This is a genomic window from Arthrobacter sp. lap29, assembly GCF_032458965.1.
Classification (GTDB): domain Bacteria; phylum Actinomycetota; class Actinomycetes; order Actinomycetales; family Micrococcaceae; genus Specibacter; species Specibacter psychrochitiniphilus.
The window spans coordinates 57,672-288,357 of record NZ_JAUCEK010000001.1; the positions used below are offsets into that span (position 1 = coordinate 57,672).

Genomic DNA, 230,686 nt, shown 5'->3' on the forward strand with positions numbered 1-230,686 from the left:
CAGCATTTTCCGATTGGGAGACGGCATTGGGTTCCACGGTGTCCATTCCAGCGCACATTGTGGCCGTCCGGGCCGGACTGGCTGATGCTCCTGCCCTGTCCAGCGTGCTGGAGAGCGTGCAGCAGGGGGACCCCACCAAGCAGATTCCACCGAACCCCACGCTACGCAAGGTGGCTGACTTTTGGAATACGGGTTTTGATACCCGCAGCATGCCCAACCCGTCTCTGGCCCTCTCCAACGGCCCGTTTCTGGTCAAGGGCATCACCAAGGATAAGGAACTTATCCTGACCAGGAACGCCGATTACACCTGGGGTGACGCTCCGAACCTGGACACCCTCACCGTGCAATACGAGTCCGATCCTGACAAACAGGTGGCTGCCCTTGCTGCAGGGACAGCAGATGTCATATCCCCGCCCATGACCGCCGAGCGAAGTAGCGCACTTGAGGCACTCACATCTTCCGGTGTCAAGATCCAGCAGGGACAAGGACTCGGATTCGATCAGCTGGTGCTGAACTTTGAGGGTGTCTTTGCTCCGCTGGAAATCCGCCAGGCATTCCTGCACACAGTGCCGCGCCAAGACATTATTGACCAAGTAGCTGCACCCCTGGACCCCCAGGCCGAGGTGCTCAATTCCTTCGTGTTCCGTCCCGTGGAGGTGCCGTACAAGGAATCCTCCGGGAGCAATGGCAGCAAGCTTTTTGCCCCGGACGGTGTGGATCCTGACGGATTCATAGCCGCCAAAGAACTTCTCGACGGCGCCAAGCCCACGGTTCGCGTCCTCTACAACCGCGATGACCCGGAACGCCTTGCCGAGTATCAATTAGTGGCAGCCTCTGCCGCCAAGGCCGGTTTTACTGTGATGGATGCCGGAAAGAGCTCGAAAGAATGGATGGCAGCCCTGCGGGCGGGTGCCTTTGATGTGGCGCTGTATGGCTGGACCAGCAACCCCACGGGTTCCGACCAGGTGCCCCAAATTTTCCGTACAGCTGCCCCTTCAAACTTCAACAACTTTTCCAACACCGTGGTGGATCAGCTGACCGAGCAATTGGCCGTCAATCCTGATGGGGCCAAGCAGAACGCGCTCAAGATGCAAATTGATAAATTGGTCATGGACGCCGGATACGGGCTTCCGCTATTTCAGCGCAGTACCCTCAGCGCGACTGGGAAACACGTCTCCGGTGTGACCCACTCTCCTCTGGCCATTGGTCCGTGGGAGAGCATTGCCCACTGGGTCTACGTCAAATAGCCGCCAGATCGGCACCGCATATTGTGCACTATTAAAGGACCCTAAAAGTTTTGACTACTGAAGCTATCCCGGAAAGTGCTCTGCGGATCACTAGCCACGAAGTTCTGGCCTTGCTCTCCTTCAACCCGGGGGAGGGCGCTAGCCTGAGCCGCAGGGTCCTAGATTTGGCTGATCTGCCTCAGGACAGTGATCTGGTACGTGCCGGCCTGACTACGCTGGACGTGCGTGAGATGGCAGCGTCAGAGCAGAACGGCATCAACTTAGTGGGCGGCGCCCTGGTCCTCTCCGTTATTCTTTCCACAGCCGAGCAGTGGTTTGAGATCACTCAATACGGGGCCAGCTCAGACCTGCCAATTTATGTAGTGGATTCTCCGCACGGTTTGGCGGCACTGTTTTCACGCCCCTTGAGTCAGTACTTGTGTGTGCCGTTGCGGACCGGGCTTAACCCCTTGGCATTCGTGGCGCAAACCATCACCAGTGCTGCCGCCGATGCCAAAGGCAAGGGTGGCGGCTTAATAGCTGTGCGTCGTCACCGCCAGGGCCAGGAGGCGCTAGTGGCAAAGGTCAAGGTCAATGCTGACGGAACTGCTGAACTGGCAGGACCGCCGCTGACACAAGGTGGCCAAGCCACCCTTACTGTTCTAAATGGGAGCACAACACCTGGCGAGGCCGCGGTCAAAGCCCTGAACCAGAGCTGATGGCCGGCCCCCGGTCCCTGACTTGCCCGGGGAACTTTAGCTAGGTGGACTTCCAGTACCGCGCAGGTGGCCAAGCACCACAGCTGACCGTACCCAAGCACGACGGCGAGAGGTGAGTTTCGTCACGAAACTTAGCTAACGCTGTCGTGCTTTTGCGGCGGGAATCCGCCATTGTAGGTGTTTTCAAGGTGGCTTTGATGGCAGTTGTGGTGAAAAATTTGCCAATCATGGGATAAAGTGACTAGGCCGTATTTGTCAGTGCGACTAGAATAGTGTTATCTGCCGATTCTTCACGGCCAACCATCAATGTGACTTTCTGCTTTAGCCCTTCCGGGCCTGCAGCCGGGCCCAACTGAAACGAGTCTTCATCCATGAGCGATCTTTCTCTCAACACCGCCTCGCGCAATGACCTGCGCAACGTCGCCATCGTGGCGCACGTTGACCATGGCAAGACCACCCTGGTGGACGCCATGCTCAAGCAAACGCACTCATTTGCCGAACACGGCAACGTTGCTGAGCGCGTCATGGACTCCGGGGACCTGGAGCGCGAAAAGGGCATCACCATCTTGGCCAAGAACACCACGGTTGCCTACAACGGCCCGTCAGCCAACGGTGAAATCATGACCATCAACGTCATTGACACCCCCGGCCACGCCGACTTTGGTGGCGAAGTTGAGCGCGGTCTGTCCATGGTTGACGGCGTGGTTCTGCTCGTGGATTCCTCCGAGGGCCCGCTGCCGCAGACCCGCTTTGTGCTGCGTAAGGCACTTGCGGCCAAGCTCCCCGTGATCTTGCTCGTGAACAAGACCGACCGCCCCGATGCTCGCATCGACGAGGTTGTTGCAGAGTCCATGGACCTGCTCCTGGGCCTGGCTTCTGACATGGCGGACGAAGTTCCGGACTTGGATCTGGACGCCGTATTGAACGTTCCGGTTGTCTACGCATCCGGCAAGCTGGGCCGTGCCTCCTTGACACAGCCCGAAAACGGTTCCGCTCCGGACAGCGAGGACCTTGAGCCCCTGTTCAAGACCATCATCGAGCACATCCCCGCTCCCAAGTACAACCCCGAGGGTGTCCTGCAGGCGCACGTCACCAACCTTGACGCTTCCCCCTTCCTGGGCCGTTTGGCTCTGCTGCGCATCTTCAACGGCACCCTGCACAAGGGCCAGACCGTTGCCTGGGCCCGTGCCGACGGCACCATCAAGCCCGTCAAGATCACCGAACTGCTGGCCACCCAGGCACTGACCCGTGTTCCTACCGAATCGGCTGGCCCCGGCGAAATCGTTGCTGTAGCCGGTATTGAAGACATCACCATTGGTGAGACCCTGACCGACATTGACAACCCGCAGCCGCTGCCGCTGATCACGGTTGACCCGCCGGCCATCTCCATGACCATCGGTATCAACACCTCCCCGCTGGCCGGCCGCGTCAAGGGCGCCAAGGTCACAGCACGCCAGGTCAAGGACCGCCTTGATCGCGAGCTCATCGGTAACGTTTCCCTGAAGGTTCTGCCCACCGAGCGTCCTGACGCTTGGGAAGTACAAGGACGTGGCGAATTGGCTCTGTCCATCCTCGTGGAGCAGATGCGCCGCGAAGGTTTCGAGCTGACTGTTGGCAAGCCGCAGGTTGTGACCAAGCAGGTTGACGGCAAGACTCACGAGCCGATGGAACACATGACCATCGACGTACCCGAGGAATACTTGGGCGGCGTCACCCAGCTGCTGGCAGCCCGCAAGGGCCGCATGGTCAACATGGCCAACCACGGCACCGGCTGGTGCCGCATGGAGTTCATTGTTCCGGCCCGCGGCTTGATCGGTTTCCGCACACGCTTCATGACCGACACCCGCGGTGCCGGTATTGCTGCCTCCATTTCCGAAGGCTACGAGGCGTGGGCCGGCCCCATCGAGTACCGCACCAACGGCTCGATCGTTGCTGACCGCACTGGTGTTGTCACCCCGTTTGCGATGATCAAGCTCCAGGAACGCATGAACTTCTTCGTGCAGCCCACCTCCGAGGTATACGAGGGCATGATCGTTGGCGAGAACTCACGCTCCGATGACATGGATGTGAACATCACCAAGGAAAAGCAGCTCACCAACATGCGTGCAGCTTCCTCGGACACCTTCGAGAACATGACCCCGCCGCGCAACCTTACGCTGGAAGAGTCCCTGGAATTCGCCCGCGAAGATGAGTGCGTTGAGGTCACCCCGGAGTCCATCCGTATCCGCAAGCTGATCCTGAACGCTGGCGACCGTGCCAAGGCTTTCCGCGCCCGCGCCAAGGCCTAACAGCTTGGCCAAAGGGCCTGCCCATCCTGCAAAAGCGGGGTAGGCAGGCCCTTTTTCTGCCCTGAGACTATGTCCTCGGGCCATTTACCATGGCTGTGGTCAAGGTCTCATCTCTATTACGATCCGCGTCGAAAGCGTTTAGTGGTACTTGCCAGTAACCAATGACGATAGCCTCTATGAGTATGAGTTAAGACACTGTCGGGTTCAATGATGAATTCCGTATCCGGTACAACCGGGTTTTGGCTCGAGTAAATCTCAAATAAGGAGGCGGAATGCGTTTCACAAGGACGTACAAAGCGCTGGGAGTTGCGGCTGTACTGGCCCTCTCACTGAGCGCCTGCGGTGGCGGTAGCAGCAATGACAGCACAGACGGCAGCAACGCCGGTGGTGACACCACTAAGGTGATCACAGCGAACACCACCGAGCCTGGCAACGGACTGTTGCCAGCCAACACCAACGAAGTAGGTGGTGGCCGTGTCATGGACCTGATCTTCTCCGGACTGGTTAGCTACGACGCCGATGGTGCAATTGTCAATGAACTTGCGGAGTCCATTGAGACCAAGGATTCCCAGAACTACACCATCAAGCTCAAGTCCGGTGAGACGTTCAGTGATGGCAGTGCCATCACTGCAGCAAGCTTTGTGGATGCCTGGAACTTCGGTGCCGCAGCCAAGAACGCGCAGCTGAACAGCTACTTCTTCGAGTCCATCAAGGGCTACGACAAGGTCTCCGCTGAAGGATCCACAGAGGACAAGATGGAAGGCCTGAAGGTTGTAGATGATACAACTTTCACGGTGGAGCTGGCACAGCCGGAATCGGATTTCCAGCTTCGCCTTGGCTATACAGCCTTCTACCCGCTACCCGCTACGGCCTATGACAACACCAAGTCATTCGGTGAGAACCCCGTTGGCAACGGCCCGTACAAGCTGGCAGCGGACGGCTGGAAGCACGAAATTTCCATCACGTTGGTTCCCAACGAGAAGTACAATGGACCACGCAAGGCCAAGAACGGAGGCGTGACATTCAAGATCTTCAACAACATGGACTCCGCCTATACCGAGGTTCAGTCCAACAACCTGGATATTTTGGACCAGGTGCCGCCGAGCGGCCTGCAGAACTTCAAGACTGACTTCGACGGACGCAATGTCAACCAGCCTTACGCTGGTAATGCCACGATGACCATCCCGTCATACCTGCCGGAATTCCAGGGCGAGGCCGGCCAGATGCGCCGCCAGGCCATCTCCATGGCAATTGACCGCCAGCAGATCATTGACAAGATTTTCTATGGCAACAAGAAGGTTGCTGCGGACTTCACCTCACCGGTCTTGGATGGCTACAACGCCAGCCTCCCCGGTGCTGATGTCCTGAAGTTTGATGCCGCTAAGGCCAAGGCCATGTGGGAAAAGGCTGACGCTATCAGTCCCTGGCCCGCAGGCAAGGTCTTCACCATCTCTTCCAACATCGATGGTGCCGGCAATAAGGAATACATCACGGCCATGGCCAACCAGATTTCCACCAACCTGGGAATCAAGGCAGAGTTGAACCCGATCGCCACGTTCAAGGAAATGCGCGCGCTGGTCAACTCCAAGAAGCTCACCGGTGCCTCACGAGCCGGCTGGCAGGCTGACTACCCGTCGCTGTACAACTTCCTCGGGCCGCTGTACGGTACCGGTGCAGGCTCAAACGATGGCAACTACAGCAATCCTGCTTTTGACGCCAAGTTGAAGGAAGGACTTTCTGCGACAAGCGTTGAAGCCGGCAACAAGCTGTTCAACGAATCCCAAGAAATCCTGCTCAAGGACCTGCCGGTTGTCCCCCTGTGGTACCAGGCTGTCCAGGGCGTGTGGAGCGAGAACGTCAACACCGTGCCCTTCGGTTGGAATGGTGTTCCGCTGTACTACGAAGTCACCGCTAAGTAACAACGGCGACACCCAAGCATGGACATAGTTATGGCATGAAAAAAAGGGGGACCCGGCCTTGACCCGGGTTCCCTTTTTTTCGTTCCCTAAACCATGCCCTGCCACACTCATACATTGCGACTGCTCGCGAACTACAACCCACGGGCGGTGTTCGCACACAGACAGCTAGTGAACAGGTAATTTGATGACTGAATTGTTCTTCCGACCGCAGACTGGGGTGAAACACCCATGTTGATGTTTACGCTCCGCCGCTTCTTGCAGTTGATCCCCGTGTTCTTCGGGGCAACCCTCCTGGTTTATTTTCTTGTTTTTGCTACACCTGGTGACCCCATCGCAGCCCTGTCCGGCGGCAAGCCTATGGCCCCAGCGGTGGAGGCAGCCCTGCGTGCGCAGTACAACCTCGACCAGCCCTTCTGGGTGCAGTATGGGCTCTATCTTAAAAACCTTGTGACGCTCAATCTTGGCCAGACCTTCTCCGGCCAGGAAGTTTCTGCTGTCATTGCCCGCGCCTACCCCGTCACCGCGCGGCTCGCCATCATGGCGCTGGCCTTCGAAACCGTGTTCGGCGTACTCTTTGGCGTTATCGCGGGCCTGCGCAAGGGCAAGCTGTTTGACAGCACTGTTTTGGTGGCATCCCTCGTGGTCATCGCCATCCCCACCTTCGTCCTGGGCTTCGTGCTTCAGCTCGTGGTGGGTGTACAGCTCGGCTGGGCTAAGCCCACGGTCAGCGGATCGGCGCCTTGGAATGAACTGATTCTGCCTGCCGTGGTTCTGGGGCTCGTATCCTTGGCGTACGTGATTAGGCTGACCAGGGCATCCATCAGCGAGAATATGAACGCTGACTATGTCCGTACAGCCACCGCCAAGGGCCTGAGCCGCCGGCGCGTGGTGGTGGTCCACATTCTGCGTAACTCCCTCATCCCCGTTATCACCTTCCTAGGTGCTGACCTCGGCGCCCTCATGGGCGGCGCCATTGTTACGGAGGGCATTTTTAACGTCCCGGGCATTGGCAACCTGCTCTACAAGGCAATCCTGACGGGTGAAAGTGCCACGGTGGTTGCCGTAGTAAGCATCCTGGTAGTTGTGTTTGTGGTAGCCAACCTCGTTGTGGACCTTTTGTACGCCGTGCTAGACCCGAGGATTCGCTATGTCTGAGAACCTGAGCAATAAGAACGAACCGAGTAATCTGGGCTCGAAGTCCCTGCGTCTGGGCAAAACCTCCACACGCGTGATCGAGCATTACGTTGCACCGCTGGAGGAAACACCGCTGGCCGCAGTGGACAAGGTAGAGGAAGGCGGTGCCCCCCTCAGCTTGTGGGCGGAGGCCTGGCGCAACTTGCGCAAGCAACCGCTGTTCATCATCTCTGCGCTGCTGATTGTGCTGGTTGTTGTGGTGGCCATCTTCCCTCAGTGGTTCGCAAGCGTGAGCCCCACGAGCTGCACACTGAACGATTCGGCAGAAGGCCCGCGCCCCGGGCACCCGCTGGGCTCCACCCTTCAGGGGTGCGACGTTTATGCCCGCATGATCCACGGCACCCGGGCATCACTGACGGTGGGTATCTTCACCACCATCGGCGTGCTGATCATTGGTGGGATCATGGGTGCCCTCGCTGGCTACTACGGCGGCTGGCTAGATAACATCCTGGCTCGACTGACGGATGTCTTCTTTGCCTTGCCCTTGATCCTCGGTGCCATCATCATCAACCAGTTGCCCCTCTTCCGGGACAACAAGAGCGTCTGGACGGTTGTGATAGCACTAGTGACCTTCGGCTGGCCCCAAATTGCACGGATCACGCGCGGAGCAGTGATTGAAAACCGAAGCTCGGATTATGTCACGGCGTCCAAGGCCTTGGGGCTTTCGCCCTTCGGTGCGCTGGTGAAGCATGTACTGCCCAACTCCTTGGCCCCCATCATTGTGGTGGCCAGCATCTCCCTAGGCACCTTCATTGTTGCTGAGGCGACCTTGTCCTTCCTAGGTCTGGGACTTCCCCCTGGTGTCATGTCGTGGGGCAACGATATTTCAGATGCCCAGCCGCAAGTGCGCAACAACCCTGCGGTGCTGCTCTGGCCCGCCGCGGCACTGTCCGTGACCGTGCTGAGTTTCATCATGCTTGGTGACGCCTTGCGCGACGCCCTGGATCCCAAAGCTAGGAAGAGGTGATCGGCTTGTCCGGTTCCAACATGAACAAGTCCCCCCGTCCAGCAGCGCCGGGCATTGATGATGTCCCGCTGCTGGAAATCAGGGACCTAGCCATCACCTTTGACACGCAGGGTGGGGAAGTCCATGCTGTGCGCAATGCTCATCTGACGGTCATGCCCGGAGAAACAGTGGCAATCGTGGGGGAGTCCGGTTCGGGCAAATCCACCACGGCCCTGGCTGCTATTGGTCTGCTCCCTTCCAACGGGCGGGTAAGTGGAGGCCAGATCATCTTTGACGGTGAGGACATTACCCACGCCAGCGAGAAGCGGATCATTGAACTGCGAGGCAACTCGATCGGCATGGTTCCTCAGGACCCAATGTCCAACTTGAACCCGGTCTGGAAAATTGGGTTCCAAGTCAAGGAGACGCTCAAGGCCAACGGTTTGGCTGGCTCCAATTCCAAGGAACGCGTGGCGGAGGTACTCGCCGAAGCCGGACTTCCCGATGCGGCGGTCCGCGCCAAGCAGTACCCCCATGAGTTCTCCGGAGGTATGCGCCAGCGCGCATTGATTGCCATTGGCTTGGCCTGCCGTCCACGCCTGCTCATTGCCGATGAACCCACTTCGGCGTTGGATGTGACGGTGCAGGGCCAGATCCTGGACCATCTTGACCGCATGACTACAGAGTTGAACACCGCCGTGCTGCTGATCACCCATGATCTCGGTTTGGCGGCGGAACGTGCCGAGAAGCTCGTGGTGATGTACAAAGGCCAGGTGGTGGAATCGGGGCCCGCACTGGAGATCCTGCGCAACCCGCGTCACCCGTACACGCAGCGCTTGGTGAACTCGGCGCCCTCACTGGCATCCAAACGGCTGCAGTCTGGGAAGGCGCGGGAGGCGCTGGCCGCAGCCGCGGCAGCAACCACCGTGGAAGTGCGCGAACCCGCCGATGTCAGGAAGATGGAAGCGGTAGCTCACGAAGGCGAGCTCAGCAGCCACAAGAAACCTGCGGGCCGGGGGGAGACCATCTTGGAAATCAAGAATCTAACCAAGGTCTTCAAGCTCCGCGGCTCGCTGGGTAAATCTACGGACTTCAAGGCCGTGGATAACGTTTCCTTCAGCGTCAAGCGCGGCACCACTATGGCGATTGTGGGCGAGTCTGGCTCGGGCAAGTCTACGGTGGCGCAGATGGCGCTGAGCCTGTTGGCGCCCACTGAGGGAAGCATCCTGTTCGACGGGGTGGAGGTGAACACGCTGAAAGGGAAGGCGCTCTTTGACTTCCGCCGCCGGGTGCAGCCCATCTTTCAGGACCCGTACGGTTCTCTGGATCCGATGTTCAACATCTACCGCACTATTGAGGAGCCGTTGAAGATCCACAAAATTGGGAACGCCAAGTCGCGGGAGAAGAAGGTGCGCGAGTTACTGGATCAAGTATCCATGCCCTCCTCCACCATGCAGCGCTTCCCCAATGAGCTCTCCGGCGGTCAACGCCAGCGCATAGCGATTGCGCGGGCTCTGGCGTTAAACCCGGACGTCATCATCTGTGATGAGGCCGTCTCAGCGCTAGATGTGTTGGTTCAGGCGCAGGTGCTGAACTTGCTCAACGAGCTGCAGGAGGAGCTGGGCCTGACATACCTGTTCATCACGCACGACCTCGCCGTGGTCCGCCAGATCGCCGACGACGTCTCCGTCATGCAGCACGGGCGGCTCGTTGAGCAGGCCACCACTGATGAGGTCTTCAACAATCCGCAGCAGCAGTACACGCAGGACCTGCTCAGCGCCATTCCCGGAGCACAACTCCTGATCTAGCGCACAACGCAGTTACAGCATGAGCACGGCAAAGGCCGGCACACCCGGGCAAGTATTGCGGGGGTGCCGGCCTTTTGCCTACCCCGGCGCAGGAAGGTGGCTGCCTGGGCCGGTAGATTAGAGGTATGGCTTTCACCACCGGCATGCCGGCCTCCGCACCCCTGTCCCTGCTTCCGGGGGTGGGCCAGGGTTCAACCATCATGTTCATCCACGCCCACCCTGACGACGAAACCATCGTCACCGGGGCCACCATGGCGGCCTGTTCAGCTGCCGGGGCCCGCGTGGTGCTGGTGACGTGTACGCGCGGTGAGCTGGGGGAGGTCATTCCTGCTGAGCTGGCCCATTTGGAAGTAGACCAGAGTGAGTTTTCGCTGGGCACGCACGCTTTCGAAGAGCAGGCTCTAGACGCCCGCGGCCAGGGGGAGGACCACGACGTAGCGGCCCTCGAGGGGGACACAGCGCCCGGTGCCGGGCTGGCCCAAGAACGTGAACGCGAGTTGGCTGCCGCGCTTTCGGCTTTGGGAGTCCACGAACACATGTGGCTGGGCCAAGGGCTCACCGCGCCCGCCACGGGCCCTGTTGTGTTCCGTGACTCCGGCATGGCGTGGGGTGCTGATGGCCGTGCCATGGCAGCTCCCATAGTGCTGTCCGGTTCCTTCTCCCGGGAGCCGTTGGAGCAGGTTGCGCCCTTGCTGGCCGCTGCGATCCGTTCCCTGCGCCCCGACGTGGTTGTCAGCTATGCCGCCGATGGCGGCTATGGCCACCCCGATCACGTCCGGACCCACCAGCTCACCATGGCAGCCCTTCGCGAAGCCGCCTCACCCGCCTCTTCTGGTGAAGGATCTGCCGGGCAGGATGAGTTAGCGGGCTGGACGGTACCCGCCGTGTACGCCATTGTCAGCGACCGGCCCGAACGTCCCCTTGCGGCAGGGGTGCCGCGAATCGCAGTGGCAGGGGATCTTGGCGCCAAGACGGCGGCCATGAAAGCTCACCGCACCCAGATCACAGTAGCGGGAGAGCTTTTTGCACTCTCCGATAACGTGTGGCGCAACATCTTCGCTATAGAGGAGTTCGTGGCCGTGGATCAGACACAGATTTACGGTGCCCCATGAGCGAGCCCGGTGGACTAGAAGCCCCGCAGTATCCGCGCCCGCCTAAGCGTTGGGCCCTCATTACCGCCGCTCTTGGCGCTGGGGTGGGCAGCGGATTGCTGGGCACCTCGCTGCACAGCCACGCGTGGTACGTGGGAACGGGGCCAACAGTATTCCCCTACGGGGCAGCCCTGGCACTGCTGCTACTGGTGGCTGTGGCCCTCTATGTGGGACTTTGGAGTGAGAACGCTTGGGTGTCCGTGCTCTGTGGTGCGGGCGCTTACATCACGGCTGGAGCCTTATCGCTGCAATTGGGCTCAGTGGGAATTATCACGGGCAATGTACAAGGTAGCGTGTGGATCTACGGGATTGCGATCATGACACCGGTGGCGGCATGGCTCGCGTGGGCCGTTTTACGTTCGCAACGCAAATAACGGCGGCAGGATCGCAAGGGCGGTGGGATCGCAAAAGGGCCGGAGCTTTCAGCCGGTGGGCGGCGTTGGCAGACGCCTGCTGCGGCGCGGCGGGGGTGGGGGAACCTCCTTGGCGAGCTGGACGTCGTGGTACATGATGGTGACGGAACCGGAACGGGTCAGAAGGGTGGCGCTGAGGCCATCACGGGAGCTCAGCTCGCCCAAGGCGTCGGTCAATCCGCCCTCAATCCGGTAACGAACCACTATGCGGGTGCCCAAAGGAAGCTGGGCGAGTCTCTCAAGTGCAGTGTTCACCTCTTCATACTAGGTCTCGCTAAGATGCGAGGGCGGCAGCGGTAGGGGATAATGGGAGTGCCGGTGGCGATTTGTGCCGGATTAGGACTTGTGAGGAAGGTTGGGGCCGTGACATACGTAATTGCGCAGCCGTGCGTTGATGTCAAAGACAAGGCATGTGTTGAGGAGTGCCCGGTTGACTGCATCTACGAAGGTGAACGCTCGCTCTATATCCACCCCGACGAGTGTGTTGACTGTGGCGCCTGTGAACCGGTGTGCCCCGTAGAGGCTATTTACTACGAGGATGACACCCCTGATGAGTGGGCCGAATACTACAAGGCCAACGTTGAATTCTTTGATGTTCTGGGGTCCCCGGGCGGTGCGGCAAAGATCGGTAACACGCACACCGATCACCCCATCATCGCGGCTCTTCCGCCGCAAAACCAGGATTAGTCGCTTAGACGCCTAACAGCTCCCCTCTGAGCGCGAACCACAACCTGTGAACAGCAAGGACACCGTGAATCACAAGCCCTTTGGCCTCCAGCTTGCCGACTACCCGTGGGATGCGCTTGCCCCCTACCTTCAGACGGCCGCCAAGCACCCCGACGGGCTCGTCAACTTGTCTATTGGGACCCCGGTGGATCCCACCCCGGCACTGATTCAGCAAGCCCTCGCGGCTGCCGCAGATGCCCCGGGTTACCCCACAACGCATGGCACCCCGGCTCTGCGCGAAGCCATTGTGGAGTGGTTTGCGCGGCGTCGGAACGTTCCCGGGCTTTCCCCGGAGGATGTTATGCCCACCGTGGGGTCCAAGGAGATGGTGGCCTGGCTGCCGTTGTTGCTGGGCTTGGGTGCCGGAGATGTGGTGGTGCGGCCCACAGTCGCCTACCCCACCTATGACATGGGCGCTGTTTTTGCCGGGGCCACGAGTGTTGCTGCGGACTCCCTTGACGAGCTCGACGCCGAGACCCTCGCCAGGGTGCGTTTGGTCTGGGTCAACTCCCCGGGTAATCCCACGGGAATTGTCCGTGGCGTTGCCGAACTCGCGGCGTTGGTGGCAGCGGCACGTGAGGTTGGCGCCGTCGTAGCTTCAGATGAATGCTATGGCGAGCTGGGATGGGGGCCTTGGGACGAAGAAAACGGCGGCGAAGCTGTTCCCAGTGTGCTTGATACGCGCGTTTGCGGCGGATCGCATGAGAATCTCTTGGCCGTTTACTCGCTGAGCAAGCAATCAAATGTTGCTGGCTACCGCGCGGCTTTCGTTGCTGGAGACAGTGCCATCATGGCCAATCTGGTCAACAGCCGCAAACATGCAGGCATGATTGTGCCAATGCCCGTGCAAGAGGCCATGCGTGTGGCTCTTGCCGATGAGCAGCATGTGCGCTTGCAGAAGGCGCTCTACCGGCGGCGGCGTGAGGCCTTGGTGGGTGCGCTGGAAGCCTTTGGGCTCACCATCCACCATTCCGAAGCCGGGCTGTACCTGTGGTGCACGGCGGGGGAGGACACCTGGAGCACCATCGGCCGCCTAGCCGAGTTGGGTATTGTTGCCGGACCGGGCACTTTTTATGGCGAAGCCGGGCACGGTTTTATCCGGGTAGCACTGACAGGAAGCGATGAGCGCATTGCGGCCGCCGTGACGCGGCTCAGTGCGAAATAGCCCACTTTTGGCGTATATTCCACACAAAATGCGCTCTGGATTAGTGTTGAAGGCACATAAAGCGGTAGTTTCATAGGTAGCCGTCCAGGCCACCGCACGCTTATGTTGCCAAGAATTATTGGGGATTTTTCGGTCCGGTGCGAGAATGCATCGCGGACGGAGAATTTTTAGAACTATTGAATGCCTTTTTCAAGGCCACCTCATGAAGGGGATTCCATGACTGATTCCACGAGCGCATCCCTGCGCTATGACGGCGGAGAGCTTGATCTTCCGGTCCTTGAAGCTGTCGAAGGTAACGCCGGATATGACGTTTCCAAGCTCCTGAAGACCACCGGGAACGTCACCTACGATCCCGGCTTCGTCAACACGGCCGCCACCTCCTCGGCCATCACCTTCATTGATGGTGACAAGGGCATTCTGCGGTACCGCGGTTACCCCATCGAAGAACTTGCCGAGCACTCCAGCTTTCTGGAAGTTTCCTACCTGCTCATTTACGGCAACCTGCCCACCCCGGCAGAGCTGGACGCGTTCGATCAGCGCATCCGCCGCCACACCATGCTCAACGAAGACCTCAAGGGTTTCTTCAACGGCTTCCCGCGCGACGCGCACCCCATGCCGGTGCTCTCTTCCGCCGTCTCGGCACTGTCCACCTTCTACCAGGATTCGTTGGACCCGTTCGACGACGAGCAGGTTGAGATGGCTACCATCCGCCTCATGGCCAAGATGCCCGTCATCGCCGCCTACGCGCACAAGAAGTCCATCGGCCAGCCCATGCTGTATCCGGATAACTCCATGAACCTGGTGGAGAACTACCTGCGCTTGTGCTTCGGTGTTCCCACAGAGCATTACGAGATGGACCCCGTAGTAGTCAAGGCTCTGGACCTGCTGCTGATCCTGCATGCAGATCACGAACAGAACTGCTCCACCTCCACGGTACGCATGGTGGGCAGCGCCAACGCCAACATGTTTGCCTCGGTCTCCGCAGGCATCAACGCACTCTTTGGCCCGCTGCACGGCGGCGCCAACGAGGCAGTGCTGAACATGCTCCGCCAGATCCAGGAGAGCGGCGAGCCCGTTGAGAAGTTCGTTGAGCGCGTCAAGAACAAAGAAGACGGTGTCAAGCTCATGGGCTTTGGACACCGCGTCTACAAGAACTACGATCCCCGCGCCAAGATCGTCAAGGCCACGGCCCACGAAATCCTGGAGAAGCTCGGCGGCAATGACGAGCTCCTCGAGATCGCCATGCGCCTAGAAGAGGTTGCCCTGACGGATGAATACTTCGTCTCCCGCAAGCTCTACCCGAACGTGGACTTCTACACCGGCCTGATCTACAAGGCCATGGGCTTCCCCGAGAAGATGTTCACGGTGCTGTTCGCCATTGGGCGCCTGCCGGGCTGGATTGCCCAGTGGCGCGAGATGATGAAGGACCCGGAGACGAAGATTGGCCGCCCACGCCAGTTGTACACAGGCGAACCGGAACGCATGTACCCCTCGCGGTGAAACCACAATAGTTAAGTATGGCTGCGGTGGGAGGCTTTCCCTTGGGGAGGGCCTCCCACCGTTTTCTCATGTATTACCTGCGACGAAAGCAAATAATATGAAAATGTCTACCCTGTTGCTGCACACGTTTTCCATGGCTTTCCCCATTGTTGTTGTGGTCCTGGGCGTCATGGTGCTGATTGGCAAGAGCGTGTTCCTGCCCTGGTTTATTGGCTCGCTTATCATCATGATCGTGCTGTTGGTGTTGCTGCGCCGGGACAAGAAGAAAGCCGGGGCAGCCGGCAAGTAGCAGCCCCGGCTCCCTTGCACTGCGTATATGTGAGACATCTGTGCTAAAACAGTAGAGTGCCGAAAATTGTAGATGCGGATGACCGCCGTGAACTTGTTGCAGATGCCGTCTTCAGGGTTATGCAGGAGCGGGGGATGGCACAAGCCTCGCTACGTAACGTGGCGGCTGAGGCCGGTTTGGCGTTGGGGTCCGTGCGGCATTATTTTGAGAACCAAGCGGAATTGATGGAGTTTGCTTTTCGGGTCAATTCCGAGCGAATTCACCTGCGCGCCCTTGATAAGTTGGTGGAGCTGGAGGAAACGGAACTGCCCACGGAGCCTGCGGACTTGCTCGAGAAATGTGCAGGCGTTTTGGAAGAGCTTTTGCCTCTTGATGCCGCAAGCAGTGCTGACGCTGTGGTACATATGGAATTTTTGCTTGACGCCCGCACCAACAGCCTGCTCTTTGATGCGGCTCAGGACGATTACCGGGCCACCGGCGCGGTGGTGGGACGGGTAGTGCTGCAATTGCTGGAAAACCCCTTGGCTGTGCCGGGGCTGGTTCCCGTGGATGAGGCGGAACGTCTCATGGGATTGTTGGACGGGCTGAGCCTGCGGATGGTTCTACAACCCGCATGGGCGCCACCAGCACAGGGTCAGAGCACCTTGCGCCGCCACCTGCTCTCCTTGCTCGTTTCCTAATATGTGCCACAAATGCCCGTATGCGGGACACCATGTAGTTAGTTGAGTGTGTCTGGGGTCTGCAGACCGGGCAATTTCCCTAACTATGGCGTGGCCAAGCGAGTAGTCTTGAATATGGGATTGTTGCACCTCCCATGCAACGGTTGGAGGAGATTGCCATGCATCACACCGGTGGCCCAGGGTGGCGGATTACCATGGATACCTGCACCCCCATGCTCATGGCCTTGTACTTCCGTGATGTGGCTGGCCTGTTGGGTGCGGGAACACCCTCACTGTCCCAAGTGGCTCCGGCCGTACGGTCAGCGGACCATTCCCTCTTGATCTCCGGGGTAGGCGGTGACGATGCTTTGCGGGGCCAATGGGAGTATTGGTGGAGCCAGCTGCTGCAGGCGATACCTGACCATGCACCAAGCCTGAGCCCCCCGGATTTTCCGGAGCTTGCCGGTATGCCCGCACTGCAACGTGTGGCCCATGCCCACTTTGGCTCAGCCGTAAGCTGGTCCAGGGAACAAGCTCAAGTGTATTCAAGCATGGCCGCTCAGCGCGAGACCATGGGCGCGCACAAGATCCTGGCAGATCTGGTGCAGAACAGGGAAATGGAACTGGGACGCAGCTCCAGAGACTTCACCTTGATCATTGTGGAAGTTCCGCTGGCTGAGCCGCGGGCCTGGTTCATTGAACCCAACAGGTTGATCATGAGCTCGCATCTGCTCGACGATCCGGATAATTTCCGCAGCTACGTGCAACCGGTGGTGAATCTGCTGGTGTGAGGAAGCTCCGGCTCGGGGCAGGAGCCCGCCACGCTAGTTCAGGTGCAAGCTTTCATTCAGGGCCACTGTGGTGCCGTGGCGAGGAAGTACCTCCACGCCGCCTGAGCTGGAGTTGCGGCGGAAAAGCAGGTTGGGTACACCGGAGAGTTCACTGGCCTTGACTATCACGGACGTGTCCTTGTCATTACTACCGCTGTCATTCTTGGTACTGGCATCCTTGGTGCCCATGACCCTAACCCGGGTTCCGGCGGTAACGTACAGACCCGCCTCCACCACGGAGTCATCCCCGATGCTGATGCCCACACCTGCATTGGCGCCGAGCAGAACGCGTTCGCCCAGAACCACCCGTTGCACTCCGCCACCGGAGAGGGTGCCCATGATGGAGGCACCACCACCAACATCTGTGCCGTTGCCCACCACAACGCCGGCTGAGATGCGGCCTTCCACCATGGAGGCGCCTAGTGTTCCGGCGTTGAAATTCACAAAGCCCTCATGCATCACAGTGGTGCCCGCAGCCAGATAAGCGCCCAGACGGACCCTATCTGCGTCTCCTATTCGCACGCCTGTTGGGATCACGTAATCCACCATGCGGGGGAATTTGTCCACCGAGAAGACGGTGACTGCACCGCGCCGGCGAAGCCTGGCCCGGGTCATTTCAAAACCATCCACGGCGGCCGGGCCAAAGTTGGTCCACACCACATTGTTGAGTTTGCCGAAGATGCCGTCCAGGTTGATGCTGTTCGGGGTGATAAGCCTGTGTGAGAGCAGATGCAGGCGCAGGTAGGCGTCAGGTGCATCGACTGGTTCGGCGTCGAGGTTGATTTGGACGAAGACCACGCTCTGGTGCACGCCCCTGTCCTGATCCGTGCCCAGCTCGGCTAGGGCGCACAGCTCCGGACTCGCTTCGGGAGTGCTGCCCAGCGCCTCGGTGGCCAAGCCCAGCGCGGGGTCTGGGAACCATACATCGAGCACAGCCCCCGCATCAGTGATCGTGGCAAGGCCAAAGCCATGGGCGGAACGGTCGGGCAGGGCAGCTGATTCGGTCATGGCCTTAGTTTATCGGCAACTTTGCCACTGAACTTTACTACTCAACCGTGAACGTGATGGAGTGCCAGCCGGTGGAACCATCGGGCTCCGGCGGTGCCTGCTTCTCAATTTGCATCTCGCCGGCGCCGTTGTAGGCACGTACTTGTACCTTGTGAGTTCCGGATGTAGCGCCTTCCCAGTAGTAAGACCATTGGCGCCAGGTGTCTATTGAGGCTTCATCAGCCAATGTTGCAAGCTGCCAGCCATTGTTGTCCACTTGGACTTCAACCTTGGAGATGCCGGATTGCTGGGCCCAGGCGCTGCCGCCGATCGCGACCTTTCCGGCCGGCACACGGGCCAACGCACGGGGAACTTCCACCCGGGAAGCGGTCTTAATAGGCCCATGCGAGGACCAGCCGCGGGAGGTCCAATATCCTGACATTTGTTCGAAGGTGGTGACTTCAAGGTCAACCACCCACTTGGTTGCGGAGACAAATCCATACAACCCCGGAACCACCATGCGGACAGGGAAACCGTGGTCCACTGGCAGCGGTTCACCATTCATGCCCACAGCCAGCAAAGCCTCACGGTCGTCCTGCAAAGCGGGAAGGGGAGTGGAGGCGCTGAAACCGTCAATGCTCGTTGACAAGACCATGTCAGCCCCATCCTTGGGCTTCGCACGGGCCATGACCTCCCGCAACGGGTAGCCAAGCCACTTAGCATTTCCGGCCAAATTTCCACCAACAATATTGGAAACACAGGTCAAAGTAACGTATGACTCCACAAGATCTTGCGCCAGGAGCTCATCAAAGGTCATGGTGAATTCGTTTTCAACCATGCCGTGCACACGCAATGACCAGCTGGTGGGGTCAACATCCGGCGGCACCAAAGCAGTGTCGATACGGTAGAAATCCTTATTGGCAGTGACGAAGGGGGTAACTCCCTCTACGGGTGCCTGAACGCCAGCGGGCAGAGCGGCCGCCTTGCTCTTCGCGGAGGGCAGCTTCAAGGCTTCGCGGAAAGCTACGGTGGTGTTGCGTGCGCTGGTCAGCGCCCTGCCACCCAGGCCAACTACAACGGCCACACCCGCCAGTGCAGCGGAACGGACCAAGAATGCGCGCCTGCTGGTTCCGGTGTTTAGATCACTCTGGCCCTCTTCTTCAGTCTCTGCAGAGGTGCCCTGGCGTGTGGAAATAGCGCGTATGAGCAAACGCAGTGCCCAGAGTCCGGCTGCGGTGCCCAGAACCAAGGGTATAAGATCCAAAATATCTGCGCCGGCTCGTGAAATCACGCACAATCCCATGACGACGGCGAAAGCCACCACCGCAGAAGCGCCTGCCATGATGTTCTTGCGGGCCAACAAACCTGCCACAGCAGCCAAAATTACTGCGCCGATGACCAGGGAGATCAAGAGGACCAATTTGTCATTGGTTCCAAAAGTTGCAATGGCAAAGTTCTTCATCCAGGCCGGAGTGAAGTCAATAAATGTGGCTCCCACGGACGTCAGTGGGGAAGCTGCCGGCCCAAAGAATCCCGAGAAGAGTTCTGCCACTCCGAAGAGAAGTCCTGCTGAAACCACACCTGCTAACGATGCGAAAAATCTGCCTTGCCAGTCAGTTTTTCTGGCGGAATTGCCCTGCTTAGCCATCAGAGGCTCCTTAAAACGGTTGCTTGGCTACCGCAGTCTCTGACGGTAGGTGTACTTAGTGGTACTTCGGAGCCAAGCCGCCGTCGGATTGCTGCCGCGACGGCATTTATTCAGAGAATAAACCCGTTAGAGTGACTGCACTACCACCGGTGTGGTGGTCGGGGTGGGGGAACCTCCGGTGGGCTCAACGGTGATGCCAACATGTGTGGCACCGCCCATAGGGCCCTGAAGGATCGCCATGGCCGGCACTGTGGGAGTGTCATTTACCATGGTCCCGGCAGGCACTGCACCTGCAGCCGAGATGAACCACATCTCATAAACTTTATCTGTGGGCAGTGGGGGCAGGCTCTGGACCATCACGGCTGCTTTGTTAGCCTTGACCGAGGAAGCTACCGTTACCGATCCGCCGTCGGACAAGCTGGTGGTGGCGATCTTGGCATCGGCGGAACCCACTATGGCCAACATGGCGTCCTGCTGCTCCTGGGAAGCCTCTTGCTGCTTTTGGAGGGCAACAATTTTCGCTGCCATAGCTTCTTGATTACTCGATTGGCCGGCAACCCAGCCGCCCACACCAACACCACCGAAAATAAGCAGTGCTGCTGCGGCGCTCAGAGTCGGAACCCAGCGGGTACGCCGCGCGTCGGCCGTTTTTGCGGGGTGCCGTGTATCCCGGTCACCCGTTCCTGAATGAGAACCCTTGGCAGAGTTAATATCTCGGACCACTGACGTGGCCGGGAGCTGGCGGGTATTGCGAATAGCCGCCATAAGATCCGCCTTCAAGGCGGGAGGAGGAGTTTCTTCATCTGTACCATAGGCCAGAAGGGAAGCTGTTGCGCTGAGTGAGCGAACTTCTTCCAGGGTCTGAGAATCTGTTAAGGCGTAGCGCTCAAAGTCTTGGCGTTCACCCTCGTCCAGAGCATTGAGGGCATAAGAGCCTGTCAGGAGGTGCAGTTGCTGTTCCATCATGCCACTCCCAATCTGTCTCGAAGCCTGATCATGCCGTCACGAATCCTTGTTTTAACAGTCCCTACCGGGATTTTGAGAAAGTCAGCTACCTCTTGGTGTGTGTATCCACCGTAGTAGGCCAACCTGATTGCTTCCTGTTGCGGTGCTGTCAAGGTTTCCAGAGCTTTATTGACACGTTCGGCTTCCAACCGTGTTTCCACGGTGTCAGCAACGTCGTCATAGCTTTCTTGGAATTCCTTGATGCCTTGGCGTAGGTCCCGGTCGCTGCTGGCTTGGCTAGCCCGGACCTTATCCACTGCCTTGCGGTGCGCAATGACGAGAATCCAAGAGATGGCCTTGCCGCGGTCTGCGTCATACCGGGAAGCCTGGGTCCAAATGTCGATAAAGACTTCTTGGGTGACTTCCTGGCTTTGTGCTGGGTCTCTCACAACACGGCGCACCAGACCGAAAACTCGGGGTGCTACGGCGTCGTAGAGTTCGGCGAAGGCCGCCTCGTCGCCTAGGGCGACGAGGCGGATGAGGTCCTCATGGGTTGGCGGTGCCAGAGTGTCCACGGATCGTAGCCAAGGTATACGCATTGCCTCTACCTTGTCACGATCTGTGGCCATAGCCCTGTACCCTTCTCCGCGTGTTTGAGAAATTCAGTGATGTGCCCTATTACTTCTTAGCCGGGGGCATCAGGACTGTATCGATCAGGTAAACGGTTGCGTTGGCTGTCTTGACACCGCCACAGATGACCTTGGCGCCGTTGACCATCAGGTCATCTCCGCTGCCGGTAACTTTCAGGGTGCTGCCTTCAGCTGTGGTGTGCTCGCCGTCGATCTTGCTGGGGGCCAGCTGGCCGGGAACCACGTGGTAGGTCAAGATGGACGTCAGGGCCGCAGAATCGGTCTTCAGTCCGTCAATGGTTGCTGCCGGGATCTTGGCGAAGGCGTCATCAACGGGTGCGAAGACGGTGAACTCACCGGAGTCAAGCGTGCTAACCAGGTTTACGTCCGGGTTCAGCTTGCCGGAGACAGCGGCCGTGAGGGTCTTCAGCAGCGGGTTGTTTGAAGCTGCAGTGGTAACCGGGTCAGCAGCCATGCCGGCAACGGAGCCTGCACCGGTGGGAACGGATGCGGCGTAGGCGGCGCAGCCGGGGCCTACCAGATCGCTGGCCATGGCTTCTGTTGTTGCCATGGGAGCCTCGCTGGCCATGGGTGCTTCTGAGGCCATGGGAGCTTCTGAGCTCGGGGTGGCTGTGGTGGATCCGCTGCAGGCGGTCAAACCCATTGCTGCGATTGCCAAGATGCCAAGACCCATGCTCAGGCTCTTACGGTTTCCAAACTTCAAGGTGCTGTTCATGATGATTCTCCGTAGTGTGAAAGCGGAAGGATTCCGTTTTGCTGTCCGTTCCGTTGCCGTTTTGCTTAGCTCCGTTGCGGTCTGTCAGGAAGTACTTCGGAGCCGCGGCAAACATGGATTGGAAAGAAGTTGAGAAATATTTTTCTGTTGCTTTGACGCCGGTAAACTGGGCCCATGAGCACCCCGCGAAGTCAGGCAACCACCCCGTCGAGTACCACTACAGTCCTTGATTTGAAGGGTGACGTGGCTGCCTTGACAGCTGCCCTGATGAATATTGAAAGCGTCTCCGGACATGAGAAAACGCTCGCTGATGCAGTGGAAGCAGCGTTGCGTCTTCTCCCACATCTGAGCATTACACGCAACGGTGACGCCATTGTTGCCCGCACAGAATTGGGCTTGGCTGAACGGATCATTTTAGCGGGGCACTTAGATACCGTGCCGCTGCCCACGGCGACGGGTTCACGTGGAACCGTGCCAAGTTCGTGGGACGGTGAGGTGCTGTACGGGCGCGGTGCCACCGATATGAAGGGGGGAGTGGCGGTGCAGTTGGCGTTGGCCGCAAGGCTAAGCGCCCCCAGCAAGGATCTAACCTTTATTTTCTACGACCATGAGGAAGTTGCTGCTGCCAAGAGTGGCTTGGGACGGCTGGTGCTAGAAAACCGTGAACTGTTGAACGCGGATTTTGGCATACTACTCGAGCCTACTAACGGGACCGTGGAGGGTGGTTGCAACGGCACCATCCGCTTTGAGGCAACCACACGCGGACTTGCGGCCCATTCGGCCAGGGCCTGGATGGGGGAGAACGCAATCCACGCTGCGGCACCCATTCTGGCACGCCTGGCAGCTTATGAGCCGGCCACGGTTAACGTTGACGGGTTGGATTACCGCGAATCCATGAACGCCGTGAAAATTCATGGCGGAACAGCCGGGAACGTCATCCCTGATGGGTGCGTGGTGGAGATCAACTACAGATTTGCCCCGGATAAGACCCCAGCGCAGGCGCAGGCACACGTGCGTGAACTGCTGGGCGGCTTTGAGCTGGTGTGCACGGACTCCTCCGCGGGGGCCCGGCCCGGTCTAAATGCTCCGGCCGCGGCCTCGTTTGTGGCGGCGGTGGGCCGGGAACCTCTGCCCAAGTACGGGTGGACGGATGTGGCCCGGCTGAGCGAGATGGGGATCCCGGCCGTCAATTTTGGCCCCGGTGACGCGCTGCTGGCCCACTCAGATAACGAACATGTACACGCTGAGGCCATTCGCGAGTGTTTGGCCGCACTTACCCGCTGGCTCTCGTGAATACCCGTGTCATTGAGGTGGACATGCCGTCATAGGCCTTATAGCGACGCTTAGCTGGGGCGGACTTCCATCATGCGCCGCATTGACGGCTACTCTGTGAAGCAAAAGGTGGGGTGGAGGGCAAAGCAAAGTGCCGGTGCCGTTCTTTACAAAGAACGGCACCGGCACTTGCGTTTGGTTCGAGCTAGCCGGCGATGCCGACCTTGGCCTTGATAACTTTCACACGGGAGGACATCTTGAATTCCACGAACTTTGCCACGCCCGAAAGGATCAGGCACAAGCCCACGTAGATGACTGCAGCTACCATGAGCGCCGGGACCACGGGGGAACCGTACTGTCCCTGGGAACCGAGGAAGTTCGCATAGTAGAGGATCTCGTTGTAGGTGATCAGGAAACCGAGTGCGGTGTCCTTCATGATCACCACCAGCTGGGCGATGATGACCGGCAGCATGGCACGGACGGCCTGGGGCAGCAGGATGGTGCGCAGCACCTGCCCATTGGAGAGTCCAATGGCAAGCCCCGCCTCGCGCTGGCCCTTGGGCAGCGACTCAATGCCGGCACGGAACACCTCGGCCAGGACCGAGCCGTTGTACAGGATCAAGCCCACCACGACGGCAATGAAGGGTGTGATGCCCTTGACGCCGGCGGAGGGGAGGCCGTAGTACATGATCATCATCAGGATCAGCAGCGGCACGGCACGGAACACTTCCGTGAACCAGTAGCACGGCAGGCTAAGCCACTTGCTCTCGGCAAGCCGGCCGAAGGCGAGGATGATGCCCAGCACTAGGGAGCCCACAGCACCAACGGCGAAGGCTTTCAGCGTGGCGCCGATGACAGTCAGGAACATTTCCTGGACACGCGGGAACGTGAAGATTTCCCACTTCTGGGCCGTGAACTGCCCCGATTGGTAGAACCTGAACAAGACGAAGGCAATGATGCCAAGCACCACAATGAGCGTGGCGATATTCAGATAGACGTTGCGTGTGCGGGCCTTAGGGCCGGGAACGTCAAAAAGCACGGAACTCATCGTGCCACCTTCCACTTCTTCTCAAGGTAGCGTTGCAGCGGTGTCAGGATGCCCAGCACCAGCAACACAAAGATCAAGGCAACCCAGAGCAGGCCGGGCAGCAGCGGCTCGCCGCGTTCGCTCAGGGTGGCGCGGATGGCACCGGCCTCAGCAACTGAGAAGCCGGCAGCAACCGTCGTGTTCTTCAACAGTGCAATGAACACGCTGAACAGCGGCGGCACCACGGAGCGGAACGCCTGCGGCAGCACGATCAATGTCAAGGTCTTCATGAATGGCAAGCCAATGGCGCGGGCGGCTTCCGATTGTCCCACAGAGACGGTGTTGATACCTGAGCGGATGGCCTCGGAAACATAGGTGGCCGTGTAGAGCGAGAGGCCAATAATGGCTGCAGTCACGAAATCGACATGGGGCAGCCCAAGCCGGGGATAGCCCAAGGCAAAGAACGCCAAGATCAGTGTCAACGGCGTGTTGCGGACCGCGTTGACATAAAGAGTTCCCGCTGCACGCATGGCCGGGGCGGGTGAAACACGCATGCCGGCCACAATGGTGCCCAGAATGAGGGCGAAAAATGCGGAAATGACAAACAAGACACCCGTGGTCTTGAAGCCGTCGATGAACAGTTGGCTGTTGTCAATAAGTACATTCACAGGGCAGCGTCGCTTTCAGTGAATTGGATGGAGGGCGAACCGGCTGCGGTGCCGTGGCAAAAGCCAAGGCACCGCAACCGTGAACGAGGAGTTTTTAGTACTGGTCGACCTTGGGCTGTTCAACCTTGGTGCCCGACTTGCCCAGAGTTGCATCGAAGATCTTGGTCCAGGTGGCGTTGCCATCCGTCAGGGTCGTGTTCAAGAAGGTACGCAGTGCGGTGTCACCCAGGGGCAGGCCGATGCCATAGTTCTCCGTGGTGAACGGCTCGCCCACAACCTTCAGGTTGTCGGGGTCCTGCGAGGCGAAGCCCAAAAGGATGGCCTGGTCGGTAGTGACTGCATCAACCGTGCCGGCCTTGAGCGCATCTACACACTTGGAGTAGATGTCGAACTCGGTGGTCTTCACCCCCGGGAAGTTTTCCTTGATGTTTTGGATCGGGGTGGAGCCGGTGGCGGAGCAAACGTTCTTGCCCGCCAGGTCCTTCTCGCTCTTGATGGTGTCGTTGGACTTCTGCACCAGCAGGCCCTGGCCCGTAACGAAGTACGGTCCGGCGAAGTCAACAAGCTTCTTGCGCTTGTCCGTGATGGAGTACGTGCCCACGTAGAGGTCCACGTCGCCGTTGGCCAGTGCGGACTCGCGGTTGGCTGAGGGGATGGCCTTGTATTCGATCTTGTCGGCTGCGACACCGAGTGAGGCTGCCATCCAACGAGCAATCTCAATATCGAAACCGCTGCGTTCACCGGTGGCGGCATCGAGGAAGCCCAGGCCGGGCTGATCTTCCTTCACACCGATGCGGATGGCACCTGAGGACTTGATTTTATCGAACGTGGGGCTGCCGGTCAGGGCAACGTCCTTAGCCACGTCAAAGCTCAGGCCAGCAGCGTCTTTGCCGCCGCCGTCAGTGCTGCCACCGCCGCTGGTGTCCCCGCCACAGCCTGTCATGGCCAGGGCTGCTGCGGTGAGGAGGGCCGCTACGCTGAGGCTCTTCCGTGAGAGAAATTTTTTCAAGAGATTTCCTTTCATAAACGGCCAATATTGGCCGGGAACAAACTGGCTCGTCGAGCCAAAAATAGTGAGGGTTAGTTACCCGTTAGTGAGGATCTTGGACAAGAAGTCCTTGGCTCTGGCCGTCTGCGGATTGGTGAAGAACTCCTCAGGGCTAGCTTCTTCCACAATCTGCCCGTCAGCCATGAAGATGACCCTGTCCGCCGCTTTGCGGGCAAAACCCATCTCATGGGTGACAACCACCATGGTCATTCCTTCTTTAGCCAGTTCAACCATGACGTCCAGAACTTCATTGATCATCTCTGGATCGAGTGCGCTGGTGGGCTCATCAAAAAGCATGACCTTGGGCTTCATCGCCAAAGCCCGGGCGATCGCAACGCGCTGCTGCTGTCCACCGGAGAGCTGAGCGGGAAGCTTGGCTGACTGATGTCCCACACCGACACGTTCGAGCAAGCTCAAGGCGAGCTTCTCGGCGTCGGCCTTGGACATGCCCTTGACCTTGATGGGTCCCAGCGTCACATTTTCCAGAATGGTTTTGTGGGCAAAGAGGTTGAATGACTGAAACACCATACCCACATCGGCGCGAAGGTTGGCCAGTGCCTTACCTTCCTTGGGCAGTTCCTTGCCATCAATGGTGATGGAACCGGTGTCAATGGTTTCGAGCCTGTTGATGGTGCGGCAAAGCGTGGACTTGCCTGATCCAGAAGGCCCCAGAACAACGAGAACCTCACCCTTGGCTACTTGCAGATTAATATTCTGCAGCACGTGGAGGGTGCTGTAATGCTTATTTACATCCTTGAGTTCCACGAGCGCAGGAGCATGTACGGGATTTGTCATGCCTTCAATCTATCTATTTTCTGGGGACAGGGGCGTGAATTCCCCCACATCGGCACTGATCGTAACGGTAACGAGATAATATCTCCACGCTCACACCCCATTCCGCTGGGACTAGTAGCCTTGGGGGCATGAGTGCACCTACAGGATCCAGCCGCCCCATCCGCTCCGAACTGCGACGATTTGGAATCTGGCGCAAGAACGGCGCCGGTCTCGACACCGCCGATGCGCGCCTGTTGGAAACCCCGCACAGCAGCGACTTCACCCACACCGACCCCTGGCGGGTTATGCGTATCCAAAGTGAATTCGTTCAGGGTTTTGACGCCCTGGCAGAGATTGGCCCCGCCATCAGCGTGTTTGGCTCGGCCCGCACCAAGCCGGATTCGCCCTACTACGCCGCCGGTGTTGACGTGGGCAGGCTTTTGGTTGAAGCCGGAGTGGCAGTCATCACCGGTGGCGGGCCCGGTTCCATGGAGGCAGCGAACCGTGGTGCAAGCGAGGCCGGTGGATTATCCATTGGGTTGGGGATAGAGCTTCCCTTTGAACAAGGCATGAACGAGTGGGTTGGACTGGGCGTTGATTTCCGTTATTTCTTCGCCCGGAAAACCATGTTTGTGAAGTACGCACAGGGCTTCATTGTGCTCCCTGGCGGTCTTGGTACCCTCGATGAATTATTTGAAGCCATGGTTCTTGTGCAGACCAGCAAGGTCAGTCAATTCCCCATAGTGCTGCTGGGCAAAACCTTCTGGAGCCCGCTCATGGACTGGGTCCGGGACGTCATGGTGGAACAGGGCCTGGTCTCGGCCGGGGACCTGGATATTGTTCAGCTTGTTGACACGGCTGAGGAAGCCGTACAGCGAGTCATGGAAGGTAAGGCCGGAACTAGGGTAGCCGCCAAGGGCTGAAACGGAGCCTTGCTGCAGGGCTGATGCTGGCGTGGATCCTTCTCTTACCCCGCGCCAGCGCGTCGCAGCGAGGGGAAACTCGAGTCTGGACATGTTGCTCAATTCCCGCTGTGCATCTGGCACCATGGTCTAGTGACCTATTTCTTGATCTTTCTAGCCGTGGTTGTGGCTGCTGTTGCCGGACTTTACCTTGTGGGCTTGAAGAAGCCCCAGACTGAGAATGCCGTTTATGACGACGTCTTGGCAACACCGGTAGCGAACCTGCCACCAGTGCTGCTCCCCGGCGAGCCTGCTCCGGCTGATGTTGATAAATTGCGGTTCTCCCTAGGGTTGCGCGGTTACCGCATGGATCAAGTGGACGAGGTCCTGGACAGGCTGCGTGACGAACTGGCTGCGAAGGATCTGCGCATTGCAGAGTTAGTAGCCGGCACACCGGACACTGGTGCTGCTGCGGAGCTGGACGCGCCTGTGGCCAGTACCCATGCTGGTTCTCCGGCACCTGCGCACACCGAGTCCGCTTCCTGAGGTGGACGCAGTGGTTGGCAGCGACGGCAGGGCCCGCTGTGCTTGGGGCGGAATGGAGCGCGATGAACAGTATCAGCGCTATCATGACACCGAATGGGCGCGTCCGGTTTCCGGGGATCCAGCGTCCGTGGAACGCGAACTCTTTGAGCGATTGAGCCTTGAGGCTTTCCAATCGGGCCTTAGCTGGTTGACGATCTTGCGTAAGCGCGAATCATTCAGGGAAGCATTTGCGAACTTTGACCCGCATAGTGTGGCGAGTTTTGATGAAACCGATTTTGAACGGCTCATGAATGACGCCGGCATTGTGCGCAACAGACTCAAGATCAATGCCACCATATCCAATGCCAAGGCATTGCTGGCTTTGCCCGAAGGCATCACTCTCGCCTCACTCTTGGCGCAGAATGCACCTCAAACCCGCAGAGCCGCAGACGAGCCCATCCCAGCGCAAACACCACAATCACAGCAACTGGCCAAGGCCCTGAAAAAGCTCGACTTCTCATTTGTGGGCCCAACTACGGCCTACGCCATGATGCAGGCAGTGGGTGTGGTCAATGACCACCAGCCCGGTTGCTGGCTGGCGGCCGGGGCTACAATTCATGACCATGAATGAGGTGGCATCCGGGGCGTCACCAACGCTGCCAGTAAAACCGTCACCGGGTCCAGCAATCAATGATGAGCTGTATGCCCTGCTCCGCCGCTTCTTGGCGCCGCTTAGGCGGGCTCCCTGGTGGATCAAGGTAACGCTGATCTATGCCGCTACCAGGGTGTTGGCTTACGCAATTTTTCTGGGCGCCGCATGGCACGCTGAGGCGTCTCCTTGGGGTGGCCGGCAACCCGATTACCTGACCTTCATCAACAGGTGGGATGCCGGGTGGTACGAGCGAATTTTCGACGGCGGCTATCCCACCACCATTCCACGCAACGACGACGGTACGGCGCAGCCCAACCAATGGGCGTTCTACCCAGTCTTCCCCATGCTGGCTCGCGGTTTGAGTGCGGTGACGGGGTTGGAATGGGCGGGCGCCGGGGCCATTGTGGCCACCGTGGCAGGGTTGGCTGCTGCATTGATGATGTACCTGCTGTTTAGGAATTTCGCATTGCACGGGACAGCGCTGTGGGGTGTGGCCTTCTTCGCCGCCTTCCCTGTTTCTGCCATCCTGCAGGTTCCTTATGCCGAGTCCCTGGGCATCTTCTTCTTGGCGGCTGCCCTCCACCTGCTCATCAACAAAAAGTACGTTGCGGCGATCCCCCTGGTGATTCTGCTGTGTCTGTCCCGACCAGCAGGGGTGCCCTTTGCCGCCGTCGTTGCTATCCATGTGGGACTGCGCTGGTGGCATCGGAAAGATCGCCCTTTCCCTGGCAGTGAGATGGTCAGCGGGTTAGTGCTCTTGGTGGTTAGCGCAGTCATGGCGTTCGCCTGGATGCTCACCGCGTGGTGGGTGACGGGGGAGCGCACCGCCTACACCGACACGGAGACGGCATGGCGCGGCTCGGCGCTGGTTCTGTTCAAGCCGTGGTTCGACGCTGGTGTGGACCTTGTGGGTCCGCTCTGGGGGCCGGTGCTGCCGGTGTTGCTGGTAATTCTTGCCTTCCTCTACCTGAATTCGCGTGCCGTGCGCCGCATTGGCCTGGAGCTGCAGATTTGGTGTGGCATGTACCTGCTGTATCTGATGGCTGTCTTGCACCCGCAGTCGAGCACGTTCCGGATGCTGCTGCCGCTGTTTCCGCTGGCCCTTGCTGCGGCATTCATTTCTAGCTCGCGTGCCTACCGGTGGAGTGTGCTGGTCATGTTCAGCATCTTGGAAATTGTGTGGGTTGTTTGGCTGTGGCAATTCTCCGCGATCAGCACCGGAGCGGCCTGGCCGCCCTAAGGAAGAATGTCACGATTGTCACCGGCTGAGGCAACGATTAGCACCCGGGTACTGAAATACGGAATAATAGTTTGTGAGCGATACAACATCGACGCTTGGCAGGGGAAAGCTCTGCGGATGCGGTTTTGTACTACGAAAAGGGGAACTCCTGATGGCAGCCATGAAACCTAGAACCGGGGACGGTCCAATGGAAGTGACTAAAGAAGGTCGGAGCTTGATCCTGCGACTGCCGTTAGAAGGCGGTGGACGTCTCGTAGTGGAGATGAACGCAGATGAGGCTGTTAGCCTCAAAGAGTGCTTGGTAGGCGTGACGGAGTAATTCCAACACAAGATTTAGCAGGCGGGGCAGCGAACATGCTGCCCCGCCTGATCTGTTTAAACGCCCAACGGGCAACAAAAACGTTGCTTAGCGTTTGACGGCCAAGAGCAGGCCGTCGCCTGTTGGCAACATGGCCGAGATCAGGGAATCGTGCTCGCGGATCAGCTTGCCCACTTGGCGCAGCACCACAGTGCTGCTTTCGCGGATGGCTGGATCGGAAACCCGATCCTTGTCCAGGGCATCGTTGATGATCAGCAGCCCGCCGGACTTCAGGAGCCGGATGGCTTGTTCTACATAGTCAGGGAAGCTGGGCTTGTCGGCGTCAATGAAAACCAGGTCGTAGGCCGCGTCGGTCAAACGCGGCAGCACGTCCTGGCCGCGTCCTGAAATGGTGCGTGTGCGGTTGGCGGGGGAACCGGATTCGGTGAACGCCTCACGCGCGGCCTTGAGATGGTCCACATCCGGATCGATCGTGGTCAGCACAGCTTTGGGCCCGAGCCCACGCAGCAGGGCTACACCTGAAACGCCTGCGCCGGTTCCGATTTCCACAGCAGTCTGGGCCTTGGACGTTGCCGCGAGGACGGTCAGCACGGCAGCCACTCCAGGGCTCACAGGGAACAAGCCCAGATCATGCGAGCGCTCGCGGGCGCGTCGCAGAACAGCATCTTCCACGGGTAGGCCCTCTGTATAGGACCAGCTGGTGGATTTATCGGCACTCATGGGCAGTGTTTCCTAAACTGTTGCGGTGACTGCTCTATAGCCTACTGCCTGCGCACTCAGGTACATCAACGTCATCACCCAGCAAAACGCCAGCTTTCTTTGGCACACTATTGACACTATAAGGAAATCTTCCTTTGCTCCCTCCGAGGGGAGCAGCAACAGCCAAAGACGTGAGGTGCAGCTATGACAACAGCCACCCCGTTGGCCGGCCGCCCTGCAGAAGGCGCCCCGGACCAACTCGCTGTGAGCGCCGGCTGGATGCCGCCGTCGTGGGATGAAGTAGTGGCCAACCACTCCGGGAAAGTCTTCCGGCTCGCGTACCGTCTGACAGGGAACAAGTTCGACGCCGAAGATCTCACCCAGGAGGTCTTTGTGCGCGTGTTCAAGTCACTGGCTAACTTTAAGCCTGGCACCCTGGACGGCTGGCTGCACCGCATCACCACCAACTTGTTCCTGGATCAGGCCCGCCGGAAGCAACGCATCCGTTTTGATGCGCTCTCGGAGGATGCCACGGCCCGCTTGGCAGGGAACGATCCCGGGCCGGAACGCACCTTTGAGTTCAACAATCTGGACCTGGACATTGCCGCCGCACTGGAGGCGTTGCCGCCTGACTTCCGGGCCGCCGTTGTGCTCTGTGACATGGAAGGCCTCTCCTATGACGAGGTGGCGCACGCGTTGAACATCAAGCTGGGTACCGTTCGCTCGCGTATCCACAGGGGAAGGGCCATGTTGCGCGAATCTCTCGCGGACCGGGCACCGAACCGGCGTGAGGATCTGCGCCCAGCGCGTAAGCCGATGCTGTCGATGCCGAGGATTTCTGGCGCACGCTAGAATCATCTGGACGGCGTCCGCCATCACTGGTGCAGAGAACAAGTACGCAAACTTTCAAGCGTTACCGCTAGGAATCGTTGCTTTGAGTACTGAGAGGGTAATCTTCCTAACGTGTTTGGTATCAATACCCCTGAGCTGGTCCTGATTGTCATTGTGGCAGTTTTGGTGATCGGTCCCTCCCGGCTTCCTGGATATGTGGAAAAGCTGAAGAACCTCATCCGTGAGGTGCGCAAGATGGCTTCCGGCGCGCGCGAAACCATCAAGGAAGAAGCCGGGGTTGATATTGACGATATCGACTGGAAGAAGCTCGATCCGCGCCAGTACGATCCCCGCCGCATCATCCGCGAAGCGCTCATTGATGACGAGGATCTGGACACACTAAAATCGCTCAAGACGGCTCCTGGTGCGGCTATTGCCAGCATGATGGGCAAGGACTCCGCTGAGTCGAATAAAACAACCGACGCCGGACCCGCGTTGCCCGAGGTGGAACGCCTCCCTGCCGGGCAGATGGCCCCTTACGACACTGAAGCGACCTAAACCAGCCACCAATTCTCAACGCTATCCCACCAATGGCCTGATTTTGACGTACGCTATCCCACACCGTGGGATAGCGTACGTCAAAATGGCACCATTGGTGGGATAGCGTTATTTGGGAGTGACGCCTAACTGGCGCCCCACCAGTCCGCGGGGGCGAACAGCCAGCTTTCCCGCTATGGCCAAAAGTGCCGCGGCCGCTGGTGATTCCGGGTTGGACAAGACGATCGGCAGACCCGCATCGCCGCCCTCACGCAAGGAAACATCCAACGGGATCTGCCCCAACAGTTCCACCGGCGCATTCACAGTTTGACTCAACCGTTTGGAGAGAATTTCTCCGCCACCGGAGCCAAACAACTCCATGGTGCTGCCGTCCGGGAGCGTCAAAAATGACATGTTCTCAATGACGCCAGCCACTTTCTGGCCTGTCTGCACAGCAATGGCGCCGGCACGTTCGGCCACATCTGCGGCTGCTGCCTGAGGAGTGGTGACCACCAGGATCTCCGCCTTAGGCAATAGTTGCGCCACCGAAATGGCTACATCTCCCGTGCCGGGCGGCAGATCCAGGAGCAGGATGTCCAGATCACCAAAGTAGACATCGGCCAGGAACTGCTCCAGCGCCCTGTGCAACATGGGTCCGCGCCAGGCAACGGGCTGGTTGCCTGCCACAAACATGCCAATGGAAATCGTTTTCACTCCATGGGCCACGGGCGGCAAGATCATTTCATCGACCCGGGTGGGGGCCTGTGTGATGCCCATTAGCCCGGGCACGGAGAAACCGTAAATATCCGCATCGACAATGCCCACGCGCAATCCCTGGGCCGCTAGTGCGCAGGCCAAATTCACGGTGATCGATGACTTGCCCACCCCGCCCTTGCCGCTGGCTACCGCATAGACCCTGGTGAGGGAATCTTCTGCGTTGAAGGGGATGCCGCGCTCCGGGGTGCTGCCCTTGAGCCGTTCCTTGAGCTCGGCGCGCTGTTCGGGGGTCATCACAGAAAGTTCCACGCGGACATCAGTGACGCCGTGGAGCTGTGACAGGGCCGCTGTGACATCCGCAGTGATGGTTTCACGCAAGGGACACCCCGCAATGGTGAGCCGAATGCCGGCCGTAACCGCGCCGTTCTCGAACGCTTCAACGGAGGCAACCATCCCCAAGTCGGTGATGGGGCGGCGCAGTTCCGGATCAATGACAGTTGCCAGCGCGGCGAGGAGAGCGGATTCGGACGGGGCGGTCATGAAATGCTGGCCTTAAGGATCGGTGGGGCGCTTCGGGGCGGCACCCTTGGCTGATTTTTTGGGTGAAACGGCCTTGAATGAACTCGTGGCCGGCCGGCGCGCTGCTGCACGCGACTCCTTTAGGGTATCGCCATTGTCTTGAGCGCCGCCGTCGAAGGAATCTGACACACCCTCCTCCTGAAGCGCTAGAAGGTCCTCCAAGAGGCCGCGCAGCTCTGAGCGAACAAAATCACGGGTAGCAACTTCACGCAACGTAATCCGCAACGCGGCCACTTCACGTGTCAGGTATTCGGTGTCAGCCAAATTACGCTCATTGCGGGAGCGGTCCTGCTCAATCTGAACCCTATCCCTGTCATCTTGACGGTTCTGGGCCAGCAGAATCAGTGGGGCTGCGTAGGAAGCCTGCGTGGAGAAGAACAAGTTCAGCAAGATGAACGGGTAGGGGTCCCATTTGAGTCCAAAGAGGCCAATGACGTTGATCGCGATCCAGACGATCACAAAAATGGTCATGTACAGCAGGAAGTTGGCTGTTCCCATGTAGCGGGCGAACCGTTCGGCGAAGCGGCCAAAAAGGTCCGGATCACTGGTCAGGTTGGGCAGGAGCCGAGATTTGAGCTCCAAGGGTGTGTCCAGACCGCCGTCCCTGGCGTGATGCCGCTCAGCCAATGCGTCCTCCTAATTTCTTGATGGGGGCACCATCTTCATGGGTTCGCCAATCCTCGGGCAAAAGGTGATCTAGTAGGTCATCAACGGTCACAGCCCCCACCAGGCGGCCCTCTTTGCTGACTACGGGGAGAGAGTTCAAGTTGTAGGAAGCCATGATGTGGCTGACCACGGAGATGTCATCCTGGTCCGAGACAGGTTCTAAGTTTTTATCCACAATGGTGCCCAACAGTTCCGGTGGGGCGCTGCGCAGCAGTTGCTGGATATGCACCACGCCAAGGAAACGTCCCGTGGGTGTCTCCAAGGGGGGACGGCAGATGAAGATGGCTGAGGCGAGAGCGGGGGAGATATCTTCACTACGCACATGGGCCAAGGCTTCTGCCACGGTGGCTTCCGGGGGCAGAATTACCGGCACAGGGGTCATCAGTGCGCCAGCGGTGCCTTCCGCATACTGGAGCAGGCGGCGGACATCCTTGGCTTCATCCGGTTCCATCAGCAAAAGCAGTTCCTCGGCCTTGGCCTGGGGAAGATCGGCAAGGAGGTCCGCAGCGTCGTCGGGGTCCATTTCTTCAAGGACGTCTGCTGCGCGTTCATTATCCAATGCGGAGAGCAGCGTGACCTGGTCATCTTCCGGGAGCTCGGACATGACGTCAGCCAGGCGCTCATCTTGGAGTTCGCTGGCAACCTCCACCCGGCGTTTGTCACTCATTTCCTGGAGCGCATCGGCGAAATCGGCGGCCTTAAGATCCTCATGTGTAGCTACAAAGAATGTGGCGCTTTGTGGCTCTGCCTCATCTTCCGTGCGGGCCTCGGCCCAGTCAATGAGCATGGTGTGGCCACGGCGCAGCCCGCGCAGACGTGAGGTGGAGGCACCACGCCTCACAAATAGCTTGGTCACCAGCCAGTCCCCGTGACGCTGCTTATCCATGGCAATGTCTTCAATAACAGCAAAGCCGCTACCGTCCACCAACGTCACCTTGCGGTCAAAAATGCCGCCCAGAACCAGTTGCTCGGCCCCGCGCTGTTCAAAGCGGCGCAAGTTGACTAGTCCTGTGCAAATAATTTGTGATTGGTCCATGGAAGTCAGCCGTGTCATGGGCACAAAAACACGCTTCTTGCCCGGTACCTCCACCACAATGCCCACTGCGTGGGGGGCTGACTGTGCGCCACGGCCCAGCACCACCACGTCACGGAGCTTGCCGAGCCTGTCGCCGAGGGGGTCAAAGACGTCAAGGCCCAACAGACGGGCCACAAAGATGCGGGTAGGTTGTGTGCTCACTCTTACAGGCTACTTCCCATGCCAAAGAATGGCCCAACAGAAAGGCCCAACGAAGCGCAAAAAGTGGCGCCCGTGCCGAAGAAGCGGAGCAGGCACACTGACATTGTTCATTTCACTGCCAGCGATACTCCAGCCAACGTGCAGGAAAATGGGGGACAATAGAGAGATGGCAAACCTTTTTGGACGCTCTCGACCCCTGGATGAGGCCCGCATTGTTCCCGCTGGAGAAACAATCGGTTCTTATACTTCCTACTTGGATGCGCAGAAAGCGGTCGATTACTTAGCCGATGAGAAATTCCCCGTCCGGCACGTTTCCATTGTGGGCAACGATCTGAAAATGGTGGAACGTGTCACGGGCAAGCTCAGCTACCCCCGGGTGGCCCTCACTGGAGCCATGACAGGGGCTTGGTTTGGCTTGTTCATTGGCGTCATGCTCAGCTTCTTTGACTCAGGAAGCAATGGCGGTGCCCCGTACATCAATGTCATCACCTCAGTATTCCTCGGTGCTGCCCTGTGGATGCTTTTCGCGATCATTGGCTACGCGGCACAGCGCGGTAAGCGTGACTTCACCTCCACCAACCAGGTGTTAGCTTCCAGCTATGACGTGATTGTCACCCCCGATGTGGCCGGTGAAGCACGCCGCCTGCTGACCCAGCTACCCATGAACTCCACGGCACAGCGGCCCCACACTTTTCAGGGACAAGGCGGTTACCGTCCGCCCGTTCAGCCCCCTGCATCGACGCAGCAAGCTCCTTCCCGCCCCGAGGGTTGGCATGACCCCTATGCGCCGGCTGAGCCTGGTGCTGAGACAGCTCACGCGGGTCAGGACGCTGACGGAGCCCAGTCAGGGGCCACTCCCCGGGGCCAGTTCCATGATCTGCCGGATGGCCGCCCGCAGTACGGCATCCGGGTAGAGCCCGCGCCGGCGCCTTCTGCTCCCGAGGAGCCCAACGGGCAGCAGCAGTAGCCCCACCTGAAGTAGCCCCATCTGAGGTACGACGGCGGGAGGTCACCTTTTTGTGAAAAGGTGACCTCCCGCCGTCGTACCTTAATATGGGCGCGTACTCGATCCTCAGGGGAGGACGCGGAGTGCAGCGGTGGCTGGCGGGGCGGGGATCGCCGCCCCAGCGCGGTGGGGAGGCGCCGTTGACTTTCCGTTATGGAATGTGTTTGACTTTCCACTATGGAAAATCAATCAGCCCGCGAGGCCCAAGAAGCACTGACCGCCATCGCCAGTGCTAGAAGCAACGCCGCCGAACGGCTCACCACACCGTGGTGGTACCACCCCGTGCTGGGCTTGCTGGCTGCCATGTTTGTCGTGACCATCACGATTGGCGGCACCGTGGCAATCATCGCCGTGACCGTCGTGTATTTCCTGGGCATCGGCATCCTCATGGGTGCATACAGAAAAAAGACGGGAATGTGGATCAACGGCCTCAAAGCGGGCAGGGCCAGCTGGTGGACGCTGCCCGTGGTGGTGGTCATGTTCGGCGGCCTGGCCGGTGCGTACTATTTTCACGCCGAGAAGGGGCTCGACTGGCCGGCCTGGGTGGCCGGAATCGTTGTTTTTGTTGCCGTGAATGTCTTTGGCCGGGGCTTCGACGTGGCACTGCGCAAACAGCTGCGGGAGAAGCTGTGACCGTCCAACTCAACGAGGTCATCCATGCTCCCAACCGGCTGCAGATCTGTGCGTTCCTCAGCGGCGTCAGCCAAGCTGAATTCGGCACTATCAGGGACATGCTTGGCGTGGCCGATTCCGTGACAAGCAAACACTTGAAGGTCCTAGAACATGCCGGCTACCTCACGCTGAGCAAACCAACAGGCAAGGGACGGGTCAAGACATGGGCGGCGCTGACTCCCGAAGGACAACTCGCCTACCAGGACCATGTCACGGCACTCAAGGCGCTCATCGCCGGGGTGTGAGAGCAGCGTGAGGAGGGCTCCCGGCGTCGTACTTGAAAGGCAAAAATGCCGCCGCTTGGCGCATTTTGCCTCAGGAAGTCCTGCGGCAAGGTACGGCAAGCGGCGACAAAAGCGCGCCAGGGGAGTTAGTCGGAGAGGTTCGCCATCCACTCCTCGACGTCATCCGGGGTGCGGGGCAGTGCCGCGCTGAGGTTCACGGGCCCGTTGGCGGTGATGAGGATGTCATCCTCAATGCGCACGCCGTTGCCGCGGTACTCGGCCGGGATGGCCAGATCCTCATCCTTGAAATACAAGCCAGGCTCGATGGTGAAGATCATGCCTTCGGCGATGACACCGTCAAGGTAGAGCTCTGCTCGGGCCTGGGCGCAGTCGTGGACATCCAGCCCCAGGTGGTGGCTGGTGCCGTGCGGCATCCAACGGCGGTGCTGCTGGCCATCGGCTGATAGTGCCTCTTCCACAGAAACTGGCAGGAGGCCCCAGTCAGCGAGGCGGCTGGCCAAAACTTCCATGGCGGCGGTGTGAACGTCGCGGAACTTCCGTCCGGGGACGGCTACGGCGAAGGCGGCATCGGCAGCATCCAGGACGGCCTGGTAGATCTTGCGCTGGACCTCTGAGTACTTTCCGTTGATGGGCAGTGTGCGGGTGACATCCGCCGTGTAGAGGGAATCAGCCTCGACGCCGGCGTCCACCAGCAGCATGTCACCCGGTTTGACGGTGCCGGTGTTGCGGTTCCAGTGCAGCACGGTGGCGTTATTGCCGGCTGCGGCAATGGTGTCATAGCCGAGCTCGTTGCCTTCTTCGCGGGCGCGGGCGAAGAAGGCCCCTTCCACTACGCGTTCACCGCGTTGGTGGGCTACTGCGCGCGGCAGTGCCTTCACGATGTCTTCGAAACCTTTGATGGTGGCTGCTACAGCCACCTTCATCTGTTCAATCTCCCAAGCGTCCTTGATCAGGCGCAGCTCGGACAAGGCTTCCGCCAGCTTGCCGTCGAGGTCATCGAGGGCCCCGAAATCGAGGGCGTCGGGATTCGCTGCAGTGTTGTAGCGGGCCGTGTCCACCAGTGCGTCAATGTTCTCATCAACCTTGCGTACTAGGCGGATGGAGGTGCCGCCCACGCTGGTCTCACCAACATTTTTGGTGATGCCCACTTCCAACTCGGTAACGTCAGCGGTGGGCAGTCCCAATTGTGCCGCAAATTCGGCCAGGGTGGGGCGGCGGCCAATCCAGAACTCGCCGCTGCGCGAATCAGCGTAGAACGCCTTGGTGTCCCGGCCAGCCATGGGACGGAAATAGAGGGTGGCTCTGTGATTGGAGCCGTTGTCCCCTTCACCTTCTGCCACGGGATCCAGCACCAGCACGGCGTCGGGCTCATGGTCCACGCCCAGGCCGCTCAGGTGCGCGAAGGCGGAGTGCGGGCGGAAACGGTAGTCGCAGTCATTGGAGCGAACCTTTAGCGGCCCGGCCGGGATGACCAGGCGTTCGCCTGGGAATTGTAATGAAATTCCGTGGCGGCGGCGTGCGGCGTGGTCTGCCACCTCGGCGCGGGCCGGGAGTTCAGCTGATGTGGGGGCCCAGCTGGAGGCCATGAAAGTACGGAAGGCGTCCGAATCGGGGCGGTGCGAACGGTTGTTCACGCGCTCCTCAAGGGGCAGCTCGCTTGAAGGGTCGGGGTGCACGGAGGTTTGCTCTGTCTGGTTCACCCCTTAAGTCTCCCACCGCTTACGCATTGGGACAAAGGTGGGGCGAAGCGACGTACGCTTGGAGCGTGAAGATCGATTTGCACACGCACTCAAATGTTTCCGACGGTACACAGCCGCCCGCCGAATTAGTGGCCGCGGCTGCAGCGGCCCGCCTTGATGTCATGGCGTTGACGGATCATGACTCAACGGATGGCTGGGCCCCAGCGCTGCACGCCGCCAAGCTGCACGGTGTAGGGCTGATTCCAGGCATGGAAATCTCGTGCAAAACAGCTCGAGGCATCAGCGTGCACTTGCTGTGCTACCTCCAAGACCCCCTCCATCCTGGCCTACTGGAGGAGATTTCCAAGGCCAAGGTGGCCAGGCAGACTCGCGCCGAGCGCATGGTGGAGCGCCTCGCCGAGGACTACCCGCTGAATTGGGATGACGTCAGTGCCCATGTTGCCCCGGGTGCCACCGTGGGCCGGCCCCACATTGCGGACGCCTTGGTGGCGGCAGGCATTGTGTCCGACCGCAATGAGGCCTTCGCCAGCATTCTTACCTCGCACTCGAGGTACTTTGTCAGCCACTATGCCGTGGACCCGGTGCTGGCTGTGGAACTTGTCCGCGCCGCCGGGGGCGTGCCCGTTTTTGCCCATCCCGTGGCTACGGGCCGGGGCCGCGTGGTTGAACCTGAGATTTTTCATGACATGATCGACGCCGGCCTGCTGGGTTTGGAGGTTGAGCACCGGGACAATCCTCCCGAGGGACGTGCGTGGCTGCGGGTGCTTGCCCGTGAGCGCGGACTGTTTATGACAGGCTCTTCCGATTACCACGGGGCGGGAAAACCCAATCTGCTCGGCGAAAACCTCACCTCACCCGACGCACTGGAACGGCTTCTGGAGTGGGGCACAGGAACGGCGCCCTTCCTGCCATAGCGCCAATGGTTGCATCATTGTTATCCTTTGATGCTCGTAATATCCATCATGGCGCAGACTGAGGCTGTTAGTGTGAAGCACGTTATTGGTTCGACTGGGCAATCAACACTGCTCTCGAGCCCGTTGTATTCCCGTTGCCGGCTGAACGTCAGCCGTTGAATTTCCGGTAGTGGATGCACCTTGTCGGTGCTCTGCTTTGGGCCGCCTGCGCAGATAAAACTGCTTGCCTTGGCGGCTGGTCCCGGGCGGGGAAGTGCGCCTGTTGGATCCTTCACCGGATTGCTTATGCATCTTTTTTGGGCGGCGCACGCTATTTTGTGGCGGAATGCCGGTGAGTTCCGTCCTTGCGAGAGGATATGCATGGTGCCGGATGGCGCAGGACTTCACCAGCTTGGGGGCTGGACAGTAATAGGGCTTTTAGTGTTGTTTTTTGGCAGCACTTTCATGATGACTTTGTTCATTGGTCGCAAAAAAGAAAACGCAGACGGCTACATGACCGCCGGGAACAAGGTGGGGTTCGGCATTTCGGCCGGCAGTATGACGGCCACGTGGATCTGGGCGTCCTCAATGTACGCCTCAGCCACCTCCGGATACACCTATGGGATTTCAGGGCCCATTCACTATGGCCTGTGGGGGGCGTTGATGATCTTGTTCATCTACCCCTTCGGTAAGAGGATCCGGGCAGTGGCACCGAAAGCCCACACCTTGGCTGAGGTTATGTACGCACGCCACGGCAAGTCCAGCCAGCTCATGCTTGCGGGGTCCAACATTGTTGGCTCAATGGTCAGTATCACCTCCAACTTCATTGCCGGCGGGGCACTAATTTCGCTGCTTTCGCCCTTCAGTTTCACCCAGGGCATCCTGTTCATTGGTGGCGGAATCCTGCTGTACTCGCTGTGGTCCGGATTCCGTGCCTCGGTGCTCACCGATGCCATCCAGGTGTTTGCCATGCTGGGTGCTGTGGTCATTATCATCCCGGTGGTGTTCTTTGCTGCGGGTGGCACGGACATGTTGGTGACGGGGGCGTCCAAGCTGACACCGCAGCAGTCCAACTTCTTCTCCTCCGAGGCATTCCTGAACCAGGGCGCCCCGTACATTGCTGCCGTTCTGGCGTACGCCATTGGCAACCAGACCATTGCGCAGCGCCTCTTTGCCGTCCGTGAGGATCTGATCAAGAAGACCTTTATCACGGCCACGGTGGGCTACGGGGCCACGATCATTGGCATTGGCATGCTCGGTGTCATGGCCCTGTACGCTGGCGTTGCCCCGCTGGATGGGGATACGAATAACCTGATCCCGCAGATGGCGGCCACCTACCTGAGTCCCGTTTTGTTGGGCATCTTCTTGATCATGATCATCGGCGCGCTCTCCTCGACGGCGGACTCGGACCTCTCCGCCATGTCCTCGATCATGATGGCCGATATCTACGGGCAAAACATTGCCAAGAAGGGTGAAGCGAATCCCAAGACCATGCTGTTCGTAGGCCGCATCACCATGATTGTGGCCACCGGCGCGGGCCTATACTTCGCCAGCGGCAAGCTGAATATTTTGGACTTGCTGGTTTTTGTCGGTGCACTGTGGGGTGCCCTGGTGTTCCCCGTCATCGCCAGTTTCTACTGGCAAAAGGTCACCAACAAGGCGTTCACGGTCTCGGTCCTGGTGGCTTTGGCCTTCTTCCTGCCGATCCGTTTCGAATGGATACCCATGACCGGTGCCACCGGCATCATTGTTGATGTGCTCTCGGTCATTGGCATCGGTGTGGTGCTGGGCTTGATGGCCTTTGGCTTCTTTGGGCTAAAGACCGCCAAGATTGTGGCCGGTGTGGCGATGGTGGCCGCGGCACCCTTCGCCATCGGCTTCTTGCACGGCTACACAGTCTTGTCCGGTTCGCTCGTGGCCTACGCCGTCAGTACCCTTGTCTGCTACTTCATGTGTTTTAGCAACAACGCCACGTTCGACTTCGACAGCATCAAGAAGCGCATTGGCGACTTCGACGACCGCGCCGAAGCTGACCACACCGACTCCGGTTCACTTCTTGAAAAGAAAGCGTAGGGAACAGGCATGAGCGTATTTTTTCTGACCCTTTACATCCTGATCTGGCCCGTCATTGTGGCCGGGGTGCTCTATGTCCTGGGCAAAGCATTCATCCAAGAAATTCGGGCAGCCAAGCGTGAGGGCCGCCCGCTGATCTAGTCAGTGGCCGCCTGATCCAGGAGCCTACTGATTTAAAGCTTAAAGAACTTTGCTCCCACCACCCGGAACGGGTTGTGGGAGCAAAGTTCTTTAAGCGGTGTTTAGTCGGGGTGCTTATTCGCCCGTAGCGGGCTTATTCACTGTCTCGCCATTGCGGCGGCGGGTCCGGGTGCGCCGTGCCCGGGGAGCATCCGCAGGAGCGCCTGCCTCAACCGGAGAGCTCTGCGCCTGGGCAGGCGCTGCGGAGGATGTCCGGCGGCGGTTGCGGCCGCCGTCGTTCTTCTCGCCTGTGGGGCTCTCATCGCTTCGCTTATCCCCCGTGCGGCTCTCATCACGGCGCTTCTCACCATGGCGGGCCCCTGAGCGGTTCCCTCCACGGTTGCCTCCCCGCTCACCTTCACGGGGGCCCCGGCCCGAATCTGCCTTGGGGGAATTGCGCTTGCCTGTCTCGCCCAGATCCTCCAGAACCTCGGCGTCAATGCCGGCGTGCGTGCGCTTATCGCGCGGCAGACGCCCCTTGGTGCCAACCGGAATATCCAGATCCGTGTACAGGTGCGGGGAGGAGGAGTACGTTTCTATGGGTTCGGGTACGCTCAGGCCCAGGGCCTTGTTGATGAGCGCCCAGCGGGGCATATCATCCCAGTCCACAAACGTCACGGCCGTACCCTTGTTACCGGCGCGGCCCGTACGGCCCACACGGTGCAGGTAAATCTTCTCGTCTTCAACGCACTGGTAGTTGACCACGTGCGTGACATCATCAACGTCAATGCCGCGGGCAGCAACATCTGTGGCAACAAGAACATCCACCTTGTTGTTGCGGAAGGCACGCAGGGCCTGTTCGCGGGCACCCTGGCCCAGATCGCCGTGAATGGCAGCGGCGGCGAAGCCGCGGTCAACGAGTTCCTCGGCAACCTTCGCGGCGGTGCGCTTGGTCTTGGTGAAGATGATGGAACGGCCGCGGCCGTTGGCCTGCAGGATCCGGGCCAGGACCTCGATCTTGTCTAGGTTGTGGGCGCGGTAGATGAGCTGGCGGATATCGCGCTTGGTCAGGCCCTCGTCATCCGGATCAGCCGCACGGATGTGCGTGGGCTGGGTCATGTAGCGCCGGGCCATGGCCACTACAGGGCCGGGCATGGTGGCCGAGAACAACATGGTCTGGCGGACCGCCGGAGTGCCGGCAATCAGCGTTTCAACATCCGGTAGGAAGCCCAGATCCAGCATTTCGTCGGCCTCATCCAAGATGACCATGCGGACGTGCTTGACGTTCAGGTGGCGTTGCTTGAGCAGATCGATCAAACGGCCGGGGGTGCCAACAACAAGTTCCACACCCTTCTGCAGGGCTTCGACCTGGGGTTCGTACGCACGGCCGCCGTAAATGGTGGCGATACGAATGCCACGGTGCTTGGACGCTGTGGTGAGGTCGCCGGCAACCTGGACAGCCAGTTCACGCGTGGGCACAATGATCATGGCTTGGGGTGCGCCCGGGGCTGCCAGCTTTTCAAAGCCCTCATCCTTGGGAGCCACAATGCGGTTAAGAGCGGGGATGCCGAAGCCCAGCGTCTTGCCGGTACCTGTCTTGGCCTGGCCAATGATGTCATGGCCGGTCAAGGCGATGGGCAGTGTCATGGCCTGGATGGGGAAGGGGTGGGTGATCCCGGCTTCCGTGAGGGAGGAAACAATCTCGTGGTGCACGCCAAAACTGGCGAACGTTTCCTTTTCTTCCTGGCGTGCCGGCTCGTTACTGCTGAGCGTGCCGTCAATTTCAACTTTTTCGTTGCTGTCCTCTGCTTGCAGCAGGGAATCTGTTTCAATGCTCAAATGCTTACCATTCAATTCGTCTATACAAGGTGCCGCCAACCGGGCTCAACGCGGGCACAAGAGGCCTCACGGAACCGCAGAACAGCGGCACTACCTTAGGGGAAGCCGATCGCGGGCTTGCAAATTCGTGCCGTCCCAAAGCCAGAAAGGCGGGTATGGGAACAGCTGATAAGACGCGCGTAGGGGCGGGCTTGTTGAAACAAATACTAATAATCAACGACCGGGCATCCATGTCTACACCCTCAGTCTAGCCTTACCACTTGAAAAAATTTGCTGCCCAGGCTCATATGACAGGGGTGGCGGCTTGCGCAAGAACGAACTTCACCTTCCGGGTGGCGATGTCCACGGACTCCAGTTTGACCCGAACCACCGAACCCGGCTCCAGATCACCTTCACAATATGCACTCACGGCCGGCACCGTGATCTGGATGAAGGAGCGGGCTGCGGCTGCTTTGGTGGTGTGGCCGTTCTTATTGGGCCCGGCAAGTACCACGGCGTCAAACTCGCCTCCCACCTGATGGCTGAGCAGTGCGGCCTCCACTGTGTCAATGGCTGCCTTGTCCACTTTGTTGGCCAGCTGATTCGAGGCGGCCATGATCTCTGGAAGTTCGTCCAGTGCTGCAATGGCCCATTCCGGAACGGCCTCTTTGGCGCAGAGAGCGGCACAAATGGCCAGTACAAAACGGTCCACCAGCCGGCGCAGCGGCGCGGTGGTGTGGGCGTAGGGTGCCGCAACGGCCGCCTGTAAAATCTGTTCCGGGACGGTTCCGTTGAACGGGGTGTAGCTGGCGCCCCTGAACAGTGTGGTGGCGGCGTGCATCAACGCGAGATGCTTCGGATCTGCCGTATCCAGCGTGCGTAAGTACGCCCCATAAGCCATGTCATGACCCCACGGTTTGCCCAACGCGAGACTCTGGCGGCGGAACGCTGCAATGGCTTCCTCGTCAGGGGCCGGCATGGTGCGCAATATGCCCACCTTGCCCTCAATCATGACCTGGGCCGCGGCCATTCCGGTGAGTAGTGAAATTTGCGCGTTCCAGTCCTCGATGGGCAGGTTGGGGCGGAACTCAAGCACGTACTTGCCCTCAACTAACTCAACTTCTTGTGCCGGTACGTTCAGGCTGGCACCACCGCGGGCCCGTTCCAACGTGATGCGTTTTGTCCCAATCTCAGCCAAAAGCGCCAAGATGCCAGCCACCGCGGATGGTCCGGTCCCGGCGTCGTACATCTCCTGAGCTTGCTCATAACCAAGCTTGGCAATGCTGCGCACAGTGGCGCGCTGGACCGAACAGCTGGTCTGGGAACCATCCGCGGCGAGTTGGATTTCCCAGACGTAAGCCGAGCGCGGATCATTGGCGAAGAGGCTCGCGGCGGCCTCGCTCAGGCGCAGCGGGTGTAGCGGGATGCGCTGGCCGGGGGTGTAAATGGTTTGGCCGCGGCGGCGTGTCTCGGTATCCAGCGGACCGCCAGCGGGGACAAAGGAGGGCACGTCAGCAATGGCGTAATAGACCACGTAGCCGTCTCCGCTGCGCGCCAGATACATGGCTTGGTCCAGGTCCAAGGACGTGGGCGGATCAATGGTGATGAAGGGCAAAGCGGTCAGATCCGGTGCGGGCAATTGGTGGCCGGCGATGACCGTTTCAACCTCCGCCAGCACCTCCGGGCCAAATCCGTCCGGCAGTCTGAATTCCTCGCTCAAGGCGGCTAGGGCTTGGGCAAGGGAGGCTTGCGCGGCGCTGCGTCTAACGCCAATGTAGGAGTACGGCACTATTTCAGCGTAAACGATTCCCCGCCGGAACGAGCGCGGCGCGGCACGGACTACGCTGGTGTCTATGAGTATTTCAGCGTCCGAGCCTGACGATTGTGTTTCCGCGGGTGAACTGAGCGCCCGCTATGACAACTTTGTGGTGGATTTGCTGGGCAGCATCGCCTATGGCGAACTCTCAGCCTTTGAGCGGTTGGCTACTGATGCCCGTCACTCCCCGTCGCTCTCCGATAGGGCGGTTCTGGGGAAAATGGCTGTTGCAGAGTTTGGCCACTATGAGGCCATGTGCGCCCGGCTGGTGGAAATGGGCATGGACCCGGAACTGGCCATGGCTCCTTATCAGCGCATGGTTGATTCTTTTCACGAACGGACCCGGCCCGCGGACTGGCATGAATCCTTGATGAAGGCCTATGTGGTGGAGGCCATCACGGAAGAGTTTTACGCGGCTATAGCCGAGCGTCTGGATGAGTCCACCCGTGAGGCCGTAGCCAAGGTGCGCACCAGCGATGAGCAGTTGCAGGAACTGACCACCTTGTTGAAGAAGATGCTGGCCCAGGACCCCCGGTTGTCCTCCCGTCTGGCGTTGTGGGGGCGCCGCCTGGTGGGGGAGGCTCTGACGCAGGTACAGCGGATCGGCGCCAAGCACAGCTTCTTGATGGGGTTGCGAGCTGATGCCACGCAAGAGCAGGCCGCGGCCGACATTGCCACCATTTTGAGTACGCTGACCCGCAACCACTCCAGGCGGATGAGCCAGCTGGGCCTGACCGCGTAGCTTCGCGGCTCTACGCGTGTCCCCGTGAATCGATCCGTGAGAAAAGGTCGCTTTGACGTCCCAAAGCAGCCTTATCTCACGGATCGATTGTGCGCAGCACATATTTCAGCGCTTCCATGGCTCCCATCGCCAAATCTCACTCCTGGAGGACGTCGCGCTCAATGCGCGCCACGGTCTCCAACGCACTTTCCTCCGCTGTGATGCGCCGTTCGGCGATTCCCTCGAGCGGATCCCAGCCCCGGTACCAGCTGCGCATCTGTTTCTCCCCGAAGTCCATTTGCTTCCCCGGGCGTGTGGCGTGCCGGTGCAGCGTCTCAGCCAGGCTCAGGTCCCAGGCGTAAAACAGGCATCGGCCAGAATGTCCGCCGCACAGGCGGTGCAGGACGCAGCTGTATTTTCGCGGGTTCAGCATGCCCTCCACAATGACAGTGCGCCCGTGTGCCAGCGCCAGCGCTGCCGACTGCTCCAACAACTCCACGCTCAGCGGCGAATAGTTGCCACTTTCACCCAGTACGGTGCGCCTGAGATAATCCTGTTCAATCCACACCGCGCCCAGATCCCGTTGCAGCGCGCGGGCCACGGTGCTCTTGCCCGAGCCGGAATTACCGCGCAGCACAATGAGTGTGGACATGACTCAATCCAAGCACGTTCGACGGCGGATGGCGCCTACCGCAGCCAGCTCGCCGCCGGGCTGGTACTGCCGCAGCCAGCTCGCCGCCGGGCTGGTTCTGCCGCCGGGCAGCTTTGCGTTATTCGTCCGACGTGCTCTTGAAGACGAGCATGAGGGCGCGCATGCCCAGCACAAACCCGCGGAACAGTAGGACGAAGCCGAAGAAACCGTAAAGGTTGATGCCCTCAGTGAGGGCAGGCCCGCCGTTGTGGGTTATCAGCAAGATGGCGCCCAGCACTGCGGATCCTGCCAGCACTGCAACAATGAGCTGCTGGAACAGGCCGGTGAGGAAGCAGCGGTCGCAGGGGTCGTTCAAGACGCGCACGCTCATCCAGGTTCTCGGGCCGGTCCAGGAGTTCGATCACGGCGTCCGTGGCCCCGGCGGCGTTGTGCTTATCAATGGCGTAGAGCATCATGCCCAGAGCGGTCTGTGTGGCTGGGTCCAGCCTGCCCACGGAGCCGAAGTCCAACAGCCCCAGTGTGCCTTCGGGGGTGATGAAAATGTTGCCGGGGTGTAAGTCTGCGTGGAAGACGCCGTCGGAAATGATCTGCTCCAGCGTGGCGCCCAGTAGGGTCTGCGCCAGGGCCGTGCGCTCGCCGCCGGAGATCTCAGTTAGTAGTGTGCCGGCGGAACTCACGGGGCTCCCTGGCAGCTGTTCCATGACCAGCAGCCGCTCGCTGGAGAGCTGATGACAGGCGTGCGGGACAGTGACGGAGAACTTGCCCGAGTGTGCCAGCGACGCCTCAATGCTGCGCATGTTATTCAGCTCGATCCGGTAATCGAGCTCCTCCTCGAGCGAATCGGCAAAGCCACGGGCCAGTGCCAGCACACCCAGCGACTTGCCCCACGGCGTGGTGGTGTTCAGCCAGCGGGCCAGGCGCAAGATGATGTCCGTGTCCAGGGTGACCTGATCCAGGGCGTTGGGGCGTTGGGCTTTAAGCACGACGTCGGACCCGTCCAGCAAGGTGGCCTGGTGCACCTGTGCGACCGAGGCTGCGGCCAGCGGCACCGGGTTCACGTAGGAGATGACCGCCGGCAGTGGCTGGCCCAGACTCTTTTCAATGGCTGGTTCAATGAATTCCCACGGGGCAGGGGAGGCGTCACTTTACAACAGTTCTAGTTCCTTGATGAACGCTTCCGGCAAAAAGTCACGCCGGGTGGAGAGCATCTGACCAAGCTTGACGAACGTGACCCCTGCTTCGTCCAAGGCATGGCGCAGGGCCCGGGCCGTTTTCGCCTCCTGACCGAACCCGTCGTCCCGGCCGAAGCCGCGCAGCCGTGAACCGAGCCCGTGCCGCACCGCGATGGAGATGACCTCGCCCATACCGCCGGGTGCGCCGCCGTCGTGCCTTCGCGCCAGTGAAAAAATGCGCGAGGGATGGCAATGTGCCGGTGGTGAACGCCGCCTCGATGAACACGAGCACAGCCACACCCAAGGCAAAAATTCAGCACACGGCCAGGACCAGCAGAAGCAGCGCCACCAGGGGTGAGACATCCAGCCCGGTGGTGTTGGTATCGGTGCCGGTCCACCACGCGCCGGACCACAGTGACGGCCAGCCATGACTGCAACGCTAAAAACAGGACCGCGGCAATGCTCAGCAGCACGATCAGCAATACATCCAGGGCGGCCATCAGCCACGGCTCCGCCCGCGCCTAGCGCCTAGTGGCGCCGGCAGCCCCAAGCGCCTAGCGGGTGCCGCCCGCCCGCCCGGCAGACCGCGGCAGCAGCGTCACCGCGGCAACTACGGCGAGGGCGATCAGTACTGCCAAGGCGCCGGCCATCGCGGTCCAGCCGAACTGCTGGAAAACCAACCCCGCGCTCCAACCCACCACGCTGGAGCCGGCGTAGTAGCTCAGGTTGTACAGCGATGAGGCCTGCGCCCCGCCCATGAGCGCCAAGGCGCCAGTCCACCCCGAGGCGATGCTGTGGGCACCAAAGAACCCGGCCGTGAAGAGGACCAGCCCCACCAGAATGACGGGGATCGGGGCCGCCAACGTCATGGCCAATCCGGCGGCCATGACCCCGGCGGATACCAAGAGCACGGCCCGCCGGCCCCAGCGGGCGGCCACGCCGGCCACCATGCGCGAGGACACCGTCCCGGCCAGGTACGCCAGAAACAGTAGCGCCACGGCCGACGCCGGGAACAAGTACGGAGGCGCTTCGAGCCGGAACCCCAAGTAGTTGTACACGCTGACAAAGGAGCCCATCAGCAGGAATGCCTGGGCGTAGAGCGCCAACAGTGAAGTGCTGCGTAATTGTGGCAGGAGCTTGCCCAGCACGGAGCCAAACCCTTCCCTCGGGGACGGCACAAACCCCCTGGGCTTGGGTGCCAACAGCAGAAACGCCACGGCGGCGGCCGCTGCACAGAGGGAGACGGCAAGAGTGCCTATCCGCCAGCCGGCGAGGTCGGCGACGGGCCCTGCCAGCAGGCGGCCAAAAAGCCCGCCCAGCGTTGTCCCGGCAACGTAGGCCCCGGCGGCGGCAGCAGCGTTGGAGCGGCTGACTTCCTCCGTCAGATACGCGATGGCCAGGGCCGGTATGCCGCCCAGGGCTGCGCCTTCCAGCGCTCGCAGGAGGAGCAGGATTTCAAAGTTCGGGGCCGCCGGGACCAGCAGGCCAAACACAGTGGCCAGAATAACGGCAAAGCCCATGGTGCGGATCCGGCCCCAGTGATCGGCGGCGAAGGACCACGGCAGGACGGCCACGGCCAGCCCGATCGTTGCCATGGAAACCGTGAGCGAGGCCTGCGCCGCTGTGACTCCTAGATCCCGTGAAACAAGGGGCAGCAGGCCCTGCAATGAATACAGTTGAGCGAATGTCGCCACCCCGGCACATGCCAGCGCGGCCAGTACCCGGCGGTACCCGGTGCTGCCCCGCCGGTGGCCGTCCCATGGCATGACAGTGCTTGCAACATTCACAACTCCAACCGTAGAACGCGCACCCCGCAGCACCAAACGGTCCTGCCTGAGCAGTGATACGCTTATGTTTCGAATCTTTGTTCTAGGCGGTGGTGTTGTGTTTGGTATGGACGTGCCCGCACCCAGACATCAGAGCGCCGAACCCACAGGCTTCGCCTCGCCCGCCCGCGACTACTTCGACGGCGGGATCGACCTCAACCGCCACCTGATTCGTGACCGCACCAGCACATTCCTCATGCGTGTGGCTGGCGATTCCATGGCCGGTGCCGGCATTGCCAGCGGCGATGAGATTATCGTGGACCGGGCGCTCACCCCGCGTGACGGCTCCGTGGTGGTGGTGGTTGTGGAGGGTGAATTGCTCATCCGCCGCCTTTCCATGCACGACGGCGTGACCTCCTTGCTCACCGCGCCCGCCACTGCTCCGTCCCCGGCTGCTGCGGAGGTGCTTTTCCTGACTGGCGAGGCTGCCGTGTGGGGCGTTGTCACCCGGTGCCTGCACCACGTCTAGGCGCAGCTAGGGCGGCAGGCCTGGGTTGGCAATCGGAGAAGGGAAGGGCTACAGGCATGAGATGGAGTAACTGCGTTCGATGCCTGCCGTTGCCTGGGCTCATTCGCTGGGCCCATAAGATGGCTTGATGGGGAGAACTCTGGGGCGAGAGCAAAAAGTCGGGAAACTGGGGAAACCCGGGAAACCACTGTACGTGGAAGCGCATATCCGGGCCTCCATGGAGCGTGTGTGGGAGCTGAGTCAGAACCCGGAGAAACATCCGCGCTGGGACCTGCGGTTCTCCCGCATCATTCCCCTCGACCAGGGCGAGCAGGGACAGGTCCGGTTCCGCTACGAATTCCTGCTGCCCTTCCATGCGATCAGAGGTACGGGGACCTCCCTCGGCCACCGGCACCGTGCGGATGGCCAAGCCACATCGGTGCTGAAGTTTGACACTGCCGACTCGCTTTCACCCATCGGCCCGGGTTCAGGCTACTGGCGCTACATCCCCACCAGCTGCGGGCTCCGCTTCGTCACCGGCTACAACTACAGGCCCGGGATGGGCCTCGTCGGGAAAGCCGTGGATGTGCGTCTCATCCGTCCGGCGCTCGGCTGGGCTACGGCCATCAGCTTTGACCGCCTCCGGCTGTGGGCCGAGACGGATCTGGATCCGCGCACTGCCCGCAACCGCTGGTTCCTTGACGCGGGTGTCCGTGCAGGCGGGGTACTTGCCGGCGCCGGCTTGTTGGTCCGGGCAGTGCAGAAGCAAGAAGCGGGCTTGGGAGCGCTGGGTGCCGGGGCTGCCGTTGCCGCTCTTCTGTTTCCAAGGCATTGGTCCGTCCCGCGGGCTGGGCGTTGCCTGCGCCGCGCACCTGATGAACAGGCAGCACGTGCCCCTGCTGCTCTCGCAGACTTACAAGAACCCGAACAATCAAATACCGGGACCGGCCGGCAGGGATAGGAAAGCTCATGGCATCAATTTTTGAAACTGCCTTGGGCGAAGACTTTCAACGGCTGCACCCCATGATGCAAAAGCGCTTCGGTGTGGGTGTTGAAGCCGGCTATGGCTGCGTGGGGACGGGAGTCTTCACGCAGGTGCGGCGCGGTGCCTGGTGGACGGTACCATTTCTGCGGTTGGGTGCCTTCCGCAACATCTTGTTCCCTGACCACGGAAATAACATCCCGTTCACGGTGGAGAACTATCCTTACGTTGATGGTTTTGGCCGTCCCACCGTGACCTTTGTCCGGACCTTGGACATGCCCAGCGCCAGGGCAGAGAAGGCGAAGAAGCGCCGCTTTGACGCCACCATGGTGTACAGCAAAGAGCGTGGAACCATTGTGGACTATCTCGGCACTCACCAGCATCTAGCCACGGATCTTGTCCTGAAAGTTCTTGATGATGGCTCCCTGCACCTGCAAACCACTGGCCAGCGTTTTTATGAGGGCCCCGTGGCCTTCAACTTTCCGCGGATTGGCACCGGCACGGCGGACCTCTACGAAGGTTATGACGAGGCACGTGGGGTGTTCACCGTCCAGATGCAGGTACGCAACCCCTACTTTGGTTTCCTGTTCGGATATAAGGGCGAGTTCAGCTGCGAATTCCCGGCCATGGTGGGAAAAGCGGTGCCTAGCCATCTCAAACCGGTACGGGAAGAAGTCCGCGAGTAAATCATGTCCCCTTGTGGGCCGGTCCTGTCATCAGATTCTTCTTGGCTCCCAGATGGGTAGATCAGCCCAGCGGGCTAAGCTAACGGGATGTCTACCGTTGGCGCTCCTGACCCCATGCAGATCCATCCAATCGCGGGGCAGGACCGAGTGGTTTTCCTCAAACCGCTGATTCAGAACCCACTGATTGAGGTTGGGGAGTACAGCTACTATGACGATCCTCTGCATTCCGCTGAATTTGAGACCAGAAACGTCACCCATCACTACGGTCCAGAGAAGCTGGTGATCGGGAAGTTCTGCGCCATTGCCTCCGGCACCACGTTCGTCATGAATGGTGCGAACCACCGCATGAACGGAGTATCCACCTATCCGTTCCCCATCATGGGCGGGGCGTGGGGCGAACACCGTGATCTGATCACAGATCTACCCTCCCGTGGGGACACAATAGTTGGCAACGATGTCTGGATCGGCGCGAACGCAACGATCATGCCAGGGGTGCGGATCGGCCATGGCGCCGTGATTTCCACAGAAGCTGTTGTTACTAAGGACGTGCCTGACTACGCAATTGTAGGAGGAAACCCGGCCGCGCTTATCAGGCGCAGGTACCAAGAAGAGGACATCCGAACCCTCGTTGAGCTTGCCTGGTGGAACTGGCCACTACCGAAAATTACTGAGAACCTCCGTGCCATTGCGGACGGATCAGTAGCCGCACTCAGCGCTATAGCGGCATCGAGCGACAGCTGATCAGGCCAGGCCACAGCCTTTTGATGGGGGCCACTGGAAGGCTTTGCCTCACCTCGATACCCTGAGGCTGCACGTTATTACTTCCCCTACCGGGATATTCCCATAACGGGTATATTGGTGTTCATGAATGAGAATACGTTTTGGATACTCACCTCCCTTGCGGGCGGGCGTGCACATGGCTACGCCGTGCTGCGTGACGTAGAGAGCTTGACGGATGGCGCAGTGTCGCTGCGGGTGACAACCCTCTACGCCTCGCTGGAGCGTCTGGAGCGGGACGGGCTTGTGCGCCGCGCTGGCGACGAAATAGTTGATGGCCGGGCTCGCCGCTATTACGATCTGACGGACGCCGGCATACAAATACTGACGTTGGAAAAGGAACGGCTCTCTGTTCGCTTGGGGGCTGCGGAAAAGCGGTTGGCAGGCACCGCTACTACTGCGGGCGGTACTTTGCCAGGCAGCGTTCTGCCGGGAACAAGTACTTCTGGCCGTGCTGTGCCTGGCCGTGCAGCACCAGCCACTTTGGGTTGGGGGTTCACAGGATGAGCAGTCCGAGACGCAAAAAGTATGCACGCCTGCTCCGCTGGTATCCGCAACGCTGGCGCGCAGAACATGGCCGTTTCATGCTGGACACATTGGATGAATATGCCAGCGATCAGGGGATCATGCGGCCATCGCTGGCTGAGGCATGGTCCATCCGCTCCCATGGAATGGGTGAGCGGGCAAGCTATCGCTGGGCAGTAGTCTTCGCGGCTCTTTCGCTGGTGGCTTTTTTGGGGGCCGCAGTAATTCTCTTGAGCAACACCCTCTTAGTTCCAGAAGTGGGTGTTGTGCGAACTCTCTTAGCAGTTTTGGTGGGACCGCTCACCTTGGCTGTTGCCGCCATCGTGATTCTGCATAGGAGAGGAACACTCTCTGCTCCCGTTGCTCTATGCGCGGCCATGGGTTCCGTGCCAACCTTTACTTTCATGGCATTGGCAGCCATGAGTGTGGCCCTCGGTTTCGACGAAGCCGATGCCGGTACAGCGAGAACATGGTTCGCTTCGGCAGGCCTTTTATTGATCCTGCTCACCTGGTGTACCGGCGCTTTGACCCTCCTTGTTCCTCTGCTTTCAGTGCTAAAAAATAAGCTCCCAAGGACGCTTCGATGGGTAGTGACTAGCCTCATGGCAGCATTCCTGTCCCTGAATCTGGCTGGGCTGGTGATGACATCTGGGCAGATCTTTGGATCCTTGCCGGCTGCTGCACTGCTTTTCCTGGCAATCATAAAAGCTCAGCGCTCACAGCAGGGTGTGCAGCCGGGGAAGTTGCCGGGCGCACGCCTGAGCCAGCCTCCGTACCCAGTGAAGGTGCCGTACCCAGTGAAGGCGCCGAGCCATTCTGGAGGCACCAAATCTGGCTTCAATAAAACTGGCTTCAATAAAATCAGCGCAGTGGCACTCTTCTCTTTGGTACTAGGAATGACCTGTGCTGCTTTTGCGCTCACCGGCAGCAACTGGGACGCGGGAGTGGGGGATGCCAGCCGCGCCATGAACCTTGGGCTGGCCGCAGGAGCCCTTGCTGCGCTGCCGGTAGTGGTTTTGAGTGCAGTAATGCTCCTGCCGCGATTTGGTGCCGTGATGTGGTTCTCCGCTGGTTTGGCGTGCGTGGCACTCCTAGTTGTAGCGGTGGCTCAACTCCTTGGTGCCGGGCACTCGCTGCAGTGGCCGTTGATTCTTGCTGCGGCGGTGATGGTGGGCTTTGCGCTTGCCGTGCCGCTGGGGCGCTGGATTTCCGGAAGGCTGGCTCTGAGGGTTGCTGCCCTAGGCGGCCTTGGTCTGGCTTGCTCTTTCTTGGGAATTTATCTGGTCACCGCGGCCGCCTTCGTGGCGCCGTGGGGTGCTGCGGTACTGCTCTTTTACTCACTGCGGCGCCTCGCCAACCGGAAGTCACGGGTGGGCCCGCATCTGGTGAGCCAACACTAGGCTTGCGGCCGTGACTTGCTGCAGTGACTTGCTGCCGTGGGCTAGTGACTCTATGCTCAATCCATGGCAATTTCCCCAACGCTTCCCGAACTCAAGTTCGAATCAAGTAGCGGCTTGCAGTTCTTGGAGCGTAGCCACTGCGGAGTTCGGACCCTTGTTTTATGTGGGTTCGTTGCTTCGGTGAAGCACCAGTGAAGTCATGAGTAACGCGCGCATCGCCTTGGTGGACGTGAACAACTTCTACGTCTCCTGTGAGCGGGTCTTTGACCCAAGGCTGGAAGGGCGCCCCGTCGTGGTGCTTTCCAACAATGATGGCTGTGTTGTGGCACGCTCGGCTGAAGCCAAAGTGCTGGGCATCGCCACTGGCGTGCCGTGGTTTCAGATTCAGGGGCAGGCCAAGGCTTGGGGACTGGTGGCCCGCTCGAGTAACTATGAGTTGTATGGAGATTTGAGCGCCAGGGTCATGGAAGTGGTGGGGCGCTTTGGTACGTGGCAGGAGGTGTACTCCATCGATGAGTCCTTTATTGGGCTGATGGGGGACCCCGCCCAACTACAGGCCGCAGGGCGCGATATTCGTGCCGCCGTTATGCGCCATGTTGGGGTTCCGGTGTGCGTTGGTGTGGCCTCGACGAAGACGTTGGCGAAGTTTGCGAACCGGATTGCAAAGCAAAACGCCGGCCTGGACGGGGTGTGCGCGCTGGAGTCGATGCCGGGGGATCACGTTGCGGGCATCCAGGCGCGCGTGCCGGCGTCGGGCCTGTGGGGTGTGGGGGAGAGGACTTCCTCGAGGCTTAAGCTCATGGGCATTGAATCCATCGCCGATCTCAAGGCTGCGGACCCTGCCCTGATTCGCAAGAAATTCTCCGTTGTGCTGCAGCGAACAGTGCTCGAACTCAATGGCACTCAATGTATTCCCCATGTTGAGGAACGCGTAGATAAACAGCAAATCATGTTCTCGCGCAGCTTCTCCCAGCCGGTCACCACGGTGGAAGGCATGGAGGAGGTCATGGCGGTTTACGCTCAGCGTGGCGCGGCCCGGCTCAACGAGGAGGGGATGCGGGCCTCAGCCATGACGGTTACCGCCGGCACTAGCCGCTTTGCGGCGGGTGAGGGGAGTTTTCCCGCCGTGACCGTTCGATTCGACAGGCCAACCAGTGACCCCATCACTTTTGTCCGTGCAGCCGTTGCCGCCATCCGCCACCATGCCGTTGCAGGCGCGTCCTACCTGCGTGCAGGGGTCTTGTTTAGTGGGCTGGAACCGGCGTCCGGCACGGAGGTGCTGGATATTTTCAGCACCGAGGCCAGCCAAGCAGACGTTGGTGGGGTCCTAGGAAACGTACGGAACAAGTTCGGCAGCGCCGCCATTGGCCTGGGGATCGGAGGGTTCGCCCAGGCCCCTCAATGGTCCATGAAGCGTGAACATTCCTCACCCCGCTACACCACGGAGTGGAAGGAACTGCCCGTGGTGCGGGCATAGCCGTCCCCACATTCTCCGCGGTCAGGTTTCTTGCGGGAGCTTTCCTGCCTCCCCTTTTTGTGCTTCCTCCACTTCGTCTGGGCGCACCTCGCCGGACAAGCGGAAGGTAGCTAGCAGCCCGAGGACTAAAAATCCCGAAGCTGCGAAGGCCGAGTACCGGGTACCGTCGCTGAACGCCGCGCGCGCGGCATCGGCCACCTGAGGATCCTTGGCCGCCAGGCCAGGGATGGCCCCACCAGCACTGACTACCACCGTGTCCACGATTTGGGTGCGGGCTGACTCCGGAAGCAGGGGAGTCTCATCGGCGAGCCGGGCATTCAAAGACGTGCCTACGGAAGTGAAAAGAATGGTCCCGAGAATGGCTATCCCCAGAGCTGAACCAATCTGGCGGGCGGTGCTGGCAGTTCCGGAACCTTGGCCGCTTTTATTCACGGGAACGTCCTTGAGTACCACTCCTGTCAGCTGTGCCGTGGCCAGACCCACACCGAACCCGTAGACAAAGAGGAACGGGATAATGCTCAGCCATGTCGAATTAGCGGAGATGACGAGCCCCAACCCGGCCACGCCAAGAATTTCAGCCACAATGCCAACCCGCACAATAGCGACGGCGGTGATCTTATCGAGCACCACGCTGGAAAGGCCGCTAGCGGCAAAGGAGCCAATGGCAAGAGCCAAGAGGACCAGCCCGGTCTGTAGTGCGTTGTAGCCGATGACGTTCTGCAGCCACAACGGCAGCGAGAGGATGATCCCGAATTCCCCGAGGGAGACAATCATGGCGGCGATGTTTCCGTTACGGAAGGACGGGATGCGGAACAGCGCAAAGGCCAGCAGAGTTGTTTTACCGGCACGTTGGCGGTGGAGGCCCCAGAGAACAAAACCCACACCTGATGCCACAGTGATGGCGAACGCCACAGGGATGGGGGAGAGCGCGAACGGCCATATCCATGTGCCAAAGGTGGGTGCTTTGCCGGGATGAAGGAGCCACCAGCCGTAGCTTCTTCCTTCGATCAAGCCAAAGACCAAGGATGCGCTGGCTAAGACGGAGAGCACCGCGCCGATTACATCGATGCGCCGAGGATCAGCAGAGTCCTTTGACTCAGCTACGCAGAGCAGAACGCCCGCAATGATAATCACGGCCAAGGGCACGTTGATTCCAAAGGCCCACCGCCACGAATAGTACGTGGTCAGCCAGCCTCCCAACAATGGGCCCACTGCCACCATGCCGCCAATGGTTGAGCCCCACACCGCGAAGGCGATGCCACGTTCCCGTCCTTGGAAGGTGGCATTGATCAGTGACAAGGTGGTGGGCAGAACCATGGCACCGCCAACGCCTTGGATGATCCGGGCAACAATGAGCAGATCCCCCGACGGTGCCAGTGCCGCGAAGACTGAAGCGGCGGCGAAGATTACCACTCCCACCAGGAGCGTCCGGCGGCGACCATAACGGTCCGCAAGAGTCCCAAAGACCAACAACAAGGCAGCAAAGACCAGAGTGTAGCTCTCTTGAACCCACTGGACCTGGGTTGATGAGATGCCAAGATCACGAACTATGGACGGGATGGCCACGTTCACGATGGTGGAATCAACAATGATCAACGCAACCGCAATGCTAATGAAAACTAGGCCCGCCCAGCGGCGGCGAATGCTTGTCATCGAATTTCCCCGTTCAGAGGCTGATGGGAGAGTTTGGACGGCCACCAAATAGCGCGGCCAATGTCATAGGAGAGAGCCGGCACCAGCAGTGAACGCACAATCACCGTATCTAGGAGCACACCGAACGCGACGATGAAGGCAATCTGTGCCAGGAACAGGATCGGAATCACCGCCAAGGCAGCAAAGGTTGCAGCCAACACCACCCCGGCCGAGGTGATGACGCTGCCCGTCATGCCCAAGCCCCGTAGAATTCCCGGCCTGGTACCAATCCGTAGCGACTCCTCCCGGACCCGCGTCATGAGGAAGATGTTGTAGTCCACTCCCAGCGCCACCAAGAATACAAAACCGAACAAGGGCACGGCCGCGTCAGCTCCGGAGAAATGGAACACGTGATTGAAGACCACCGCCGAGACGCCCAATGCCGCCACGTAGGAGATGACAACGCTGGCCACCAGCAACACGGGAGCCACGATGGAGCGCAGCAACAACATCAGGATGAGGAGGATGACCAGCAGGACGATCGGGATAATTTTGACCAAGTCACTTTGCGCTGTGGTGTTTGTGTCCAAGGCTATGGCAGTCACTCCACCAACCAGGACTCCTTGATCTACGGCCGGAAGGTCTTGACGAAGGGAGCGCACCACTTGTTCTGCCGCCTGTGAATCTGGCTCCGAGCTGAGCACTGCATTGATGATCACTTTGCCCTCTCGCACCACAGGCGCGGCGTCAGTGCCGGGGCGAACATTTCCAACATAAATTGATGCCGAGCTGATTCCTTGCGTAGCCGTAGCGGCAGCCAGCACTGCCTCAGCCTTGCCCTGATCGGCCACCACCACCACAGGGCTGCCGGAGCCACTGGGGAAGTGTTGGGCGGATACTTTCTGACCGTCTACGGCTTGAGACGCAGTCAGAATAACTTCGCTTTGCGGGACACCATTGGCCTGCAGTTGCACTATGCCCGCACCGCAGGCGAGCAGAACCAGAAGCGCGATGGCCCAAGTGGCCCTGGGCCGATGCGAAATCAGTGTCCCCACCCTCTTCCACAGTCCGGTAATACCCTCAAGGCCGTGAACAGTGAGGGCAACGGTGCTGTGGGCCTGTCCGTGCAGTGAATCAACCTTGGGACGGAACGGCCAGAAGGCGGCACGTCCAAACAGTACGAGAAGGACCGGCAGAAGAGTCAGAGAAGAAAGTAGCGCGAACACGATCCCGATTGCAGCGATAGGGCCCAAACTCTTGTTGGAGTTCAGGTCTGAGAACAGCAAACAAAGCAGGGCGATGATCACTGTTGCTCCGGAAGCAGCAATCGGTTCCCATGCTGCGCGCCACGCCCGATTAATCGCGGCCCATTTCGATTCGACGTGGTGCAAAGACTCCCTGAACCTTGCCACGAGAAGCAATGAATAGTCCGTGGCAGCACCAATGACCAGGATGGAGAGAATGCCTTGGCTTTGCCCGCTGAGCTTGATCCACCCCCAACTAGCGAATGCATAGACAAAGAGGATCGCGGCAGACAAGGCAAAAATCGAGGTCAACAGGACCAAGAACGGCAACACAATTGAGCGGTATACCAGCAGCAGGATCAAGAAAACAGCTCCTGCTGCTACCAGGAGCAGAATGCCGTCAATGCCGCCGAAGGCATTGACCAGGTCTGCGGTGAGACCAGCCGGGCCGGTCACGTAAGCGGCCAAGGAGGGCGATGCTGCCGTTGCCGCTACAGCGCGAAGGTCACTAACAACGGTATTGACGTCATTTGTATCGCTGATAGGAACAATGAATTGAACAGCTTTGCCGTCTTTGGACGGGATGGGTCCTGTGACAGAACTAGTGGCCGGGGATACGGGTAGCTGAACGCCGTTTACCGCGGCAAACTTCGGTGCCAACGTAGAGAGATCGGCTAGTTGGGCAGGGCTGAGTGCTGAATCAGAGGCGAAGACAATAAGAGCGGGAATGGCCTGAGAATCCGTAAATTTCTGTTGCCAAGTATTGACCTCAGTGGACTCGGCGCTCGCAGGCAGGAACGCTGCCTGATCGTTACTGGAGACCGAGGACAGTTTTCCAAAGGTTGGCCCGCCAAAGCTCGCAGCGCCGAGCCAAATGATGAGCAACACTGCGGGGAGAAGGATCCTCAGCCAACGTGCGGGGTGCCAATCGCGGCGATTTTCAGTGATCATAGCGGAGTCAAACCCTCTCCGGAGGCGGTGTTGAGGAGATAGTTCGGAGAACCACTCGATTGCTAGTTTATCTAATAAGTAGTCTGGTTAGCCATATCTAGGTGAAAAAAATATGTTACTTCCGCCTATGAGTAACACTCGAAGTGCCGTCCCGTAGGCTCGGGGAATGCCCTTGCCTCAGCCACCCCGGTCCCCGCATAAAAATTCATCCTCCTTAGCGCCAGTTCCACCCAGGCCGTTGCGGTCAGTGGATAAGCGCAGGTTAGTGGGGAGGCGCGCCGGCCTTGCCGCCGCAGCCGCTGCCACCGTGGTGGTGGGGCTGGCTGTGCATTTTTTGATCGCAGGCGATCTGGCATCTTTGGTGGCCGATGCTCTGTACACCGTTCTGATCTATCTTTTAGTGGGCTTCATCTTCCCGGCGGCCCGGCAGTACTGGCTTGCAGTGGCGGCTTTCGCCTTCAGTGCCATGATTGAACTGTCCCAGCTCACCGGGATCCCGCAGCAGCTAGCGCAGAGCTTTCCACCCTCGCGGCTGCTCTTTGGAACCACCTTCTCAGCGCTGGATCTGGTGGCTTATGCACTGGGCGCCATGGCGGTCTGCGCTGCTGACGTCTTGGCGTCCCGCCGAGCAGTCCGTGCCAGAGCTGTGGTGGATGCGTGAGAGCGGCCACGCTGGGAAATATCCCGGGGAGAGTTGAGGTTGGCGCTAGGGAGACCCTCGTTGAAAGGCATCACCCATGACACTGCCCGTATCCATCCTTGACCTCGCCCACATTGGCGAGGAAGGCATCCGCGAAAGCTTCCGCGCATCCGTGGCGTTGGCACAAAAGGCCGAAGGCTGGGGGTACAAGCGGATTTGGTTTGCCGAACACCACAACATGCCTTCCATTGCTTCCTCGGCCACAAGCGTGTTGATCGCCCATGTGGCTGCCCATACCAAAACCATTCGCCTCGGCGCCGGCGGCATCATGCTGCCCAATCACTCGCCGCTGCAGATCGCAGAACAGTTCGGCACGCTGGAAACCTTGCACCCGGGACGGATTGATCTTGGCCTGGGGCGGGCTCCCGGCAGCGACCAGAACACCATGCGCGCACTTCGCCGCGACCCGTCCGCGGCAGACACCTTCCCGCAGGACGTGCAGGAACTGCAGGCCTACTTTGAGGGTCAAACGCGGATCTCCGGCGTTAACGCCTACCCAGGCAAGGACACGCACGTGCCGCTGTACATTCTGGGTTCCTCACTCTTTGGTGCGCGGCTGGCCGCTGCCTTGGGGTTGCCGTACTCCTTTGCATCGCACTTTGCGCCGCAGGCCTTGGAAGACGCTGTGCGGATCTACCGCCGCGAATTCAAGCCATCCGCCGCGCTGGCCGAGCCGTACGTGATTATCGGCGTGAATGCGATTCTCGCAGACACCCAAGAGGAGGCCGACGCGCTGCAGCTGACCGCCCGGCGCCGCCGCGTGGGTGCCTTGGTTGGCGGCGGGCGCACCTTCACTGACGCCGAATCAGACCTGTTGCTGGAATCGCCCGCGGGCCAGCAGGTGGAGAACATGATGCGCTACTCCGCGGTGGGAACAACTGATGTGGCACGCGCTTACCTGGACGAATTTGCCGTGAAGTCTGGTGCCGACGAGCTGATCGTGGCCACCCAGATCACCGACCGTGCCGCCTGGATTCGCAGCTTTGAACTGCTGGCACAGGCCATGGAACTGGGCAGCTGAGAAAACTTCTGTATTGAACGGGAGCGGTGGGCTCTGGAGTGGAGCATCTCAGGGGACCTTCGGCAGGTGGTGGTGGTCTGCCAGTGGAATACTCACGGCGGCCACCAGCACTCCGATCACCACGCCCACCAGGGTATCGGCAACCCGGCTGAAGGCGGCCGCCGGGCCCAGGTGCGAGCCCAGCCCTGTCATGATCAGCGCCATCGGGGTCACCGCAATGGTGGTCAGCGTGTAGTTCTTCATCACCAGCAGCTCAGCCAACACCTGGAACACAATAACCAGCGCCACCGACGGCCAAAAACTCAGCGACAGCGAGAGCAGCGCTATCGCAAGCACGGCCCCAATGACATTTCCCAGCAACCGCTGGATGCCGCGCTGCACCGTGTGGCCGTAGTTCAGGCCCTGCAGCGCTGCCACGGCACCCATGGATGCCCACAGCGGATGGTCAAGGCCAAGCCCGACGGCGGCCCACCCGGATAGTGCCGATGCGCCGGCCATGCGCAGGGCCTGGCTGGTGCTGGCTCTGGAACGCAGGCCCGCACCGGCAGTGCGCCAGAAATTACGGGGCTCCTGCGGCCCAGTGGCAGGGGAGCTGCCCGGCCTCGCCCCGGCCGAGGGCTTTCCACGTAGGGTGCGCAACTGGTGTTCGTACCCCCAGAGCCTTTGTAATGCCAGGGCCAGCGACTTGCTGCTGGCATGGCCCACCGTGGCAATGACGGATTCAACCTCGTTCAGAATGAGGTTCAACGCTTCTGCGTCTTGGCGGCGCTGCCGGGCCCGGACGGTTGCGGGCCGGACTGTGCCGGAGCCGCTACCGAAGCTACTGCTGGCGCTCAGCGCCACCGATCCCCGGGCCCCGCGCACGGCGGCGCGGGCGGCACCAAGGTGGGTGCCGCCGTGGGACGCGTCTGCGGGGAACTGCGTGGCCAGGCGCACCACGGCCGTGATGGACCGGGCAACGGCAAGGCGGGCCGGCCCTAGCGGGTTCACCAGAACAGGGGCCATTGCGGCGAGCCACCCCACGGCGGCGCCGATCCCCAATGCAGCCACGACGGGGGCAACTCCGGCCAGGCTATTCGCGTAGGCGGCGCCGGCAGCGGCGGCAAAGACCATGATGACGGCGCCCGGGCCGGTGATCCGGAAGGCGGCAAAGATGTGAGAGGCCAGGCCAGCAATGAGCGATAGCACAGCGATTTGCGCCGCCATGGGGACGCCCATGGCACCGAGCAGTGCGCCGATTCCGACCGTGACCAGCATTGCTGCAGCCACGATTCCCAGCATGGGAGCCAACCGGCGGTAGGGCTGGTAGCGGCCGAAGGCGCTGGTCAGTGCGCCCAAAGTGGCCACCCCGGCCAGTTGTTGCTGGCCCATAAGCCCGCCGGCAACCAAGACCAGGCTCGCCGCAATGCCCACCTTGATGGCCGGGGCAAAGATGGCGTCGGCCGGGTGGATGGCAAGGGACTTGTACCAGGTGCGGGGAGCCACAGAGTGGGCCAGGGCCGTGCCACAGTGGCGAAGCCGGGAGGTCATGATCATCTTTCCATACTACAATCTATTTTACTAGTAAAATAGATGTGAATGATGTGAGAGTAGTCTCTAGACTGGATCCATGAGTGTACATGCAGAGTCGGGTGACTTCGTTGACAGGGCGCGGAAGGGCTGGGCACAAGTGCGGCCGGACCTGGATGTGGCCAGTATTGAGGTGATGGGGCGGATTACCAGGATTGGTGCCTTGGCTAACCACCGCGCGGAGCGTCATTTGGTTCACGAAGGGCTGACCCGGGCAGAGTTCGATGTCCTGTGCACCCTGGCCCGCAGCGGTGCCCCCTTGCGTGCCAGTGAGGTGACTGCCTCGACAATGCTCAGCGGCGCCTCCACCACCAAAAATGCCGACCGGCTGGCCAGACGCGGACTGATCGAGCGCCTCCCCTGGGAGCATGACGGCCGGGTGGTGCTCCTGCGGTTGACGGTTCAGGGGCAGGAGTTGGTGGATCGGGAATTTCCGCGCTTTCTGGAGCGGGATCGCCAGATGCTCTCCGGTCTGAGCGCGAGCGAACAGGCAAAGCTGGCCACGCTGCTGCGTAAAGTCGCCTTAGCCGCAGAGTCTTCCAGCTAGGCCTCGTAACGCCACACCTCGTTGCGCCACCATCGGATTGTGTCCTCCGCGGCAGTAGCCCACCCGGGCCGGTAGCGTCGATTGCCGGGCACAGCTGCACACCAGCCACACTCACCGACCCGTATTCCAAGCCAAAGGGACTGGCAATCCTCGCAATTCTTGTGGCGCGAATTAGCCCAGCGCAGGCAGCCGGGATAGCAGGGCCTGGGCGGCCGCCGTCGGATCTTGTGCTTCGGTGATGGCGCGGACAACAACAATCCGGGACGCGCCCGCCGCCACCACTTGCTCCACATTGGACAGCTCAACCCCGCCAATGGCGAACCACGGCTTGGTGGTGTTCAGCGATGCGGCGTGCTCCACCAGGGAAAGCCCGACGGCGGCACGGCCCGGCTTGGTGGGGGTGGCCCAGAGAGGTCCCACACAGAAGTAGTCGGCGTAGGGATGCTTCGCGGCTGCCGAAACCTGGGCGGGGTCGTGGCTGGAAAGGCCCATCGAGACCGGCCCCAGAAGTGTGCGGGCGGCAGGCAGCGGCAAATCCTTTTGACCAATGTGGAACACGGGTGCGCCACTGAGCGAAGCGATGTCCGCCCGGTCATTGACAGCCCACAACTTGCCGCATTCCTGTGCAACAGAACGCAACACGGCCAGCAATTCAAGCTCTTCTGCTGCCTCAATGGTTTTATCGCGCAGCTGGATAATATCAACACCGCCAGCAAAGGCGGCCCGCAGAAAATCGGCAAAATCCCCCTGTTTGGCGCGGGAATCCGTGCACAAATACAGTTGGGCGCTCTGGATCGAGGCAACGGTGTGGGCGGGGGCGCCGTCATGGATGGCAGAAATATGGCTCATGTCTCATAGACTAGTGCAGTACCGCGGGAGCCAGTGAAGCTGGCTGAGAGGGCGCCTAATGCGCCGACCGAAATACGCCCCCAGCGGGCGTGGAACCTGATCCGGGTCATGCCGGCGTAGGGAAGGAAGGCATTGTGGCCGATATTTTAAGCACCGACGTAGCCGTCATTGGCGGCGGAATTGTGGGCCTAGGCATCGCCTGGGAAGCCCAACGCGCGGGCCACACCGTCACAGTGATTGATCCTGCCCCCGCCACTGGTGCAACCTTTGCCGCCGCCGGTATGCTGGCCCCGGTCAGCGAACTCCATTACCAAGAAGAAGAACTACTGGCGCTGACACTCGCCTCGGCCGCACGCTGGCCCGAGTTCGTGGCTTCGCTGCCTGTTAGCTTGAGTGCCGCTGAGGCGGAAGCTGCGCGGGGGACTGGCTTCAACGTTTCGCCCACCCTGGTTCTGGGCGGGGACCCAGCTGACCGGCAGGCACTGGCTGACCTGCACGAGGTTCAAAAACAGTATGGGCTGGACTCGGAACAGCTTTCCATCCGCGAGGCCCGGGCCCTGGAACCACTCGTCGGCCCACACATCTCCTGCGCCTACCTGATGAAACAGGACCACCAAGTTGACCCGCGTGCCATGGCCACCGCGCTTCGCATGGCACTGGAAAACGCTTCAGGGGCCCGGGGCGCCGTCTCAGAAGGCACCGAAACAAACGTGCCGGCACCAGCGTTCGTGGCGGAGACCGCCGTCGGACTTCTCCACAAGGATCCGGCGGATAGCCACTCGTGTGTGACCGGAGTGCTGCTAGCTGACGGGCGCGAAATCCACGCCAAGGAAGTGGTGGTGGCCAATGCCCTTGGCGCCCCGCAACTGGCCGGCCTGCCCGAGGGGCTGAAGCTGCCGGTTCGTCCAGTGTATGGGGACGTTTTGCGGCTGCGCGTGCCGGAGCATCTGCTCCCGCTGACCACCGCCACCATCCGTGGGCTGGTGCGCGGGGTGCCTGTCTACATTGTGCCGCGCGAAGACGGCACCGTAGTGATTGGGGCAACAAGCCGCGAAGACGCCAACGCCGGTGTCAGCGCCGGGGGAGTACACCAGCTACTGCGCGATGCCCAGGTGTTGCTGCCCGCCGTGGCCGAGCTTGAACTGCTCGAATGCACCGCCCGTGCCCGTCCCGGAACCCCGGATAACGCCCCGCTGCTGGGACGGGTTTTGGGAGCAACCGGGCGGGACATCACCGGTCTCATCATTGCCACGGGCTTCTTCCGGCACGGTGTGTTGCTGACCCCCATCGCCGCGCTGATAGTCCGCCAGCTGTTGGGGGACATCACGGACCTGGCGTGGACGCATTTCCGCCCCGACCGTTTTTCTCCGTCACTCACCGCTGGCACCGCCAGCACCGCCGGCCCAACCTCGATACCGCTTGCCGGCCCCGCCGGCCCAACCGCGTAGGAGCAACCATGTTCACCATTCAACTCAATGGCACCACGGAAACCCACCCCGCCGGGACCACAGTTGCGGACCTTGTCACGGCCACCACCGGCAGGGCGCTGCTCGCCTCGGGACAGGCTGCCGACGGCGGCCGGCTTGGTGTTGCCGTTGCCCGCAACTCAGGCATTGTGCCTCGCAGCCAGTGGTCCGCCACTGCCGTGGAACACGAGGACGAACTTGAAATTGTCACAGCAGTACAGGGTGGCTAAGATCCCCGCCAACACATCATTGACCGTCCGAGACCGAAAAGTGAATGCCATGACCGAAGCACTGACCCGTAACGATTCCCTGGTAATTGACGGGATTGCGCTGAACTCCCGGCTCATTATGGGCACCGGAGGTGCTCCGAGCCTGTCCGGACTCGGTGCCGCACTCATCGCCTCCGGCACCGAGCTGACCACCGTGGCCATGCGCCGCTACTCGGTGGATGAGGCAGCGGGAGGTGGCACCAATTTGTTCCAGTTGCTGCTCGAGAACAACATTCGCATTCTGCCCAACACGGCCGGCTGCTTTACGGCCCGTGAAGCTGTGATGACAGCGGAACTGGGGCGTGAGGCCCTGGATACCGACTGGGTGAAATTGGAGGTCATCGCTGACGAGCACACCTTGCTGCCCGACGCCCTTGAACTTGCCGACGCCACCGAGCAGCTTGTCAACCGTGGCTTCAAGGTGTTCGCCTACACCAACGATGACCCGGTTCTGGCGCTGCGCCTGGAGCAGCTTGGAGCCACCGCCGTCATGCCGCTGGGTGCCCCCATCGGCACCGGCCTGGGCATCTTGAACCCGCATAATATTGAGCTGATTGTTTCCCGCGCGTCCGTTCCCGTGGTGCTCGACGCCGGAATTGGCACCGCCTCCGATGCCTCCCTTGCCATGGAGCTGGGCTGTGACGCAGTCCTATTGGCCACGGCAGTCACCCGTGCCCAAAATCCGCTTGTCATGGCCGAAGCCTTCAAACACGCCGTGATCGGTGGAAGACTGGCAGCACAGGGTGGCCGCATTCCCAAGAGGGCCCACGCCTTGGCTTCCTCGGCCATGGATGGCCGCCCTGACCTGTAGAACTAGATAAGGAGCCTGCCATGGCGCCCGCAGATGATGTGTTGACCCGGACCCAGATCGATGCTGAACTGGCAACCCTGCCTCAGTGGCGATACGCCGGTGAGCTGCGCTGCGTGCTGAAGTGCCCGACGTCGGCCGGGGCCTTGGAGTTGTTCGCCGCCATTGGGGCGCTCGCCCAGGAAGCCAACCATCACCCGGATGTGGACTGGCGCTATGACACCTTATTTATTGCCACCAGCTCCCATGATGCGGGAGGGCAGATCACGGCACGGGACATTACCTTGGCCAGAGCCATTTCCGCAGCGGCCGTGGCAGCCGGTGCAGAAGCTGCAACGGAAACAAAAAATGATCCCGATCCCGCCTTTTGAAACCGAAATATCGGGCTCCAAAGGCGGGATCGGGATCATTTCCCGGACAGTTCAGCTTTAGTGTGGTACAGCCGCTGCGCAGTTAGTGCATTTGCAAAATTGCGGTGTTGCGCTCCACTTGATGCTGGTGGCGGGCACGGCCTACAAAACCGGCGGTGGCCCAGGCGGCCGCTCCGCCCACCAGCATGGAAAGAATCCAAGGCATCCAAGCGGTGGCGCTGTCATTATTTAGCCCCACAGCCATGGTGAGGATCCAGACCAAGAGAGAGGCAGCCACGGCGGCACCGGCGGGGAGCGCCGCACCGAACATGGCGCGGTGCTTGTCCACAGCCCAGGCAATAGCGCCGAAAGCGGCGGCGGTGAGGGCAATAATGACCAGGGCAACCATGAATGTATCCGCCTCTACGAGCTGTGGATCAGTGACAAAAAAGGGTTCTAGAGTGCGCCGAAGCCTACACCGCGAGCCTTCTCGCCACCCAGTTCAACGTACCCCAGCGCGTTGCCCGGAACAATGATCATCCGGCCCTTTTCGTCTTTAAGACGCAGCTCGGAGCCCTTGGCCAGAGCTTCGGAGACCTGGTTGGCGACGTCGTCCGCACTCTGATCGGATTCAAGGATGATTTCACGGTTGATGTTCTGGATGCCGATCTTGATTTCCACAGCTGTCTCCTTGGTGCACACGTACTTTTAGATGGATATTACAACCACTCTAGGGGCAGCGTGTCAGGATTCCTTGGGGAATCGGCTAATTCCGCGCCAAGCTAAACGGTAAACCAGATCACTGGCCACATCTAGATCAAGGTCGCCGCTTTCTTCGAGCCAGTACCGTGCGCTGACCTGGGCCATACCCGCCAACGCCCGGCCCAGCAGAGCTGCCTCAACAGGGGGCAACTTAGTATCCTCGGCAATGACAGCACCAATCGCGTCGGCGTAGTTGGCATTGAACGCCTCCAGCCGGGCAGCTACCTCGGGATCGTTTACAAGATCGGATTCAAAGACCAACCGGTGAGCCTGATCGTCGTTGGCCATGAATTCAAAGTAGGCCTTCATGGTGGCCTGAACCCGCAATTTGTTATCGGAGGTGGAATTCAAGGCAGCCACCAGCATTTTTGTCAGAGCATCCAAATGGCTCTCCAACAGTGCCAAATACAATTCCCGCTTGCTGGGGAAATGTTGGTACAGGACAGGCTTGCTGACCTTGGCGGTTTCGGCAATTTCATCCATGGCGGCACCGTGATAGCCATGGTTGACAAACACCTCCAGCGCAGAGGTCAGCAGTTGTGCTCGGCGCTCATCACGCGGCATGCGGCTCGACTGCGTCTTCGGCGCGGGGCTATTCTTCGCGGCTGGATTCAAAGTCATGATGGCTGCCTTTCCCTCCGATGCCCGTGGCTGGTGCATGGGGCGGTTCGTGTCATTCTACCGGCCGGTAATCAGCCATACGGCGCAGACTTGGCCGGATTACTCGGGCTAATTATGGGTAGGGGCCGAGCAGGCATGGCGTGGGACCAAGAATACTGCCTGGATCTGAGCCACATCTTCATAGGGTCCCCACAAAAAGAAAAGGGGCCGCCGGTGAGGGCGGCCCCTGGGTGCGCCTGAATCAGGTGCACAGAAACTTAGGATGCGGGGATGACAAGACCCTTGAACTCGGTTTTGAGGAAGTCCCTCATATCCTGTGAGGTAAGCATCGTGAAGAGCTTCTGCACGCGGGGATCATCCTTCATCTCCGCCTTTACCGCCAGCACATTGTAGAAGGCGCTGTCCTCTCCCTCCACCAAGAGCTGCTTGTCTGCGCTCAGGCCTGCAGGCAGTGCGAAGGCCAACGTGACGATCGCCGCGTCCTTGTCATTGAGGGCCTGCGGGAGGCTGGCGTTCTCAATCTCGATGAACTTGAAGTTCTTGGGGTTCGCGGTGATGTCCTTGAGCGTGATGGGGTTCTCTTTGACCTCAATCAAGCCCTTGGACGCCAACAGCAGCAAGGCACGGCCTTCATTGGTGGGGTCATTGGGGACGGCGATGGATGCGCCGTCGGGCAGTTCGCTCAGTGTGGCAATGTCATTGGAGTAGAGGGCCATCGGGGGCAGGTACACCTTTCCGACACTGACCAGGTCCTTGCCGGAGGCCTTGTTGTAGGTCTCCATGAAGGTGGTGTTCTGGAACAAGTTGGCGTCAATGTCACCGTCACTGAGGGCAGCATTGGGGGTGTTGTAGTCGCTGAATTCCTTGTAGTCCACGCTCAGCCCATCCTTCGGGGCCAGTTCTTTGGACACGTACTTGAGCATGTCGCCGGCAGGAACAGCAAGAGCCCCGACCTTGATGGTGTCAGCGGCTGACTCGGAGCCCGCGCCGCAAGCGGTGAGTGAGAGGATAGCGGCTACGCCAACCGCGGCGGCTTTGAGCATTGTGGAACGGATCATGTCGATTCTTTTCTTAGAGGTGTTTGCATGGACGGACTCTCCCGCGACATGCACTTTTTGACGGTTCGGGGATTGAAGCTAAAGGAACGGACGGGCGCGTTTCTTAGCGGTGTGAAAGACGCCGCGCGGCAAAGTTGCCCAGGGATTGAAATAGCTGCACCAGCAAGATCAAGAGGATGACCACGGCAAACATGTATTCAGGGCTATAGCGCTGGTAGCCGTACCGGAAGGCCACATCGCCCAGACCGCCACCGCCCACGGCGCCCACCATGGCCGAATAGCCGATGAGCCCCACAATGGTGGTGGACAGCCCCAATGCAATGGCGGGCACGGCCTCGGCCACCATGACTTTGGAAAGAATGGTCCAGCGGGTGGCACCCAGTGATTCGGCGGCCTCGACCAGCCCAATAGGTACCTCACGGATGCCGATTTCCACCAACCGGGCGAAGAACGGGATGCCGGCAATGGTCAGTGGAACAATGGCTGCCGTGGGGCCAATGAAGGAGCCCACAATCAACCGGGTGAACGGAATCAGCAGGATCATCAAGATGATGAAGGGGATGGAGCGGCCTATGTTAACCAGCAGGTCCAGCACCTTGTTGATGATGATTCCCCAGGCGCGGCTGCCGAAGGGTTTGGCAAGGAGACCGCCAGCTTCGGTGGTCACCAGGACAACTCCGGCACCCAGGCCAAAAATCACGGTGAAAAGCAGGCTGATGCCCACCGTGTACAACGTTTCACCAGTGCCCTGCAGAACCGTCTCGAAGAGGTCACTCCAAAAGGACGGGTCATTGCGGTCTAGCATCCGATTACCTCCACAAAAAGTCCTTGATTGCGCAGATCTTCGATGGCTGCGGTGACGATTTCCCGTTGGCCGGGAAGTTCCAGCCGGGTTCTGCCCGTTTGGCGCCCGTGGATGGTTTCAATGGCGGCACCTAAGATACCCACGTCAATGCCATGTGTTCTGGCCAGCTGTGCAATGACGGGGCGGTCTGCAGTAACACCGTTGAAGGTGATCTCAATGATGGTGTTTCCGTTCTTGGGAATCTCACCAAGTTGGAAAAGGGCCTGCCCCAGCAGGGACTTTTTGGTGGTGAGCAACCCCTCAACAGTGCCTTGCTCCAAGATCCTGCCCTGGCTCATGACAGCAGCGGAATCACAGATTCTCTTCACTACATCCATCTCATGAGTGATCAGCATGACGGTCAATCCCAGTTCCCGGCTAAGTTCACGAATCAGATCCAAGATCTGCCGTGTGGTCTCAGGATCCAATGCTGACGTTGCTTCATCGCTGAGGAGCACTGATGGTTTGGAGGCAAGCGCACGTGCTATTCCTACCCGTTGTTTCTGGCCGCCGGAAAGTTGGGCAGGGTAGGCTGCGGCTTTGCCCTCTAGCCCCACGAGTTCCAGGATTTCCGCTACACGCTTGCGGCGTGCGCCCCGGTCCATGCCGGTGATCTCCAAGGAGAGTTCCACATTGGATTGGACAGTCCTGCTGCTCAACAAGTTGAAATGTTGGAATATCATGCCGATGTTGTGGCGGGCCGAGCGCAGCGCGGCACCCTTAAGGCGGCTGATATCCGCCCCGTCAACAGTGACCGTGCCGCTATCGGGGCGTTCTAGAGAATTGATGGTCCTGATGAGGGTGCTCTTGCCGGCACCGCTTTGACCAACGACGCCGAAAATCTCGCCCTTGGCGATGTTCAACGAGACATTCTCGAGTGCATGGACGGCAGTATCCCCTGAGCCGTAGCTCTTGCTGACCCGGTCAACTGAAATCATGGTGCTCCTGTTCCCGCTGGTAGTTTTCGGCATGTCCCACAGGCGCGCACAGACGGCACACCGCAGAAAATTCTCCCAAATGCCAGTCACCGGAGTAAAATCAGAACTATCGAGACCTCAGGATAGAAATGGCGGCACTTAGTTCATTCAAATGAACGGCATTGACGCAGCCGGCTCCATCCTCACCAGCAATGTCCGGATTTTCATCGGCCAGATGGCAGCCGCCCTGCAATGAGATCTTGCTCACATACATGTGCGGGTTTATATTCAATGTTTATTCACCAAGCGGTTCCTTCGCATACCGCCCACGCCAACCCTCGCCCACGCCAACCCTCGCCCACGCCAACCCTCGGGGTGGCGGCTGGGGCAGGCACACCTTAGATTGTTAGCTATGGTTTCCTTGATCCAGCCCTTACTCGCGAGCACCTCAACTTCTGCACCACTCTTGCCGCCTCTTGTGGAGCCCGGCCCGCCCTTGGCTGCGCAGGAGCTGGAACGGTATTCCCGCCACGCATTGATTCCCGAAATTGGGTTGACGGGACAGCGCCGCCTCCGCAACGCACGTGTGCTGGTCATTGGAGCCGGCGGGCTGGGATCGCCAGCCCTGTTGTACCTGGCGGCGGCAGGGGTAGGCACGTTGGGCATCATTGATGATGACACCGTGGAATTGAGCAATCTGCAGCGTCAGGTGATCCACGGGGTGGGGGACATTGGCCGCTCCAAGCTGGAGTCTGCCCGCGATTCCATCGTGGAGTTGAACCCCGGAATCAATGTTCGCCTGCACCCTGTCCGGCTGGATTCTTCCAACGCCCTGGAACTCTTCGCCGACTATGACATCATCTTGGACGGCGCGGACAACTTCGCCACCCGGTACCTGGTCAACGATGCCGCCGCCATCCTAGGCAAACCGTATGTGTGGGGTTCCATCCTGCGCTTCGATGGCCAGGTCAGCGTCTTCTGGGACAAGTTCGGCCCCAACTACCGTGACCTTTACCCCGAGCCGCCAGCCCCCGGCACTGTGCCATCCTGCGCGGAGGGCGGCGTTTTTGGCATGCTGTGCGCCTCGATTGGGGCCATGATGGTCACCGAAGCGGTCAAACTGATCACCGGCATTGGCCAGAGCCTTTTGGGCAGGCTCCTGATTTTCGATGCGCTCACCTCCCGCTGGCGTGAAATCCGCATTGCCAAGGACCCCGCAGCGGCCCCCATCACGGAACTCATTGACTATGAGATTTTCTGCGGCCTGCTTCCAGAGGTGAAGAACGACGCCGATCTCATCTTCGCTGATCAGCTTGCCGAACGTTTGGCCAACCGAGAGCAAGGCAAAGACGACTTTGTGCTGGTGGACGTGCGTGAGCCAGTTGAGTTTGAGATCTCCCGCATCCCCGGCTCAGTATTGATTCCGCTGGCGGGTATTCGCGACGGCTCCGCGCTGGATAAATTGCCGCAGGAGATTCCCCTGATTGTGCATTGCAAGGCCGGCGCCCGCTCGGCCCAAGCGTTGGCGAGCCTGCGCGCGGCCGGGTTTGCCGACGTCGTACATCTTGATGGGGGGATTGATGCCTGGACCCGTTCCGGGCACTAATGCCTTGGTGGCCGGAGACAAACCGGGCGTACAGGAGTAAATTGCCCCTCAAAGAGTTCTTCCCAAAAGAACACTTCCGCATGCAGGTCAAGGGGCACCATATGAATCATCTTCAGCATCAGCCAACGCCGCAAGCTCCCATTGGGTCAGGCTTTAATCATCACACCACGGCAGCCATGGTGGTGGAAGGCATGGACCTCTCGGGGTGCACGGCCATTGTCACCGGCGGGTATTCAGGACTGGGGCTGGAGACCGTCCGGGCCCTAGCCGGGGCAGGGGTTAGCGTGAGTGTTCCGGCCCGCCGCCCCGATCACGCTCGCGGCGTGTTTGCCGCATCCGATCTTGGCGGTGTGGAGGTGTTCGAGCTGGATTTGGGTGACCTCAGCAGTGTCCAGAACTTCACCAACACATACCTGAAATCGGGCGCCGGGTTGGACATCCTCATCAATAACGCGGCTATCATGGCGTGCCCGGAAACACGCGTGGGGCCCGGGTGGGAGGCGCAATTCGCCACGAATCATCTGGGTCACTTTGCCCTTGTCAATGGGCTCTGGCCGCTGTTATCAGATGGTGGGGCGCGGGTGGTGGCGCTGTCCTCCACCGGGCACAAACGCTCCGGCATTCACTTTGAAGATCCCCAATTTACACAGGGGTACGAGAAATGGGAGGCCTACGGAGCGTCCAAAACAGCCAATAGCCTTTTTGCCGTGCAGCTTGACGCGTTCGGGGCGGACCATGGCGTGCGGGCGTTTGCCGTCAATCCCGGAGGGATCATGACGGGGCTCCAACGTCACCTGCGCCAGGAAGAAATGGTGGCGGCCGGGTGGATGGATGAGGCTGGCAAGGTCCGTGCAGGCTTCAAAACTCCTGAGCAGGGTGCCGCAACCTCGGTATGGGCAGCCACGGCGCCAATGCTGGATGGCAAGGGCGGGGTGTACTGCGAGGATTGTGACGTGGCCAGCCCCACCGATCCGCAGTCAGAGTTTGCACGCTTTGCCGGTGTGGACGCCTATGCGGTTGACCCGGAGCAGGCCCGGAGGCTGTGGGAGCTCTCGGCGGAGCTGACAGGCATCAACGCATTCCGGTAAGAGGTGGGGCTACCTTAGGCCGTTTCTTCGCGCAGCGGGAGGACCGGAAAGGACTCTTGTGCCGGGGCAGCTGTTTCCACGGCCTGACCAATATCCTGCGCTGACGGACGCAAACCGTAGAGGGCATCCAATGCTGCCAAATAGCTTTCAGCATCCCCCGCTGCGGCCAATTCCTTGGCGCGGACCGTAGGCACATGCAAGAGTTGCTTGACCATGCGGCGCATGGCAAATTCAACCTCGGCTGTTGCTGCGGTGCAGCCGTGCTGTTTGCGGACCTTGGCCAGCTCGTCATCGAGCACGCCCAAGGTATGCCGGCGCAGCGCAACAATGGCGTGGTCCAGGGATCGCGAATTTTGGGCCTGCGCAAACTTGGTGGTGGCCTCCGCCACCAACGCCGAGGCTTGGGTCAGGGTTGACTCCTGTTCCGCCGGGGCCGCTTGGCGCACTGTTTCAAGAGTGAGCAAGTCCACACCCGGCAGATCAGCCACATCCGGGGTGAAATCGTGACTCAAGGCCAGGTCTATGACGGTCAGCTGCGGGGAATCCGCGGTGCGAAGCTGTGCCAACTCCGCCGTGCTGATTTGCTCCCCGGATCCGCTGCAACCTACCAAGAGGGAAGCGTGCATCAGTGCGTGGGGTAGGGACTGGCTGTCAAGGGCCGTGCCGCCGCGTGAGGCGGTGAATGTCTCGGCCCGGCCGGAGGAGGAGTACACGGAAATGTCAGTGCAGCCACGCTCCAGCAACTGGGCCATGGCGGCTCCGGCATAGGCGCCTGTGCCAAAAAGTACCGCTGAGGAACCGGCAAGGGACCCTGAAGCTGAGGGAGCGTTGGCCAACACGCCGGCCGAAGGTGAGGGAGCGTCTTGTAGTTCGGCGGCCAGATCTAACGCAACAGAAACTACTGACATGCCTCGGCGCCCCAGTGCCGTCTGGGCGCCAACGTCCTTGGCAGTTTTGGCAGCAGCTTGAAAAAGCCTGACTAGCGGGGGCGTGGTGAGCCCCAGATCCTGGGCGGTGCCCAGAGCGCGGCGCACTTGACCGGCAATCTCACGTTCGCCCACTACAGCGGATTCCAGGCCCGTACTCACGGCAAAGAGGTGCCGGACCACAGCATCACCTTGCAAGGTGGCCAAAGCCCCCGAGACGTGCACTATTGACAGGCCGCTATGGCGGCTAATAGTTTCAATGGCTGTTCTGCGGGCCGCGTCTACGGCGTCGGAACTGTTTGCCTGAACGTAAAGCTCATACCGGTTGCAGGTGGCCAAAGTGATGAGCCCGGCCACGGCATTGTTGGCTGCGCAGAGCTCAGCGCTGGCCGCCGCGGCCCCGGCGCTGAGGCGGGCAACGGTTTCCAAATCGATGTCTGTGTGCGAAGCAACTAATGAAAAGAGAACCACAATTTCACAATGGTAGACCCCCAAGCTGAGTTTTTATGCACAAGATGCACATAAGCGTCACTAAGAATATGTGAGCCTTGCCACCGGCAGGTCGAGGGGCGGAAACCTCTACGGTGACAGTTTGTGCACAAACTACGCCCAGAATGGCTCGGTAGGGTGGTGCCATGACACTGAGCCCAAGCCACCCCCTGATGGATGGCCGCACCGCAAATTCCCCCTTGATCACGGCTTACCGGGGTGGCACACCTAGCCGCCGTCCCGTTTGGTTTATGCGCCAGGCCGGGCGCTCACTGCCCGAGTACCGGGAGTTGCGGGTGGGTACCACCATGCTGGAATCCTGTCTCAAGCCAGCCATGGCAGCTGAAATTACTTTGCAGCCGGTCCGGCGCCATGACGTGGACGCCGCCATCTTTTTCTCCGACATTGTCATTCCGCTCAAACTGGCCGGAGTGGGTGTTGATATTGTTCCCGGCGTAGGCCCGGTGCTGGAAAAGCCTATCCGCACCGCGGCGGACATTGCGGCACTGCCCGAGCTCACGGATGCGGCGCTGGACCCCATTCGCGAAGCCGTTGCTTTGACGGTGGCAGAGCTAGGTAGCACCCCGCTCATTGGTTTCGCCGGCGCCCCGTTCACTGTGGCCGCCTACATGGTGGAAGGCCGCCCTTCACGGGATCATCTGGGCCCGCGCACCATGATGCACGCCGAGCCCCAGCTGTGGGCCGAACTTATGAATTGGGCTGCCGACGCCTCAGGCAAATTCCTGCGTGCGCAAATCGAGGCCGGTGCCAGCGCAGGCCAGCTCTTCGATTCCTGGGCGGGGTCGCTGGGACTGGCCGATTACACCGAACACGTGGCCCCGGCGTCGTCCCGGGCACTGGATCATGTCCGGGACCTGGGTGTGCCGCTGATTCACTTTGGCACAGGAACCAGTGAACTTCTCGGCGCCATGCATGATGTGGGTGTGGATGTCATGGGTGTGGACTACCGGCTGCCACTGGATGAGGCCAACCGCAGGCTCGGCGGAAAGGTGCCACTGCAAGGCAACATTGACCCGGCCTTGCTCAGTGCCCCGTGGGAGGTCCTCGAGGCACACGTGCGCGAAGTTGTTGCCGCTGGCGCCCATGCGCCCTCGCATGTGGTGAACTTGGGTCATGGGGTGCCGCCTGAGACGGATCCGGCTGTTCTGAGCCGTCTCGTGGAGCTTGTGCACTCTATTTAGCACTGACGTACCAGCAAAAAAGGGGAATCCATGGAAAACCGCAGAATCGCAGCCAAGGCGCATAGGCCCCAGAGCCACCCGGCACCCAATAGGGCTGTGGTGGTAGGTGGCGGTATCTCCGGCTTGTTGGCCGCGAAAGATCTCCAGGCTGCGGGTTTCCAGGTGAGCATTTACGAGGCCGCCACCACATGGGGCGGCTGCGTTGCCTCCCATGAGGTGGCGGGTGTGGTGCTGGATGCGGGGGCGGAATCCTTCGCCACCCGCAACACCGCTGTTGCTGATCTAGCCACCGAATTGGGGCTGGGAGCGCAACTGACCACCCCCAATCCCGCCGGTGCCTGGGTGTGGCTGGCGGAGGGCCCGGTGCCCCTGCCTCGTACGGGCATTCTGGGTATCCCCTCGGATTTGAGCGCCCCGGAGGTGCGTGCTGCCCTGGGCGCCTCCGGTGTTTTACGTGCTGCCTTGGACGCCAAAATGCCCGTCAGCATCGGCACCACGGAAGCGGTCTCCAGTGTGGCCGAGCTGGTGCGGGCGCGCATGGGTAAGCGCGTGCTGGAACGTCTTGTGGCTCCCGTGGTGGCAGGGGTTCACTCCGCCGATCCGGAAGTGCTTGACATTGATGTGGTGGCGCCGGGGCTGCGCGCGGGCATTCGCGAGCACGGCTCCCTCGCGGCGGCCGTGGCGGCCCAACGCGCTGTTGGAAGCAAGCCCGGCTCCGCCGTAGGCGGGTTGGTGGGCGGCATGCACTCCCTCGTCACCGCGCTTGTGGCGGATTTGCGCAGCTCCGGCGTGTCCATGCATGCCGGGCATCGGATCAACGCCGTCTACCGCGGTGACACCGATCCGGAGCAGACGCCCCCCCAGCGGAAATACGACGGCGGTGCGCCCCCGCCCTGGATTGTTGACTGGCAGCATGGCACCGACAGCGGGTTTGAATCGGCGGGGGTGCTAGTCCTCGCCACGGACGGGCCCACTGCCGTGAAGCTGCTGGGCGTGGAACTGCCGCACATCTTGGACTTTATGCCAGCCACCGGCCCAGACATCCGCCTGGTCACCCTTGTGGTGGACGTGCCTGAGCTCGACTCGGAGCCGCGCGGTACCGGCGTGCTGGTGGCCCCCGAGGTTGAGGGCATCAAGGCCAAGGCGCTGACCCATGCAACGGCCAAGTGGGACTGGCTGGCTGACTCCACGGGCCCGGGAACGCATGTGTTGCGGCTTTCCTATGGCCGTGCAGGTGTCAAAGCTTCCGATGCTGTTCGCCTCACGCCAAGCACGCCCAAGGAAGAAGATTTGCTGCCCACGGCCCTCGCCGATGCCTCCACCCTGCTCGGTATTGAAATAAGTGAGGCCGATCTGCTGGGCTCAGACGTGGTCCGTTGGCGGGGCGCCTTGCCGTTTGCCGCCGTGGGACATCAGGCAAAGATGGCCCGGATCCATGCCCTGGCCAATGAGGTTCCGGGATTAGTTTTGACGGGTGGATGGATGCACGGGAACGGCTTGGCCGCGGTTGTCAGTGGCACCAGACGCCAGATCCGGGCCGCGGTAGACGCCTCGCGCCGACTGTGATCTTGCGCACTTTCTACGCAATGTAGAGAACGCCGTTTTTTGTTTCACGGGAACTAGGTGCAAACTAGAAACCATGACGATAGACACTTACACACAATCTGTCACTAAAACTCCTGCTGAAACGCCGTTCACGCTATGGACTGTCTTCAAGAGGAGCGGATCTTTCACTGGCGGCGAGGACGCGGTGGCGCAATTTGATACGTTGATTGCATCCCTCGCCACTGAGAGCATCACCGTGCGAGGCTCCTATGACGTCTCAGCCATGCGCAATGATGCCGACATCATGATCTGGCTGGTGGGGGCCGATGCGCAGGGGCTGCAGCGCGCCGTGCGCAGCATTCGCCGGACCGCTTTGTTCCAGGCCACTGAGATTGCCTGGTCGGCCATGGGCGTGCACCGTGAAGCTGAGTTCGCCAAGTCCCACGCACCGAGCTACATGGGCCCGAATGAGCCGAAGGGCTGGGTCTGCGTGTACCCGTTCGTCCGCTCCTACGATTGGTACATCCTGCCCGCCGAAGAGCGCAGCCGCATGCTGCGTGAACACGGCATGCTGGGCCGGGAATTCCCTCAGGTCCTGGCCAACACGGTTTCCGCCTTCGCCTTGGGTGACTGGGAATGGCTGCTGGGTCTGGAAGCTGACGAGCTGACCGATCTCGTGGATATGATGCGCAGCTTGCGCTACTCCGATGCACGCCTGCACGTGCGCGAAGAAGTCCCTTTTTACACCGGACGGCGGATTGAATCCGCCGAGATTGCCGAGGTCCTGCGATGAGCGTTGCACCTAAAACTGAGAATGCCGTGATGGCTCCCGCCGAGTACGACGCCGTCTTGCTGGCCTCCTTCGGTGGGCCTGAGGGCCAAGACGATGTGATCCCGTTCCTGCGCAACGTCACGCGCGGGCGCGGCATCCCTGACGAGCGCCTCGAAGAGGTGAGCCACCACTACCGTGCCAATGGTGGCATCAGTCCCATCAACGCCCAGAACCGCGCACTGAAGGCCGCCCTTGAGGCTGAGCTGGCCGCGCGCAACATTTCTCTGCCGGTACTCTGGGGCAACCGCAATTGGGACCCGTACATCCCCGCAGTTCTGCAGGACGCGTACGATTCCGGTCACCGCCGGATCTTGATGCTCACCACCAGCGTCTACTCCTCCTACTCCAGCTGCCGCCAGTACCGCGAGGACATTGGCATGGCACTGACCGAGACCGGCCTGGACGGGAAACTGGCAGTGGATAAGGTACGCCAGTACTTTGACCACCCGGGCTTTGTTGAGCCCTTCATTGAAGGCACAGCCGCATCACTGGCCACCGTGAAGGCCGCCTTGGCTGCAGCGGGCAAGGACCCGCAGTCCGTCCACGTCATGTTCGCCACACACTCCATCCCCACCAGGGATGCGCAGGCTTCTGGCCGTTCGGAACTGCAAACAATGATCTTTGAACAGGACTCGGCTTACGTGGCCCAGCACCTTGCCAACGCCGAGGCCATCATGGCCAGGGTTGACCCCGCGCAGGAATTCTCGCTGGTGTACCAGTCCCGTTCAGGTGCACCTCACGTGCCGTGGCTGGAACCTGACATCAATGATGCCTTGGCTGACATTGCCGCGGCAGGGACACAGGGCGTTGTGGTGGTTCCGCTGGGTTTCATCAGCGACCACATGGAAGTCCTCTGGGATCTGGACACCGAGGCGAAGGAGACTTGCGCTGAACTTGGCCTGGCCTTTGACCGCGCACCCACCCCGAGCACTCACCAAAAGTTTGTCGAGGGACTGGTGGATTTGATCTGTGAGCGGACCGTGCAGAACAACATTGCAGACCGCCCGGCCATGACCAAGTTGGGGCCCTGGTATGACGTGTGCAATCCAGGGTGCTGCGCCAATTTCCGCGGTGAGAAGCCAGCCATTGCCGAAGTGGGCAGCACAGTGGGACTTCCTGCCGCCGCACAAGGTGGTTCTTAATCTCCATGGCACAAACAGTGGCAAGCGTGAAAATTGGAACCCGCGGAAGCAAACTGGCCCTGAGCCAGACTGGGCAGATCACCGAACAGCTTAGTGCTGTGGGTGGCTTTGACGCCGAGATTATCCCCATCAAGACTGACGGCGATGTCCTGACCGGACCACTGTCCCAAATGGGTGGCACGGGCGTATTCGCCGCAGAACTGCGCTCCGCTGTGCTTGACGGACGGGTGGACGTGGCCGTTCATTCACTCAAGGACCTGCCCACGGCCGCCGTGCCCGGCTTGGCTCTTGCAGCTGTGCCGGTGCGCGCGGATGCACGGGATGCGCTGTGCGCCCGCGACGGGCTGAAACTGAGCGAACTTCCGCTGGGGGCCACAGTAGGTACGGGATCCCCGCGCCGGGCAGCACAATTGCTCGCCGCACGGGCCGATCTTCTCATTGTGGACATCCGCGGCAACGTGGAAACCCGGCTGGGCAGGGTCCCTGGTTTGCCGGGAAACCCCGAGGCCGCAGTGGTTCCCGGAAAAGTTGCTGACCTTGACGCCGTGGTGCTTGCCGCGGCCGGGCTGGGACGCATTGGCCGGCTCGAAGCCGTCACGGAATTCCTGGAAGCCGATGTGATGCTCCCCGCGCCCGGCCAGGGTGCACTCGCCCTGGAATGCCGCGCCTCTGACACGGATCTGAGCGCCGTTCTGGGTCAGTCACTGGCCGCCATTGATGACACGGATACGCGTTTGGCAATCACGGCAGAACGGGCGCTTTTGGCCCGGTTGGAAGCAGGATGTGCTGCACCGGTGGGAGCCCTCGCACACCGTAAAGGCTCCATGCTGTACCTGGAGACAGTGGTTGTTTCACTGGATGGAACGCGTTCCTTGCGGCTGAAGAAGGCCACGGACGGGCTCAGTGTTGTGGGGGCCACGCTCCTTGGCATTGAACTGGCCGAGGAACTACTCGCCGGCGGTGCGGCCGATCTGGCGGATTTGGGCGCCAAAGCGTAATGACCGAGTCCGCCCCGCTGGTCCAGCCTGTTGGTGCCGAACCGCTGGCCGGGTTGCGCGTTGCCGTCACCCGGAGTGTGGACAGGGCTGGCGCGCTGCTGGCCGCACTTGCTGCGGCAGGGGCAGAACCGGTTTTGGTGCCGCTGATTGACTTCGAGGTCGCCGAGCAGAACGCGTTGGGTGCTGCAATGCGCAGGCTGGCCGCGGGAGAGTTCCAGTGGCTGGTCATCAGTTCCATCACCACCGTGCGGGCACTAAAGCAATGGTGTGAAGGGGCCGGGACGTCCCTGGCCGCGCTCATTCCGGCAGGCACCTCCGTGGCCACGATCGGCCCAACCTCAGTAGACATCCTCGCCGCCGAAGGCATCTTGGCCGATCTAGCACCCACGGACGTGCAATCGGCCGCCGGGCTTGTTGCCTTGTGGCCCCCATTGGAGAATGACGCGGGCTCCGGCTGCAACCGTGTCCTGCTGCCGTCATCGAACCTGGCCGCACCCACCCTGCGCGACGGGCTCGCGGCCAAGGGCTGGGATGTTGAGGCCGTCACCGCATACAAAACCGTTGACTACCCGGCGTGCACTGAACTAAGACTGACCGCAACGCTGGAATCTAGATCCCCGGAGCGAGGATGGCTTTCCCAAGGTCGCCCAGCGACCGGGGAAATCTTAGTGCTCGCGAGGGAACCTAGATTCCAGCAGCTTTCCCCGGCCCAAGCCGACGGGGAGATCCAGGCGGGGGCGATCAACGCCGTCGTACTTGCTTCGGGAAGCGCAGCCCGGCGGGTAGCGGCAACCCTGACACCGCTACCCAAAGGCTGCCTGGTCGTTGCGATTGGGGAGCCCACACGGGCGGAGTCGGAGCGGTTGGGGATGCCCGTCGCGGCAACCGCGGAGCATCCCACGCCGGAAGGGATCGTGGCCGCATTGGCACGGGCCCGCACAAATTTTCAGAACCACACAGCTATGGAGTCATCATGAGTTTCCCCCAGCACCGCCCACGCCGTCTACGCACCACCGCTGCCATGCGCAAGCTGGTGCGCGAATACGCCGTGGCACCATCGGATCTGATCCTGCCCGTTTTCATCCGCGAGGATCTTAGCGAACCCAAGCCCATCACTTCCATGCCGGGCGTGGTGCAACACAGCACTTCCTCGCTCGTGGCGGCTGCGCGTGAAGCACTGGCCCTGGGGCTCGGCGGCATCATGTTGTTCGGGATTCCTGCGGAACGCGACGCCACGGGAAGTGCCGGGCTGGACCCCTTTGGCGTGCTGAACAAAGCCATCCGCGATGTCCGTGCCGTGGTGGGCGATGAGCTCGTGGTCATGAGTGATCTGTGCCTGGATGAATTCACTGACCACGGACACTGTGGCGTGCTCAATGCCTCCGGGCAGGTGGATAATGACGCCACCCTAGAAATTTACGCCAAGATGGCTGTGGCGCAGGCTGCTGCCGGCGCGCACGTTGTGGCGCCCTCCGGAATGATGGACGGCCAAGTCGCGGTGATTCGGGAGGCCCTGGACGCCGCCGGTTACGCCGATGTTTCCGTACTGGCCTACGCAGCCAAGTACGCCTCAGCGTTCTACGGCCCGTTCCGTGAAGCCGTGGATTCCCAGCTCGACGGCGACCGCCGCACCTACCAAATGGACCCCGGCAACCGTCGCGAAGCCCTTCACGAGGTGGAGCTGGATCTGGCTGAGGGCGCCGACATTGTGATGGTCAAACCGGCCATGAGCTACCTGGACATCCTGGCCGACGTTGCCGCCATGAGCCCCGTCCCCGTTGCCGCATACCAAATCTCGGGGGAGTACGCCATGATCGAGGCCGCAGCCGCCAACGGTTGGATCAACCGCCGCGCCGCCATTGAGGAATCCGTGCTGAGCATTAAACGTGCCGGAGCCACCATGATCCTGACGTACTGGGCGGCCGAATTGGCCGGCTGGCTGCGCGAGAACTAATTCACCCCCTCTCCTAATAACTACGCCAAGGATTTTTCATGACCAGCTCACAAGAACTTTTTGACCGCGCCAAGACCCTCATGCCCGGCGGGGTGAACTCACCCGTGCGTGCCTTCGGCTCCGTGGGCGGCACACCGCGCTTCATGGTCAACGCCAAGGGTGCCTACCTCACCGATGCTGACGGCCGCGACTACGTGGACCTGGTCTGCTCCTGGGGTCCGGCGCTCCTGGGCCACGCCCACCCTGCTGTTCTGGCCGCCGTCCACACAGCCGTTGACCACGGCCTGAGCTTTGGCGCCTCTACCCCGGCCGAAAGTGAACTGGCCGCTCTTGTGCAGGGCCGGGTGTCCGGCGTGGAACGCCTGCGTATGGTCTCCACCGGCACCGAGGCCACCATGACGGCCGTGCGCCTAGCCCGCGGTTTCACGGGCCGCGATCTCATCATCAAGTTTGCCGGCTGCTACCACGGTCACCTCGATTCCCTGCTGGCCGCTGCTGGCTCCGGCCTGGCCACCCTGGCACTGCCCGGATCAGCCGGTGTCACGGCCGCAACCGCAGCCGAAACGCTCGTGTTGCCGTACAACGATCTTGCTGCCGTCGAGGCCGCGTTCACTGAGTACGGGGACCGGATTGCCGCCGTCATCACCGAGGCCGCGCCCGCCAACATGGGTGTTGTCACGCCGGGGGAGGGCTTCAACGCGGGGCTCTCCCGCATCACCTCCGCCCACGGCGCGCTGCTCATTCTGGATGAGGTGCTGACAGGATTCCGTGTTGGCGCCTCCGGATACTGGGGCCTGACCGGCGCTTCAGAGGGGTGGACACCTGACCTGTTCACCTTTGGCAAGGTCATTGGCGGCGGACTTCCCACGGCGGCCTTGGGCGGCCGCGCGGACGTCATGGACTACCTGGCCCCACTGGGACCGGTGTACCAGGCAGGCACGCTGTCCGGAAACCCGGTAGCTATGGCCGCCGGTGTTGCCACACTGACCGCCGCAACGTCAGCCGTGTATGCCACCGTGGATGCACGCTCGCTGGAACTCTCAACTGCGTTGACCTCTGCCTTGTCCGCCGAGGGCGTTGACCACTCCATCCAGCGGGCCGGGAACTTGTTCTCCGTAGCGTTTGGCACCTCCGCCAACGGGGTCCACAACTATGCTGACGCGCAGGGCCAGGAAGTGTTCCGCTACGCCCCGTTCTTCCACTCCATGCTCGATTCCGGGGTGTACCTGCCGCCGAGTGTGTTCGAGGCCTGGTTCCTCTCCGCCGCCCATGACGATAACGCCATGAACCGCATCTTTGACGCGCTGCCAGCAGCAGCGAAGGCAGCAGCCGCCGCCGCCGTCTAACGCACGAGAGGCCTCACAAAGCCGGGCTTGTTCTTGTCAGTGAGTCACGGTCACCCTTGTTATGAATGATTCTAGGCGCCGGTAGACCTCCTGGGACTCGGGATAGCGGAAGTTCTGCTGCCATGTGTGCTCAGTGTTGGAACTGCCCCAGCTGTAGACCATGGAGTCAACCGGGACGCCTTGCTCGCTGAGGGTTTTGATGAAGTTCATGTTGGAGTCATAGAAGAAATCCCGCTCCGAGGTGGTCACGAAAACGGGTGGGCAACGTGAATCGAGCCACTCGATGGGGGACATGTAGTGGGCGGCCTCGCGCAAAAGGTGATGCCGGACGTGGAGGTGCTTGTTTTTACGACGGCTGGCCGCATCATCGCCCTGGGGCAGGAGCATTCGGATGAAATTCAGGCTCATGACAAAGCCCTTGTCGAAGAACACCGAAAAGTCCACGATGCTGCAGTGCTGCACCAACCCACGCAATTGGTTCGGTTGCAGGGCCGAGTGCAGGTGATAGTGTTCGGCAAGCTCCGAACGGATGGTGGCTGCAGCCATGAGCGCAGAGATTTGTCCACCAGCGGAGTCACCGCCGAGTACGATCCGCTCGCGATCGCCGTTGAAATGGTCAATGTGGTCCTCAACCCAGACCAACGCGGCGTTGGCGTCCTCCAGTACGTGTCCCAGATGGAAATTTGGGGCCATCCGGTAGTTCACGTTGACCACCACCACGCCACTGGCGGCCTGACCTGCACAGTATTTGGTCAGGGACGCCTTGTCCCCGGACGTCCAGCCGCCACCATGGAAATACACGTACACGGGGAGGGGATGCAGGGCTTCTTCGCCGCTGGTGTTGGGAGGGGCCATGACATCGAGCAGGTGCCAATGGATGTGGTCGCCAACAAAGTCAATGTCATGCCAGTACCGCACATCGGTGATGGGCTCAGAATTCAGGGTCCGCACTTCCACCTTGCTGATGGTGTGCATGAACATCCTCCACATCCACACCGGCACACGTGTCAGCATGCTCCTGGCCCTGCGGGCGGGGGCAAACGCGCCTTGGTGCGGCTGCTGTTCGGCCATGCTTCCAGATTACGCCCGCCGTGCTGGGCGGAAGCTGTGAATCCCCCTGTCCTCCCGCTGCTCGTGCCTCGCAGTGGGTCCCTCGGACATGTGGGCCCACCCTGTCCTCCCGCTGCTCGTCAAACAACGACGGCGGCACTTGCCCAACGCAACAAGCGTGGGGCAAGTGCCGCCGTCGTTAGTTAAAAAGCGTTACAGCACGTCGGAGAGGAAGCCCTTCAGGCGGTCCGTCTTGGGGGCGCTGAACAGTTCCTCGGGGGGACCAGTCTCCACCACAACGCCGGCATCCATGAAGGTGACGGTGTCGGAGACATTGCGGGAAAAACCCATCTCATGCGTGACAACAACCATGGTCATGCCGCCCTTGGACAGGTCGGTCATGAGCGCCAAAACACCCTTGACCAGTTCCGGGTCCAAGGCTGAGGTGGCCTCGTCAAAAAACATGACTTCCGGTTCCATCGCCAAGGCGCGGGCAATGGCCACACGCTGCTGCTGGCCACCGGAAAGGTTACCCGGCCGCGCGTCGGCCTTGTGCTTGAGACCCACCAGATCCAGCTGCTCCAGAGCCTTGGCCCGGGCCTGGTCCCTGGGCATCTTGCGGATCTTGATGAGCGCCAGTGCCACGTTGTCCAACACTGTTTTGTGGGGGAACAAATTGAACTGCTGGAAGACCATGCCAATACGGCGCCGGAGCTCGTCCGGGTTGTCCTTGAGGACGGATCGGCCATCGAGCAGGATGTCGCCCTGTTCCGGCTCGATCAGCCGGTTCATGACGCGCAGCAGCGTGGACTTTCCTGAACCGGAAGGTCCGATCACGGATGCCGTGGTGCCCTGCGGAACGTGCAGGTCAATACCGCGTAGCACCTTGTTGGAGCCGAACGCCAAATGGATGTTGGTGGCGCTCAGGGAGCCTGACTTAAAATCACTCATGCTCTACGCACCCTTTCCAATAGCTGCGGCCGCTTCATCGGGCTCAATTTTCTGGGCCTTGCCCTCACGCATGCGCTTGTCCATGTAGTTCACCAAATGCGTGAGCGGGATAGTCAGGCAGAGGTAAAGCAATCCGGCGGCAATCAAGGGTGAGAGGTTGCCGGTGTTGGCGGCCGAATCGTTACCGACGCGAAAGATTTCCCGCTGAGAAGGCAGAAGTCCGAGCATGTAGATCAAGGAGGAGTCCTTGATCAGGGAAATTAGTTGGTTCACCAGTGCCGGAAGGACCCGGCGGATGCCCTGGGGAATAACAACTAGGACCATTGCTGATCCGTAGCTGAACCCCAGGGCTCGGGATGCCTCGAGCTGACCCTTTTCAACGCTTTGAATGCCCGAACGGAAAATCTCGCCAATGTAGGCAGCGGCCATGAGGGAGAGCGCCAAAATACCCAAGGGGTAGGGGTTGGTGCTCCCTGTCAAGATCCGGTACACCGGGCCCAGCCCGAGACCAATGAGAAGAATGGTCAAAATGGCTGGCAGTCCGCGGAAAATATCCGTGTAAATCCTGGCGATCCAGCGCGGGAAGGGATTGCGGGAAATGCCCATCACGGCCAAGATCATGCCCAGGACACACCCGAAGAAGGCCGAGGAGACGGCCAAGATGAGGGTGTTGGGCAAACCGACTGTGAGCATTTCGGGGACTACTGCCCCCATGGCCTCCCAGTCAAAAAACGTTTTTGCGAGCTGCTCAAGTACATCCATAAATTAGGCCTTCGGAACCGTTACTGCCTTGGAACCGGGTGTCCAGTCCGCGGGCATGGGGCGGGTGGGGTACCACTCCTTGGTCAGCTTGGACCAGGTGCCATCGGCAATGACCGCATCCAGGGCGGAGTTCAGGGCATCCGTCAGCGCCTTGTTCTGTGAGTTCACAGCGTAGGCGGTGAAGTTTTGGGTGTTGACGATCTCCTCGGCAATGGCGGTGCCGTCACCGTCCTTGACCTGGCCGGTGGCCTGCTGGGAAGGAGCAACCCAAGCGTCAACCTGGCCGTTCTTCAAGTTCGCGTAGGCCGTGTTGTAATCCGCGAAGCGGACAGCCTGCAAGCCCAAGGTGTTGGTGACGTAGTCATCCTGGACGGTGCCTTGAACAACAGCGATGCGGGTTTTGTCGGTCAGATCCGCAAAGCCCTTGATGGGCGAATCAGTCTTGGCAACAACGGCCATGTAACCGAAATCGTAACCGTTGGTGAAGCCAACATTCTTGCGGCGGGCGTCCGTGGTGGAGATGGAGGAGGAGCCGACGTCGAACTGCTTGTTCTCCACCTGTGCGAGCAAGGCGCTGAAGTCAGTGGACTTGAATTCGACCTTCAGATCCAGTTTGGCGGCCATGGCGCGCAGCAGCTCGTTATCGTAGCCGGTGAAAACACCGTCCTTGAGGAAGATGTTCGGCGGGGCGTCAGAGAGTGTACCCACCGAGATGATGCCGGGGGTGGTCAAGCCAAGCTCGTCCTTCTTGACGGAGTCAAGGGGGATGACATCGGCAGTGGTGTACTTATCCAGCGAAACCTGATCGCTGCCAGCCAAAGCGTCTGTGGACTTTGCGGAGCTGGTGTCACCGGCACCGCCGCCGCAGGCAGCGAGTGAGAAGGCCAGCGTCAAGGCAACCGGGACGGTTGTGAGCCACTTTAGGGCAGATTTCTTCATCAATCGTTCACTTTCTTTACAGGTGCCCAGGCCGAAAAAAGGATCGGAAAGGGGGCGTAAGCATGGTGTGGGGAGTAAAAGAAGAACTCACAGGAGCTTCTTAGCAGGACTCAACCAACAAAACTAAATTATGTCATTCACTCCGAGAATATGGCGGATGTGAACTTATGGGCAGTCAAGTGTGGGAAGAAGGAAAGAATCTTCCGATCATTGGGCTATTTGTGCGGGCAGTGAACTGTGACCGGGGCAACGCAACGCACTACTGACGGGTAGAAAAGTTCCCGCCTTGGTGAATCGCGCCTGTGATTTAGGCCATAGCTGGGCGGGATCTTGCTAGCTGGTGGTTCAGGGCAGGACCGGCCAATCACCTTCGATGACTGCGGCAGGATCCTTGACCCGGCGCAAATAGGCCTGGAAATCGGCAGCTTGCTCTCTGGCCCACCCCTCTTGTGCTTTGTGCAGCTCGGTGGTGTCAAGGCGCAACGCGCTGTACTTGGCGGCGAGGGCATCAGCCAGCTTCAGCGTGGCCTCGGCGTCGGCAGCGGAGGTGTGGGCGTCCTCGAGCGTGATGCCGTATTCCTCGCACAAGGCCACCAAGGTTCTGCTGCCTTTGCGGAACCTGTCTAGATGTTTGTTGCAAATAAAGGGGTCAATGACGGGGGTTGCCGTGATTTGGGCCAGTCCATGGCGGTGTGCCTCACGGGCTAGCACCGTGAAGTCATAACTGGCGTTGAAGGCGATCACGGGAATGTTGTTGGCAAACAGGGTGGACAGGACGGCGCCTATCTCGGCCGTGACCACATCCGAGGGCCGCCCGTGCTCCCGGGCATGCTCGGAGGTGATGCCGTGGATGGCGGCGGCTTCCTCTGGAATGTCCATGCCGGGATCGGCCAACCATTCGTGCGTGTCCGCCACGGCTCCGGCCTCATCGAACACCACGATCGAGGCGGTGACGATCCGGGCCGTGCGGGGATCCTTGCCTGTGGTTTCCAAGTCAAAGGCGGCACGGGGATGCATATTCCAGCTAGTCATTCCATAACGCTACCGCCTGCCATGGACATTGAAGCAACGGCAGGCCCGCGGCGAACTAGGCTTGAGCCATGCGTGAGCAGTATATGGAAGCGGTTTTGGCGGTGGCGGCGCTAATCCCGTCGGCCCGGGTCCTCTCTTATGGCGATATTGCATCCCTTCTGGATTGTGGCGGGCCGCGGCAGGTTGGCGCCGTCATGTCAGCTCAAGGCAGCGATGCGCCCTGGTGGCGGGTGATCCGAGCCAGCGGTGCCGCGCCGCTGTGCCACGAAGGCCGGGCCCTGAGGCATTACCGCGAGGAAGGCACCGCCCTGCGCGGGGATGTCGGGGCGGTTGTCCCGGCCGGGAAGGCAGTCCCTTGGCGGGTAGACATGCGGGTTGCCCGCTGGAACCCTGCCGAGGCCGATTTTGACGCCATTGACGCAATCACCGCCCTCCTGAAAGAAGCCGATGCAGGCACTGATTAAGGACACGCTCGCCTGTCTCACTCACCAGCCTGCCAGCCACCTGAGAATAACAATGTCAGTGCCTCGTGATGGACTGAAAGTATGAGTACGCAAGCACAAGCTTTCTCCCCGGCGCTGACCTTGGTGCCGCCGGCCCACAATGACCGCAGCGCCCCGGTGCTGAGCCCGGATCAGGCGCTTGTGGTTGAGCTGAAGCAGGGCTCTGGCCCCGTGCTCGTTTGGGGTGCGCCCGGAACGGGGAAGTCCACCGTCCTCATTGAATCAGCTGTGCAACGGATGGAGCACTACGGCGTTGATCCCGGCGCTGCCCTCCTGCTGGCCCCGTCCCGGTTGGCTGCCGCTAAGCTTCGCGACGGCTTTAGCGCCCGCCTCACCAAAAGCTTGAGCACCTCCCCGGCCAGGACCTGGTCCTCCTATGCCTTTGACCTGCTGCGCCGTGCCAAAGTTGCCGGCCGCATGCCCCACCTGGACGGTCCGCCACGGCTCATGAGCGGTCCCGAGCAGGACCTCATCATCAGGGACCTGCTCACCGGCCACAAACTAGGCTTGGGCACGGCTCCAAAGTGGCCCGTGGAATTTGCAGATGCGCAAGAAACCCGGGGGTTTCGTCAGGAGATCAGGCAACTTTTTGACCGTGTCATTGAGTACGGACTGATCCCGGAGGAACTGGCTCAACTCGGGACCGCGAACAACCGCCCGGACTGGGTTGCTGCGGCATCGCTCTACCGCGAATACCGGGACGTGGTGGATTGGGGCAAGTCAGGTTCCTTTGATCCCGCCGGTATCATCACGGCGGCCACTACACTGCTACAAGTTGATCCGGAATTCTTGGCCCAGGAACGCAACCGGCTGCAGCTGATTGTGGTTGATGACATTCAGGAAGCCAACAATTCCGTCCATGAACTGTTGGCACTGGTGGGCCGCGGCAAGGACATCCTCGTGGCAGCTTCGCCGGACACCGTGGTCCAGGGATTTCGTGGGGCGCGCCCGGACCTGGTTGCCACCTTGGCGGACCGCTTGGCCACAGCCGAGCATCCCCTGCAGCATTTTTCGCTGACCACCTCGCACCGCATGAGCAAGCCGCTGGCCGCGGCGTGGTCGGGGGTGGCGGAGCGCATCTTCCAGATTCGCGGCGGCCGCAAGGCCCGCGAGTTCGCCTGGCCTGAAGCAGCCCAACCCGAATCAGCCCAACCCGAATCAACCCGGCAGGACGGTGGGGACCGTACGGAAGCCGTGGATACGGCGTGGCCCGTGGCGGATGATTCCTTTGTCAGTGCGCATGTGGTGGCGTCCGAGGTGCATGAACTGCGCCTGGTAGCCGAGCGTATTCTGGCGCTACAACACCTGGCCGGACACAGTTTAAGTGAGATTGCTGTCATTGTGCGGACCGGGTCAGCGCTGGCGGCGTTGCAGCGGTACTTGAGTGCGCAGGGCATTGCGGTGAAAGTTCCCGTGGCGGAAAATCCTGTCCGCGACGAGGCTGCGGTGCGTCCCTTGCTGGAAGCTTTTGGTATTGCGCTGTCCCCGGAAACGCTCGACGCCGAGGCTTGCGTTGCGTTATTGACCTCGCGTTTGGGGCGCTCAACGGCACTACACCTGCGCCGTCTGCGCCAGGCGTTGCGGCAGCAGGAACTGCACAGCGGCGGCGGGAGGGCCAGCGATGAGCTGTTGGTGGAGGCGCTGCTGACCCCGGAGAAGCTGTCCCCGTTGGGCTGGGAGGCAGCCAATGCGCGGCGGATTGCGGCTATGCTGGCGGCCGGCAGGGAGGCTGTGGCAGAGCCCGGAGCCAACGCAGAAACTGTACTGTGGGCGTTATGGGATGCCTGCGATAGTTCCGGAACATGGGAGACGCAGGCGCTGCGCGGCGGGCCCACGGGCATCCGTGCCGATAGGGACCTGGACGCCGTCATGGCGTTGTTCCAGACGGCGGAACGTTATGTTGATCAATTGCCCGGTTCCAGCCCGGAGCAGTTCCTGGATTATTTGATGAGCCAGGAATTGCCCATGGATACCCTCGCCGCCCGTGCCCAGCGTAGCGATGCCGTGGAAATCCTGACTCCGGCCAGCGCGGCCGGACGCGAATGGCCCATTGTTATTGTGGCCGGTCTACAGGAGGGGGTCTGGCCCAATACCAGGCTGCGTGGCGAGCTATTGGGTAGCCAGTTGCTCGTTGACGTGCTGGAAAATGGGGTCGAGGCGGCGCGGCAGATCGATCCTGCCGCCCGGTTGCGGGACATCCGCTACGACGAACTGCGCAGCTTCGCGGCCGCCATTTCACGGGCCAGCCGGAAGCTCATTCTCACGGCTGCCGCAGGCCACGACCTCCAGCCCTCCCAATTCATCGACCTGGCAGCACCCTATATACCCGTGACTGATTCCGGCGGTGAGTCCCAGTACCCGGTGCGGCCGGTTGAGCAGGTGCCCCGGCCCATGACGCTGCGATCGCTCGTGGCGGAGTTGCGCCAAGAATCGGAAATACATGCCGATCCTGAGGCCGCCAGAATGCTCGCCGTGCTCGCCGAACACAACGTGCCCGGCGCGGACCCGGCGCAATGGTGGGGGTTGCTGCCGTTGAGCACGCAGGCGCCAATCGTGGCGCCGGGGGATCCAGTTGTGGTCTCGCCATCCAAGGTTGAGGAAGTTCTCAAATCCCCGCTTAACTGGTTCCTCCGGGCTGCTGGGGGAGAAGCCACCACTGACTTTGCCCGCAGCCTGGGTACGCTCATCCACAGCATCGCCGAGGAAATTCCCCATGGGGCCGGCCACGAATACCTCGCCGAGCTGGACAAGCGCTGGCCATCACTGGGCCTGCCGGATTCGTGGGAAAGCGATCTGGACTACCAGCGCGCCCAAGAGATGCTGGGCAAACTGGCGCAATACGTCATCGAGGCCCGCCAACAGGGCAGGACCCTCCTGGGTGTTGAACAGAATTTCACCGTGGAGGTGGGGGAGGTACCCGCAGAGGTACACGGCGACGGCGCGGCGGAGCCTGCACTCTCACACACCGTGCGCTTGCGTGGGCAGGTGGACAGGCTCGAAGCCGATGCCAACGGAAACCTGGTCATCGTGGATATCAAGACCGGACGCAGCAAACCCACCAAGGATCAAGTGTTAGTTCACCCGCAGCTTGGCGCTTACCAGGTGGCAGTAACAGCAGGTGGTTTCGCCGAACAAGCTGCTGCTGCGGGATTGACCGGCGCAGTTTCCGGAGGTGCCGCGCTGTTGCCGCTGGGGGATGGCACCAAAACCGTCAAGACCCAGGACCAGCCGGCAATGATTGCCGGTAGTGAGAATGATCCAACCCTCAAGGTCATGGAGGCCGCCCTGCTCATGGCCCAGGCAGCCTTCCCTGCCCGTCACGGTGCAGACTGGTCGGCCCGCAGTGGCTGCCCTCTGCCCGCCATCTGCCCGCTGTGCCCGGAAGGGAAACAAATCACCGAATGAGCACTCCAAACACGCTTGAAGAAACCACAGAGCAGGCCCGGCCCGTTTTGAGCCCCTACGAGCTGGCGGACCTCCTGGGTCAATTCCCGCCCACCGCCGAGCAGGCCTCCATCATCTCCTCACCGCTGGAGCCGCTACTGGTCATAGCCGGGGCAGGGTCCGGGAAAACCACCACCATGGCGGACCGTGTGGTGTGGTTGGTTGCCAACGGGCTGGTTCTCCCCGAGGAAATCCTTGGTGTCACGTTCACCCGCAAGGCCGCTGGCGAGCTTGCCTCACGCATTCGCGGGCAGCTGGCCAAGCTCGGCACCTTGGCGCGCTCCGGTGAAGTGGAGTTAGCTCCCGCTGCGGCCGCCAGGGACGCGCTTGAACCCAAGGTCTCCACCTACCATTCCTACGCCAGCGGAATCGTGACCGACTACGGGCTGCGCTTAGGGATCGAACGGGACGCTGTGGTGATGGGTGCTGCGGACGCCTGGCAGCTGGCCAGTGAGGTAGTGGAGGGTCATGACGGAGCCCACGGACACTTCACGGCCGCCAAGTCCACGCTCATCCAATCCGTCATGGATCTGGCAGGGGAATGCGCCGAACACTTGCAGGACGCAGACCAGGTGGTGGACACCATTTCAGGCTATCTGAGGAGTTTTGAGGCGCTGCCTTACACTGCCGAGACGGCCAAGCCGCGCACTGCCGTGGTCAATAAGCAGCTCGATGTGCTGCGCACCCGGGCTTCAGTGGCCGCGCTGGTGCAAAAATATGCGGATGCCAAACGCCGCCGCAATGTCCTTGACTACGGCGACCTTGTGGCCCTTGCAGCACGTATAGCCCGGGATGTCCCGCACGCCGCCACCATGGAGCGCCAACGCTACAAGGTGGTGTTGCTGGATGAATTTCAGGACACTTCCCACGCCCAGCTACAGCTCTTCGCAGATCTTTACGGCGCCGGCCATCCCGTCACGGCCGTAGGTGATCCACACCAGTCCATCTATGGTTTCCGGGGTGCCTCCGCCGGGCAGTTGTTCCGTTTCCCAGAGATTTTTGTCAAGGCCAGCGGTGAGTACGCACCAACTGCCGAACTCACCATTGCGTGGCGTAACTCCGCCCATATTCTCTCTGCTGCGAACGTGATGTCAGCGCAGCTGACACAGGCCCAGACCCGCAAAGCCAACGCGAAACTGGCCGCAGGCTTGACGGAGCAAGAACGGGCGGCGGCCGGCCCGCGCGTGGTGGTGTCGCCGCTGCGTGAAAAGCCGAACGCCCCGGACGGTGAGGTGCGCTTGGCCCGCTACGAGACCGAGTTGGATGAAGCGCAGGCCATTGCGGATCAGATTCTGGACCGCAAGGGAGACTTCACCCACCGCGGTGGCAGTCAAGGTGCCATGACAGTGGCTGTGCTGTGCCGCCGTCGTGCACAATTTGCTCGCTTTCAGTCAGTGTTTGAGGCACGGGGCATCCCCTACGAAATTGTGGGGCTGAGCGGGCTGCTGGGGACACCGGAAATTGTGGATCTGGTGTCAACACTGAGGGTCATTGCCGATCCGGGCCGCTCGGATGCGCTGATGCGGCTGCTGACCGGGGCTCGATGGCGGATTGGGCCTGCAGACCTGATGGCTTTTTCCGATTGGGCGCGGTACCTGGCCCGGCGTCGAGAATGGGCGGCAAAGCACAGGGTGGACTTTGACGGCGCAGTATTGGCGGATGAGGCGCCGGCCGGTGTGGCCGCCGGCGGGCAGGTGGCGGCAGAGCCGGACGCTGTGCTGGTGACGGCTGACCTCGTGGACGCATCATCGCTGATTGAGGCACTGGATTATCTGAGCCCGGATTATTGGCCCGCCGCGGCGCGGCCGCTCAGTGACATTGCGCGAGGACGGCTGTTGGCGCTGCGGGATGAACTGCGCATGCTGCGCGGCTTTGTGGGGGAGGACCTGGTGAATTTGCTGGGGGTCGTGGAGAAGACCATGCTTCTGGACATTGAATTGGCGGCCAAGCCCGGCTCCAGCATTCACCATGCCCGGCGCCACCTGGACGCCTTTGCCGACGCTGCCGCCACCTTCATGGCGGCCGCGCAACGCGTGGACTTGGACGCCTTCCTTGCTTGGCTGGAAACGGCCGAATCGGAAGAGGGTGGGCTGGAAATGACTCCGGTTGAAAGTAACCCGGACGCCGTGGCGCTGTTGACGGTGCACGCCTCAAAGGGGCTGGAATGGGATGTGGTGTTTGTGCCTGGCATGAATGCCGGGGCTTTTCCCAGTAAGCGGGCCGACCGCTGGAGCACAGGGGCGAAATCATTGCCGTGGCCGTTGCGCGGGGACAGGGACGATCTGCCCGCATGGGATTTGAATGTGCCGGATCTAAAAACGTTGATGGAGAACGAGTTGCTCTTTGCCTCCGACGTTCAACTCCATGGGGAAGAGGAGGAACGCCGCCTAGCCTATGTGGCTTTTACCCGGTCACGGGACTTTCTCATGTGCTCAACCACTGTCTGGGGCAGTGGGAAGAAACCGCTTGAGCCCTCACCCTTCCTGACCGAACTGCTGCCATTGACGGAAGGCGCAAGCAAGAGCGCGGCCCTGGGGCAGTGGAGTGAAGACCCGCAAGAGGATGCAGAAAACCCTGTTAGTGCCGGAGCTGAAAGTGCGCAGTGGCCTTATGATCCGCTAAATGGTCCCGAGATTGTAGGGCGGGTGGGAGTAGCCCACAGGGTTGGCCGGCGGGAGAATGTTCAACGCTCTGCGGCAGCGTTCACAGCTGCCGCCACTACCCGGGCGGCTACACTCAGCGCGGCGGAGGCGGCTCTGGCCGGAGTGCAGGCTGGGAGCGAGGAGTTTTTGGCAGCCAATCCGCGCTGGGGTGCCGAGTCCAGTGTCCTGTTGGCGCAGGAACAGCTGGAGTCTGACCAGCTCCGGGTGGAACTGCCACCGCACATTTCTGCCTCGAGGCTCGTAGCCCTAGGTGAGGACCCGGAAAAGGTCACCCGAGCCATGCGCCGGCCAGTGCCCACCAAGCCCGGCATGGCTGCCCGCAAGGGCACCGCATTCCACAGCTGGATTGAGGAATTCTTCGCCACCACCGGCCAATTCGACTTTGACGAGGAGCCCGGAGCTGACGCCTACGTGGATGAGGCCTACGGACTGGCTGACATGCAAGAGACGTTCAAGAACTCGGCTTGGGCTGCCCGCATACCTGCCGACCTTGAGGTGCCCATTGAAACCCGTGTAGCCGATGTTGTGGTGCGTGGCCGTATTGACGCCGTGTTCCGGGACGACGACGGCGGCTGGGACCTGATCGACTGGAAGACCGGCCGGGTTCCTTCCAAGGCACAGCTGGCGGTGCGGGGCGTGCAGCTGGCCGTCTACCGGCTGGCGTGGGCAAGGCTGAAGGAAGTCCCCTTGGAGAAAGTACGTGCGGCGTTTTATTACGTTGGACAGGACAAACTCATCCGGCCAGTCGACCTTGCCGGTCAGGAGGAACTCGAGGCAATCGTCACCAACGCCTACACCGGCTGAACTGGCCCGGTCCAGGTGCCTTGGCTAGTCGGTGCCTTCGGTCTCGTGAGTTACTTTTGAATCTTTGGCTTCTTGGGGGATCTTGACGGCTATGACCTTCAACGCGGTTGTGTCAACGTCTTCCGGGGAGACAACAGCATCAGCGGCGGCGGAATCATCGGCATCCACTGGGGTCTGGGTGCTCTTAGCCTTGGCCGCCGGGGTGGCTGCAGGCTCAGGGACGGCGACAGCTTCCTGCTCCGGATCTGCAGCCGGCTCCACTACTGCCTCCACTACTGGCCTGGCCGGTTCTGCTGGCCGGGCAGGCTGGGTGCGCTGCGGTGCGGGCTGGGCTGGCTGGGCAAGCTGGGTGGGCTGCGGTGCGGGCTGGGCTGGCTGGCTCGCTGCGGGTTCCACACTGATGGGCTGGCCGCCGTGCTCGGCAATGTCGGCTTCGAGGGTGCGCAGCATGGATTCGGCATCCTCCACCATGCGGGCACTGTCAGCAGCGTAGCCCTTGACCAGCCACTGTGCCAGGGCAAATTCGGCGCTCAGGGCAGCCCGGCGGAGCAGGTGTGGATCCGGTGTTTCCTGGCGTGCACCGGCGTAGGCCTGCAATACCGTGTCAACAAAGTCCGGATCATCTACAGCAACCAGCCACGCAAAGTCATCAGCGGGGTCGCCCACTCGCAACTCGGTCCAGCCGTTGACAGCCGTGACCTGATCGCCGTCGAGCAAAATATTGTCCTCGTGCAGGTCGCCGTGGACCACACAGGCATTGAAGCGCCAGAGCGCAACATCCTCCATGGCATGTTCCCAACGGCGCAGGAGAGCTGGCGGGATCTTGCCAGTCGTGGCCGACTGATCCAATTCGTTGAGCTTGCGATGACGGAATTCATTGGCCGTATAGCTGGGAAGATCGTAATTGGTGACGAGTTCCTGCGGGAGATCGTGGATGGCGGCAATGGCGGCACCAATTTCCATGGCCAGGGTGGCGCTGCCAGCAGCGAGCTGATCCACCGTGTAAGCCTTCCCCGCAATGTGGGAATACACGAAGGTGATGAGTTCGCCCTGCCGCACTGTCCCCGCAACGGTGGGAAGTAAGAACGGCAATTCCGCCCGAATGGCAGGGGTGAAGGCCCGCAATACTTGGCGTTCTGTTTCCAGGCGGGCGCTCGCTTCGGCGTGCCGAGGCGAACGGACCCGCCAGCGGCGGTTTTCCGAATCCACTAACAACGCGGAGCAGAAATCGGCTGCATGGTCAGGTTCGGGCCCAAAAGCGGTGACATTAAGTCCGGGCACGGCGGCGCTGGCAATAGCGGCCAGTTCGATTGCAGTCATTCTTCTCACTCCTCTACCGTAGAACGCCCAGGCGCCAACCCAGCATCCTTGGTGCGGCGAGTCGTGAGAAGTCCTGCACGGATCCCACTGCACGGATCACACAACAGTGCCGTGTTGTCCACAATCACGCCCCGCGGAATGTAAAAAAATGCAGCGCATGCGTACGGTAGAAACATGACTAAACCGAACACCTCTCCCGATGTTGTGCTGGACCGGCAATGCGAGCAACGCAACGAACAGGGGTTTTTGGAGACGGTCATGTCGACGGGCACCTACAGGGCGGTAATTTTCCATAATCGCAAAGCCCTGATTTCTGAGCCCGAGCACAGTCCCGACCACAACTCTCCGGACTACTCTGTGACGTATCTGAGTCCCACACAGCTGCCCCGCGACCTGCCAGCAGGTACGCAAACGGTTTACTTGGGCAAGGTGCTTCCCGGACAGGGCCATCCTTTGGCAGCTGGCACCCCGCTGATCCTCTTCGCTCTCCCGCACGACGCCGGGGAGCTGGGATGGGTGCCAGACGGCAGCTCATTCATGGGGTACCGGGACGTTGGTCAACAATTGCGGGCTGCTGATGCGCAAATTGTGATTCAGGCCCAGGCTGTTGCCAACTGGCACGCCACCCATACTTTCTGCCCCAGGTGTGGGAACCCCATGGAGCCGATGAAAGCGGGCTGGATGAGGCGCTGCGTTCAGGATGGTTCTGAACATTTTCCCCGCACAGACCCCGCAGCGATTGTCGCCATAGTGGGTGCCGACGAACGAATCCTGCTGGCCAACAATTTCCAATGGGATGAGAAGAGATACTCCACCGTGGCAGGTTTTGTGGAGGCAGGCGAGAGTGCTGAGGCAGGCGCGGTGCGCGAAATTGCCGAAGAGGTAGGTGTCCGCCTCCACGCCCTGCACTACGTGGCATCCCAGGCGTGGCCCTTCCCGCGGTCCCTCATGCTGGGTTACATCGGCTACACGAATGACACGGTAGCCACCCCCGACTTAACAGAAGTCAGGGCAGCCAAGTGGTTCAGCCGCGCCGAGCTCCAAGGTGCAGTGTTGAGTGGGGAAGCGGTAATTTCCTCCAGAGCGTCCATTGCACGGGAGCTCATTGAACATTGGTATGGCGGGAAAATTTTGGAACCAGGTGAACAAGCGTGAGTTTTGACCCCAGCAAGCTGGGTCTGCCCGTCATGGACGCACAGACGGCAGAAGAACGGATACTCTCCGGCCTGGACGAGGAACAACGCACCGTGGCCACCACCTTGAGCGGACCCCTGTGCGTGTTGGCCGGTGCTGGCACGGGTAAAACCCGCGCCATCACGCACCGAATTGCTTATGGGGTCCACACCGGGGTGTACAACCCCAACCGTCTCCTGGCCGTGACCTTCACGGCCAGGGCCGCGGCGGAAATGCGGACCCGGCTGCGCGATCTAGGGGTAGGAACGGTCCAAGCCCGCACCTTCCATGCCGCCGCATTGCGGCAGTTGCAATATTTCTGGCCCCACGCCGTCGGAGGTCAATTACCTGGCCTGCTTGAACACAAGGCCCAGATCATTGCGGAAGCGGCTCGCCGGCTGCGTCTGCCCACCGACAGGGCGGCGATCAGGGACCTGGCCGCCGAAATCGAGTGGGCCAAGGTTTCCATGCTCACTCCGGAAACATACCTGACTCAGGCGGAGGATCGCGGGGAGCCCGGAGGCCTGGACAAGGTCACCGTGGGCCGGCTTTTTCAAGGCTATGAAGATGTCAAAGCGGACAGAAACCTCATTGACTTTGAGGATGTTTTGCTCATCACGGTGGGGATCTTGCAGGAGGATCCGCGCGTGGCCGCAACAGTGCGGGATCAATACAGGCACTTTGTTGTGGACGAATACCAGGATGTTTCCCCGCTGCAGCAACGCATGCTTGACCTGTGGCTGGGCGGCCGCGATGAACTGTGCGTAGTGGGCGATGCCAGCCAAACCATTTACTCCTTCACAGGGGCCACACCACGGCACCTCTTGGAATTTCCCAAGCGCTTCCCCGAATCCAGTGTGGTGAAGCTGGTCCGTGACTACCGCTCCACCCCACAGGTGGTCGGCTTGGCCAACAACCTGCTGGCCAACCGGCGCAGCGGGGGCATGGTTGCGGATGCGCTCTGGTCCAAGCCCTTGGAACTAGTGGCACAGCGCCCGGGGGGCCCCGCGCCGGAGTTCATGGAGTGCAGCGACGATGAGGCCGAGGCGGCAGCAGTCTCCGCAAGGATCAAGATGCTCGTGGAGAACGGCACCCCCGCTAGTGAAATTGCCATTCTGTTCAGGACCAACGGCCAGTCTGAAGCCTACGAACAAGCTCTCACATCAGCGGGGATCGGCTATCAGCTCCGAGGCGGGGAACGCTTCTTCGCCCGGAAGGAAGTTCGGGACGCGGTGCTTCAACTTCGTGCATCTTCCCGTGCTGCCGAGGATGAATCCCTGGGCCAGCTCGTCCGGGACGTGCTGGGCAACCTTGGCTACCAGGCACAAGCTCCCACCACCAGCGGCGCCGTCCGGGAACGCTGGGAATCGCTGAGCGCCATTGTGGCACTGGCTGATGAACTTGTGCTCTCCCGGAGCACACCGGAGCACACATTTTCCATCCTGGATTTTGTGGCTGAACTGCAGGAAAGGGCCTCGGCGCAGCACGCACCCACGGTCCAAGGCGTCACACTGGCCTCCTTGCACTCCGCCAAAGGTCTGGAGTGGGATGCTGTTTTCCTCGTGGGACTTAGCGAAGGTCTGATGCCCATCTCCTTCGCTGACACTCCCGAGACCGTGGATGAGGAACGCCGGCTCTTGTACGTGGGGATCACCCGTGCACGGGAGTATCTGAACTTTTCCTGGTCAACGGCCCGCACGCCCGGCGGACGGGCCAACCGCAAGCCCTCTCGCTTCTTGGACGGGTTGCGGCCCAACTCGGTGGGCGGTGCGCCCACCGGCCCGCGGATGGCCACCACCCGCAAATCCCGCAAGGTTACAGGCCCGTCGGTGTGCAGGATCTGTGGGAAGATCCTGAACACCGGGGCCGAGCGCAAGGTTGGGCGCTGCCCTGACTGCCCGCCCGGTTACGACGAAGCAGTGTTTGAACAGCTACGTGAGTGGCGCCTCAAGGAATCGGCGGCGGCTTCGGTACCAGCCTTTGTGGTGTTCACCGACGCCACCTTGATGGCCATTGCCGAGGCTGCACCTCAAGACCTCGATGAATTGGCGGCGCTGCCCGGAGTGGGGCCGGCAAAGTTGGAGCGCTACGGCGAAGCCGTCTTGGACATTGTGGCGACCGGCTGATTCTGCCACTGACACCCGCATTCCGGATGGGGGCCGAATGCCTGCTCCGTCCAGCGGCCAACGTCAGGGTGAAAAGTCATAACTGAAGACCATGAGCTGGGCTGGTTAAAGCCATCAAGGAAGATCAGCGCCTGCGTGGCTGCCGTGCCGGCTAGTGCAAGCGAGACCGCGCTGCCCTCCGTGTTCGGGGGATTTGCGGTGACGCCCGGTGGTCTCTGATTGCCCGAAGACAACTCATGGCAGGTCAGCAGCCACTGCGGATCGGCCACGGCGCGGTGCCGTTCCACACAGTCGGTACAGGCAGTTTCCCCGGGAACCACTAGGGGGCCTACTGTGCCGTTTTGTTCGCGGTGCAACACCAGAAGGTGGGCGCGTTCCGTGCCCATGAAACGGGCCATGGTGCCCGCGCTTGCACAGTCATGACCTACCACAACGGCAAGATCAAGGTACTGCAGGCTGGGACCTCCCGCCCCGCCGTCGTGCACCATATGGAGATGCAGGCCAGGGTCCAAGGCAATGAGGTGTCGCCGCAGTGCTAAGGACCGCGGGATCCCGATGTCCGCCACGGTGAACGCACTGGGGCAGACATCGGCGGCAGTGACGGCAGAGTCATCCTCGAGCATGAGCGTGCCCACGCCCGCGTTGGCCAGGACGCCCGCCAACGCGGCCCCGGTGCGCCCCAGCCCCACCAGGTGAACCACGTTCCGGGCACGCGCATCCAAGCGGGCCCTGGCGGAGTCACGGTATAGTCCCAGGAGCGCCGTCCTGTCCGGATGGAGCCGTTCTTCTCGGTAGCCCCGGATGGAAAGCTCCGTATCGGAGCACAAAACGGGGGCGAGTAAAGCACATATTTCCTGGGCTCGAGCGGCTGGTATGCCCAGAGATACCGCGCTCTGCACTACTTGGTCATCGGCAATTCCTCGACGCAATTCCTTGATGAATGCCAGATCCGTGCCCTGCAGGCCCTCCAAGATCAGCCCGCCAGGTCCCAACCCGATCTGGACGCTGTGGGTTCCCCGGCTGACCATGCGAAGAGCTGGATTGACAGCCGTCATGATGACCTCCAATGAATCCCTACCGGCAGGTGCCGTAGTTAAAATCATTGCACTTCCGGGGTGCGGCCACCGAGAGTTATCCACAGGACGGTGACCATGGCATCTTATCCACGGACAGCTGTTTCCGGGTACCCGGAAGCGGCGGCTTGGCGGTACGGTCGAAGAATGGCAGCAACACCAAGTACCCCAGCATCAAGTACGCCGGCATCAAGTACGCCAGCGCCGCGGGCCTCCCGACGCCGTGGGCCCATCGGAACGGGAACCAAAGGACCGCTGGGAGACTCCGTCTCCCAGCACCGAACCAGCAGCGGGGACCCCATTGTGGTCAGGCGGACGGCGCGGCGCAAAACCGGGCTGGCCGCGTTTTGGGAGAACGGACAGGCAGTGATCGCCGTTCCGGCGCGGCTGAGTCTAGAAGATGAACAATATTGGGTGCCGTATATGGTGGCCAAGCTAGAACGCAGTCATGCCCAACGCCCTGTACCAGCCAGCGACCACGCCTTGTTACAGCGCAGCTTTGACCTCTCGGAAACCTATTTAGGCTCCCGCGCTAGGCCTGAATCAGTGCGCTGGGTCAAGAATCAAAACGGCCGGTGGGGATCCGCCACCCCGGCGCGCAGGACCATCAGGATTTCCCATCATGTGCAGGGCATGCCCGAGTGGGTGCTGGACTATGTCCTGCTGCATGAATTGGCCCACTTGATCCACCCGAACCACAGCCGGGCATTCTGGGCGGAGCTGGCAAGCTACCCGAAGCTGGAAACCGCCAAGGCGTTCCTGCAAGGTGCCTCATTTGCCGCCTCACGGAACATCGCCGGCATGGCGCAAGGGATGGATGAGGAGCCAGGGGATGAAAATGATGATGCTACCGGGGAGGGGGCTACAGAGATACACAACTGAATAAATCCCTCTAGCCCGCCCCGGTAGCATCCCGGACGGCGTGGTTAGTCTTTGCCGCCGGTGCCCTCGGCACCCGGGCCGTCGGCACCCGGGCCGGGTTCGCCGTCGTTGGTTTTTGCTTCGCCATCAGTGGTGGAGTCGGTTTGGAAATCCTCAAAACCGCCGTCCAGCAGCTTGGCAAGTGCCGCATCAACATCCAACTCGGAGGCGTCCTCGGCGCTGCGACGTGCGCTGAAACCTGCCGCGTCATCCAGATCGGCTGAGGTAGGCAAAAGATCCGGGTGCGCCCAGATGGCGTCGCGTCCGGCAATGCCGCGCAGATCTTTCAGGGAAGCCCATAAGGCAGCGGCCTCGCGGAGCCTGCGCGGACGCAGTTCCAAACCAACCAGAGAACCAAAAGCGTGCTCAGCAGGGCCACCGGTGGCACGGCGGCGCCGAATAGTTTCACGGAGGGCAGCTGCTGCGGGCAGATTTGCGGCAGCCGCAAAAGTGACTTCGTCAACCCAGCCCTCAACGAGTGCCAACGCAGTTTCAAGCTTGGCTAGGGCAGCATCCTGCTCAGGGGTCCGGGCCGGCATAAAGACGCCCTCGGACAAGGCCGCCTGCATGGCTTCCGGATTGGAGGGGTCCAGGTTTTGTGCCAAATCCTCAATGCGGGACATGTCGATGTGGATGCCTCGCGCGTAGGACTCGATAGCGCCCAGTAAGTGCCCGCGCAGCCACGGAACTTGAACGAAGAGGCGGGCGTGGGCGGCTTCCCGCAGGGCCAAGAAGAGGCGGATCTCCTGCTCAGGAATTTCCAGTCCCTCACCAAACTCCTTAATGTTGGAGGGTAGGAGGGCCATCTGGAGATCGGCCAACGGGATACCAATATCTGTTGAGCCAAGTACTTCCTTGGACAACGCCCCCACGGCCTGACCCAGTTGCAGACCGAACAGCGCACCGCCCATGTTCTGCATCATGGAGGCGGCACCGCCCATCATGGACTTCATCTCTTCAGGGAGGTGATCGTTCATGGCGGTGGAGATGGCGAAAGCAATGCTGTTTGCCACCGGTTCGGTCAGGCGCTTCCACGTTCCGAGGGTTTCCTCCACCCACTCGGCGCGGGACCAGGCCCGGCCAATGATGGCAGTTGCGGCCAAGTCAGTAAAGGGGTCGAGCCACATTTCTGCCAGACGCAAGGCCTCGTCAACTTCGCGTTGCTGGTGGGGCGTCACGGAGGGGTCATCACCTGCGGCGGCCTTCCGGGCAGCATCGTGGGCCAAATCCCAGTTGACGGGGGTGTCTGAGGAACTGTTCATCATGGCTTGTACCTGGGAGAACATTTGTGCAAGCGCATTGGGATCCGAGGGCAGGCCGGCGGCTTTAGCTAGTTCGGCGGGGTCAAAGCCTTCCATGCCCTGTCCGCCCATAAGGTTGGCGAGCATTTCCTGAAGCGGATCCTTCGGGGTTTCGTCGTCGTTGTTGGATGGTGTGGATGACATGATGGCCCGATCGTTGGCGTGGACTCTGAATAACTTCACGTTACCGCCGCCATGGTGCGTTGTCGCCCTGTGCCTACTCACTGTTCGCTCTAGGCAAAGGGTATCTGGGCTTGGGGCTCCGCCACTACTCATTCATGGCCGACTCCCAGCCTCGGCACAAGCACAGCACATCCAGACACAGTAGGCTAGGTGGTTGGTACCCCGTTTTGACTGGCGGTGCCTGCGAGGCCCCAGAGACTTTGGAAAGGTCACAGCTTTGAGCCAGGAGACACCCGAGAAAGCGGCAGCTCCGTCGCGTACGTCCCGCGACAAAAGAATTTCCTTGATGGCAGTTTCAGGTGTGCTGGCGCTTGTGCTGGGTGTGGCCGCGGTGACTATCCCGGTGCCTTATGTTGTTGAATCTCCGGGCCCCGCCATCAACACCATTGGTGAATTGAACGGCAAGCCCATCATCACCATCTCAGGTCACGAGAGTTTTCCGCCCACCTCGGGCACGCTCGATCTGACAACAGTGCATTTGACCGGTGGACTCCCGGATAGCCAGGTTAATTTCTTTGACGTGCTTTCCTCCTGGCTCACACCCTCGCACACCGTGTACCCAGCGGAGCTCATCTACGCTCCCGGTTCCAGCCAAGATGTCATTAACAGTGAGAACTCGGCGGCCATGACTGGTTCACAGGAGAACGCAACAGCCGCAGCCATGACGGCTTTGGGTATTGATTTTCAGACAAATCTCAGCATTGCCGCCATTCCTGCCGAGAGTGCCGCGTCAGGAATTTTGAAGCCCGACGACGTCCTTCTCACCATAGATGGCAAGAAGGTCACAGACCTTGGTGTCATTCAGACTGTGCTTGCCGAGGGCAAGGGGGCTCCTGTGGAACTTCAGGTGCGCAGAAATAATGTGGAGCAGAAACTGAGCGTCACCCCCAAACAAGGTAGCGACGGCAAATACCTGCTGGGCGTCCAGATCCAAAACGTCTTCGTCTTTCCGTTCGACGTCACGATCACTTTGAGCAACATTGGCGGCCCCAGTGCGGGAATGATCTTTGCCTTGGGCATCATGGACAGCCTCACTCCCGGGGATCTCACGGGCGGGAAGCGTTTTGCCGGAACAGGAACCATCGATCCTGAAGGTAACGTTGGCGGCATCGGCGGCATTGCCCAAAAGATGATTGGCGCCCGCAGTACCGGTGCTGACTATTTCTTGGCCCCTGGTGCAAATTGCGAAGACGTGGTGGGGCATATTCCTGATGGTCTGCAGGTGATCAAGGTGGATACGCTCAAAGATGCGTACAACGCCGTCACCCTGATCGGCTCCGGCAAGGACGGATCGGGACTGCCCACATGCAAGTAACGATTGAATTTCGGTGCGTAACGATTGCGCATCATACGGAACTGGGCCCACAGCTTGTTCGTGGCACCCTTTGAAAGCACATGCAGTTTTTCTTATCCACCAGTTGAGTTAGAGGTAGAGAGTGACATCCCGCCCATACCCGCCGCCGAGCAAGTCCGTCCGGCCCAAACGTCGCAGCGCATTGATGCCCACCATCATTGTTGTCGCGGTGCTGGTCGTGGCACTGCTCTTTTTCTCCGGGGTATACACCGATCTGCTGTGGTTCAACCAGATAGGTTATTCCGAGGTTTTCTGGACCGAACGCATTGCCAAGATACTGATTTTCTTAGCAGCGTTCCTGATCATGGCCCTGGGGGTGTACTTCTCCATTCGAGCCGCCTACAAGGCGCGGCCCGTTTACGCCCCGGACAGTGAGCACGAGGACAACCTCAACCGCTACCAACTCCAATTGGAACCGATCCGCCGTGTGGTGATGGTTGGTGTGCCCGTGGTCTTTGGCTTGTTTGCCGGCACCGCAGCCATGTCCCAGTGGGAAAAGGTCATGCTGTTCCTGTACCGCGTGCCGTTTGGCACCACGGATCCCGAATTCGGTTTGGACCTCAGCTTCTACACCAACACGCTGCCGTTCCTGGGCTTCCTGGTGGGAATGCTCATAAGTGTCACAGTAATTGCCTTCATTGCCGGCATACTGACCCACTACCTATACGGGGCAATCCGCCTGACAGAGCGTGGCATCTTCGCCTCCCGACAGGCGCAGATCCACATCGCCATTTTGGCTGGGATTTTCCTGCTCCTGCTGGCTGGCAACTTCTGGCTGGGCCGTTACGCCACACTGCAGGACAATGGTGGTTACCGTGCCGGTGCCATGTTTACCGACGTCCATGCGGTCATCCCCACCAAAGCCATTCTTGCTGCCGCCGCCCTCATCGTTGCGGTGCTCTTCATTGTTGCCGCCTTCATGGGCAAGTGGAAACTTCCTCTGATTGGTACCGGCATGCTGGTTGTCACAGCCATCGTGGCCGGCGGCTTGTACCCATGGGCCATTCAGCAGTGGCAGGTGAAACCTTCCGAAGGAAGCGTGGAGTTGCCCTACATTGAACGCAACATCAACATGACCCGTGATGCCTATGGGCTGACTGGTATGGAGGTGACTCCCTATAACGCAACCATCACGGCGGAGGCCGGGGCACTACGCCAGGACGCAGACACCGCGGCCAACATCCGCCTGCTTGACCCGAACCTGATCTCCTCAACGTTTGCGCAGCTGGAACAGTACCGCCCGTACTACAAGTTCCCCAAGACGCTCAACGTTGACAGGTACACCATTGACGGCAAGGTCCAGGACGCCGTAATTGCTGTGCGCGAGTTGAACCCTGCCGGTATCAGCCCGGAACAGCAAAGCTGGTACAACCAGCACCTGGTCTACACCCACGGTTATGGTGTGGTTGCCGCCTACGGCAACACCGTTACTGCCGACGGCAAACCAGAGTTTATGCAGGCCGGCGTCCCCTCCGAAGGTGTGCTGGGCACTGATACTAGCTACCAGCCGCGCATTTACTTCGGACAGTCAACCACCGACTATTCGGTTGTTGGCGCCCCCAGTGGAACCGCCCCCATTGAGCTTGACCGTCCCCAAGGCAATGCTGCAGCAGCCACGGACAATGCCTCGGATGAGACACTGACAACGTTCACGGGCAATGCCGGTCCTACCGTGGGTAACTGGTTCAACCGGGCCATGTATGCGTTGAAGTTCCAGTCAACTGATTTGCTACTCACCAACGGTGTCAATGAGAAATCTCAAATCCTCTATGATCGCACCCCTGCAGAACGTGTTGCCAAGGTTGCCCCGTATCTGACGCTGGATGGCAACCCCTACCCGGCTATTGTTGATGGCAAGGTCAAGTGGATTGTGGATGGCTACACCACAAGTTCCTACTACCCTTATTCCCAGCAGCAGCAGTTGCAGGAAGCCACCACTGACTCGTTGACAGTTGCCGGCGGCATTGCGCCCTTGCCAAACGCATCCATCAACTACATCCGCAACTCCGTCAAGGCCACTGTGGATGCCTACGATGGTTCCGTTGAGCTGTTCGCGTGGGATGCGGAAGATCCGATCCTGAAGGCGTGGGAGAAGGTTTTCCCCACCACGGTGAAGCCGTTTACGGAAATGTCGGCAGACGTCATGTCCCATGTGCGCTACCCCGAAGACCTGTTCAAGGTTCAGCGTGAGCTGATGGGCCGTTACCACGTCACTGATCCGACCAACTTCTTCAAGAACACTCTGGCCTGGAGCGTCCCGGACGATCCCACTACCAAGGCCACTGACAAGCAGCCCCCTTACTACCTGTCATTGAAGATGCCTGGCCAGGACAAGACTGCGTTCTCCCTGACTACCGATTTCATACCGCAGGAAGTCAAGAACACCGACTCCCGCAACATTCTGTACGGCTTCATGGCCGCAAATGGTGATGCCGGCAACGTCAAGGGTGTCAAGAGCCCCGATTACGGCAAGTTGCAACTACTGCAGCTGCCGGATGCCACCCAGGTGCCTGGCCCCGGACAGGTGCAAAACACCTTCCAGTCAGACCCCACAGTGTCCGAACAGCTGAACGTGTTGAAACTGGGACAGTCTGACGTCATCAACGGCAACCTGCTCACACTGCCCATGGGTGGTGGCATGCTGTACGTGCAGCCGGTTTATGTCCAGTCAACGGGCTCCACTTCATATCCCACATTGCAGCGTGTGCTGGTGGCCTTCGGCGACAAGATCGGTTACGCCGCCACGTTGAACGAGGCACTGGACAAGCTCTTTGGCGGTGACTCCGGTGCTGTTGCCGGTGATGCTGGTGTGAACAAGGGTGAGGGTACCGGAGGTACTTCTACGGATAAGCCTGGAGTTCCCTCGGGTGGTGAGAATACGGCGCTGGCCAAGGCGCTCAGTGATGCCAATGCGGCTTTGCAAGCCGGGCAGGCCGCTCTCGCGAAGGGCGATTTTGCCGCTTATGGAACCGCGCAGAAGGCCCTGGAAACCGCTATTGCCGCAGCGATTGCTGCTGAGGGCGCGGCGGTAGTGCCGTCCACTCCGGAGGCCACGCCTTCGGCAAAGGAGAGCGCCAAACCCTAGCGCCGCCGTCGTCATTGAAGAGTAAAAGGCCCGGTCACCTCATGGTGGCCGGGCCTTTTTCTGCCCAATTTCGCCAGGGAGACGAAGGTCACGTGCTCTCAGTTTTACCTGCGGGCGAATGGACGGTAAAGTAATAATCACATCGCGGGGTGGAGCAGTTCGGTAGCTCGCCGGGCTCATAACCCGGAGGTCACAGGTTCAAATCCTGTCCCCGTAACTCCACAAGAAAACCCCTGGTCCTCGGACCGGGGGTTTTCTGTTTTTCACCAGTGTGCTGGAACGCAGGCAGTCTCAGAACGGCACCAGGAACTCCGTTGCCGTATTGCTGATGAGATGTACAAGACCGCGGTGACTAGGAAAATACCCCGTAGCAAAAGGTACGGGCTGCCGTCTCCGGTGAACGTGAGCATCCCATCCGCGAGCATCTTGGCTGTGCCGGTCTGGGTGATGAACGCTGAGAGTGGAATCATGCGAACCACCAGAATCAGGGCTTGTCACACCATGGAACGGTGGGCGTGGCCAATCGTGAGAACCCGCGCCAGGACCATGGCCGCCAGCAGCGCTGTAACGGCGGCCGCTGACGCATTCAGCAAGTAACGTGCGGACATCGCGCATGTGCCGGCGAACCCCGCTATAAAGCACTGCGAACACTGCTCACCCGTGCCGATCTACTGACTGAGAGAAAAACACGCTTGGGAGGCGTATTGGCCGTTGATGTGTTGGCCTCCTTGGACCTACCCGGAACGTCCAATGGCTCAACTGAAATAATTAATGGAGGACTGGAATACCTCCAAGGATTCGCACTCGGCTTCCGCAACCTCACCAACTACGTCACCAGATCACTGCTGGAATCAAGCTGATTCAGACCGAAACAAAACTCTCAATTATGACGAGTTTGTGTACCTCATCGCCCGAGGCAACTACATGACCAAGCGCAGTCAGCAGGCTGCAACCTCGGCGCAGCAGCAAGGCGGGGAATGCTTGCGCTTCGTGGCCAGCACCCAGAGTCCCGCAGACCAGATTTCTGCAGTGAAGTCGCTGTTCAATGCCAGAACCATTACTGGGAGCGAATACGCACAGCTGAAAGCCAAAGCATTTGCCTGACCTTTTTGGCACCACAAAACGCTAGAATCAGCGAAGACGGCTGCGGACTCCGTACGGGTCTGCAGGTGTCTTTTCCATGACGGGAACCTACGAAAGCGGCGGAACGCAATGTTCAATAACCACGATGCACTGGCCTGGCTGCTGCTGGCAGGACATGTGGTCTTGGGCGCCGTAGCCGTGGCATACATTTCTGCCCGGCGACGGCCAGCTACTGCCATTGCCTGGATGCTCACTATTATCTTTATCCCCTACGTGGGTATCGTGGCTTTTTTGCTGGTGGGTTTCACCCGGCTGCCAAAGGCCCGCAGGGACAAGCAACGTCACGTCAACGAGTTGATTCTGGCCCGCACCGAGGGGCTTGACCAGCACAGCCACAGGGAAGACTGGCCCAAGGGCCTTTCCACGCTGGTCACCCTTAACAACAACTTGGGCGCGTTGCCCATGGTGGGCGGCAACAGCGTTGAATTGCTCCCGGACTACCATGGCTCCATTGCCGCCATGGCCCGTGAGATTGATGCGGCACAGCGCTTTGTGCACGTGGAATTTTATATATTGGTCCACGATGCAGCCACCAAGCCCTTCTTTGATGCGTTGGAGCGAGCTTGCCAGCGGGGCGTGACAGTGCGGGTGCTCAGCGACCACCTGGCCTCCTTGATGAACCCTGGCAGGAAGGAGACCTTGTCGCGGCTGGCTGTGATGGGTGCCGAATACCACGCTATGCTGCCCTTGCGTCCGTGGAAAGGGAATTGGCAGCGGGTGGATCTTCGCAACCACCGCAAACTGGTGGTGGTCGACGGGCAGGTGGGCTTTGCTGGATCGCAAAACATGGTTCATGAGAGTTACAACAAGAAAAAAAACATCTCCCGCGGGCTTCGTTGGCACGAATTGATGATGCGGGTCCACGGCCCTGTGGTGCGCGAGCTCGACGCCGTTTTCGTCACCGACTGGTTTAGTGAAACCAATGTCCTGCTGGAACTGGATACCTCACCGGTTGTGCTGGACCAGGCGTCGCACCTGGTGGATGCCCAGGTGGTGCCCAGCGGTCCCAGCTTTGAAAACGACAACAGCCTGAAACTCTTCGTCTCCATGATTCACCAGGCCACCGAGCGGGTCAGCATTACCAGCCCCTACTTCGTACCGGAAGAATCAGTGCTGTTGGCGATCATCAGTGCGGCCGGGCGCGGCCTGTCTGTGGAACTATTCGTTTCCGAGATTGGCGACCAGGCGATGGTTTACCATGCCCAACGCTCCTATTACGAGGCGTTGCTGCGCGCCGGCGTAAAAATCTACCTGTATAAATCCCCGGAAGTGCTGCATTCCAAGCACTTCAGCATCGACTCGGATGTCGCAGTGATCGGCTCGTCAAACATGGACATCCGCTCGTTCTCACTGAACATGGAGATATCGGTATTGATCCACAGTGCCACCTTCGTGACACAGATGCGCGAAGTGGAGGACAGGTACAGGGCCAACAGCAGCGAGCTTGAACTCCATGATTGGATCAAGCGGCCCCGGTGGGAGAAGTTCTGGGACAGCGCGGCCCGGCTGACCTCCAACCTGCAATAGCCTGCCCCCTCCGACGCTATCGCACCAATGGCGCGTTTTTTCACAACGCTCTCTCACTAGTGGCAGGTTCAGCCGTGGCCCGGTCTTGGGGCCCTTGGTGGCTTGCGGGTGCGCATCAACCAAAACTGCCCGTACAAACAGTGTGAGCGGAACGGCCATGAGAGCATCGAGTGGTCCCAAGAGTGCGGACATGAAGATGGCTGACAGGAAGGTCAAGGTCATGTTCAGATTGACCGAGCCGGAGACGAACTTGGGCTGGATGAGCGACTGGATCAGCGAATTAGTCACACCGTAGAAGGCCACCACGGCGATGAACGTGGGGAGGCCGCCGGCTAAAAGGGCCATGATGGCACCCAGCGCACCCAGCGCAAGCAGCAGGATCAAGTGTAAGACGGCAACAATGGCGCCGAAAATAGTGGTCATGATCATGAATGAGCGGGACAATTTCGCGAGGTTACTCAGGGCCACCACGACCGGGGCACGCTTTTCCTTGACCACAGCAAGGATAGTGGGGAAGTAGTTGGCGTCGATGCCCATGAATATCACCAGCAGCAGCAGGAAAAGTCCGCCCGAGCCAATGCTCATCACACCGCCAAGCAGGTTGGATGCAGTGTTCAGGAGTACGCGAAGGTCAATTGAATCGGCAATTGCACGCACTTGCTTGTCCGCGATGCCAAAGGTGTTGTGCAGGAAGACTCTCAGATCTGCATGGAATTCGGCGACCTGTGGGGTGATTTGCGGCAGAACCCAGCTCAGTTGAACGCCAGAGATCCACAATGAGGCTACAAAATGCCCCGAGCATGGCTTAGACGGACAGGATGTCTGCCATGCCAGCTTTAACACTGGGGCACCACGAGCCATGAGCTGCTGCTTCACGGGGTAGGCACAAATCGTTAGCACTAATGCCTGAAAGACTGGGCCCAGACTTGAGGAAATGCGGCCAGTCCCGAGCAGTACAATGACGGCTGCAGCCAAACTGAAAAGGACCTTGGTTCCGGAGGAGCCATGGTTGGGGTCTGGCTCGGTTCCGATCGCTGTACTGTTGCTAGATTCGCGCACACAATGCCATCACACAGCAGTCTGGATCACCCTCCCTCAGCTCACACCGGCACTGGCGCCCACGAAAGGCCCGCCATAACGCTTGGAACCCTCGCTCAGCCAGTGTTTCCACGAGACAGACTCGACCATTGGGCACAGCGCACACCCGACCTTACCGCCGCAGTATTGGGCGAAACCAGCTACACCTGGGCGCAATGGCGCACCCGAATTCTGCAGCTGACCGACGCGTTGGCGAAGGCCGGCAGCAAACGCGAGGACAGGACTCTTTCCTTCGATCTGAATCACCTGGCCATTGTGGAACTCACCTTTGCCGCCTCGGCTCTCGGTGCCGGCACCGTGGTGGGCAACTTCAGGCTTGGGCCTAGCCAACTGGCCCACATCTTGGAAGATTCAAGACCCAAAATGGTGTTCTACGGTGCCGAGCTGAAAAGTGTGCTGGCGAAAGCCGAAGCCGAAACGCCGCTGCCGCGCATGGTTGCCATCGGTGGCGAGCACTGTGACTACGAGCAGTTCCTGGCAACCGGTGTTGTCGGTGCAACAGTTGCAACCGGATCAAACGGTTCCACAGCGGGGGCTGACTATTCCGGCGTCGGGCGCCAGGATACGGTCCTGCTCATGTATAACTCCGGGACCACCGGCAAACCTAAGGGCATGGAACTGACGCACGCAAGCGTCAACGAGCACAGTGTGGTTGTCAAAGCAGGGTTTGGGATGAAGCCCGGGGAGATGACCATGGTGGGGATGCCCATGTTTCATGTGGGCGGCTCCTGCTACTTCCAAGTCGGCATTTATGCCGGTGCCGAAATTGTCCACCTGCGTGAAACCTCGGCCGCCACTATGATCGGCGCCATGCTCCAGAACGAAGACCATAGGAACCCGCCCCGGCCCGAGGTTCTGCAATCTGCGGGCAAGGCCCCTTCCTGGGGTGGACATTCGGATTGCCGATCCGTTCAGCCAGAGCTCCTGTGCTCCGGCGGCGAGAACATTTACTGCCCCGAAGTGGAGAACGTGCTCATGGCACATCCCGACGTGACGGAGGGGATTGTCATGATCGTCCCAGACCCGCGCTGGGTTGAAACCGTCAAGGCCGTTGTGGTCCGCGCACCGGGCAGTACAGTGGACGAAACGCGCATCATCGCCTTCTGCCGCGAGCGCCTGGCCCACTACCAGTGCCCCACTTCTGTGGACTTTGTGGACGAGCTGCCACTCAATGCAACCGTAAAAATTCTCAAGCGCAATCTGCGCGAACCATATTGGAGGGACCATGACCGCAACATCTAGCAGTTCCAATAGTTCAGGCACGACGGCGGACGCGGCCTCGGGTGCCACCGTCCCGCCCGCTGGTGGGAGCCTCGCGGGCAAAACGCTGCTCATGTCGGGAGGCTCCCGCGGCATTGGCCTGGCCATCGCTGTTCGGGCAGCCCAGGATGGCGCCAACGTGGTGCTTCTGGCCAAAACTGACACCCCGGACCCGCGGCTGGCGGGGACAATCCACACGGCCGCCGCCGCAATTGAGGCGGCGGGCGGGCAGGTGCTGGCCGTGGTGGGGGACGTGCGCGACGATGACACCATCGCCTCCGCCGTGGCACAGACGGTGGAACGCTTTGGCGGGATAGACATCGTGGTGAACAACGCCAGCGTCATCTCCTTGGACGGGACGCTGACGGTTTCACCGAAGCGGTACGACCTCATGCAAGATGTGAACGTGCGCGGTACCTTCATGCTGTCCAAGGCTGCGCTGCCGCACCTTTTGGAGGCGTTGAACCCGCACATTCTTTCGCTGTGCCCGCCGCTGAACATGTCCCAGAAATGGCTCGGTGCGAACCCGGCCTACACACTGGCCAAGTACGGCATGACGCTGACGGCGATGGGCTTCGCTGCGGAGTTCGCCGAGCAGGGCGTGGCCTCCAATACGCTGTGGCCGCGCACCACGATCGCCACGGCCGCCGTCGCCAACCTTCTCGGCGGGGAGGTGATGATCCGGCGCTCGCGGCACGCCACCATCATGGCCGACGCTGCCCACGCCATCCTCACCACCGACAGCCGCGAGTTGACGGGGCAGAACATCCTTGACGAGGAACTGCTGCGCTCCCGTGGCGAGACTGACTTCTCGCACTATGCCGTGGATCCGGCGGCGGAGCTCATGATCGACCTCTACGTGGACCCGTAATTACTACCTCCGCAGTCATGGCGGAAGCGGGTCAGATGGCGGGAACGGCTTCTGTCACGATGACGCGCAAGGTGCTGGCCAGCAGCGTGTGGACCTGGGGTCGGGTGAGAGTTTTTCGCAGCAGCCACTCGCGGCCACCGCTGCGGACCAGTTGGGTATAAATTCGGAACATGGCCCGAATCTGTTCCCGGTTCTTGGTGCGCCCGGCCAGTCCGGTGGCGTCGATGAGCAGCTCAATTGAGTCATTTTCCGCCGCGATCAAGATTTTTTCCAAATCCGGATCCCGCCCTATACTGCCTGAACCAAGCGCCAGCCAACTGGCACCGGAGGTCTCCAGTGAGTCCAGGAACCACGCCACCGCCACCTCCACACGTTCCTCAAAGGAGCCGTCGGGCAGCTTGGCCACCGCCACCTCTGAGACCGTGGAATTGACCTTGATGACTTCCAAGTACAGCTCGCGCTTGTTGCCGAAATAATGGTTGATGAGCCCACGGGCAACACCTGCAGCAGCGGCAATGTCGGTTGCTGAAACGTCCTCATAGGCTCGTTCATTGAACAGCTTTTGCGCACACTCAAAGATTTGTTGACGGCGTTCATCGGGGCTCAGCCGCTGCCTGCGGGGCTCGGTGCGGTCATCGGGAATCACGGTGTTGGGCCCGTCTGCATCCACGGCAGCCATGCCGGGATACCCTCCGGCACTGTCAAGGGGAAGTGCGGCGGGCGTTTTTCCAGGAACGAGGTGACACCCTCGACGGCGTCACTGTGCCCTGGTGTGCTAGCAATCAAGCGCGAGTCCACTGCATGGACGGGGAAGGGTGAGTCCAAAGCGCTCAGCCGGTTGAGCATCTGCTTGATGACGGCGGTGGAGACCTCCGAGGTGTTGGCGATGAGGTCCCTGGCCAGTTCGTAGGCGGCCTCCAGTACGTCTTCGGGCTCGTGCACCGAGGTGACGAGTCCGGCGTCGAGCGCTTCCTGCGCCCCGAAAAGCCGGCCCGTCAGCATCCAGTCGCTCGCCTTGGACACTCCCACCAGGCGTGGCAGATACCAAACCGAGGCCCCCTCAGGGAAGATGCCGCGGCGGCTGAACGGGAAGGAGAAGCGGGAATCGGTGGAGGCCATGCGGAAGTCACAGGAGAGCGTGATGGTTATGCCGCCACCCACGGACACCCCGCGCAGGGCGGCGATGACGGGCTTGTTCATGGTGTAGATGGTTTTGGAGCAGCGCCCGGCCGGTTCCTGCCAGTCCTGGGTGGAGCCGGTCATGGTCACATCAAAGCCGCCACCGCTCAGATCAGCACCCACGGAGAAGTCCTTGCCAACGCTGGTGAAAACAACTACCTGGACCTCCGGATCGGCGTCGGCGGCCAGAAAAGCGTGCTCCAGTTCGTTTGCCATGGTCAGCGTGTAGCCGTTGCGTGCCTCGGGGCGGTTTAAGGAAACCGTGGCAATTCGCTCGGCAACGGCGTAGCTGATGGCCGTGTAGGGGAGGGGGACTTCAGCTGTCATGGTCATCGCTTTCATGAATGGAAAGTAAAGACTTGCGCCATCTATTGACACGGTGTCAATAGTCTTGCACTATGGGCATTATGTCAACAACTCGGCTTGTTTCCCGCTGGATCGATGAAGATCTTTGCGACGTTGCATCCCTGGCGAGGGTTTTTTCCACCAAGGAGGCAACCCGCTCGCAGAGAAATTCGGCGGCGCCAATGGGGTCATGAAGGAGCTCATTGCCACCTCCCTCTGACGCAGCACCAACCACCCGTTCCACCAAAAAGTCAGTTTTGCCAACCGTCCGTCCGCACTGCAGCGAACGAGATGACAATGGAAGGAAAGCTCACGTGAGCGAAGAAGTTGCACCGCAAGCCTACGTATATGACGCCATCCGCACCCCGCGCGGCCGCGGCAAAAAGGGGTCCCTGCACGGGACCAAGCCGATCGACCTCGTGGTGGGTCTGATCAACTCCTTACGGGCTCGCCACCCCGGCCTGGACGAAGACCTTATCGATGATCTGATCCTCGGCGTCGTCTCCCCGATCGGTGACCAGGGCGCCGTCATTGCTCGCACCGCCGTCATCGCCGCCGGCCTGCCGGACACGGTGGGCGGCGTGCAGATCAACAGGTTCTGCGCCTCGGGTCTGGAGGCCGTGAACATGGCCGCCCAAAAGGTGCGCTCCGGCTGGGACCAGCTCATCATCGCCGGCGGCGTGGAATCCATGTCACGCGTTCCCATCGGATCCGACGGCGGCGCCTGGGCCATGGACCCGGCCACCAACTATGACACCTACTTTGTCCCGCAGGGCGTGGGCGCGGACCTCATTGCCACGATGGAGGGCTTTAGCCGGGTGGACGTCGACGCCTACGCTGTGCGCTCGCAGCGCCTTGCCGCTCAGGCCTGGAAAGAGGGCCGCTTCGCCAACTCCGTCATTCCCGTCAAGGACCAAAACGGTCTGGTGGTGCTGGACCATGATGAGCATATGCGTCCCGAATCAACCCCGGAGTCACAGGCTGGTCTGCGGCCAGCCTTTGCGGCGATGGGTGAGGCCGGCGGCTTTGACGCCGTCGCCCTGCAAAAGTTTCATGCCGTGGAAAAGATTGACCACGTCCACACCGCTGCCAACTCTTCCGGAATTGTTGACGGCGCGGCCCTGGTTTTGGTGGGCAGCGCGGAGGTCGGCAAGCAGCTGGGACTGAAGCCGCGGGCAAGGATCGTGGCCACCGCCACCTCCGGCGCCGACCCCACCATCATGCTCACCGGCCCCACCCCGGCCACCAAGAAATTGCTCAAGACGGCCGGGCTGGGCGTTGCGGACATTGACCTGTTCGAGATCAATGAGGCCTTCGCCTCCGTGGTGCTGAAGTACCAGAAGGACCTGGGCATCCCGGACGAGAAACTGAACGTGAACGGGGGCGCCATCGCCATGGGCCACCCGCTCGGCGCCACCGGCGCCATGATTTTGGGCACCGTGCTGGACGAACTTGAACGCACCGATAAGCGCAGGGCCGTGGTGACTCTGTGCATTGGCGGCGGCATGGGCGTGGCAACTTTGATTGAGAGGGTCTAGGACGATGAGTGAGGACAACGTGCAGCACAGCAACACCATCCGCTGGGAACAGGACAGCGACGGCGTGGTCATCCTGACCATGGATGACCCCAACCAGTCGGCCAACACCATGAACGCTGACTACATCGCCTCCATGCAGGCAACCGTGTACCGGCTCGTGGCAGAGAAGGAGAGCATCTCCGGCGTCGTGCTGACATCTGCGAAGAAGACCTTCTTCGCAGGAGGGGACCTGAAGGATCTTGTCTCTTCTACCCCGGAGGACGCGCAAAGCGTCTTTGACCTGGGCCAGCAAATCAAGGCGCAGCTGCGCACGCTGGAAACCTTCGGTAGGCCCGTGGTCGCCGCCATCAACGGTGCGGCACTGGGCGGCGGGCTGGAAATTGCGCTGGCCACCCACCACCGTATTGCATCGGACACGCGCGGCTCGGTCATCGGACTACCGGAAGTCACGCTGGGACTGCTGCCCGGCGGTGGTGGCATTGTGCGCACCGTGCGTCTCATGGGTGTTGTTGACGCAACCATGAAGGTGCTGCTGCAGGGACAGAAGTACAAGCCCCGCAAGGCGCTCGAGGTTGGCCTGGTTCACGAGGTTGTGGACACGGTGGAGGAACTCATTCCGGCTGCGAAGGCGTGGATCGCAGCCAACCCGGACGCCGTGCAGCCGTGGGACGTGCCCAAATACCGGATCCCCGGTGGCACCCCCAGCACGCCCGCTTTCGCCGCGAATCTGCCGGCGTTCCCGGCCAACCTGCGCAAGCAGCTCAAGGGTGCCAACTACCCGGCCCCACGCGCCATTCTTGCCGCCGCTGTGGAAAGCACCCAGGTGGATGTGGACACGGCCCTGGAGATTGAATCGCGCTACTTCGTGGAAGTGGTGACTGGGGCAGTATCCACCAACATGATCAAGGCGTTCTTCTTTGACATGGGCCACATCAGCGCCGGCGGGTCCCGACCCAAGGGCTTTGAAAAGTACACGGCCAAGAAGGTCGCCGTACTCGGCGCCGGCATGATGGGAGCGGGCATCGCCTATGTGTGTGCTCGCGGCGGCATGGACGTGGTCCTGAAGGACGTCTCCCTTGAAGCGGCGGAACGCGGCAAATCCTACTCCAAGACCCTCACCGACAAGGCCGTCTCACGCGGCCAGCAGAGCCAGGAGGCCGCAGACGCACTGCTGGCAAAGATCACCCCCACCGCAACGGCGGCGGACGTGGCCGGGGCGGACCTTGTCATCGAGGCCGTCTTTGAAAACGTGGCGGTGAAGCAGGCAGCGTTTGCGGAGATCCAGGACCTGCTGGGGGAGGACGCCGTGCTCGGCTCCAACACCTCCACCCTGCCCATTACCGAACTGGCGCAGGGGGTGAAAGATCAGGGGAACTTCATTGGCCTGCACTTCTTCTCACCCGTGGATAAGATGCCATTGCTGGAGATCATCGCCGGTAAAAACACCTCGGATGAAACCCTGGCCAAGGCATTCGATATTGCCCAGCAAATCCGCAAGACCCCCATTGTGGTCAACGATTCCCGCGGTTTCTTCACCTCCCGTGTCATCGGCACGTTCATAAACGAAGCCATTGCCATGCTCGGCGAAGGCCTCGCTGCGCCGTCCATCGAACAAGCCGGTTTGCAGGCTGGCTACCCGGCGGCCCCGCTGCAGCTGGCAGACGAACTGAACCTGAGCCTCCTTTCCAAGATTCAAAAGGAAACCAAAGCTGGCCTGGACGCAGACAATGGGGTGCAAAAATACCGCCACCATGCGGGCTACGACGTAGTGGATCAGATGATTGAAACGTTTGAGCGCAAGGGCAAACTCGCCGGCGCCGGCTTCTACAACTATGCCGACGGTCACCGCACAGGACTCTGGGAAGGGCTCAAGGAAACCTACGGCGGCACAGCGGAAATCCCGTTCCAGGACATGGTGGAGCGCATGCTTTTCGCCGAGTCCTTGGAAACCGTCAAGTGCCTGGATGAGGGCGTGCTGCGCAGTGTGGAGGACGCTAACATCGGCTCCATCTTGGGCATCGGCTTCCCGGCCTGGACCGGCGGTGTGCTCCAGTACATGAACGGGTACCACGGTGGCCTGGCAGGTTTCGTGGCCCGCTCACGTGAGCTGGCGGCCAAGTATGGCGAACACTTCCTCCCCCCGGCTTCTCTGGTGGCCAAGGCTGAGAAGGGCGAAACTTACTGATGAGCCCTCTTGCCGCGGCCGGTCCCGCTTTCACCCAAGTTTGGACGGCGTTCACTGTTGATACGGCACCCACCCCGGGTGTCGCCGTCGTGAATCTGGTGGGTCCCGGCCGCGGGAACATGATGGGGCGCGCCTTCTGGGCAGAACTGCCGCAGGTCTTTGCCGCGCTCGACGCCGATGAATCCGTCCGGGCCGTGGTGCTCACGGGTGCCGGTAATCACTTCAGTACGGGCCTTGACGTGGCGGAGGTGCTGGGTGGCTGGCTTGGCAAGCTGGGGCCGGGATCCGTGGCCCAAGCAGCCCAGCGAACGGAACTGCTCGGGCTGATCCGGGAAATGCAGGCCGGCATCACCTCCGTTGCCCTGTGCCGCAAACCCGTCATTGCCGCCGTGTCCGGCTGGTGCATTGGCGGCGGGGTAGACCTGATCAGCGCTGCGGATGTACGGCTGGCCTCAGCTGATGCGAAGTTCAGTGTCCGTGAGGCACGGCTGGCGATCGTTGCCGACGTTGGAAGTCTCCAGCGCCTGCGCGGCATCATTGGCGAGGGTGCGCTGCGGGAACTTGCCCTGACAGGCAAGGACATCACGGCGGAGCGGGCCGGCAGGATCGGCCTAGTCAATGACATGTATCCGGACGCGGCGGCACTTCTGGAAGCAGCGCTAGGTATGGCGGGGGAAATCGCCGCCAATTCCCCGCTGGCTGTGGCAGGCACGAAGGCTATTTTGAACGAAGATAGGGAAGAAATTGTGGCCCGCGGGCTGCGCCACGTCTCCCTGTGGAACTCCGCCTTTTTGCACAGTGAGGACCTACTTGAGGCCGTAGCTGCGATGGGGGAGCGCCGTCCGGGAGTGTTCATGGGTCACTAGAGGCTTCAAGGGATTCAAGGGTCATGATGGCATATCCACGATAAAAGTCAGAGTCGTTTTTTACCAAAAGGAGCTTTTCATGTACCTCACTCAAGGACATGATCGTCACCGGTGGGGAGGTTGTGTACTCGGCAGAGGTGGAAAACGCTTTGAGCAAGCACCCGGCGGTGGCCTCCTCGGCCGTCATTGGCATCCCGGATGAGCACTACGGTGAGCGCGTGCACGCAGTGGTTGTCCTAGCGCCGGGGCAGATGCCACTGCCGAAACACTGCGGGACTTTTGCCGTGAACATATTGCCGGGTACAAGATTCTGCCAGCTTTGAATTCCCCGAGACGCTGCCTATCTCCGGCGCAGGGAAAATCCTCAAGCGTGAGCTACGCGAGAGCTACGCCGCGGCGCAGGCTCTCTAAAGCAGCAGCGGCGTCCTTGGCCCGGCAGCCACGCGGAAACACGAATTTTTCAACCATACTGAGCTCTTGGAGGGCATCTTGATCACCGTTACAGCAGAGGAACAATTCCAGGCGTGGAAGGCGAAGGAGCTCCCTGCCGCGGAAGAAGTCCGGCCCGGAGTGTGGTCAATCCCCGTGCCCTTCATTAATAATCCCATGCGCTACACGCTCGCCTACCTGCTGATTGGTGACGGCGAGGCGGCGCTGGTGGATCCCGGTTGGGATTCGGATGTTGGCTGGGAGATGCTCAAGGCAGGGCTGGCGACTGCTGGGCTCACGCCCGCGTCCATCACCGCTATTGTGGTGACGCACTTCCATCCCGACCACTTGGGCATGGCTGCGCGGTTGCGGGAAGCGTCGGGGGCATGGGTTGCGCTCGGTGCCGACGAGCCACTGCCCACGCACTGGCGCGTGGACCCCACACAGTTTGTTGAGGAGGATAGGGCACAATTTGTCGCGTGGGGCGTGCCGGCGCAGTACTTGGAGGAAGTGAGTTTTCAAGCGGACACCTGGGCGCAGATGACCGGCGTAGCCGAGCCGCAGAGGCGCCTGGCAGATGGCGAATTGCTGCCAGTTGCTGGGCTTTCGGTACGCGTGTTGGCCACACCCGGGCACACGCCCGGGCACATTTGCCTCATCGACGAGAGGAACTCGCTGATCCTCACGGGCGACCACGTGCTGCCACGCATCACCCCGCACGTCTCGCTCGAAGCTGCCAGTCATGCCAACCCGCTGGGGGATTACCTCGACTCGCTGGAAATTATGGAAGCTGGCGCAGAGATGGAGGTCCTGCCGGCGCACGAATACCGTTTCCGAGGGCTGCTGGCCCGTGCCGCTGAGCTGAAGGAACACACGCTGGAACGCTCCCGCGAGGTTATTGCTGTGTTGGAATCCGGGGCGGCTGCGAGCGTATGGGACGTGTCGAAGGAACTGACGTGGTCGCGCGGCTTTGAATCGCTGCGCGGTTTCACGCTGCGGCTGGCACTTGCCGAAACGGCCAGCCATCTGGTGTACCTGACGGAGCAAGGCCGCAACGTGGGGATCTCAGTATCGAGAGGTACTCCCGCCACCCCCAACCTTCTACCGACGCTATCCCACTAATGGTTACTTTTATGGGCACGCTATCCCACTAATGGCATGATTTTGCCGGACGCTATCGCAATGATCTCCGTCTCCTTAGCGTGAGTCGTCAATGGTGGGATAGGGATAGGAAAAAGCAGCCACTGGTGGGATAACGTCGCAAAAAGAGTGACCATTAGTGGGATAGCGTCCGGTGGAGGGGCTAGAGGGGCTAGAGGGGGTCCGGGGTGGGGGCTGGGTCGGTGAAATCGCCGCAGTCGCGGCGGAAGCGGGCCAGGATGCTGGTCATGGTGCGCAGTTCCTCGGCCGGGATGCCAGGGCTGGCAAACACCTCTTCGTTCAAGACAGTGGTTGCTTTCTCCACCAACACCCGCCCAAGATCGCTGAGCACCACTAAAGTTGCCCTGCCATCCGTTGGGTGGGCTTCGCGGCGCACCATGCCGTCTTTTTCTAGGCGATCAACCACGCTTGTCACAGATGTAGGGTGTACCTGCAAGCGTGCGCTGGCACTGGCCATGGGCAACGCACCTCCACGCGTGAAGGACAACAACCTTAATAATTCAAGCCGGGCGTAGGACAGTCCCAGAGGCTTCAGCACGGCATCGACCCGGCTGTACATGAGTTGATGAGCGCGCATGACGGATGAATACGCGGCCATGGCATCCGCACTATCAGCCCAACCGTGGGCGATCCATTGGCGCTTAGCCTCGGCGATGGGGTCCAGAGGAAGCGGTGTGGGGGAAGCCATGGGAGTCCTTTCCTACGGGTTCCTGGAGGCAAATTCCTCGGAGAGAAACTGGCTAGTTCAACAATTTACTTGGTATACCTAGTAAATGCTAGTGGTACCTAGTATTCTGCACTGTGAGGACAGTGCATGACGATAAAGGCAGTGGCTGATGATGGCTGTTTTGATAAAGCAACACCGCAAAGACGCAGGGTGACGCGTTCCTGGCATCTTCTAGCGCCAGCATCTTTTAGCGTCAGGATCCTGCTCTCTAGTGCCCGGACCCACTAGGCACGGTACGTGGCAGGCGGGCCTCCATGACGGACAATGGAGGCAAACGCAACACGGACTGTTAGAAATAGAGATTGTTAGACATAAAGATTGTTGTACAGCGGTGCCGGTGCCGCCCGAGTGAAGCAAGCACATGAAAGAGGATCAAGAGAATGTCGACCCCCAAGAGTAAGCAGGCCGCCGGCATCTTAGAGCGCTGGAATGGTCTAGGCCTGTGGGCTAAAATTGGCGTTTCAGCGGTCGGTTTGATCGTGCTGCTGGGCGTTGCCGTCCTAGTAGTCAGGTGGCTGACCTCTCTGACGGCGATCCAGGGCTTCATGACCACCTACCCGGGCGCCTCTGAATTGCCAGCGAACGCCCCCGTGGGGCTGCCCGCCTGGCTTGGGTGGCAACACTTCATCAACACCTTTTTGATCCTGCTCATCATCCGTTCAGGCTGGCAGGTTCGCACCACCAAACGCCCAGCCGCGCACTGGATCCGGAACAACAAGGGCCTGATCAAGACCCCCGGCAATCCCACCAAGATCAGCCTTGACCTGTGGTTTCACCTCACCCTAGACGCCCTCTGGGTCCTCAACGGCGCCATCTTCATTGTGGTCCTGTTCTTCACCGGCCAGTGGATGCGCATTGTGCCCACCAGCTGGGATGTATTCCCCAACGCGATTTCCGCAGGCCTGCAGTACCTCTCACTCGACTGGCCCACCGACGACGGCTGGGTCAACTACAACGGCCTGCAGCTGCTGACGTACTTCATCACGGTCTTCATCGCCGCGCCGCTGGCCATCATCACGGGCCTGCGCATGTCCGGCGCCTGGCCCAAAAACGCCACCACGCTGAACAAGATCTACCCCATTCAGGCCGCCCGCGCACTGCACTTCCCGGTCATGCTCTACTTCGTGGGCTTCATCGTCATCCACGTAACCCTGGTCCTGGCCACAGGCGCCCTGCGCAACCTCAACCACATGTACGCCTCCTCCAACGAGGTCAACTGGTGGGGTTTTGGCATCTTCGCCGCATCCCTGGTGGTCATGGCCGCCGCCTGGTTCTTGGCGCAACCGCTGTTCCTGCGCCCCGTGGCTTCCCTGATGGGCAAGGTCACCAAATAGTTCCATAGAAGTACGACGGCGGCACCCACCACAGTGGGCCCGCCAGCCCCGCAGCCACTACCCCCGTCACCACTATCCCCGTCACCACTATCCCCGTCACCACCAGGAGTTGGCGCCGCGCCACCTCCACTACTGAGGCCGCAAAGATGCGGTATGAAGGAGACGCCATGAATGAGTTCAGCCCCGAGCAGCAGGCAGTCGTGGAGATGGTGCGAGACTTTGCCACCACCGAACTTGCCCCCCACACGGCCCAATGGGATGAGAACAAACATTTTCCGGTGGATGTACTGGCCCAGGCTGGGGCATTGGGCATGGGCGGGATTTACGTCGCGGAGGAATATGGCGGCTCCGGCCTGAGCCGGAGTGACGCGGTGCTGATCTTCGAGGAGCTCTCGGCAGTGGATCCCACCATTGCCGCCTACATTTCCATCCACAATATGGTGGCCTGGATGATCGACGCCTTCGGCAATGAAAAACAGCGCGCCGCATGGCTCCCCGGAATCACAGCCATGACAGAGCTGACCAGCTACTGCCTCTCAGAGCCCGGCGTGGGCTCCGATGCGGCCGCCATCACCAGCCGGGCTGTACGCGACGGCGATGACTACGTGCTCAACGGCACCAAACAATTCATCTCCGGGGCAGGCTCCTCCGCGTGGTATTTGGTGATGGTCCGCACGGCGGACCAGGGCGCAAAGGGGATCACCGCCGTCGTAGTTCCCCATGACGCACCCGGGCTGAGCTTCGGGGCGAATGAGAAGAAGATGGGCTGGCGGGCTCAACCCACACGCCAGGTGGTGTTTGAGAACGTGCGCATCCCTGTGGCGAACCGGCTCGGTGAGGAGGGCGACGGTTTCGGCATCGCCATGAAGGGACTCAACGGTGGGCGCGTGAACATTGGCGCCTGCTCCCTCGGCGGTGGCCGGGCGGCACTGGAAAAGTCCATCGCCTACCTGAAGGAACGGCAAGCATTCGGTGGGCCGCTGATTGAAAAACAGCACCTGCTGTTTCAAATTGCGCAGATGGAGACGGATTTGGAAATCTCCCGGACCATGCTGATGCGCGCCGCGCATGCCCTGGACACCGGCTCCCCGGACACCGTGAAACTGTGTGCCATGGCCAAGCTCGTAGCCACAGATGCCGGGTTTACCGTGGCCAACCAGGCTCTGCAGTTGCACGGCGGGTACGGCTACCTCAGCGAGTACGGGCTGGAAAAACTGGTCCGGGACCTGCGAGTGCACCAAATTCTTGAAGGCAGCAATGAAATTATGCGCTTGATCATTGGCCGTCTGGCCGTGGAGCGTTAAGAAGTGGAGGATGTAACCATGGAACCCAATGAAGTTCTTGTGCAGCGCAGCGGTGGGCTGGGGCAGCTGGTCCTGAACCGGCCCAAAGCCATCAACGCGCTGAACCACGGCATGATCCTTTCCATTGCGGCCGCCCTTGACGAGTGGGAAACGGACGACGCCGTGAGTACCGTTCTCATTTCGGGTGCCGGTGAGCGGGGATTGTGTGCCGGCGGGGACATTGTCTCCATTTACCACGATGCCCGTACCGGCGGGGATTCCAGCGAGCAGTTCTGGCGTGACGAGTACCTTCTCAATGCCCGCATCGCCCGCTATGCGAAGCCCATTGTGACGCTCATGGACGGGGTGGTGCTGGGCGGCGGTGTAGGCATTTCTGCGCACGCCTCGCACAGGATTGTCACCGAACGTTCCCGGATCGGCATGCCGGAGACGGGCATCGGCTTCGTCCCTGACGTGGGCGGCACGTTCCTGCTCTCCCGCGCACAGGGGGAGCTGGGCACGCACGCCGGGCTGACAGGGGCCATGGTCAGCGGTGCCGACGCGATCGCCATGGGCCTGGCCACCCACTTTGTTGACTCTGCGGTCCTGCCCACGCTGGTGGCCGAGCTGGCACAGCGGGGGGCAAGCTCCGTCGTCGCCCGTCATGGGCAGGTGCCCCCGGAATCTGCGCTGGCTGCGGCCCGGTGGTGGATTGATGAGTGCTATGCCCCGGACTGCGCCGGCACCATCCTTGAGCGCTTGGCTCGCGTTGATGATCCGGTGGCCCAGGCGGCGGCGGAGACCATCGCCGCGAAGTCGCCCACGGCCGTGACCGTGACGTTGGCTGCGCTGCGGCGAGCCAAGGCGTTGGGGTCCCTCGAAGAGGTGCTGAACCAGGAGCTGCGGGTGTCCTTGCGGGCACTGGCGTGGCCGGACTTTGCCGAGGGAATCCGGGCGCAGTTGGTGGACAAGGACAGGAACCCGAAGTGGTCACCCACCACGCTGGCGGAAGTGTCCGCCGCTGTGGTGGACGGTGCCTTTGCGGATTTGGGTCCGCGGGAACTGGGCCTGGTGGCACCAGCCGCCGATGCCGTTTTGTAAGTGGATGAAGGGAGCAGGACCATGAGCGAGGACTCAGCAACAGGGGCAGGTGCCAGCGTTGGTACTGATGCGCAGGTGGCTTTCATCGGTCTGGGACACATGGGTGGCCCCATGGCAGCCAACCTGGTGAAGGCGGGCTATTCAGTCACCGGATTTGATGTGGTGCCCGCGGCGCTGGAAGCGGCAGCCGCGGCCGGTGTGGTGGTGGCGGAATCCTCAGCCGCAGCCGCGGATGGCGCTGATGTCATCATCACCATGTTGCCAGCTGGCAAGCACGTGTTTGCCGCGTTCGAGGGCGAAGGTCCCGGTGGCGGGCTGCTGGCCGCAGCTAAACCAGGTGCCCTGTTCCTGGAATGCTCCACCATTTCCGTCGAGGACGCACGGGCCGCACATTGGATGGTGGCTAACTCCGGCCACCGTGGCCTGGATGCTCCCGTGTCCGGCGGTGTCATGGGGGCCGAGGCTGGCACCTTGACGTTTATGGTGGGCGGCTCCGAGGAGGACTTTGCCGCGGGCATGCCGTTGTTTGAGGTGATGGGTAAACGGATTGTGCTCTGTGGTGGCCCCGGCGCCGGGCAGGCCGCCAAGGTGTGCAACAACATGATCTTGGGTGTGTCCATGATCGCCGTCAGCGAGGCGTTTGTGCTGGGTGAAAAGCTGGGGCTGACACACCAGGCGCTGTACGATGTTGCCGCCAATGCGTCCGGACAATGCTGGGCGCTGACCACCAACTGCCCGGTACCGGGGCCCGTTGCCGCCAGCCCCGCCAACCGCGACTACCAACCCGGGTTCGCCGGGGCGCTCATGGCTAAGGACCTGGGGCTGGCCGTGGAGGCCCTGAATGCGACAGGCGTGGACGCCGTGATGGGGCGCTCCGCCGAGGAAATATACCGTGAGTTCGCTCTGGAAGGCGGAGCCGGAACCGATTTCTCGGGCATCATCAACACCATCCGGGCTGCCTCGGACGGTGCCACCTCCGACTGAGCTTGCTCCTTTTTCCCAGACACCTCTCCATTTACTGAAACGGAAGACCTTGTCATGACGCAGTATTCCTTGATCCTGACCGAACAACGCGGCCGGGTTGGCCTCATAACGCTCAACCGTCCCGAAGCCTTGAACGCACTCAGTGACACCATGGGCCGTGAAATTCTGGCCGCGGCACGGGCCTTTGATGCCGACCCCGGGGTGGGAGCCATTGTCATCACAGGATCCTCACGGGCCTTCGCCGCAGGTGCGGACATCAAGGAGATGGCGAGTAAATCCTCCGTTGACATGTACCTTGCCGACTGGTTTTCAGCCTGGGATGAGCTGGCCCGGGTCCGGACCCCGCTCATCGCCGCCGTGGCTGGCCATGCCTTGGGCGGTGGGTGCGAGCTGGCCATGATCGCGGACTTCATCATTGCCGCGGAGAACGCAAAGTTTGGCCAGCCGGAGATCAAGTTGGGCGTCATTCCGGGGATGGGCGGCTCGCAGCGGCTGACCCGCGCCATCGGTAAAGCCAAGGCCATGGAAATGGTGCTGACCGGGCGGGTTATGGGCGCGCTTGAGGCCGAGGCGGCCGGGTTGGTGGCCCGGGTGGTTCCTGTTGATGCGCTGTTGGAGGAGGCCATGGAAACCGCTGCCACCATCGCCTCCATGTCAAAGCCCGTGGCCATGATCGCCAAGGAAGCCGTCAACGCGGCCTTTGAGTCCACCCTTGCCGAGGGAGTTCGGCACGAGCGGCGCGGGATCTTCGCCTGTTTCGCCACCGAGGATCAGAAGGAAGGCATGGCAGCCTTCACCGAAAAACGCCCGGCCAATTTCAAACACCGCTAATTTCCTTCCGACGCTCCCTCACCTTTGGCGGCTTTTTGGGAAACCCTCCCTCACAGGGGCGCGAATCCTAGTCCCGATCCGGTTGCCCCATGATGTGGGGCGGCCGGGTGCCCCACGGAACCACCCTCAAAACCGGCGTTTCAGGCCCAACAACCACTCGAGTTGGTGATTGGCGAAAATGCATGTACTGTTGAGGACGCAACGCGGGGTGGAGCAGTTCGGTAGCTCGCCGGGCTCATAACCCGGAGGTCACAGGTTCAAATCCTGTCCCCGCAACCAGATGAGGAAAACCCTCGGTCAGATGACCGGGGGTTTTTCGTTTCCCCGTGCCGTCGCTAGCCGGCTGCGCCGGGTTCGAGAGCCAAAAATTGGGTGAAGGTGTCGTTGTGATTTCCGCGGAAAGCGTGCCGCAGCGTCCAGCGCTGGAGCGTTCCTTGACCAGCACGGAGTTCTCCCGCTGGTACTGGCTGACTTTGCCCGCAGCTACGCCCTTGTCTCTACGGCACTGCAACGCGGCAACTCAGCGGAGCCGTCACCGCGGACACAAGAGTCCCGGCGGGCCAGCGCTGCAGCCAGCTCCTGCGCGCTTGGTTTGAGGCACAAATGGATGCAGCCTGGCAGGTCTACCGATCCCTGCCGGTGGACCTGCGCCCCTGAATACCCTTGTGGCCCACGTCTGCCTCAGCCGCTGCAGGAGCGTTGGTAGTAGGGCCGGAGGATTAGGCCGGGTAAAGAAGTACTTCTGCTGCCTTAACCACGAAGTACACATCGGCACCCGGTGCCAATCCAAGCTCGGCGACGGCGGCGGGGGAGATGTCGGCGGACATCTGCCCGGCCCGGACTCGAATGTGACCGCCGTGGGGCTCCAAGTCGCTCACCCGTACCCTGAAGCAGTTCCTCGGGCTTCCTGCCGGCGGGGCCAAGAACACTGACACCGCCGACGGCGGGAATGCGGCTATCGCGGCCAGCTCACCACGGGCACCACTACCGGCTCCGTCACTTTGGGCGCCGACTGCTTGGCTACCGACGGGCTGGCCGGTGACTTGGACGCCGTCGGGCATGGAAAGAATGTTTCCGGACAAGGAGCCGGAGAGGACGTTGAGTCCGGCCAATGAGGCGGCAAAGGCGCTGCGCGGATGGGACAGCACCGCGGCGGTGGGGCCGGATTCTACGATCCGTCCGTGCGCCATCACAATGATGCGGTCCGCGAGCATGAGTGCGTCCAGGACGTCGTGCGTGACGATGATGGCACGGCGCCCGGTCAGCACGCGTTTGAGCAGGCTGCGCAGGAACGGGGTGCTGTTCACATCGAGTGCGGCCATGGGTTCATCGAGTAGCAGCAATTCTGGATCTGTGGCGAGTGCCCGGGCCAGAGCCACCCGTTGTGCCTGCCCGCCGGACAACGCTGCCGGTAGTCGTCGAGCAAGCTCCAGCGCGCCTATCTCATCCAACCAATGGCGGGCTGTTTCGCGGCTTGCCTTCTTCGTGGCTCCTTGGCTTCGCGGGCCAAAGGCCACATTGTCTAGTACATTCAGGTGCGGGAAAAGAAGTGGTTCCTGCGCCAGCAAGCCAATGCCGCGTTCATGCGGGGGCAACCACAGCGAACCGCCGCGGCCCTTGCCGCCGCCGGAGCCAGCGCTGGAGCCGCCGCCGGGGGAGAGCCGGAACAGGGTGCGCCCGTCCAAAGTAGCGAGTCCGGAATCGGGTTTGAGCAGGCCCGCCAGCATATGCACGGCCGTGGACTTGCCCGCTCCGTTGGGGCCCATGATGGCGAGGGTTTCGCCCGGCTGCACATGTAATTCAAAATCTACATTCCGGACGGCGAGGGTTGCTTTCAGTTGCAGGGTCATAAGGCATCCGCCCGTCCGGACACAGAAGAGTGTTGCGGTGGCTTCGGCGCCCGGTACGTCAACGCCACTACAATCACGGCCACAGCAATGAGTAGGAAGGATAGTGCCACGGCGGCCTCAGGGTCCGTTTCACGCTGCAAATAGATTTCCAATGGCAGGGTCCGTGTGACACCCTGCAAGCTACCGGCAAACGTCAGCGTAGCGCCAAATTCACCCAGACTGCGGGCAAAGGAAAGCACAGCCCCGGAGATCAGCCCCGGCAGCACCAGCGGCACGGTCACCCGGCGCAGCACGGTTCCGGGACGGGCTCCCAACGTTGCGGCAACGGCCTCATATTTCTGTCCGGCGGTGCGCAACGTCCCCTCGAGGCTCAGCACCAGAAACGGTAGTGCCACGAAGGTTTGCGCCATGATGACGGCCGTGGTGGAGAACGCAATATTGATGCCCACCAGCTGCAGCGACTTGCCCATCAGTCCGGCTCGGCCAAAGGTGTACAGCAGCGCCAAACCGCCCACCACTGGAGGCACCACCAGCGGCAGCAGTATCAAAGCGCGTAGAATTCGTTGTCCAAAAAACTGCGTCCGCGCCAGCAGTAACGCCAGCGGTACGCCAAAAATGATGCACAGCACGGTACTCGCAGCCGCAGTTCGCAGACTTAGCAACAGGGCAGCCACGGAGGATTCTGAGCTAATAAGTGGCAGGAACTGCCCCCAGTTGACCTGTGCCACCATACCGGTCAGTGGCAGCAGAATGAACAATGCCCCCAACGCCGCGAGAGCATAAATCCACGCTGGGACCCCTGAGTACTGCCATGAACGGCGCCAGCTACCACCACGCGCGGCCCCGGCATCTGGGCCGGTTGGGGCGCCGTGGTGAGGGGAGAAGGTCTTAGGGAGCGCCAAATCCAGCGTCCCGGAGAGTCTTTTGGCCCTGCTCCCCGGTCACCAAGGCAATGAAGGCCTGAGCTACCTGAGGGGATTGTGAAGTGTTGACGGCGGCAATGGGGTAGTGGTTGATGGTGGGCTTCTTGAGCCCGAGCGGGATGCTCACCACTTTGTCCCCTGCGGTTTTGGCGTCTGTAACGTAGACCAGTCCGGCGTCTGCCTCACCGGAGGTGACTTTACCCAGAACGCTGGTGACGTTCAGTTCCTCGCTGACGGGTTTCAACGTCAGGCCGGCGGACTTGGCGTCTGAGGCGCTGGCGGCGCCACACGGCACCTGGGGTGCGCAAATGACAAGTTTTACGCCTTCCTTGGCGGCATCGGCAAAGGAGGTGATGCTCGCGGGGTTGCCGGGCGGGACCACCAAGGTCAAGAAGTTATTGGCAAACTCAACGGGGGTTCCCTGGACGAGCCCGGCGTCGCTGAGTTTGTTCATGTTGGCCTGGTCGGCAGAGGCGAAAACATCAGCTGGGGCACCTTCCTTGATCTGGGTGACCAGTGTGGAGGAGCCGTCAAAGCTGAGTGAGACCTTCACCTTCGGGTGGGCGGCTTCGAACTGTGTTGCCATCTCGGTGAACGTTTTTTTCAGTGAGGCGGCGGCGTAGACATTGAGCGTGCCGGAGAGTTCCGGACTGTCCATGACAGGAGCGGAAGGAGAATTTTGCGGGGCTGGATCCGCGGAGGGAGCGCATGCGGCCAAGCCTAACGCCATCACGGCACCGGCCGCGAGGGCTGTGTACCGGATTCCCCTGTGCCCGGAGCCTAGGCGCCCAGCCATGCTCCGAGATCCAGATGCTTTCCATGACGATCGTGTGAACATTTTCATGCGGTTTTCCCCTTTGCCGGCACTTCGATAATGACGTTGGTTGACTTCACTACTGCTGTGGCCACTGAACCGAGTTCAAGCCCCAAATCGCGCACGGCTTCACTGCTCATGAGCGAGACCACACGGAATGGCCCGCACTGCATTTCAACTTGGGCCATGACCCTATCCATCACAATGTTGGTTACAAGGCCCACCATACGGTTGCGTGCGGAGCTGCCAATTCCGGTGGGATCGTCGGGCAGCTGTGATTGCTTCTTCGCCAAGGCAGCCAGCTCAACGCCGTCCACCACCATCCGCCCCTGTTGGTCCTTGCTGCCGTGCAAGGTGCCATTCTCGAGCCAGCGGCGCACGGTGTCGTCACTGACACCAAGGAAACGGGCGGCTTCTGAAACGCGAATAGGTGTCATATAGGCCATTCTATCCGCAAATACGGCATCTAGGACTGTTTGGCGTGCAGTAATCTTCAGGCGCGGACAGCTACTGCGCTGGCGGGCTGGTGGCTCTAAGCTGAAGTGAGTCGCCTTCACGTAGGGGAGGCCCGAAAGGAAAGAGTTGGACATGAATGCACCTATTAATACCGGACTTGCAGGAGCCGTACCTGTGCTGACTTTGAACAACGGCGTCACCATCCCGCAGTTGGGGTTCGGTGTCTTCCAGATTCCGCCGGAGGAGACCCGCCTCGCCGTGGGCGAGGCACTGGCAGCTGGTTACCGGCATATTGATACAGCCGCCGCCTACCGCAATGAGGCCGGTGTGGGTGCCGCGATTGCGGAATCCGGTATACCGCGGGACGAGATTTTCCTGACCACCAAGCTGCGCAACGGCGAACAGGGCAGCCCCCGGGCAGCGTTTGAGGCAAGCCGCAAGGCCTTGGGCGTGGACACGATCGATCTGTACCTCATCCATTGGCCCGTCCCATCTCAAGGACTCTACGTGCAGGCCTGGCGGGAACTAGAGATCCTCTACGCCGAGGGGCACATCAGGGCCATTGGAGTTTCCAACTTCCTCCCTGAGCACCTTGACGAATTGCTGGCCAACTCCACAGTGGTGCCGGCAGTCAACCAGATTGAGGTGCACCCTAGTTTCACGCAGGATGCGCTGGCACAAAAGAGTCGCAGCCATGATATTGCGGTTCAGGCTTACAGCCCGCTGGGACAGGGCCGGGATTTGTCCAGCCCCGTTGTGAGCGAATTGGCTGCCAAATATGGGGCGACTGCGGCCCAGATTGTGCTTGCCTGGCATCTGGGGCTCGGGAATATTGTGATCCCTAAGTCAGTAACCCCGCAACGCATCCGAGAGAATTTGGCCGCCACGAGTTTTAGCCTGAGCTCCGAGGAAATAGCAGCTATCTCCGCCTTGGAAACTGGCGAACGGATTGGGGCCGATCCTGCCGTAGCCGCTTTCACCCAGATGTAGACGCACGGACGGCGCAGGTCCCATATCTGCTCAATAAGCATGGGTGGTTTCGGAGGAATCCGAAACCACCCATGTGGAGCCACACTTTTGTAGCTGCCCAGTCGCAGCGGCTAGGAATTAGAGCGAATCGAACTCAGCTTCGTCAATGTGATCCGCTGCCGTGATGGCAGCCGGAGCCGGTGATCCGCCAGCCTTCAAAGCAGCCAAACGGGCTTCAACCTCAGTCTGCTCGCCCAAGTCCTCGAGGGAGTTGAACTGGGCATCCAGGCTGGAGGCGGCGAGCTCGTTCTGTCCACGCACCTTAGCTTCTTCGCGGCGGATTTTCTCCTCGAAACGGCTCACCTCACTGGTGGGGTCCATGATGTCGATGCTCTTGAGCGCATCGTGCACCTGACTCTGCGCAGCCGCCGTCTTGGAGCGTGCAATCAGCTCATTGCGCTTGCTGGCCAATTCACTGAGCTTGCCGTTCATCTGCTGCAAACCAGTTTTGAGCTTGTCAACCACATCCGTCTGAGCGGCGATGTTCGGTTGTGCCGCACGGGCCTCATTCTCAGAGGAGATCTGACGCTGCAGCGCCACCTTGGCCAGGTTGTCGAACTTCTGAGCGTCGGCAGGATTACCTGCGGAGCGGAATTCATCAGCCTTGCGGCTTGCGGCGAGGGCCTTGGAACCCCAATCCTGGGCGTTCTTTACGTCCTCGTTGTAGTCATCTTCGAGCATGCGCAGGTTGCCGATGGTCTGAGCAACGGCACTTTCAGCCTCGGTGATGTTGGCCTTGTAATCGCGCACCATCTGGTCAAGCATCTTCTGAGGGTCCTCGGCCTGATCCAAAAGCGCATTGATGTTGGCCTTGGCCAACTGTGAGATACGGCCGAAAATTGACTGCTTTGCCATTCTTTACCCCTTACATTTGCTGGTTGCATCAAATAGAAATCTCAATAAGTACGGTGCGAGGCGTCCAATAGTGTTTGAGTCTAAAGGACCTTCCTGAATTCTTGCCCAGCCTACCCGGCGGTGCAATGCCGTGAACGTTCGACGCCGGTTCCTGGGTTGGGTGCCTGCCGTTATGTTGCGCAGTAGCTTCGCAGCCAGAGGAACAAGTGTGGGCGCAGTGCACCCGGCGGAACTAGAAGTTACCGCCGCCACCACCAAAGCCGCCGCCGCCTCCACCGCCTCCACCACCAAAGCCACCGCCGCCTCCGCCACCAAAACCGCCTCCCCCAAAGCCTCCGCCTCCACCGCCGGACAGCAGCCCGCCAATGATGCCGCCGAGAATGGCGCCGCCCATTCCTCCGCCCATGGATCCGCGGCCTCCTCCGCCGTACCCTCCGCCTCCGCCGAAGCGATCAACATCGTTCTGCGCGTACTGGATGGCTTGTTGGGCCAGTGCTTGTGCTTGTTGGGCATAAGTTAATGCGTTGCTGGGATCAGAATCGGCAATGCTCACGGCGTAGTCGAAGTTGCGTTCCGCCTCGGAGAGCCGGGTCCTGGCCGCTGATCCAACCCCGCCGCGACGGGCGGCAATGAAGTCCTTGGCGGTGGCGATAGTTGCCTGTGCCCCGGCAAGAGCTTGTTGTAGTGAGGCCTGAGCGCGCAGGGCTTGCTGTTGCTGATCTCGGATGCCCATCAAGAGTTCATCGAGCTGAGTGTGAGCAGTCTGCACAGCGGTCAGCAGCGCAACGGGGTCCGGTTTACCTGCAGCAGCGTTCATGCGCACATCGTCGAGTGAGGTTTCTGCGGCCTGGACGGTGGGTGCGTAGCGGGCAAACTGAGCCGATGCCACCATGGACTTAGCTTGTTCAAGATCAGCAACGGCTGCTGGAAGTGCAGCCCGCAACGTGGTGGCCGCGTCATTAATGGCAGCCTCGGTTTTGGTGATGGCTTGTAGCAGCACACTACTTTGTAGCAGGCTTTCCTCGGCGGCCTTGACCGCAACAGCAGCGCCTGCCGTATCCGATCCCGCCAGTTTGGTATCAGCCTCGGCTGCCGCAGTGTCAACAAAATCGAGGCGTTCGGTGGCTTCGGCAACGTTGTCGCGCACCGGTGCCAATGCGGTCTCGGAGTATTGAGCTGTCAACGCCGTCAACTTTTGTTCGGCACCGGCAACTTCCTTCCGAGCTTCGGCGGCCTGGGCCCGAAGGCTGGCCAGCACGGTTGGAGCCGTCCGTTCCAGCTCGCGGAGCTCATCGAAGCCGGCCTTCTCGGCATTCAATGCAGCGTTGGCGTCCTCGCTGCGTTTGATAATTTCTCCGAGCCACGTCCGCTGTTCTTCAATGGTGTCCGGAACTTCGTCGTCGAGTTGTTGTTGGAGCTTGAACGATTCGGACAGGTGCGTCTTGGCGCTGTCCAACGCTGCCTGGAATTGTTTGACGGCCGCATCTCCATAGGATGCCTGGGCGAAACCAATCTCATGCTCACTGGTCTTGATGGCGTCATCGGCGGCGATCAGCAGGGAACCGGCCTTGGAACGCAGCTCCGGGATGGTCATGCCGGCATTGGGGTCCAGGGCTGCCCCGTCGGGTCCGTAACCCTTGGCGGTGGCTTCAGCAGCGTTCTTCTTGCGCTTCCTACGCATGTAGAGGGCCGTACCGGCACCGCCAACCACCACGACGCCTCCCACTCCCAACGCAACGAATCCACCGGTTGGGTCGGGGACCTTGCCCTTACCTCCGCTGGCTGCATCGCCCAGGGCTGCGGCTGCATCGATGGCGGCCTGCGCCCAGTTCCCAGCGGAGAGCTGGGGTTTGATGGCGCTCGATTGAATGGTGGAGCCTTGGGCTGGGGTCAGGAACGTGTTGGTGCCGCCAACGAATCCAAACTGTTTTGTTTGGACAGCCACGGCCAGCAGAACATCGAACTGGCCCATGTTTTTCTCGGTGGCAACAGTTTGGGCCCACGCCTCCGGGGCCTGCCCATCAAAGGAGTCGACATAGACCGCGAAGAGCGTCACACCGTGGTCCTTGCTCAATTTCGTGATCGCGTTTTGAACCTCGGCCTTTTGATTGCCAAGAGCATTGGCATTGTCCACAATGTAGGTGCCGCCGGGAATACTCACGGGCGGTTCGGCGTGTGCCAGAGCTGCCGGGAACAACATCAGTGCCACCAATGCCAAGACTGCTAGAACTGGGGGATATACCTTCAACCGTGCAAACATCGCTCACCTTTGGTGTGGGACCACAGCGGGACCACTCTGGGAATCGGGCTTAATACTTCACACGATACTATGGGGCAGTTTCGATTGGCCTGGCTAAGCACAGCAAGTTTTTCGCTGTCCGGATAATGCCACCGCTGCTGGGCAGGGGAGATAATGGGAGCTGATGAACCTTCACAGCTACCTTCCAGCGAACGTTCGTCAAGGCTCCAGCCACGAACGACATGATGAAACTCAAGCAAGGATTCATCACACAGGATTTCAATGAAGGGACAGCTGATGTCTGAGAACAACGGTGAAAACACCACACGCAGCAACGAACAATCCGAGCAGGACCAGCCCACCCCCTCCCAGCACGACGGTGCCGCAACTGCGCCCGAAGCAACTGCGCCCGAAACTTCCCAGCCCGAGGGATCTGCATCGCAGCAGCCCCAGCAGCCGCGATTCGCGCAAGCACCCCATACCGGCGCTACACCTGCCAGCCCCTCCTTTGCGCCACGGCAGGAACAGCAGCCCTGGGCCGCCCCTGTTCAAGCTCCGCAGTCGCAGGCTCCCTATACCCAGGCTCCACAAGCTCCCTATGCCCCGGCTCCTCAGGCCCAGCCCGTCAGGCCAACCCAGCAGTCGCAAGCCCCCCAGCAGCCCCCAGCCGGAGCTCCGTCCCCCGGATATGCTGCTCCGCCGGCCTACGGGGCCCCATCCCACAGCGCAACATCCCACAGCGCAACATCCCACAGCGCAACGTCCCAGAACCCCACGGAACCCATCCCGCAGAGCTTTGGTCACCAAGGATTTGGTGAGGGATATGCCGGGCCGGGCTATCCGGCGTCAAACGCTTATCCACACTCAGTGGCACCGGCCGTTGCACCGCAAAGCCGGCGCAAGGAAGGCAGGAAGGTGGGCATGGGCATGTTCACCTCCGGCGTTTTGGCCGCAGCGTTAGTGGGCGGGCTGGTGGGCGGCGGATCCTTGTTCCTGCTCGACCAGCAGAATAACAACACCGCCACCGGTAGCAGCCAGCAGAGTGCCCCCTTGGTGGTCAATAACACCAACTCGGTCAATCAGGTGACGGCGGCCGCTGCCAAGGCCATGCCGTCGGTGGTCACCATTTCGGCCACGAGCGGCACTTCCGGCGGCACAGGTTCAGGGATCATCTTGGACACGGAAGGTCATATCCTGACCAACACGCACGTTGTCACGCTGGACGGGGCGGCCGCGCACGCCACTATTCAGGTCCAGACCAGCAATAACAAGGTTTATGACGCCACGATCGTTGGTACTGACCCGCTCTCAGACCTTGCCATCATCAAAATTGATGCACCCAATCTGGTTCCGGCCACGCTGGGTGACTCCAACAAGATCAATGTCGGTGACACCGTGATCGCGATCGGTTCGCCGCTAGGCCTCAATGCCACAGTCACCGAAGGTATTGTCTCCACGCTGAACCGCACCATCCAAGTGGCGTCCTCTGCTGTTCCGGAAACCCCCGGAGACTCCTCCCCGAATCAAGGCGATGGTGGCAATGGCTTCCAATTCTCGCCTCCGGGCGGTGGGCAATCCAGCACAACGCCCACGGGAACGGTGAATTTGAACGTGATCCAGACCGACGCGGCCATCAACCCCGGCAACTCCGGTGGTGCCCTAGTCAATGCACAAGGCCAGGTCATCGGTGTCAACGTAGCTATCGCCTCAACGGGCAGTTCATCCGGCTCCAGCAGCCAAAGTGGCAACATCGGTGTGGGTTTCTCCATCCCCATGGATCATGCCCAGCGGATTGCTCAGGACATCATCAAAACCGGTAAGGCCACCCACGGCCAGCTAGGTGTCACAGTCGGTGGTACCTCCTCAACGGGGTCAAGTAGTTCCTTCTCAACTGGTGCCACCGTGGCTAAGGTGACGGCAGGAAGCGCCGCTGCGAAAGCAGGCTTGAAGGAGGGCGATGTCATCACTCAAATGGGCAACCGCACCATCTCGGACCCTGCAGATTTGACAGCCGCCGTTCGTGAACAAGCGGGCGGCGCCACCGTCAAGGTGGACTTCACCCGGGCAGGCAAGGCCCAGAGCGTGGACGTCACACTGGATACCATGGCAGCTAGCTAGATCGGAGCCCTGCCGGGTCCCTGCAAGTCCGCACTGGACGCGCTGGCACCGGCAGAGTCCATAAGAGAGTCCCCGCAGGGAGCTACCAACTTTTGGAGCTTCCAGCGGGGACTCTTTTCGCTTGCTCCAACCATTGGCGCGCCCGCCCCCCACATCCGCGCCCGTACAACCGGGCGCGGATGTGGGGGGCGGGCGCGGATGTTGCGCGGTGGTGTGGGGTCCGGGCGCGGATGTTGGGCGCGGTGGCTACTGCGCCAGTACTTTGCCTAGAACCGGGGTGGATGCGGCCAGCCCCAATCTTACGAGTCCAATTCCGCACGCCAGTACCCCTGCGATGACCACGAGCGAGAGTGGCGCAAAAATCAATGCGGCACCGGTCAGCGGGAACAGCAGGATCACAGCCAGCGCGGCGGATCCAACAGTGACCAGCCGAACCGGTGACATCACGGCCCGCTTGCGTGCAGCATCCATGACGGAGCGTGGCATGCCCAGCCGGTCCAGGCTTACATATAGCTCGCGCCGGTCCAGCACAGCAGCGGCCTGGTTGACGCCGGCGCTGGCAGCCACCAGCAGGAATGACGCCACCACCGTAATGAGTACGCCTGTGCGCATGTCGCCGGTCAGGTACATTTCTGCGGGGTTGCTGCTCTCGCCCGCCGCGGAAATCAGCGCCAACCCCGTCCCGGCGATCACGGCGATGAAGCTCGTCATGGATAGCGAGCTAACCTGCCGCCACGCCGCCTTGGGCGATTCCAGCACGGTCCGCGCGGCCAGCAGCTTCACGGGAGTTTGCGCCCTGCGCAGCCCAATTCCTGCCAGCCACTTGAGCACAAACGGTCCCATGAGATTCAGCACCGCCAGCCCGCCGGCAAAACCTCCGCAGACCATGACCACCACGATGGCCAGCGAGGGGCTGGACATGGCAGTACTCATCACCGCATATAGTACGACGGCGGCCACACCCCCAAGCGCCAACCGGAGCCAGTGCACTGTGGGCGCGTTTTGCCTCGTGCGCACACCCAACGGGGAGAGCACCACTTGGCGCAGCCCCACCGCGGCGCTTACTGCAGCCAACAGGATCAGGGCCGCGGCAGCAATCACCAGCACGTTCGCGGGGAGCCACAGCTTATCTAACCCCAAGGCTTGGCCTTGGAAGGGGATCAGCGCAATGGCGGGCAGGGCGGCAACGTACAGCACAACCCCGGCCAGCACCCCCACACAAGCGATGACGGTGGATTCCACAATTGTCATGACGGATACCAGTGCCGCAGTGGCACCCAGGAGCCGTAGTGTGGAGAGGCGTTCGTCGCGGCGCCGGGCTGAGAGCCGGGCGGCCGAACCGCCCAGCGTGAGCATGGGCAACACCATGAGGGACACTGCCAGCGCGGCCAGCATTTGGTAGGCGCCGGCGGTACCGAACTCATCGTCCTGTGCGGGGTTGGTGAAAAAGCTGAGCCCGCCTGCCAAAACAATCAGCAACAGGGCAGTGACTAGGGCGAATGCGACGGCGGGCAGGGCGATGACGGCCTTGCTGCCGGAGGAGGGGCGGGAGGTCAGCCACAGGATGGAAAACGTTGATTTCATTTTGTTCACGGCTGGCCCGCCCAGTTCTGGTTCTGCATGAACGTGCTGCCATCCTGTGTGGAAACCGGGTGTGCAACAGGTGGGGGAGTGGCATCCGGGTGGGCAGCCGGCGCAAGGGAGATGACGCCGTCGTGCATGTAAAGGGTGCGGGAGCAACGGGCGGCAACGGTGGGATCGTGCGTGACCAGGACCAAGGTATTGCCTCGCCCTGCCGTCGCGGCGAGCAGTGCGCTCATGACGTTGGCGGAAGTGTGCGAGTCGAGGGCGCCGGTGGGTTCGTCGGCAAACACGATCCGGGCACCGGTGACTTGGGCGCGGGCAATGGCAACGCGCTGGGCCTGGCCGCCGGAGAGTTCACCGATGCGGCGTGCCTCCATGCCGGCCAAACCCAAGTGGGCCAGCCAACCGGCCGACTGCGCCTCCGCGTCGCGCCGGGGCACGCCATTGAGCATCAGGGCCAGGGCCACGTTTTCAATGGCCGTCAGCTCCGGGATAAGGAGGCCGGCTTGGAACACGAAACCGAACGCCTCACGCCGCAGCTTGGACCGTTGGGTTTCATTCAGGGCGCTCACCTCGGTGCCGGCATAGTTCACGGAGCCGGCGTCGGGGGAGGTGATACCGGCCAGCGTGTGCAGCAAGGTGGTCTTGCCGGAGCCGGACGCGCCCATGATGGCCACGGATTCGCCGGCGGCAATGTCTAGGTCCACGTTGTTCAAGGCAATGCCGTCGCCATAGCACTTGGACAGGGAGCGTGCGCTCAAGATTGTTGTGTTCATGCTTCAACTTTGTCGTGGATGCTCGGATGATTCATCGGTCCGTGGTGGGCAAAACGGAAGCGCTCGCTCCACCCATGGTGGGAGTTGCCAGCCCGCACAGCCCACGCAAAGCGGCGCCGGTGTTCGCTGGGAGTAAAGAATCGACCAAGAAAATTCCGTCCCTGCGCTGCCACGAACTAAGCTGATGGGGTAGGCCAAGGACGACGCTGCAGCACCTGCCCCGACTCGGGGCAGTGGTGCCGCGCGAACCATCCGTCCATGACACAAAGGACAGCAGTGGAAAATTCAGCACTGAATATTGTCGTACTGGTCAAATATGTGCCAGATGCGCAATTTGACCGTCAGCTCTCCGGAGCTGCTCACGCGCTAGATCGCAGTGAGAGCATCCTTTCCGAACTCGATGAATATGCCTTGGAAGCAGCGCTTGCGCTGACCGATGCACGGGGTGGAGTTAAGGGTGGAAACACTGTTACGGCGCTCACCGTTGGGCCGGCATCGGCTGCTGTGGCAGTGAAGAAGTCGCTGCAGATCGGGGCAACACAGGGATTGCATGTGTGCGATGATGCACTCGCAGGCTCCGATGCCTGGGCAACCTCCCTGGTTTTGGCGGCCGCCATCAAGTCCTTGGGCCCGGTTGACTTGGTCATTACGGGCATGGCGTCCACCGACGGTGAGACCTCCATTGTTCCGGCGCAGCTTTCGGCGCGTCTGGGCCTGCCACAGATCACCTTCGCTTCGGCGTTGGAGGTTGACGGGAACACTGTCACCGCCCGCCGCGACGGCGATGAATTCTCTGAGGAAATTCAGGCCACCCTCCCGGCGCTGGTTTCGGTGACCGATCAGGCCAACGATCCCCGCTACCCCAACTTCAAGGGCATTCTTGCTGCGAAGAAGAAGAAGGTGACCACGGTGTCCCTGGCGGATCTTGGGATCTCGGCGGACGCCGTTGGACATGCCGGATCTTTGACCAAGGTGACGGCGGCTGCTGAGCGCCCCGCGCGCTCAGCTGGCACCATCATCACCGATGCGGGCGACGCCGGCATCCAGCTCGTTGACTTCCTGGCCGCTGCGAAACTGATCTAAGGAACCCATTTTATGAGTGCAATTGTTGTTTACATTGATCAGCTGGATGCTCCGGGCAAACTTTCCACCACCGTCCGCCAGCTGCTGACCTTGGCCCGCGGCGCCGGCGAGCCGGTGGCCGTGGTGGCCGGGCCTGTCGCTGCCGACGTGCTGGCGGATCTGGGCGTTTATGGCGTGACCCGCGTGCTCCACTCCGAGCAGGCCGAGCTGGGCCAGTACCTGGTGGCGCCCAAGGCCGATCTCCTCGCCCAGGCCGCAGCAGCCGTTTCCGCCAGCGCCGTGCTGGTCGACAACGGCGCCGCGGGCAAGGAGATCGCTGCACGCACCGCCGTGGCCCTGAACGCTGGCGTCATCACCGATGCTGTCTCCGTGACGTACGACGGCGGTACCTTGGTTGCGCACAAATCGATCCTTGCCGGGTCCTGGACTGTGCAGGCGCAGGCGGTTTCTGCCGTGTCCGTCATCAGCGTCAAGGCTCACAGTGTTGAGGCTGGCGCTGCGGCTGAGGCAACGTCCCCGGCCGTCGAGGCAGTGGACGTGGCTTTCGCACCGGCAAGTCTGGGTGCGCGTGTTGTTTCACGCACCCCGCGCGCAGCCTCTGGCCGACCCGAGCTGGAGGATGCACGCATCATTGTGGCCGGTGGCCGCGGCGTGGACGGTGACTTTAGCCCGATCGAGGAACTAGCGGATGTGCTGGGCGCAGCCGTGGGCGCCTCACGTGCCGCCACTGACGCGGGCTGGATCTCGCACGCCTCGCAGGTGGGCCAGACCGGGAAGAAGGTGTCCCCGCAGCTGTACATTTCGGTGGGCATTTCCGGAGCCATCCAGCAGAAGGCCGGCATGCAGACCTCGAAGCTGATTGTGGCCGTGAATAAGGACTCCGAGTCGCCGATCTTTGAGATTGCCGACTTCGGCATTGTGGGCGACCTCTTCAAGGTGCTCCCGCAGGCTGTGGAGGAGATCAAGAAGCGCCGCGCCTAGCTGCCGCGTCCGGGGGGCGCGTGCTCCTTGCCAGCGCACCGGGAAATGCCGCCGTTTGACGTAAATGCCAGGGTTTGAGCCCTGGCATGTACGTCAAACGGCGGCATTTTTGCTTTCTAAATATGACCTTCTTGGCCAAAACCACCGCAAGTTGGCCACCTGGGAACGGAAGGGGCTGCTGGTTCGGGTGCGGCGGGGAATTTATGTTGATTCCGCACAGTGGGGCACACTATCGGCCAGAGAACGCTACGGGGTCATCAGACACATTGGTTCATGAACGGAAGGCATTTTGCGGTGTGGGCCGTTTCTGGTCACAGACAAGCTCAGCACCACCATGGAGCTCATAGACACCTTGGCCTTTCCCTATGCTGTTGCTGTCTGTGACTCAAGCCTGCATCCTCCCGGTAACTCGTGGAATAGAAACATCTTTCGCACGCCCAATTCGCCGCCCTTTGACCACTGGCCGGCATGGGCTCCGGAGGTGCCCCAAGGAATGCCATTGACAGTGGAGGAATTGCGGACCGCGGCATTCCAGCTGCATAGTAGGGCTGCTCAACAAAGAACATTGAAGGTCATTGAATTTGCTTCGGCCTTATCCGGCTCGGCCTGGGAGTCACTAAGCCGGGTAAAGATGTTCCAACTGGGGTTTCCCATCCCGATTCTGCAGAAGTCGTTTGTGCTCCGAAATGGAAAGAAGGCAAAAGCAGACTTTTGGTTCCAGGAGCAACGGATCGTTGGAGAGTTTGATGGGCGGGGCACGTATCTCCGTGCCAATTGGGGTGGTGGGCTCACCCTGCAGGAGCGAATCATGGCTGAAAAGGTGCGTGAAAACCAGATCCGGTCACAGGGCGTGGGATTCGCCAGATGGGACTGGAAGGAACTCATGAACACGGAGACATTGGCGAGAATTTTGCGCCAGGCAGGGCTGCGCCAGAGCCGGCCCATGACAGGGCCATGGGGCATTTGCTGAAATGCTGCGGAAACTAGGTGCGGGGGACCGATGCCGTGGCGATCATGGCGTCCGAATTCATCTCAATTCGAGGGCCCACGGACTTAATGAAGTCGCGCCGGACGCGGGCGATTGCTTCAGGGTCGCGGGGCAGCAAGGTGCGCCATCCACTGCCCATGACAAGGTTCCACGCCATGGCGTCGTCCACGGTCAGGGTCAAGGGGTGCAAAGAAACGGAGACGTCTTCAAAGCCCCGCTGATCCAGCCAGGCGGTGAACTTTTCCACTGAGTTAATACGGGCCATGTTCTGATTAGGCAACGGAACCACACCAGCCAAGCGGGGACGTTCCTTGATGGCAGCCTCCAGGATGCGGGCGGCGAATGGTTCCAGCGCTCCCTCGATCCAACTACTCATGACTATGCGACCGCCCGGACGCAGCATGGAGGCCAGGTGTTCCACACCGGCTTCCATATCGGCGAAGAAGAACATGCTGTACGAGCACAGGACGGCGTCGAAGGTGCGGTGCCCGCGCCATTCGGTGACGTCGGCCTCGGTCAAAGTGGTGTTGAGGATGCCGCGTTCGCCCAGATTTGCCGCGGCGATCCGCAGCAGCCCGGTGGAGAGGTCAACGCCGTCGACCGTTCCTGTGGGGCCCACAGCCAAGGCGGCCGGGAGGGTTGCCGCTCCGGTTCCACAACACGCGTCAAGGACCTTCTCACCGGGTGCCAGGACGGCGGCGGCTGCCACATCGCGGCCCATAGGGTCCCAGAGCTTGTCCGCCCAGGCCTCAAATTGCAGGGCTCCGTCGGTGAACGCCAGGCCAGGATCGCGAGCGGACATGCGTACCTCCAGTGGATCGAAAGAATCAGTAAAAGTTCTATGGTGCAGCTGTCGGGGAGTCCGGCAGCGGATCAGGGCTAGGCCTGGATTTGCGCGCCGGCGAATCCGTTTTGGCGCCAGGCTTCAAAGACTGCGATGGAGGCGGCGTTGGCCAAATTCAGGGAGCGCAGGGCCGGCAACATTGGCAAACGGACGCGGGCGGTGATGTGCGGATCGGCCTTGACGTCCTCGGGAAGACCGTCAGATTCGCGACCAAACATCAACACATCTCCCGGCTGGTAGGCGATGTCGGTGTAGCTGGCTTCGCCGTCTGAGGTGAAGGCGAAAACTCGTTCAGGGGCAAGCGCGGTCCACGCCGCTTCGAGGGATGTGTGGACTGTGACAACGGCGAGATCATGGTAATCCAGGCCGGCACGGCGCAATTTGGCGTCGGAAAAGTCGAATCCCAACGGCTCCACTAGGTGCAGTTCGGAGCCGGTAATGGCGGCTAATCGGATGGCATTGCCAGTGTTGCCAGGGATCTCGGGCGTCAGGAAGAGGATGCGAAACACGTATTTCATACTACCGCCCGGGGCCGGCGTGGACTGACCCGCGCACCTAGTTTCACTTGCGGGGTTGGGCCAGCAGGGGCGGGCGGCTAGTACATGCCACCAATGAGCCGGTCCAGAACGTGCAAATCCACCACGTTGGGGGAGGGCCCGGAGCTTAGAAACTGTTTGACCTCGCGCACAAACCGGGCTGCATTGGCAACGTTGAGTGCGTTGGAGCCGTCCGGTTCGGTGCCGCGGGCGTAGTCGATGACAGGCTCAAACAGGTTTCCGGTGTTGCTATGTACACAGACCCAGGCAGTGACGTTGCACTCCGGGAACAGTTCTTGGAACCCCCGGGCGGCGGCGATCAGTTGTGGCGGCGAGGCCACTTTGCTGCCGTGGAGCAGCACGTTGCCATCCCAGCGGAACGCCCCTTCCGGCACCAGCATGGAACCAATGATGGCGATCCGGTAGCCGGAGACCAGAACATGATCCAAGTAACCGTTGCTGTGTGGAGCGCTCAAGCCGTTGATGAGCCTGGCGGCCGGAATAGCCGGCTGGATCTGCTGCATGATGAGCTGGGCCGTGCGGGCTTCGCGGGCCAGCCGGGACGCGGCACCGAAAACGCCACGCTTGCGGGGTGCACCATGGACGGGCTGGGCTGCTGTGGGGCGGGGCATGATGGGGGATTCCCCGGGTGCCAGGTCCTCAAATGCCGGAACATATACCGCCGGATCTCCGGCAGTATTGCGCTGCTTCTGTTGACGCTGCGCCGTGAATCCACTGAATCCGCCAGTGCTCCCAGAAGTTCCCCGGTAGCTCTCGCGTGCTTGTGCGTGGGTGCTGGCTTTAGAGGCAGGCGAGGACGAAGGCCCAGTTGCGCCGTAGGACTTGTCGTACGCACTGCGTTTGTCCGGATTAGCCAGAACTTCATAGGCCTGCGTGATTTGCCGGAACAGGGCAGGATCTCCGCCCCGATCAGGATGCGCAATCCGGGCGGCCTTACGGTAGGCGATTTTGATATCGCGTTCAGTGGCAGTGCGCGGCAGTCCAAGGACTTGGTAATGCGTGAGGAACTTCTCGCTCACTGGTGGCCTTTCGCTAGCCCGGTTAAGCCAAAAGAACAGTCTAACTGCCCACACCGGAGGACCAATTTATCTTATATCGGTGCAGTGAACGGTGCAGTGATCGGTGCAGTGATCGGTACAGTGGGGTTGTGATTCTTAGAACTCAAAAGTGGGGGACGGTGGCAACCGCTGCCCTGCTGCTCGCTGCCCTGTCCGGTTGCACCATTGCCATTCCAGAGCCGGCGCCCACTGACGTGGAAACCACGGCGGCCCCCACCTACGCCCCGCCCTCCGTGCTGGCAGGCCACGATGCTGGCGCCGTTGCCGCCGCGCCCATGACCTTTGAAGCAGGTAAAACGCTGCAGTTTGGTGAACCGGTGAGCTTCGCCGATGCACTGGGCCAGCCCACCGAAGGTTCCATGAGCACGCCTGGGCCGCCGGAATGGAAAATACTCAAAAACAATGTGGCAGGCCAGAGTCAATACAGCAACGCGGGCGGCTGCTTGCTGGCGTATTGGACCACGAGCAACCAAGGACCGCTCATTGAAGCAGGCGACGACAAAACCTCCACCACCGAGCTCATGAAGTACTTGATCCCGTCCGTGACGGAGTCCTCACTGCATGAAACCACGCTGCCGTGGGCTGGGGAGCCAGGGGCGAAGAACCCGGGCATTTCCTTCCTGGCGTTCAACACTAAGGCCGCGAAGGGCGTCATGGCCAGCACTCTCTGGGCGCGGTTGCTCGGTAATGCAGACACCGGTCTGGTGGCCACGCTGGCCTGCCCCACGGACGCGCTGCTCACGGCAACCACCCCGAAAATGATGGCGAAATTGTCGGTGGCTCCGCCGTCGAACTAGGGCGTACCTCGAGGCAAGCATTGCCCTCTACCGCGTTTTCGGCCAGAGTGGGCCCATGACCCAATTTCAGATCAATAAGACTGATCCGGCACGCACGCGGCTCATCGAGATGACTCCTGCGGACTATGCGGCAACCATGGGCGAGGGTGATGTTTTGGTGCGGGTGGACCGCTTCGGGCTGTCCTCGAACAACATCACCTACGTGGTACTGGGCGACCGCATGGACTATTGGCAGTTCTTCCCCGCCGCACCAGAACCAGGGGACGATGCCGCGGGTGCTGACGGGTGGGGTTTGATGCCGGTGTGGGGCTTTGGGGATGTAGTGGAGTCCCGGTGCGCCAATCTGGAGGTAGGCGAGCGGCTATTCGGCTACTTCCCTCCGGCCACGCATCTGCTCATGCACCCCGACGCCGCACGCCCTGCAGTGAGCCCGGTGGTTGACGTCTCTGCGCACCGTGCGGAGCTTCCGACCACCTATAACACGTACCAGCGGGTGTTGCAGGAACCGGACTACGATCCGGCCGATGACGATCTACGAATATTGCTGAACCCGTTGCAGACCACCGCCTGGGCGCTCCGTGAACAACTGCGGGACGCCGCATGGTTCGCGGCGGAGCAGGTGGTCATCGTCTCGGCGTCTTCCAAGACCGGCATAGGCCTGGCCCGGGCGCTGAAACAGGATGAGAGTGCTCCTGCGATCATTGGGATCACAGCACCCAAGAACCGCGACTTCGTCATGGGGCTCGGGCTCTACGACCAGGTTGTGAGCTACGACGAGATCGAGGACTCGCTCTCCCACCGGCCCAGCGCCGTCGTCGACATGGCAGGTAGCGGCGATGTGCTCGGCCGAGTGCATCGCCACCTCGGGGACGCAATGCTCCACTCAATCAACGTGGGCCTGACGCACTGGGACCAGGCCGGTGGTGGGACAGGCATAATCCGTGAACGCAGCGAGATGTTCTTTGCCCCCGGGGTTTTCCAGAAACGGATGAAGCAGTGGGGTGCCGCAGAGTTCAACCGGGTGACCCAGGAGTTCCTGCGCAGTGCCTTTACCGAGAGCAAGGGCTGGCTCACGATTGAGCCCATGAACGGACTCGATGGCTTGGACGCGGGGTACGCCCTGGTTCGGGAAGGGCAGCTGGCTCCGGGTAGCGCGATCGTCGTGGCACCCTGAAACCCCTAAAGCGGCTCTTGGGAACGTGCGAGCAGGTGCAGCCGGGCAGACTAGCCGGCGGGCCTGACGTAGCGCAGGAACAGCATGGAATCGGCCTTCAAGATCCGGGCCAGCTCCATGCTGTGGGCAGCTTCCCCGGCCGCGCCGTGTGCAATTCGGCGGGCCGATCCGCCCACCAGCAGCGGGGAGAGGGTCACGTTCAGCTCATCCACCCGGTTGGCCGCGGCGAAACTTCCCAACAGTGTGGGCCCGCCCTCGGAATGGATGTTCTTGTAGCCGCGCTCGTTCAGCTCACCGATGAGCCGGTCCACGTCCAGGGCCTCTTCCCCGACATTGAGAACGTCGGCCACCTCCGTCAATGCCGACCGCCGCTCCTGTGATGCCGATGAGATGGTCAAAACCAGGGGACGCACGGGTGCCTTAGTGAACACTTCTAGGCCCGGATCCAAGTTCAGGGAACCGGAGACAATGGCCAGCGGAGGGTGCGGTGCCAGCCAATTCTGGTGCCGCCATGCCTGGGCCGCCGGACTCAGCAGTTCCCCGCCATAGCCTTCGGCACGGATGGTCTGGGCTCCCACCACAATGACGTCCGCGCTCTGGCGCAGCAGCGAGAACACGCGCTGGTCCCACGCATTTCCGAGCTGGCCCGAGAGCCCCTCCATGGATGCGGCACCGTCAATGCTGGAGATGAAGTTGAAGCTGACCCACGGCCGGTTGCTTTTCCGGTTCTCCGGTGGAGCCGCCAGCAGTTCCGCTTCCAGCGCCGCCGAAGAGAGTACGGCGGGCTCGGGGAAGATCCGTTCCATGGTGGCTGGCTCCTTTAGTTGCTGCGCGTTTAGTTGCTGTGCGGGGTGGTGTGTTCCGCGTGGGCGGGTTCGTTGATCTGGCCCATGTTGTGTTTCAGGTAGGCAGGGGAGCGCCACCCCATGACAGCCTCGGTCATGCGGATGGCGGAGCTGGAGGCCGCCACGTTGTGCATGCGCAGAATCCGGGCCCCGCCCAAAATGCAGATCACCCCGGAGGCAATGGAACCCTCCAACCGCTCAGACTTGGTCTGGTTGAGTGTCTCGCCAATGAAGTCCTTGTTGGACACGGCCGCCAGGGTGGGGAAGCCCAACGCCGCAATTTCATTGAAGCGGCGCGTGATTTCCAGCGTGTGCAGCGTGTTCTTGTTTAGATCGTGGCCGGGATCGATGATGATTTTCTCCGCCGGAACACCCAGCGACAACGCCAACTCCACCTTCTCCGAGAGGAACGCCGCAACCTCGGTCACCACATCATCATAATGCGGACGTGGGTACACGGTGCGCGGGGCGGCGAGCGAATGCGTGATGACCAAATGGGCACCGTACTCAGCCACCACCCTGGCAATGTCCGGGTTGGATAAACCCGTGGTGTCATTGATGACGTTGGCGCCTGCCGCAATGCTGCGCGCAGCAACCTCGGGCAGGAATGTGTCCACGGAAATGATGACGTCGCTGGCGCCAGCCACGGCGGCAATGACCGGCACCACCCTGTCACCTTCTGCCTCGGCACCAATGGCTGGCCCCGGCGCAAACGGGACACCACCAATGTCAACCCAGTCTGCGCCGTTCTCCACCGCAGCAAGGGACGCCGCAACTGCCGCATCCAGCGCAAACGTGGACCCGCCGTCGTAAAAGGAGTCAGGAGTGCGGTTCACGATCGCCATTAGCGCCACCTGGCGGCTGAAGTCGATGGTGCGCGGGCCAAAGTGGTGGACCGGGTGGAGCAGCGGCGGGGTGTAGAACGGGGCAGCGTTGCCCATGGTGGTGGAAGAGGTCCTCATACCCTCCATCAAATAGCCTCGAGCGGGGTTTGCGGGTCAGCCAGCTTGGCCGTGTCGATGGTGCGGCCGGAGGAGATGAGCGCCTTGATGGCATCTTGGACGTCCCAAATGTTCACGTTCATGCCCGCCACCACACGCCCCTCAAGCACCCAGAACGCAATGAATTCTCGCTTTTCCAGGTCGCCGCGGATCACCACTTCGGCATCCTTGGTCAGTGCCCCGAAGCCGGAGTACTCCATGCCGAGGTCAAATTGGTCGGTGTAGAAGTAGGGGATGTCATCGAGCACGGCGTCCTTGCCCAGCATGGACTTGGCCGCCACCTTGCCGCTGGCAATGGCGTTGGCCCAGTGCTCGGAGCGGGCGTGCATGCCGGTCACCGGGTGCATGGCGTTGGCCACGTCACCGGCTGCGAACACATCCGCCGCCGAGGTGTGCAGGGAGGCGTCCACCTCGATGCCGTTGTTGATGGTGAGCCCGGCGCCCTTGGCCAGGGAGATGTTCGGGACTACCCCCACGGCCACAATGACAATATCGGCAGGCAGGGTGACACCGGTGGTGGTCAGTACGGAGGTGACCTGCCCATCGGAGCCCTGAATTTCGGCGGCACTGGCGGGCAGCTCAAACTGCACACCGGCCTCCTTGTGCCGGTTGGTGAACACGGTGCCCAGTTGCGCTCCGATCGCCACGGACAGCGGCACGTCCTCGAGCCCCATGAGCGCCACCTTGTTGCCCAGCTCGGTGGCCGTGGCAGCAATTTCCATGCCAATCCAGCCGGAGCCGATCATGACCACATTCTTGCCGCCGCCTTCGAGCAGGGCATGCAGGCCTACGCTGTCTGCTTTGGTCCGGAACGTGTAAACACCCTTGAGCTCGACGCCGGGGAAAGGGATATGGCGCGGGGCGGCACCTGTTGCGATGAGCGCCTTGGCATACGAAAGCGTGGATCCGTCAGCCAGTGTGACGGTGTGGGCGGCCGGGTCCAGCGCAGTGGCGGCAGTGCCGGTGCGGAGGGTGACATTGTTCTCCGGGTACCAGTTCGCAGGCAGCGGCAGCAGGGCGTCTTCGCCCTCCTCGCCGGCCAAAAATCCCTTGGACAGCGGCGGGCGCTGGTACGGGGTCTCGGCTTCGTCGGACACGATGGTGATGGCCCCGTCCCACCCTTCCTTCCGCAGAGTCTCCGCAGCGGTGGCGGCTGTGAGTCCGCCGCCAATGATGACCATGCCGGGGGCTGCTGTGCTGGTGCTCTGACTCATGATCGAAACTCTTTCCACTGGAAATTCGGTGTTTCTGTTATTTGGTGAGGAAAAATGTCAGTGCGGGAACTGCCTTTGCAAGGGGCCGTCCTCGTGCAATAGCCCCGTAAAGACCGAGGTGCGGGTCAAGGTGCCAGCGGTCTGTACACCGCGCAATGACATGCACATGTGCTCGGCTTCCATGACCACGCCAACCCCGCGCGGAGCCAAGGTGTCCTCGAGCCAGTCGGCGACTTGCTGGGTGAGGCGCTCCTGGACTTGAAGATCGCGGGAGAAGAGTTCCACGCCGCGGGCCAGTTTGGACAGGCCAAACAGCCGATCGCCGGGCAGGTAACCCACATGGGCCACGCCACGGAAGGGGAGCAGGTGGTGCTGGCACAGTGAATGGAACGGGATGGCTTTGACCAGAACCAGGCCCTGGTAACCATCGTCGTTGGGGAACGTGGTCCAGGACGTCTCGCGGGGTGTGAGCATCTCCGCGTAGGCACCAGCCACCCGGCGGGGAGTGTCAAGCAGGTGCGGGCTGGTCTCGTCCCGGCCCAATGCACGCAGAAATTCGGCAATGGCTGCCTGGGCGCGGGGCAGATCAATTCCGGGTACGGCCAGAATTTCCGTCTCATCCAAGGTAAGAATGTCAGGCAACGCCGTGCTGGTAATCGTCATGTCCAACCCTTTCTAAAGCTTGTATTATTGACTTTAGAAGTGCAGACTCGAAGCGTCAAGTAAACGCGTAATAATCCACACTTAGTGTCAACGGACGGAAAGCGCAAGGCCCCAGGCCATGGAAGAATTTGTACAACTCAACGGCAAGCCGATTATCAGCAAGGAACAGGCAGAGATGACAACCGCCCTGCGCTCCGGACTCAACGACGGCGAACGGCTGCGTGCGGTGGCTGCGCTGGGGGACCCTGTGCGTCGCAAGCTCTTTGAAATGGTGCGCGACGCTTCCGCGCCGCTGAGCCGGGATGACTGTGCTCAGGCGTTGGGCCTGCCCAAGAGCACGGTGCGGCTGCAATTGGACCGGCTCGTGGAGGAAAAGCTGCTCAGCGTTCAGTACCGCAAACTGGGTGCGAAAACGGGGCCGGGATCCGGACGGCCCAGCAAGCTATATGCCGTGGCACAGGCTGAGATCAGCGCCTCTGTTCCGCCGCGGCATTACGATCTAGCGGCCGCGCTGCTCGCAGCCGCCGTGCAACGGGCCATCGATTCCGGCGAGAATGTGGCTGATTCCATGGCCGCCGTGGCGTACGAGGAGGGCCGCCGGCTCGGCATGGAGGGCGGTGACATCCACCAGTTGCTACTGAATGCCGGCTACAGCCCTCAGCCCGACGGGCAGGGTGGCACCATCATGGCCAATTGCCCCTTCCACCGGCTCTCGCAGGATCACACGGGTGTGGTGTGCTCGCTCAACGGCTCCCTGCTGGCCGGTGCGCTGGAGGGTTGCGCTGACGACCGCCACGCCTTGGCCCCGGACGCCGAAATCTCCCACTGCTGCGCCCGGTTGGTCCTGAAGCATTAGCTTCCCACCATCCCCACTTTCACTGCCTCGGAGTTGACTGCCTAGGCGTTGGTAATGTGGGCCCATGGAACAAGTTGACGGAAGTGATGGGCAGTGGATCGCCGACGCGTTGGAACGCTACCTGAACAAGGAGCTCTGGGATCAATGGATTGGCACGGTTGCCACCACCATTCCGGATAGCTTTCAGGCGTACGCCCGGATCCTGCACCGGGTCAGCGGCAACACCACGCCGGAGGTGCGGTGGACAGATGTCGCCGCGGCGAAAGGGACCGCCGTCCACCCCGCCGTCCAGTTCCACCGGCTGGCGCAGACGGAGCTTTACGGCAACGCGGTGCTTGAGGGTGCACCCTACGGGCGGCCGGACCAAGGAGAGCTCGACCAGACCCAACTGGTGGCCTTGGCTGAAATATTGGCCGGGCACACGGCTGCCGGGCAGGACGTTTTCCAAGCCGTATGGGTTGGTTGGGGGAGCTTCGCGCCTGGCGACGGCGGCATTCCGGACGGCGCAGGCGAGCGGCTCAGAGTGGCTGGCGGGTTGCGCGAATACTGGGTTTTCCGCGGCGCCATGGCAGAGCTGGCCCGCCCACCCTGGAGCGAGGAGGAAGGTGGGACGCACCGCGAGAATCCCAATCTGGCTTGGCCGGCTGGCCGGAGCTGGTGCCTGGCCACGGAGATCGACTTTGATTCCACCTTGGTGGGCGGGAGCGCAGAGTTGATTGCCGCCGTCGTCAATTCACCGGTACTGGAGGCGCTCCAGGTGAGCCCCGCCACCAACCTCAGCTCTGAAGGTGACGTGATCAACGCCCCACGCCAGTGAGTGCGTCTGTGCCGTAGAATTATCAAGTGCCCGTGTATCTAGATCACGCGGCGACCACGCCTATTTCGGCCCCGGCCCTCGCCGCACTCACCTCCGTTATTGCCCGTAGCGGCAATCCGTCCTCCCTTCATGGAGCCGGCCGCCGCGCCCGCGCCACTGTGGAAGCCTCCCGCGAAACCATCGCCAAGGCTGCTGGCGCCCACCCCACGGAGGTCATTTTCACCTCCGGTGGGACCGAGGCGGACAACCTCGCTGTGAAGGGCCTATTCTGGGCCCGCAATGCTGCCGAGCCCGCCCGCACCCGCATCCTGGTCTCCGCCATTGAGCACGCCGCCGTGGCGGACACCGTGGAATGGCTGGAAAAGCACGAAGGCGCCGAAGCGATCTGGCTGCCGGTCGATGCCACCGGCACGCTCAGCCTTGCCGCACTGGAAAAAGAATTGTCCGACGGCGGAGCGGACTCGGTCGCGCTGCTGACCTGCATGTGGGCCAACAATGAGGTGGGCACCATCCAGCCCATCGCCGAGGTGGTTGCGCTCGCCGACAAGTACGGCATCCCGGTGCATTCGGACGCCGTCCAGGCGTTCGGCTCCGTGCCCGTGAACTTCCGTAACTCCGGCCTGGCGGCCATGTCCATCAGCGGTCACAAGATCGGCGGCCCCGTGGGTGTTGGCGCGCTGCTGCTGGGCCGGGCCGTAAAGCTCACCCCTGTTTTGCATGGTGGCGGGCAGGAACGTGGCGTCCGCTCCGGCACCCTGGACACGGCCGGGATTGCCGCCTTTGCCGCGGCCGCAGCCGATGTCACCTCCCATCTAGAGTCTGAGAGCGTCCGTATTTCAGAACTCCGGGACGCCATCATTGCCGCAGTCCGTGAAGCCATTCCCGAGGCGGTGCTGCGCGGGATTGACCCGGCCGTGGCGCCGGATAAAAGACTGCCCGGCAACGCCCACTTCACGTTCCCCGGTTGTGAAGGGGACTCCCTGCTGTTCCTGCTGGACATGGCAGGCATTGAATCCTCCACAGGCTCGGCCTGCACCGCAGGAGTCCCCCGCCCCTCGCACGTCTTGTTGGCCATGGGACTAGATGAGGACACCGCACGTGGCGCACAGCGCTTTAGTTTGGGGCATACATCGGCGCCGTCCGACGTTGAGACCTTTGTTGCCGCTCTGCCAGAGGCACATGCGCGCGCAAAAAAAGCAGGCATGGCCGGGCACGCCTCATCCATTCAGACAGCAAGCACCCGCTAAGGGTGCCGGCGCAACAATCTTCAGCGGTACACAGCAAGTGAAAGGCAAGTAATGCGAGTATTGGCAGCCATGAGTGGCGGAGTTGACTCCGCCGTAGCCGCGGCACGTGCAGTAGATGCCGGGCACGACGTCGTCGGCGTGCACCTGGCGCTCTCCCGCATGCCCGGAACCCTACGCACCGGCAGCCGCGGCTGCTGCACCGTGGAGGATTCCAACGATGCCTGGCGGGCCTGCGATCTGCTCGGCATCCCGTACTACGTGTGGGATTTCTCCGAACGTTTCAAGGAGGATGTGGTCCAGGACTTCATCGACGAATACGCCGCCGGACGCACCCCCAATCCCTGCATGCGCTGCAACGAGAGGATCAAATTCGCGGCCCTTCTGGAGAAGGCCATCGCGCTGGGCTTCGATGCTGTCTGCACGGGCCACTACGCCAAGGTCATCATCGATGCAGACGGCAACCCGGAGCTGCACCGTGCTGCTGACTGGGCCAAGGACCAGAGCTATGTACTGGGGGTGTTGACTCATGAGCAGCTCAAGCACTCCATGTTCCCCCTGGCCGATACCCCGTCCAAGGCCGAGGTTCGCGCCGAAGCTGAGGCCCGCGGCCTGTCCGTGGCCAAGAAGCCGGACAGCCACGATATCTGCTTCATCCCGGACGGCGACACCGCCGGCTGGCTGGCTGAGAAGATCGAGATGACCGACGGGGACGTTGTTGACGAAACCGGCGCGAAAGTGGGCGGCCACACCGGCTCCAACCAGTTCACAGTAGGTCAGCGCCGCGGTCTGAAGTTGGGCACGCCCGCCGCCGACGGTAAGCCCCGCTTCGTGTTGGAAATCCGGCCCAAGGAGAACAAGGTTATTGTGGGCCCGCACGCCCTGCTGGCTATTGATTCCATCCAGGGCATCAAGGTTTCCTGGGCCGGGCTGCCCATCGCCGAGGTAGCTACCGGCGAAGAGTTTGATTGCTACGCCCAGGTTCGTGCCCATGGTGACCCCGTGCCGGCCCGCGCCTTTATCACAGAAGAAACGGACGACGGCGGCACCCGCCAGCAGTTGCATGTCACCTTGGTGGAGCCGCTACGCGGGGTGGCGCCGGGGCAGACCATTGTGCTGTACCAGGGATCCCGTGTGCTGGGTCAAGCAACCATCGACACGGCAAGGTCCTTGGCCCGCCCGGACCTCCCCTAAGCCCCCTCCCATCGCGCCCTCACTTTAGGGGGCTTTTGGGCAAACGGTCCAGCACTTTCATAAAAAGCGTTCGCTAAAACACGCCCGAAAGTGAGGGAGCATTTGTAGTGGCGGGAGAGGGGTTGCGGGGCTGGCGTAAGCTTCCTTCTAAGGTGACTTGGCTCACGGAAGGTTGACACGATGCCCCCGCATACAATTCCCAACCCGCTGCAACACTTAGAAGGCGCGCTGAATCAGTGCGCAGAAGTTATCAGCGCCATCTCGGCCAACCAAGCGGACTGGCCCACGCCTTGCGCTGATTGGTCCGTGCAGGATCTCCTGCATCATCTAGTGGTTCAGGATTTACCTAAATTCACCATTATGGCCCGGGGTACCCACATTGACCCGATGGCCTCAGATGCCACAGTGGGAGCTGATTGGTCCACTCGCTTTAGCGACGGCGCCGTCTTACTCATGCGCGCCTGGGCAACGGCGGATCTCAGCACTCAGGTGGCGCTCCCGGGTGGTGGTGAGGCGCCCCTGCGCAGCCGGATAGGACTGCAGATCACAGAATTCACCGTCCATACCTGGGACTTGCTCAAGGCAACAGGCGTCCCTGTGATTCTGGATCCGGTACTGGCTGAACAATCGCTGGCCTGGTCTCAACGGATGCTCAAGCTTGAGCATCGAGGAACCGACAGGGGCATTGGTGTGGAGGTCCGCGTCCCCATAGCCTCCGATTCCTACACCCAGCTTGCCGGCTGGTTTGGGCGCAGCCCCTACTTCCGGGCGGGCCCGCGCGCAGAATCCTTCAGCCAGCCCTAAGGGCCGGCACATCCATGAGAGTAACAACGTCGTTACTCTTTGGTAACCTTCTGGTTGCAACTGACCTTTCGATGCAAGTCCGTGCGTGCAAATCTGATAAAGATTGACTATCAGGGAAGTGGGCATCGTCACACAACGTAATGTGGCGGCGCCCACCTTATCGCACAAGAGAAAGTTTGCTGATGGCTAAGAATAAATTTGGACTGAGTTCGGTGATTGCCGTTGCTGGCGTCTCCGTTCTCGCCATGACGGCATGCACGGGTCCTTCAGGCGGAAGCGACTCAGGTGGCAACGGTGCCGCCGGAGCCCCCGTTATTGTGGGCACCACGGACAAGATCACCTTTCTGGACCCCGCCGGATCCTATGACAATGGTTCGTTCATGGTCATGAACCAGATTTACCCGTTTGTGTTGAACTCCGAACCGGGCAGCGCCGATCCCAAGCCGGACTTGGCCGAATCAGCCGAGTTCACCTCTCCTACGGAATACACCGTGAAGTTGAAGGCAGGCCTGAAGTGGGCCAACGGAACCGAGCTGGATTCAAAGGACGTTAAGTTCTCCTTTGACCGTCAGATCAAGATCAACGATGTCAACGGCCCGTCCTCGCTCTTGGGTAACTTGGCTAGCGTGGAAGCTCCGGATGCCACCACCGTGGTGTTCAAGCTCAAGGTTGGCAACGATCAGACCTTCCCCCAGGTTTTGACCAGCCCGGCCGGTCCCATTGTTGATGACAGCGTCTTTAGTGCAGATTCCATCACCACCGATGATGACATCATCAAGGGCAAGGCCTTCGCTGGCCAGTTCAGCATCGATTCCTTTAAGAAGAACGAGCTCATCGCCTTCAAGAAGAACCCCGATTACAAGGGCCTGTTGGGCCCGGCCAAGTCTGATTCGGTGACGATGAAGTACTTCGCTGACTCCAACAACATGAAGCTTGAAGTTCAGAAGGGCAGCATTGATGTTGCTTGGCGTTCACTGACGGCAACTGACATTGAGAGCCTCAAGACCGATAAGAACCTCAAGGTTGATATTGGCCCCGGTGGCGAAATTCGCTACATCGTGTTCAACTTCGACACCATGCCCTTCGGTGCCAAGACCCCTGATGCTGATGCGGCGAAGTCCTTGGCCGTGCGCCAGGCCATGGCCGATTCCATTGATCGGGCCAAGATTGCTGACCAGGTTTACAAGGGCACCTACCTGCCCCTGTACTCTCCAGTTCCCGCCGGTTTCACCGGTGCCATCGAGCCCTTGAAGGGCATGTACGGCGACGGAAACGGTGGTCCCGATGTTGCTAAGGCTGCCAAGGCCCTGGCCGACGCCGGCGTCCCGACTCCGGTGACCTTGGATCTGCAGTACAACGGTGACCACTACGGCTCATCCTCAGGAGATGAGTACGCAGCGATCAAGTCACAGCTTGAAAACACCAAGCTGTTCAAGGTCAACCTGCAGCAAACTGAGTGGGTTTCCTACGCCAAACAGCGCACCGAGGATGCCTACCCCATGTACCAGCTGGGTTGGTTCCCTGATTACTCTGATGCTGATAACTACCTCACTCCGTTCTTCGGCGATAACAACTTCCTGTCTAACCACTACGACAACCCCGAAGTGCGCAAGTTGATCACCGAGCAGGTCACCACCAATGATCCCGCCAAGCGGACCAAGATGATCGAAGAGATTCAGACCACGGAATCCAAGGACCTCTCCACTTTGCCGTTGCTGCAGGGTGCTCAGGTTGCGGTTTCCGGTGCAGCTGTCAACGGCACCAAGGACACTCTGGACGCTTCCTTCAAGTTCCGTCTGGGAGTTTTGTCCAAGTAAGGGAGCTTCGGTAATTACCGAAACATCTATCACTGCGCAGTGGGCGGGGCTTTCTGAAAAGGACGCCCCGCCCTTTGTGCGGTTCACGAGAGAAGTGCCCTTGCAGAGCACGGTACCAAAAGAAATAGGCGCACATGACCGCATTGATTGACCTGCCGGCGGATGAACCCGTACGCCAGGCCCCCAAGAGTAAGAAGAAAGCTGGCGGCAGCCTGGGCAAGTACCTCGCCATCCGCTTTGTTCTGATCTTCCCCACCATTTTTATCCTCGTCACCATGGTGTTCTTCCTGATGCGCCTGACCGGCGATCCCATTACGGCAGCCCTGGGCGGACGGCTGCCGGCGGATCAGTTGGCGGCACGTATTCACGAGGCCGGATATGACAGGCCCCTCTTCGTCCAATACATCGAGTACTTGGGACAAATAGCCACAGGCAACTTTGGCCGCACCATCTCTGATAACTTACTGATCTCAGACATGCTGGCCACTTACGGCACGGCAACGTTGGAACTGGCCATCAACTCACTGGTTGTGGCGTTGCTGATCGGCATTCCCCTGGGCATGATTGCCGCTTACAAGCGTGATAAGTGGCAGGATGCCATCTCCCGCGTCCTGGCCATCGCCTTCTACGCCACCCCGGTATTCTTCGCCGGCCTGATCCTGAAGCTGGTCTTCTCCATCTGGCTCGGTTGGTTCCCTGTGGCGGGGCGCGGCACCACAAATACGGAAATTTTCATGGCCCAGCTGGAGGCGCCCACGGGCATCTACTGGCTCGATGCCCTGCGCAGCGGCAACATGGACGTGTTTTGGGATGTTGCCCATCACGCCGTACTGCCCGCCGTAGCTTTGGGTCTGCTCACCGCAGGCATCTTCTTGCGGCTGGTGCGCACCAACATGATCGGCACGCTCAACAAGGACTTTGTTGAAGCCGGCCGGTCCAGGGGCGTCAGCGAATACCGCCTCCTCACCAAGCACGCATACAAGCCCGCACTGATTCCCATCATCACCGTTATGGGTCTGCAGATTGCATTGCTACTTGGCGGCGCGGTCCTGACCGAGACCACTTTCGAATGGAAGGGACTCGGGTTCCAGCTGGCCCACTACCTCACAGCGCGCGACTTCGTAGCTGTTCAGGGCATTGTCGCTTTGCTGGCCGTCATTGTAGCCGTCACCAACTTCATCGTGGATGTTATTGCTGCCTTGATTGACCCGAGGGTGAGGTACTAGGCCGTGGAGAATAAAAAGTCACTTTTTTCCCGCTTACCCGTCATTTCCCAACTCAAAAAGAGTGTGGGACTCCAGCGCGGCATGCTCGTTGCCGGCATTGTTCTGACACTGATCTTCTTGCTGACCGCCGCCTTGGCGCCGTTGATTGCCCCCTACGGTGCAACCCAACGCTTTGATCTGACCCAGGCAGCGCCGTCGTCGGCCCATATTTGGGGCACGACGGCGGGAGGTTACGATGTTTTCTCCCGCACCATTTGGGGGGCCCAGACTGCCTTCATAGTGATTGTTGTTGCCGTTGCGCTCTCTATTTTCATTGGTGTGATTCTGGGTCTGGTCTCCGGCTATATTGGCGGCTGGCTGGACAGGATTCTTGTGGTGGTTGCGGATGCGATTTACGCGTTCCCCACACTGCTGCTGGCCATGGTCATGTCCATTGCGCTGAGCCAGGGCCGTTCGGATATGTGGTCGGGTATTTTTGCGGCCGCCATCTCCATCACGGTGGTGTTCATCCCGCAGTACTTCCGAGTGATCCGCGCCGAGACTATCCGTCTGAAGGCTGAGCCGTTTGTGGAGTCTGCCATTGTGGTGGGCGCCTCCAGCGTGCGCATCATGGCCCGGCACATCTACAAGAACGCCACCAGGACGCTGCCGCTAATTTTCACTTTGAACGCGTCCGAGGCCATTTTGACCCTGGCCGGCTTGGGCTTCCTGGGCTTCGGTATTGAACCATCCGCGGCGGCAGAGTGGGGTTATGACCTCAACCATGCGCAGTCGGACGCCACCGCCGGTATCTGGTGGACGGGTGTGTTCCCGGGTGCCGCCATTGTGCTGACGGTGCTGGGCCTGACGTTGCTGGGTGAATCCATGAATGATCTCAACGATCCGCGACTGCGGGGGCGCAAGAAGGCCAAGAAAAACGGCGCTCAGAAGCAAGAGGAGTTGGTGGAAGCATGAGCCGCTCCACAGAAAAGGCAGCCGTTAGTGGGACACCCTCCGGGGAGAGCACACCGCGGCCGGTCCTGAAGATCGATGATTTGCGTGTCACCTTCGCCACGGACCAAGGGGATGTTCCCGCGGTGAAGGATGTTTCCTTCACCGTGGCCCCGGGGGAGATTGTGGCCATTGTGGGTGAATCGGGCTCCGGTAAGACGGTGACGGCCAAGGCCATTTTGGGTCTGCTGCCAGAGACCGCCCAGGGCAGCGGCGCCGTGATCATCAGCGGTAACGACGTCCTTACGGTCAGCCCGCAACAACTGCGTAAGATCCGTGGACGCGACGTGGCCATGGTGTTCCAGGAACCCTCAACGGCCCTGAACCCGGTCTACACGGTGGGCTGGCAAATTGCTGAGGGGCTGCGCGCCCATCGTCCCGAGGGAAAGCGTGTGGGCAGGAAGGAAGCCCGCAAGTTGGCCATCGAGGCGCTGGGCAAGGTGGGCATTCCGGAGCCGGAGAAGCGTGTGGATTATTATCCTCACCAGTTCTCCGGTGGACAGAAACAGCGTGTTGTCATCGCCGCGGCACTGGCCCTGAACCCGGGCCTGATTGTGGCCGATGAACCCACCACAGCGCTGGATGTCACCGTGCAGGCTGAAATTCTGGAGTTGCTCCGTGATCTGCGGGACCGTTACGGAACTTCCATTGTCCTGATTACCCACAACATGGGGGTGGTGGCTGACCTGGCCGATCGGGTGGTGGTCATGTTCGAAGGTGATGTGGTGGAAGAAGCCAGCGCATCAGCTTTGTTTGCCGCGCCCAAAGAGGCCTACACGCAGAAGCTTCTGGCCGCTGTGCCGCACTTGGGCCGCGATTCTGCCTCTGCCGGTTTCACCGAACGAGCCTTCCAGGATAAGGAAGTTTTGGTCCGGGCCACGGATCTGGAAATTGAGTATCCTGGCCGTCTGGGCAGCCCCGCCTTTAAGGCAGTGGACAAGGTTTCCTTCACTATCAGTGCCGGAGAAGTCTTTGGTCTGGTGGGGGAGTCCGGTTCGGGCAAAACCACCATTGGCCGTGCCATTGCAGGGCTGAACCGCACCACAGGCGGTTCCTTGAACGTGCTCGGCTACGAGATGCTCAACTACAAGGAGCGTTCTTTTAGGCCATTCCGCAAAGACATTGGCTTTGTCTTCCAGGATCCCGCGGCGTCCTTTAACCCGCACCTGACCATTGGCGAATGTGTGGCGGAACCGCTGCTTATTCACACCGATCTGAACAGCCAGGCGGTCTCCAAGAAGGTTGCCGATTTGCTGGAATCGGTGCAGTTGCCGGCGGCCTACGCCAAGCGCTTTCCGCACGAGCTCTCCGGCGGGCAGCGTCAGCGAGCCTCACTGGCCCGCGGCCTGGCGCTCAAGCCCAAGCTGCTCATTGCGGACGAGCCAACCTCTGCCCTGGATGTTTCGGTGCAGGCGAAGGTACTGGAGCTATTCCGCGAGATTCAGACCGAACTGGGCTTTGCGGCACTGTTCATCAGCCACGACCTTGCCGTGGTGGACATCCTGGCCGAGTGGGTTGGGGTGCTTTACAAGGGCAAGATGGTGGAGCAGGGGATCGGGAACCAGATCATGGGCAACCCGCAGGACGCCTACACCAAGCGTCTGATCGCCTCACTGCCCGTGCCCAACCCGGAGGAGCAGGCCAAACGCCGGGCGCTCCACCAAGCATTGCTGGGCGCAAAGTAAACTAGCTGGCACAGTAAGAGGCGGTGCCTGGCATGGACAGTATTTTTGTCCGCGCCGGGCACCGCCTAAACTGTTTTCATGAGCGAATCGAGCCACGCACAACACCTGTCCGTCGACGACTTTGACCCGGCGGCCAGTTCGCTGACCGGAGCCGTGGAACCGGCCGTCATGGCTGAGCTATTGTCCATCCGCTCCAGCATCGATAACTTTGATGCCACCTTGGTGTACCTGCTGGCTGAGCGTTTCAAGGCCACCCAGCGCGTGGGGATTCTCAAGGCCAAGCACAGGCTGCCTGCCGGTGATCCCAACCGTGAGAAGGCGCAGATCCAACGCCTGCGTGCCCTGGCCGAGTCAGCCAATTTGGACCCCGCCTTCGCGGAGAAGTTCCTGAATTTCATCATCAGCGAGGTCATTCACCACCACCAGGCCATTTCGCAAAGCCATTCTGCGGCGGCGGCCACGGGTGGCGTTCCCGTAGTCAGCCTAGATGGGCAGGGGTTTGTGGCGGATCCGCAGACTGCTGCCAGAATGGACGCCAGCGGCACGGCGCCTCAGTGATCCCCTCACCCGAGCACACCCCGGCCCCCTCACAGGAGCAGGCCCCGGCCTTCCCTGAAGCACCCACCGCAACAGCCCTGGGCCCCTGGCCCGGAGTAGATCCGGAGGAGGCCGCCAAGGTTTCCGTGGGCGTATTCCCCGGCCCGCACCTGCCATTCCTTCCCCAGCTGCCAGCCCGTGGCCCGGGTTCGGAACAAGTTGGGCGTACGGCTGTGCTGCTCCAAGAACTGGCCGTGGACACCCAGCCGTATGGTTGGCGCTTTGTTGACAGACCAGGGCTGGACTTTAGGCGTGCTGAATCTGCTCTGTCCACGGATATCAATGTACTCGCTGACGTGGTTGGTGCCGCCGGGCTCTCACCGGAATCGTTGAAGGTCCAGGTGGTGGGCCCGTTCTCGTTGGCGGCAGCCATCCACCTGCATTATGGCGAACGCGCACTGGCGGACTACGGGGCCCGGCGAGATATTGCCCAGTCACTGGCTGCCGGATTAGAGGTCCATGCCCGGAAGGTGCAGGCCGCCGTACCCGGGGCCGCACTGACACTGCAAGTGGATGAGCCGCATATTGGAGCAATCCTGGCCGGCAGTATCCCCACCGCATCGGGATACCGGACATTGCGTTCTGTTGGCCGTGCCGAAGTTCGCCAGTGCTGGAATGATTTGTGCGCAGCGGCGCGGAACGCCGGATTCGAGCAGGTGGCGTTGAATCTGACCCCCGCCGAGACAGGATTGGGCCAGGCCTCGAGTCTGTCTCTGCCAGGTCCTGCCAACGGGGCCAACGGCCAAAAAAGCAGTGGAAACACCAACGGTTTGTCCGCGGAGTCCGAGCAGTGGCGCCGTGGACTGGAAATGGCTCTGGAATGCGGTGTTGATGCAGTGGCGCTGCCACTGCAGCTTCTTGACGCCGGGCACTGGGAGCATCTGGCGGGTGCCATCGAATCGGGCCTGGGTATCTGGGCTGGGACTGTGCCCGCGGGGCTGCTGACAGCTGGGACGCTACCCGCTGGGGCTGGGGCGGCCAGTGCCGGGCAGGTTCCGCCGTCGTATGCTGTTTTGGTGGAGCGGATTATGCGCCCGTGGCGGAAGCTGGGGCTGGCCGACTCCGGGCTCAACCAGCTGCGGATCACCCCGGAGGGAAGCCTCGCGGGCGTCTCTCCTCAGGCGGCACGGGCGGTGCTGGGCAGGTCGTTGGAGGTGGCGGCGGCGCTCGGGGATACTCGCAACTCCTAGCGTTTCTCTGCCTTGGAGCTGGCCAGCCCTAGAGCCGGCCGGCCGCCTTGAGCCGGATGTACAGGTCTGCCAGTTTGGGCGGCAGTTCTTGGGGCGCAGCGTCAACCACTTCCACGCCCGCCTGTTTGAGATAGGCCGTGATGGCTTCACGCCGGTTGAGAGCGAATTCGGCGGCGGCGGCCCGGTAGGCAAGGGTGCTGGTGGAGCGGTCCAAGCGCGCCCGCTCCAGCGCAGGATCTCGCACTGAGGCCACAACCACCAGATGCTTCTGTGAGAGCGTGGTGACTAAGGGAATGAGGCCTTCCTCGGCGGCTCCGGCATCGAGGGAAGTCACCAAAACCACCAAGGCGCGGTGTGCAGTGACGTCGCGGACCTGCCCGGCGATGCCTTGGGCGTTGAGCTCAATCAGTTCAGGCTCCAAGGGTGCCAGGCCCTGCACCATGGCATTGAGCATATTGCCCTTGCCGGTGGAGGAAACCTTGGCCCGGACACGCCGGTCGTAGGCCACCAAGCTCACACGGTCCCCGCCCCGCTCGGCCAAGACGGCCAGCAGCAAGGACGCTTCAATGCCTGTGTCGAGGGCGCTCTCATCCTCAATCCGGGTGGCGGAGGTTCTGGAAGTATCCAACACAATGACTACCCTGCGGTCACGTTCCGGGCGCCAAGTGCGCACTACTACGTCCTGGCGCCGGGCAGTGGCGCGCCAATCGATAGAGCGCACATCATCGCCACGGACGTAATCACGCAGCGAATCGAACTCCGTGCCGGCACCGCGGATCTGTACGGCGGCCTTGCCATCGAGCTCACGCAGTTTGCGCAATTTGGAGGGCAGGTGACGTTTGGAGTGAAAGGGCGGCAGCACGCGCAACACTCCAGGTGCCGTAATGGTGTGTTGCCGTGCGGCCATCCCCAGGGGGCCAAAGGAGCGGATAGTGGCGTGGTGGGTTGCTAAATCTCCTCGCCGGGTGGGCAATAAGTCAACGTTGAGCGCTGCTCTTTCGCCGGCCCTGATCCGGACCTGCGCCAGTGCATTGAGAGCACCGGCTGAGGGCTGCCAGCCGTCCTTGACCTGGGCCCGCAACATGACGGATGAGTTGTTGAAGAGCCGCAGCACGGCTGTTGCGGGCTCGCCCAGCCGGACTCCGGAAGGCAGAGTTCGGCGCACGGCAACTTGACGGGGTGAGGCCGCCAGCGCCACATCCACCACAAGGACCAGAAGCAGAACGGATACGGCCAGAACCCACGTCAGTAGACCGGGAAAGGCGACGATAGGGATTAGGGCTGCCAGCGCCAAAAAGAAAAACCTGCCCGAAATAGCCATAGCGTGTGCCGATCAGCGCGGGACCGGCACGGTGGCCAGGATGGAGAGAAGTATCCCGTCTACGGCAACCCCGTCCATCTCGGCTTCGGGGCGCAGGGCAACACGGTGGCGGAGGGTGGGCAGCGCCAGCGCCTTGATGTCATCGGGGGTGACAAAGGCCCGCCCAGAGAGCCAGGCATACGCCCGGGCGGACTTCAAGATGGCTGTGGCCCCACGGGGCGAAACACCCAGTTGGAAAGAAGGAGCCGTGCGGGTAGCCCGCACCAAGTCCACCACATAGGCCAGGATTTCGCCCGCCACAGTGACCTGTGCAACTTCCTCACGAGCCTGCTCCAGCTCGGAGGCACCGGCCACAGGGCGTACTCCGGCGGCGTGCAGATCCTGCGGGTCAAAGCCCAAGCTGTGCCTGCGGATCACTTCAATTTCATCATCCCGGCCCGGCAGATCCATGGTGAGTTTGAGTAGGAAACGGTCCAACTGAGCTTCGGGCAGGGGGTACGTACCCTCGTATTCGACCGGGTTCTGCGTGGCAGCCACCATGAACGGAGCCGGCAGCTTGCGCGAGATCCCATCCACGGAGACCTGGTGTTCCTCCATCGCCTCCAACAAGGACGCCTGCGTTTTGGGAGGTGTCCTGTTGATTTCATCGGCCAGCAGGATATTAGTAAACACGGGACCCTCACGGAAGGTGAAGGCAGAGGTGCTGGAATCGTAAATCAGCGAGCCTGTCACATCGCCGGGCATCAAATCCGGGGTGAACTGTACGCGTTTGGTGTCCAAACTTAACGCTGTTGACAGTGTCCGCACCAGCAGTGTCTTAGCCACACCGGGCACGCCTTCAAGGAGCACATGCCCACCGGCCAGCAACGCAATGAGCAGACCGGTCACGGTGTCATCCTGACCCACCACGGCCTTGGCCACCTCGGCACGAACCGCCAACAGGGCCAGAGCCGCCGGGCTGGGCGCGGCTGGAATCTGAGCAGACTCTGAGTACTGTGCTTGCTGCTGTGCTTGGTGTTGAGGGTAGCCGGGCTGCGCCTGAACCTGCGCCTGAGCCGGCTGCTGGTACTGCGGAGCGGCCTGAGCGGGGTAGCCGGGCTGCGGGTAGGATTCCGGGTTCGTCTCCGGGTGGGGCATGGTCATCGACGTGCCACTTCTTCCTCTAATGCCGCAAGTTCGGCGGCGATGGTCAACATGTCTTTTTCAGATGTGGGGGCAGCGCCCAGCAAGATGGCATGCACCTGCGTGCTGGGGCGTCTGCTCGCTATGGCGACGGCTTCTACGACTGCGGCCGGTTCGGCGCCGTGCCCCAACCGGAGGGCGTGTGCCAGCCGGGTCATGGAAGCATGCCGGAGCGTGTTTGTGGCTGTTTCGACGGCACGGGCATCCTGGTAGAGCCGGGCACGGCCAGCCATGGTTTCAGATGCCTTCACAATAACCGGCAGCGGCTCCTGCACCAGCGGCCCATTCCGGCGCCCTCGCCACAGTGCACCCACCACGGCCACCAGCATGAGCCACGCAGCGGCTGGGAACATCCACGTCGGGGTCAGCTCAGCTAGGCTGGGCGGGCTTTGTGCCGGTGGAATGTCATTGAGTGAAGCCGTGTACCAGAGCAGCTCAGGCCTACTGCCCAGCAACCGGAACGTCAGGGCAGCATTTCCTGCCTGGTCCAGGTAGTGGTTATTCACGACGCCGGAAAACCCCAGCGCGAAGATGTCACCGGAGCTGTTACTCGCCAAGAGACCTCCTCCCGCCGGGCTGCTCCCGCTGGCAGGGCTAAAGCAGGTCTGTGCACCCTTGTAGAGCCGCAGGGTTCCCGAGGGTGGGCCCTCATTCAGGGCTGAGGTTGTTCCGCCACCGCTGATGGAGCGAGCGGCTTGGGCGTCGGCATTGGTGCAGCCCGCGTCTACCCGAGAACTGCCGGCTGTGCTGCCGGCTGCGCTGAAGTCCGGGCTGAGGCGCTTCAATGTCAAGGGTCCGGGGGTGATGGCTAGCAGCCGGGAACCATTTTCTTCCACGGAAGCTGCCAGTTCCGAAACCTGGGCTGGGGTGAGAATATTTCTTGGGTCGTAAAACAACACGGTGCTGGCACCGTACGCGTTGTGAGATAGGGCTGCTGTTGTCTTGGCCAGGGAATCCGTGGCCATGATATTGACTCCCTGATTCTCCAGTACTGACGCCGCTGCTTGGGCTCCGGCGGGAGCGGGGTTATTGATAGCCAGAGCGTCAAGACTGCGGTTTCCTGAAGTGGCTGCAAGGAACGTCAGTACTGACAACAGCACAAACACTGCCCCGACAATGAGCCAGAACCGCCAGTGTCGCCACCAGTGGGCCAGCCGCTGCCGTGGGGTGCTGTTCTCGGCCTGGAATACGGGACCGTTGCTACTTTCTGGGACAGCGAGAGCAGATGCGGTTGATTCTATTGCCGCGGGCAGGGGAGCGGTCACGGGGCTACCCCCGCGAAGTTATCTGCGTAGACAGGCGTTGTTTGCGCCATGGCAGTATCAGTGGCCAGTAATTGTTCATACATGGACGCGGTGGGCGGCACTTTTCCATAGCGAACTCCCGCGAAGAGGTTGGCTGAGCGCTGAATTTCGGTGCGCAGACCAGGAAAGGCCAGTCCCAGTTCGGTGGCAATTTCCACTGCGGTGCGGCCAGGGGTTCGGGCCGTGACATCACGTTCTTCACCGGCCCGGGCCAGGGCGCGGAACGCTTCATTGACCGCTGTCTGGAAATCGCCTGCCTGCGCGGCGGTCTTGGCTAGTTGGCGGTGTTGTTGGGCAGAGAGGGTCTGATCGGGGGAAAAGACTGCCTTGGCCTCTGCCTTTTTGCGGTTCAACCGCGGCCGGATGATCAAGATGATGGCCAGCACGGCCAGCAGTACCAGCCCAATGGTGATTGCCAGGCCCAGGTTTCCTGCTGGTGAACCCACTTTTGAAAGGAACTCCCTCAACGCGCGTCCCAAGAGGTCCAGGATTTGCTGTGCCAAACCGGGTTTGGCGTCCTGATAGGCCTGTTTGGCCAGTTCTTCAGCAGCCCAACGGCGTGCTTGGTCAGCCCCCGGGGTGACGGGGACTTCTAGAGGAAGAAGGGTCAATGGCAAGGATAGGGAGACCAAGAGGAGCGCCCGGCGGTCAGTAGTTGCCGGGGTACTGGGAGGGATCCGGTGCGGGCCCGCCCGGGATCAGGCCGGCGGGGACAGGAGAACCGGGGATCCCGCCGTCGTCCTTGCCGCTTTCAGATTCCTTGAGCAAAATAATATCGAAACCGTCGCGGCGCATGCGCAGATCCACATAGATCAGGGCCATGACACCGGTCTGGAATGCGAGGGTGATGGCTCCGACAAGGGCTCCGATGGCAGCCGAGATGACTTGGGCGATGATGGTCTGCATCAGAGCCTGTTCCGCGGTGGCCTGCACGCTCATCATGCCCATAATGAGGCCCACAATGAAGCTGACAGGGGTGGTGATGACTGCACCAATGATGGAGGCGATGATCGAGGCCAGAATGGCTACCCCAAACGTCCTCCACCAGTTGCGCGAAGTCAACTGCCACGAGCGTTTCACAGCGGCAAATGCGCCAATGTTCTCCACCACTATTGCAGCAGGGGCAACCAGTAACTTGGTGCCGATCCAGACCGCCACAGCCACAAACGGCAGGCTGAGCAGGATGGCCAGGCCAACGGCTGCCAAAGCTGCGGAGTCGGAGCCCGTGGAACCCACGGAAATCACCAGAACAACTACTAGGGCGCCATAAATCAGTACGGCCAGCAAGGATGCCGCGGCGTACAGGACCGCCAGTAATAGCAGGCTGCCAATGCGCGGCTTGGTCAGCTGCCACATCTGCCCAAAAGTGGTTTTCCGGTTGAGCACTGACCGAACCACGGGAACCACCAACGCGCCCTGCAGCACCATTTGCAGCAGGGTGGACAAGAACACCGTCACCACTATGGATATAGAGAATCCCAACAGCGAACTAACAAGGAAATCCATGTCAGCGGGGTTGTTCTCGTCGAAGAACACGGTTCCGTCCATCATGCCGAACACGAACTTGCCTAAAGCTAGGAACATGATCAGAAGCGTGGCTGCCACGGTGATTAGCTGGAAGATCAGGGCCGAGCCGAACATGGCCTTGCCGTTGCGGCGGGCAGCCTGGAAAGCCCCGTCCAGGATCTCACCCAACCCCAAAGGCCGTAGCGGGATGACGCCGGGCTTGGGTGGGGCCAAGTAGGTGTTGTATCCGGGCTGAGGCTGGCCCGGGTATTGCGGCTGACCAGAGTACTGAGGCTGGCCCGGGTACTGAGGCTGGCCCGGGTATTGGGGGATGGGCTGCTGGGGCTGGCCGTACTGTCCCCACTGAGGTTGCTGGGGCTGGCCGGGGTATTGCGATGCAGGTTGCTGAGGTTGCTGAGGTTGCTGAGGTTGCTGAGGCTGCTGGGACTGGCCGGCGTATTGTCCCCACTGAGGTTGCTGAGGCTGCTGGGACTGGCCGGCGTATTGTCCCCACTGAGGTTGCTGCGGCTGCTGGTGTTGCTGGGGTTGGCCGGGGTATTGGGATGCAGGGTACTGAGGCGCGGGCTGCTGAGCCGGGCCCGGGTACTGCGGTTGTTGGGCAGGCTGCTGCGGTTGCTGTGCAGGGTACTGCGGTTGCCCACCCTGCCCCGGCTGACCTGGGACGCCACCCTGCCCCGGCTGACCGGCTTGGTCGGCGTGATCTGGCTGGTCTTGTTGTCCCTGTGATTCCTGCGTCATCATGCTCCCTGAAATTTTCCCCGTGAAATTCGTGTACTGCAGTGTTAAACGGCGGGTCTGCGCCGCGAGATCCAACTAAAACCTAAGAGCCGAAAGTGAGGCCAAGAAACCAATCTAGGTGCGCAGCGGAATCAGCCCGTTGCTACGTCCATCATCAAACCCTATCGGGAAGAACCCTCTTTACCCTGTGAATTACAGGGCATGACCGAAACTATTGCAGTGCTCTGTGGAGCGTCGATGGGGTCTTTGGGCCGTTGATAGGCAAATATAGAGGTATGAAGGCACGTATTTTAGTTGTTGACGATGACGAAGCACTGGCCGAGATGATTGGCATTGTTCTGCGCAATGACGGGTTTGACCCGGTTTTTTGTGCCGATGGCGCCAAGGCCCTGGAAATTTTCCAGTCCAGCAAGCCCGATCTGGTCCTGCTGGACTTGATGCTGCCCGGAATTGATGGCATTGAAATTTGCCGCCTGATCCGTGGCGAATCTGATGTGCCCATTGTGATGCTGACGGCTAAATCCGATACCTCGGATGTGGTGCGTGGGCTCGAATCTGGTGCCGATGATTATGTGGCCAAACCCTTTAAGCCCGCAGAGTTGGTAGCCCGTGTCCGTGCCCGGCTGCGTCCCGGCGATGTCAAGGCCCCTGAAACCCTTGTTATCGGCGAGATCAGCATCGATGTGGCCGGGCATTCCGTGCGCCGCGCCGGGGAGCGGATTTCCCTGACCCCGCTGGAGTTTGACCTCCTGGTTGCCCTGGCCCGCAAGCCGTGGCAGGTATTTTCCCGCGAGCTGTTGTTGGAACAGGTGTGGGGTTACCGCCACGCTGCTGACACGCGCCTGGTCAACGTCCACGTTCAGCGTCTGCGCTCCAAGATTGAACGCGATCCCGAGGCTCCCGAAGTGGTTCTGACGGTTCGCGGTGTTGGCTACAAGGCCGGGCAGTAAGCGCTGAATCCCGTGCGCCTCGAGTGAGCAAGCCATGAGTGAAGAGCCGCAGCCGCACGACGTCGGAGATTTGGCTGCCCCGGATTTTGAGGCTGACACTGTGCCCGCCACGGATAACAACGCGCACGGAGTAGTTATCTCACTGCTCGCCAAGGCCCTTGGTCTTCTGGCTGCGGCAGGCCGTTTCGTGGCGCAATTTTTTGCTTGGATTAGGCGCTGGTGGACGCGGCGTTGGCGCGTGTCCTTGCAGTTCCGCACGGTTGCCACCACCTTGATCATTGCCTCCGTGGCTGTGGTGGGTGTTGGCGGCTACCTGGCCGGACAGATTTCCAATGGACTCTTCCAGGAGCGGCTCACTCAGGCGCAACAAGAATCCGCCCGTGGCGCCACGCAAGTTCAGGAGAGTTTTTCCAACGCGAGCCTGAGCGATCAGCCGCGTGTGTCGACCTATGTGGGGGACACCTTGCGGTTGTTGGAAGTGGGTGGCGCAGACGATAACCGCAAGTACTTGATGGTGAAGATTCCCGGCCAAACTAGCCGCCTTGCCGTCAGCTCCTCGGACTCCGGCGGTGTCACTACTGCCATCATCCCGGACGAGCTCCGTGAGGCAGTCCAAAGCGATCCCGACGGCCAGTTCTGGCAGTCAATAGCGCTGCCCACGGGCGAGTCCGGATTCAGCCCGGCCGTTGTGGTGGGCAGCCAAGTGGAACTGCTGCGCACCCACTACGAGCTGTACATGATCTATGACCTGAACACCGCCCAGATGACGTTGAACTACATTCAGTCAGTGTTGTGGCTGGCCGGTGGGATTCTGCTGCTGCTCATTGGTGTCATCATCTGGTACGTCACACGGACCGTGGTGAAGCCTGTCAGTGAGGCAGCCGCCGTGTCAGAAAAATTGGCGGCCGGTGAGCTTGAAGAACGGATGGCCGTCAGTGGTGAGGATGAAATGGCCCGCTTGGCCACCTCATTCAATAAGATGGCCACGTCCTTGCAGGATCAGATCACCGCGCTCGGTGCGCTTTCAGAGATGCAGCAGCGTTTCGTCTCGGACGTCTCCCACGAACTGCGCACACCGCTGACCACAGTGCGCATGGCCGCTGAGGTACTCTTCGATGCCCGCGAGGATTTTGACCCCATCAATAAACGCTCCTCCGAGCTGCTTTTCCACCAGGTGGAGCGTTTTGAGCTGCTACTGGCTGATCTGTTGGAAATTTCCCGTTTTGATGCTGGTGTGGCAGATCTGGATGTGGAGTCGTTGGATATCTTCTCCGTCATCCATTCAGTCATTGACGGGGCTATGCCAGTGGCCGAGGCGAACAAGGCAGAGCTTTCTGTGGTGACCCGCCTGCGCAGCCACAAGTGCGTGGTGGAGATGGATTCGCGCCGGATTGACAGGATTCTACGCAACCTGGTGCTGAATGCGGTGGAGCACAGCGAAGGAAACCCGGTGAAGATTTACGTCTCAGCGGACGAGAGTGCCGTAGCCGTGGCCGTGCGTGATTACGGCATCGGAATGTCTCCGGCGGCTCTTGGCCACGTCTTTGACAGGTTCTGGCGCGCAGATTCGGCCCGCGCCCGCACCACGGGCGGCAGCGGGTTGGGGCTCTCCATCGCGATGGAAGACGCCCGCCTGCATGATGGCTGGCTGGATGCCTGGGGCGTCATTGGAGAAGGTTCCTGTTTCCGCCTCACACTGCCGCGCAAACGTGGCACAGTTCTGACCCATTCACCGGTTCCGCTACCTCCCGACGGTGGCCAGGCCGGCAGTTCCAGTACTTTAAACACCTCCCCAGTTCTGACCCACACCGGTGCGCTGGGGGTTGTGGGAGCCCTGGGCAGTATTAAGTCCGTGCCCGAGGCGGCTAAGAACCAGGAAAAGCGCGGACCCGATCCCGAAGATCCGGGCATCACTAGTTCTGAAAAGGTGAATCGCTGATGGGTATCACGGCAAGAACAGCTCAGCACCCGGCGGCCCACACCAGGCGGAACTGGCCGGTGGCGCTGTGGGCCATGGCCGTCGTCGTACTTCTGGCGGTGAGCGGCTGTGCCACCATCCCCATGCAGGGGCCTGTGGGTAAAAGTGATCCGCTGGCGCCACGGAGCAACTCCGTCAATGTGAGCCTGCAGCAGTTTTCCCCCGTGGATGGAGCCTCGCCGGAGAGCATTATTCGCGGTTTCATTGACTCCGGAACAGGTGTGAGTGACGACTTTCAGGTGGCCCGGCAATATCTGACGCCGGCGCTGGCACAGTCATGGGCGCCGGATAAGCGCACTCTGGTCTATACGAACACCTTTGCCGTGGCGGCCACCTATGAACAGGACACCTTTGAGCTGAAGTTCGATGTGGTCTCCGCGGTGGACGCAACCGGTGTGCTGACCCCGGCCAAACCGGATTCATCGGAACTGTTGCGGATGAAAATGGTGCAAGTGGATGGGCAGTGGAGAATCTCGGAAGCGCCCGACGGCGTGATCCTCACCGAGGCGAACTTCCAAACGCTGTTCGCACCGGTCTCGCTCTACTTCTATGATCCGAGTTTCACCTTTGGGGTCCCCGATGTCAGGTGGCTGGCTGGGCGCTCCTCACGCACGGCCACCTCCATTGTCAAAGCGATGCTCAACGGCCCGGCACCCTATTTGCAAGGCGCCGTGGTAAGTGCATTCCCCAACGGCATTGCCTTGGAACGCGATTCGGTGCCCGTGATCAATGGGCAGGCCCGGGTGGGGTTGACTGCAGGGCCTCTGCTGGAAACAAGCATCGAGCAGCGCCAGCAAATGAACGCGCAGTTGTTGACCACGTTCCAAAAGAGCCTGAACACCATCACCGAGGTGGCGTTCTTGGCCGATGACAGATCTGTTGACATGGGCAGCACTGATAACGAGGTGAGCCGCATGATCGTGGACAATCCCGTGCGGCCCACCCAAGTGGCGCTGTCCAAGAACGAGCTGGTCACCTTCGACGGCGTCAAGAGTGCCCGCATTCCCGGGATGGCATCTGTGGCAGGTCTCGATCCGTCGGCGCCGGCCATTTCCTATTCGGGGAAGGACTTTGCGTTCCTAGCAGGGGTGGGAAACCAAATATATTGGGCAACACCCAATGAGCCACCCGTGCTTGCCTTGTCTGGGGTGGGCCTGACCCCGCCCTCGTTTGCCCCCAACGGCTGGCTGTTCTCTGCTGCTGGGGACGGCTCTGGCCTGGTGTTGGCAATCAATCCGGACGACAACGGGAAGTTGGGTGCACCTGTTCTGCTCAGGGTTCCTTGGTTGGTGGGGCAGGAGGTCAGTACCTTCCGGGTGTCCCGTGATGGCACCAGGGCCTTGGTTATTTCCCAGTCCAACGGCATCAGCAAGGTCAACATGACGGGTATTTTTAAATCCGGTGAGGTCCCCAAGGAACTCACCACGCCCATCAATTTTCTGCATTCCGGGATGCCTACGCTCGGCGTCTGGGTGGGGGGTGCCAGCGTTGCCGTCATGGCCCCCTCTGATACTGACCCGGTGGTCATCGATATTTTGGATCTAGCCGCGCGTCCGTTGGCATTGGATGAGCTCAAGGGTGTGCAATGGATCAGCGCCGGATCCGGTGTCCGGAACATCCATGCTCAGACGGCCACGGAGTTCTTCACCAATGTGGGCAGTTATTGGGAAGTGGCCGCTAAGGAACTCCAACAGGCCTCGTTCGCAGGATAGGCACTGGATAGGCGCTGCGTCGCACAGGATGGACGCCGGATAAGCACTGTTTAGCACAGGATAGGCGCCGGCCGTGCGCCACTAGCACGTCCCTTCCCTGCCGCCGGTGCTTGATTCCTGCCCAAGGGTTTAGCCTGCAACCTTCTACACAATGGGTGGCCTGGTACTTCCATAGGCACGGCGGCACAAGCATGCTGGGCAGATGGATACGAGAGCAGGAACTGGCCAGGTAGCCGCCCGACACAGGGGGCGGGCAGGAACTGTGTGGCTGCGGGCCTGGTTGTGGTGCGAAGCAGCCTGGCGTGACTTCCTGAATTTGGTATTGCCGGCCGACTGCGTGGTCTGTGGCGCGGATGACCACGCTTTGTGTCCAGGCTGCGCAGTTCTCCTGCGCCAGCAAACGGGCGCGCCATTCCGGGCCGAACAGCATGCCGATGCCCTGATGGGTGTTTCCGGGGATCCGTTGCTGACGGTTTTTGCTGCCGGGGAATACCGGGATGCGTTGGCGCAGGCCATCTTGGCGTTCAAGAATCACGGGCGAACAGAACTTGGCCCGCCGTTGGCCCGGGTGCTAGCCCGAACCCTGACGGCTGCTCTCACCGGTCCTGGCCCACCCGACCAACACATGTGCCCCGCGCAAGATATAAACCCGGCCCGGCTCATCCCGCACGGCTTGCTCCTGGTCCCCGTGCCTAGTACTGGCAGTGGTTGGCGGCGCCGCGGATATGATCCCGTTGCTCTGCTGCTACGGGCCCTCATACGTGAGGGCCGGCTGCCTGAAGGGCTGGAGGTGGCACCCGTCCTGCGCATCAAAACCAAGCTGCCGTGGCACAGGGCGCATCAGAAGGGGTTGGGAAGGGCTGCCCGGCGGCGCAATGTGCGTAACACTATGGCAATCAAGGCAAAAAAAGTGAGAAATTTTCGGCTGACAGCGAAGCCAAGTGGCCAAGAAATAGTTCTCCTTGACGATGTTCTGACCACTGGTTCCACTCTCAGAGAAGCAGCAAAAACACTGGACTTAGCGGGGTTTCATCTTCGTTGCGCAGTGGTTTTGGCAGCCGCGAAAGCCCCGTCAGGTGATGCGGAAACCAGTGGCCGGAGCGGAGGCGCGGAAAACAATTTTTGAGCAAAAGATGAATAAAACCATGAGGTGAACTAACGTGAGTAAACGGGTACCTCTAGCAAGGGGAAACCGCCCGTCGGCGGTCAGGAATACAGCGATAAATGCTAGCCGGCCGCCGTGTCACCTAAGTTATTTGGAGGGCACCATGGAGTTCATGATCACCGGTCGCAATGTGAGTGTTTCGGACCGATTCCGCGAATATGCAGCCGAAAAGCTCACCAAGATCGAGCAGCTGGCCAGCAAGGTTCAGCGTGTCGATGTGAAGGTTTCCAAGGAGAGCAAGGCACGCGCAGCAGAGGCTCCACTCACGGTTGAGTTGACGGTACTGGGCCGCGGGCCGGTCATCCGCGCGGAAGCTGCCGCACCGGATAAGTTCGTTGCCTTTGATCTGGCCTACGGCAAGCTGCTCGAGCGCCTCCGCCGTGCCAAGGACAAGAAGAAAGTCCACCACGGTCGGCACGCCCCCGTGGCTGTGAACGAGGCCACCGGGGCGTTGATTCCCGTGAGTAGTTCTGAGCCTATCTACGCCCAGAGCACACCGGAAGTTCCCGAAGTTAAGTCCCCGTACGAGATCGAAAATGACATCCCCGCCGGTGATTCACCGGTGTTGATCCGCAGAAAAGTCTTCCCGGCTACTGCACTTTCTCTCGATGACGCCGTGGACAACATGGAAATGGTAGGTCACGATTTCTACCTGTTCATCGACTCATCAACAGGGATCCCCTCAGTTGTTTACCGCCGCAAGGGCTGGACCTACGGGGTCATTTCACTCGATGACAACGCAGAGGTTTCCGAAGAGATTTCCGCTTACCGCTCAGAGGATGTTCCGGCACGTGTCTAGATCCTAGATAGTTGCCAGGCTTTCAAAGAACGACGCCGGCACCTGGGTGGGGATTTTCCCTCACCTGGGTGCCGGCGTCGTTTGCTTCGTTGGGGTTTGCTTGAATACCGGGTTGCGTGAATGCCGGATTAGACGCCGGCGGGTGCGTGAGCCGTAAGGAACTTGCGCCCACCCACAATGATGGCGGCACTGACCAGCACCATGGCTGCGGCCACAAAGAAGGTTGTGGATGCGCCGCTGTACTCGGCTATTTTGGCTGCCAGAAACGGTGCGAGAGCCCCGCCCATCCAGCGCACAAAGTTATAGCCTGCACTGGCAACAGGACGCGGGGAGTCCGAGACAGCCATGGCCATTTCAGTGAACAGGGTGTTGTTGATACCCAGCAGAGCACCTGAAACCACCGTCAGAACCACAATGGCCGGCACCGAGTGTCCGGCAGCCAAGGCCAGTCCCGCCAAGATGACCACCAAACCCAACAGTGAACCGGTCAGGGCACGGACGGGGCCAAAGCGGCGCTGGACCATGGGTGCGACAAATACAGAGAATACGGCCACTGCCACGCCCCAGCCAAAGAATACTGCGCCTATTCCGTAGGCATCGAAGCCCAGAATGAAGGGCACGAATGCCAGGATGGTGAAGAATCCATAGTTATAGAACAAGGCGCTGCCAGCGGTAGTGCGCAAGCCCTTGTGGCCCAGTGCCAGGAGCGGATCACGCAGTCGGGTCTTGGTGGCCGGCAACGGGGTTTTAGGCAGCAGCACCATCAGGAGGATGAACGCCACCGCCATGGCGGTGGCCGTACCAAAGAAGGGTGCACGCCACTGCCAGGCGCCCAGCATTGCGCCCATGAGCGGGCCGAGTGAGAGGCCCAGCCCCAGTGCTGCCTCGTACAAGATGATGGCCGTAGCCGCCCCACCGGAGGCAACCCCCACCATGACGGCCAGCGCCGTCGCTACGAACAAGGCGTTACCCAAGCCCCAACCGGCTCGGAAACCCACCAGGGCATCGACGCTGCCGGATAGGCCTGAAAGGGTCGCAAAAATAACAATGATGCCTAGGCCCAGCAACAGCGTCCGCTTCCCACCAAGGCGTGAGGAGACAAAACCAGTGACGAGCATGGCGATAGCTGTGACCAGAAAATAGCTGGTGAACAGCAAGGACACCTGGCTGGGGGTGGCACTGAGGTTCTCTGCAATGGCGGGCAGGATGGGATCAACGAGGCCGATTCCCATGAAGGCGAACACCGATGCTCCAGCCACCGCCCACACAGCCTTGGGCTGCTTGAGCATTGATTGCTTTTCTTTTGAGACGGTACTGACTCCGTCGCGGGCAGTTGAATCTGCCATGTTCGCGTGCACTTTTTCTCCTGAGTTGTTGTTGCTGAATGGGCTTGCTTAATGGTGTTGCTTGCGGGTGTTAGTTGGCGGGGATGACGCCGGTAGGAAACGGACGGCGGAAGTGGCAGGGCTAGGGGGAGAGTGCCGCGTTGAGTTTGGCGATGGCGGAAAGTGCGCGGGAGATGCTCTGCTGTTCACGCAGTGAGAGCCCGGAGAGGCCTGCGGCGACTTCCTGGTTGCGGCGCAGATTCGAAGCCTCCAGAGTTGCCCGCCCTTGCTCGGTGAGGAGCACTTCCACTACGCGGGCGTCGTTGGGGTTCTGCAACCGCTTGACCAGGCCCGCTGCTGCGAGCTTGGTGACCTGCTCAGTGGCGCTGGGCAGGCGGATACCGGCATTACGTGCAATATCGCTGATGCGCAGGGGCGCTTTGGTCAACATGTTTAAGGTGCTCACCTGGCTGGAACTGAGTTCGCCGTCAGCGTCAGTGGAACGCACCACATAGACAGCTTGGCGCAGAATTTCACGGTAGCGGGCTGCCAGATGGTGCACTGAAATGCTGGGATATTACGTGCCTGAAGGTTCCGCTGCGGGAGAACAATGTGGCGCAATGCAGGCATAAGCAAGCACTTTCGCTCATATCTGGCAGTATTGCCGGGTGCCACACAGCTAGAACTGGCAGTGTGGTGTGCGTCTTCTCACGTAGACTGAACACGCCACTTTTAGGCAGTAATAGATTGGGAGCAATTTCGTGCCATCACTTCTTGAGCGGGTTCTTCGCACAGGCGATCGCAAGACGCTTAAACGACTCAATGTCCTTGCCGACGCCATTGATTCGCTGGAGGACTCTTTCCAGACCTTCACCGATGCTGAGCTCCGCGAGGAAACAGACAAGCTTAAGCTCCGCCATCAAGACGGCGAGACGCTCGATGACCTGTTGCCGGAAGCCTTCGCCGCGGTGCGGGAAGCTTCCTCGCGTACACTCGGTCTTCGCCACTTCCGTGTCCAGCTCATGGGTGGTGCCGCCCTGCACTTGGGCAACATTGCTGAAATGAAGACCGGTGAAGGCAAAACCCTGGTGGCCACGGCCCCGGCATATTTGAACTCGCTGACCGGCAAGGGCGTGCACGTGGTCACGGTCAATGACTACTTGGCGGAATACCAGTCTGATTTGATGGGACGCGTTTTCCGTTTCCTAGGTCAAAGCAGCGGTTGCATCATCGCCAATCAGGATCCTTCGGTGCGCCGCGCCCAATACGCTGCCGACATCACCTATGGCACCAACAACGAATTCGGCTTCGATTACCTGCGCGACAACATGGCCTGGAGCCAGGATGAGCTAGTCCAGCGCGGGCACAACTATGCCATTGTGGATGAAGTTGACTCCATTCTCATCGATGAGGCCCGTACCCCGCTGATCATTTCCGGTCCTGCGTCAGGTGACGCGAACCGTTGGTACGGGGAATTTGCCAAGGTGGTCCTGCGCCTCAAGCCTGAAGATGACTATGAAGTCGATGAGAAAAAGCGCACCGTGGGTGTTCTTGAAGGCGGCATTGAAAAGGTAGAAGACTACCTGGGCATCAGCAACCTGTATGAGTCTGCCAATACGCCCCTGATCGGCTTCCTGAACAACGCCATCAAGGCCAAGGAGCTCTTCAAGCGTGACAAGGACTACGTCATCATGGACGGCGAAGTCCTGATCGTTGACGAGCACACCGGCCGCATCCTTGCTGGCCGCCGCTATAACGAAGGCATGCACCAGGCCATTGAGGCCAAGGAAGGTGTGGAGATCAAGGCTGAGAACCAGACCCTAGCCACGGTGACCTTGCAGAACTATTTCCGCCTGTATGAGAAGCTTTCCGGCATGACAGGTACCGCCGAGACCGAGGCGTCTGAGTTCATGGGCACCTACTCGCTGGGTGTTGTACCGATCCCCACGAACAAGTCCATGCAGCGCGTTGACCAGCCCGACCTCGTGTACAAGAACGAGATTGTGAAGTTCGACGCCGTGGTGAAGGACATTGCCGAGCGTCACGAAACCGGGCAGCCGGTTCTGGTGGGCACAACCAGTGTTGAGAAGAGCGAATACCTCTCCAAGAAACTGGCTGAGGCAGGCGTCAAGCACGAGGTTTTGAACGCTAAGAATCACGCCCGTGAAGCCGCAATTGTGGCCCAAGCCGGCCGACGTGGGGCCGTCACCGTAGCAACCAATATGGCTGGCCGAGGCACCGATATTATGCTCGGTGGTAACGCCGAGTTCAATGCTGTGAGTGAATTGGCGGCACGCGGACTCGATCCTGAAGAAACCCCGGAGGAGTACGAGGCCGCATGGCTTGACGCCTTTGAGGAAGCAAAACTGGCTGTCAAGGATGAACAAGAGGCCGTTATTGAAGCTGGCGGGCTTTACGTTCTAGGTACCGAACGCCACGAATCACGCCGCATTGACAACCAGTTACGGGGCCGTTCCGGACGTCAGGGAGATCCGGGCGAGTCACGGTTCTACCTGTCATTATCAGATGATCTGATGCGCCTGTTCAACTCCGGTGCCGCTGAAAGGCTCATGTCACGTTCTGCCATGCCTGATGATGTGGCGTTGGAGTCCAAGCTGGTCTCCAAGGCCATTGCCTCGGCCCAGGGCCAGGTTGAAGGCCGCAACGCCGAGCAGCGTAAGAACGTGCTCAAGTATGACGATGTTTTGAATCGCCAGCGTGAAGCTATCTATGGCGACCGCCGCCGGATCCTCGAAGGTGGGGACCTGCATGAAAAGGTCCAGCACTTCTTGGAAGACACCGTCAATGAGATCATCGAGGCTTCCTTGGGCTCCGGTCATGCCGGAGACTATGACTTCAACACGCTGTGGACCAACTTGCGCACCATCTACCCTGTCACTGTCACGGTGGATGAAATCGCTGAAGAAGTGGGCGGCGAAGGCCGCATCACAGCAGAACACCTCAAGACTGAACTGCTCTCGGATGCCCGGGTTGCCTACCAGGAACGCGAAGCCGCACTTGGCTCAGAGAGCATGCGCGAGCTGGAACGCCGTGTGGTCCTCTCCGTTGTAGGGCGCAAGTGGCAAGAGCACCTTTACGAGATGGACTACCTCAAGGAAGGCATCGGTCTGCGGGCCATGGCCCAACGTGATCCCCTCGTGGAGTATCAGCGCGAAGGCTTTGAGATGTTCCAGTCCATGATGGCAGCCATCCGTGAAGAAAGCGTCGGCTTCCTTTTCAACTTGGAAGTTCAGGTTGAGAATGCTCCCGAAGCTACTGTCGGTGTGGTGGAGAACGCCCCGGCTAACCTCATGAAGCGCGTTGAAGGCGGTGCGGCTGCGTCAGAGCATGAGCACGCTGCCCCTCGCATCACGGCCCCTGGTCTTGAAGCTCCGGCCCGGCCCGCCCAGTTGCAGTTCACTGCTCCGGACGCCCAAGGTGATGCGGAGACGCATGTTGAGCGCCGCAGCACAGGCGGTGTCCCGCCGTCGGCCAAGCGCCCGGCTGGCAAGGCCAAGAAGAAGAAAAAGCGCTAAGTTCACGTGAAGAGGGCCGCCGTCCGGAGGAGCTGACACAGCACATCAAGTGCGTCAGTTCCTGCGGATGGCGGCCTTTTTGTTGTGTCTTTCTCTCTGGCCAACACGTTCCCTAGCCAATACGCAGGGCGGTGACCTTCCACAGGCCGTGGCTCAATTCCAGGCGCATGGCGATGGCTCTAAATCTGGTCCTGTCAGCCACCACAACCGCCGTTTCAAAGATGCCGGGGCCAACCACATGGCAGTGAACCGACTGTACATGCGGTTGCCGGTGCAGCATCTGGACGTTGTCCGGGTATCCGCCATCATTACTACTACGGCGTTCCTGCTCCCGGTAGGCTTCCGCATAAAGACGTGCCCGGGTGCTCAAAGCGCTCAGGCACCGGGCGTCGAGCCACCTGGCCAACTGCTGCACTGAACGGACGCCATGGAGAATTTCCAAGGCGCTTTGGGCAACCTTGCAGGACATATTGCCCACCACCGCCCGTTCGGCGGATTCCGGGTCGAGCGTCTGCACCGTGCCAACCCCGGCCGCGTTAAGTCCGACCTTGCCAATCTTGGTGGAGGTCTCTTCCGCCGGGGCTGATGCCTCGTCTGCCGTTGAGGCAGTGTTTCTGGATGGGCGTGTTTGAGGAGTGCCAGCAAACAACTCCACAATATTTTCCTGGTTCTCTTGCGGAGTCGGTGACGGGGCGGGAGTGCTGGAAGAGGGAAGTGGCCGTACCAACAAGAAAGTGGCTGGTGCGGGGGTTTCAGAGATGGCTGCTGTACTCACGGGGTGCTCCTTTGGGTGGTGCCAAATGTTAGTAATTGCCGGGTGCATGCAGTATTTGTCCCGGAAGAATAAGGTTCGGATCAGCACCAATGGTGCTTCGATTGGTGCCGTACCACTGCGGCCATGCCAAGGCCACCTCGACATCCGTGGAATACGGTCCCAACGCTTCGGCGACGATTCCCCAGAGTGTGTCGCCCTTTTTGACAACCACGTCACCGGAGCGCAGATCACCGGAAGCCGCTGTTGGGTCCTCTTGAAACTCGGGCTGGTCCGCGGGCTCGCGCGGCGAGGTCCTGATCAGTAGATCCGGTGCAATGTCAGGGGTGTGTGGCACCCACAAAGGATCCACTGGCGGTGATGATGGCGAAGGTGTGCTCACTGCTCCTGAGATGGGAGCCGTGGAAACCGTCAGGGTATGCCAGAGTGGGGCAACACCGGCTGCCTGCGCTGCGCCAGCCAACGGTGCGCCGAGGAGATTAATCCCAATAATCGCTGCGACCACTCGGCGCATGAACGCCGGCGACCAGCGTGCTGTGAGCGTTGAAAGCCTGTGGGCTCCGAATCTCTGGGCAAATGCAGATAGGCAAGCGCAGCAGAGGGCAAACAACCACCAGCAGAGCAAGGCAAAGCCGATCCCGGCACCCGCCACGCCCAACAATTCAGGGAACCCAAGTGTCGGAGCCATGGAGCGCCCGCCCCACTGCAGACGCAGCAGTGCAAAACCGCTGAAGACCAGGGCGGCCCCTAGGAAGGCAATGGCTGCGGTCATTGCCAGATCAGCCCGAGTTTGTGGTTTCACGGTTGCTCTCCTTTGAGCATGTTTGACACTGTTTGACATCATTTGAAGGTGATTCATTCATTTTGACCCCAACAGCATGGATATGTCTAGAGGCTGCAGCCAAGCTGTGGAAGGGCAGAGTTGACGGCCCCATGGTTGCCGCTTAGCGTGGGCCCATGCGGTGGGAACTTCTCTTCGGTGATCTGGAAACACAGTGGCATGCCTCAACGCAGCAGGATTTCGAGCGGCACGTCAATGAATTAGCCCGCATTGAGGCGTCCCAGATGACCCTTGCCGAGGCTTTACGAGGAGCCAGCGGAGAGCAGCTTTCCGTGTTTCTGTGCACGGGCACCGCGTATCACGGGGAAGTGCTCAGGGTGGAAAAGGACTGGGCTTTGCTGCGTGAAGAGAACCGATCCGTCATCGTGCCGCTGACGAAGGTGGTGCGGGTGAACGGGCTGGGATTGGAGCGTCAGCAGAGCCCGAGCCAGGTGGGCTATTCCCTGGCCGCGGCACTGCGGGTGCTGGCCAGGAACCGTTCGGCCGTGGTCCTTGAGCTGGACACCGCCGCGCAGGCGGGCTCCAGTGCGGTGCATGTCAGGGGTGTTCTGGACCAAGTGGGGGCTGACTATGTTCAACTCATGCAATTGGCCGACGGCGTGGGCCGGGACCCCGGAAATCGGCAGGGCTCAGTGGTAATTCCGCTGGGACGGTTGGTTTCGATCGTCTCATCACCGGACAACGAATTCTGAACCAGCAAGTTCCTGATGTACCTAGACCGGCACTACTTAGACCAAGAGATGCCAGTGCCCAGAGCTACCTATTCGGCGGTGACGGAATTCTCAGTGGCCAGCATGGTTCTGGCTGCTGCGTGTCTGTCATCGATGAACTGCTCAAATTTCGCTTCGTCCACACGCCATTGCCCGCGTCCGCCAATTTGGAATGCGGGCAGCTCGCCACTGTGTACCAGGGCATAGCAGGCTGCTGCAGAGATCTGCAGCTGTTCGGCCACATCGGCCAAGGTTAAGAATCTGGGCATGCACTCATTATCCCCCCTTTGATGTGCTTTGACGAGCTTAATCATCCTTATCCACAGCCTAGGAGGCCTTGCCGGTCACTACGAGGTGCCGGTGCATGACTCCACGCTGCTTGTCACCGCGGATGGCTTGCCTTTCGCAAACCGCCCAAGCTCCATGACCAACTGCGGTCGCTGTTGTGGAAACGGGTCCGGGCCGGACGCAAGTCCAGTGAGGAGGCCAAAGGCCGCGAGAAGCTGTCGAAGGGTGAAGATAAGCTTCCTGGCGTCAATCTGCGGGGTGCTGAAACTGCTGAAGCTGCGCTCGTCATTCCTGCGCACTCGCTGGATGGACAACCGGAAAAACTCGTCCACCACTGCACTTTTGAGACAGTAATCGCGTACGAGAAGTTCGCCGCTGACCACTCGTCAGGACCCATGCAGCGGTCTTAGTCGTGGCACGTAAGGATGTCCCGTTATGGCCCGGCAACTCTCGGCGGGACACTATTCGGTATAACTAGACCCGGCTGTCGGCGCATTAGCGAGTCGGTGCGTTGAGCTGCTTGTTCGAGCGTCGGTTGCGGTGCATCGACGCAAACACTCCGGCACCGAGAGCAATAGCAACACTAATCGCGATATGGGCAGGGAAGCTGCCATTCACATACAACATTTCGAAGAGAGTGAAGCCACTGACAAACAGCGAGCAGATGAGGGGCCACAACACACCGGTGCGGCAGTTTATGGGCTCAGACTACATGTCCAAGCAATTTCAACTTCCATTTGAACGAAAGGCTTTTGAGTGTAACTCCCTACGAAGTGCCATATCTCCGATAGGGGTGTCGCGAATAGACGTAGCCAAGGCGTCCCGTAGGCCGCGTCCCTGCCTCCGGCTGTGACACCGACCCGGGCTAACCGTGCCACCACGCTATATTTGTCCAGTGATTGGATAGACTGTTGAGACTAATGCCAACGAGAGTGCGTCTCTCCAATTTTATGCCTAGGAAATGACGATGTCTGAGCTGGATTCCCGCACCCTGACCGGTGTACGAAGCACGATCCCTACTGAACCGTCTGATATCACAGAGCCGCTATATGGGGCACGAATTGGGCAGGCAATTAGTCGCTTCTTCCGCAAATACACGGCTTTCCACGGGCGCGCCTCGAGAAGCGAGTTCTGGTGGGTGGCACTGGCACACGCCGTGCTGTCACTTGTTCCGTATGTCGTCCTGGGCATTGGTGTAATCGTCGGTGCCTCCTGGGCCGCGAACAACAAGCAAGCAGAATATTACGACTATGGCAACGGTACGAAGAGCCTTATGGGCTATACCCAACCTGGGGTTATCGAATATCCCCCTGCGGCTATTCTCATCATTATAGGAGTTGCGCTTGCGGCCCTGCTCTTCCTCGCAACCGTGGTTCCATTTCTGTCCCTCACATGGCGTCGTCTGCACGACGCCAACTTTCCCGGACCTTTCTTTTTCTTTGCGGTGATTCCTTTCATTGGCTCGCTAATCCTGCTTATTCTTGCAGCGCAACCGTCAAAGGATGCCGGACGCCGATTCGATCGCCAACTTAACCGCTAGGTTTTCTGAGTATGGCAAACAAGGGATCTCAACGGCCGCAAGCGTGTGGACTGTTCGCAAGGCCCATTCCGCATTGCCCATTACCGACCTCGTCCTGGTACGACCCCAGTGGGTTGAATCGTCTCAGTGTCATCTGGTTATCTTTGGCTGTCCGGTCCTTCTGTTGGTGGTCCGGTGCGAATAGATCCCGATGTCTAACCCCGCCCGTATAGCGGGGCGGACCGGAGTCTGAGGACTGAGGGTAGCGAGTGAGATCACCCCCAGGGCGATCCAACGTCGAGGATCGGGCCGGTCGACGCGGGTGGTTATCGCTGTCAGGGATGTCGGGTTCACTGTTTTCCTTGGATTGGCATGACGGGGTGGTGCTCTGGCTGCACGGTCATGTTATGCGCCGAACAGCAATAATGTTCTCGAGCACGGTTGCGGTTTCGCCGTCAGGTCCCGCTGCGAGGCGGGAAGAAACTGCTGTTTCAACAGAGGTCCAGCTCTGGTCTAGTTCCAAGGTCGCCAGTGTCTGCTGCGGAGTGGGGAAAACTTGGCCATGCTGGTTCCACGACCAAGGTGCCACGGAGGCGTGGTCAACGATCAGCAGTAGGCCCGACGGTGATACGAGGTCTGCCATTCGGCGCAGTACCGCTGCGCGGTCGATTTCTAGCGGGGTGTGGAAGTAGCTTGCTGCGACGAGATCGAAGGTGCCCTTAGGTGTTTCGAGGCCTAAGTCAGTGACGATGGCCGTGACTCGCCCGCTAAGGTTTGCCTCGTAGGCACGCGCTGTGGTCCTAGCGACGGCGGTCGCTGACACATCGACTGCGGTGACGTGCCATCCCTGTCCCGCCAACCACAGGGCGTCTGCGCCATGTCCGCATCCAAGGTCAAGAGCCCTTCCCGGCATGCCCGTTTCCGAAGCGACGACTCGTTTGAGTGCGGCATTCGGGTTCGGGGCCCAGCTAGCATCCATCCCCGCGTAATGTGTCTCCCAAAAGTCCTTGGAAGGAGTATGGTCACTCATTTGTTCACCTCGGCCATGGCAGTGACTGCTACTTGGATGTCTTCGAGGATGAGTTCGTGGTTGAGCATGCCACCGGCGAGTGCGCCAGCGCCAATGGTTACGGACACGCTGGCGTTCGCATCGACCACGTTGCCCACGGCCCAAACTCCTGGCACGCTGGTGCGCCCGGCAGCATCAACTGTGGCAAAGGAGCCCCACGGGAAGTCGGTACGGTCCGCACTGATTTGACGAAGGGGTTCGTCGCGAGGTGCGAAGCGGGGTGCTGTGAAAATCGCATCGAGAGGAATATGCTCTCCGCTGGCAAGTTCCACCCCGGTGAGCTGTCCATTGGATGAAAGGACGCGGGCGACTGCGCCACTGATGACCTCGATGCCGCGTGCTGCCAGTCCGGGCCCGGCCTCGGCTGTGGGAATGCCGACGTCGTTTTCCAAGTAGACGATCTGCGGTGACCACTGTCGGAGCAGTTGGGCTTGAAAGGTACTGCCGGGGCCGGTGGCGAGGATGCCGATCCGGCCGTCACCGACTTCGTAACCATCGCAGTACGGGCAGACTGCTACCCCGCTGCCCCATACTTCGCCCAGGCCTTCGATCTCGGGAAGCTGATCCTCAAGGCCTGTAGCGATGATCAGGGCCCGGGCAGTGAACGTCTCACCATCACTGCACTCGACTGAAAATCCGCCCTTGACGGCCGTTGTCGCAACCACTGCGCCCGAGCGCACGACTCCGCCATAGCGTGCGATCTCCTCGCGGCCTTCGGCGAGCAACTGCAGCGGTGGTTTCCCGTCGTGCCCCAGGACAGCGTGCATGTGGCCCGATACGCGATTGCGGGGACTGCTGGAATCGATGACAAGCACGCGTCGCCGTGCCCGGACCAGTGTAAGAGCAGCGCTCAGCCCGCCGCTGCCGCCGCCAATAATTATGACTTCCCAATTTTCGTTGTTCATTTATTCATCTTGAGCCGAACCTGCATATACTGCAAGGTATCTTGCAATATCCGCAAAATGGAGGTTGATGTGGCCGAGGACGTTGAACGTATCATGACCGGGATCGCACCCACGTTGCGAGACCTTCGGACCAAACGCAGAATCAGCTTGACCGAGGTGGCCGGGCACCTCAATGTCAGCGTGAGCACCATGTCGCGCCTGGAGTCGGGCGAGCGGGCTCCCACTCTTGATCTACTCATCCCGCTCGCTCGCCTCTACGGAGTCGCCCTCGATGACATCGTGAAGGCGCCACCCACGGGAGATCCTCGAATCCGTCCGCACCCCGTAAAGCGCCACGGAATGATCTACATCCCTCTCACGAAATCCGGGGGCCCAATGCAAGCCTTCAAGATGATCCTTCCCGGTGGCAAGCATCCAGCAGCAACCGCACAAACCCACGACGGCTATGAATGGTTGTACGTCCTCTCCGGCACCCTTGACCTGCAATTAGGAAACACCCACACCGCGATCGACGTCGGAGAAGCAGCCGAGTTCGACACAAGAACACCGCACCTGATCTCCAGCGCCAATGAACAACCAGTCGAACTCCTCGGCCTGTTCAGTCCTCAAGGCGAACGGATCCACATCACGGGACCATGAGGCTCAGGCCAAAAGACCCCCACCTGGACAACGCAGACAAACGAGAGCAGGGGATGGCAACTTGTTCCATCATTGCTGAAGTTGTCCACAGTTTTAGTCGGTTTTTGAGGAAGCCCTTTCAACCGTGGCCAATCAGCGGTAGAAAGGGTAGAAGGCAGCGTGGCTCGCACCATCGCTGCCAGATTCCTGAAGGGGGCGGGGCTATGGCGATGGAAATGCCGGGGCAAGCACCACGGCTGAGCAAACCGTCGTGGAAGGATCCACGTCTGCTCATTGGCATTCTTTTAGTGCTGGCGTCCGTGGCCGGGGTGGTGGCATTGGTGGGCAACGCAGCCAAGACAGTACCCATGTATGTGGCCAAGGATGCGCTGGTGGTAGGTCAGAAGATCACTCCGGATTCCTTCACCATTGTGGATGTCCAGCTGGGAGACGTTGATGGGAAATATCTTGATCCGGCCGACGCACTGGATGCGAACGCCGTCGCCATTCGCATGGTTCCCAAGGGTGAACTGGTCTCCCGTAGCAGCATTGGGCGGATCGATGCGCTGAACCGAAAACCAGCTCCTGTCACTATCACTGAACCCTTGCCCAAAGAGGTAGTGGTGGGCGCTTATGTTGACGTTTGGGTGGCCCTGCCCGATGACCGCAACGGCTTTGCTGAGCCGGTGCTGATGCTCCCGGGAGCTGAAGTTGCCTCCTTGGCGTCAGCCTCGGGCTCCTTGGGATCGAGCAAGAACACAGCCCTCATGGTTCTGGTCACTGACGCTCAAATGCCAAAATTTCTTGGTGCTGTGGCCAACAATGCCAAAGTTTCCGTGGTGTGGAATCCCGGTGCGGCGCCATGAGCCCAGTGACAGTGGTTGCGGTGGGGGACACCCCGGCAGCGGTGATTGCTGAGCTGGAAAACAACAGAGGCGCACTTCATATTGTCCGCCGCTGTCCTGAGCTGGCCGAGCTTCTGGCAGCGTGCCAAAATGGGCTGGCACAAGCGGCTGTTGTAGCCGAGGGGGCGGATGAACTCAGCGCAACGCTTGTGGACAGGCTGGCCGCGGTTGGTGTCAGCGTGGTGGCTGTTGCCACTACTGCAGAGGCCACACAGCGCCTACGTTCGATCGGTGCCGGCGTTGTCACGGAGCACGTGAGCGCGGAACTGCTCGCCCAGGTAGTCACAGCCGCCGTGCAATCTCGCAAGCAGTTGGATGGGGCAGGTGGGTACGCCGTCCCTGCGCGAGCCCCCACAGATGGGGCAGCTTCGCGGGGAGCACACGCGAGCACTCCAACGAAGCCGCAAGCAGATGCAATGGCCCTCACTGCCGCGCCGGAGCCCACAGTTCCAGTCACCGCGGGGCATTCAGACACCACCGGCGAAGAAGCGGGCCACAACGCTGTCAAGCACAACACTGTCAAGCACAACACTGCGGACGCCACGGATCCAGCGCAGCACGCGAGTCTGTGGGAGCGGACGCGGCGCCGATTACGGCGTCGCGACCGGACCCAGGAAGACGAAATAGACCCCGAAACCACTAAAGAAACCGAAACGGATTCTAGCCCCCGATCCACGCCGCTGCCAAGACCAACGCCGGACCGGCCGAAGTCAGCTCTGCACAAGCTGGACCCGTTAAAGCCGGCACTGTCCAGACCTGCGCCGCCAGCGCCAAAACCAACTCCTCCCGCCGCCCGGACTTCACCTGCGGTCACAGCTGAAGCAACACCGGCACTGCCCGGCCGCGCAGGCATGCTCGTGGCGTTGTGGGGTCCCATTGGATCGCCCGGGCGCACCACAGTGGCCATAAATCTGGCAGCCGAACAGGCGGCTGCCGGCCGCAGTGTCTTGGTGATAGACGCAGATAGCTACGGAGCCAGCATTGGTGCCGCGCTGGGCCTGCTGGAGGAATCCGCGTCCTTTGCCCAGGCATGCCGGGCAGCTGACCAGGGAACCTTATCCGCAGTTCACTTCACGAACATCTTGACTAAGGTTGTTTTTTCAGCAGGCACGTTTTCCCTCTTGACGGGCCTGACCAGGGCCGATCGCTGGCCGGAGTTGCGGGCGGCCGCCGTGGCCAGGGTTGTAGCTCTGGCACGGGAATCGGCAGACTTGGTGGTGGTGGATTGCGGATTCTCGCTAGAGAACGATGAGGAACTCAGCTATGACACCGTAGCTCCGCGGCGCAACGGCGCAACGCTGACTGTGCTGGCCCAGGCGGACATCATCTACGCGGTGGGCAGCGGGGACCCGGTGGGGATCCCGAGACTGATCCGAGGCATGAACGAACTCCAAGCGGCCTTCCCTGCTGCACGGATAGATGTGGTGGTGAATAAGGTGCGCCGTCAAGCTGCCGGGCGGGCACCGGAAAAGGCACTGGCACAGGCTTGGGAACGGTTTGGCCCCACCGCGCCGATCAGGCATTTTCTCCCCTGGGACCCGGAAATAACTGATAGGGCGTTGCTGGAAGGGCGGCTCCTGCTGGAGGTGGCTCCGGACTCGCCGCTGCGCCGGGGCATTAGCCGGATCGATTGTGCAGCTGTCCAAGAGAACTCTGAATCCGCTGTCACAAGCACCACAGCAGCCCTGCAGAATCAGGGCTAGGCTCAGAACAGGCCTGCAAAGAAGCGGTCTCATCTCTTTGACGGAGGCGTTAATTCATGTCATCGCACACTTCAAGCCACGAGCCTGTGCAGGAGCACCCACAGTTTGGTGGACAGTCATTCCATAATGACTACTTTGTGCAATTGTCCGTAGAGGACGCCGCTCGCTATGACCCGGACGTACTTAATGCGCGGGCCCTGCTCCACCAGCAGATTGCAGCCATTAGAACTCCCGGCCATTCCACGGTGGATATCCGCGACGAACGCGATGCCAGCGTGGTTTACATTGTTTCCGATGACATGCCCTTCTTGGTTGACTCGGTCAGTGCCGAATTGGTGCGCCAAGATCTCGCCATCCATTTGGTCACGCACCCCGTTTTTGTGATCTCCCGGGATAAAAAATCCAACGTCTTGAGCGCTGTCACGAAGGTTCCTTCCCACGCGGGCATCGCCAGCGGGGACACCTCAGCAATGCCTAACATTGCCCACCTGCTGGGGGATGGGGAGAATTCCTCCTTCCTGGAATCATGGATTGCCATTGAAATTCCCAAGATCGACGACGAGCGCAAGTTGGCGCTCTACTCAGGCCTCGCCAAGGTGCTGGCCAATGTACGGGCAGCGGTTGAAGATTGGCCTGCCATGCGTGAGAAGGCGCTGAGCCGGGCAGAAATTCTGGCCACCGTGCTGGCAGGGGAAGATCTTGTGGACCTGCGCGAAGCCGAAGATTTACTGCACTGGATGGAGGCAGATAACTTCACTTTCCTTGGCTACCGCGAATACGATCTTGAAAAGCGTGACGGTGAAGACGTACTCGTCAATCGTGAGGGCAGCGGCCTGGGCCTGATGCGGGATGGCTCCAGCCACCCTACCGTTCAGCACCTGACTACAACGGGGCAGCGCAAGGCCCGTGAAAAACGTGTCCTTGTCATTACCAAGGCCAACTCACGCTCCACAGTCCACCGCGGCGCGTACTTTGACTACATTGGTGTGAAGTCTTTCGATTCCCAGGGCAATGTCAACGGTGAGCAGCGTTTCATCGGCTTGTTTTCCTCTGGGGTTTACACCGGTTCCGTGCGTAACATCCCTGTGGTTCGGGAAAAGGTTGAGGCTGTGCTGCGGCACTTCGGTTTCCCGCCCAACTCACACTCCGGCAAAGACTTGTTTGCGGTTCTGGAGACCTACCCCCGCGATGAGCTGTTCCAGATTGAGGTTTCGGACCTAATCGAGATCGCGGAAGGGATCCTCAGGCTGGCCGAACGACGCCGCACGCGGTTGTTCTTGCGCCCTGACATCTATGGACGCTTCATGTCCGCGTTGGTCTACATCCCGCGTGATCGCTACACTACCGCTGTCCGGCACCGCATTGAGGATGAACTCACCCGCACCTTCAGCGCCGTGTCCATTGATTTTGAGGCGCGCATGAGCGAATCGGCGCTGGCCCGGCTGTTCTTCCGCATTCGCCTGCCCAAGGCCTACATGGTTCCGGCGGATCTGCAGGCTGCCGAACTGGAGCAGCGGCTGGTGCGTGCGGCGAGGTCCTGGCCCGAGGGGATCGCCCAGGTGTTGCGTGATTCGGAGCAGCGCGAGGTGGCGGACCGTTTGGAAGCCAAGTGGGCTCATGCATTCCCGCAGAGCTACCGGGTGGACTTTGAGGTTGAGGACGCTCTGGCGGACATTGCCCGCTTTGAGGAATTTGATGCCCGTTACAAGGCTGCAACAGCGGCCGGGCTAAGCCCCGATAAGTGTGCCCCCGGCATGCACGTCTACCTGCCCAAGGGCAGCGGCGGGCTCCTTGAAGGAGATGCCCGCGTCAAGCTGTACATGGCACATCCGCAAAGCCTGAGCAAGATCCTGCCCTTTTTCCACAGCTTGGGACTCGAGGTGCTGGATGAGCGGCCCTTTGACATTGAAACTGCTGATAAGCGTGACTTCTTCCTCTACGATCTTGGCCTGAAGTACCCTGCCGGAGTTGACCCGTTGACAACGGCGGACCTGCTGACGGAGGCGTTTGGTGCAGCGATTACGGGCCGCAGCGAGTCGGATAACTTTGATCGCTTGGTGCTGACCGAGGGTATGCATGCACGCCAGGTAGTCATTCTGCGCGCCTATGCCAAGTACACGCGCCAGATGGGCAATACCAACTCCTACGGGTTCATTGCCAACACGCTTTTGGAAAATGTGGATGTTACCCGCGGGTTGGTGGAGCTTTTTGAGGCCCGCTTCAACCCTGCCATTGAGGAGGGGGCCCGCCCGGCCTTGCAGGATGAGATCCACACCAGGCTCAATGCGGCGCTGGAAAGCGTCCCAACACTTGATGCCGATCGGGTCCTGCGCACTTTCACCAACTTAGTTGATGCCACCTTGCGCACCAACTACTACCGTGAACGGGATTACCTCAGTCTGAAGCTGGATCCGCTAGCCATTGAGGGTTTGCCGGCGCCGAAGCCCATGTTTGAGATTTGGGTTTACTCCCCGCGCGTGGAAGGCACGCACCTGCGCTTCGGTAAGGTGGCCCGCGGCGGGCTGCGTTGGTCTGACCGGCGTGAAGATTTCCGCACCGAGGTGTTGGGCTTGGTCAAGGCGCAGACCGTCAAGAACGCCGTGATTGTGCCCACCGGGGCCAAAGGCGGCTTCTTCGCCAAGCAACTGCCCAACCCGGCAGTGGACCGCGGCGCCTGGATGGAGGAAGGGCGGGAAAGCTATAAGACCTTCATCCGCGGGCTGCTGGACGTCACGGATAACCTGGTGGCTACCGATGCCGGTGAAGTGGTGGTGCCGCCGGTGAATGTGGTCCGCCATGACGGTGATGACACGTACATGGTGGTAGCGGCAGACAAGGGTACGGCGTCCTTCTCGGACACGGCCAACGCCATCTCCGCGGAGTACGGATTCTGGCTCGGTGACGCCTTCGCCTCGGGTGGTTCCGTGGGCTATGACCATAAGGCCATGGCCATTACCGCCCGTGGCGCGTGGGAGTCCGTCAAAGCGCACTTCAGCGAGTTTGGTGTAGACACCCAGACCCAGGAGTTCACCGCCGTGGGCGTAGGAGACATGTCAGGGGACGTGTTTGGCAACGGGATGCTGCGTACCCGCCACGTCAATCTGGTGGCAGCTTTTGACCACCGTGATATTTTCCTGGACCCCAACCCTGTGGCAGGTGTGGCGTTCGATGAGCGCCAGCGCCTGTACGATCTTCCGCGATCATCATGGCAGGACTACAACAAGGAGCTCATCAGCGCCGGTGGCGGGGTGTACTCACGCACACTGAAATCGATCCCGATCTCACCGGAAGTTGGCGTGGCGCTCGGCCTGCCCGCCGGAACCACGAAGCTCAGCCCGCCGGAGCTGCTCCGGGCAGTGCTGCTGGCCCCCACCGATCTGCTGTACAACGGTGGCATTGGCACCTACATCAAGGCCAGCTACGAAAGCAATGCCTCGGTGGGAGATAAAGCCAACGATCCCATTCGTGTTGATGGTGCGGACCTACGGGTCAAAATCATTGGCGAAGGCGGCAACTTGGGCATGACCCAGCATGGGCGTGTGGAGGCTGCCCTGCATGGGGTCATCCTGAACACTGACGCCATTGACAACTCTGCCGGCGTGGATTGCTCCGATCATGAAGTGAACATTAAGATCTTCGTTGATCGCATGGTAGCCGCAGGCAAGCTGGACCCCGCCGAACGCACCGATTTCCTGATGTCCATGACCGATGAAATTGGGCAGCTGGTGCTCGAGGACAACATTGCACAGAACATCTTGTTGCTCAACGATCGTCAACGAGTGGTTGAGTGGAGCCCCAGCTATGAGCGCTTCATGGACTGGCTGGAAGATCACGGGGACCTGAACCGTGAGCTTGAGGCGCTGCCCAGCAACGCCGAACTGCAAGAACGCCTGGCAACCGGGCAGGGACTGACCTCCCCGGAACTTGCCGTGCTGCTGGCCTACGCCAAGATGGAACTGGCCAAGTCACTCACCAACAGTGACTTGGCCGATGATCCGTGGTTCAAGACAACACTGCGCCGTTACTTCCCCGCCCAGGTGGCGGCACGTTTCGATGCGGAACTGGACACGCACCCGCTACGCCGGGAAATCATTGCCACCGTGGTGGCCAATGACATGGTGAACCTGGGAGGCATCACCTTTGCCTTCCGGGCCATGGAAGAATCCTCGGCCAGCGAAGTGGTTGTTGCCAAGGCCTTTGTTGCCCTGCATGAGATCTTTGATCTGAAGTCCATGACCACCATGCTGGGCGAACTCCCGCCCAGCTTCCCCACGGAGCAGTGGAGCACGGTTCACCTGGACATGCGCCGCCTGCTGGATAGGGCCGTGCGATGGCTGGTCAATGAGGGGATTGGGCAGCAGAGCATTGCGGAGCTGGTGCAACGCTTCAAGCCTGGGGTCAGCAACCTGGCCCCACGCCTGAGTGAGTTCGTCCAAGGTGTGGATGTGGAGCGGGTGGAGAACTGGTACAGCCAGGCCACATCCTTTAACATGCCGCTGGCCTTGGGCCGCCGCTGGGCGGAACTCTTTGAGACGTTCCCGCTGCTGGATGTTGCCAAGGTCAGTGAAGCATTGGCCGAACCACAGGACACGGTGGCGAGCGTGTACTACACGCTTTACAACCGCTACGGGGTGGACTCGCTGCTGGAACGGATCACGGCGTTGCCACGTAATGACAGGTGGCAGGCGCTGGCGCGTGCAGCCTTACGTGATGACCTGTACGCCACCACGGCGGACATGACCAGTAATGTTCTGGACCGGACCGAGAAGGGTGCCTCCACCCTAGCGCGCATTGAAGCCTGGGAGGCACAGAACGCGGAGCAGCTGGAGAGGGCTGTTCGGATGTTTGCCGAAGTCAACGAGCTCGAACAGGACGACATGGCGTCCTTGTCGGTAGCATTGAGGCTCTTGCGTTCAATTGTGCGGCGGTAACCGCAGCACACCATCTGTGTAACTGGCGCCCTCGAACGCGCCAGGTAGTGCGGTGCCCGCTGTTCGCAGCGGGCACCGCCACCCATTTTTTTAAAAGGAGCCCGATGGCAATTTTTGCCGACATGATCAGGGACAATCCCGGGCTGGCCCCGGGCGACGCCGAATGGCTGCACCTTTTGGTGGGGGACTGGCAGATGATTGCTGACCTTTCCTTCGCCGACCTGGTCCTGTGGTTCCCGGCCAAAACCGGCACGGGGCATGTGGCGCTGGCCCATGTGCGGCCTTCCACTTCTCACACCATGTTCCACGCAGACTTTGTGGGCGAACAGATTCAGCCTTCTCTGGAGCCGTTGGTGAAGGCGGCCTGGAAGAGTCAAAACATTGAGCGCTCGCATGAAACCAAAATCTGGAGCCCGGACATGGCCATGCGGGTTGAAGCCATCCCCATGGTGCGCAACGGGCGCACACTGGCTGTTATCACCACACATATGGACCTCTCCAGCTCGCGGATGCCCTCCCGGCTGGAACTGACGTACCGGCAGTGCGCCTACGATTTGCTGAAGATGGGCACCTTGGGTTTGTGGCCCGATTTTGCCTCGCCCACAGGATCCCGCCGCGGTGCGCCGCGTGTTGGTGATGGTTTGCTGCGTCTGGACGTTGACGGGATTGTGCAATACGCCAGCCCCAACGGCGTCTCGGCTTTCCGCCGGCTAGGAGATGGCGAGTCCTTGGAAGGCCGGTCCCTGGCCGAGGTGACCACGGGGCTGCTCAAGGACCGGCGCATGGTGGATGAATCGCTGCCACTGGTTGTCACGGGCCGCATGCCGTGGCGCACCGAGATTGAATCACGGGGCGTCAGCTTGTCATTGCGGGCCATTCCGTTGCGTGATGGTGTGGAACGCTTTGGAGCACTGGTACTGTGCCGCGATGTTTCCGAGCTGCGGCGCAGGGAGCAGGAGCTGGTGACCAAGGACGCCACCATCCGCGAGATCCACCACCGGGTGAAGAACAATTTGCAGACAGTGGCGGCTTTGCTGCGGATGCAGTCGCGCCGCATGCACAGTGAAGAGGGAAAGCAGGGGCTGGAACAGGCCATGCGCCGGGTCGCCACCATTGCGTTGGTGCATGAGACGCTGTCCCAGGGCCTGGCTCAGAACGTTGACTTTGATGAGCTGATTGACCGGCAGTTCCGGCTCTCCGCCGAGGTTGCCTCCCCGTCCCAGCGGGTGCGCACCGAACGCGAGGGTGCCTTCGGTGAGCTGCCCAGCGATTTCGCCACCCCGCTGGCACTGGTGATCAACGAGTTGGTGACCAACGCCGTCGAACATGGTTTGCAGGACCGGGAGGGGACGGTGTGGCTGATGGCGCACCGGTTCAAGAATGATTCAGGTGATGACGCGCTGACCGTGAAGATCGCGGACGACGGCGTGGGGTTGCCGCCGGGGAACATTGCCGAGGGTCTGGGGTTGCAGATTGTGCGGACCCTGGTGACCAGTGAATTAGGCGGCACCATTGACTGGTCTGTGCGTGAGGGTGGCGGCACGGTGGTTGAGATGCAGATGGCACTGATTTCCCGGCATTAAAAAACTGACCCGCAGCAATCTGTGATTGCTGCGGGTCAGTTGCCTATGCGCTTAGCTTGCGTGCGCTTAGCTTGCGCGGCGGGCGCGGGCTGCGCGGCGCTTCATAGCGCGGCGCTCGTCCTCGCTAAGACCGCCCCACACGCCTGCGTCCTGTCCGGATTCGATGGCCCACTTCAAGCAGGTGTCAATCACGGGGCAGCGGCGGCATACGCTCTTTGCTTCCTCGATCTGCAGCAAGGCCGGACCTGTGTTTCCCACGGGGAAAAACAATTCCGGGTCCTTGTCGAGGCAGGCTGCGCGACTACGCCAGTCCATGCTGATCACTCACTCCTTTTAAAACGGGGGCGTCTTGTGAAAAAATTCACTTTAGGCCACATAAGAAAAGGCCCACAATGGGCCCTTCAGGTCATTTACTTAAGATTGTCATGTTAACTCAACGTAAACAAGGGGTAATGGCGGAAATAATTGTCTCTAACCGTGAGCGATGCGTCACAATGCCCCGCGGGTTCCCGGCCCCCACCCCGCAAACTCCGATAAGGTGCTCTTGTGCAAAACGATCCCCAAACCCCAGCTGACATGCCCCGCCCCGAGGACGCTGATGCGTTGGAAGCGAGCCTTAAACGCGGTGAGTTAGTCCGCCCGGCAGGCGTTTTTGTCATTGCGGGCGTGGTGGGATTAGAAGCGTTGGCATTGGCCGTGTTCGGCATCTGGTCGATCTTTTCATTGCTCACACAGCCGAGTAATTCCTTTGCGAGCGCCATATTTTTGACTCTCTTGCTCTTGGGGCTGTCCGCAGGCTTGGGTGCGGTAGCGTTCAAGGCTTTCCATGGTTTCAGGTGGACACGCTCGGCTGCGTTTGTGTGGCAATTGCTTATGGTGGCCATCGCTACGCCGGCCTTGTTGGAAGGTGAGCTGATGCTGGGCTTGCTGCTCCTCTTGCCGCCGCTGGCGGTTGTTTACTTCCTCTTCACCCCCAAAGTGGTGGCCTTTTCATTACGTACGGCGGCGGAGGAAACGATCCTTTAGCTTCACAGTCCCGGGAACTGAAACCATTCCCGGTGGCCGCCGTTGATCAAGACTGCACGCCCCGGTGGTTCTGAGCCGGCAGTGTCCAGGCGGATGCCGAACATCTCCGCGTCCATGGCCCGCTGGGGTCGCACAACCACTCCTTGGCTGGAGGTTCGTAAACCCCACTCCAAGGGCAGCCGTGACAGTGCGGGACCTGGATACGGCACTGCCACAATGAGGACAGCGCCGGCAGCCAGTAATTCATCCGCTGTATGAATCTGCTCGGCAGTGGTGGATAAGGGATTATCCAGCAACACCACGGAGCTCTCCGCGCACCGCACTGAAGCGGGGGTGCGTGATTCAAGCCAGCTTGCGCCATTGAGGTGAGCCAAGGTCCGCAGGAAAGTACTCTTGCCCGTTTGGGGCCCGCCAAAAACGGGCAGAACCGTTCCGGGAGGGAGGCAGACGCTCACGGGGTCGCTGCAGTCGCCGCCCAAGCCCAGGATCAACGGCGCGGCTGGGCCGTTGCCGGGCTGTGCCAGCTGAGCCTTCCGTTCTTGCCGGGCCAGAAGCGCCCAGTCAACTAGTTCATGCCTCTGTTGCGCTGAGATGGACACTGGTAACGTGCCAACGCGCAGGATCCCCGCCGCGAACCCTTTCGATTCAGGGGAGTCTGGCTCGGACCAGCGTTGGGTGCTCAGTTGCAGTGTGCTCGTCCCCAACTGGGCCACGTGCATGAGATTCACCGGTAGGTGGTTCGCCTGTTCTGGGTTCGCCGGCGGTGTGCCTGAGACTGTGGAGGCGCTGGCGTTGATGGGTCCATCCAAAGCACCCCGCCCGGGCATCGGGGAGAAGTGCGGAATGCGGGGCCACAGAATGGTGGTTTCGGCAGGGCTCCCATGACTGAGATAAATCCTGTTGGGGATGGCAGCCATGAACCCGGTGGTGAGCAGGTCACGGCTACCGCCTATAACAACTATGAGATTTTTTCCGCCGAAGCGGATCAGCTCGGACACGGCGTCTTCACCCTCGTGCCATGGCCCGGATCTGAAGGCCGTGGACCAGCGGCCCCAATCTGTCATGCACAAAATCAAAGGGCGAACACTACTGGGGGCAGCCTCCGCCAGCCGTTGCATAAGATGCGCCACAGTGCGCAAATCCGTGGGCGTTAAATAGCTGCCCACCCACGGGTTGTCCGCAAGATCCTTCAGGGAACCATCGGCATCGAGGAGGTACAGCACGGGGGCCGTGGAAAAATTTGCTGTTCCTGTTGCTGTGTGCGCTAGAACCCTGGTGGCCACAAGGGCCACGGCGCAAGAAGATTCCGCTACCGTCCCAAAGCACGCCAGATGTGAATGATCGCGGGGGTGCCATACAAGGGCTTTCAAGCATTGCTGTTCCGGCAGATCAACCATGCCCAGCACCACAGCTCCTGGTTGCCTTGCAGGATCTTTGCCAGATAGCTGAACGCTGTCCCTGCCTGGCTCAGCTTCGCCAAGGCCATCAAGGGCTATCTCGGTGGGTAGTTCAGGTGCCACTACGGCAGGGGCGCAGACTAGCGCGGGGTGGAGGGTGCAAGCATTGCGCCAGGCCTGATTCATGACTGCCACCACGGCCTCAACATTGCTGGTCACTGCTGAGCTGGTCATTCCTGACTTGGTCACTGAAGCGGCGTTTGGTGGTTCGCCCTGTTCTATCTGCATCAGCACAGGCACCACGGCTTCTCCTGACGGTGGCACACCCAGAACAGCACTTTGAAATTCCGTGGGAGTCCCGCCTGCCCTGCTGATGTAGGCGCGGCCGGGAGTCTCCACAGCGATCTCAGCGGCGGCCGCAGTGCCAATGACGTCAAGGGAATCAAAACTTGACTGCACCCGCAGACAAATTGAACTAGTCACATTGGCGCGGATGTCTGCATTGATGGCGCCTTGCGGGCGCTGGGTGGACAGGACTAGATGAATACCCAAAGACCGGCCCACAGCGGCGATCCGCATGAGTTCTGCCATGGCGTCAGGGAACTGGTCAACCAGAACCCGGAATTCATCAACCACAATCACCAGATGCGCCATGCCGTAGCGTGTGGGCTCGTGGGTGTTGGTCTCTCTGCGAGAGGCGCGGGCGCGGTAGGCCAAGCTGTCGGCAACATCTGCGGCAGAAAGCGCTGCTTCACGCCGGTGCAGTTCGGCACGCAGGGATGCCAACGTTCTTGCTACCCCATGCCCTCCCAGATCGGTGACCAGTGAACTGGTGTGAGGGAGCTTGACCAACGCGCCCAACCCGGCACCGCCCTTGAAATCAATGAACAGAAATTGGAGATCGGCGGGGGAGTGTGAGGCGGCCAAGCTGCCCACCAGGGCCTTCAGGAACTCGGACTTCCCGGAGCCAGTGGTGCCACCCACCAGCAGGTGCGGTCCGTCATGCACCAAGCTGAACAAGGTGGGGCCCGTTGCTGAGCTGCCAATAGGGATGGCAAGTAGCGGCCCTCCGCCCGAGGCTTCCCATGCTGCTGCCACGGACGATGCCGTGGACTGCCCCGGCCGCGGTACAAAATTGGTGGAGAGCGTTCCAGGAGCCTCTGATAGAGCAGAAGCGGCTGCCACCGCACGGCGGCGGGCATGGCTTGCAAATACTTGCGGCGGCACCCCGTCGGGAATGAAGTCATGCCCCGCGCAGTGCCCCACAATCCGTAGGCCTTGGGCGTGGAGGTGCACACTGCTCGGGTCTGCGCTCGCATTGGCGCCGGGCTCGGTGGTGTCCACCATGACGTGGATGGTTCTGGTAGGGGAGGGAAGGGAAAGTTTGGTGCTGCCAACACCTCCCAGCATGATCAGCACGTTAGGCGCTGGAGCGGCACCAACTCCGGGATCGGTACCAGCTGCGGTGGGCCATTGCATGGCAGCAAGTGCGTTCTGCGCAGCCGCAGTGCATTGAACAATTTTGGTTCGGGGTAGAAACCTTGCTGCCCAGGGAACGTCCTCCGGTGACCCCAGCACAACAACGGGAATGGCTGCAGCATCCAACTGCACTAAGAGAAAGTTCAGCAAAGCCTGCACAGCCCCGGAAGGCCCCCTAATGGTCATTCCCGCCGGTCCCAGTGGGACAGTAAAGGGCTGCGCCTGCACCACAGGAGCTATGAACCCCGGGGCAGGGGGAGCGGGGGCTACTTGTGCGCTGCGAGAAGCGGTTCCTAAACGAAGCACCAAGTCCCTAGGCGGCGACGCTGTAGATTCGCCTGCGCTGGTAAGTGTGCCCGTGAACGCCACAGCGGGTGCATTCGCGGGTACCTCCAGGAGCAATGTTGCAGCATCAGGAAAAGAACTGGCGGCCCGCTCGGCGTCCTGGACAACCGCACGCGCCACGTCATCACGGAATTGTCTGCGCCGTTTGGCACCGCCAAGTAGCGGAACCAAAACGGTGACGGCCCCCATGGCGGCAAAGGCCAAGAACATCATTGAACCGGTAAAAACTGCCAACGCGGTGCCCATCAGGAGAGGGAGCAGCCCGGTCAGCACCATAGCCAGGGAGGCGCGGGTGGAACCGGCCGGCTGTGGCACCACTAGGGGAGCAGAGTCAGTAAGGAACAACGGAGACGCGGCGGATGCCCGGGCTGATTCCAGATTGGGACGAGGTGCGGACAGTGGAGCAGAGCCGGTACCAAGAACCAGGCCAGTGCCAGAAACTAAGCCAGTGCCAGAAACAAAGCCAGAGCCGGAAACAAAGTCGGGGGCAGAAAAAGAACCGGGGGCAGGAACCCCGCTAAGGTACTGCCCGGGCAGTCGCAGCTCCAGTACACTATTCCCGCAGATAATGCGCTTGCCGGTATCAACGGTGATGGTCCCCTTGAACGGTTGGGCGCTCGCCTTAGGGCCGTCTGTGATCTGGTGAATCAGGAATCCTGAGGAGCTGGGGGATGCCGTCAAGGTGATGCTCTGGGATCCAACAATCAAGGTTCCGTGATGTCTGGACAACGCAGGATCGGGCACAGGCAATCGGCACCGCCCGCGGCCTAGGCTGTAGCTTCCGCGATGAAGTGTGAAGATGGTCCCTGCCGCAGGGCCAGCGGAAACACACAACAATGCCACAACCCCGGAACCGGAAGCCCAAGGATCAGCAGGATCTGGCGCTTCGCCTACGGATGCATCGCCGGACGAAGCGCCGGTCCAAGCGCCGGAAGAAGCACCACGCGCGGGGACGGGTTGAGATCTGGCTCGGCAGGCAACCACTACCGCTCCGTCGCAGAGTGGGGCGCAGCCGGGACGCAACGTGTTCAGTGCTTCTCCGGTGACCGCAAATGCAAGCCCTGGCCATTTGGTTGCCAGTGCCCGAGCCAGGGAAGCCCCCGTGCAGCTCTCGAGGCCCACACCCGGTGGCCACAGAGCGCTGAGTTCAGTAGGTGGGAACCAGCAACTACTCGGCTCACCTATTTCAGGTACTGCACTCCCCGTGGAGGCAGACGCAGTTGAGGAAGGTCCCGCAACCAGCGTGAATTCCAGCCGCATGGCACCTCCCCTCCAGCCTCTCTGGCTCTCCTACGCTTCCGGCGCTCCCCAGGCTGACTTAGCGGGCACTGGCGCATCGGTCCAAAACTGCCCTCGCACGGCCGAGCCTAGGTGAGTTAGCAGCTATGGAGGGGCCTGGTGCCATACTTTGTGGGCAGGATAGGGACGGGCGCACGCTGTGGGGGAAGAACTGCGGGCTCTTGTGAGCATTGCCACGTATGCAGTGTCTTGAGATAACACTCAGGTAACCTAGGGAGGTAGACCATGGCACTGCTGTGCCCAATACATCGCTACCAAGCACCGCAGGAGAGTTTGTGAACGCTGACTTAGTCGTCGTTGGTTCGGGTTTCTTTGGCCTAACCATTGCAGAACGTGCCGCCACCGAGTTGGGGTTGAAGGTTGCTGTCCTTGACCGCCGTCACCACATCGGCGGAAACGCCTACAGCGAGAATGAGGCCCAGACCGGGATCGAGGTGCACCGCTACGGAGCGCACCTGTTCCACACTTCAAACGAGCGCGTCTGGGAGTACGTGAACCGCTTCACCGCGTTCACCAACTACCAGCACAAGGTGTATACCTCCCATAACGGTGAGGTTTACCAGATGCCCATCAACTTGGGCACCATCAACCAATTTTTCCGTTCCTCCATGGGCCCGGGTGAGGCGCGTGCGCTGATCCAGGAGCAGGCGGGCGAGCTTGCTGGAACCGATCCGTCCAACTTGAACGATAAGGGCATCCAGCTCATTGGCCGCCCGCTGTACGAGGCGTTCATCAAGCACTACACGGGCAAGCAGTGGCAGACGGACCCCAAGGACCTGCCGGCCGAGATCATCTCCCGCCTGCCTGTCCGCTACAACTATGACAACCGCTACTTCTCCGACACCCACGAGGGCCTGCCGGTAGACGGCTACACAGCGTGGATCGAGCGCATGGCGGACCACCCAAACATTGAAGTGGTGCTGAACACCGACTTCTTTGACGATGGAGTGTACGGCCGCAAGGCTGTCACCGGCCAGGTCCCGGTCATTTACACCGGCGCCGTGGACCGCTATTTTGACTACGCCGAAGGCGATCTGTCCTGGCGCACCATTGACTTGGAGCAGGAAGTTCTGCCCATCGAGGACTTCCAGGGCTGCTCGGTCATGAACTACCCGGATGAGGCGCAGAAGTACACGCGCATCCACGAGTTCCGCCACTTCCACCCGGAACGCGCCTACACCAAGGACGCCACGGTCATCATGCGCGAGTACAGCCGCTTCGCCGAGAAGGGCGACGAGCCGTACTACCCGGTCAATACCAGCGATGACCGCAGCAAGCTGCTGGCCTACCGCGATCTTGCCCGCGGTGAGAAGGACGTACTGTTCGGGGGCCGTCTGGGCACTTACAAGTACTTGGACATGCACATGGCCATTGGTTCAGCCCTGAACATGTATGACAACAAGATTAAGCCCCACTTCACCGGTGGTGCGAAGCTGCAAAGCGGAGGAGTTGACGCGTGAGCGTAGCTGAAAAGATGGAAAATACGACGGCGGCACCTGAGTCCCAGCAGTGGCGTACCCTCCAGCGGGTCATCCTGCCCGAGCAGAGCCAGATGGACACGGCGCCACTGTACATGGACACCGGCAGCGCCATGGGTGTGCAGATTCCCACAGTGGGCGTCAGCAACACCATGCGCGATGCTGGCCTGACCCAGACGGTGAGCGCCCCCAGCAAAGACGTCCACGTTGAGGACTTCCTGTCCAGGTACGCAACATCGGTCCGCCCGGGTGAGCGTGTTTCTTTCGGCACGTACTTCAACGCCTTCCCGGCCAGCTACTGGCGCCGCTGGACCACTGTGGACAGCGTGCGCTTGAGTGTTGCCACTTCAGGTGCTGGCGCGGTAATTGTCTACAAATCGAACGCTCGTGGCGCACTGCAGCGCGTTGACTCAGTCCGCGTTGAAGGCGATGAGGTCAACAACTTTGACCTTTCACTGACCCCCTTTGGTGATGGTGGCTGGTACTGGTTTGACCTGGTTGCAGGATCAGCGCCGTTGATCCTGCAGGGGGCGGAGTGGCAGGCCGAAGGCGATTTCAAGAAGCCTGGCACTATTACGCTGGAAATCACCACGCTTAACAAGACCGATTTCTGCATCAACAACTTGCGCCTTCTGTCTCAGAACCCCCAGGCCTTGGAACACGTCAAGGAACTGATCCTGGTGGATCAGGGCACCCAAAAGGTGGCTGACGCAGAAGGCTTCGCCGAAGTGGCCGATGCTCTCGCCGGAAAGTTGCGCATCATCAACCAGGACAACCTGGGTGGTTCGGGCGGCTTTGCCCGCGGCATGTACGAGGCTGATAAGAATGGCAGCGACTATGCCCTTCTCATGGATGATGACGTTGTTGTAGAGCCGGAAAGCATCATCCGCCTGCTGACGTTTGCCGACCTGTGCAAAACCCCCACCATCGTGGGCGGGCACATGTTCGATCTCTACAACCGCACGGTGCTCCACACCTTCGGTGAAGTTGTGAACCCGTATTCATTCCAGCCCGATCTACCCAGCGGTGAGATGACCTTGGGCCACGACTTTGTGGGCTCAAACCTGCGCCACACCGGATGGATGCATCGCCGCGTAGACGTGGATTACAATGGCTGGTGGATGTGCATGATCCCCACCAAGGTGATCCGTGAAATTGGGCTCTCACTGCCTGTCTTCATCAAGTGGGATGACGCCGAGTACGGACTGCGCGCGAAGGCAGCCGGCTACCCCACGGTATCCATGCCTGGTGCGGCAGTATGGCATGTTTCCTGGATCGACAAGGACGACCTTGTCGGCTGGCAAGCCTACTTCCATGCCCGCAACCGGTTCATTGCAGCCTTGATCCACAGCCCGTACGAGTTTGGCGGCAAGGTGGTTCGCCAGTCCTACGCTTTCGATGTGAAACATCTGGTTTCGATGCAGTACGCAACTGCCCAGGGCCGCATCATGGCGCTGCGCGATCTGCTGCGTGGGCCGGATCAGCTGCACAGCCTGCTGCCGGACAAACTGCCGGAAATTCGCTCCATGATGAGTGGATTCACTGACTCGCAGTTCTCTGCCGACCCGGATTCCTACCCGGCGCCGAAGATGGACAAGCCGCCCAAGCGCGGACATGGTGTAACCCCGCCTTCCTACGTCGGCCTGTTGCCGTGGGCTGCCAAGACCGTGATCCGCCAGCTCTCGCTTCCGGTCTCGGAATCGAGCAGGGAACGGCCGCAGACCAATGTGGCGCACCAGGACAACCGCTGGTGGCGCATGTCCCAGTATGACTCTGCTGTGGTTTCCAACGCTGAAGGAACTGGTGCCTCTTGGTATAAGCGCGATCCCAAGCAATTGCGCAAAATGATGGCGGAGAGCGCCAAATTGCACGCGGCATTGCTGAAGGACTGGCACAAGCTCAGCTTGCAGTACCAGAACGCACTGCGTGAGATCACCTCCATTGAGGCGTGGGAGAAGACCTTCGCTGCCCATAGTGAAAAAAGCGAGAACTAACCGCACATGACGCAAACGAACAGTGAGCTGGTTCGCCCCGGTGTAAGTGGCGGACTGGCAGATGTGGTGCGGGCACGGTTCCTGCTCAAGCTCTTAGTGCGTAAGGAACTGAAGGTCCGCTACCGCGGCTCTGTGCTGGGACTGTTGTGGTCCTACGTCAAACCAGGGGTCCAGTTCATTGTGTTTTATGTGGCGTTGGGTATTTTTCTGGGTCTGGAGCAAAGCCCCACCAACAGGGGTGGCTTGCCGAACTACGCCATTTACCTGTTTTCGGGAATTATCCTCATAAACTTTTTTACTGAAGCGCTTGGCAACGCATCACGATCAATCGTTGGCAATGGTGGACTGATCAAGAAGATTTATCTGCCCCGCCAGTTGTTTCCTGTGGCTTCGGTATGGGTTTCAGCAGTGCACTTCTTCCCTCAGCTGATGATTCTGCTGGTAGCCTGCTTCTTCTCAGGCTGGAATCCCAACCTGATTCAGTTGTTGGCTGCCGTGGCGGGTTTTCTGATCGTTGCTTTGTTGGCCACTGGACTGGGCCTGCTGTTTGGTGCGGCCAATGTGTATTTCCGAGACTCCGAAAACTTCGTGGATATGCTTTTGATGATTGCCACTTGGGCTTCCCCCGTTATGTATGCCTGGACCATGGTGCAGGCCAAAGTGGGGGATTTCTGGTTCACGGTTTACCAGATGAACCCCATCACCATCGCGGTGGAGACCTTCCACTACGCTTTCTGGCTTCCCACCACGGATGGGGCCCAAGCCATCCCGCCGCACCTTCTCTCCCTCTGGATCCCTGTGGGTGTGCTGATCTCCGCAGCGATCCTCTTGTGGGGACAGCTGACCTTCCGCCGGCTTGAAGGCCGCTTCGCGCAGGAGCTTTAGAATGACTATCGCTATTGAAGTAAAAAGCATTGACAAGCAGTTTGTGCTGCGCAGATCACGATCAATCAAAGAGGTATTTGTTTGGTTGATCAAAGGCCGCAAGGGTGAACTCTCGGAGAAGTTTCATGCGCTGAAAGGCGTGGACCTGGAAGTGAAGCAGGGCGAGACTGTTGCCTTGCTGGGATTTAATGGATCCGGGAAGTCCACGTTGCTCAAGCACATTTCGGGGGTAATGATTCCGGATAGCGGCACCGTGCGCACCCGCGGACGTGTTGCTGGCCTGATCGAGGTGGGAGCTGGATTCCATCACGATCTCTCTGGACGCGACAATGTTTACCTCAACGGCGCTATTTTGGGCATGACAGAGGAACAAATCAACGAGCGGTTCCAATCGATTGTTGATTTTGCGGAGATCGGCCAGTTCATTGATACCGAAGTAAAGTTCTATTCTTCTGGCATGTACCTGCGGTTGGCATTTTCAGTTGCGGTGCATACCGACCCGGAGGTCTTCCTCGTGGATGAAATCCTTGCCGTGGGGGATGAACCTTTCCAGAAGAAGTGCATCGCCAAGATTCAGGAGCTGGCCTCAGATGGCAAGACTCTTGTTGTGGTCAGTCACGACCTGGACCTTGTCTCGCGGATCTGTGACAGGGGAGTGTTGTTGGATCACGGTGAAGTACGTTTTGACGGCCCCATCCATGAAGCTGTAGCGAAAATGCGCGGGCAGTGACCCAAGCGGTACCGACTTCCGTCAGGAAGATTCGTCCTGATCTGCAGGGAATGCGAACCTTGGCCGTCGGGCTCGTCATTATTTACCACCTATTTCCCAGTCGATTGCCCGGTGGGTTTATCGGTGTTGACATCTTCCTGGTTATTTCGGGATATTTGATCATAGGGTCTTTGACCAGCGGCTTCTCAAAGACCGGACGCGTGGACTTACTAACATTCTATGCACGCCGGATTCGCCGTTTGCTTCCTGCGAGTACTGTGGTTTTGCTCAGTGTCATGATCGCCACCGTAGTGGTTCTGCCACAAAGTCGCTGGCAAGAGGTTGCGCGGGATGTGGTGGCCTCTGCATTGCAGATTCAAAATTGGAATCAGGCTCTCGGCGCTACTAGCTATGAGGCTGCGGGCGCGTTGGCCTCGCCTGTGCAGCATTTTTGGTCGTTGGCGGTTGAGGAACAATTCTACCTAGTCATCCCGCTGCTGTTGCTTCTGGCTGTGACTTGTGGCCGGTTCTTGAAAATGAATGCTAAGGCGGCGTCCCTCTGGTTCTTGGTATTCTTATCAGCGGCTTCCCTGGCTCACTCGATCGTCTTGTCGATTCAAAACCACGACATCGCTTACTTTGCGACAACAACGCGTATGTGGGAACTGGCCTTGGGAGGGATGGCGGCAATTGTTTTGGATGCCGTCAGGATTAACTACTTCGTGCAGTTAATGTCCGGTTGGTGCGGGTTGACGATGATCATTGCGGCCGGGTTGCTCTTCGATACTTCAATGGCTTTTCCTGGCTATATCGCTTTGCTGCCTGTAGTTGGAACTCTAATGCTCATAGTCTCTGGAGCCCCTACGCGCAGCGGGCCGGAGATCGGCGGCTGCCGATTCTCACGACTGCTGAGCTGGCGGCCAGTTACCTATCTTGGCGACATTTCCTATTCCCTGTATTTGTGGCATTGGCCTGTCATTGTTTTCTATATCCTGATCAAGGGGCACGAACCTGGGGTAGTTGGCGGGGCCGGGATTCTTGCACTGAGCCTTGTTTTGGCTTCGCTGTCCTACCACTTTGTCGAACAACGTTTCAGGTTTGGAAAACCATTTGCACAGGCTGGTGGACGGAGATATCGGCCCAAGGTAGGCAACCGAACAGCCTATGGAATGGCAGGGTCCCTTATTCTTGTCAGCTGTGTGAGTGCCGTTGCTCCTTGGGCTGTGGTGCAAGTGAAGACTCTGCAATTTGAAGTGCAGTCAGGCTCTCATGAATATCCCGGGCTATGGCATTTGATGAGAATAGACCAGCTTATGTGCCGGAGGGTCTACCAGTTGTCCCTGATCCGGCTGTTGCCATGAAAGACAGACCTCCAACGATTGCTGAAGGGTGCGGCGCTTATGATCCGGCAAAGTTTGATGACAGTCAGTGCCTCTACGGCGATCTAGAAGCGAACCGGGCATTGGTTGTTATCGGCGATTCCCATGCTGGACAGTATGTCGGCCCGCTGGCAGATATTGGCGCCAGCAGCGGGTGGAAAATCCGCGCAATGGTTCGCAATGGTTGCCCATTTTCTACATCGCCGCCCGCTAGCGCCACGACCACGTACTGGAATTGTTCTCGACAAAACGAAGATTCCCTCAAGAGGATCCTCGCCATGAGGCCTGAGCATGTCGTCATTTCTGCAATGACACCTCTGGGCTACCGCGAAACCCTGAACTGGGGGTGGTTAAATGAACAGGAACTTGTCATGGGGTATGCCAAACTCATGAAGCCCCTTGTAGATGCGAATATCAAAGTTAGTGTCATTCTTGACACGCCGTTCCCCGGGATTTCGGTTCCTGACTGCGTGGCAAAAAATTCCGCTCCAGCGGTTGACTGCAGCTTCCCCCGGTGGAGGGCCGGCGAAGAGGCAGACCCATTGCAGCGGGCCGCGTCCCAGGTTCCGGGCGTCCAATTCATCGACCTTAGTGACTATCTATGTCAAGGTGACCGCTGCCCTCCAGTGGTTGGCAATGTCCTAGTTTTCCGAGACAACCACATGACGAACACGTTTGCCAGAACCTTGGCTCTCCCATTGAAGAAAGCGCTGGGCATGTAGGTTGATTTTGAATATTCAAGTGGTGCGGTGTCAGCAGTCAACGATTTCAAAAAGCTTGGCGCTGCCCTGCTGGTCAACGAGCTGGACATTTGCCGATGGGCTAACATTGACCAATCCCGGGTACATCCTTGCAGCAGCGTAATCGCCGAGGTAGTTGGTGCCAAAGTCGAGAATGTACCTGATATTCGCTGCAGAGGCCGCTTGGCAAGTCGCAGACCCGGGCTCTGCAGTGGACAGATTCCGTGCTATCAACGCCAATTCCTTGCTAGGACCAGAGGTTAGCTGGTACTGGGTTAATTGCCGTCCGGAAACTGCGTAGGCCAGGGCACTGCCGTTGTATGGATTGACTGCGATGACCTCATCCTCCGGGACAATGCTGGGGATCCTGGCCATAAGTGCCATTTCGTTTGCCGTCACCCACGTCTTACCGGTGATTCCTTGGACGGAAGTAATAGGGGGAGTAACTGAAGTTGGCAGCCTTGTGGTCGTCGAGTCGGCTACAAAATAGGTAGTGCAGGCAAGAACCAAGCAACTGGCAACTGTTGGAACAGAAATATTGGTGACCTGAGCGAAACCGGTTCGTTCAAAGTTCCGTATGGAGGGGAGCATCTCGAATGACCTCGAAAGCCCTGCAGCTATGCCTTGCACGCCTACTGAAGCCAGTAGAAGCATGAATATTGGAACCAGAGCAGCCAGTCTTGGTATGTCTTCGTACCAACTGCCGACCAAGATGTTCCGGAAGGGGCCGCTGGGAGCTGCAGCTGCCACAACATACAAGACACCGGAGAGAAAGAAGGCCCCGATAATCCAATAGCCACGGCGTCTGGATACGATCACAAGTACACCGACAAGCGACAATAGCGACGCTGTCCAGTTCAGACTGTTGTTCGTCAGCGCCCCGGTCAGGACATTGAATACTGCCTCCTGCACACTCATGGCCGGCTGCCATTTGTTGTAGGGCAAAAGCAATGCACTCCACACCAGCGAAAATATTGCTGAGACGAATATAACGATGAACATCGGGTGGATAATAGCAGCTTTGAGCCTGCCATGCTTCCAAAGACGCAGAGCATAACCTGACACTGAGCCGAGGAACATGGGTATAAAGAACACCATAAGTGCGGTAAAGCCGTTTGGTTGAGTGGTGAAGAGAGCAAAAATGCCAACGAGTAACATGGACGTCAACGTGAAACGATTCGCCAACTTTGCGCGGAGCAATCCAAATAAGCCCGCCATCGCGACTATGACCAATGGCAGTAAACAGTAGGAAAGAAGGTTCGGAAAAAGTGGTCCGCGTTGAATGGTTTGGAACGGGAAGACCCAGAAACTTGATGAGAGTATGCCGGTTGCAAGCAAGACGATGATCTTGTTTCCCAAGACCAGACGTACCAGAGCCACACTGGCAAAGGGCCACAGCACGGCGCCCACTGCCAATGTCAGAACATTCTCGGCGACAAAAACGTTGACATGACAAACTTCAACGATGAGTGCCGCAAAGGAATGCCACACGGATGGATATATGGACCACGTGCTGCCCGGCTGGATCATCTGCCCCAAGGTCAGAGAAGACGCATTTCCTGTCTGGACAATGTATTCAATCGCGTTCAAATGGAAAACGTTATCATAAGCCTGCACAAAACTCTCTGGAGAGGGAATGCTTCGAAGTGTCCAGAGTGCGATCAGAAAAATCGGGGCGATGAGGGCAGCTGCAAAGGGAGCCCACTCTCGAAGCCTGGTCTTGGGCGGGCATTCATGGGCGCCGAATCTACGCCTCCAGAGCCAATGAAATCCAAAAGCGGCGCTGGCTGTAGCGAAGGTAACACCCAGGAGTAAACCAAGGCTCCATCGGAGGCCGAACAATCCACCCAAAATGCCAGCAGCGCCCACGAGCCCCGCAGAAGCAAGCGGTGCCATGAAGGCTAAACCCAAGCCTCTGACTCCCAACGCGGCTCCGAATAGCAGCCCCGGGATAAAGAGCAGGCTGATGGCGGTTGCAACAGCGGGTAGGGACTGCCACCAAGTCATAGCTATTATCTCGTTCCACGCATAGTCCAACCATCGATTCTATCTATTAATGTGGGCCGGCAGGATGAACGCTGTCTGTGATCTTGCTCCCTGTTGAGCTTGATTTTCTCTCATGGATCACGGGTTCGGCGAGACGCACAAGAGTTCACTGGATACCGACTTGCCAGCAGTAGTTGCTCTCAATGTCCGCGGATGGGAGGTGTTCGGAACAACTGGGGACAAATCGAGCGTTGGGCTGGATCCGATATTGTGTTAATTGAGCCATGACGTCGGCCAATCAGCGCGGGGTCGTAAAGGCCAAAGGGAGAAGGCTACAAATCGTGAAGATTGCTGTCATTGCACTGGGTAAAATCGGGCTGCCACTGGCGGTCCAGTTCGCGTCCAAGGGTCACGACGTTGTGGGAGTCGATGTCAACCAGAACGTTGTGGACCTTGTGAATGACGGGACCGAGCCGTTCCCCGGTGAAGCGCACTTGCAGGAGAAGCTCGCCGAACTGGTGCCCGCCGGCAAGCTGCGGGCAACGACGAACTACGCCGAGGCTGTCCCCAGTGCAGACGCCGTGGTGCTGGTGGTGCCCTTGTTCGTTGACGAGGATGCCCAGCCCGACTTCGGGTGGATGGATACTGCTACTGCCGAGCTTGCCCGCCACCTGACACCGAACACACTGGTGGCCTATGAGACGACTTTGCCTGTCGGTACTACGCGAAGCCGTTGGAAGCCCGCCCTGGAAGCCGGCTCCGGCCTCGTTGAAGGAGTGGACTTCCACCTAGTATTCTCACCGGAACGGGTGCTGACCGGCCGCGTCTTTGAAGACCTGCGCAAGTACCCCAAGCTAGTGGGCGGCTTGTCGGAGGCCGGGGCCGCCAAGGCCATCGAATTCTACGAGTCCGTCCTGGACTTCGATGACCGCCCGGACCTCAACCGTGCCAACGGCGTCTGGGACCTTGGCTCCGCTGAAGCATCCGAGTTGGCGAAGCTGGCCGAGACCACGTACCGTGACGTCAACATTGGTTTGGCCAACCAATTTGCCAGATTTGCAGGCAAGAACGGCATTGACATCTACCAAGTCATCGCCGCATCCAACTCCCAGCCCTTCAGTCACATCCACCAGCCCGGCATCGCCGTTGGCGGGCACTGTATCCCCGTCTATCCGCGCCTGTACTTGTGGAATGACCCCGATGCAACAGTGGTTCGCGCTGCACGGGCCGCCAATGCCGACATGCCTGACTACACGATCGGCCTCCTGGAAGGTGCCTATGGCGACCTGACCGGGGCACGCGTAGTCGTTCTCGGTGCAGCCTACAGAGGCGGCGTGAAGGAGACCGCTTTCTCCGGAGTATTCGACGCCGTCGAAGCCATCAACCGCCGCGGAGGCATAGCGGTAGTGCACGATCCTATGTATAGCGATGGGGAGATCGCCAAGCTTGGCTTCCAGCCGTATCACCTGGGCGAGCCTGCTGACGCAGCTGTCGTCCAGGCCGACCATGCTCAGTATCGGGACCTCGCCCCGGCGGACCTGCCAGGAATCAAGGCATTCATTGACGGGCGCCGGGTAAGCTCGGCAGAGAAGTGGGATGGCATCATCTACCGCGTCATTGGCAAGGCATAAACGAGTATTCGTATCCCGTCAGGAGTATCAACATGACTTACATTGCCCCCAGTGCCGATGTTGCCGAGCAGGCGACACTCGGTGAAGGCACGAAAATTTGGCATCTGGCACAGGTTCGTGAGGATGCAGTCCTCGGCAAGAACTGCATAGTGGGCCGTGGTGCCTATGTTGGCAACGGCGTAATAATTGGTGACAACACCAAGATTCAGAACTACGCGCTGGTCTACGAACCTGCCGTCTTGGGCCACGGCGTTTTCATTGGCCCCGCCGTGGTGCTGACCAATGACACCTACCCGCGCGCCGTCAGCCCGGATGGTTCGCTCAAGAGCGCCCACGACTGGACCCCTGTAGGTGTGAAAATTGAGGACGGTGCCTCAGTCGGTGCACGCGCAGTCTGCATCGCTCCACTGACAATTGGCCGTTGGGCCACCATTGCGGCCGGCTCCGTGGTCACCAAGGATGTTCCCCCCTTCTCCTTGATGGTAGGTGTGCCCGCCCGCCGCCTGGGCTGGGTCGGCAAGGCCGGATTCCCCTTGCAGAAGAGTGACGGTTTTTGGGTGTGCCCGGAAACCGGGGAGAAATATGTTGAACAGGGAGACTCCCTGAAAGAGGCAGAGGACAACGCATGAGCCAGACCTTCATTCCCGCAGCAAAACCGATTATCGGTGCGGAGGAGCGGGCAGCGGTCGACGCCGTCATGGCCACAGGCATGTTGGCGCAGGGTAAACAGGTGGCCGACTTTGAGACGGAGTTCTCAGAAGTCCTCCTGGACGGCCGCGCAAGCGTTGCCGTGAACTCCGGCACGTCGGGCCTGCACCTGGGCCTGCTGGCCTCCGGTGTTGGCCCCGGCGATGAAGTCATTGTCCCCTCCTTCACCTTTGCCGCCACCGGCAACTCGGTTGCCTTGACCGGCGCCACTGCGGTGTTCGCGGACATAGAGCTGGACTACTACAACCTTGATGTTGCCCACGTGGAATCGCTCATCACGGAGAAGACCAAGGGCATCATGCCGGTCCATCTGTACGGGCACCCGTTTGCCGCGGAAGCGTTTGCCGCTTTGGCCGAAAAGCATGGCATAGACCTGTACGAGGATGCAGCCCAAGCCCATGGTGCGGCGCTCAACGGCAAGAAGGTTGGCACGTTCGGCAAGTTCGGCATGTTCAGTCTGTACCCCACAAAGAACATGACCTCTGGTGAGGGCGGTATGGTTTCCACAGCGGATGCCACAGTGGAGCGAAACCTCCGCCTGCTGCGCAACCAAGGCATGGAAGTCCAGTATCAAAACGAGCTGGTTGGCTTCAACAACCGCATGACCGATCTCCATGCGGCCATTGGTCGTGTCCAGTTGACCAAGGTTATGGGTTGGACCAAGCAGCGCCAGGACAATGCCGCTTTTCTGACAGCCAATCTGGAAGGCGTGGGAACGCCCAAGGTGGCCGAAGGTGCCGAGCACGTTTACCATCAGTACACCATCCGTGTCCCTGAAGGCCGCGATGCCATGCACGAGCGCCTGCGCTCAGAATTCAATATTGGCTCCGGCGTTTACTATCCGGTTCCCAATCACCGGCTGCCTTCGTTCAACCGCACAGAGGATCTGCCCAACACTGAGATTGCTGCCAGGGAAGTCCTGTCCCTGCCCGTCCACCCGTCACTGAGCCGGGATGATCTGGAACGTATAGTCACAGCAGTGAACGGCATCGTGAAGGCTGGTGCCTAGACCGTGGGCAACTTACGTGTAGGACTTATTGGATTGGGCATGATGGGCCGCCACCACGCACGGGTCCTCCGGGAAGTTGAGGGTGTGGACCTTGTGGCCGTTGCTGACGCCTATGGTGACCCGCACGGCGTCGCCAAGGACTTGCCCGTCCTGCACAGCGTTGAGGAGCTCATCTCCGCTGGCATCGATATGGCCGTCGCAGCCGTTCCTACCGGCATGCACGAAGAAGTGGGGCTGGCCCTGGCTGCGGCAGGTATTCATACCCTGGTGGAGAAGCCTATTGCTGCCAGCGCTCCAGCTGGGCAGCGCTTGGTCGACGCCTTCGCGGCGAGAGGCCTGGTTGGAGCAGTCGGCCACATTGAACGTTTCAATCCTGCGTTGCAGTCACTGCGAAAGCGTATTGCCAACGGCGAGCTGGGCGAGGTTTACCAGATCGCCACCCGCCGCCAAGGGCCGTTCCCGTCCCGAATTGCCGACGTTGGCGTGGTCAAGGACCTGGGTACCCATGACATCGACCTGACAGCTTGGCTTGCCCAGAGTCGGTTCGAATCGATTTTTGCCCAAACCACAACCCGCAGCGGGCGCCCGCACGAGGACATGGTGGCCGCAACAGGTAAGCTCGCCAACGGCATCATCACCAACCACCTCGTAAACTGGCTCTCGCCCATGAAGGAACGCCTCACTATTGTCACCGGTGAAAAAGGTGCTTTTGTGGCGGACACTGTGACTGCGGACCTTACATTCTTCGAAAATGGCACCATTGCCACCGAATGGGATTCCATCGGCGCGTTCCGCGGGGTTTCCGAAGGCAATATGACGCGTCTGGCAATTGCCAAGCCGGAGCCTCTGCGCACCGAACATGAGGCGTTCCGCGACGCCGTACTCGGATTGCGCAATGACGTTGTATCGATGGCGGAGGGACAAGACACCCTGATTGTGGCAGAAGCTGTGTTGGAATCCGCCCGAACCGGTACGAATGTGAAAATAGCTGCGCTGTGAAATCGCCGAGGAAACCCCGCGTGATCATTGTCTCCCGGCTATTCGCACCGGAGGTGGGCGCGGCTGCATTTCGGCTCAAGGCTCTCGCCACGGCCTTGGACGATGCTGGTGCAATTGTGCAAGTCCTTACCACCAGACCGCCTCAGGGAGGTCAGTGCGATGACGCCCCGCTGAAGGTCAGCCGCTGGCCAGTGTTGCGTGACGCGGGAGGCAATGTCCGAGGTTATATCCAATACCTCAGTTTTGATGTACCGGTCTTCTTCAGATTGCTCTTCAGTAGGGGGGCCGACGTGATTGTTGTGGAGCCGCCGCCCACCACCGGTTTTTTTGTGTCCCTTGCGGCAGCAATAAGAATGACCCCATTCGTATATTTTTCCGCCGATGTTTCGTCCTCTGCGGCCAAGGGGATTGGTCTTCGAGGTCCTGTGCTTGCCATCTTGACGGGTTTGGAACGCTTTGTCCTGCGGCGAGCTAAGTCGATTTTGGCAGTGTCCGAGGGAGTGAAAAGCGAGGTGGCCGCTTTGACCGGACGATCCGCCAACGTCCACAACGTTGGCACCGGTGTTGATACCCGGGTATTTAGCTATCTTGGTCCCGAAATGGCAGGTGGGGGACAGTATTTTGTCTATGCCGGCACCATGTCGGAGATTCAAGGTGCGGGCGTATTCGTGGATGCGTTCCTCACCATTGCTGACGAGTATCCCGGTGTGCGTTTGATCATGTTTGGGCAAGGAGTGGAACTGGCCGCTCTCAAGGAAAAGGCTAAGGTAGCCGGAGACAGCATTATGTTCAAGCCGCCGGTGTCTGGGGAAGAGGTTTCCACCTGGCTTCGGGCCGCGGTGGCAAACCTGGCTTCGGTCCGACCGGGGATGGGATACGATTTTGCGTTTGCAACAAAGTCGCTAGCGGGGATGTCCGCTGGCGCCCCGGCCATATATGCCGGCGTAGGACCTTTAAGAGGCATCATCGAGGAGAACAATTTGGGCCACGTCTGTGAATGGGACGTACTCGAAGTGGCCAGTGCCATGAAGAGAGCCATTGAGCAATCCGTGACACCTCAACGGCGAAGTGAAATCTCCGCATGGGTAGATGAGAACTATTCCTTGGGTGCAGTTGGACGGACTGCTGCCGGTGTGGTTCTGATGTCAGGAAAGCGTCGATGACTTCAATTACTCTCGAAATGGCTGCTTTCTCGCCAACTATTAGCTATGGGATACTGAACTAGTGAGTCGCACTTGGATAGTTATTCCTATGTACAACGAAGCTACGGTAGTCGGCTCAGTCATTGAAGGGCTGTTGCCGGAATTTCCCCACGTAGTGTGCATTGACGACGGCAGCCGCGACGGATCCCAAAAAGTTGCCCGGGAGGCAGGCGCAGTCGTTGTTCAACACCCTGTCAATTTAGGGCAGGGTGCGGCCCTGCAGACAGGCCTTGAATATGCCCTGTCGGATCCGCAGGTAGACGCCATTGTGACGTTTGATGCGGACGGCCAGCACAGGGTCGAAGATGCCAAGGAAATGGTAGCCCGGATTCTTTCTGGGGAAGCCGAAGTGGTTCTAGGATCCAGATTCCTTGACGACCGCACCATAGTTTCGAAGCCAAAGCGCCTTGTCCTGAAGGTTGCTGCCGTACAGTCCCGGTGGGCCACCGGGATGGCATTGACAGATGCACACAACGGCCTGCGTGTTTTTAGCCCGGATCTGGCACGAAGGATAGATCTGACGCAGAACAGAATGGCCCACGCCTCGGAACTCGTCAATCAACTTTCCATTATCAAGCCGGTGTGGGTTGAGCATCCTGTGGAGATCATTTACACCGACTACTCCCGGGCTAAGGGACAATCACTCCTCAATTCCGTCAACATCCTCGCGGATCTCTTCCTTAGGTGAGCACGTGCAGATCATTGTCCAAATAATTCTCCTACTGGCGGTACTTACAGTGTCGTTGGTGCTGATGCGCGGCGGCTCCAATGCCCGCTATTTAGCGATCCGCCGCATCATGTTGATGATTTTTTCCGGTGTTGCAATATTCTCAGTGTTCTTCCCTGCGTTTCTGACGGCCGTGGCGAAATTCCTGGGGATTGGCCGAGGCACGGACTTGGTGCTGTACGCACTCATAGTCACTTTCCTTGTCTTCATGGCCACCACATACCAACGCTTTCGGGATATGGAAAAGACCTTGACTTTATTGTCCCGCCGCATCGCGCTCGATGAATCGGATCGTCCATGGGAGAAAAAGGACAGCGAGCAAGATTAGCCCGCTGCCCTAAACCAGCCCCTTTGCCCAAAGTGCAGGCGGTGTGTTTTGCGTTGGCCCGGCTGGAGTGGTTTCGGCCACTAGAGGAAAACTACGGACCAAATATCTGAGAGACGGCACCACCACATGGCAAACATTATTAGGCGTACGGATGTGAGCATCACCAGTTCAGCGGGGCTGTCCACACGCTCGATTTTTGGGCTCATGGGCACGCTATCCCAGGGCCTTGTCAGATTCCTGTACAACATCCTGCTGGGTCGTTTTCTTGGCCCCGCCGCGTTGGGAACCGTCAATTCAGCCATGTCGGTTGCCCTGCTCCTGAGCCTCCTGTGGCCCACATCTTCGGGTCAGGCCGCCACTCGGTTTGTCGCACAAATGCGCGGTGCAGACAAGATGGATCATGCACAGGCAGTTGCCAACTACCTCGGCCGGAGGATGCTCGCCAGCGCAATTCTCCTGGCGTTAGCAACTGTAAGTATTTGTTTGACGGTTCTACATGCTGATCTGGGCACGTCCCTCAGCGCCGGATTGTTACTTTTGGGCTACGCAGCTTGGTCGTTTACGAGGGGTGTGCAGTACGGCGCCGGGCAAATTGCGAGGGCCGCGGTCTGGGATGTTGTCAGTTCAATCGCTTCCCTAATTATGTTGGCACTTGTTCTGGTATTTCATGCCGATGCAGCTCTGCTGATCCCACTGGCACTGTCCTACGGTGTCTATGGGGCCGTTTGCTGGCCGAGGAAGGGCAGCGCCAATTTGGACAAACCCTTCGTGAAGCAAATGAACACCTTTGTCATGTACGGGGTGCTGGGCACTGTCTCGAGTACGGGATTGTTGCAATTGTCCATGATTGCCGCGAAGTTGGTCAGCTCCGCCCACGATGCAGGCATGTACGCGGCAGCCCTGAGCCTGGCGACTCCAGCAACCATGATGGCTAGGACCTTGAGCCAAGTCCTGTTCCCGACCATGGCTGAAGCCGGTGGCCGGGGAGATGCGTCCTCCCTCAAGACGCAAACAGACCTCGTCACCAGGGGGCTGGTGGTCACGATGATTCCCGTATTCGGATCGCTAGCACTTGGTAGCCCACTGTTGCTGCAGATTCTTTACGGCCAGAAATTCGCAGATGCTGCTGGCCTCCTTCCAGTGCTGCTCATCGCCGTCATGTTCACTACGTTGCCGGTTGCCGGAGTGAACCGCCTCAACGCCCGCGGAATCTCTGGCGCACGGTTTGTTTCCATGGTAGCTGCGGCCGGCCTCGTATTGTCCGTTATTTTGTGGTTCATCCTCACCCCGTACATGGGGTTGATGGCAATCGCTGTTGGCTACCTCGTCACGACAATTTGCACGTCCATATTGCCGATTGCCCGCAGCTGGTACCTTGACGGACAGAAATGGGCAGGGCTGTTTCTTCGTATGGGAGCAGGGTTGGCCATAATTGTTGTTGGGCTGGTCTTTACAGCTGTTTCGCAACCACCCCTTTGGGGTGGTTTGGTGATGTCCGTGGCCTTCGTCCTTGTATGGATCTTGATCTCCCTGAAAGATATTTCTCGTTTGCGCCATGCGCGTGCCAAGCTGCCCGCTACGAAGAACACTTGAAAGGACTTGGCCTGTGAAGATCGCACTATGTAAGAGTTCGCTGCTTATTCCGCCTACGTATTTTGCCGTGGCCCATGCTCAAATCATGAAGGATGACTTCGACTTCTCTTTCTTCACGATGGCGGCAGAAATCAAGGATTCAAATATCGACTTAGACATCCGTGACTTTGCGCCGTTTCGCCACAAACCCTTTGCAACACGGGAAAAATATCTACCTATTGTTATGCCGGCCATGGCCAGGGCCGTTGAAAATTTCCACCCCGATGTCATTCACCAGCACTTTGCCACATGGTCTTGGCCGGCCGTTCGCGCAGCGAGAGCAAGCGGTTCCCCGCTGATCACAACCCTGCACGGCGCCGATGTAGTCATGGCCGGAAAGCAGGCTCGTACCGCCATGGCACGTTGGCACCACCACAACATCGGGCTTGTCCAACGTAACAGCAACAGAATACTTGCCGTCAGTAACTACCTCGCCGGTCAAGCAGTGGTGAGCGGCTTCCCGGCAGGGAAGATAATGGTGCATTATCTGGGTGTGGACACGGCTTCTTTCGTGCCGGTGAAGATGCGTCAGGAAACGGACCATCGCACATCAGCTCCGCCTGTTGTCCTATTTGTGGGCGCGCTCAATGATCAAAAGGGTATCCTGCACCTTTTGAAGGCGTCCCAGGAGCTGCAGGTTAGCCATGAACATGAGTTGGTGATTGTTGGACGCGGACCGCACTACGAAGCACTTGTGCGTGTCGCGGCAGGAAACCCAAGGATTCAGGTGCTCGGGCAGCTTGGGCGGACGGATCTGCTAAGCCAGCTCCAATGTGCAACCGTGCTTGCCGCACCCAGCCGGCAGTCCAACGGGGCCCGCGAGGCTGCCGGCTTGGTCTTGCTAGAGGCTCAGGCCTGCGGAACACCGGTGGTGGCATACTCGAGTGGAGGAACGCCTGAAATGGTGGGGCCCCGTAGCGGCCTCCTCACGGAGGAGGACAATGTAGACGGTCTCCGTGACTCCATTGCGGCTATCCTGGCACTGAATTCAAAGGACTACCTTGCGATGAGAACGTCCGCGAGGGACTACACACTCAGGGAAAGAAGCCTTGTTGGCAGCGCGCGGGAGTTGGCAGAGCATTACAACGCCGTAAGCGAGTAGCTTAAATTATTCCTACTTTAGAGCCTTGTGGCCTATCTTGACAGCAGGTCCTCAAGGATGGAACGCTCTGTCTGTTCATCCTCCACTGATGACAGGCTGTGGGCAGATCGGTGTGAGTTTTCCTTATAGGCGGCGATGTCTGCCCTTGTCATGGCCTTCACCGCATCAACTAAACCCTGAGTCGAGTAGTCGGCAGCAATTTTCCCCAAGTCATACTCTTCAATCAATGCCGATGTTTCAGGGGATGGGCTGAAAACAATGGCAAGGCGTGCCTGAACAAAGTCAAAGAACTTGTTGGGGAGCATGAGCTGGTGGTTGGTTGTTTTTGGTGGCAGGCTGAAGATGCCCACGTCATACTGGTTCAGCGTTGCAGCTAGTGCGGTGGGTTCAACCGCGTCATGGAAGATGATTCGTGAATTCCCGGCAGCCAGTGTGCGCAGTTGTTCCCAGTACTTTCCGCCATCGCGGGCCTTAACCAGATAGAGATCCAGAGTGTACCCCTCGCCCAGATCGATGGCGGCTTGAATCATGCCCTCAAGATTTCTGCCGGGTACGGCCGCTCCGCTGTGGGCGAGCCGAATCATGCCATCCTTCATGGGAGAAGGATGTAGGTCTTGAAAGGGGGCCGCGTTCCGCACCACCTTGGCTGAACCTCCAAAGTTGGAGTCATACAGGCGGCCAATGGAACCGTTCACAGCCGAAACTGCGTCGGTCTTTGAAATATAGGATCGGCAGACATGAGTCATGTATGGCTTGACTAAGAGCCGCCAGGGCATCACGTGGGCCCGTTCTTCCGGAGCCCACTCGTGCATATCACCCCATACTGGGGTCTTGGGAGTGGATTCAGAAGCCAGCCGGTGAGCCAGAGGAAGTGCGCGGGCCTCGTTGGCAATGATGAGGTCAAAGGTTTTCCCTGTTGCCAGCTGCAGAGCTTGGCGTACGGCAGGGGCACTGAACTCTGAAGTTTTGTAGAGCCGGAGTGCTAGCCCCAAGACGCCTAGGGGAGTTTGGGGGAGCGAGGGCAGAGACGATTCGATCTCGATATGAGCCGATGCACCAGCAGGAATCTCACCGTATGCCAGTGTTGTTACAGCACCAAACTCAGACAGGACTTGAACCTGACGCAAGACCCTGGAATCAACATTGATGTCAGAAAAGGAAATACACAGAATCTGCGGCTTCACCGGAGTCCTTCTAAAAGGCCAAGTAAGGGGATCAAGTCATGTGGATGTGCACCATGCTGGATACAGACCGGGCGTATTGGTTCGTCGCTAGCAGTTTACGTTACAGGTGCCTGTCAGCCCCGGCGTTGGCTGGCAGAAAGCAATAATGACGCCAAACTCACCTTGGGTTTCTGCTTCCAAGGTCAGATGCAGGCGGATTGGCGGGAACCGTGCTCAAGTAAGATAGAGGTGTGCGTGAGAACTCGTCCCAATTTCGTGATTCTATGAACCAGCCAATTGACCAAAAGAATTCAGCAACATCTCCCGAAATCGATGTAGTCATTGCAGTCCATACGGCCACCAGACCACTCCAGAGAGCCGTGGAGTCTTGCGCTGTATCCAAACGGGGGCCTCGAGTTCGCGTGACTGTGGTGTGCCATAATATTTCGATTCAAGAGATTCTTCATAACTTCGTGATCGTGGACGGAGTCGATGTTCGATTCTTGGAAGTTCACGATGGGCTGAACTCACCGGCTGGTCCAAAGAATGCCGGGTTGGACGCCGCTACAGCCCCTTACCTTTGTCTGCTCGACTCGGATGACTATCTGGAGCCTGCCGCCTTGGAGCACTGGTATCGCGTCCTGGAATCCGCGCAGGCGGATGTTGTGATTGCTCCTGTACGGCACGAATCAGGGAAGATTATCAAGACCCCGAGGGCCCGACCAAGACGGGTAGCCAACCTTGATCCAGTCAGGGACGGGCTCGCCTATGCAACCGCAATGCGGGGCTTGTGGCGTGCCGATGCCGGTGGCACCAAAAGATTCCGATATGTCCCTGAGCTGCGTGTTGGTGAGGATTTGAGCCCGGGTCTCCAAATTTATTTTTCCGGCGCTCGGTTCTACTATCCCAGGAAAGGCCCAGCTTACGTTCTGGGAAACGAGGCCGTAGATAGAGTGACAGGGAATGAGCTGTTGCTGGCCGAGGAGTTTCGGGCAATACTGCAGATTCCATCGGTTTGGCTTGACTCGCTGTCCCTTAGACAACGGCAGTCCATAGCCGTAAAAATCGCAAGGACAAGTCTTGTCGCGGCAATTGTTCGCCGCGGTGCGGAGCATGATTGGAACAACGCCGAATTAGCAGCGGTCAAGGAATTGACAGAATTCCTTGACGGCATGGCTCCCACTTACGACCGAGCGTTGACGGTACGTGACTCCAAGATATTGGCAGAATCCCTGAAACCACAGATAACAAGTGAGCTTATGAGTAAGGCAATTGAAACGTACGGAGTAGCTGGCTTGCCAGCCACCGTGTTTACGGTGCGGCTTTGGGACAATCTGGGCCGTGGAAGCCAGCTGCGCCAGTTGGTCCGGGCAACGCTGGATTTTAGGAGCTAATTTGAAATGCCTCGCTGTTTTGGACGGGTCGGTCACTCACCTCTAAATTGGATGTGTCGACCCGTACAGTGGGCACCCGGTGCTTTAGCAGGAGCAGATGCCCACTGTGGCTTTACGGACTAGTCAGCCTAGCCAGGGCAGTGGTGTAAAGCGGGGTAACCAGGTCGTGTCCGGTCTGCTGCAGGTGAATATTGTCCTTGTAGAAACGGTCGGCGCCGGCTTCAGTGGCCATGCCTGCAACACTAACGAAAGGAATTCCTGCAGATTCGGCCGCAGCGCTCAGAACCTTGTCGACATGGCGACGCCTGGCGTGGGAGTCGTCACTGCGGGACATGACGCCGTTGACGACGAGCCGGGCTTCCGGATACTTGCGTTTCAACTCGGCCCAGAAGGCCATAGCGTTTGCAGTGATGGCCGCATCGGAGGAATAGGCGCTGGCGTCGTTTCCACCGAGGGTCACCAAGACAAGGGACGGCTTTCCTTGCGGAAGCAGTAAACGTCCGGAAGCAAACACAGCATCGGGCACTCCTCCAGCCGCCGGTACGGAGTGAGCGTATCCCCAACCACCCACTGCTAGCTGGAACTGGTTAGTGAACCCCAAAGCACGGGCTCCTTGTTCCGCCCAGGAGTCATTGTCCAGTTGGGAGTCGCCGATCAGCACAACAGCGCCGGCACCCAAAGTGTTGGCGGAGTACAGCTGGGTGGTTGTGGTGTCCCAGATCGTTTCAATGAAACGAAATTGGTTGTGGATCCCGCGGTCGCTGGTCCATGAGTCCTTGACTGGCCACCCGTAGGTCTTGATGTTTGTTTGCCAGCTGGGGAAGGTATCGCCATCCACAATGCGCGATCCTGTCGCCGGCCCCCAGACTAAGTATCCGCCGGTGAATTTCTGGAACCAACCACCACTGGATGCTATCTTGTCTCCAGCAGGGAATCCCATGATGCCTTCTGCGCCATTGAGACTTTGGTAGCGGCTCTGGATATCGCCTGACAATGTGGGGAAGGCTCCAGTTCCCTCGGACCAGTAGACGGTTCCGCCGGTGAACTTCTGGGATGCACCTCCTTCAACGGTGTGCTCGGGTCCAACCGGGAAGCCGAGCACGCCCCGTTCCGCGCCCATGGTCTGCCATTTGTTGGCGATGGGCCCTGCAGCGCTAATTTGGGGCCCCGTGGACGGGGACCAATAGATGGTTCCAGCCGCGAAGGTTTGGATGTAGCCGCCGGGTATGCTGCGTTTGGGGCTTGTCGGGAAGCCGAGGGGTCCTTGCGGTCCGCCTTGGTCGTGCCATTTGGTATTGATGTCGCCGGGGGTCGTTGCCTGGGCGCCCGTGGTTGGGGACCAATAGACGGTGCCGCGTTGGAACTGTTGTGCCGCGCCTGCGCCAACAGCGTATTCGTTGCCAACAGGCAGTCCCAGGGCGCTCTGCACGCCGCCACTGGTGTCCCAGTGGGAGCGGATGGCGCCAAAGAGGGTTCGGGTGCCTCCAGTGGGCGAATACACGAGTGCGCCAGCCGCGAAAGTTTGGATGTAGCCGCCGGGTATGCTGCGTTTGGGGCTTGTCGGGAAGCCGAGGGGTCCTTGTGGTCCGCCTTGGTCGTGCCATTTGGTATTGATGTCGCCGGGGCTCGTTGCCTGGGCGCCCGTGGTTGGGGACCAATAGACGGTGCCGCTTTGGAACTGTTGTGCCGCGCCTGCGCCAACAGCGTATTCGTTGCCAACAGGCAGGCCTAGGGCGCTCTGCACGCCGCCACTGGTGTCCCAGTGGGAGCGGATGGCGCCAAAGAGGGTTCGGGTGCCTGTTCCGGGTGAATGGATGAGGGTGCCGCCCGCGAATTGTTGCATTACACCCTGTCCGGAGATTGGGACGGGATTGCGTTGAAGTACGCCGAGGAAGCCGCTACGGCCTCCTGCAGCATTCCATTGATCGAGGATAGGGCCCTTGGCGATCCAGACCGCTCCGGTCCGCTGGGTCCAGTGGATCTCACCGCCGGCAAAAAGTTGATTACAGTTAAGTGCCTTGTTTAGCATGAAACATGTCTTTGGAGCAGTCGCTTGCCTCAGTGCAGAGCGCGCGACCCAGTTGTTTTGATACAGGGCGGCGGTGGCACCATCAATCGGGATCGGCTTCGGGGCGGCTTGTGAGGATGCCCCACTGACGAGCAATGCTGATAAGGCGACAAATAGCACGCTGGTACCCATAAGCGCTGGCTTCAGGAAGGAGAAGTTCCGCCGCAGGCGGGGAGCCAAACGATCAGCAAGAGGGACGGGTTGCTGCATGAGGCTCCAATGAGTAATTTCGGACGATCGTGTTGTCTATCAACCGGAAACACTATCGGAAACTCGGTCAATTAGTGCATCAAGAACTTGACACCTCCGAAAATGACGGTGGGTTAAAGTGGTGTAAATGGTGAGTTTGGGCTGAGGGGCTCTGAAGCCTTCGTTGTGTGGTGGGAGTGCAAGGCGGTACCTACACAGTGAGTCTCAAGCCTGATGATGCAGAAAAATTCCGAGATCGTTAGCAAGCGATGAGCCGGAAAAGTTTCGCGTCTCCAATTCGTGTGACAATTTCGAATGCAGGGGAGTCCTTCAGGTTTTCCAAACCGGGGAAATCATGACGGCCTCCGTGGACTTCCTTCGGACCGAAGTCCAAGACGTAGCGGACCCCAGTCGCCTTCACGGCTGGGCATACCTCGGGGTTGGTCTTGGCGTCGCGAAGGGCGTCATTGATGATTGTCACATTGGCGGAGTAGTTACTCAGCGTGTGCATTGAGGTGGTTCGGCGATCTGCCAATGCGTAGGCCATGGCTGCTCCGGCCCAAGGACTCACTGCTATTACGTCATTGGGGGCAACAATATCGTCCAGCTTGTCGATGAGCGCCAGTTCATCGGATGAGACCAAACCGGAATCGGGAGTCTCGGCATAGTTGTGCCCCGCGCTGGCAATGGCAACCTTCATCGGCGCGCCCTGCATGGGAATCGTCAGCAAGACAGCCAACAGCAGACCCACCGCTGTCAGGACCGCCGGGAAGCGTTGCTGCGAAACTTCGTCAGAGTTGCCGTCCCGTACTGTTGCCCATCGAGCAAGGACACGGCGGATCTCACCCCACAGCCAGCCAAATCCTATCGCTGCGAAGGGGAGTGCAGTGATAGGCAGGATAGCAGCCAACCGGTAGCTGTCGTTGTACCAAACACCGGTAAGGACGTTGCGCCAATAGCCCCGCTCGACACCAGAGACCGTTATGAACAGCACGGCAGTGATCGCGAAGCAGCCGAATAGCCAAGCATGGCTGCGGGTCCTCACTGATTGGTAAATTCCAATAACCATCAGCGCGCTCAGGACCCAGGCTGCCGGGCGTCCCATTGCCGAGTTTGTGATGATTTCCCCAACTGCGCCGGCGGGGAGCTGGGTACGGTCCCAGAATGCGGCTTCGGCCGGTGGACGTACAACCTTCCATATCAGGACCACGAGTGCCATGGAGGCCAACAGCCCCAAAGTTACGGCTGACATTTGCCGTAGGTCTTTACGCCAAAGCCCGGAGAGCAAATAGCGCCTGGAATAAGCGAAAAGTACAACGGGAATGCTCAAAACCACGAGAGTCATTGCGCCATTGGGATGTGCTACAGCTATGGCGATGGCGGATATGGGAGCCACGGCGAACCGTGCCAGCGGATGACACTTTTGTTCAGCGCCAGCTCCAAAAAAGACGGCAACTGCCGACAGGCCCAATGGAATCATGCAGTTGGCCAGGAAATTGGGGTACAGGACGCCGAAGTCGAGCAGGAGAATTGGGAAGGACGAAAAACACGCAGCGAGGATGCCGGCAAAGCCGACGATCCAAGGCTTGTTGCCAACAATGGTTCGAGTGAGAAACATGCATCCCAACGTCCAGACGAGCGCCGAAACAACAATGTTGAAGACGTTGACTGATGCAGCCAAGGGGGTCCCCGTGACTTGCACAACCAGGGCGACCAGTCCGTGCCATGCTGCCGGATAGAAGTATGGAGGATCGCCACCGCTGGTCATGCTGCTTAGAGTGAGCGAGGACGCATTCCCAGTGTCCAATATGTAGCGGATGGCATTGAGATGGAAGATATTGTCAAAGGTCTGGGAAATGTTCTCCGGTTCACCAAACGCTCGTATCAGCTGCCAGGCAATAAGAAGTGCACCGCCAGCAAATCCCAAAAATTGTCCCCAGCTAGCGAGCGAAACTTGAAAATGCCAAGGTCGGGGCTCGATGCTCAATCGGTTGTTCAAGCTCCGACGAATGGTCCAGGCCAGTGCCGATGCCAACAGAGCAACGACCAACAGCGGCAGAACCGTCCAAGCAATACCCACTTTGCCGCAAACTATGGCCGTTGAAGCTGACATGGCGACGGTCAACACTGGTGAGGCAGCCCACAGCGAAATCCCCCGGAGTCCCAGAGCTGTTGCGAGTATTCCTCCGGGCACGAAGAGGAGCGCAACGCAGGCCGCGGCCAAGGGGAAAGTTGATGCCCAGCTCATTCAGGATCCATTCGGGGGAGACTCAGGCTCAATAAATGGGCCGTATTAGTGATGTGCGGACAGCGGACGTGCCCCTATGCCTTGTGGGTGTCAGAAGGCTATTTGATGCCGGAGTCCAGCAGGCCCAGCAAATAGCTGCCGTAGCCGCTCTTCACGA

At 60.3% G+C, this 230,686-nt stretch carries 203 protein-coding genes, 2 tRNA genes, 1 pseudogene and 1 riboswitch (2 of these 207 only partly in view); of the genes and pseudogenes, 128 read left to right on the top strand and 78 right to left on the bottom strand.

Annotation, left to right across the window (positions count from 1 at the left end; all coding sequences use genetic code 11):
- The 9 genes from RY113_RS00240 to RY113_RS00280 form a co-directional block, all read left to right on the top strand.
- A protein-coding gene (locus RY113_RS00240) for an ABC transporter family substrate-binding protein (RefSeq protein WP_315912885.1) crosses the window boundary here: on the top strand, positions 1-1,247 show its 3' portion. It extends 559 nt beyond the left edge of the window; only the last 1,247 of its 1,806 coding nucleotides appear in the window; the start codon falls outside the window, past its left edge; its stop codon occupies positions 1,245-1,247.
- Positions 1,248-1,297: 50 nt separating this feature from the next.
- On the top strand, positions 1,298-1,945 hold the full coding sequence (locus RY113_RS00245) for a hypothetical protein (protein WP_110107236.1): 648 nt from the start codon (positions 1,298-1,300) through the stop codon (positions 1,943-1,945).
- Between the two features lie 371 nt (positions 1,946-2,316).
- Positions 2,317-4,233, top strand: coding sequence for a translational GTPase TypA (gene typA / locus RY113_RS00250; RefSeq protein ID WP_110107235.1), 1,917 nt, complete (start codon positions 2,317-2,319; stop codon positions 4,231-4,233).
- Between the two features lie 272 nt (positions 4,234-4,505).
- Positions 4,506-6,152 (top strand): ABC transporter substrate-binding protein, encoded by a 1,647-nt coding sequence (locus RY113_RS00255; RefSeq protein ID WP_110107234.1) that lies wholly within the window; start codon positions 4,506-4,508, stop codon positions 6,150-6,152.
- 228 nt (positions 6,153-6,380) lie between these two features.
- A complete protein-coding gene (locus RY113_RS00260) occupies positions 6,381-7,307 on the top strand; it encodes an ABC transporter permease (RefSeq protein WP_110107233.1) in 927 nt (308 codons plus the stop codon).
- Entirely contained in the window at positions 7,300-8,313 is a 1,014-nt protein-coding gene (locus tag RY113_RS00265) for an ABC transporter permease (RefSeq protein WP_315912886.1), read from the top strand. Before RY113_RS00260 ends, RY113_RS00265 begins: the two co-directional genes overlap by 8 nt.
- Before the next feature lie 20 nt (positions 8,314-8,333).
- A complete protein-coding gene (locus RY113_RS00270; RefSeq protein ID WP_110107289.1) occupies positions 8,334-10,100 on the top strand; it encodes an ABC transporter ATP-binding protein in 1,767 nt (588 codons plus the stop codon).
- Between the two features lie 125 nt (positions 10,101-10,225).
- Complete coding sequence (locus RY113_RS00275) at positions 10,226-11,212, top strand: PIG-L family deacetylase (protein ID WP_315912887.1); 987 nt, start codon at positions 10,226-10,228, stop codon at positions 11,210-11,212.
- Positions 11,209-11,625: a hypothetical protein gene (locus tag RY113_RS00280; protein WP_315912888.1), complete on the top strand. Its 417-nt coding sequence runs from the start codon at positions 11,209-11,211 to the stop codon at positions 11,623-11,625. The genes RY113_RS00275 and RY113_RS00280 overlap by 4 nt, the downstream gene beginning before the upstream one ends.
- Before the next feature lie 48 nt (positions 11,626-11,673).
- On the opposite strand, the gene RY113_RS00285 is transcribed toward RY113_RS00280, so the two are convergent.
- Positions 11,674-11,919, bottom strand: coding sequence for a hypothetical protein (locus RY113_RS00285; protein WP_315912889.1), 246 nt, complete (start codon positions 11,917-11,919; stop codon positions 11,674-11,676).
- Between the two features lie 108 nt (positions 11,920-12,027).
- On the opposite strand from RY113_RS00285, the gene fdxA reads away from it, so the two are divergent.
- From fdxA to RY113_RS00315, 6 genes are all read left to right on the top strand, one after another.
- Entirely contained in the window at positions 12,028-12,351 is a 324-nt protein-coding gene (fdxA, locus tag RY113_RS00290; RefSeq protein ID WP_110107230.1) for a ferredoxin, read from the top strand.
- A 64-nt stretch (positions 12,352-12,415) separates the two neighbouring features.
- A complete protein-coding gene (gene dapC, locus RY113_RS00295) occupies positions 12,416-13,555 on the top strand; it encodes a succinyldiaminopimelate transaminase (protein ID WP_315912890.1) in 1,140 nt (379 codons plus the stop codon).
- Positions 13,556-13,771: 216 nt separating this feature from the next.
- Positions 13,772-15,055, top strand: coding sequence for a citrate synthase (locus RY113_RS00300; protein WP_110107228.1), 1,284 nt, complete (start codon positions 13,772-13,774; stop codon positions 15,053-15,055).
- 103 nt (positions 15,056-15,158) lie between these two features.
- Positions 15,159-15,344, top strand: coding sequence for a hypothetical protein (locus RY113_RS00305; protein WP_110107227.1), 186 nt, complete (start codon positions 15,159-15,161; stop codon positions 15,342-15,344).
- Between the two features lie 56 nt (positions 15,345-15,400).
- Positions 15,401-16,024 carry a TetR family transcriptional regulator C-terminal domain-containing protein gene (locus RY113_RS00310; RefSeq protein ID WP_315912891.1) on the top strand — a complete coding sequence of 208 codons (624 nt, stop codon included), beginning with the start codon at positions 15,401-15,403 and terminating at the stop codon, positions 16,022-16,024.
- A gap of 158 nt (positions 16,025-16,182) precedes the next feature.
- Positions 16,183-16,794 (top strand): hypothetical protein, encoded by a 612-nt coding sequence (locus tag RY113_RS00315; RefSeq protein WP_110107286.1) that lies wholly within the window; start codon positions 16,183-16,185, stop codon positions 16,792-16,794.
- Between the two features lie 33 nt (positions 16,795-16,827).
- Here the strand turns inward: RY113_RS00315 and dapD are convergent, their stop codons facing one another.
- The 5 genes from dapD to RY113_RS00340 form a co-directional block, all read right to left on the bottom strand.
- The gene (dapD, locus tag RY113_RS00320) at positions 16,828-17,841 is read right to left on the bottom strand and encodes a 2,3,4,5-tetrahydropyridine-2,6-dicarboxylate N-succinyltransferase (protein ID WP_110107225.1); all 1,014 of its coding nucleotides are present in this window, start codon (positions 17,839-17,841) and stop codon (positions 16,828-16,830) included.
- Positions 17,842-17,878: 37 nt separating this feature from the next.
- Positions 17,879-19,468 carry a molybdopterin-dependent oxidoreductase gene (locus RY113_RS00325; RefSeq protein ID WP_315912892.1) on the bottom strand — a complete coding sequence of 530 codons (1,590 nt, stop codon included), beginning with the start codon at positions 19,466-19,468 and terminating at the stop codon, positions 17,879-17,881.
- Between the two features lie 126 nt (positions 19,469-19,594).
- A complete protein-coding gene (locus RY113_RS00330) occupies positions 19,595-20,434 on the bottom strand; it encodes an anti-sigma factor (RefSeq protein WP_315912893.1) in 840 nt (279 codons plus the stop codon).
- Positions 20,431-21,012, bottom strand: a complete 582-nt coding sequence (gene sigK / locus RY113_RS00335; protein WP_315913323.1) for an ECF RNA polymerase sigma factor SigK — start codon at positions 21,010-21,012, stop codon at positions 20,431-20,433. The genes RY113_RS00330 and sigK overlap by 4 nt, the downstream gene beginning before the upstream one ends.
- Before the next feature lie 79 nt (positions 21,013-21,091).
- Positions 21,092-21,778 carry a fasciclin domain-containing protein gene (locus RY113_RS00340; protein ID WP_396334180.1) on the bottom strand — a complete coding sequence of 229 codons (687 nt, stop codon included), beginning with the start codon at positions 21,776-21,778 and terminating at the stop codon, positions 21,092-21,094.
- 174 nt (positions 21,779-21,952) lie between these two features.
- On the opposite strand from RY113_RS00340, the gene dapE reads away from it, so the two are divergent.
- Positions 21,953-23,071: a succinyl-diaminopimelate desuccinylase gene (dapE, locus tag RY113_RS00345; protein WP_110107222.1), complete on the top strand. Its 1,119-nt coding sequence runs from the start codon at positions 21,953-21,955 to the stop codon at positions 23,069-23,071.
- Positions 23,072-23,255: 184 nt separating this feature from the next.
- On the opposite strand, the gene RY113_RS00350 is transcribed toward dapE, so the two are convergent.
- The 4 genes from RY113_RS00350 to RY113_RS00365 form a co-directional block, all read right to left on the bottom strand.
- The gene (locus RY113_RS00350) at positions 23,256-24,098 is read right to left on the bottom strand and encodes an amino acid ABC transporter permease (RefSeq protein ID WP_315912894.1); all 843 of its coding nucleotides are present in this window, start codon (positions 24,096-24,098) and stop codon (positions 23,256-23,258) included.
- A complete protein-coding gene (locus RY113_RS00355; RefSeq protein WP_315912895.1) occupies positions 24,095-24,745 on the bottom strand; it encodes an amino acid ABC transporter permease in 651 nt (216 codons plus the stop codon). The genes RY113_RS00350 and RY113_RS00355 overlap by 4 nt, the downstream gene beginning before the upstream one ends.
- A gap of 94 nt (positions 24,746-24,839) precedes the next feature.
- The gene (locus RY113_RS00360; RefSeq protein WP_396334181.1) at positions 24,840-25,769 is read right to left on the bottom strand and encodes a glutamate ABC transporter substrate-binding protein; all 930 of its coding nucleotides are present in this window, start codon (positions 25,767-25,769) and stop codon (positions 24,840-24,842) included.
- Between the two features lie 60 nt (positions 25,770-25,829).
- A complete protein-coding gene (locus RY113_RS00365; protein ID WP_110107219.1) occupies positions 25,830-26,588 on the bottom strand; it encodes an amino acid ABC transporter ATP-binding protein in 759 nt (252 codons plus the stop codon).
- Positions 26,589-26,716: 128 nt separating this feature from the next.
- Here RY113_RS00365 and RY113_RS00370 point away from each other — a divergent pair, with 128 nt between their 5' ends.
- The 5 genes from RY113_RS00370 (at position 26,717) to RY113_RS00390 (ending at position 30,205) form a co-directional block, all read left to right on the top strand.
- On the top strand, positions 26,717-27,490 hold the full coding sequence (locus RY113_RS00370; protein WP_110107218.1) for a TIGR00730 family Rossman fold protein: 774 nt from the start codon (positions 26,717-26,719) through the stop codon (positions 27,488-27,490).
- A gap of 132 nt (positions 27,491-27,622) precedes the next feature.
- On the top strand, positions 27,623-28,015 hold the full coding sequence (locus RY113_RS00375) for a DivIVA domain-containing protein (RefSeq protein WP_315912896.1): 393 nt from the start codon (positions 27,623-27,625) through the stop codon (positions 28,013-28,015).
- Positions 27,972-28,625, top strand: a complete 654-nt coding sequence (locus tag RY113_RS00380; protein WP_315912897.1) for a DNA-3-methyladenine glycosylase I — start codon at positions 27,972-27,974, stop codon at positions 28,623-28,625. The genes RY113_RS00375 and RY113_RS00380 overlap by 44 nt, the downstream gene beginning before the upstream one ends.
- Positions 28,618-29,886, top strand: coding sequence for a hypothetical protein (locus tag RY113_RS00385; protein WP_315912898.1), 1,269 nt, complete (start codon positions 28,618-28,620; stop codon positions 29,884-29,886). The genes RY113_RS00380 and RY113_RS00385 overlap by 8 nt, the downstream gene beginning before the upstream one ends.
- A gap of 151 nt (positions 29,887-30,037) precedes the next feature.
- On the top strand, positions 30,038-30,205 hold the full coding sequence (locus tag RY113_RS00390) for a DUF3117 domain-containing protein (RefSeq protein WP_082000207.1): 168 nt from the start codon (positions 30,038-30,040) through the stop codon (positions 30,203-30,205).
- 87 nt (positions 30,206-30,292) lie between these two features.
- On the opposite strand, the gene RY113_RS00395 is transcribed toward RY113_RS00390, so the two are convergent.
- Positions 30,293-30,925, bottom strand: coding sequence for an O-methyltransferase (locus RY113_RS00395; RefSeq protein WP_110107215.1), 633 nt, complete (start codon positions 30,923-30,925; stop codon positions 30,293-30,295).
- 183 nt (positions 30,926-31,108) lie between these two features.
- On the opposite strand from RY113_RS00395, the gene sigE reads away from it, so the two are divergent.
- Together sigE and RY113_RS00405 are read left to right on the top strand one after the other, a co-directional pair.
- Positions 31,109-31,756 carry an RNA polymerase sigma factor SigE gene (gene sigE, locus RY113_RS00400; RefSeq protein WP_315912901.1) on the top strand — a complete coding sequence of 216 codons (648 nt, stop codon included), beginning with the start codon at positions 31,109-31,111 and terminating at the stop codon, positions 31,754-31,756.
- A 111-nt stretch (positions 31,757-31,867) separates the two neighbouring features.
- Positions 31,868-32,293: a twin-arginine translocase TatA/TatE family subunit gene (locus RY113_RS00405; RefSeq protein ID WP_110107213.1), complete on the top strand. Its 426-nt coding sequence runs from the start codon at positions 31,868-31,870 to the stop codon at positions 32,291-32,293.
- A 108-nt stretch (positions 32,294-32,401) separates the two neighbouring features.
- On the opposite strand, the gene RY113_RS00410 is transcribed toward RY113_RS00405, so the two are convergent.
- Genes RY113_RS00410 through RY113_RS00420 form a run of 3 tightly spaced genes read right to left on the bottom strand, consistent with a single transcriptional unit; the run spans position 32,402 to position 35,471 of the window.
- Positions 32,402-33,529, bottom strand: coding sequence for a P-loop NTPase (locus tag RY113_RS00410; RefSeq protein WP_315912902.1), 1,128 nt, complete (start codon positions 33,527-33,529; stop codon positions 32,402-32,404).
- A gap of 12 nt (positions 33,530-33,541) precedes the next feature.
- The gene (locus RY113_RS00415; protein ID WP_179442468.1) at positions 33,542-34,195 is read right to left on the bottom strand and encodes a DUF1003 domain-containing protein; all 654 of its coding nucleotides are present in this window, start codon (positions 34,193-34,195) and stop codon (positions 33,542-33,544) included.
- A complete protein-coding gene (locus RY113_RS00420) occupies positions 34,188-35,471 on the bottom strand; it encodes a magnesium transporter MgtE N-terminal domain-containing protein (RefSeq protein WP_110107211.1) in 1,284 nt (427 codons plus the stop codon). Before RY113_RS00420 ends, RY113_RS00415 begins: the two co-directional genes overlap by 8 nt.
- 166 nt (positions 35,472-35,637) lie before the next feature.
- On the opposite strand from RY113_RS00420, the gene RY113_RS00425 reads away from it, so the two are divergent.
- From RY113_RS00425 to RY113_RS00435, 3 genes are all read left to right on the top strand, one after another.
- A complete protein-coding gene (locus RY113_RS00425; RefSeq protein ID WP_315912903.1) occupies positions 35,638-36,438 on the top strand; it encodes a general stress protein in 801 nt (266 codons plus the stop codon).
- Between the two features lie 216 nt (positions 36,439-36,654).
- On the top strand, positions 36,655-37,110 hold the full coding sequence (locus RY113_RS00430; RefSeq protein WP_315912904.1) for a hypothetical protein: 456 nt from the start codon (positions 36,655-36,657) through the stop codon (positions 37,108-37,110).
- Positions 37,107-37,394, top strand: a complete 288-nt coding sequence (locus tag RY113_RS00435; protein ID WP_110107208.1) for a transcriptional regulator — start codon at positions 37,107-37,109, stop codon at positions 37,392-37,394. The genes RY113_RS00430 and RY113_RS00435 overlap by 4 nt, the downstream gene beginning before the upstream one ends.
- Positions 37,395-37,519: 125 nt before the next feature.
- Here the strand turns inward: RY113_RS00435 and RY113_RS00440 are convergent, their stop codons facing one another.
- Positions 37,520-39,094 carry an aminopeptidase P family protein gene (locus RY113_RS00440; protein WP_315912905.1) on the bottom strand — a complete coding sequence of 525 codons (1,575 nt, stop codon included), beginning with the start codon at positions 39,092-39,094 and terminating at the stop codon, positions 37,520-37,522.
- A gap of 65 nt (positions 39,095-39,159) precedes the next feature.
- On the opposite strand from RY113_RS00440, the gene RY113_RS00445 reads away from it, so the two are divergent.
- The 3 genes from RY113_RS00445 to RY113_RS00455 all read left to right on the top strand — a co-directional run bounded on the left by RY113_RS00445 (position 39,160) and on the right by RY113_RS00455 (position 42,201).
- Positions 39,160-40,008 (top strand): PHP domain-containing protein, encoded by an 849-nt coding sequence (locus RY113_RS00445; protein WP_110107207.1) that lies wholly within the window; start codon positions 39,160-39,162, stop codon positions 40,006-40,008.
- 360 nt (positions 40,009-40,368) lie between these two features.
- A complete protein-coding gene (locus RY113_RS00450; protein ID WP_110107206.1) occupies positions 40,369-42,060 on the top strand; it encodes a sodium:solute symporter family protein in 1,692 nt (563 codons plus the stop codon).
- A gap of 9 nt (positions 42,061-42,069) precedes the next feature.
- Positions 42,070-42,201: a putative transporter small subunit gene (locus tag RY113_RS00455; protein WP_211315159.1), complete on the top strand. Its 132-nt coding sequence runs from the start codon at positions 42,070-42,072 to the stop codon at positions 42,199-42,201.
- Between the two features lie 114 nt (positions 42,202-42,315).
- On the opposite strand, the gene RY113_RS00460 is transcribed toward RY113_RS00455, so the two are convergent.
- Both RY113_RS00460 and RY113_RS00465 read right to left on the bottom strand, forming a co-directional pair.
- Positions 42,316-43,962 (bottom strand): DEAD/DEAH box helicase, encoded by a 1,647-nt coding sequence (locus tag RY113_RS00460; protein ID WP_396334190.1) that lies wholly within the window; start codon positions 43,960-43,962, stop codon positions 42,316-42,318.
- Between the two features lie 340 nt (positions 43,963-44,302).
- The gene (locus RY113_RS00465; protein ID WP_315912907.1) at positions 44,303-45,787 is read right to left on the bottom strand and encodes an RNB domain-containing ribonuclease; all 1,485 of its coding nucleotides are present in this window, start codon (positions 45,785-45,787) and stop codon (positions 44,303-44,305) included.
- Between the two features lie 64 nt (positions 45,788-45,851).
- Between RY113_RS00465 and RY113_RS00470 the strand changes: the two genes are divergently transcribed.
- A complete protein-coding gene (locus tag RY113_RS00470) occupies positions 45,852-46,556 on the top strand; it encodes a ferritin-like fold-containing protein (RefSeq protein WP_110107203.1) in 705 nt (234 codons plus the stop codon).
- 136 nt (positions 46,557-46,692) lie between these two features.
- On the opposite strand, the gene RY113_RS00475 is transcribed toward RY113_RS00470, so the two are convergent.
- From RY113_RS00475 to RY113_RS00490, 4 genes are all read right to left on the bottom strand, one after another.
- Positions 46,693-47,187, bottom strand: coding sequence for an AAA family ATPase (locus RY113_RS00475; protein WP_315912908.1), 495 nt, complete (start codon positions 47,185-47,187; stop codon positions 46,693-46,695).
- A gap of 224 nt (positions 47,188-47,411) precedes the next feature.
- Positions 47,412-48,302: an AarF/ABC1/UbiB kinase family protein gene (locus RY113_RS00480; RefSeq protein ID WP_315913330.1), complete on the bottom strand. Its 891-nt coding sequence runs from the start codon at positions 48,300-48,302 to the stop codon at positions 47,412-47,414.
- A 30-nt stretch (positions 48,303-48,332) separates the two neighbouring features.
- Complete coding sequence (locus RY113_RS00485; protein ID WP_315912909.1) at positions 48,333-48,551, bottom strand: hypothetical protein; 219 nt, start codon at positions 48,549-48,551, stop codon at positions 48,333-48,335.
- A 362-nt stretch (positions 48,552-48,913) separates the two neighbouring features.
- On the bottom strand, positions 48,914-50,125 hold the full coding sequence (locus RY113_RS00490) for an MFS transporter (protein WP_315913331.1): 1,212 nt from the start codon (positions 50,123-50,125) through the stop codon (positions 48,914-48,916).
- Between the two features lie 127 nt (positions 50,126-50,252).
- Between RY113_RS00490 and RY113_RS00495 the strand changes: the two genes are divergently transcribed.
- The 7 genes from RY113_RS00495 to RY113_RS00525 all read left to right on the top strand — a co-directional run bounded on the left by RY113_RS00495 (position 50,253) and on the right by RY113_RS00525 (position 56,480).
- On the top strand, positions 50,253-50,654 hold the full coding sequence (locus tag RY113_RS00495) for a LexA family transcriptional regulator (protein WP_110107278.1): 402 nt from the start codon (positions 50,253-50,255) through the stop codon (positions 50,652-50,654).
- A 193-nt stretch (positions 50,655-50,847) separates the two neighbouring features.
- Positions 50,848-51,594 (top strand): SRPBCC family protein, encoded by a 747-nt coding sequence (locus tag RY113_RS00500; protein WP_315912911.1) that lies wholly within the window; start codon positions 50,848-50,850, stop codon positions 51,592-51,594.
- 8 nt (positions 51,595-51,602) lie between these two features.
- The gene (locus tag RY113_RS00505) at positions 51,603-52,301 is read left to right on the top strand and encodes a DUF4166 domain-containing protein (protein WP_315912912.1); all 699 of its coding nucleotides are present in this window, start codon (positions 51,603-51,605) and stop codon (positions 52,299-52,301) included.
- Positions 52,302-52,388: 87 nt separating this feature from the next.
- The gene (locus RY113_RS00510) at positions 52,389-53,042 is read left to right on the top strand and encodes a CatB-related O-acetyltransferase (protein WP_315912913.1); all 654 of its coding nucleotides are present in this window, start codon (positions 52,389-52,391) and stop codon (positions 53,040-53,042) included.
- A gap of 123 nt (positions 53,043-53,165) precedes the next feature.
- Entirely contained in the window at positions 53,166-53,585 is a 420-nt protein-coding gene (locus tag RY113_RS00515; protein ID WP_315912914.1) for a PadR family transcriptional regulator, read from the top strand.
- A gap of 77 nt (positions 53,586-53,662) precedes the next feature.
- Positions 53,663-55,003, top strand: coding sequence for a hypothetical protein (locus RY113_RS00520; RefSeq protein WP_315912915.1), 1,341 nt, complete (start codon positions 53,663-53,665; stop codon positions 55,001-55,003).
- 199 nt (positions 55,004-55,202) lie between these two features.
- Positions 55,203-56,480: a Y-family DNA polymerase gene (locus tag RY113_RS00525; protein ID WP_315912916.1), complete on the top strand. Its 1,278-nt coding sequence runs from the start codon at positions 55,203-55,205 to the stop codon at positions 56,478-56,480.
- 21 nt (positions 56,481-56,501) lie between these two features.
- Here the strand turns inward: RY113_RS00525 and RY113_RS00530 are convergent, their stop codons facing one another.
- The gene (locus RY113_RS00530) at positions 56,502-58,133 is read right to left on the bottom strand and encodes an MFS transporter (protein WP_110107006.1); all 1,632 of its coding nucleotides are present in this window, start codon (positions 58,131-58,133) and stop codon (positions 56,502-56,504) included.
- Positions 58,130-60,307 (bottom strand): MMPL family transporter, encoded by a 2,178-nt coding sequence (locus RY113_RS00535; protein ID WP_315912917.1) that lies wholly within the window; start codon positions 60,305-60,307, stop codon positions 58,130-58,132. Before RY113_RS00535 ends, RY113_RS00530 begins: the two co-directional genes overlap by 4 nt.
- Positions 60,308-60,554: 247 nt before the next feature.
- Here RY113_RS00535 and RY113_RS00540 point away from each other — a divergent pair, with 247 nt between their 5' ends.
- Both RY113_RS00540 and RY113_RS00545 read left to right on the top strand, forming a co-directional pair.
- Positions 60,555-60,968: a DUF2809 domain-containing protein gene (locus RY113_RS00540; protein ID WP_170120996.1), complete on the top strand. Its 414-nt coding sequence runs from the start codon at positions 60,555-60,557 to the stop codon at positions 60,966-60,968.
- Positions 60,969-61,044: 76 nt separating this feature from the next.
- The gene (locus RY113_RS00545; protein ID WP_110107009.1) at positions 61,045-62,028 is read left to right on the top strand and encodes an LLM class flavin-dependent oxidoreductase; all 984 of its coding nucleotides are present in this window, start codon (positions 61,045-61,047) and stop codon (positions 62,026-62,028) included.
- A 48-nt stretch (positions 62,029-62,076) separates the two neighbouring features.
- On the opposite strand, the gene RY113_RS00550 is transcribed toward RY113_RS00545, so the two are convergent.
- A complete protein-coding gene (locus RY113_RS00550) occupies positions 62,077-63,564 on the bottom strand; it encodes an FUSC family protein (RefSeq protein ID WP_315912918.1) in 1,488 nt (495 codons plus the stop codon).
- A 73-nt stretch (positions 63,565-63,637) separates the two neighbouring features.
- On the opposite strand from RY113_RS00550, the gene RY113_RS00555 reads away from it, so the two are divergent.
- Positions 63,638-64,144, top strand: coding sequence for a MarR family transcriptional regulator (locus RY113_RS00555; protein ID WP_315912919.1), 507 nt, complete (start codon positions 63,638-63,640; stop codon positions 64,142-64,144).
- A gap of 171 nt (positions 64,145-64,315) precedes the next feature.
- Here RY113_RS00555 and thiE read toward each other — a convergent pair whose 3' ends face one another.
- Complete coding sequence (gene thiE, locus RY113_RS00560; protein ID WP_315912920.1) at positions 64,316-64,993, bottom strand: thiamine phosphate synthase; 678 nt, start codon at positions 64,991-64,993, stop codon at positions 64,316-64,318.
- Between the two features lie 14 nt (positions 64,994-65,007).
- Positions 65,008-65,133, top strand: a riboswitch (TPP riboswitch).
- Here thiE and thiO point away from each other — a divergent pair.
- From thiO to RY113_RS00580, 4 genes are all read left to right on the top strand, one after another.
- The gene (gene thiO, locus RY113_RS00565; RefSeq protein WP_315912921.1) at positions 65,128-66,441 is read left to right on the top strand and encodes a glycine oxidase ThiO; all 1,314 of its coding nucleotides are present in this window, start codon (positions 65,128-65,130) and stop codon (positions 66,439-66,441) included. It overlaps the preceding riboswitch by 6 nt.
- An 8-nt stretch (positions 66,442-66,449) precedes the next feature.
- On the top strand, positions 66,450-66,689 hold the full coding sequence (gene thiS, locus RY113_RS00570) for a sulfur carrier protein ThiS (RefSeq protein ID WP_315912922.1): 240 nt from the start codon (positions 66,450-66,452) through the stop codon (positions 66,687-66,689).
- 49 nt (positions 66,690-66,738) lie between these two features.
- The gene (locus RY113_RS00575; protein WP_315912923.1) at positions 66,739-67,539 is read left to right on the top strand and encodes a thiazole synthase; all 801 of its coding nucleotides are present in this window, start codon (positions 66,739-66,741) and stop codon (positions 67,537-67,539) included.
- 20 nt (positions 67,540-67,559) lie between these two features.
- Positions 67,560-67,907: a 4a-hydroxytetrahydrobiopterin dehydratase gene (locus RY113_RS00580; protein ID WP_315912924.1), complete on the top strand. Its 348-nt coding sequence runs from the start codon at positions 67,560-67,562 to the stop codon at positions 67,905-67,907.
- 82 nt (positions 67,908-67,989) lie between these two features.
- On the opposite strand, the gene RY113_RS00585 is transcribed toward RY113_RS00580, so the two are convergent.
- The 6 genes from RY113_RS00585 to RY113_RS00610 form a co-directional block, all read right to left on the bottom strand.
- Entirely contained in the window at positions 67,990-68,295 is a 306-nt protein-coding gene (locus tag RY113_RS00585) for a hypothetical protein (protein ID WP_315912925.1), read from the bottom strand.
- Positions 68,296-68,342: 47 nt separating this feature from the next.
- A complete protein-coding gene (locus RY113_RS00590) occupies positions 68,343-68,567 on the bottom strand; it encodes a DUF3107 domain-containing protein (RefSeq protein ID WP_110107016.1) in 225 nt (74 codons plus the stop codon).
- Positions 68,568-68,630: 63 nt separating this feature from the next.
- Positions 68,631-69,269 (bottom strand): TetR/AcrR family transcriptional regulator, encoded by a 639-nt coding sequence (locus RY113_RS00595; protein WP_110107093.1) that lies wholly within the window; start codon positions 69,267-69,269, stop codon positions 68,631-68,633.
- Positions 69,270-69,526: 257 nt separating this feature from the next.
- A complete protein-coding gene (locus RY113_RS00600) occupies positions 69,527-70,327 on the bottom strand; it encodes a MetQ/NlpA family ABC transporter substrate-binding protein (RefSeq protein ID WP_315912926.1) in 801 nt (266 codons plus the stop codon).
- A 103-nt stretch (positions 70,328-70,430) separates the two neighbouring features.
- A complete protein-coding gene (locus RY113_RS00605) occupies positions 70,431-71,132 on the bottom strand; it encodes a methionine ABC transporter permease (protein WP_110107018.1) in 702 nt (233 codons plus the stop codon).
- Entirely contained in the window at positions 71,126-72,109 is a 984-nt protein-coding gene (locus RY113_RS00610; RefSeq protein WP_110107019.1) for a methionine ABC transporter ATP-binding protein, read from the bottom strand. Before RY113_RS00610 ends, RY113_RS00605 begins: the two co-directional genes overlap by 7 nt.
- A 391-nt stretch (positions 72,110-72,500) precedes the next feature.
- Here RY113_RS00610 and moeB point away from each other — a divergent pair, with 391 nt between their 5' ends.
- Entirely contained in the window at positions 72,501-73,694 is a 1,194-nt protein-coding gene (gene moeB, locus RY113_RS00615; protein ID WP_315912927.1) for a molybdopterin-synthase adenylyltransferase MoeB, read from the top strand.
- Between the two features lie 101 nt (positions 73,695-73,795).
- Positions 73,796-74,782, top strand: coding sequence for an SDR family NAD(P)-dependent oxidoreductase (locus RY113_RS00620; RefSeq protein ID WP_315912928.1), 987 nt, complete (start codon positions 73,796-73,798; stop codon positions 74,780-74,782).
- A 14-nt stretch (positions 74,783-74,796) separates the two neighbouring features.
- Here RY113_RS00620 and RY113_RS00625 read toward each other — a convergent pair whose 3' ends face one another.
- Positions 74,797-76,179 (bottom strand): glutamyl-tRNA reductase, encoded by a 1,383-nt coding sequence (locus RY113_RS00625; RefSeq protein ID WP_315912929.1) that lies wholly within the window; start codon positions 76,177-76,179, stop codon positions 74,797-74,799.
- A gap of 164 nt (positions 76,180-76,343) precedes the next feature.
- Between RY113_RS00625 and hemE the strand changes: the two genes are divergently transcribed.
- From hemE to hemL, 8 genes are all read left to right on the top strand, one after another.
- Positions 76,344-77,399, top strand: coding sequence for a uroporphyrinogen decarboxylase (gene hemE, locus RY113_RS00630; RefSeq protein WP_315912930.1), 1,056 nt, complete (start codon positions 76,344-76,346; stop codon positions 77,397-77,399).
- Positions 77,400-77,429: 30 nt separating this feature from the next.
- On the top strand, positions 77,430-78,965 hold the full coding sequence (hemG, locus tag RY113_RS00635) for a protoporphyrinogen oxidase (protein WP_110107024.1): 1,536 nt from the start codon (positions 77,430-77,432) through the stop codon (positions 78,963-78,965).
- A 73-nt stretch (positions 78,966-79,038) separates the two neighbouring features.
- Complete coding sequence (gene hemQ / locus RY113_RS00640; RefSeq protein WP_315912931.1) at positions 79,039-79,737, top strand: hydrogen peroxide-dependent heme synthase; 699 nt, start codon at positions 79,039-79,041, stop codon at positions 79,735-79,737.
- Positions 79,734-80,918, top strand: a complete 1,185-nt coding sequence (locus RY113_RS00645; RefSeq protein ID WP_110107026.1) for a ferrochelatase — start codon at positions 79,734-79,736, stop codon at positions 80,916-80,918. The genes hemQ and RY113_RS00645 overlap by 4 nt, the downstream gene beginning before the upstream one ends.
- A gap of 5 nt (positions 80,919-80,923) precedes the next feature.
- Entirely contained in the window at positions 80,924-81,916 is a 993-nt protein-coding gene (gene hemC, locus RY113_RS00650; RefSeq protein ID WP_315912932.1) for a hydroxymethylbilane synthase, read from the top strand.
- Entirely contained in the window at positions 81,916-82,893 is a 978-nt protein-coding gene (locus tag RY113_RS00655; RefSeq protein ID WP_315912933.1) for a uroporphyrinogen-III synthase, read from the top strand. Before hemC ends, RY113_RS00655 begins: the two co-directional genes overlap by 1 nt.
- A complete protein-coding gene (gene hemB, locus RY113_RS00660) occupies positions 82,890-83,870 on the top strand; it encodes a porphobilinogen synthase (protein WP_315912934.1) in 981 nt (326 codons plus the stop codon). Before RY113_RS00655 ends, hemB begins: the two co-directional genes overlap by 4 nt.
- Positions 83,871-83,908: 38 nt before the next feature.
- Positions 83,909-85,216 carry a glutamate-1-semialdehyde 2,1-aminomutase gene (hemL, locus tag RY113_RS00665; protein WP_315912935.1) on the top strand — a complete coding sequence of 436 codons (1,308 nt, stop codon included), beginning with the start codon at positions 83,909-83,911 and terminating at the stop codon, positions 85,214-85,216.
- 36 nt (positions 85,217-85,252) lie between these two features.
- Here hemL and RY113_RS00670 read toward each other — a convergent pair whose 3' ends face one another.
- The 5 genes from RY113_RS00670 to RY113_RS00690 all read right to left on the bottom strand — a co-directional run bounded on the left by RY113_RS00670 (position 85,253) and on the right by RY113_RS00690 (position 89,950).
- Positions 85,253-86,287, bottom strand: a complete 1,035-nt coding sequence (locus tag RY113_RS00670; RefSeq protein WP_315912936.1) for an alpha/beta hydrolase — start codon at positions 86,285-86,287, stop codon at positions 85,253-85,255.
- Between the two features lie 192 nt (positions 86,288-86,479).
- Entirely contained in the window at positions 86,480-87,217 is a 738-nt protein-coding gene (locus RY113_RS00675) for an amino acid ABC transporter ATP-binding protein (protein ID WP_110107031.1), read from the bottom strand.
- A gap of 3 nt (positions 87,218-87,220) precedes the next feature.
- The gene (locus RY113_RS00680; RefSeq protein WP_179442460.1) at positions 87,221-87,979 is read right to left on the bottom strand and encodes an amino acid ABC transporter permease; all 759 of its coding nucleotides are present in this window, start codon (positions 87,977-87,979) and stop codon (positions 87,221-87,223) included.
- A gap of 3 nt (positions 87,980-87,982) precedes the next feature.
- The gene (locus RY113_RS00685) at positions 87,983-88,918 is read right to left on the bottom strand and encodes an ABC transporter substrate-binding protein (RefSeq protein WP_179442553.1); all 936 of its coding nucleotides are present in this window, start codon (positions 88,916-88,918) and stop codon (positions 87,983-87,985) included.
- 345 nt (positions 88,919-89,263) lie between these two features.
- On the bottom strand, positions 89,264-89,950 hold the full coding sequence (locus RY113_RS00690; protein WP_110107032.1) for a 3'-5' exonuclease: 687 nt from the start codon (positions 89,948-89,950) through the stop codon (positions 89,264-89,266).
- Between the two features lie 68 nt (positions 89,951-90,018).
- On the opposite strand from RY113_RS00690, the gene RY113_RS00695 reads away from it, so the two are divergent.
- From RY113_RS00695 to RY113_RS00705, 3 genes are all read left to right on the top strand, one after another.
- Complete coding sequence (locus RY113_RS00695; protein ID WP_315912937.1) at positions 90,019-90,414, top strand: MGMT family protein; 396 nt, start codon at positions 90,019-90,021, stop codon at positions 90,412-90,414.
- A gap of 81 nt (positions 90,415-90,495) precedes the next feature.
- Positions 90,496-93,858 carry an ATP-dependent DNA helicase gene (locus RY113_RS00700; protein ID WP_315912938.1) on the top strand — a complete coding sequence of 1,121 codons (3,363 nt, stop codon included), beginning with the start codon at positions 90,496-90,498 and terminating at the stop codon, positions 93,856-93,858.
- Positions 93,855-97,364: an ATP-dependent DNA helicase gene (locus tag RY113_RS00705; protein ID WP_315912939.1), complete on the top strand. Its 3,510-nt coding sequence runs from the start codon at positions 93,855-93,857 to the stop codon at positions 97,362-97,364. Before RY113_RS00700 ends, RY113_RS00705 begins: the two co-directional genes overlap by 4 nt.
- A gap of 24 nt (positions 97,365-97,388) precedes the next feature.
- Here RY113_RS00705 and RY113_RS00710 read toward each other — a convergent pair whose 3' ends face one another.
- Positions 97,389-98,684: a phosphotransferase gene (locus RY113_RS00710; RefSeq protein ID WP_315912940.1), complete on the bottom strand. Its 1,296-nt coding sequence runs from the start codon at positions 98,682-98,684 to the stop codon at positions 97,389-97,391.
- 174 nt (positions 98,685-98,858) lie between these two features.
- Between RY113_RS00710 and nudC the strand changes: the two genes are divergently transcribed.
- Positions 98,859-99,839 carry an NAD(+) diphosphatase gene (gene nudC, locus RY113_RS00715; protein ID WP_315912941.1) on the top strand — a complete coding sequence of 327 codons (981 nt, stop codon included), beginning with the start codon at positions 98,859-98,861 and terminating at the stop codon, positions 99,837-99,839.
- A gap of 32 nt (positions 99,840-99,871) precedes the next feature.
- Positions 99,872-101,983 carry an ATP-dependent DNA helicase UvrD2 gene (locus RY113_RS00720; protein WP_315913335.1) on the top strand — a complete coding sequence of 704 codons (2,112 nt, stop codon included), beginning with the start codon at positions 99,872-99,874 and terminating at the stop codon, positions 101,981-101,983.
- Here the strand turns inward: RY113_RS00720 and RY113_RS00725 are convergent.
- Positions 101,944-103,086, bottom strand: a complete 1,143-nt coding sequence (locus RY113_RS00725; RefSeq protein WP_315912942.1) for a ThiF family adenylyltransferase — start codon at positions 103,084-103,086, stop codon at positions 101,944-101,946. The two genes, RY113_RS00720 and RY113_RS00725, sit on opposite strands and share 40 nt — an antisense overlap.
- A gap of 117 nt (positions 103,087-103,203) precedes the next feature.
- On the opposite strand from RY113_RS00725, the gene RY113_RS00730 reads away from it, so the two are divergent.
- A complete protein-coding gene (locus tag RY113_RS00730; protein ID WP_315912943.1) occupies positions 103,204-103,938 on the top strand; it encodes a YgjP-like metallopeptidase domain-containing protein in 735 nt (244 codons plus the stop codon).
- 44 nt (positions 103,939-103,982) lie between these two features.
- Here the strand turns inward: RY113_RS00730 and RY113_RS00735 are convergent, their stop codons facing one another.
- Positions 103,983-105,422 carry a zinc-dependent metalloprotease gene (locus tag RY113_RS00735; protein WP_315912944.1) on the bottom strand — a complete coding sequence of 480 codons (1,440 nt, stop codon included), beginning with the start codon at positions 105,420-105,422 and terminating at the stop codon, positions 103,983-103,985.
- A 325-nt stretch (positions 105,423-105,747) separates the two neighbouring features.
- Here RY113_RS00735 and RY113_RS00740 point away from each other — a divergent pair, with 325 nt between their 5' ends.
- The 8 genes and pseudogenes from RY113_RS00740 (at position 105,748) to RY113_RS00775 (ending at position 115,799) form a co-directional block, all read left to right on the top strand.
- Positions 105,748-106,776: a PDZ domain-containing protein gene (locus tag RY113_RS00740; RefSeq protein WP_315912945.1), complete on the top strand. Its 1,029-nt coding sequence runs from the start codon at positions 105,748-105,750 to the stop codon at positions 106,774-106,776.
- A gap of 184 nt (positions 106,777-106,960) precedes the next feature.
- Positions 106,961-109,900, top strand: coding sequence for a UPF0182 family protein (locus RY113_RS00745; protein ID WP_315913336.1), 2,940 nt, complete (start codon positions 106,961-106,963; stop codon positions 109,898-109,900).
- Positions 109,901-110,043: 143 nt separating this feature from the next.
- A tRNA-Met gene (locus RY113_RS00750) sits at positions 110,044-110,117 on the top strand.
- 364 nt (positions 110,118-110,481) lie between these two features.
- A pseudogene (locus RY113_RS00755) lies at positions 110,482-110,760 on the top strand (ISL3 family transposase); the annotation flags it as partial.
- Between the two features lie 64 nt (positions 110,761-110,824).
- Positions 110,825-111,004 (top strand): hypothetical protein, encoded by a 180-nt coding sequence (locus tag RY113_RS00760; protein ID WP_315912946.1) that lies wholly within the window; start codon positions 110,825-110,827, stop codon positions 111,002-111,004.
- 108 nt (positions 111,005-111,112) lie between these two features.
- A complete protein-coding gene (gene cls, locus RY113_RS00765; RefSeq protein WP_315912947.1) occupies positions 111,113-112,570 on the top strand; it encodes a cardiolipin synthase in 1,458 nt (485 codons plus the stop codon).
- Positions 112,571-113,632: 1,062 nt separating this feature from the next.
- On the top strand, positions 113,633-114,910 hold the full coding sequence (locus tag RY113_RS00770) for an AMP-binding protein (RefSeq protein WP_315912948.1): 1,278 nt from the start codon (positions 113,633-113,635) through the stop codon (positions 114,908-114,910).
- Positions 114,894-115,799, top strand: coding sequence for an NAD(P)-dependent oxidoreductase (locus RY113_RS00775; protein ID WP_315912949.1), 906 nt, complete (start codon positions 114,894-114,896; stop codon positions 115,797-115,799). Before RY113_RS00770 ends, RY113_RS00775 begins: the two co-directional genes overlap by 17 nt.
- A 31-nt stretch (positions 115,800-115,830) precedes the next feature.
- Here the strand turns inward: RY113_RS00775 and RY113_RS00780 are convergent, their stop codons facing one another.
- Positions 115,831-116,478: a TetR/AcrR family transcriptional regulator gene (locus tag RY113_RS00780; protein ID WP_315912951.1), complete on the bottom strand. Its 648-nt coding sequence runs from the start codon at positions 116,476-116,478 to the stop codon at positions 115,831-115,833.
- Entirely contained in the window at positions 116,442-117,320 is an 879-nt protein-coding gene (locus RY113_RS00785; RefSeq protein WP_315912953.1) for an enoyl-CoA hydratase-related protein, read from the bottom strand. Before RY113_RS00785 ends, RY113_RS00780 begins: the two co-directional genes overlap by 37 nt.
- Before the next feature lie 317 nt (positions 117,321-117,637).
- Here RY113_RS00785 and RY113_RS00790 point away from each other — a divergent pair, with 317 nt between their 5' ends.
- From RY113_RS00790 to RY113_RS00810, 5 genes are all read left to right on the top strand, one after another.
- Positions 117,638-118,861, top strand: a complete 1,224-nt coding sequence (locus RY113_RS00790; RefSeq protein WP_315912954.1) for an acetyl-CoA C-acetyltransferase — start codon at positions 117,638-117,640, stop codon at positions 118,859-118,861.
- A 4-nt stretch (positions 118,862-118,865) separates the two neighbouring features.
- Entirely contained in the window at positions 118,866-121,046 is a 2,181-nt protein-coding gene (locus tag RY113_RS00795) for a 3-hydroxyacyl-CoA dehydrogenase NAD-binding domain-containing protein (protein WP_315912955.1), read from the top strand.
- Positions 121,046-121,912 carry a crotonase/enoyl-CoA hydratase family protein gene (locus RY113_RS00800; RefSeq protein WP_315912956.1) on the top strand — a complete coding sequence of 289 codons (867 nt, stop codon included), beginning with the start codon at positions 121,046-121,048 and terminating at the stop codon, positions 121,910-121,912. The genes RY113_RS00795 and RY113_RS00800 overlap by 1 nt, the downstream gene beginning before the upstream one ends.
- Before the next feature lie 98 nt (positions 121,913-122,010).
- The gene (locus tag RY113_RS00805) at positions 122,011-122,235 is read left to right on the top strand and encodes an AMP-binding enzyme (protein WP_211315151.1); all 225 of its coding nucleotides are present in this window, start codon (positions 122,011-122,013) and stop codon (positions 122,233-122,235) included.
- Between the two features lie 166 nt (positions 122,236-122,401).
- Positions 122,402-123,463, top strand: coding sequence for an MBL fold metallo-hydrolase (locus RY113_RS00810; RefSeq protein ID WP_315912957.1), 1,062 nt, complete (start codon positions 122,402-122,404; stop codon positions 123,461-123,463).
- A 190-nt stretch (positions 123,464-123,653) separates the two neighbouring features.
- Here the strand turns inward: RY113_RS00810 and RY113_RS00815 are convergent, their stop codons facing one another.
- Complete coding sequence (locus RY113_RS00815; RefSeq protein ID WP_110107050.1) at positions 123,654-124,190, bottom strand: MarR family winged helix-turn-helix transcriptional regulator; 537 nt, start codon at positions 124,188-124,190, stop codon at positions 123,654-123,656.
- Positions 124,191-124,609: 419 nt separating this feature from the next.
- Here RY113_RS00815 and RY113_RS00820 point away from each other — a divergent pair, with 419 nt between their 5' ends.
- A complete protein-coding gene (locus RY113_RS00820; protein WP_315912958.1) occupies positions 124,610-125,563 on the top strand; it encodes a cytochrome b/b6 domain-containing protein in 954 nt (317 codons plus the stop codon).
- Here RY113_RS00820 and RY113_RS00825 read toward each other — a convergent pair.
- Positions 125,553-125,732: a hypothetical protein gene (locus RY113_RS00825; RefSeq protein WP_315912959.1), complete on the bottom strand. Its 180-nt coding sequence runs from the start codon at positions 125,730-125,732 to the stop codon at positions 125,553-125,555. The genes RY113_RS00820 and RY113_RS00825 overlap by 11 nt on opposite strands.
- Between RY113_RS00825 and RY113_RS00830 the strand changes: the two genes are divergently transcribed.
- From RY113_RS00830 to RY113_RS00850, 5 genes are all read left to right on the top strand, one after another.
- The gene (locus RY113_RS00830) at positions 125,731-126,867 is read left to right on the top strand and encodes an acyl-CoA dehydrogenase family protein (RefSeq protein ID WP_315912960.1); all 1,137 of its coding nucleotides are present in this window, start codon (positions 125,731-125,733) and stop codon (positions 126,865-126,867) included. The two genes, RY113_RS00825 and RY113_RS00830, sit on opposite strands and share 2 nt — an antisense overlap.
- An 18-nt stretch (positions 126,868-126,885) precedes the next feature.
- Positions 126,886-127,947 (top strand): enoyl-CoA hydratase/isomerase family protein, encoded by a 1,062-nt coding sequence (locus RY113_RS00835; RefSeq protein ID WP_315912961.1) that lies wholly within the window; start codon positions 126,886-126,888, stop codon positions 127,945-127,947.
- Positions 127,948-127,968: 21 nt separating this feature from the next.
- Positions 127,969-128,931, top strand: coding sequence for a 3-hydroxyisobutyrate dehydrogenase (gene mmsB / locus RY113_RS00840; protein ID WP_315912962.1), 963 nt, complete (start codon positions 127,969-127,971; stop codon positions 128,929-128,931).
- Positions 128,932-128,985: 54 nt separating this feature from the next.
- Positions 128,986-129,762: an enoyl-CoA hydratase gene (locus RY113_RS00845; RefSeq protein WP_315912963.1), complete on the top strand. Its 777-nt coding sequence runs from the start codon at positions 128,986-128,988 to the stop codon at positions 129,760-129,762.
- A 202-nt stretch (positions 129,763-129,964) separates the two neighbouring features.
- Positions 129,965-130,041 (top strand) — tRNA-Met (locus tag RY113_RS00850).
- 440 nt (positions 130,042-130,481) lie between these two features.
- On the opposite strand, the gene RY113_RS00855 is transcribed toward RY113_RS00850, so the two are convergent.
- The 4 genes from RY113_RS00855 to RY113_RS00870 all read right to left on the bottom strand — a co-directional run bounded on the left by RY113_RS00855 (position 130,482) and on the right by RY113_RS00870 (position 133,786).
- Entirely contained in the window at positions 130,482-131,612 is a 1,131-nt protein-coding gene (locus tag RY113_RS00855) for an ABC transporter ATP-binding protein (protein ID WP_315912964.1), read from the bottom strand.
- Complete coding sequence (locus RY113_RS00860; RefSeq protein WP_245932261.1) at positions 131,609-132,397, bottom strand: ABC transporter permease; 789 nt, start codon at positions 132,395-132,397, stop codon at positions 131,609-131,611. Before RY113_RS00860 ends, RY113_RS00855 begins: the two co-directional genes overlap by 4 nt.
- A 103-nt stretch (positions 132,398-132,500) precedes the next feature.
- Positions 132,501-133,331: a molybdate ABC transporter substrate-binding protein gene (modA, locus tag RY113_RS00865; protein ID WP_315912965.1), complete on the bottom strand. Its 831-nt coding sequence runs from the start codon at positions 133,329-133,331 to the stop codon at positions 132,501-132,503.
- A 44-nt stretch (positions 133,332-133,375) separates the two neighbouring features.
- Positions 133,376-133,786, bottom strand: a complete 411-nt coding sequence (locus RY113_RS00870; RefSeq protein ID WP_110107057.1) for a molybdopterin-binding protein — start codon at positions 133,784-133,786, stop codon at positions 133,376-133,378.
- Between the two features lie 151 nt (positions 133,787-133,937).
- Between RY113_RS00870 and RY113_RS00875 the strand changes: the two genes are divergently transcribed.
- Positions 133,938-134,795 carry an aldo/keto reductase gene (locus tag RY113_RS00875; RefSeq protein ID WP_315912966.1) on the top strand — a complete coding sequence of 286 codons (858 nt, stop codon included), beginning with the start codon at positions 133,938-133,940 and terminating at the stop codon, positions 134,793-134,795.
- 117 nt (positions 134,796-134,912) lie between these two features.
- On the opposite strand, the gene RY113_RS00880 is transcribed toward RY113_RS00875, so the two are convergent.
- Together RY113_RS00880 and RY113_RS00885 are read right to left on the bottom strand one after the other, a co-directional pair.
- The gene (locus RY113_RS00880) at positions 134,913-135,689 is read right to left on the bottom strand and encodes a PspA/IM30 family protein (RefSeq protein ID WP_110107059.1); all 777 of its coding nucleotides are present in this window, start codon (positions 135,687-135,689) and stop codon (positions 134,913-134,915) included.
- Between the two features lie 232 nt (positions 135,690-135,921).
- Positions 135,922-137,949, bottom strand: coding sequence for a TPM domain-containing protein (locus RY113_RS00885; protein WP_315912967.1), 2,028 nt, complete (start codon positions 137,947-137,949; stop codon positions 135,922-135,924).
- A gap of 276 nt (positions 137,950-138,225) precedes the next feature.
- Here RY113_RS00885 and RY113_RS00890 point away from each other — a divergent pair, with 276 nt between their 5' ends.
- Positions 138,226-140,046 carry a trypsin-like peptidase domain-containing protein gene (locus tag RY113_RS00890; RefSeq protein WP_315912968.1) on the top strand — a complete coding sequence of 607 codons (1,821 nt, stop codon included), beginning with the start codon at positions 138,226-138,228 and terminating at the stop codon, positions 140,044-140,046.
- 246 nt (positions 140,047-140,292) lie between these two features.
- Here RY113_RS00890 and RY113_RS00895 read toward each other — a convergent pair whose 3' ends face one another.
- Both RY113_RS00895 and RY113_RS00900 read right to left on the bottom strand, forming a co-directional pair.
- Complete coding sequence (locus RY113_RS00895; RefSeq protein WP_315913339.1) at positions 140,293-141,630, bottom strand: FtsX-like permease family protein; 1,338 nt, start codon at positions 141,628-141,630, stop codon at positions 140,293-140,295.
- Positions 141,631-141,635: 5 nt separating this feature from the next.
- Positions 141,636-142,406 (bottom strand): ABC transporter ATP-binding protein, encoded by a 771-nt coding sequence (locus tag RY113_RS00900; RefSeq protein ID WP_315912969.1) that lies wholly within the window; start codon positions 142,404-142,406, stop codon positions 141,636-141,638.
- Between the two features lie 258 nt (positions 142,407-142,664).
- On the opposite strand from RY113_RS00900, the gene RY113_RS00905 reads away from it, so the two are divergent.
- From RY113_RS00905 to RY113_RS00915, 3 genes are all read left to right on the top strand, one after another.
- On the top strand, positions 142,665-143,489 hold the full coding sequence (locus tag RY113_RS00905; protein WP_315912970.1) for an electron transfer flavoprotein subunit beta/FixA family protein: 825 nt from the start codon (positions 142,665-142,667) through the stop codon (positions 143,487-143,489).
- 12 nt (positions 143,490-143,501) lie between these two features.
- A complete protein-coding gene (locus RY113_RS00910) occupies positions 143,502-144,470 on the top strand; it encodes an electron transfer flavoprotein subunit alpha/FixB family protein (RefSeq protein WP_315912971.1) in 969 nt (322 codons plus the stop codon).
- Positions 144,471-144,963: 493 nt separating this feature from the next.
- Positions 144,964-145,440 (top strand): hypothetical protein, encoded by a 477-nt coding sequence (locus tag RY113_RS00915; protein WP_315912972.1) that lies wholly within the window; start codon positions 144,964-144,966, stop codon positions 145,438-145,440.
- Positions 145,441-145,453: 13 nt separating this feature from the next.
- Here RY113_RS00915 and RY113_RS00920 read toward each other — a convergent pair whose 3' ends face one another.
- The 3 genes from RY113_RS00920 to RY113_RS00930 all read right to left on the bottom strand — a co-directional run bounded on the left by RY113_RS00920 (position 145,454) and on the right by RY113_RS00930 (position 147,878).
- On the bottom strand, positions 145,454-146,260 hold the full coding sequence (locus RY113_RS00920) for a class I SAM-dependent methyltransferase (protein ID WP_110107065.1): 807 nt from the start codon (positions 146,258-146,260) through the stop codon (positions 145,454-145,456).
- 77 nt (positions 146,261-146,337) lie between these two features.
- Positions 146,338-146,811 carry a tRNA (cytidine(34)-2'-O)-methyltransferase gene (locus RY113_RS00925; RefSeq protein WP_110107066.1) on the bottom strand — a complete coding sequence of 158 codons (474 nt, stop codon included), beginning with the start codon at positions 146,809-146,811 and terminating at the stop codon, positions 146,338-146,340.
- A gap of 86 nt (positions 146,812-146,897) precedes the next feature.
- On the bottom strand, positions 146,898-147,878 hold the full coding sequence (locus RY113_RS00930; RefSeq protein ID WP_315912973.1) for a J domain-containing protein: 981 nt from the start codon (positions 147,876-147,878) through the stop codon (positions 146,898-146,900).
- Positions 147,879-148,006: 128 nt separating this feature from the next.
- Here RY113_RS00930 and RY113_RS00935 point away from each other — a divergent pair, with 128 nt between their 5' ends.
- Together RY113_RS00935 and RY113_RS00940 are read left to right on the top strand one after the other, a co-directional pair.
- Complete coding sequence (locus RY113_RS00935; RefSeq protein WP_315912974.1) at positions 148,007-148,714, top strand: hypothetical protein; 708 nt, start codon at positions 148,007-148,009, stop codon at positions 148,712-148,714.
- Between the two features lie 55 nt (positions 148,715-148,769).
- The gene (locus tag RY113_RS00940) at positions 148,770-149,888 is read left to right on the top strand and encodes a DUF2855 family protein (RefSeq protein WP_315912975.1); all 1,119 of its coding nucleotides are present in this window, start codon (positions 148,770-148,772) and stop codon (positions 149,886-149,888) included.
- Between the two features lie 50 nt (positions 149,889-149,938).
- Here RY113_RS00940 and RY113_RS00945 read toward each other — a convergent pair whose 3' ends face one another.
- The 4 genes from RY113_RS00945 to folE are packed head-to-tail and all read right to left on the bottom strand — an operon-like array spanning position 149,939 to position 153,611.
- A complete protein-coding gene (locus RY113_RS00945; RefSeq protein WP_110107070.1) occupies positions 149,939-150,694 on the bottom strand; it encodes a pyrimidine reductase family protein in 756 nt (251 codons plus the stop codon).
- A gap of 29 nt (positions 150,695-150,723) precedes the next feature.
- Complete coding sequence (gene folP / locus RY113_RS00950) at positions 150,724-151,695, bottom strand: dihydropteroate synthase (protein WP_315912976.1); 972 nt, start codon at positions 151,693-151,695, stop codon at positions 150,724-150,726.
- A gap of 8 nt (positions 151,696-151,703) precedes the next feature.
- Positions 151,704-152,948: an FAD-dependent oxidoreductase gene (locus tag RY113_RS00955; protein WP_315912977.1), complete on the bottom strand. Its 1,245-nt coding sequence runs from the start codon at positions 152,946-152,948 to the stop codon at positions 151,704-151,706.
- A gap of 57 nt (positions 152,949-153,005) precedes the next feature.
- Positions 153,006-153,611, bottom strand: a complete 606-nt coding sequence (folE, locus tag RY113_RS00960; RefSeq protein ID WP_110107072.1) for a GTP cyclohydrolase I — start codon at positions 153,609-153,611, stop codon at positions 153,006-153,008.
- A 118-nt stretch (positions 153,612-153,729) separates the two neighbouring features.
- Here folE and RY113_RS00965 point away from each other — a divergent pair, with 118 nt between their 5' ends.
- The 11 genes from RY113_RS00965 (at position 153,730) to RY113_RS01015 (ending at position 166,031) form a co-directional block, all read left to right on the top strand.
- The gene (locus RY113_RS00965; protein ID WP_315912979.1) at positions 153,730-154,467 is read left to right on the top strand and encodes a transcriptional regulator; all 738 of its coding nucleotides are present in this window, start codon (positions 153,730-153,732) and stop codon (positions 154,465-154,467) included.
- Positions 154,468-154,531: 64 nt separating this feature from the next.
- On the top strand, positions 154,532-155,284 hold the full coding sequence (locus RY113_RS00970; protein WP_315912980.1) for a hypothetical protein: 753 nt from the start codon (positions 154,532-154,534) through the stop codon (positions 155,282-155,284).
- Between the two features lie 26 nt (positions 155,285-155,310).
- Positions 155,311-156,531: a cysteine desulfurase family protein gene (locus tag RY113_RS00975; protein ID WP_315912981.1), complete on the top strand. Its 1,221-nt coding sequence runs from the start codon at positions 155,311-155,313 to the stop codon at positions 156,529-156,531.
- Between the two features lie 51 nt (positions 156,532-156,582).
- Positions 156,583-157,722: a tRNA 2-thiouridine(34) synthase MnmA gene (mnmA, locus tag RY113_RS00980; protein ID WP_315912982.1), complete on the top strand. Its 1,140-nt coding sequence runs from the start codon at positions 156,583-156,585 to the stop codon at positions 157,720-157,722.
- Positions 157,723-157,902: 180 nt separating this feature from the next.
- Entirely contained in the window at positions 157,903-158,526 is a 624-nt protein-coding gene (locus RY113_RS00985) for a TIGR03086 family metal-binding protein (RefSeq protein WP_110107077.1), read from the top strand.
- Positions 158,527-158,708: 182 nt separating this feature from the next.
- Entirely contained in the window at positions 158,709-160,343 is a 1,635-nt protein-coding gene (locus tag RY113_RS00990) for an ABC transporter substrate-binding protein (protein ID WP_110107078.1), read from the top strand.
- A 134-nt stretch (positions 160,344-160,477) separates the two neighbouring features.
- On the top strand, positions 160,478-161,569 hold the full coding sequence (locus RY113_RS00995; protein ID WP_315912983.1) for an ABC transporter permease: 1,092 nt from the start codon (positions 160,478-160,480) through the stop codon (positions 161,567-161,569).
- 3 nt (positions 161,570-161,572) lie between these two features.
- Positions 161,573-162,523 carry an ABC transporter permease gene (locus RY113_RS01000; RefSeq protein WP_110107080.1) on the top strand — a complete coding sequence of 317 codons (951 nt, stop codon included), beginning with the start codon at positions 161,573-161,575 and terminating at the stop codon, positions 162,521-162,523.
- Positions 162,520-164,244 (top strand): ABC transporter ATP-binding protein, encoded by a 1,725-nt coding sequence (locus RY113_RS01005; RefSeq protein ID WP_315912984.1) that lies wholly within the window; start codon positions 162,520-162,522, stop codon positions 164,242-164,244. The genes RY113_RS01000 and RY113_RS01005 overlap by 4 nt, the downstream gene beginning before the upstream one ends.
- A 78-nt stretch (positions 164,245-164,322) precedes the next feature.
- Positions 164,323-164,802, top strand: coding sequence for a chorismate mutase (locus RY113_RS01010; protein WP_315912985.1), 480 nt, complete (start codon positions 164,323-164,325; stop codon positions 164,800-164,802).
- The gene (locus RY113_RS01015; protein WP_308467747.1) at positions 164,799-166,031 is read left to right on the top strand and encodes a hypothetical protein; all 1,233 of its coding nucleotides are present in this window, start codon (positions 164,799-164,801) and stop codon (positions 166,029-166,031) included. The genes RY113_RS01010 and RY113_RS01015 overlap by 4 nt, the downstream gene beginning before the upstream one ends.
- 28 nt (positions 166,032-166,059) lie before the next feature.
- On the opposite strand, the gene RY113_RS01020 is transcribed toward RY113_RS01015, so the two are convergent.
- From RY113_RS01020 to RY113_RS01040, 5 genes are read right to left on the bottom strand one after another with little or no spacing between them, the layout of a single operon-like run.
- Positions 166,060-167,352 (bottom strand): DUF58 domain-containing protein, encoded by a 1,293-nt coding sequence (locus tag RY113_RS01020; protein WP_110107083.1) that lies wholly within the window; start codon positions 167,350-167,352, stop codon positions 166,060-166,062.
- A gap of 12 nt (positions 167,353-167,364) precedes the next feature.
- Positions 167,365-168,495, bottom strand: coding sequence for a MoxR family ATPase (locus RY113_RS01025; protein ID WP_245932259.1), 1,131 nt, complete (start codon positions 168,493-168,495; stop codon positions 167,365-167,367).
- Entirely contained in the window at positions 168,492-169,799 is a 1,308-nt protein-coding gene (locus RY113_RS01030) for a DUF4350 domain-containing protein (RefSeq protein WP_315912986.1), read from the bottom strand. The genes RY113_RS01025 and RY113_RS01030 overlap by 4 nt, the downstream gene beginning before the upstream one ends.
- Positions 169,796-170,449, bottom strand: coding sequence for a DUF4129 domain-containing protein (locus tag RY113_RS01035; RefSeq protein ID WP_315912987.1), 654 nt, complete (start codon positions 170,447-170,449; stop codon positions 169,796-169,798). Before RY113_RS01035 ends, RY113_RS01030 begins: the two co-directional genes overlap by 4 nt.
- 37 nt (positions 170,450-170,486) lie before the next feature.
- Positions 170,487-171,578 (bottom strand): hypothetical protein, encoded by a 1,092-nt coding sequence (locus RY113_RS01040; RefSeq protein WP_315912988.1) that lies wholly within the window; start codon positions 171,576-171,578, stop codon positions 170,487-170,489.
- A 36-nt stretch (positions 171,579-171,614) separates the two neighbouring features.
- On the opposite strand from RY113_RS01040, the gene RY113_RS01045 reads away from it, so the two are divergent.
- From RY113_RS01045 to hpf, 6 genes are all read left to right on the top strand, one after another.
- The gene (locus RY113_RS01045; protein ID WP_315912989.1) at positions 171,615-172,091 is read left to right on the top strand and encodes a hypothetical protein; all 477 of its coding nucleotides are present in this window, start codon (positions 171,615-171,617) and stop codon (positions 172,089-172,091) included.
- A gap of 287 nt (positions 172,092-172,378) precedes the next feature.
- A complete protein-coding gene (gene mtrA, locus RY113_RS01050; RefSeq protein WP_110107088.1) occupies positions 172,379-173,053 on the top strand; it encodes an MtrAB system response regulator MtrA in 675 nt (224 codons plus the stop codon).
- A 34-nt stretch (positions 173,054-173,087) separates the two neighbouring features.
- Positions 173,088-174,992, top strand: a complete 1,905-nt coding sequence (mtrB, locus tag RY113_RS01055) for an MtrAB system histidine kinase MtrB (RefSeq protein ID WP_110107089.1) — start codon at positions 173,088-173,090, stop codon at positions 174,990-174,992.
- Positions 174,992-176,743 carry an LpqB family beta-propeller domain-containing protein gene (locus RY113_RS01060; RefSeq protein ID WP_315912990.1) on the top strand — a complete coding sequence of 584 codons (1,752 nt, stop codon included), beginning with the start codon at positions 174,992-174,994 and terminating at the stop codon, positions 176,741-176,743. Before mtrB ends, RY113_RS01060 begins: the two co-directional genes overlap by 1 nt.
- A gap of 202 nt (positions 176,744-176,945) precedes the next feature.
- Complete coding sequence (locus RY113_RS01065) at positions 176,946-177,869, top strand: phosphoribosyltransferase family protein (RefSeq protein WP_315912991.1); 924 nt, start codon at positions 176,946-176,948, stop codon at positions 177,867-177,869.
- Positions 177,870-178,011: 142 nt separating this feature from the next.
- Positions 178,012-178,707 (top strand): ribosome hibernation-promoting factor, HPF/YfiA family, encoded by a 696-nt coding sequence (gene hpf, locus RY113_RS01070; protein ID WP_110106530.1) that lies wholly within the window; start codon positions 178,012-178,014, stop codon positions 178,705-178,707.
- Between the two features lie 128 nt (positions 178,708-178,835).
- Here hpf and RY113_RS01075 read toward each other — a convergent pair whose 3' ends face one another.
- Both RY113_RS01075 and RY113_RS01080 read right to left on the bottom strand, forming a co-directional pair.
- Entirely contained in the window at positions 178,836-180,053 is a 1,218-nt protein-coding gene (locus RY113_RS01075) for an MFS transporter (protein ID WP_315912992.1), read from the bottom strand.
- A gap of 121 nt (positions 180,054-180,174) precedes the next feature.
- Positions 180,175-180,594, bottom strand: coding sequence for a MarR family transcriptional regulator (locus RY113_RS01080; protein ID WP_315912993.1), 420 nt, complete (start codon positions 180,592-180,594; stop codon positions 180,175-180,177).
- Positions 180,595-180,793: 199 nt separating this feature from the next.
- Here RY113_RS01080 and secA point away from each other — a divergent pair, with 199 nt between their 5' ends.
- Complete coding sequence (gene secA / locus RY113_RS01085; protein WP_110106533.1) at positions 180,794-183,568, top strand: preprotein translocase subunit SecA; 2,775 nt, start codon at positions 180,794-180,796, stop codon at positions 183,566-183,568.
- 112 nt (positions 183,569-183,680) lie between these two features.
- Here the strand turns inward: secA and RY113_RS01090 are convergent, their stop codons facing one another.
- Positions 183,681-184,343, bottom strand: a complete 663-nt coding sequence (locus RY113_RS01090; RefSeq protein ID WP_315912994.1) for an Rv3235 family protein — start codon at positions 184,341-184,343, stop codon at positions 183,681-183,683.
- Between the two features lie 28 nt (positions 184,344-184,371).
- Entirely contained in the window at positions 184,372-185,142 is a 771-nt protein-coding gene (locus tag RY113_RS01095; RefSeq protein WP_110106535.1) for a LysM peptidoglycan-binding domain-containing protein, read from the bottom strand.
- A gap of 155 nt (positions 185,143-185,297) precedes the next feature.
- On the opposite strand from RY113_RS01095, the gene RY113_RS01100 reads away from it, so the two are divergent.
- The gene (locus tag RY113_RS01100; RefSeq protein ID WP_110106536.1) at positions 185,298-185,873 is read left to right on the top strand and encodes a hypothetical protein; all 576 of its coding nucleotides are present in this window, start codon (positions 185,298-185,300) and stop codon (positions 185,871-185,873) included.
- Between the two features lie 68 nt (positions 185,874-185,941).
- Here RY113_RS01100 and RY113_RS01105 read toward each other — a convergent pair whose 3' ends face one another.
- The gene (locus RY113_RS01105) at positions 185,942-186,160 is read right to left on the bottom strand and encodes a helix-turn-helix domain-containing protein (RefSeq protein ID WP_110106537.1); all 219 of its coding nucleotides are present in this window, start codon (positions 186,158-186,160) and stop codon (positions 185,942-185,944) included.
- Between the two features lie 986 nt (positions 186,161-187,146).
- Between RY113_RS01105 and RY113_RS01110 the strand changes: the two genes are divergently transcribed.
- Entirely contained in the window at positions 187,147-187,719 is a 573-nt protein-coding gene (locus tag RY113_RS01110) for a DUF805 domain-containing protein (RefSeq protein WP_315912995.1), read from the top strand.
- Positions 187,720-188,098: 379 nt separating this feature from the next.
- On the opposite strand, the gene RY113_RS01115 is transcribed toward RY113_RS01110, so the two are convergent.
- Both RY113_RS01115 and RY113_RS01120 read right to left on the bottom strand, forming a co-directional pair.
- Positions 188,099-188,728 (bottom strand): class I SAM-dependent methyltransferase, encoded by a 630-nt coding sequence (locus RY113_RS01115; protein ID WP_315912996.1) that lies wholly within the window; start codon positions 188,726-188,728, stop codon positions 188,099-188,101.
- Positions 188,725-189,672, bottom strand: a complete 948-nt coding sequence (locus tag RY113_RS01120) for an NAD(P)/FAD-dependent oxidoreductase (protein ID WP_315912997.1) — start codon at positions 189,670-189,672, stop codon at positions 188,725-188,727. The genes RY113_RS01115 and RY113_RS01120 overlap by 4 nt, the downstream gene beginning before the upstream one ends.
- Before the next feature lie 57 nt (positions 189,673-189,729).
- Between RY113_RS01120 and RY113_RS01125 the strand changes: the two genes are divergently transcribed.
- From RY113_RS01125 to RY113_RS01145, 5 genes are all read left to right on the top strand, one after another.
- Positions 189,730-190,311, top strand: a complete 582-nt coding sequence (locus RY113_RS01125) for an XRE family transcriptional regulator (RefSeq protein ID WP_315912998.1) — start codon at positions 189,730-189,732, stop codon at positions 190,309-190,311.
- Positions 190,312-190,514: 203 nt separating this feature from the next.
- Positions 190,515-191,156 (top strand): SAF domain-containing protein, encoded by a 642-nt coding sequence (locus RY113_RS01130; protein ID WP_315912999.1) that lies wholly within the window; start codon positions 190,515-190,517, stop codon positions 191,154-191,156.
- Positions 191,153-192,898, top strand: a complete 1,746-nt coding sequence (locus RY113_RS01135; protein WP_315913000.1) for a hypothetical protein — start codon at positions 191,153-191,155, stop codon at positions 192,896-192,898. The genes RY113_RS01130 and RY113_RS01135 overlap by 4 nt, the downstream gene beginning before the upstream one ends.
- A 56-nt stretch (positions 192,899-192,954) precedes the next feature.
- Entirely contained in the window at positions 192,955-197,829 is a 4,875-nt protein-coding gene (locus RY113_RS01140) for an NAD-glutamate dehydrogenase (protein WP_315913001.1), read from the top strand.
- A gap of 104 nt (positions 197,830-197,933) precedes the next feature.
- The gene (locus RY113_RS01145) at positions 197,934-199,412 is read left to right on the top strand and encodes a sensor histidine kinase (RefSeq protein WP_110106541.1); all 1,479 of its coding nucleotides are present in this window, start codon (positions 197,934-197,936) and stop codon (positions 199,410-199,412) included.
- Between the two features lie 66 nt (positions 199,413-199,478).
- Here the strand turns inward: RY113_RS01145 and RY113_RS01150 are convergent, their stop codons facing one another.
- Positions 199,479-199,727 carry a WhiB family transcriptional regulator gene (locus tag RY113_RS01150; RefSeq protein WP_038469266.1) on the bottom strand — a complete coding sequence of 83 codons (249 nt, stop codon included), beginning with the start codon at positions 199,725-199,727 and terminating at the stop codon, positions 199,479-199,481.
- Between the two features lie 231 nt (positions 199,728-199,958).
- On the opposite strand from RY113_RS01150, the gene RY113_RS01155 reads away from it, so the two are divergent.
- Positions 199,959-200,438 (top strand): hypothetical protein, encoded by a 480-nt coding sequence (locus RY113_RS01155; RefSeq protein ID WP_315913002.1) that lies wholly within the window; start codon positions 199,959-199,961, stop codon positions 200,436-200,438.
- Positions 200,439-200,440: 2 nt separating this feature from the next.
- Here the strand turns inward: RY113_RS01155 and RY113_RS01160 are convergent, their stop codons facing one another.
- On the bottom strand, positions 200,441-204,367 hold the full coding sequence (locus tag RY113_RS01160; RefSeq protein ID WP_315913003.1) for an FtsK/SpoIIIE domain-containing protein: 3,927 nt from the start codon (positions 204,365-204,367) through the stop codon (positions 200,441-200,443).
- Between the two features lie 866 nt (positions 204,368-205,233).
- Here RY113_RS01160 and glf point away from each other — a divergent pair.
- Genes glf through RY113_RS01190 form a run of 6 tightly spaced genes read left to right on the top strand, consistent with a single transcriptional unit; the run spans position 205,234 to position 212,125 of the window.
- Complete coding sequence (gene glf, locus RY113_RS01165; RefSeq protein WP_315913004.1) at positions 205,234-206,418, top strand: UDP-galactopyranose mutase; 1,185 nt, start codon at positions 205,234-205,236, stop codon at positions 206,416-206,418.
- Between the two features lie 14 nt (positions 206,419-206,432).
- Positions 206,433-208,430: a glycosyltransferase gene (locus RY113_RS01170; protein WP_315913342.1), complete on the top strand. Its 1,998-nt coding sequence runs from the start codon at positions 206,433-206,435 to the stop codon at positions 208,428-208,430.
- A 6-nt stretch (positions 208,431-208,436) separates the two neighbouring features.
- Positions 208,437-209,315: an ABC transporter permease gene (locus RY113_RS01175; RefSeq protein WP_110106545.1), complete on the top strand. Its 879-nt coding sequence runs from the start codon at positions 208,437-208,439 to the stop codon at positions 209,313-209,315.
- A 1-nt stretch (position 209,316) separates the two neighbouring features.
- Positions 209,317-210,045: an ABC transporter ATP-binding protein gene (locus RY113_RS01180; protein WP_315913005.1), complete on the top strand. Its 729-nt coding sequence runs from the start codon at positions 209,317-209,319 to the stop codon at positions 210,043-210,045.
- Positions 210,042-211,385, top strand: coding sequence for an acyltransferase (locus RY113_RS01185; protein ID WP_315913006.1), 1,344 nt, complete (start codon positions 210,042-210,044; stop codon positions 211,383-211,385). The genes RY113_RS01180 and RY113_RS01185 overlap by 4 nt, the downstream gene beginning before the upstream one ends.
- Positions 211,382-212,125 (top strand): SGNH hydrolase domain-containing protein, encoded by a 744-nt coding sequence (locus tag RY113_RS01190; protein ID WP_315913007.1) that lies wholly within the window; start codon positions 211,382-211,384, stop codon positions 212,123-212,125. The genes RY113_RS01185 and RY113_RS01190 overlap by 4 nt, the downstream gene beginning before the upstream one ends.
- A gap of 30 nt (positions 212,126-212,155) precedes the next feature.
- On the opposite strand, the gene RY113_RS01195 is transcribed toward RY113_RS01190, so the two are convergent.
- Positions 212,156-214,180, bottom strand: a complete 2,025-nt coding sequence (locus tag RY113_RS01195; protein ID WP_315913008.1) for a DUF6541 family protein — start codon at positions 214,178-214,180, stop codon at positions 212,156-212,158.
- 290 nt (positions 214,181-214,470) lie between these two features.
- On the opposite strand from RY113_RS01195, the gene RY113_RS01200 reads away from it, so the two are divergent.
- The 9 genes from RY113_RS01200 (at position 214,471) to RY113_RS01240 (ending at position 223,467) form a co-directional block, all read left to right on the top strand.
- Complete coding sequence (locus RY113_RS01200; protein WP_315913009.1) at positions 214,471-215,760, top strand: nucleotide sugar dehydrogenase; 1,290 nt, start codon at positions 214,471-214,473, stop codon at positions 215,758-215,760.
- Between the two features lie 32 nt (positions 215,761-215,792).
- Positions 215,793-216,389 carry an acyltransferase gene (locus RY113_RS01205; protein WP_315913010.1) on the top strand — a complete coding sequence of 199 codons (597 nt, stop codon included), beginning with the start codon at positions 215,793-215,795 and terminating at the stop codon, positions 216,387-216,389.
- Positions 216,386-217,477, top strand: coding sequence for a DegT/DnrJ/EryC1/StrS aminotransferase family protein (locus RY113_RS01210; protein ID WP_315913011.1), 1,092 nt, complete (start codon positions 216,386-216,388; stop codon positions 217,475-217,477). Before RY113_RS01205 ends, RY113_RS01210 begins: the two co-directional genes overlap by 4 nt.
- Positions 217,478-217,480: 3 nt before the next feature.
- Positions 217,481-218,476: a Gfo/Idh/MocA family oxidoreductase gene (locus RY113_RS01215; RefSeq protein WP_315913012.1), complete on the top strand. Its 996-nt coding sequence runs from the start codon at positions 217,481-217,483 to the stop codon at positions 218,474-218,476.
- Positions 218,477-218,496: 20 nt separating this feature from the next.
- Positions 218,497-219,639, top strand: coding sequence for a glycosyltransferase (locus RY113_RS01220; RefSeq protein WP_315913013.1), 1,143 nt, complete (start codon positions 218,497-218,499; stop codon positions 219,637-219,639).
- A gap of 88 nt (positions 219,640-219,727) precedes the next feature.
- Positions 219,728-220,366, top strand: coding sequence for a glycosyltransferase family 2 protein (locus RY113_RS01225; RefSeq protein WP_315913014.1), 639 nt, complete (start codon positions 219,728-219,730; stop codon positions 220,364-220,366).
- A 4-nt stretch (positions 220,367-220,370) separates the two neighbouring features.
- Positions 220,371-220,733, top strand: coding sequence for a DUF2304 domain-containing protein (locus RY113_RS01230; RefSeq protein ID WP_315913015.1), 363 nt, complete (start codon positions 220,371-220,373; stop codon positions 220,731-220,733).
- A 126-nt stretch (positions 220,734-220,859) separates the two neighbouring features.
- Entirely contained in the window at positions 220,860-222,326 is a 1,467-nt protein-coding gene (locus RY113_RS01235; protein ID WP_315913016.1) for a lipopolysaccharide biosynthesis protein, read from the top strand.
- Between the two features lie 13 nt (positions 222,327-222,339).
- Positions 222,340-223,467, top strand: a complete 1,128-nt coding sequence (locus RY113_RS01240; protein ID WP_315913017.1) for a glycosyltransferase — start codon at positions 222,340-222,342, stop codon at positions 223,465-223,467.
- A gap of 32 nt (positions 223,468-223,499) precedes the next feature.
- Here RY113_RS01240 and RY113_RS01245 read toward each other — a convergent pair whose 3' ends face one another.
- Positions 223,500-224,651, bottom strand: coding sequence for a hypothetical protein (locus tag RY113_RS01245; protein WP_315913018.1), 1,152 nt, complete (start codon positions 224,649-224,651; stop codon positions 223,500-223,502).
- 263 nt (positions 224,652-224,914) lie between these two features.
- Between RY113_RS01245 and RY113_RS01250 the strand changes: the two genes are divergently transcribed.
- Positions 224,915-226,024 (top strand): glycosyltransferase, encoded by a 1,110-nt coding sequence (locus tag RY113_RS01250; protein ID WP_315913019.1) that lies wholly within the window; start codon positions 224,915-224,917, stop codon positions 226,022-226,024.
- Between the two features lie 112 nt (positions 226,025-226,136).
- Here RY113_RS01250 and RY113_RS01255 read toward each other — a convergent pair whose 3' ends face one another.
- The 3 genes from RY113_RS01255 to rfbA all read right to left on the bottom strand — a co-directional run.
- Entirely contained in the window at positions 226,137-228,053 is a 1,917-nt protein-coding gene (locus RY113_RS01255) for a GDSL-type esterase/lipase family protein (RefSeq protein WP_315913020.1), read from the bottom strand.
- A 487-nt stretch (positions 228,054-228,540) separates the two neighbouring features.
- Complete coding sequence (locus RY113_RS01260) at positions 228,541-230,529, bottom strand: DUF6541 family protein (RefSeq protein ID WP_315913021.1); 1,989 nt, start codon at positions 230,527-230,529, stop codon at positions 228,541-228,543.
- Positions 230,530-230,627: 98 nt separating this feature from the next.
- Positions 230,628-230,686 carry the end of a glucose-1-phosphate thymidylyltransferase RfbA gene (gene rfbA / locus RY113_RS01265; protein ID WP_315913022.1) on the bottom strand. It continues 814 nt past the right edge of the window, so the window shows 59 of its 873 coding nt (coding positions 815-873); its start codon lies off the right edge, out of view; it ends in the stop codon at positions 230,628-230,630.

Excerpts from the sequence above, each read along its gene's own strand:
- typA (WP_110107235.1), top strand. The coding sequence starts at position 2,317 with ATGAGCGATCTTTCTCTCAACACCGCCTCGCGCAATGACCTGCGCAAC.
- RY113_RS00255 (WP_110107234.1), top strand. The coding sequence starts at position 4,506 with ATGCGTTTCACAAGGACGTACAAAGCGCTGGGAGTTGCGGCTGTACTG.
- RY113_RS00260 (WP_110107233.1), top strand. The coding sequence starts at position 6,381 with ATGTTGATGTTTACGCTCCGCCGCTTCTTGCAGTTGATCCCCGTGTTC.
- RY113_RS00265 (WP_315912886.1), top strand. The coding sequence starts at position 7,300 with ATGTCTGAGAACCTGAGCAATAAGAACGAACCGAGTAATCTGGGCTCG.
- RY113_RS00270 (WP_110107289.1), top strand. The coding sequence starts at position 8,334 with ATGAACAAGTCCCCCCGTCCAGCAGCGCCGGGCATTGATGATGTCCCG.
- RY113_RS00275 (WP_315912887.1), top strand. The coding sequence starts at position 10,226 with ATGGCTTTCACCACCGGCATGCCGGCCTCCGCACCCCTGTCCCTGCTT.
- RY113_RS00280 (WP_315912888.1), top strand. The coding sequence starts at position 11,209 with ATGAGCGAGCCCGGTGGACTAGAAGCCCCGCAGTATCCGCGCCCGCCT.
- RY113_RS00300 (WP_110107228.1), top strand. The coding sequence starts at position 13,772 with ATGACTGATTCCACGAGCGCATCCCTGCGCTATGACGGCGGAGAGCTT.
- RY113_RS00305 (WP_110107227.1), top strand. The coding sequence starts at position 15,159 with ATGTCTACCCTGTTGCTGCACACGTTTTCCATGGCTTTCCCCATTGTT.
- RY113_RS00315 (WP_110107286.1), top strand. The coding sequence starts at position 16,183 with ATGCATCACACCGGTGGCCCAGGGTGGCGGATTACCATGGATACCTGC.
- dapD (WP_110107225.1), bottom strand. The coding sequence starts at position 17,841 with ATGACCGAATCAGCTGCCCTGCCCGACCGTTCCGCCCATGGCTTTGGC.
- RY113_RS00325 (WP_315912892.1), bottom strand. The coding sequence starts at position 19,468 with ATGGCTAAGCAGGGCAATTCCGCCAGAAAAACTGACTGGCAAGGCAGA.
- RY113_RS00330 (WP_315912893.1), bottom strand. The coding sequence starts at position 20,434 with ATGATGGAACAGCAACTGCACCTCCTGACAGGCTCTTATGCCCTCAAT.
- sigK (WP_315913323.1), bottom strand. The coding sequence starts at position 21,012 with ATGCGTATACCTTGGCTACGATCCGTGGACACTCTGGCACCGCCAACC.
- RY113_RS00340 (WP_396334180.1), bottom strand. The coding sequence starts at position 21,778 with ATGAACAGCACCTTGAAGTTTGGAAACCGTAAGAGCCTGAGCATGGGT.
- dapE (WP_110107222.1), top strand. The coding sequence starts at position 21,953 with ATGAGCACCCCGCGAAGTCAGGCAACCACCCCGTCGAGTACCACTACA.
- RY113_RS00350 (WP_315912894.1), bottom strand. The coding sequence starts at position 24,098 with ATGAGTTCCGTGCTTTTTGACGTTCCCGGCCCTAAGGCCCGCACACGC.
- RY113_RS00360 (WP_396334181.1), bottom strand. The coding sequence starts at position 25,769 with ATGAAAGGAAATCTCTTGAAAAAATTTCTCTCACGGAAGAGCCTCAGC.
- RY113_RS00365 (WP_110107219.1), bottom strand. The coding sequence starts at position 26,588 with ATGACAAATCCCGTACATGCTCCTGCGCTCGTGGAACTCAAGGATGTA.
- RY113_RS00370 (WP_110107218.1), top strand. The coding sequence starts at position 26,717 with ATGAGTGCACCTACAGGATCCAGCCGCCCCATCCGCTCCGAACTGCGA.
- RY113_RS00380 (WP_315912897.1), top strand. The coding sequence starts at position 27,972 with ATGCTGGTTCTCCGGCACCTGCGCACACCGAGTCCGCTTCCTGAGGTG.
- RY113_RS00385 (WP_315912898.1), top strand. The coding sequence starts at position 28,618 with ATGAATGAGGTGGCATCCGGGGCGTCACCAACGCTGCCAGTAAAACCG.
- RY113_RS00390 (WP_082000207.1), top strand. The coding sequence starts at position 30,038 with ATGGCAGCCATGAAACCTAGAACCGGGGACGGTCCAATGGAAGTGACT.
- RY113_RS00395 (WP_110107215.1), bottom strand. The coding sequence starts at position 30,925 with ATGAGTGCCGATAAATCCACCAGCTGGTCCTATACAGAGGGCCTACCC.
- sigE (WP_315912901.1), top strand. The coding sequence starts at position 31,109 with ATGACAACAGCCACCCCGTTGGCCGGCCGCCCTGCAGAAGGCGCCCCG.
- RY113_RS00410 (WP_315912902.1), bottom strand. The coding sequence starts at position 33,529 with ATGACCGCCCCGTCCGAATCCGCTCTCCTCGCCGCGCTGGCAACTGTC.
- RY113_RS00425 (WP_315912903.1), top strand. The coding sequence starts at position 35,638 with ATGGCAAACCTTTTTGGACGCTCTCGACCCCTGGATGAGGCCCGCATT.
- RY113_RS00430 (WP_315912904.1), top strand. The coding sequence starts at position 36,655 with ATGGAAAATCAATCAGCCCGCGAGGCCCAAGAAGCACTGACCGCCATC.
- RY113_RS00450 (WP_110107206.1), top strand. The coding sequence starts at position 40,369 with ATGGTGCCGGATGGCGCAGGACTTCACCAGCTTGGGGGCTGGACAGTA.
- RY113_RS00455 (WP_211315159.1), top strand. The coding sequence starts at position 42,070 with ATGAGCGTATTTTTTCTGACCCTTTACATCCTGATCTGGCCCGTCATT.
- RY113_RS00470 (WP_110107203.1), top strand. The coding sequence starts at position 45,852 with ATGAGTATTTCAGCGTCCGAGCCTGACGATTGTGTTTCCGCGGGTGAA.
- RY113_RS00475 (WP_315912908.1), bottom strand. The coding sequence starts at position 47,187 with ATGTCCACACTCATTGTGCTGCGCGGTAATTCCGGCTCGGGCAAGAGC.
- RY113_RS00485 (WP_315912909.1), bottom strand. The coding sequence starts at position 48,551 with ATGGGCGAGGTCATCTCCATCGCGGTGCGGCACGGGCTCGGTTCACGG.
- RY113_RS00490 (WP_315913331.1), bottom strand. The coding sequence starts at position 50,125 with ATGCCATGGGACGGCCACCGGCGGGGCAGCACCGGGTACCGCCGGGTA.
- RY113_RS00495 (WP_110107278.1), top strand. The coding sequence starts at position 50,253 with ATGGACGTGCCCGCACCCAGACATCAGAGCGCCGAACCCACAGGCTTC.
- RY113_RS00505 (WP_315912912.1), top strand. The coding sequence starts at position 51,603 with ATGGCATCAATTTTTGAAACTGCCTTGGGCGAAGACTTTCAACGGCTG.
- RY113_RS00510 (WP_315912913.1), top strand. The coding sequence starts at position 52,389 with ATGTCTACCGTTGGCGCTCCTGACCCCATGCAGATCCATCCAATCGCG.
- RY113_RS00515 (WP_315912914.1), top strand. The coding sequence starts at position 53,166 with ATGAATGAGAATACGTTTTGGATACTCACCTCCCTTGCGGGCGGGCGT.
- RY113_RS00520 (WP_315912915.1), top strand. The coding sequence starts at position 53,663 with ATGCTGGACACATTGGATGAATATGCCAGCGATCAGGGGATCATGCGG.
- RY113_RS00525 (WP_315912916.1), top strand. The coding sequence starts at position 55,203 with ATGAGTAACGCGCGCATCGCCTTGGTGGACGTGAACAACTTCTACGTC.
- RY113_RS00530 (WP_110107006.1), bottom strand. The coding sequence starts at position 58,133 with ATGACAAGCATTCGCCGCCGCTGGGCGGGCCTAGTTTTCATTAGCATT.
- RY113_RS00535 (WP_315912917.1), bottom strand. The coding sequence starts at position 60,307 with ATGATCACTGAAAATCGCCGCGATTGGCACCCCGCACGTTGGCTGAGG.
- RY113_RS00545 (WP_110107009.1), top strand. The coding sequence starts at position 61,045 with ATGACACTGCCCGTATCCATCCTTGACCTCGCCCACATTGGCGAGGAA.
- RY113_RS00550 (WP_315912918.1), bottom strand. The coding sequence starts at position 63,564 with ATGATCATGACCTCCCGGCTTCGCCACTGTGGCACGGCCCTGGCCCAC.
- RY113_RS00555 (WP_315912919.1), top strand. The coding sequence starts at position 63,638 with ATGAGTGTACATGCAGAGTCGGGTGACTTCGTTGACAGGGCGCGGAAG.
- thiE (WP_315912920.1), bottom strand. The coding sequence starts at position 64,993 with ATGAGCCATATTTCTGCCATCCATGACGGCGCCCCCGCCCACACCGTT.
- thiS (WP_315912922.1), top strand. The coding sequence starts at position 66,450 with ATGTTCACCATTCAACTCAATGGCACCACGGAAACCCACCCCGCCGGG.
- RY113_RS00575 (WP_315912923.1), top strand. The coding sequence starts at position 66,739 with ATGACCGAAGCACTGACCCGTAACGATTCCCTGGTAATTGACGGGATT.
- RY113_RS00580 (WP_315912924.1), top strand. The coding sequence starts at position 67,560 with ATGGCGCCCGCAGATGATGTGTTGACCCGGACCCAGATCGATGCTGAA.
- RY113_RS00585 (WP_315912925.1), bottom strand. The coding sequence starts at position 68,295 with ATGGTTGCCCTGGTCATTATTGCCCTCACCGCCGCCGCTTTCGGCGCT.
- RY113_RS00595 (WP_110107093.1), bottom strand. The coding sequence starts at position 69,269 with ATGACTTTGAATCCAGCCGCGAAGAATAGCCCCGCGCCGAAGACGCAG.
- RY113_RS00600 (WP_315912926.1), bottom strand. The coding sequence starts at position 70,327 with ATGATCCGTTCCACAATGCTCAAAGCCGCCGCGGTTGGCGTAGCCGCT.
- RY113_RS00605 (WP_110107018.1), bottom strand. The coding sequence starts at position 71,132 with ATGCTAGACCGCAATGACCCGTCCTTTTGGAGTGACCTCTTCGAGACG.
- RY113_RS00610 (WP_110107019.1), bottom strand. The coding sequence starts at position 72,109 with ATGATTTCAGTTGACCGGGTCAGCAAGAGCTACGGCTCAGGGGATACT.
- moeB (WP_315912927.1), top strand. The coding sequence starts at position 72,501 with ATGGTTTCCTTGATCCAGCCCTTACTCGCGAGCACCTCAACTTCTGCA.
- RY113_RS00620 (WP_315912928.1), top strand. The coding sequence starts at position 73,796 with ATGAATCATCTTCAGCATCAGCCAACGCCGCAAGCTCCCATTGGGTCA.
- hemE (WP_315912930.1), top strand. The coding sequence starts at position 76,344 with ATGACACTGAGCCCAAGCCACCCCCTGATGGATGGCCGCACCGCAAAT.
- hemG (WP_110107024.1), top strand. The coding sequence starts at position 77,430 with ATGGAAAACCGCAGAATCGCAGCCAAGGCGCATAGGCCCCAGAGCCAC.
- hemQ (WP_315912931.1), top strand. The coding sequence starts at position 79,039 with ATGACGATAGACACTTACACACAATCTGTCACTAAAACTCCTGCTGAA.
- RY113_RS00645 (WP_110107026.1), top strand. The coding sequence starts at position 79,734 with ATGAGCGTTGCACCTAAAACTGAGAATGCCGTGATGGCTCCCGCCGAG.
- hemC (WP_315912932.1), top strand. The coding sequence starts at position 80,924 with ATGGCACAAACAGTGGCAAGCGTGAAAATTGGAACCCGCGGAAGCAAA.
- RY113_RS00655 (WP_315912933.1), top strand. The coding sequence starts at position 81,916 with ATGACCGAGTCCGCCCCGCTGGTCCAGCCTGTTGGTGCCGAACCGCTG.
- hemB (WP_315912934.1), top strand. The coding sequence starts at position 82,890 with ATGAGTTTCCCCCAGCACCGCCCACGCCGTCTACGCACCACCGCTGCC.
- hemL (WP_315912935.1), top strand. The coding sequence starts at position 83,909 with ATGACCAGCTCACAAGAACTTTTTGACCGCGCCAAGACCCTCATGCCC.
- RY113_RS00670 (WP_315912936.1), bottom strand. The coding sequence starts at position 86,287 with ATGGCCGAACAGCAGCCGCACCAAGGCGCGTTTGCCCCCGCCCGCAGG.
- RY113_RS00675 (WP_110107031.1), bottom strand. The coding sequence starts at position 87,217 with ATGAGTGATTTTAAGTCAGGCTCCCTGAGCGCCACCAACATCCATTTG.
- RY113_RS00680 (WP_179442460.1), bottom strand. The coding sequence starts at position 87,979 with ATGGATGTACTTGAGCAGCTCGCAAAAACGTTTTTTGACTGGGAGGCC.
- RY113_RS00685 (WP_179442553.1), bottom strand. The coding sequence starts at position 88,918 with ATGAAGAAATCTGCCCTAAAGTGGCTCACAACCGTCCCGGTTGCCTTG.
- RY113_RS00690 (WP_110107032.1), bottom strand. The coding sequence starts at position 89,950 with ATGACTAGCTGGAATATGCATCCCCGTGCCGCCTTTGACTTGGAAACC.
- RY113_RS00695 (WP_315912937.1), top strand. The coding sequence starts at position 90,019 with ATGCGTGAGCAGTATATGGAAGCGGTTTTGGCGGTGGCGGCGCTAATC.
- RY113_RS00700 (WP_315912938.1), top strand. The coding sequence starts at position 90,496 with ATGAGTACGCAAGCACAAGCTTTCTCCCCGGCGCTGACCTTGGTGCCG.
- RY113_RS00705 (WP_315912939.1), top strand. The coding sequence starts at position 93,855 with ATGAGCACTCCAAACACGCTTGAAGAAACCACAGAGCAGGCCCGGCCC.
- RY113_RS00710 (WP_315912940.1), bottom strand. The coding sequence starts at position 98,684 with ATGACTGCAATCGAACTGGCCGCTATTGCCAGCGCCGCCGTGCCCGGA.
- nudC (WP_315912941.1), top strand. The coding sequence starts at position 98,859 with ATGACTAAACCGAACACCTCTCCCGATGTTGTGCTGGACCGGCAATGC.
- RY113_RS00720 (WP_315913335.1), top strand. The coding sequence starts at position 99,872 with ATGGACGCACAGACGGCAGAAGAACGGATACTCTCCGGCCTGGACGAG.
- RY113_RS00725 (WP_315912942.1), bottom strand. The coding sequence starts at position 103,086 with ATGATTTTAACTACGGCACCTGCCGGTAGGGATTCATTGGAGGTCATC.
- RY113_RS00730 (WP_315912943.1), top strand. The coding sequence starts at position 103,204 with ATGGCAGCAACACCAAGTACCCCAGCATCAAGTACGCCGGCATCAAGT.
- RY113_RS00735 (WP_315912944.1), bottom strand. The coding sequence starts at position 105,422 with ATGTCATCCACACCATCCAACAACGACGACGAAACCCCGAAGGATCCG.
- RY113_RS00740 (WP_315912945.1), top strand. The coding sequence starts at position 105,748 with ATGGCAGTTTCAGGTGTGCTGGCGCTTGTGCTGGGTGTGGCCGCGGTG.
- RY113_RS00745 (WP_315913336.1), top strand. The coding sequence starts at position 106,961 with ATGCCCACCATCATTGTTGTCGCGGTGCTGGTCGTGGCACTGCTCTTT.
- RY113_RS00760 (WP_315912946.1), top strand. The coding sequence starts at position 110,825 with ATGACCAAGCGCAGTCAGCAGGCTGCAACCTCGGCGCAGCAGCAAGGC.
- cls (WP_315912947.1), top strand. The coding sequence starts at position 111,113 with ATGTTCAATAACCACGATGCACTGGCCTGGCTGCTGCTGGCAGGACAT.
- RY113_RS00770 (WP_315912948.1), top strand. The coding sequence starts at position 113,633 with ATGCCATCACACAGCAGTCTGGATCACCCTCCCTCAGCTCACACCGGC.
- RY113_RS00775 (WP_315912949.1), top strand. The coding sequence starts at position 114,894 with ATGACCGCAACATCTAGCAGTTCCAATAGTTCAGGCACGACGGCGGAC.
- RY113_RS00780 (WP_315912951.1), bottom strand. The coding sequence starts at position 116,478 with ATGGCTGCCGTGGATGCAGACGGGCCCAACACCGTGATTCCCGATGAC.
- RY113_RS00785 (WP_315912953.1), bottom strand. The coding sequence starts at position 117,320 with ATGAAAGCGATGACCATGACAGCTGAAGTCCCCCTCCCCTACACGGCC.
- RY113_RS00795 (WP_315912955.1), top strand. The coding sequence starts at position 118,866 with ATGAGTGAGGACAACGTGCAGCACAGCAACACCATCCGCTGGGAACAG.
- RY113_RS00800 (WP_315912956.1), top strand. The coding sequence starts at position 121,046 with ATGAGCCCTCTTGCCGCGGCCGGTCCCGCTTTCACCCAAGTTTGGACG.
- RY113_RS00805 (WP_211315151.1), top strand. The coding sequence starts at position 122,011 with ATGATCGTCACCGGTGGGGAGGTTGTGTACTCGGCAGAGGTGGAAAAC.
- RY113_RS00815 (WP_110107050.1), bottom strand. The coding sequence starts at position 124,190 with ATGGCTTCCCCCACACCGCTTCCTCTGGACCCCATCGCCGAGGCTAAG.
- RY113_RS00820 (WP_315912958.1), top strand. The coding sequence starts at position 124,610 with ATGTCGACCCCCAAGAGTAAGCAGGCCGCCGGCATCTTAGAGCGCTGG.
- RY113_RS00830 (WP_315912960.1), top strand. The coding sequence starts at position 125,731 with ATGAATGAGTTCAGCCCCGAGCAGCAGGCAGTCGTGGAGATGGTGCGA.
- RY113_RS00825 (WP_315912959.1), bottom strand. The coding sequence starts at position 125,732 with ATGGCGTCTCCTTCATACCGCATCTTTGCGGCCTCAGTAGTGGAGGTG.
- RY113_RS00835 (WP_315912961.1), top strand. The coding sequence starts at position 126,886 with ATGGAACCCAATGAAGTTCTTGTGCAGCGCAGCGGTGGGCTGGGGCAG.
- mmsB (WP_315912962.1), top strand. The coding sequence starts at position 127,969 with ATGAGCGAGGACTCAGCAACAGGGGCAGGTGCCAGCGTTGGTACTGAT.
- RY113_RS00845 (WP_315912963.1), top strand. The coding sequence starts at position 128,986 with ATGACGCAGTATTCCTTGATCCTGACCGAACAACGCGGCCGGGTTGGC.
- RY113_RS00855 (WP_315912964.1), bottom strand. The coding sequence starts at position 131,612 with ATGACCCTGCAACTGAAAGCAACCCTCGCCGTCCGGAATGTAGATTTT.
- modA (WP_315912965.1), bottom strand. The coding sequence starts at position 133,331 with ATGGCTGGGCGCCTAGGCTCCGGGCACAGGGGAATCCGGTACACAGCC.
- RY113_RS00870 (WP_110107057.1), bottom strand. The coding sequence starts at position 133,786 with ATGACACCTATTCGCGTTTCAGAAGCCGCCCGTTTCCTTGGTGTCAGT.
- RY113_RS00875 (WP_315912966.1), top strand. The coding sequence starts at position 133,938 with ATGAATGCACCTATTAATACCGGACTTGCAGGAGCCGTACCTGTGCTG.
- RY113_RS00880 (WP_110107059.1), bottom strand. The coding sequence starts at position 135,689 with ATGGCAAAGCAGTCAATTTTCGGCCGTATCTCACAGTTGGCCAAGGCC.
- RY113_RS00885 (WP_315912967.1), bottom strand. The coding sequence starts at position 137,949 with ATGTTTGCACGGTTGAAGGTATATCCCCCAGTTCTAGCAGTCTTGGCA.
- RY113_RS00890 (WP_315912968.1), top strand. The coding sequence starts at position 138,226 with ATGTCTGAGAACAACGGTGAAAACACCACACGCAGCAACGAACAATCC.
- RY113_RS00895 (WP_315913339.1), bottom strand. The coding sequence starts at position 141,630 with ATGAAATCAACGTTTTCCATCCTGTGGCTGACCTCCCGCCCCTCCTCC.
- RY113_RS00900 (WP_315912969.1), bottom strand. The coding sequence starts at position 142,406 with ATGAACACAACAATCTTGAGCGCACGCTCCCTGTCCAAGTGCTATGGC.
- RY113_RS00905 (WP_315912970.1), top strand. The coding sequence starts at position 142,665 with ATGACACAAAGGACAGCAGTGGAAAATTCAGCACTGAATATTGTCGTA.
- RY113_RS00910 (WP_315912971.1), top strand. The coding sequence starts at position 143,502 with ATGAGTGCAATTGTTGTTTACATTGATCAGCTGGATGCTCCGGGCAAA.
- RY113_RS00915 (WP_315912972.1), top strand. The coding sequence starts at position 144,964 with ATGCCATTGACAGTGGAGGAATTGCGGACCGCGGCATTCCAGCTGCAT.
- RY113_RS00920 (WP_110107065.1), bottom strand. The coding sequence starts at position 146,260 with ATGTCCGCTCGCGATCCTGGCCTGGCGTTCACCGACGGAGCCCTGCAA.
- RY113_RS00940 (WP_315912975.1), top strand. The coding sequence starts at position 148,770 with ATGACCCAATTTCAGATCAATAAGACTGATCCGGCACGCACGCGGCTC.
- RY113_RS00945 (WP_110107070.1), bottom strand. The coding sequence starts at position 150,694 with ATGGAACGGATCTTCCCCGAGCCCGCCGTACTCTCTTCGGCGGCGCTG.
- folP (WP_315912976.1), bottom strand. The coding sequence starts at position 151,695 with ATGAGGACCTCTTCCACCACCATGGGCAACGCTGCCCCGTTCTACACC.
- RY113_RS00955 (WP_315912977.1), bottom strand. The coding sequence starts at position 152,948 with ATGAGTCAGAGCACCAGCACAGCAGCCCCCGGCATGGTCATCATTGGC.
- folE (WP_110107072.1), bottom strand. The coding sequence starts at position 153,611 with ATGACGATTACCAGCACGGCGTTGCCTGACATTCTTACCTTGGATGAG.
- RY113_RS00965 (WP_315912979.1), top strand. The coding sequence starts at position 153,730 with ATGGAAGAATTTGTACAACTCAACGGCAAGCCGATTATCAGCAAGGAA.
- RY113_RS00970 (WP_315912980.1), top strand. The coding sequence starts at position 154,532 with ATGGAACAAGTTGACGGAAGTGATGGGCAGTGGATCGCCGACGCGTTG.
- mnmA (WP_315912982.1), top strand. The coding sequence starts at position 156,583 with ATGCGAGTATTGGCAGCCATGAGTGGCGGAGTTGACTCCGCCGTAGCC.
- RY113_RS00985 (WP_110107077.1), top strand. The coding sequence starts at position 157,903 with ATGCCCCCGCATACAATTCCCAACCCGCTGCAACACTTAGAAGGCGCG.
- RY113_RS00990 (WP_110107078.1), top strand. The coding sequence starts at position 158,709 with ATGGCTAAGAATAAATTTGGACTGAGTTCGGTGATTGCCGTTGCTGGC.
- RY113_RS00995 (WP_315912983.1), top strand. The coding sequence starts at position 160,478 with ATGACCGCATTGATTGACCTGCCGGCGGATGAACCCGTACGCCAGGCC.
- RY113_RS01005 (WP_315912984.1), top strand. The coding sequence starts at position 162,520 with ATGAGCCGCTCCACAGAAAAGGCAGCCGTTAGTGGGACACCCTCCGGG.
- RY113_RS01010 (WP_315912985.1), top strand. The coding sequence starts at position 164,323 with ATGAGCGAATCGAGCCACGCACAACACCTGTCCGTCGACGACTTTGAC.
- RY113_RS01020 (WP_110107083.1), bottom strand. The coding sequence starts at position 167,352 with ATGGCTATTTCGGGCAGGTTTTTCTTTTTGGCGCTGGCAGCCCTAATC.
- RY113_RS01025 (WP_245932259.1), bottom strand. The coding sequence starts at position 168,495 with ATGACCATGCCCCACCCGGAGACGAACCCGGAATCCTACCCGCAGCCC.
- mtrA (WP_110107088.1), top strand. The coding sequence starts at position 172,379 with ATGAAGGCACGTATTTTAGTTGTTGACGATGACGAAGCACTGGCCGAG.
- mtrB (WP_110107089.1), top strand. The coding sequence starts at position 173,088 with ATGAGTGAAGAGCCGCAGCCGCACGACGTCGGAGATTTGGCTGCCCCG.
- RY113_RS01060 (WP_315912990.1), top strand. The coding sequence starts at position 174,992 with ATGGGTATCACGGCAAGAACAGCTCAGCACCCGGCGGCCCACACCAGG.
- RY113_RS01065 (WP_315912991.1), top strand. The coding sequence starts at position 176,946 with ATGGATACGAGAGCAGGAACTGGCCAGGTAGCCGCCCGACACAGGGGG.
- hpf (WP_110106530.1), top strand. The coding sequence starts at position 178,012 with ATGGAGTTCATGATCACCGGTCGCAATGTGAGTGTTTCGGACCGATTC.
- RY113_RS01075 (WP_315912992.1), bottom strand. The coding sequence starts at position 180,053 with ATGGCAGATTCAACTGCCCGCGACGGAGTCAGTACCGTCTCAAAAGAA.
- RY113_RS01100 (WP_110106536.1), top strand. The coding sequence starts at position 185,298 with ATGCGGTGGGAACTTCTCTTCGGTGATCTGGAAACACAGTGGCATGCC.
- RY113_RS01105 (WP_110106537.1), bottom strand. The coding sequence starts at position 186,160 with ATGCCCAGATTCTTAACCTTGGCCGATGTGGCCGAACAGCTGCAGATC.
- RY113_RS01110 (WP_315912995.1), top strand. The coding sequence starts at position 187,147 with ATGTCTGAGCTGGATTCCCGCACCCTGACCGGTGTACGAAGCACGATC.
- RY113_RS01115 (WP_315912996.1), bottom strand. The coding sequence starts at position 188,728 with ATGAGTGACCATACTCCTTCCAAGGACTTTTGGGAGACACATTACGCG.
- RY113_RS01120 (WP_315912997.1), bottom strand. The coding sequence starts at position 189,672 with ATGAACAACGAAAATTGGGAAGTCATAATTATTGGCGGCGGCAGCGGC.
- RY113_RS01125 (WP_315912998.1), top strand. The coding sequence starts at position 189,730 with ATGGAGGTTGATGTGGCCGAGGACGTTGAACGTATCATGACCGGGATC.
- RY113_RS01130 (WP_315912999.1), top strand. The coding sequence starts at position 190,515 with ATGGCGATGGAAATGCCGGGGCAAGCACCACGGCTGAGCAAACCGTCG.
- RY113_RS01135 (WP_315913000.1), top strand. The coding sequence starts at position 191,153 with ATGAGCCCAGTGACAGTGGTTGCGGTGGGGGACACCCCGGCAGCGGTG.
- RY113_RS01140 (WP_315913001.1), top strand. The coding sequence starts at position 192,955 with ATGTCATCGCACACTTCAAGCCACGAGCCTGTGCAGGAGCACCCACAG.
- RY113_RS01145 (WP_110106541.1), top strand. The coding sequence starts at position 197,934 with ATGGCAATTTTTGCCGACATGATCAGGGACAATCCCGGGCTGGCCCCG.
- RY113_RS01150 (WP_038469266.1), bottom strand. The coding sequence starts at position 199,727 with ATGGACTGGCGTAGTCGCGCAGCCTGCCTCGACAAGGACCCGGAATTG.
- RY113_RS01170 (WP_315913342.1), top strand. The coding sequence starts at position 206,433 with ATGGAAAATACGACGGCGGCACCTGAGTCCCAGCAGTGGCGTACCCTC.
- RY113_RS01175 (WP_110106545.1), top strand. The coding sequence starts at position 208,437 with ATGACGCAAACGAACAGTGAGCTGGTTCGCCCCGGTGTAAGTGGCGGA.
- RY113_RS01180 (WP_315913005.1), top strand. The coding sequence starts at position 209,317 with ATGACTATCGCTATTGAAGTAAAAAGCATTGACAAGCAGTTTGTGCTG.
- RY113_RS01190 (WP_315913007.1), top strand. The coding sequence starts at position 211,382 with ATGAAAGACAGACCTCCAACGATTGCTGAAGGGTGCGGCGCTTATGAT.
- RY113_RS01205 (WP_315913010.1), top strand. The coding sequence starts at position 215,793 with ATGACTTACATTGCCCCCAGTGCCGATGTTGCCGAGCAGGCGACACTC.
- RY113_RS01210 (WP_315913011.1), top strand. The coding sequence starts at position 216,386 with ATGAGCCAGACCTTCATTCCCGCAGCAAAACCGATTATCGGTGCGGAG.
- RY113_RS01225 (WP_315913014.1), top strand. The coding sequence starts at position 219,728 with ATGTACAACGAAGCTACGGTAGTCGGCTCAGTCATTGAAGGGCTGTTG.
- RY113_RS01235 (WP_315913016.1), top strand. The coding sequence starts at position 220,860 with ATGGCAAACATTATTAGGCGTACGGATGTGAGCATCACCAGTTCAGCG.
- RY113_RS01250 (WP_315913019.1), top strand. The coding sequence starts at position 224,915 with ATGAACCAGCCAATTGACCAAAAGAATTCAGCAACATCTCCCGAAATC.
- RY113_RS01255 (WP_315913020.1), bottom strand. The coding sequence starts at position 228,053 with ATGCTAAACAAGGCACTTAACTGTAATCAACTTTTTGCCGGCGGTGAG.
- RY113_RS01260 (WP_315913021.1), bottom strand. The coding sequence starts at position 230,529 with ATGAGCTGGGCATCAACTTTCCCCTTGGCCGCGGCCTGCGTTGCGCTC.